Origin of the sequence: Micromonospora parva (genome assembly GCF_040649675.1) — a bacterium.
Classification (GTDB): Bacteria; Actinomycetota; Actinomycetes; order Mycobacteriales; family Micromonosporaceae; genus Micromonospora; species Micromonospora parva.
Window position 1 is genome coordinate 212,563 of record NZ_JBEZFX010000006.1, and the last position, 230,686, is coordinate 443,248.

A 230,686-nucleotide genomic window follows, 5' to 3' on the forward strand; every position below is an offset into this window, starting at 1 on the left:
CGGCATGTCGGGCACGGTCGACTTCGCGGCACAGCCGTACACGTGGAACGACATCAAGAACGACGTGTACCGCGTGCTGGACGCCCACGGCCTGGAGAGCGCCCACCTGGTCGGCCACTCGGCCGGCGGGCTGCTCGGCCAGTTCGTCGCGGTGGAGCAGCCGGAGCGGGTGCGCTCACTGACCGTCATCGCCTCCTCGCCGCTCGGCGGCGGTGAAGGTCAGGTGATCCTGCGGGCTCTGCTGGGGCAGCCGCAGCCCGAGGACAGCCTGCCCGAGCCGATGCCGGAGTTCGTGGCCTTCTACCGGGCGCTGATGACCGCCGCACCGCCCGAGGACCGGCGCACCCAGATCAACAGCATGATCGCCGAACAGCGCGTGCTGCACGGCACCGGGCTGCCGTTCGACGGGGACGCGGCGCGCCGGCTACAGGAACGAATCTACGACCGGGCCCGCGACCTGACGGCGGTGGCCAACCACCGGCTGGCCGCTGCGGCCAGCCCGGACTTCGAGCCGGTGGGCGTGCTGCACCAACTGAAGGCGCCCACGCTGGTCATCGAGGGCAGCCACGAGCCGGTCAAGCCGGGTCACGGCGCGATCATCGCCGAGCAGATCCCGGGAGCGCGGCTGATGATCACGGCGGGCATGGGGCATACGCTTCCGCCGGAGGTGCACGAGGAACTGGCCGTCGCCATCCTCACGCACACCGCCGAGTGATAGCTCATCTGACTGCACAGAACGGTGAACTGGTCGTGTGGTAGCGGAGCCGAACGAACGTCGCTCTGCTGTAGCAGCGGGCGACTGCTGGCGTGCCGTCACTGAGATGGCCGCTCGGCGGCCAGCGCATTTCGTTGTGTATGCGCTGCTCCGGCAACCCGCTTCGACGTCCTGTCGCATGGACGAGATCCGCGGCCTGACCGACGAATAGTGCGGCCGAATTGACCGGTCTGCCGTTCCTTGCCGGAAAGAGACGATGCAAGTGTTCGATTACACTGTCCCAGCCGTTGAGGTAACTGACCTCACCCAGCGTTTCGGCGCTGTACTCGCCGTCGACCGGGTCAGCTTGAGCATCCCAGCGGGAATGTGTTACGGCATCGTCGGCCCGAACGGGGCCGGCAAGACCACCACGCTGATGGCCATGTGCGGGTTGCGGGAGCCGACCTCCGGCACGGTCAGGATCGCCGGTCATGACCTGCGAACCGATCGGCAAGCCGCGCTCGCCCAGCTCGGAATCATGATGGACGGGCTGTCGCTACCCGAACGGCTGACCGCCACCGAGGTGCTGCGGTACAGCGCCGGGCTGCGTGGGCTGGATGACAGCTGGAGGGTCCGCGCCGAGGACCTGCTGGAGATCCTTGGCCTCGACGCTACTCCACGCGCGCTGATCGTGGAGTATTCCACCGGTATGCGCAAGAAGATCAATCTGGCGCTGGCGATGCTGCACCGCCCCCGGGTGCTGGTCCTCGACGAGCCGTTCGAGGCAATCGACCCGGTCTCGGCCCGCTCCATCGAACAGGTGCTCACACAGTACGTCGCCGCCGGCGGCACGGTGGTCATGTCGAGCCACATGATGGACTTCGTCGAACGAAACTGCCGCCGGGTGGCGTTGGTGGCCGGTGGCCGGGTGTTGGTCGAGGGGCCGGTAGACGAGGTGGCAGCGAACGGGACGCTCAACGAACGTTTCGTCGAGCTGGTCGGCGCCGATCCGGTCCGCCCGTTGAGGTGGCTGACATGACCCGAGCCCTGTTCGCGCTGAAGCTACGCCTGCTTCGCAACGGCCCGCACAACGAGCGCGGATTCAGCCTGGTCACCGGTATGGCCCTGGCCGCGTTGGTGGTCGTCGGCGCAGCGGTGGCCAACCGCGGACTGCTCCACGAAGGCTGGATCGCCGTGGCGCTCACCGGATGGGGAGGCATGTGGCTGTTCGGCCCTCTGACCCAGCCACGCCACGATCCGTCGGTCATCTCGCGCGACTGGTTACGCGGCTATCCGCTGCGGCCATGGCGCGCGGCTCGGGCCTTGTCCTGGACCGAGCTGCTGGGCGTCGGCCCCCTGGTCACGCTGACCTGTCTGTCGTCCCTGGTCGTGCTGGCCGCACCGGGCGGCCTGACGGCGGCCACGATCGGCGCGGTGGCGATGGTGGCACAGCTGTATCTGCTGGTCTGGGCGGGTAAGACGGTGGCGGTGATCGCGGCCTGGCTGTTGCAGACCCGGGCCGGGATGAGGCTGGCCGCCACCCAGACCGCCGTCATGCTCGCGCTGTCGTTCGCTGGCTGGGTGCCGATCGCGGCCTGGTTGCTGCCCCGCCTCGGTCAGAGCGACACCACCCTGGTCCTCCCTACCTTCGGGCAGCTACCCGCGCCGATCATCGACGTGCTCGCCCTCCTGCCCACGGGATGGGGGTACCGCGCCGCGATCGCCGCCCGTGACAACGCCGGGACGGAAGCGGTCGTCGTGCCGCTGATGGCCCTCCTGGCCCTGGGTGCACTGCTGCACATGGGCTGGACCACCCTGACAGCGCGGGCCCTACGCCGCCCACCTCGCCTCGTGACGCCGCGACGCCCTCACGCACCGGGTCGTGGGCTGTCGCTTCCGTTCACGACGCCGCAGGTGTCCGCTGTCGTCTCGCGAGAGCTGGCCACCTGGTCGCGGGATCCCGCGCGCGGTGTGGAACTGCGCAGTGCCTGGCTGACCCCGCTGTTGATGGCGCTCATCATCGGGGTCACCGACTGGAGTTGGGCGCTGCCCCTCGTGGGTTCCGCGGCGGCGGTGTTCGGCGCGATGGTCGCGGTCAACACCTACGCCCTGGACGGCACGGCCCTGTGGCAGCTGCTCACCACACCGGGCGCCCTTCAGGCTGACGTACGCGGCCGGATGGCGGCATGGTTCTTGTTATTCGGCGTACCGTCGATCGTGTTGGCGGCCGTGTTGTGGGCCGTGACCCGGTCTCCGCTGGGCGTCGTCGCCATCAGCGGCGCCATCGCCGCAGCCGCAGTGGCCTGCGCCGTGGCACCGCTGATCGCGCTCCTGATGCCGGCTGTCGGCACCGATGCCCGCGATCGCCGCTACCCTGGACAACGAGCAGGCGATCCGACCGGTGGACAAATGACGATCTTCCCCGTGGTCCTGCTGGGCGCCATTCTCCCCGGCATCATCGGCACCACCACCGGGGGTCACTTGTGGACGCCGGTGCTCGCGGCCATCCTGCTAGCCGCGGTCAGCCTCTCCCTGACCCCCACCCTCACCGCGCGTCTGCTGCAGCGGCGAGGCGCCAGCCTGCTCGACGTGATGGTCTCCAGCGACGCTGCCCTGTTGCACCGTAATCGGCGTCATCGTTGGGGTTACCCGGGGGGATGGGGTTGAGTCGAATTTCGGCCCCGACGAGGCGAGCCCCGCGCCGACCAGCAGCAGTTAGTGGCAGATGCGCCTGGGGCGGTCGTCGTAGCACGATCGTCCCAGGCGCATCGTGATGCTTTTGGGTTCGTAAGCGCAACGGCCTTCGTATTCAAGGTAGGAACAAGCCTGAGGGGCTGCCGAAGATTAACTCGCCTATGTGGGTTCCGAAGGTGGTGTTGATCGGGCTTCGACGCGGTCGCGAAGGGCTGCGAGTGCGGCGGGCGGCTGGGTGGCAGGCGGGATAGTGGTGTCGTGTTGCTGGAGAAGCCGGGTGATTCTGGCCAGGGCGCGGTGCATTGCGGCGTGGTAGATCGACGTGATGTCGTGGCTGAGCGCGGCGCGTCCCAGTACTTGCGGGAGGTGAGCCGGAACGTGTTGCGGATCAGACTTCTGCACCGTGCGGAGCCACACGAGCGGCCAGTGACCGAGACCAAGCCCTGCCTGGCAGCCCTACGCCGGCGCAGGCGATCTGTTCTGGGAAAGCAGGTCTCTGCGGTGGTGGCCGGCGACGCCGAGCACTGTCAGGAGTGTTGCTATGGCCCGGTGCGAACCCCGGTTTGGGGGAGCAGGTTGGGAGCAGCGGCGAGCCACGGCACGTACTGCCGCAGCCAGGCGTCCACACCGGGCAGCGCGAGGACTCGGGTGATCGCGCCGGCGACGACGATCGCCTGCGCGACAGCCGGCAGGGTGTCCACGCCGGCCGTCGCGGCGGCGACCGGCAGCAGTGACAGCGCGCCGAGGCCGGCGGCCGCCACGGTACGCAGCGTCGCGCGCCATGGGTAGCGGGTCTGGGTCGGGGCCACGGGGGGAGTTGGGGTCGTCATGACGAGCACCTCCGACGGTAGGGTCCAGGGACTGGTTCATATCCCAAGAATGCCTGCTCAGGGGCGGTTGGTGAATGCCGCGTTGCCCCCGGGGAGCGGACGGGGGCAGGGGAAGATCATGGCGGGACGAGTCGCCCTGAGCGCGGTCGAGGCTCGGTCTGGGAGTCGCTGACCCCGACGCGTCGGTGGGCGCACAAAGTCGCCGCCAAGTGGCCACCAAGTCGCTGCTGGCCTGATCCTCGTATGAAACGCACGCTTGCGGGGGCGGCAGCCCTCCTCACGACGCTCGGAGTGCTGACGACCCCGGGCGCGGCCGGCGCTGTTCCGATCTGTGAAACCAATCCGCTGGGCTGCGAGCCCCCGCCACCACCACCGCCACCACCGACGCCGACCGACAAGGCACCCACCGGAGCGGCCCAGGCCACCGGGCCGCAGAACAACGGTGTCCTCGGCATCACCGGCTGGGCCGCCGACAGCAACGGGTGGCCGGTCACCGTGGACATCACCTTCGACGGAGCCCTGGTCGCGTCCAAGCCGGCCAGCGACTTCCGGACCTGGCTGCCGGCCGGGCCCCTCGGGTTCACCCACACCGTCGTCGTCCCGCCGACCGGGCCGGTCCGCCGGCTGTGCGCGACCGCACGCAACGTGCCCGACGGCAGCACACCGGTGGCGTCGGCCGTGCCGCTGGGCTGCGTCAGCTCCCGGCCGTCGAAGCCGACCGACCTGGTGTCGACGGCCGAGAGCGCCTACAACCGCAGCATCCTACGACTGGGCTGGACCGACAACGCGACCGACGAGACGTCCTACCTGGTCACGCTCAGCTACCTGCGTCGGCACTGGGAGGGCAACTACTCCTGGCAGGAGCCGATGAGTGAGTCCTTCGTCGTCGCGGCGCAGCCCGGTACCGGACGGATGTCGCTGGTGCTTTCCGACCAGGACGCCAACACCCATTTTCAGGTGCTCGTGAACAGCAGAGTCGGCGAGATCACCTCGGAGTCGCTGAGCGGCGGGGTCACGGCGCCGTGACCACAGGGGAGATGAGGGAGGTTCGCAGGTGAGACCAGGCAGAATCCGCAGGCGCGTGGGTGCCGCGGCCGTCGGGGTCGTCGTGGCGGTGTCGACGTACGCGGTGCCCGGCTACGCCGCGCCGGTTCCGATCGACGAGGCTGCCCTGCACGACAGTCTGTATGCCGCAGCGGTGCAGTCGCGCACGACCGGCGTCGCGGGCGTGGTCGACGCCGTCGTGGCGGCGGAGATCGTCGACTGGCGAGCGGCCCATCCGAACGTGGACGGCACGCAGGTGGTCCGCCACTTCGGACGCACCGACGCGGCCGTGCGGGCGGCTGTGTCCGGCGTCGGGTCGTCCGAGGGGCTCGCCGCGTTCGCGGCCGCCGCCGCGGGATTGCTCGCGGTCCCGGTCGACCAGGACCCGGCGCAGGCCGCGCTGGACCGGGCCGAGGTGCGCGGGTCCAGCCTGCGCGCCCTGCTGACCGCCACCACGGGGGAGGAACTTGGTGCGGTGGTCACGCCGACCGAGCAGGTGCGTACCGGCAGCCAGAACTTCCTGTGGGAGGTGTCGGCGCCGGGGCGGCTCGCCGGGGCGTGGAAGCGGTTGCACCGGGCGGCGTCAACCGACGCGGGGCTGCGCACGGCGTGGGACGGCACCTACGCGGCGCGCCTGTCGGTCCGGCTGGACACCCCGGCGCAGGACCTGATGGCCCTACCGGCGTTCGCGAGCCGGGTCGACCTGCCGGGCATCCTGGCCAAGAAGGACGACGAGGCGGCGTTCTCCGCTGCCGTACGCACGGCCGTGCAGGCGCAGTTCGAGGCGCTGGAGGCGCTGGCGAACGACCGGATCACCGCCGCGACCGCCCTCAACGCGAAGTTCCCGATCGAGGGCGCCAAGCCGACTGCGGCGGAGGAGGCGGCGGCCAAGAAGTCGGCCGAGGACGCCAAGAAGCTGGTCAGCGAGGCCGGCAGCCTGCTGACCGTGGTCCTCGGCGACATCGGGGGGATCTACGACCCGAAGTTCGCCAAGACCGTCAAGACGGTCGGTGACGCGCTGGTCAAATCGGTGACCTCGGTGATCTCCTACGAGATGACGATCGCCTCGGGTCAGCTCACCGGCGCCGCGTCGGCCGCCGCCGCCCTCTCGCTGACCGGCAACTTCATCGGTGCCGCGATGGCCCTGCTGCCGCTGTTCATGGGCCAGGAGTCGCCGGATCAGATGATCAGCAAGCAGATCAAGGGCCTCAGCGAGCAGGTCCGGCGGATGGCCGAGGGAATCGGCGACCGATTCGACCGGGTCGATGCGAAACTCACCGCGATGTACGACGGCCTGAGCACCCAGCTCGGTCTGCTGGGCCAGGACGTCAGGGAGGTCAAGCGGATCCTCGGCGTGATCGGGGACCAGCTCCACACGATGGATCAGAAGATCGACCAGATGGCGCTGGCCAACCAGGCTGCCTTCGAACAGTTGGCCGCGGACGACGTCGACGACGCCACCGACCGCTACCTGCACCGGGCCGTCCGCGTCGACGGTGGCGCGATCGGGTCGGTGGCCGAGTACTTCGACGAGGTCGACTCGCCGACCCGGACGTTCGCGACGACGGCCGCGAAGAAGGCCCCGTTCGTGGTGCCCGCGGGCACGTCGACCGCGAACCCGGTCAGCGTCCTCGACCTCCATCTGCCCAACGGCGCGATCGACTACCTCGCCGGGTGGGCGGCGGCCAAGGGCGTTCCGCTGCGGCCGGCCACCGGCGACCAGGCGGTCAGCGGCGTGGCGAACCCGTCCGCCTGGCTGATCGGTGCCCGCGCGAACCTCGTCATGCAGCTCGAGAATCCGCAGTTCGCGGCGGCGGTCACGGCGGAGCACACCGCCGGCACCCTCGACGCGGGGAATCGGGTCAACCAGCGGGTGCGGCAGTTCAGCAACCCGGGCGCCGGTGGTGTCACCAACGAGCTGTTCACCCGGCTCGTCGCCGACTACCGGGCCGCTCTCGACGGGTGGTCCGACGCGCTCGACGACGTGGGGCGCGCCGTCCGCTGGAACCAGACCGATCCGGCCTACCCGGCCGCCGGCAACGACCGGACGTACGACCTGTGGGGTGCCCCCGACCAGGCGCTGCCCGCGGCGGCGCAGATCCCGGACGCGCCCGGCCTGACGCCCTGCCGGGTCGGCGACATCGGTATGCCCGCCTGGTCGGTCCCCGCCACGCTGCGCAACTCGGACCTGCCCGCCTACTACGACCTGCTGGCCTACGCGGCGCCGCCCGGCTACCGGCCGACGCTGCGCACCTGTATCGAGGGCGACTTCGTCAACGTCAAGGAGACCATCAGGCCCAAGTACGAGATCTACTCCGGCGACCTGAAGATCACTCTGCGCCACCAGGTGAAGCAGGGCGGCAGTGAGACCTGGCAGGACGTGCGCAGTGTCACCACGACCCGGCCGGTCGGCGTCTACTGCGAGATCTACAACGGCAGCGGGCCCTATCCCGACACCGAGTGCCACAGCCCGTCGGACTACGTGCTCACCCAGTGGCCGCAGTACCTCAACGCACTGCAGACCCAGGGCACCGTCACCACCCATCCCCAGGTCGACAACGACACACTTGCGCGTACCCGGTCGATGCTCTCCGGACGGCAGAAGTACTTCTACCGGGTGGCGGCCGCCGGCACCGGTGTCGAGGCCCCGCCGGTCACCACCTGGGCCGTCTCGCAGACGTTGTGGGAGAAGGGCCGCCAGCTCGCTGAGTCCGTTCGACTGTTGCAGGCGTTCACCCAGTTGGGCTGGGCGAGCGCGCTCGATCGGGACGAGATGATGCACCTCGTCCTGTTCGGTGACCGCTCGCTGCCCGGCGACTACACCGCGCCGCGTGGCGACCTCAACGGCGACACGGGCCGGCGTTACCTCCAGACGGCGTACGCCCAGGCGGTGAGCAACTACGCCGGCTGCGCGCAGGCCGTCGACTGGGATCCCTGCCAGGGCCTGAATTCCGGGTTCGACGCGAAGCAGGGCCAGAACCCGTACTTCGCGTGTGGGCAGGTCGACCGGCCCAACGCGCCGGTCGACCCGCTGGGCCGGTGCGTCTACGCCGTCGCCGGTGACCGGACCAACGAGCTGGCCGGCCGGTACGCCCACTGGTCGGCGGAGATTGCCGGCGGCCGGCACCGGGAGGGCATTCCGGAGGTCACCACCGTCACCAACCTCCTGCGGATCACCAACGAACACCTGCACTGACCGGGGTCGGCACGACGCGGCGGACCCGCACCAGCTCGGTGTGGGTCCGCCGCCCGTACGCGGGCTGACGCCCCCGGCCGCGGGGACTGTCCGCCAGTTGTCTGCACGTGCCGCCGCACTGACCTACGCTCCTGCCCGTGCTGAGAATCGGGGTCCTCGGTCCGCTGCGGGCGTGGCACGGCGACGTGCCCGTGGAACTCGGTCCGCTGCGGCAGCGTGCCGTGCTGGCCCGACTGGCCACCATGGTCGATCAGGTGGTCCCGGTGGACCGGCTCATCGAGGACCTGTGGGCCGGCGACCCGCCACCGCGCGCCCAGGCGGCACTTCAGGTGTACGTGTCCAACCTGCGTCGGGCCCTCGAACCGGACCGGCCGCCCCGCAGCCCCGCACAGGTGATCGTCACCGCCGCGCCCGGCTACGCGCTGCGGCTGCGGGCGGAGCAGCTCGACGCGGGGCGGTTCGAGGCGTCGACCCGCTCGGCGATGGCCGTGCTCGATGCGGATCCCGAGGAGGCGTACCGTCGGCTTGACGCGGAGCTGGCCTGCTGGCGCGGCCCGGCCTACGTGGAGTTCGCCGATGAGGGCTGGGCCGCCGCGGAGTCGGCCCGGCTGGCCGAGTTCCGTCTTGTCGCCATCGAACACCGGGCCCGGGCGGCGCTGGCGTTGGGCCGGGCCGAACAGGTCGCGCCCGAGCTGGAGCGGCATGTCCAGGCGCATCCGCTGCGGGAACAGGCGGTCGCCCTCCTGGCCCTGACCCTGTACCGATCCGGCCGGCAGGCCGACGCGCTGGCCGTGCTCCGGCGGCTGCGCACCGAACTGGCCGACCAGCTCGGCGTCGACCCGAGCCCCGGCCTGCGGGCCCTCGAGACGGATCTGCTGCAGCAGGCGCCCTCCCTGGAACAGCCGACGCCCACCACGCACCTCCGGCTCGCCGCGCCGCGATTCCCCGCCGCGGTCGTGGCGTCCGCTCCGGTGGACGGGGACCCGTTGCCCCGACCAGATGAGTTGGCCCGGCTGCGCGAGGCCGCCGCGTACGCCGTCCGGAGGGGATTCCGGATGTCCTGGGTGCTGGGCGACGCCGGCGCGGGAAAGTCGACCCTTGGTCGGCTGCTGGTCGGGCAGTTGACGGCCGACGGTTGGCGGACGGCCATCGGCCGCTGCCCCGAGCTGGACGGGGCCCCGCCGGCCTGGGCCTGGGGTGAGGTGCTGCGCGCGCTGCAGACCACCGCTCCGCCGGCACCCGCGCATGCCGACCGGCTCGCCACGCTGCTCAGCGAGGGCGGTGCCCCGCTGCCGACGGGCGGCGAATTCCACCTCCGCAGGGCGGTCGGCGACTACCTCGGCACCGTCGCCGCTGGCGGGCCGCTGCTGCTGGTCCTCGACGACCTTCACTGTGCCGATGGGGAGACCCTCCAGGTGCTGCGGCACCTGGCCGTCGCGTTGGTCGACCGGCCGGTGCTGGTGGTGGCCACCTACCGTCCCCACGAGGTGAACGCCGACCTGGTCGCCGCCCGTGGCGCGCTGACCGGGGGGTGTGGTGAGGACGTTGTCCTCGCCGGTCTGTCCGAGACCGACGTCGCGGAGCTGCTGCGGCGCCACGGCGCGGGGATGGTGGGCCCGGACGTGGTCCGCGCGGTCTGGCAACGCACCGGCGGCAACCCGCTCTATGTCACCGAGACGGCCCGGCTGATTGCCGCGGAGGGACCGGCGGCGGCCGTCGCCGGGGTGCCGGTCGGCCTGCGGCACGTGTTGCGCCGCCGGCTGGCCCGGCTGCCGGCAGCCGCCCGGTCGACATTGCGGACCGCCTCGGTGATCGGCCAGGACGTCGATGTCGACCTGCTGATCGAGGTGGTGGGCGGCCCGGAGGAGACGGTGCTGGACGGGTTGGAGGCCGGGCTGCTGGCCGGGCTGCTCGTCGAACCCGCTCCCGGGCGGGTCCGGTTCGCGCACGCGGTGATGCGCGACGCCCTCTACCAGGACATTCCGCTGCTGCGCCGCACCCGCGCGCACCAGCGTGCCCTGGAGGCCCTGGAACGGCGTCGGCCCCACGACGTGGCCGGCCTGGGCCGGCACGCCCTGGCCGGGCTCTCCACGTCCACCGCCGAGCGGGCGTTGCGGTACACCACCGCCGCCGCCCACCACGCCACCGATCTGGACGCGCCCCGAGAGGCTGCCGCGTTGTGGTCGGGGGTGGGCCGGGCGATTGCGCTGCTGCCCGAGACACCCCTGGCGACCCGGCTGGCGGGCTGGTGTGCGCGAGCCGCGGCAACCGCCCGCGCCGGCGACATTCTCACCGCCCGGCAGATACGCGGCGAGGCCGTCGCGCTGGCGGCCATGGCCGCCGATCCATCCGCCCTGCGTCGGGCACTGAACTGCCTGGATGCCCCGGTCGCCTGGACCGTCCGGCCGGACCGCGCGGTCGACACGAAGTTCGTCGCCGCCGTCGAGGCCGCGCTCGCTGCTCTCGGTTCGGACGCCCCAGTGTCCCGCTGCGAGCTGCTGTGCACCCTGGTCTTCGAGGTGGAGGGCGCCGACGACGACCGGGCCGACGAGGCCAGCCGCGAGGCTCTCTCGCTGGCGCGCGAGTCGGGGCAGCCAGGACTGCTGTGTCGGGCGCTCAACGCCCGCTACTTCCCCGTGATGGCGCCGGCCCGGCGTGCCGAGCTGCCGGCCGTCGGCGAGGAGATGCTGCGGGTGGCCACCGCCCACGGACTGACCGGATACCGGGCCCAGGCTCATCACATCCTCTTCCAGGCGGCGCTGCACCGGGCCGACCTCGTCGACGCTCGCCGGCACGTCGACAAGGCGGTGGAGCAGGCCAACACCGGACAACTGGCACTGATGCTGGCCGTGCTGTCCTGGTTCGACGGGCTGACCGCGTTGCTCGCGGGGGACTATCCGCTCGCCCTGCGGCGCTACGGCGAGGCCGCGACGCGGATGGAACAGGTTGGCGGGCCCAACGCGCAGGCGATGGGAATGCTCGGCCGGTTCGTCGTGGGGCTGACCGGGGGCGGCGCGGCCCAGTCGGTGCCTGAGCTGCGGCAGGTGCACGCCCGGGTGCCCCAGGACAGCCACGACCTGCTCGCCCTGGCCCTGGTGGAGGCCGGCGATCTGGAGCAGGCGCGCGCCGTGTGGAAGCCGGAGCTGCCGATCCGGCCCGACTACTTCTGGCTGCTGTGGGCATGCGTGCGCGGCGAGGTCGCCGCCCGACTCGGTGACCGGAAGGTCGCCCGCAAGTCCTATGCCGAGCTGACACCGTGGCGGGGGTGTTTCGCGGGTCTGGAAACCGGTTCGCTGTCGCTGGGTCCTGTCGACAACACGTTGGCGGCGCTGGCCGACCTGCTCGACGACCCGTTGGCGGCGGGTCGGCACCGAGCCGACGGGCTGAGCCTGGCACGGCGGGTCGGCGCGGTGCCGTGGGCGACGAGCATCGCCGGTTGACGACCTCGCCGCGTGGCCCGCGACCGGCCAGCCGGAGCGTCCACCGGTGCCGACCATGCGTCCACCGTGAGGCTGGATGAGTGTGGTTGCTCGGGTGAGTGGTGCCGCAGGCGGCACAGTCCATCGGGCACGGATCGGTCAGTGACCAGTTCGCGTATCCGCCGACCTTCCATCCCGGCGCGAGCGACAAGTCGCTCCGATAGTGGGGACGGCTCTCGTCTTCGTCGTCATCCCACTCGTCGAGCCGTTGGCGTAGGTCATCGGGGAGCAGGTCCGCGTATTGGTACTCGCGGACCTGCTCGGGAACACCACACACGGAAGCGGCAGGTACATGTCGCTGATCACCGGCGGCTCGGGAGGCGCTTCGAGTAGCGAGCCGACGGATCGGCTGGGGTGAACCGGGGCTGTCGCCGTGCAGCTGTCGCTTGAGGACCATGATCTGGTGCCGGAGAGCGAGGATCTCGGCGTCCTTGTTGCTGTCGCTCGTCGGTAGCAGCCGTAGCAGCGCGAGGGCGTTGGTCACGCCGAGTAGGCCAGTCGAAACAGCACACTCGTCATCGTCGCGCAGTGCTCGACGTAGGGCACCGTCGCGATTCAGCCGAGAGGGTCCGTGTCGGCACCAGCCGCCTGGCCTCGCTGATCAAGATGACTGTGGCCAGCGTGGATGAGGTTTTCGGCACCCACAGGGTCCGCGTCGACCGGGTCGTCACCCAAGCTGCGCCGTTGACGGCACCGCCTGGCCGGTCAGCGTGGCCAGCTCGCGTCGATGGCGCGCAGGGTCGTGTCGAGATCCTGCCGGCCGGCGATCCACGCGGTGGTCTCGCGCCAGAAGGATCCGGCGCCGACCGCGGGCGGCATGGAGTCCGAGCCGTCGAACCGGAAGGTCCGCACACGGTTCAGGATCTGTGCATGGGTCGCGTCGACCGGATGCGCGTAATCGCCCGGGCTCACGTCGGTGAAGGCCGAGAGGGTGCCGCCCTCGTGCGCCCGCGACTGACGGAACCAGTCGGCAGTCGTCATCAGCCGGGCGGTCTCCCGCACCGCCGGCCGGTCCTGGACCAGCGCCAGGATGTCGCCGCCGATGACCGCCCGGCTGCCGTCGGCCGCGTCGGAGCCGGCCGGGGCCGGGAACGGGAAGACGTCGTAGTCGCTGCCGGCCTTCGTGCCCTCCGGGAAAGAGCCCACGATGAAGCTGCTCTGCTTGTTCAGCCAGCATCCGGGCGGGGACTGGAACATCGGCTTGAGCGCCTCGGGAAAGGTGGTCGACACGATGTGGCCGCGTCCGCCGAGCGCGTTGCCGTCGGCGAGAGCGACCTGCTCGAACATCGTGAACGCCCGCTTGATCTCCGGCGCGGTGAACGGCAGCTCGCCGGCCACCCAGCGGTCGTAGACCTCCGGGCCGGCGGTCCGCAGGACCAGGTCCTCGATCCAGTCCGTGGTCATCCACCCGGTCGCCCCACCGTCGGCGATGCCGATGCACCAGGGCGCCGCCTTCTGCTCTTCGCGGATGCGCGCAGTGAGGGCCAGCATCTGCTCCCAGGTGGCCGGCGCCTGGTACGCCGCCTTGCGGAACGCCTGGGGCGGGTACCAGACCAGGCCCTTGAGGTTGAGCGAGAGCGGCACGCCGGCGAGGGTCCCGCCGACCACCCCGTTGTCGATGAGTCCCGGGCGCATCCGGCGGCCGAGTTCGTCGCGGTCGAAGAGGCCCATCTTCTCCAGATCCTTGACGTCGCCCTTCTCGGCGAACTGCGACAGCAGTGCGGGCTGGGGCAGCAGCAGCAGGTCGGGCGGGTCGGCCGAGCGTAGGCGTTCGGGGGCCTCGTTCTCGAAGTCGCTGGAGGTCACGTACGTGACGTGGATGCCGCTCGTCTTGGCCCACTGGTCAAAGTGTCTCTGCATGTATTTTTTGTGGTCGGAGGTCGCACCGAGGATGGTGACGGTCTCCGGCGGGCCGGTCTTCGCGCTGCCGTCCGGCTCTTGTTCGCTGCATCCGGCGGCCGCGACCAGCAGCACCGCCAGGGCGTAGGCCCCGGTGAGATGACGCAACATCGTTGTCCTACCTCCTGTGACAGCCTGGGCGGGGACCACGACAGCGACCACATCGCTGCCCTTCGATGGTCATTTCTGCCGGACCGTGCCCGGCGCGGAGGGCGGCAAACCGACCCCGTGGTGGCCACGGCCGGACAATCCCCGCGATGACCGGTTCCTGCCCGGGTACCCGGCGCTACAGCCAGCCCCGCTGTGCCGCCTGGACGCCGGCCTGGAATCGGCTGGCGGCGCCGAGCCTGTCGAGCAGCAGGGAGACATGGCGCCGGACGGTCCGCACCGAGATCCCCATACTGCGCGCCGCCGACTCGTCGGTGACGCCGAGCGCCAGCAGTTGCAGCAGCCTGCGGTCACTGTCGCTGAGCCCACCACCGGCCGACGCCGTATGGTCCGGGCCGCCGAGCCGCTGGGAGTGTGCCCAGCAGGACTCGAAGAGGGCCGCCAGCGTTTCGGAGACGGCGGGGTCGATGACGATGACGGTCTCGAGACGGCCTTCGTGGCCGGTCGTGAGCACGGCGGTGACCCGGTCGACGACGATCGCCGTGGCAGCCACATCGGCCGCCGTCCGAACCTGACCGCCCTCGCTGACCAACTCGCCCACGTACGCCAGGTCGTCCTGATGCACCAGCCGGTCGTGGGGATAGAGCGCCCGGATCGCCACGCCTCGGCGCAGCGCACACCGGTCCAGGTCCGCAGAGGCGCCGGTGAGCCCGTGCACGACGGGGCGGTGACTCTGCAGGGCGACGATCTCACGGCTGGCGCCGCGGACCAGCTCGTCAAGCTTGGCCTGGCGCAGCGGCCAGCTGCGGATGCGCTGCCCCGGGCCGCCGCCGTCACCGGTCAGCTGCGCCGCCATCATCGCGGAGAGGTGTACGCGCGCTCGCATGGCATTCGCACGCTGACGGGCCGCGGCGGCCTCGATGTCGGCGAGCCGCTGGGCGAGCACGACGTCGGGCACGACCGGCGCGAGCTGCCCGGGGCGCCGAGGATCGTCGACCAGCAGACCCTCCCGGATCAGTGCCGCCCGGCTGGCGAGTACGGCGTCCTCTTTCTCACCGAGGTGCCGGGCGACCTGCGCCGCTGTCCATGACGGGTTCCGCAGCCAGGTTTCGTACGCCTCCTGGTCGATCGTCGTCAGTCCCAGTGCTTCGAGCATCGATACCCCCGATCGTCGATGTTGTCGGCCGGGTCCGCGAGCCCGTGCCGGTGACCCGCTGCAGGTGGGTGCCAAAAGGGGTGGCGGCATCGGCATGCCAGCCGATCGGCGTTTGACCGAAGCCGGCCCGGAAATCGGACCGGTGAGCAGAATTCGACGTATGTCGATAGTTTTGGAAGGGGAGCGTCCATGACGAGCGCGCAGGAACCGCCCGACGACGAGATCACCGCGGAACTCGAGCGGTACTCCCGGGTAGCGGTCACCGGAGGATCCGGATTCGTCGGCCGTCATCTGGTTTCGGCCCTGGCCGCGCGGCACGGGGATGTGGTCGCCCTTGACGTGGCACCCCCGCCCGTACCGCATCCGCGCCGCACCCAGACCCGCCATGTGGACCTGCGCGACGCCCAGGCCGTCGAGGCCGCCGTCGCCGATGCCGACCTGGTCATCCATCTGGCTGGGAACGCCAGCGGAACCGTCTCGGTCGAGCGGCCCCGCTTCGACTTCGAGACCAACGCGGTGGCGACTTTCAATCTCTGTGAAGCGCTGACGAAATCGGGCGTCGCTCGGCTCGTCTACCTCTCCTCGGCGATGGTGTACGGCGTCCCGCAGGTGACTCCCGTGCCGGAGACGCACCCCGTTGCCCCCTTTCTGCCGTACGCGTCGTCGAAACTGGCCGGCGAACACGCGGTGATCGGCTTCTGCCACGCCTTCGGCCTCGAGGCCACCATCGGCCGGGCCTTCACGCTGTACGGTCCGGGGGAGAAGCCGCAGATCGCCGGCGGCGAGGTGTCCCAGTTCCTGCGCTGGCACCTGCGGGGCCTGCCGATCCACGCCGCCGGTGACCCGGACCGCAAGACCCGCGACTTCTGCCACGTCGAGGACCTGGTCCAAGGCCTGCTCCTACTCGCGGTGCGGGGCCGCAGTGGGGAGGTCTACAACATCGGCTCCGGCACCGAGACGTCTCTGCGGGAGCTCGCCCACGTCATCGAGACCGTGACCGGCGAACCCGCCCGGCTGGTCAGCGACGGAACGGTCACTGAGGACACGTACCGCATGGTTGCCGACATCACCAAGCTGGGTAAGCTCGGCTACCGTCCTCGCATACCCCTGCTGGACGGCGTCCGGAACCTCGCCGACGCGCTGGGCGACCGGCCCGAGTTGCCCGGCGTGGAGACCATCTTCCGCGCGGAGCAGCGCCTCGCCGCCAGTTCCGGTCGGGCCTGACCAGCACCCCGCCCTCATGCCCGGTGCTCCGGGTCCCGCGCCGGAGCACCGGGCATGATGAGCAGAGTCGTGAGGACCGACGCACCGACGACCACGGCCCCGATGAACTGCGTGGAGCTGTATCCGGAGCCGGCGCCGATCATGGTGAGGTAGACGGCGACCGAGACCGCGCCGCCGACGTGCGTGGTCGATTCGAACAGCGCGGAGGCGAGCCCTCGATCCTCCGGCGCGGCGTCGCCGATGCACTCTCGGGTCAGGCCCACGTAGATGGGGCCCGCGCTCAGTCCCCAGAGGACCAGGTACACCACCAGCGCGGTCAGGGACCCGGCGGTGCCGAACGCCACCAGGGCCAACGTGATCGAACACAGCAGGAGAGCCAGTGCCACGACGCGGCGGGAGCCGTAACGCCGTACCAGCCGGCCGGCCGGAGCGGCACTGATCACGGCGCCGAGCAGCACCGGAGCCAGCGCGATGCCGGCCTGCGCCGCGGACAACGAGTACACGTCCTGCAACTGCAGGCTGCCCACGACCACGACCGCGGCGTACGCCGCCGAATGCGCACCGAATGCCAGGCAGCTGGCCACCAGCCGGCGGGACCGCACCACCGACGGCTTGATGATCGGGTTGCGAACCCGCCGCTCCCACCACACCAGCGCGTTCAGCATCAGCACGCCAGCCAGGACCGGCGACACCGTCGCCAGTCCTGGCCCGTGCTCACCGATCCGGGTGGCTCCGTAGATCACGGCGAGCAGCCCACCGGTGACCAACGCCGCCCCGGTGACGTCGAGCCGCTCCCGCCGGCTGCCGGACGGCTCGTCGGCCGGCAGCAACAACAGCCCCGCCACCGCGGCGAGCGCCGCGGCCGGAACAACGACGATGAACACCCACCGCCAGCCGAGGTACGAAGTGATCACGCCGCCGAGGACCGCCCCGGCCATGCCGGCCGTGTTCGCCGCGGCCGCCACCACGGAGAACACCCGGCTGCGCCACGGCTCATCGGGAAAGAGGGTGGCAGCCGATGCCAGCGCCGCGGGAATGGCGAACGCCGCCCCGAGGCCCTGCATCACCCGGCCCACCAGCAGGAGCGCCAGCGTGCCCGCCACCCCGGAGAGCAGCAGCCCGGTCCCGGTCAGCGCGAGACTGGCGACGATCACCCGGCGCCGGCCCCAGACGTCGCAGACGCGGCCGCCGAGGACGAGGAAGCCACCGATGGTCAGCGAGTAGAGGGTCACCACCCACTGCAGCTGCGCGGGCGGTACTCCGAACTCCGCGCCGATGTCCGGCAGCGCCGTGGCGACGGCGAGACTGTCGAACAGCACCAGGAACATAGCGCCGGCCAGCACCAGAGCGGTAGGCCAGCCATGCCTCACCGGCCGCGCCGCGGGCGCCGTCGTCTGCGATTCCATCAGTCCTCCGTGCTCGCCGTATGACCGTCCTCGCCCTCGTCCCCGGCTCGGCTATCCGGCCGATTGCGCCTGTCCAGCGGGCGCCGGCAGGTCGTATCCGTACTGCCGGGCCACCGCACCGAGCTCGGGATCGGAGAAGTACCCGGCCAGGCCCGGTGTCATCCAGGATGTCCAGCCCGACACCGCGCCCTTGCGGATCATCCGCGGTTGCCGCTCCCCTGTGGCGTCCTGCGCCACCACGGCGTCCTCGTGCGCCCGCATCCGCTCGAAACTGCTGGCCTCCGCGGCGGCGCGGAGGGTGTCCGCGGTGACGTCCACCGCAAGCTCGCGCAGCGCCGGCTCGAGTACCTCCACCGGGCGCTGCTTGAGGTCCTCGAAACGCAGTACCGTGGCATGCTCGTACCCCTGGGCCTGTTCTTCCCAGGCCTGGTAGAAGGCCGACCAGTCCTCGACCGGGTTGGACGAGAAGTCACCGGGACCGCGCAGCCAGTCCTCGAACTCGTCGGGCACCTTGTCCCACTCCTCCTCGCCGAAGGAGCGGCGCCACTGGTGCAGCGAGTAGAGGGCGTCGCGCGGATCCCGCACGATGATCCAGACTCCGCCCACCGGGAGCCCGTCGAAGATCTCCGGGGGGTGGTGCGACTTGACGAAACGCGGCCACCGGCGGATCGCCCCAGGACCTCCGGCCTCGCTGTCCTTGTCGTGCAGCGAGGCGAGCCGGTCCCGGTAGGCCGCATGCGTTCGCACGCCGACGGCCGTGCCGTCCGCCTGCAACCGCTCGGTGTAGGCGTCGACGTAGTTGAGTCCCGCTTCGAAGAGGATGTTGCCGATCAGCGACTGGCCAGCCCCACCGCAGCTGGCCACGACGATGTCCCGTGGACCGAGCTGCTTGAGGTTGTCTGCGTACAGCTCGCTGAGCCGTGCGCGGGCCAGGGTCGAATCCGGCCGGTGTGCCATGAAGGTGTTCCTTTCTCTTGGTGATGGATCTTTGCGGACGGACGTCGTACGCACCGGCTCAGCCGGGCGGACGACCCCGGCTGAGGCATCATCGGGTCCAGTCGGGGGCGAACTCGGGATCGCTCAACCGCACTGAGCGCCGCTGGGCCAACTCACCGATCGCCTTCATGTCGTCGTCAGCGAGCACGAAGTCGAATACCTTGAGGTTCGCGACCAGATGGGGTACTGCGGTCGAACGGGGAATCGCTGCGACACGCGGCTGCTGTACCAGCCAGCGGAGGGCGATCTGCGCCGGGCTGCGGCCGTACCGATCGGCCAGCGACCGCATCAGCGGCGCACGAGCAACGGCGCCCTGCGCGAGCGGCGAGTACGCGGTCAGGCAAAGGTCCAGCTCGTTCGCCCTGTCGAGTAGTTCCTCCTGGGCGAGCAACGGGTGGTACTCGACCTGATCGCAGAAGACCGGGGCGTGCCGGGCAGCCTCCAGCAGCAGCCCGGAGGGGAAGTTGCTGACGCCCACCTGACGGGCCTTGCCGGCCTCCCGCACCCGGCGCAGGGCGGTCATCGTCTCGGCCAGCGGCACGTGCGGCGCGGGCCAGTGCAGCAGGAGGAGGTCGACGTATTCGGTGCCCAGCCGCCGCAGGCTGGCGTCGGCGGAGGCGTACACCCGGTCGGCCGCCGCATCCGTCCACCACACCTTGGTGGTGATGAACAGCTCGTCGCGAGGGACGCCACTGGCCCGCACGGCGCGGCCCACCTCGCCCTCGTTGCCGTAGAACGCCGCCGTGTCCAGATGGCGGTAACCCAGGGACAGGGCCGCCGAGACGGTGGCGAAGCAGGCGTCACCGCGTAGTTCGCCGGTACCCAGGCCGAGACGGGGAATCCGCTCGTCCCCGCGAACGGTAACGTCCATGAGATCCTCCTCCCCTCGCGCGGAGGCTCAGTCCCGGCGGCGGACGGCCCAGGCCTTCGTCAGGTAGGTGACGTCGACCGTGTCGCGGTCGGCCAGCCGCTGCTCGGCGTAGCGCAGGAACGCGGCGAACTTCTCCTCACCGAGCTGTGCGCGCACGTCGTTGACGGCTCGCCACGCCCCGAGGTGCTGCTCCACCGGCTGCACATCGACATGCCGGCCTTCGAGGTAGAGGATGTCGTCGAAGCCGGGATGCCCGGCCAGGCGCTCGGTCAGCGTCTCGGTGAAGCTGCCCTTGCCGAAGGCGGTCTTGCGCATCCCCGGCTCCAGGCGCGTCAGCTCCTCCTCGATGTCGGCGAGCAGCGGGTTGGCGTCCAGCTTCCGGGTGTTCCACAGCGCCACGAACCATCCGCCCGGGCGCAGCACCCGGCGGAACTCCTCGGTGCCCTTGTCGAAGTCGACCCAGTGGAAGGAGGAGGCCATCGTCACCAGGTCCGCTGACCCGCTGTCCAGGCCGGTCGCCTCGCCGCTGCCGACCCGCCAGGTGATGCCGGTGCCCTCCGAGTCTCGCTGGCCCACCCCGCGCATGTCGTCGTTGGGCTCCACCGCGATGACCGAGCGGAATGCGGCCTCGGCGAGCATCCTGCTCCAGATGCCGGTACCCGCGCCGACGTCCACGGCGTCCAGTTCCCCCGGGTCACGGCCGAGAAGGCCGAGGATCGCCGCGCGGACGGCGGGAGAATACCCGGATCGGTAGGCCGAGTAGTTCTCAGCCAGGCCGGTGAAGTCACCGAGCCGCATCGTCTGTGTGTCGGTCATGGTTGTCGTCCTCTCTGTCGGCCGGCGCGTCACCAGCGCCGGTCAGTCGGATGATTCAGCGGATGGTCTGCGGTAGGGCCGGCCCGGCGCCGGCCTCGGTCAGAAGCCCGCCGATGACTGGGCTCAGCGCTTCGGCGACCAGCGCATTGCCGCGCCGGCTGCAGTGAGGTCCGAGCCGGCCGTGTACGAACAGGCCGTCTCGATCCGGATCCCGGCGGAATCGCTCGGTGAGGTCCACCACCCGCAACGTCGGCGACACCTCGGCAAGGAACCCATGGTGCGCGCTGCCGCCGTCGCGCCTCTCCAGGTCGGCCAGTTGCGGTATGACGAGCAAGACCGGGTGCTTGCCCGCGGCACGGCACACGGCCGCGAAACGCTCCACCAGGGCCCGCATCAGTCCTCGCGCGTCCGGGTCGGCGTACAGCCGTGCCGTCCAGCGGGCGTTGTCGCGCAGGACCACGCGGAACGCCGCGCGGATCGCGGGCTCACGGCCGCCGTCGCCGCGGATCAGCCCACCGGCGAGGTGGGCCAGCACGGGAAGGTGGCGGCGCGCCCGGCGCACGAGCTTGGGCAGGTACGGGAATCGCAAGATGTCGGGGCGGAACTTGCCGGCGTGGAAGGGGTCCAGACGGGTGATCTCCGTCAGCCGCTCCTGGTAGGTCAGGTACTCCTCCGGGCGCCGGACCGCGCTCGGATGCAGCCGCAGCCCCTCCGGGCCGAGCGTGAACCGCGGTTTGAAAGCCAGCACATTGCCGTACTCGAAGTAGTGCTTCCAGTAGGAGTGCACCCGCGCGACGGTCTCCGGGACCACCCCCATGACGACCACCTGGGCCTCGAGATCCGGCAGCTCCCGCTCCAGGCGCAGCAGAGCCTGGTCCAAACCGTAGTTACCCACGCCGTAGTTGACCGCGTTGACACCCAGCAGCCGGGACAGCTGATGGGGCCAGGTCTCGTCGTCCCCGACCAGCCGGCAGAAGGTGAATGAGTCACCGAAGCAGGCGACCGTTGCCGGCTCCGACTCGAAACCGGGATTGCGCCGGCGGGCACGCTCGTCCATGGCATAGCCGACACGGCCGCTGTCGGTGGTCTCCGTACCCTGCTCTCCAGGGCGCCGGCACCAGCCGAGCTCCGGGTCGAACGAGCGGGCGACGTGCCGTTGCACCAGCGCGGCCGGTATCGCCGGGGTTTCGTCCCCGGGCATGAGCAGCCAGGGGAAGCCGGGCTTGAGCCGCCGCACGAGCCGGGCGGCGCCGTACTCCACTGCCGCGTAGCCGCCGAGCACGGCGATCAGATGCCGGGCCCTCATCGCGCCACCGGGACGGGCAGGGCTGCGACGATCCGCTCGACCAGGTCGTCCGGTGTCCCGTCGCGTCCCGAACTGTCCAGCACCAGGTCGGGGGCGGCAGGTTCGGGGAAGGGGATGTCGACGCCGACCACGTCGCTGGTCTCGCCGTCGATTGCGGAGCGGTACAGACCTTTGGTGTCGCGGGCGACGACGACCTCCATCGGCACGTCCAGGAACACCTCGAAGTAGTGGGAGAGATGCCGCCGGTTCCACTGCTGCCAGTGCGGGAAGATGGACAGGACCGCGGCGACCACGTGGATGTTCTGCCGGTCGAGCATCAGGCACAGCTTGCTCAGCCGCTCGGCGTTGACCTCCCGGCCGGCGACGTCGTGGCTCACGCCGCCCCAGACCTCGCGCAGCAGGTCGCCGTCGAGGTAGACGAGGTTCGGCAGCTCTGCCCGCAACCGGGCGGCGAGGCGGGTGCCGATGGTGGTCTTGCCCGCCCCGGAGAGACCTATCAGCCAGATGACCATGTATGTGTCTCCCGTTCTTGGTGGAAAACGAGCCGGCCCTGCGCGACCAGGTCCTCGCAGACCGCCAGGTCCGTCGTGCTGTCGACCTCGCCCCAGGCGCCCTGGCAAGGCACCGTCTCGATCCGGTGTCCGGCCTTCAGGAGCCGTTGCAGCAGACTTGTCATGTCCAGCGCGTCGACCTCTGCCGGCGGCATCGCGTCCAACACGGCTCGTACGCCGGTCCAGGCGGACGGAGTGAACCGCAGCAGTCCCATGTACTGGCCCTGAACCTCCGCCACGGTCGCGGGGCGCGCACCGATCTGTTCCAGCGCACCGTCCGGTGCGAGCCGGAACGTCTCGGCGTCCACCCGCGGATCGGCGAAGCGCCGGTGCCACAGCTGCGCCCAGGCGGGGTCGTAGGCGATGGCCAGTCCGCCGGGGGCGCTGACGAGGCGCCGGACCGTCTCGGCGGTGTAGACGATGTCGGCGTACGAGACGACACACGGCGTGGTGGCCACCCAGTGCTCGGCAGCGAGCAGCGAGCGGACCATGTTGGTCTGCGCCCACCGCGGCGCGGGGATGACCGTCAGGCCCCGGTCGTTCAGCATCTCGGACCGGTATCCGGCGACGACAGCCAACTCCGCGATGCCGCCGGCGGTGAGCGCGGCCCGCTGCCAGGCGAGCAGTGGCCGGCCGGCCAGCGGAACCAGGCACTTCGGACGCTCCTCGGTGAGACCTCCCAGGCGGCTGCCGCGCCCGGCGGCCAGAATGACTCCCCTCATGGCTCTGCTCCGAAGTGGGCCCGCAAGACGCGGCGGTCCTCGCCGGCCAGCTCGATCGGAAGCCGCTCGGGATGCCACATGAGGCCGAGTACCGGCTCGGTCTCATGGCGGATGGCCTTGATGACGCCACCCGGCCCGGTCGCCCATGCCCGTAGCGGTGACCGGATCTCGGTGGCGCCCCAGTTGTGGTAGCTGTTGACGACCCGGCTGCCCCCGTCGATCCAGACCGGCTGCCGCTCGGTGACGTGGCCGGTGACCCGGTGCAGCGAGGCGCCGAAGCGGCGCAGCAGCATCTGCATCCCCCGGCAGACGCCCACGACCGGCAGGCCGCTTTCGTGCGCCACGTCGAGCAGGGCGCTCTCGGTGCGATCCCGGTCAGGGGCCTCACCACCGAGCTCCGCCAAGTCGTTGCCGCCGGTGAGCAACAGGCCGTCGACCGACGCGACACGCACCAGCCGCACGGCGCTGTCGACATCGTTGGGAACAGGCAGACCGGTCAGCCCGCAGGAACGGAGGAACGGCCACCACCGCTGATCGAGCGCGTCGCTGCGCACCCCGTGCGCCGGGTCGACGACCACACGCTGTGTGACCGCGACACACGTCATCGCAGCACCTCCACCCGGTGGTTGAGGCAATCGATCTTCAGGTAGTCGGCGGCGGCCCAGCGGTTGTACAGAACCTCACCCGCCCCGATGACGGCTGGAATGCCGAACTGGTGCGCGCGGATCGCCATGTGGGAGTTGGCGCCCCCGTAGCGGGTGACGAAACCGGCCACGCCCTCGGAAAAGATCCAGTCGTAGCCGGGGTCGCCGCTGGGCAGCATGAGAATCTTGCCCTGCAGGTCGGCCGGGTGCGCCGTGACCAGTTCCACGCGCCCGGTGGCGGACTCCTGGGTCACGTAGTTCGGCTCAGTGGCGGGCAGGTGGAACGATTTCACGTCCGCCGGGTCAGTGATCAGCGGCGGCAGCACGAGCCGGCGGGTGAGCTCGTAGCGCTGCCGTCCCTCGACGGCGCACCGGCGCAGCACCCGCGCGGGGTTCTCGGCACCGCGATACAGCCCGTCGATGCACTCCACGTCGACGTACGACATCTCCTCGGTGTCCATCCCCACGCTCTTGCCGAGCTGGGTGAAGAGCGCCAGCGCCTCACTCAGGTGGCGGGTGAACTCGAACTTCGAGTTCTCCCTCAGTTCGATGCTGGTAATGAAGAAGTTGAGCAGGCCGTACGCGTCCTGCTCCAGGCGGTGTTGCCGGAGCAGGTCGTCGATCTGGCGCATGGTCTTCGGCGGCAACCGGAACGGCTCCGGCGCCTGCACGTTGACCCGGGCGTTCGGCCAGTCGAAATATCCGTCCGGCTCCTCGTCGTAGCGGGGGGAGCGGATGTCGTAGGTCCCAGGACGCAGGAAGCCGTACCGGCGCAGGAATTCGGCGCGTGTCAGCGTGGTGCGGTCGCGCAGCATCCGGTTGGTCACCGTGTCGAGGGAGGCCATCAACCGGGCCACGTCCTCCTCGGTCAGCACGTCGATCTCGACCAGCGAGCCCAGGATCTCGGTGGCGATGAAGCCCAGTCGGGCGAAGCCGGCGAACGCCAGGGTGCCGAAGCGACGACAGTCCTCGAGCAGCCAGTAGATCTGAGTGGGCAGGTCCAGATCGGATTGGCGCACCTCGCCCAGTTTGGCGCGCAGCGAGGTGATGCTCGCGAGGTCCTCGCGGCGGGCCGGATGCTCGGGGTCCATGAGCCGGTTGGTCAGGGCGCGCAGCGAACTGACGATGTCGTCGCGTTCCTGAACGCTGAACAGGTGCTCGACCTGATTGGCGAGCCGCTCCTGCAGGGTGAAGGAGTAGCACGAGAACACCACGTCGAACTCGACCTTGTCGTGCAGCTCCGGGTTCGCGACGAGCCGGTCGATGTAGTGGTCGACCAGTCGCTCGGCGAGGTCGTCGTCGATGGATGCGGGAACGAGCGAGTTGCAGCTCTCCCGGACCCCGACGTACGGCAAACCGAAGAAGTCCACCATCAGGGGGAAGCCTCGTACGTCTCGATAGCCGTACCGGGCTCGCTGATCGGCCCAGAGGCCGTCGGTGATGAGGCGGCGGTACAGCGACAGGGCGAGTGGCCGGGGCCGGGTGCCCACGATCTCCGCGGGGTTCCAGTCCGGCATCACACCGAAGACCGTGCGCCGACCGCACAGGTGCGGATGCGGCTGACCCGCCGTCCGGAGCTTGGACGCGATGGCGCTCAGCGCCTGTTCGTGCTCGTCGTTGTCGAGAAGCGTCTCCACCACCATCGGGCGGACCTGGAGCAGGTACAGCTCACCGGTGACGTCGAACGCGAACTCGATGTCGAGGTTGTTGCGTTCGAGCAATTCCTCCAGCTCACGTGAGAGCTCCATGAGCTGCTGGATCCGGGCGTCGCCCCGGCCGGTGCCGCTGGTCTTCCAGGCGTAAAGAGTGCGCAGTCGGGCACGCGCTCCACTGGTCACCGCCGCCGAGTCCCCGTTCTCCTCGTAGTTGATGACGAGGTACGGCGCGCCGGTGTTGGGATCACAGGTGAAGACGACGCCGGTCATGGTGGCGTCACGCACCATCGGTTGCACCAGCACGAGCTGTTCACCGAGATCGTCGAGCACGGGCTCCTCGATCCGACGCTGGTACGAGTCGATGACCGCGTCGACCGCCTCGCGCAACTCCTGCCGGCCGGCGACACCCGCCACGGACAGATAGCTGCCCGGCATCAGCGTGCCCGGGTCGTCCTCCTGCCGGGTGCTGCTCCGCACGATCAGCGGCTCGTTGCCCCACGGCCTGCTCAGCACGTCGTCCAGAACTTTCTCCGGGACAGTCCGCCATTCCGTGACGGAAAAGTACCGGAGGGGCAGCACGCGTGCCCTGCGAACGAGCGGGGCCAGCTGTTCCAGCGTCTCGGCCTTGGAGCCGAAAAGAGCGGTCGGCGTGCCGCGCTGCATCGCATGCCCGGCAGACGGGGAGTGACTCACCGCAGAGGTCAGGGCAGGATGATGTGATGCCATGATGCTCCTTTGCTTCCGGACGTCCGGCGGAAATCCCGTCTAGTGGTTGAGATGCGTGCGACGGCAACGCGACTGCGGCAGTCTCGGCGCTGTCCCGGGCCACCGTCCGCCTATTGGGAGATGCGCCCAGCTGCGGAAATCGTGCGCTGTCTGCGCGTCGCGGGCGATTGGCGGACACGTCAGCAGTTCAATTTCTGCAGCCCTCGTCTCGTCAACTCGGTGAACTCTTGCTGAAGCGTTTGCTACCCGCTCGATCGTCGGCCTAACACCGTCACGTTTTCGTCATCTGAAGTCGGCCCACTGTGGACACCGCACTATTTTGAGCGACCTCATTGACAACTATGGGTCTCAATGGCTATTGCGGCACCTCGACATGGCATTCAAGATCGAATTTGTCGACCAGGTACTACAGCTGCGGATCTTTTGGACCGGCATGACCTCTTGGTACGGCAGCCGCCGTTCGTGATCATGGTTGGAGTTCGAGGTTGAGGCGTCGGGTGTAGTGGGGTCGTCGGGCGCGGGCTTGATGGCGGCGTCACCGGTCTGACCAGCGCAGATGGTGGGCGAGATCGCGGATCGGTATGAGGACGAGGCGCGGGGCGTCGTCGACGGTTCGCAGGTACGCGCCGCGCGCCGGCTTCTTGGCACGCTCGAAGCGTGGGATTCGCGGTGGACGGAGCGGTTGGGGGAGTTGTGGTGTTCGGGGCCGACGTGGACCGAGGACCAGCTGCCGTTGCCGAAGTCCTGGCTGAGCGCGGCGTACCCGCGACGCGACCGGTCCGGCTGGCTGAGGACGCGGCGGAGCGGGTGCGGAAGCTGATGGAGCGGCCCCGGCAGGGAGCCGAGCAGGCGCTGCGGACGATCGTCGCGGCCGGGCACGCCGCCGAGGTGCGCGCCGCAGCCGATCGGTGCGGCCCACCGGCCCGTACCGCGATCGAAGAACTTCTCGCGGTCGAGCCGACGGAGCTGCTTGCCGTCCTTGCCTAAGGGTGTGCTGCTGGATCCTCGGGTTCGTGCGCGACACTAGCCTCGTGGACAACGGCTGAAAGTGCTGTTGTCACGGCTTCTGCACCTGCGTTCGAGCGCGGCGGCGTTGGCGCCGTGAGCACGTCCTCGGCCCGGAGCATCCCGAAACCCCGGCCACCCGCCACGGCCTTGCCTTCTGGATCGGCGCCGCGGGTGACGCCGCCGCCGCACGAGATCTGTTCGCCGCACTCGTCCCCGTCCGCGAACGCGTCCAAGGCCCGGAACACCCGGACACCCTAGGCGGCAAACACGAACTCGCCAATTGGACGGGGAAAGCGGGCGACGCCGAAGGCTCCCGGGCCCAATTCGCCGCCCTGCTACCGGTTCGCGAACGGGTGCTGGGCAACTGACCCTGAGCACCCATATCGTCGCCGAGCAGGTCGTTGCGGGTATCGGTTGTCCCGGTAGGCGTAGGGGTAGCTCCGCCTGGGCGTCGTCCGGCTGCGGCTGTGCTGACGGCACCGGCCGATTCTCAGATGATCCTCAAGATATCCCGCCTCGACGGCCACTGGCGGCACGGCTGGTGTGTGCTGTCGCTACTGATCATCCCCCCTGTGCTGGAGATTCCATGAGAGATAGACCGAAGCTGACCTTGTCCGTCCTGCTCGCCGCGACCCTCGTGGCGACCGTCGCGCCCCCGGCCAACGCGTCCGCGATCAGCTCCGGCGAGGAGCGCTTCCGGCCGGGTGTCACCTACGACCTGTCGGTGACCGACGCCGAGCGCGACGCGATCCACGCGGAGGTCGAGGCGTTGGCTGGACGTGTCAGCAGCGCGCGGGCGGGGGACGGCACCTACAACCCGCTCAGTCTGGTCGGGGCGATGCTGGACGGGTCGAGCTACGACTCCATTTCCCGGGGCGGCACGGCCGCGACGGCGTACCCCTTCCCGGTCAGTAACACCCAAGCCAACCAGAACGAGTACGACCGCAAGGTCGCCAAGCTCGCCTGGGTGGTCAAGCTGGCCACCGACCTGGGTTTCCCGGTGGTCGTCCAACGCCAGGCCGACAAGTACGTCTACGCGGAGATCGGTGACCCGGACGCGCCGGAAATGGTCATGGCGTTGAGTCACCTCGACTCGCCGACGGCGTCCGTTTCGTCGGCGCAGCTGGCGCGCTGGCGGGACGCCGATGGCAACCTCGGCACTCCCGGGGCGTACCACTCGCCCTATGTCCAGGACGGCTGGGTCTACGGGGCGGGCATTCAGGACGACAGCGGCCCGACGCTGGCGACGTTGCTCGCGGCCAAGGCGCTGCTCGAGGCGGGGCTGCCCCTTGACCGACGCATTCGCATCGTCATGGGAATCTACGAGGACGGCGGTCCCGGCACGCCCTCGACGACGAACACCGCCAACTTCCAGTCCATCCCGTACAACTCGAACCCGAGCTTCTACGACAACTGGGCGTACAAGAATCTCAATCGGGAGGAGATGCCGGTCGCGGGCTACACCTCCGACTCACGGTTCCCGGTCATCGTTGGCAACTCCGGGGCGGTGACCCCGTCGGTGTCGATGAGCTTGTCCGCAGACAGCGCCAGGGCCTTCCGGTTGACGGGTGCCACGGCCGGCGTCACCCTGCGCGAAGGCGACCCGACGCTCAAGGACATCGCCTACGGCAGCACCACACAGATCGCCTCGCGGGCCATCTTCACCCTCGACGTGGCGGGGGCCGGCTCCGCCGAGCGCGACCGATTCGTGTCTGCGGTCGTTGCTGCCGCGACCACGAAGGGTTGGCTCCCGGCTGCTCCCCGCACCACGCCGAAGGTGCAGACCACGATCAGCGGCGACTCGCTGACGCTGGAGGTCAACACCGATGTGGCGATGGAGATGCCGACCCCGCAGTACGGCAAGAATGCCGTCGTGTGGGGAATGTTCCTCCTTTCCCAGGGGCTGGGCGCATTGGGAAGCCCGGCCGCCGACCTGCAGTTGAAGAAGGCCGCCGACGGCATCGCCGACCTGTTCTTCCGCGACGGCGTCGAAGGTGAGGCCTATATCGGGAAGTACATGGGCATCCCGGCGAGCCTGTTGCGCAACACGAGCAACGGCACGCCGAACCTGACCTTCGCCCTCATGGGAAACATCAATTCAGAGACCCCGACGAGCTTCTACACGGACGCCTCCGGCAGCCTCAGCATGCCGATGTATGTGCGCAGCATGCACGTCACCGCGGCTGACTCCGGCCAGGCGACGGCGGCGGTCACGGCTGCCTTCCAGGCGAAGGGGTTCACCATCGGCGACCTGGGCTCGCCCATCGGCGCCGGCTTGTACGTCACGCACGACAACCCGCTGACGGCTCTCCAGTTCCAGAGCTACCAAGCCTCGATCGACCGCAACCCGCAGGAGTTCGCGGATCCATATTCACTCAAGGACGTGGTGTATCCGCAAGGCACGACCGGTGGCACCCTGGCCAGCAGCTTCCGCAACAAGATGACTGCCTTCGGTGCCGTCATCCCGGGTAACGAGCGCTGGTGGCACACGGCCAACGAGCGGATGAAGGTCGACTCGGCGGTGCAGATGACCAAGATCATGGCCGATGGCATGTTGGAGATGGCCCGGTACTCCGGGCCTGCCGGCGCCAAGTTCATGTGGGCGGATATGCCGGGGCTGAACTCCGACCGCGCGGACCTCGACCTGCTCGACGTCACTGTCGGAACCTACAAGGACGCGTCGCAGGCTGTCGGCGCGGGCCAGTTGGGCAATCAGGCCCTGCTCGGCGCCACCTCGTTCAACATCCCGATGTGGAACGCGCGCGGCAACTCGGCCCCCACAGCGGCGGCTTTCGCACTGGGCCACGAACCGGGAGGGGTCTACCTGCCCCTGACCGACACCGAGTACCTGAGCAACTCGTACGTGGCGCCGATGCGTCTGGAGTTCAAGGTGCAGCGCCCCGACCACATGTCGGACGCGGCGTGGGCGAAGTTCGTCGCCGGAGGCTACGGCAGCTTCCAGTTCAACATTCTCGTCAGCGGCGCGGTTGTGCCGCTGGCCGTTCCTGCGGGGCAGAGTGCGGACAAGTACTTCTCCTCGCGCATCTCGGCCAACAACCCCGACGCCATCTACCTGTCGGTCAACCTCGCGATCACCGATGCGCCGTACACCGGGGTGAAGCCCATCCTCGCGGATTCCAAGACGGACCTGTACACGGTCAATCCGACGTATCTGGCCTCGAACCCGGATCCCTTCCCCGGGCGCGGGGCCACCGAACAACGGGGCTTCTTCGTGTTCGGTGATGGGCAGAAGAACGCGGAGTTCTCGTCACCCGACGCGGTCTACGTGACGGTCGCCAACGCGGCCGTCGATGCGAAGCCGTCGGCGGTGGTGAAGAAGGTGAAGGGCAACACGAACGAGTTGACCATCACGGTGAAGCAGACGCGTATCGACGGCAGCGAGTCGTCTGTGACGGCCACGTACACCATCAACAACAACGCTGCGGGCACCTACACCGTCGGCGATTACAAGGTGTACGTCGACACGAAGGGCAACACCCAGGTTCGGTCGATCTCCATCGTCTGAGGCTTGTGACGCGGGAGTTCAGCGCGCTTCGCGCAGCCGCGAGCGGACCGCCGCCGGCAGTGCGTCCCACCACCTGGTGGGGCGCACTGCCGGGCGTGCAACAGCTGGTCCGGCGTCCGGGCCGGGCTCAGGCGGGAAAACCGCCCGCCCGAAGCAGAGCGCCGGGGAGTTGCTTGCCGAGTCTCCGTTCCAGCCAGGAGACTGCCGAGGTCAGTTCTTCCACATTCAGGCCGGTGGGCAGCCCCATCCGGTCGAAGAGGTAGACGAGATCCTCGGTGGCGACGTTTCCGGTCGCCGCCGGTGCGAACGGGCAACCGCCTGTTCCGCCGATGCTGGCGTCGAGGGTGGTGACGCCCGCCTGGACTGCCGCGACCGCGTTGGCCACGCCGGTGTGCCGGGTGTCGTGCAGGTGCAGCCGCAGCGGTGTGCGGGACTGCGTGATCTCCCGGGCGAGCGTCAGCCGTTCGGTGACGTCGGAGGGTACGGCCACTCCGATGGTGTCGGCGAGGGCCAGCTCGTCCGGACCCGCGTCCCGCACCCGGGTGAGCACCTCCCGCAGCCGGCCCAGCGGGACCTCGCCCTCGAACGGGCATCCGAACGAGGCGCCGATGGTCACCGTCGCGAACACCCCCGCCTCGCGAGCCGCCCGCACCAATGCCGCCGCCGTGTCACAGGCCTGGGCCGTGGTCATGCCCTGGTTGCGGCCACAGAAGGTGTCCGTGGCCACGACGACGACGTTGATCTCGTCGACGCCTGCGGTCAGGGCCCGGTCCAGGCCGCGGCGGTTCATCACCAGGCCCGCGTACCGGACGCCGTCGTGGCGGGGGAGCGCGGCCATCAGCTCGTCCGCGTCGGCCATCTGGGGTACGCGGGAGGGGTTGACGAAGCTGGTCACCTCCACTCGCCGGGCTCCCGCCCGTACCGCCCGCTCGATCAGCTCGATCTTGTCGGCGGTGCTGAGCAGAGTCGCCTCGTTCTGCAGGCCGTCGCGGGGCGAGACTTCGACGATGTCGACCATGACCGTCATCGCTCCTCCGACAGGTACGCGACGGCCCTGGCCTCGCTGACCACCTCGGCGTACTTCGCTTGCAGGTCGAACAGGCTCGCCTCGTGCGGGCCGGGTGCGCGGTCGGCCACCGCGTCGCGGACCACCAGTGGGACGAGACCGTGCTGGATCGCGTCCACCGCAGTGGCGCGGACACAACCGCTCGTGCTCACGCCGACCAGCACGACGGTGTCGATGCGCTCCGCCCGCAGGGTGGAGGCCAGCGAGGTGCCGAAGAAGGCGCTGGCGTACTGCTTGACCAGCACCAGTTCATCCTCGGTGGGGGAGACCTGCGGCATCAGCTCACCCATCGCGCCACCGCCGGAGAAGAGCTGCTGAAGGGCGGTGACCTTTCGGACGAACAGGCCTCCGTCGACACCGCCGGGCCCGTACGCGACGCGGGTGTGCAGCACGGGGATCCGGTGGTCGCGGGCTGCGGCGATGACCCGGCCAGCCGAGGACAGGCAGTCCGCGGACGGCAGGCACAGTGGGCTGGCCGGGTCGAAGTAGGCCCGCATCAGGTCGATGACGAGCACCGCGGGACGGGCGCCGGGCGAAAGCACACCCCCGAATCCGTCGTCGCTGCTGTCCGGCACTGGGTTCATCATCGGGCGACAGGGGGGCGAGGAGCGGGAAGACCGGTCTCCTCCAGGCACCGGTCCAGGATGGTTTCCATCGGCGGTCCCATGTCGAACGTGGGCAGTGGGTCCGGACGTCCGTGGCGCAGCTCGGCCCGTACCTCCTCGGTGGCCGCGACGTCGACGGTGCCGGCCTCGTCGCAGACCACGCCGAAGCGGCGGGCCCCCGTGGGGCTGACCAGGCCCCGACGGACCTCGAGGCCGACGAGTTCCGGGTCGCGGGCGAGCGGGTCACCCCACCCGCCGCCACCCCAGGTGACGAAGTGCAGCACGTCCCCGGGAGCTACGGGCACGTCGTGCACCTTGCTGCCCAGGATCTCGGTGCCGCCGTCGGCGCGTTCGAGCCACTTGCGGCCCCGGGCACCGGGCTCGCCACCGTTGACCCCCCACGGATAGGTGAGCCAGCGGTCGTCGTGGATCGCGATCGTGCCGGCCTCCAGGAACCGGTAGGCCACGTCGACGCCGTTCCCGCCGCGGTGGAGCCCGGCGCCGCCGGTGTCCGCGATGGTCTCCCATCGCTCGATCCGCAGCGGGTAATAGGACTCCAGGTACTCGCACGGGATGTTGACGAACGACGGCCACAGCGAGTGGCCGTCCGGGCCGTCGCCCACCGGCCGGCCGGGAATCCCGCCGAATCCGATCGAGTACAGCTGGAACCACTCGCCCTTGCGCTCACCCGGCCCGTAGGTGCCCGAATACATGAAGTGCGGTGATGACGAGAAGCCGGCGGCGTTGAGCAGCCCGGGGTTCGTCTGACCGAGCAGGCCGCCGAACAGGTCGAAGACGCGACCGATGCCGTGGTTACGCGCGTTGAGGGCGGCAGGGTACTGGGGCTTCCAGAACGAATCGTCGGGGATCGTGACGTCGACCAGCGGGTAGAAACCGTCGTTCCAGAGGATCTGCGGGTCGGCGACGGTGATCATGTAGATGCCGAAGAACATCCGGACGAGGTTCTCGTTGATGTAGTAGTTGATCGGACCCTGCGCCTGCGGGCTGCTGCCGGTGAAGTCCAGCAGCACCTTGTCACCGGTACGGGTCAGGCTGAGCTTGAGCTCGTAGGGGCCGTAGCCGAGGCCGTCGTCGCAGATGTAGTCGGTGAACGAGAGGGTTTCGCCCTCCTTGAAGACCGCTGCGAGCAGGACCTTCATCGCCCGGTAGTTGCGGTCCAGGAGTTGGTCGAGCGCGGAGTTGTAGGTGTCCACCCCGAACCGGGCGCACATCTCCTGGACCCGACGGGCAGCGGTCCGGCACGCCGCGACGATGCCGTTGAGGTCGGCGCGGTTCCAGTCGGGCTTGCGTACCTGGTTGAGGATGATCCGCAGGGCGTCCTCGGCGAGCACGCCCTTGCGGTACAGCTTGAAGGGCGGTATCACCACGCCCTCCTCGAAGATGGTGCGGGCATCGGTCGGCATCGACGCCGGTGTCTTGCCGCCGACATCGGACATGTGCCCGAACATCGCCGCCCAGCCCACGATGCGGCCCTCGAAGAAGATGGGCAGCACCACGAGCCAGTCGTTCGCGTGGCTGATCGCCGCACCGCAGGAGTAGGGGTCCGACGTCAGCAGGACATCGCCCTCCTCGATGTCGCCGTCGAAGTTGTCCAGGAAGTCGGGGATGGACAGCCCGAACTGTCCCACCATCATTTTTCCGTCAGGGTTGGCGATCAGCGGAAACTCGTCGTGCTGTTCACGGATCCCCGGCGACAGCGCGGTCCGGAAGAGCACCTCGTCCATCTCATAGCGGGCGTTGCGCAGCCCGTTCTCGATCAGGTCGATGGTGACCAGGTCGACATCCACGGAGCGAAGCGGTCCGGTAGCGGTCTCGATGAGGCGTGCCATGGTCAGTTCTCCCGGTGGGTGTCGGCGGGGCGGATGAGGAGGCTGCCGCTCGGGTGCACCGCAGCCGTGTGCCCGGGCAGCACGAGGGTGGTGGAGTCCATCTCGGTGATGATCGCCGGACCGGGCACGACGTTGCCCGCTCGCAGCAGGGCCCGGTCGTAGATTCCGGCTTCGACGTCGGCGCCCTCGACCCAGATGCGGTGCTGCGCCCGCAGTGCGGGGCCCGGGTCCGCGTCGCCGTGCTCCAGCGTCGGCGCGGCGACCTGGGGCCGGGGGCCGTGGGCGGTGGCCCGGACGGTCACCAGCTCGTGTTCGGCGTCGAGAACGAAGGAGAACAGTCGTTGGTGATCGGCGTCGAACGCCGACCGCAGGGCCGCGAGCCCACCGCCGGCCCCGTCGAAGGCGTCGATGTCGACTGCCACCGGGATCTCGAAACCCTGGCCGTGGTAGCGCAGGTCGGCGGAGTAGACGACGTGTTGCTCATCCTCGGGAACACCCTGTTCGCTGAGCGTGGCGCACGCCTTGCCCGCGAGTTCGGTGAGCACCGCGCGCAGGCTCTCGTCGGTCATCTCGGTGAAGCGGCGCACCAACGTCCGCACCGACTCGTCGCGCAGATTGGTCGTCGCGTCGCCGTAGGCGCACAGCACTCCCGGCGACGGCGGGATGATCACCGGCCAGGCACCGGTCAGTCTGCCGAGGGCGTTGGCGTGCAACGGGCCGGCGCCACCGAAGGCCACCAGCGCGTAGTCGCGCGGGTCGAAGCCCTGCTGCACCGACACCAGCCGCAACGCCCCGAACATGTTCTCGTTGACGATGTCGATGATGCCCGCGGCGGCGGCCTCGACCGACTCCAGCCCGGTGGCGTCGGCGATCGACTTCACCGCGGCTCGTGCCGCCGCACGGTCCAGGGTGATCTCGCCACCGGCCAGATCGGTGGGCAGGTAGCCGAGCACCACGTTCGCGTCGGTCACCGTCGGTTGCTCACCGCCCGCCGCGTACGCGGCGGGACCGGGTGCGGCACCGGCCGACTGCGGTCCTACCCGCAGCGCCTGGGTCAGCGGCGGTACGTGGGCGATGGATCCGCCGCCGGCACCCACGGTTCGTACGTCGACGGAGGTGGCGCGGACCTTGAGGTCCCCGACCGTGGTCTCCCGACCCACCCGCGGCGTGAGCCCCTGCACCAGGGCGACGTCGGTGGAGGTGCCGCCCATGTCGAAGGTCAGGAAGTCCGGGTAGCCGGCCTGCTCCGCCACCCAGGCCGCGCCGGTCACCCCGCCGGCAGGGCCGGACAGCAGCAGGTTCACCGGGTTGTCCGCGGCGACGGCAGCGGAGACCAGGCCACCGTCGCTGCGCAGAATGCACAGCCGGCCGTCCACCCCGGACTCGCGCAGCTGCGCCTCGAGGTTGGCCACGTAGCGCGCCACCTGCGGCTGAACGGCCGCGTTCGCGACGGTGGTGATGGTTCGCTCGTACTCCCGAAGCTCCGGCAACACCGAGGACGACACCGACACCGGTACGCCCGGAAGCTCCTCCGCGGACAACTCGGCCACCCGGCGCTCGTGCTGCGGGTTGGCGTAGGAGTTGATCAGGCTGACGCTCAACGCCTCGATGCCCTGCGCGCGGAGCTTGCGCAGCTTCGCACGGACGTCAGCCTCGTCGAGTTCGGTCACCACCGCGCCGTCGGCGCCGATCCTGCCGACGACCTCCACGGTGTCCTCCAGCGCCGCCAGCGGCTCCGGCTTGGGCCAGATGATCCAGCCGGCAAGGCCACCTGGCACGAAGGAACGGGCGATCTGGAGCACCTGCCGGAAGCCGTCGGTGGTGACCAGCCCAACCCGGGCGCCCTTGCCCTCGAGGATCGCGTTCGTGGCGACAGTGGTGCCGTGGAACACCTCAGTGATCTCCGACATGGGCACGCCGGCGGCCTCGCAGGCCCGCTCGATGCCGCGCAGCACTCCGATGGACTGATCCTCGGGGGTGGAGGAGGTCTTGGCCCGGTAGGTCTCTCCGGTCGCCTCGTCGATCAGCAGGATGTCGGTGAACGTTCCCCCCACGTCCACGCCGAGTCGGTAGTTCATGGTTCCTCCTCAGATGACGCCGGCGGAACGCAGCGACGCCATCGCGTCGTCGCCGAGCCCCAGCAGGTCGCGATAGATGTCCTCGTTGTGTTCGCCGAGCTCGGGGCCGACGTGCCGGACCCGGCCCGGGCTGTCAGAGAGCTTGGGTACGACGTTGTGCATGGCGAACTCCCCGAGACCGGGGTGGGTCAGCCGGACTATCGCCTCCCGCGAGGCGAAGTGCGGGTCCTCGAGCATGTCCCGGGCCCTGAAGATGCGGCCTGCCGGAACGCCCTGGGCGTGCAGCCGTTCGAGCAGGTCGTCGGCCGCGAGCGTCGAGCTCCATTCGGCGACCAGGCCGTCCAGCTGCTCCATCCAGCGGCCTCGGGCGCCGTGGGTGGCGTACTTCTCGTCGGTGGCCAGCTCCACCCGCCCCATCGCCTCGGCGAGCCGGCGGAAGACCGTGTCCTGGTTCGCCGCGATCAGCACCATCTCGCCGTCGGCCGTCGGGTAGACGTTGCTCGGGGACACGTTCGGAAGGGTCGTTCCGGTCCGTTCCCTCTGGTAGCCGGCGATCTGGTACTCGGGGATGAGCGATTCCATCATCGCCAGCACGGCCTCGTAGATGGCCGAGTCCACCACCTGGCCTCGACCGGTACGTCCGCGCTGGTGCAGCGCCACCAGGGTGCCCAGGCAGGCGAACGTCGCCGCCAGCGAATCGCCGAGAGAGACGCCGGCCCGGGCCGGAGGGCGGTCGGGGTCGCCGGTCACGTAGCGGATGCCGCCCATCGCCTCGCCGATCGATCCGTATCCGGCACGCGACGAGTACGGGCCCGTCTGCCCGAAACCGGTCACGCGGGTGACGATCAGACCGGGGTTGATCTCCCACAGCCGCTCCGGGGCCAACCCCCAGCGCTCCAACGTGCCGGGCCGAAAGTTCTCGATCAACACGTCCGCCCGCGCGACGAGCTGGCGTACCAGATCCTGACCCTGCTCGGTCCGCAGGTTCGCGGTCACGGACTTCTTGTTCCGCGCCACCACCGGCCACCAGAGCGACTTGCCGTAGGGCTTCTCGCGTCCCCACTGCCGCATGGGGTCGCCCTGACCCGGGTCCTCGACCTTGATCACCTCGGCGCCGAAGTCACCCAGGAGTTGACCGCAGAACGGCCCCGCCAGCAGCTGTCCGAGCTCGATCACCCGGATGTCGTCAAGCGGCAGTGGAGTGCTCATGAGCCCCTCATCAGTGTCTCTTTGCATGCAATTCACAGGTATGTGACTGCCGTTACAGCAAGTTGTGCTGGGAAAGTAGGCCTGTGTTCCTCGGGTGTCAATGCCCTGGAGGGAGATTGCATACAACCTGCCGTGTTGCTACGGTCCGAGCATCATGAGTGACCACACGCCACTGCGGGAGGCCGACAACGGCCACGCCGCCGACGACGCCTATCGGCTGATCCGGGAACAGATCCTGTCCGGGCAACGGTCGGCCGGGGCGTGGCTCCGCGAGGGCGAGTTGGCCGAGTCGATCGGGGTGAGTCGGACCCCGGTCCGGGAGGCGCTCAGACGGCTGACGGCGGAGGGACTGGTCCGCCACGAACGCAACCGTGGCGTGCAGGTCCAGGCGTGGAGCATCCACGACCTCGACGAGATCTTCAGCCTGCGGGCCGTGCTCGAGCCCTGGGGCTGCCGACTGGCGGCGACCACGGGCACCATCGACGTGGACGCGCTCGACGCGCTGGCCCACCGGATGGACGAGGTGGCACCGGACGGACGACCGACCGATGTGGACGAGCTCACCGAGCTGAACAACCGGTTCCACCGGATGATCCTTGAGGCGTCCGACAACAGCCGACTGGCCGGCGTCGTCTCATCGGTGATCCAGATGCCGCTCGTCTGGCGTACCTTCTCCCGCTACAGCCCGGACGCGCTGCGCCGTAGCCTGGCTCACCATCACGAACTGGTGGCGGCGCTGGCCGCGCCCGACCCCGACTGGGCGGAGTCGGTCATGCGCAGCCACGTACGCGCGGCATGGCATTCCATCCGGCTGCGAGACGGCGGCGACCGGGCACCCGGCCCGGAACTGCCGGACCAGGTCAGCACCACCGCAGGTCAACCGCCACTCTGATCATGTGGTCGGGTTCAGCGACCGCGCGAATGGCGGGTCTGCTCTTGGGTTCGGCGGCCGTGCTGTCGGAAGCTGCGCATTCGTTGTGACGCACCACCATAGGCACCTGGTGACCGTATGGCAGCCAACGCTTCCACCGCGGCTGGGTCAGGCCGGCGGATCGTCTCCGAAGAGGGCTTCCTTCACGCCTGGGCCGCCCCAGCGGGTGGCGACGAGCTCGGACGAGGGCGGGCCGGCTCGGGCACCTCGCCGGCGCCGCCCGGCCGGCGCCGGCCGGGCGCGCGTTGACCACCGATGGTGCAATTGAGTCGGATGGATCCTTACCCGGGGAGGAACCTGATGGCTGACCACAGCGGGCTGCCGATCGCCGCGCTCCTGCGCGGGGGCCCGGAGGACGGACCTGGCGAGCTGGAACTCGGTGCCCGGCAGTTGGCCCTGGAACTGGCGCCGTACGGGGAACGGTTGCCCGCACCGACCGAGGTCGCGCCGGACGGCACCCGTGCCGGCGAGATCGAGATGATCGGTGCCGTCGCGCTGGCCATCGAACCCGCTCTCCCGTCGATCATCGCGGTGCTGGAACTCCTCCTCGCCTGGGCCGGCCAGCGCCAGGGGCGCGGCGTGCGGATCGTCGAGCCGGACGGCAGCGAACTCGACCTCACCGGAGTCTCCGCCGCCGACCAGCGCCGCATCGCCCAGACCTGGCTCGACCGGAAACTTCCCCGGTGACGCGCAGACGCGCCCTGTTGATCGCCTGTGACGAGTACGACGATCCCAAGCTGTCCCGCCTCCGGTCTCCGGCACACGACGTCCAGGTGCTGGCCCGGCTGCTCGGTGACCCGACGGTCGGCGCCTACGACGTACGGCTGCTGGTCAACCCGACCGAGCACGAGGCCCGGCTGGAGATCGCCCGACTGCTGCGGTCGGCCGGCCGGTCGGACCACCTGCTGCTCTTCTTCGCCTGCCACGGCCGACGCGACATCGACGGGCTGCTCTACCTTGCTCTCGCCGACACGGACGTCGACGACCTGCCGGCCACCGCGCTTCCCACGGAACTGATCAACCGCCTGCTCAACCGCTCGGCCTGCCAGCGGATGGTCCTGCTGCTGGACTGCTGCTTCAGCGGAGCGGTGTCGCGGGTGTTGACCCACCAGGGCGACGCGGGCGTCCGCGGCGGGGACCTGTTCCCGGGCGAGGGCACCGGCCGCGCCGTCCTGACCGCCACCACCGCCCACGAGTACGCCTGGGAGCCGGCCGGCGAGCCGCTGCCGCTGACCGACAACCCTCGGCACTCCGTCTTCGCCGGTGCGGTGATCGAGGGGCTGCGCACCGGTGACGCCGACCTGGACGGTGACGGACTGGTATCCGCCGACGAGCTCTACCGGTACGTCAGGGACTCGGTCGCGGTGGCCGGCGGGCAGACGCCCCGCCGCTGGATGTACGGCGAGGGCGACCTCTACGTCGCCCGGAGCTCACGGGGCCCGGCCCTGGCCACGGCGGCCGGCCGGACCGCGCCCCTGCCGCCGGCCGGGGTGGAGGTTCGGGACGGGCGCGGTGCCGACCGGTCGGACGGTCCGGTCCCGCCCCGCCAGCGGCCCGTCCCCTGGGCGGCGGAGCGCCTGCACTGGGAGGCGGGGTTGCCCGAACCGGTGGAGCGGATGCTGAGGGGCCCGGCCGACCGTACGGGTTGGCTGGCCCTGCGGGCGGGCAGCTGGGACGAGGCGACCACTGGGTTCGAGGCGGCGGTGCGCGTCGACGGGACGGCCGGTGCCTGGTGGGGACTCGGGATCAGCCACGCGATCGGCGGACGCTGGCGGGCCGCAGGCCACGCGTTCGCGGCGGCCGCCGGAGGGCTGCGGGAGGCCCCGCCCGACCACCCGGCGCCGACGGCCGCGCTGACCGCCGGGGCGCTGCTGCTCGCGGTCGTCACGCTGCGGGCGGGCGGCGACCAGCGCGCGGCCCAGGTGCTGACCGACTCCGTCGACGCGTTGCCGCTGTGCCCGCCGCTGCTGGTGCTCTCCGCGGCGTGGGCCGGTGACGGTGCGGCGCTGACCCGCGCGTTCCTGCTCGACCCGGAGATGGCGGTGGAGTGCGAGGCCGCGGGCATGGAGATCGGACCGGCCGTCCAGGAGGCCATTGCCTGCGGCGAGGCGCAGGTCCGCCGGCTCGACGTCGCCCGCACCCGGCTGCGCGCCACCGACCCGGCCTGGTCCGGCGGTCCGGCCGGCGACGGCGGGCCCGAGGGAGTATGGCGGCCGCCGCTGGCGCGGCTGCCGGAGGTCCGGCGGGCCGTGGAGGTACGCCGAGACGAGCTGATCTCCCTGCTGCACGCCCGCCAGCTCGGCGTACGGGACGCGTTGCGCGCACCGGTGCCGGACGGGGGCGGAGCGGTGGTGGCGGACATCCGCAACGCCATTCACACCGGTCACGAGGCGCTGCGGGCGACGGACCGGCCCGCGCCGCTGGCTGCGGTCGGTATTCCACCGATCCGTCCGATGCGTTCAATTTAAGCTAATAGATTTCCCCCGCGCGAAGGGTTCTACCGCACGCGGTTGCCTCCGTACTATCTGTATACCCGCCGCAATGGGTGGTTCTCGGCATCGCATCGGAGGAGACATGGTCGATAGCGGTGTCCTCCGGCGCTGCCGAAGTGCGCTCGGATGGCGGCGCCCGTGACCCTCGAATCCCACGACCACCGCCGGCTGGTCGACGCGATGCTCGCGCTCACCGGTGCCGAGGTACGCACCCACCGCGACCGGTACGTACGGCAACTCGGCCACCTGATCGATGGCGAGCCGGTCTTCCGCCGCTCCGACGTGCCCTTCACCGACCTCTGGGGACTCGTCGCGGCCTGCGAGGAGGTGCCGGGGGCGCTTCGGCTGTTGCCCGAGGCGGTGGCGGCGGTGGACGGTGAGAGCCCGGAGCTGGACCGCTTCCGCGCACTCGTCGCCATCCACCTGCCGCCGGAGATCCTCACCGCCGACGAACGCGGCCAGATCGTCGAGCTGGCCGACGGCCTCGATCCGCCGGTGCTGCTGGATCTGTGCCGCGGCGCGGTGGCGCGGCTCGGTCCGCGGGTGCGCCCACCGGTCACCGACCTGGCGGCCGTACTCCGGGAGCTGGAGGACGCGATCTCCGACCCCGACGTACGCCCGCCGCTGGTCGCCTTCCTGGACGACCTGGCGGGCCGGGTCGCCCTACCGGCCCGCCGGATCGCCGGCCGCCTCGCCGACGCGGTCGCGCGGCGGATGGGGGTCCCGCCGGGTCCGGCGGCGACCCCGCCGCCGGCCGGGTCGGCGGGCGGTCCCAGACCCTCGGACGGCGACCAGTACCGCTCCTACTTCGTGGTGCTGCTGGACGCGGACGGCATCGACGCCTCCCGGTACCTGTTCGAGGCCTGGTTGGTGACCCCGGGCGATCCCGGCCGGCTGCCGTGGCACTGGGAACGCGTCCCGGACGGGCCGGGGGATCGGTTCCGACTGGAGCAGATCCAGCTCAAGATCGATGAGGCGCTCACCGAACTGGCCAATCGCAGTACCGCCGAGATCGGTCAACTGACTGTCGAGTTCATCGTGCCCCGACCCCTGCTCGACTACGAGTTCGACAGGTGGCAGGTGGCGGCTCCGGGGCTCTACACGGCCCTCGGCGTGCACTACCCGGTGGTCGTCCGCGACCTCACCCGGATGCGCAACTCCCTGATGCGTCCCCGCTGGCGGACGCGGCACCGGCGGCTGCGCGAGCAGGGTTCCGCCGTGCAGGCCCGGGCGGTCGCCTTCGAGCGGCTCACCGAGCCGTACGTCGCGCAGCACCTGCACGCCCGACTGCTCGGCAACGACGACTACCCGGTCTGTCTCGTGCTGTTCGTCAGCGGCGCCGAACGGCACATCCAGGCGGCGATCGGCGCCGCGGTCACCGCCGGACTGCCGGTCGTCCTCTGGTGTCGCGATCGCGCGGCGGCGTCACGGTTCGATTCGTACATCCCCGAGGTGCTCATGGCGCGCAGCGTCGCAAACCTGCGCGAGCTGGTCTGGGAGCTGCGTCGCGACGCGGGCAGCGAGGGCGGCTCCCCCGAACACCTCGGTCTCCACCTCACCCTGCTGTGGGACGAGATCGACCGGGTGCCACCGGCCGACGCCCTCAGCGCGCCGGTCTAGGAAGGGACGACAGCGTGTTGGAATCACCACCGCAGCCGGAGGACTCCGCCACGGGCGACGGCGAGGACTGGCGGATCTACCTCGGCACCGGACGGCCGCACAACGGCGTCGAGCGGCTCCCCGAGCCGCCCCAGTGGCGGCGGTTCGGCGGCGGGCCACTGATCACCTCGGCGCTGCCGGAGGACCGGCAGGGCGCCGAGCGGGCACGCGGCTACCAGATCACCGACGAGGCGATCGAGATGGTGAACGCCGCGCTCTACCTGCGCCGCCCGCTCCTGGTGACGGGCAAGCCGGGCACCGGAAAGTCCACCCTCGCCTACAGCGTCGCGTACGAGCTGGGCCTCGGGCCGGTGCTCTACTGGCCGGTGACCAGCCGCTCCACCGTGGACGACGGCCTCTACCGCTATGACGCGATCGGCCGGCTCCAGGAGACGAACCTCTTCCAGTCCACCGGGCGGACCGAGGAGATACCGGACATCGGCCGCTACCTGACGCTCGGCCCGCTGGGCACGGCACTCCTGCCCTGGGCACGTCCCCGGGTGGTGTTGATCGACGAGCTGGACAAGAGCGACCTGGGGCTCCCCAACGACCTGCTCAACGTCTTCGAGGAGGGCCGGTTCGAGATCCCGGAACTGGCCCGGCTGCCGGAGGACCAGAGCCTGGCGGAGGTGATGACCAGCGACGGCACCCTGCGGGCACCGGTACGGCGCGGCCAGGTCCGCTGCGCCGCCTTCCCGGTCGTCGTCATCACCAGCAACGCCGAGCGGGAGTTCCCACCCGCCTTCCTGCGCCGCTGCCTGCGACTGGACATCCAGCCCCCGGACGAGCAGGCCCTGACCCAGATCATCACCTCGATGCTCGGCGAGGAGGCGGTGGCCGCCAGCGCCGACCTGATCACGCACTTCCTCGACCTGCGCGACCGGGGTGCGGTGGCCACGGACCAGCTGCTGAACGCGATCTTCCTGGTCACCTCCGGGGTGCGACCGCCCGAGTCGACCCGCGCCCGGCTGCGGGCGAACCTGATCCGCGACCTCGAAGCGGCCGGCACCCTATGATCGATCGGCTGGTCACCGCCCTCGGCGGCGCTCCCTCAGCCCTGACGGCCGAGGAGTGCGCCGAGGCGATCTGGCTGGCCCGCTTCCTGCCCCGCCAGCCGGGGCCGCCCCGAGCCGGGCCGGCCGCGACGGCGAGCGACGCGCCGCCGGGGGCGCCACCCGAGCCACCGGCGTCGCCGCCGTCCACCTCCCCGGCCCGGCAGCCCACCCGGCCGGAGGCGCCCGCGGTGACCGAGGCGGAGCCGACCGCCAAGCTCTACCTGCCGCCGCCCGCCAACGGGCCCCGCGACCCGTCCTCGCTGCCGCTACGCACTCCCGGGGTGCCCGCCCTGCCGCACGCCCGGGAGATCGCCCGGGCGCTGGCCCCGCTGCGCCGGTCCGTACCCGCCCGGCACGCCGTGCGGCTCGACGAGGCGGAGACGGCCCGCCGGTCGGCGGAGGCCCGGATGCTCCAACCGTGCCTCACCCCGGTCACCGAGCCGTGGCTGGATCTCGTACTGCTGGTCGACGGCAGCCCGTCGATGGTGGTCTGGGAGGCGACGGCGACCGAGATCCGGACCCTCGCCGACCGGATGCGGGTGCACACGTTCCGCCGCATCCAGGTGTGGTACCTGCGGCCGGATGCCAAGGGCCACCGGCCGATCCTGACCTCCGACGGCGGCAGCACCGCGCGGGACCCGCGCGAGCTGGTCGACCCGGAGGGCCGGCAGTTGACGATGGTGTTGAGCGACTGCACCGGCGCCATCTGGGACGCTCCCGAGCTGCGACGGTGGCTCGCGATCTGGGGCCGCTCCGGTCCGGTCGCCGTGGTCCAGCCGCTGCCCCAGCGGCTGTGGCACCGCTGCCGCCCGACGCTGCACCCCGTGCTGGTCCGGCCGACCCGGCCTGCGGCACCGGCGGCGCAGCTGCACCCTCGCCTGCGTGACGAGGTGCCGGACCACGTTCCGCGCGGTGCGGTCGCGATACCGGTGCTGGAACTGGCACCGCGATGGTTCGCCGCCGGGGCCGCCCTGGTCAGTGGCCGCACCCTCGGCCCGGTCGCGGCGGTCGCGCTGCTGACCACCGACCCTCGTCCGCTGCTCGTCGACCCGCTGCGGGAGCCACCGTCGCCGGAGCCGCTGGACCTGACGCCGGCCCAGCGGGTCGCCCGGTTCCGGGCGATGGCCTCGGACGAGGCCCGTCAACTCGCCGAGTTCCTTGCCGCCGCACCGCTGACACTGCCGGTGATGCGCCTGGTGCAGCGCCTCATGCTGCCACGCTCACAGCCGCAGGACCTCGCCGAGGTCTACCTGAGCGGGCTGCTGCGCCACGCGGCGAGCTGGGCCGAGGACACGCCGGTCGAACAGGCCCGCTACGAGTTCCTTCCCGGCGTACGGCAGGAACTACTCTCCGGACTGCGGGTCGGTGAGGCGCTGCGGATCCTCGACGTCGTTTCCCGCTACGTCAACGAGCACATGGGCGCGGCTCTGGACTTTCCGGCGCTGCTCGCCGGACAGGTCTCGGACCGGCTGGCGACCCGACTGGGCCGCCCGTTCGCCGAGGTGGCCTACACGGTGCTGCGCAGCCTGGGAGGCCGGTACTCGGAACTCGCGCGGCGGCTGGCTCCGGCCGCCCTCGGCCCGCCAGCCACGCCAACGCAGCGGACCGACCGGCGGCTACCGATCGCGGCGACACCCGAAGAGGGGGACGACATGACCGCACAGACCGCTCCAGGAGATCGGGGCCGTTCCAGCGTCGGGGAGCAGCCAGCGGTGTTCGGGAACGTGCCGCCCCGCAACCCCGACTTCACCGGGCGGGAAGAACTGCTCAACGTGCTGCGCCAGCGGTTGACCGACAACGTCACCGCGGTGCTGCCGCACACCGTGCACGGCCTCGGCGGAGTCGGCAAGAGCCAGCTCGCCGTGGAGTACGTCTACAAGTACGCCAGCGACTACGACCTGATCTGGTGGGTTCCGGCCGAACAACCGACCCGGATCCGGGAGTCGCTCGTCGCCCTGGCCCGCAAGCTCGATCTGGTCAGCGACGACGTCGACGTGTCGCAGGCCCTGGAGACCGTGTACGACGCATTGCGCACCGGACGGCCGTACGGCCGGTGGCTGCTGGTCTTCGACAACGCGACCCGGGCCGAGGACCTGATGCCGTTTCTCAGCAACCCCGGCGGGCATGTGCTCATCACCTCCCGCAACCACAACTGGGCCGGGGTGGCGGACAGCATCGAGGTGGATGTCTTCACCCGGGAGGAGAGCATCGAGCTGATCCGGCGGCGGCTGCCGGAGCTGGACGACGAGGACACCGACCGGCTGGCGGAGCAGCTGGGGGACCTGCCGCTGGCCCTGGAGCAGGCGGCGGCCTGGATGCTGGCGACCGGCACCCCGATCGACGAGTACCTCGGCCAGTTGGAGAAACGGGTCGGCCTGTTGCTGCGGGAGAGTTCACCCGCGTCGTACTCGACGCCGGTGGTGATCACCTGGGGGCTGGCATTCGACCAGCTGGCCGAGCAGACCCCCGCCGCGTTGCAGTTGCTGGAGCTGTGCGCCTTCCTCGGTTCGGAGCCCATCTCGATCAGACTGCTGCCGATGGGGCGCTACGCCGGGCTGCCCAGCCTGCTCGACGCCACCGTCCGGGACGACATCCAGTTGCGCCGGGCGGTGCGGGACATCGGCAAGTACGGCCTGGCGAAGGTGGACGCGACCCGCAACAGCATCCAGATCCACCGCCTGGTGCAGGCGACCCTGCGGGACCGGCTCACCCCGGCCGACCGGGAGACCTACCGCACCGCCGTGCAGAAGCTCCTCGCCGCCGCGAACCCCGGTGATCCGACGGAGGACCAGGAGATCTGGCCCCGGCACGCGGAACTCAACCCGCACGTGCTGGCCTCCGGGGCGATCGACGGCGAGTCCGACGACATCCGCAAGGTGGTGCTCGACCAGATCCGCTACCTCTACGTCAGCGGCGACTACGAGAGCAGCCGCGAGCTCGGCTCGATCGCGTACCGCCGGTGGCTGGAGAAGCTGGGGGCGGCCAACGAGCAGACCATCATCACCGCCCGGTTCCTCGCCAACGCGCTGCGCTCCACCGGCAATCCGCAGGAGGCGAGGCGGTTGAACGAACGGACGTACGAGATCGCCCGCGACACGCTCGGGCCCGACCACGAACACACGTTGGCGCTGGCCAACAGCTTCGGGGCGGACCTGAGGCTGTTCGGCGAGTGGCAGCGGGCCCGCGAACTGGACGAGGGGCTGCTCGAGGCGCACCGCAGGGTGTTCGGTGAGGACGCCCCGGACACCCTGCGCTGTGCGAACAACCTCGCCGTCGATTACCGGTTGCTCGGCGACTTCGAGCGGGCGCGGCGCACGGACGAGGACAACTGGGCGCGCTATCGGCGGGTGCTGGGCGACACGAACCCGTACACCCTGTTCACGGCCACCCTGCTCTCCCGGGATCTGGACGGGCTGGGCCGCTACCACGAGGCGCTGCGGTTGCAGCGGCAGTGGCTGCCGCTGCACCGGGGGAGCCTGCGGCCGGACCATTCGAACGTGCTGCGGGCGACCCGGCTGCACGCGGTCACGCTCCGCAAGACCGGCCTCTACAGCGAGGCGCTGACGGTGGCTCGTGAGGTGTACTCGCTGTGCCTGCGCCGGTTCCGGGAGAACCACGCCGACACGATCTCGGCGGCGATGACGCTGTTCAACATCCTGCCCCGCACCGAGCAGGAGCGGGTGGCGCGGGCCCGGGCCCTGGCCGAGGCCCGGGTGCTGGGCGAGGAGACGCTGACCGGCTACCAGCGGGTCCTGGGCGACGAACACCCCTTCACGTACGTCTGCATGACGAACCTGGCGATCGTGTTCCGCCTACTCGGGGACTACACCGAAGGGCGCCGGCTCGACGAGCGGGCGGTCGCCGGACTCCGTGCCGGGCTCGGGATGGAGCACCCGTACACCCTCTGTGCGACGGTCAACCTCGCCAACGATCTCGCTGCCAGCCGGGACCATGCCGGAGCGGCTTCGCTACTGCGGGAGACCCTGGCGGCGGCCCGGCAGGTGAACGGCCAAAATCACCCGGAGACGTTGATCTGCGCCGCGAACCTCTCGATCGAGCTGTCGGCGCTCGGCGACCGGCCGGCCGCCCGGGAGCTGCGCGACGCGGCCATCGCCGGGTACGAGCGGACCGTTGGCCTGGACCACCCGGACGCGGCCGAACTGCTGGCCAGCCATCGGGTGTCGATCCCGATCGACCCGCCTCCGACGTGAGCGCTGGCGGGTCCGGGAGGACGGCGGCTAGGCCCGGGCGGCGAGCGGGGCGCCCGCCGCCGGGCTGACCGCCTCGGGCGCCTCGGCCACGAGGGGGCGCAGCCAGCGGGTCAGCCGGAGCGGGTCCGGTGCGTCGGCGCCGCGACGCCGGATCTCGCGGTGCAGCGCGGCGACGAGTTCCGGCATCTGGTGCAGCGCGGCGGTCTCCCCGTCCGCGCCGTCGCCGCTCAGCTCGGTGAGGATCGCCAGACCGATCCAGGATCGTGGCTCGTCCGGCTGGTCGAGGATCTGGCGGAGGTAGGCGGCGCGGGCGGTCGCGTGGTCGCCGAGGATCTGCGCGATGTCGCCGGCGGACGCCTGTGGTACCTGCGTGGTCACCTGCGCCGGGTCGGTGCAGAGCTGGTCGAAGCCCTCCGGATCTGCCATCTGGAGTCCGGCCAGGTCGAATCGGACGTTGTGGGTCGAGGTCCAGCCGACGTCGTGGGTCAGCACGGCGGAGATCGGCCCGGGTGAGGCCGCCGCCCCGGCCAGCCAGTCGTCCGCCAGCCGGCGCACCCGGTGCGGATCGGGCACCCGGTTGCGCAGGCGCCAGCCGAGCCGGTGTTCGGCGGTGACCTGCCGGGCCAGCGAGGCCGCAGCCGGGGAGACGGGTTCCGCGAGCCAGCGGCGCTGCCGTTCGGTCAGCGTGGCGAGGAACCGCCGGCCCTCCTCGGTCAGGTTCGGGACCCCGTGCAGCAGCTCGGTGGTCTGCCAGACCATGGAGCGCCAGCGGGCGAATTCGAAGTCGGCGAACCGGGCGGCGGCGTCGCGCTGGACCCTCCGTTGCACCCGCCAGAAGTCGGTGACCCCGAAGAAGGCGTAGACACCGTGCAACAGCCCGCCGAGCGGCCGGGGATCGTCGCGCCACGGCGCGTAGTGCCGGGGTTCCGAATCGGCGTGGTGCAGCGGGATCAGGTCGAGCAGCGCCCCGAGTTTGGCGTGCTGCCACTCGTGTACCAGCGCCGCCGCCAGGGCGAGTGGATCGGTGGGTGGGGTCAGGGACACGGCGCCGAACGACTCCATGGCGGTCGCGTTGACGCCGTAACTCTCCTCGGGGGCGACCAGCGGGACGATCGTGGTGAGTCCCGCGGCGATCCCCTCGGCGTAGCCGGGATGTGACCGCACGAGCACCGGCCACGCCTCGTCGAGGGCCGCCTGCCACCCGGCCAGCTCGGGGTCGGAGAGCCGGCCCGCCGCCCGGAGTTGGTGGATGTCGCGGCACGGGTCGAGGTCGTCGACGATCAGCCGCAGCGTGCGGCCGGCGGCCTGGGCCGTGATCGTGCGCAGACCGGACCAGCCGGGCGCGTCCGCCGACGGGTCGGTGGGTACCAGGACCGGGCCGATCCGCAGCCGGCCGTCCTCGGCGGTGACGGTGACGCTGCCGGTCCCCGACTCGGCGCGTCCGTACGTCGGCAGCATGACCTGGCCGTCGGTGCTGGACAGCTCGATCGTGAAGTCCAGCCCGGCCCGGGCCGCCGCGGCCGCGGCGATCTCGCCCAGCCGGCTGACGTCGCGGGAGGCCACGACGGTGGCGCCGGAGCGGCGACTGCGGGGCGGCACCGTGGCGGGGCCGGCCCGCAGTCGCCGGAGTGTGACCGTCAGCCAGGAGCCGACGTGCGGAGCGAGCAGTACCTCGTCGACGGCCTCCGGCCGGTGGGCCTGGGCGCGGACGAGCAGCTCCAGCGAGGCCTCGGTGGCCGGGGACGAGTCGGCGTCCAGCAGTGCCCGCAGCAGGAACAGCCGCCGGCTGAGCTGGCCGCGGCGGAGCCGGGCGATCGTCTCGGCGTCGCCGTGGCCCGCGGCGAGCTGGCTGAAGGACCGGGCGGGAAGTCGGATCACGTCGGTCACGCGCGTTGCCTCATCACTCGGGCGACATCGGCCTGTACGCGGCCGGCGATGTGGTCGATCAGATATCGCAGGTCGGCGCAGTAGACCGAGGGATTGCGGAATCCCGAGCCCTTACGGTATCGGTGCGGATAGTACCCTCCACCACAGACCGGATGAACCGAACAATCAAGACACGCCGGAGCGAGTGCTTTCGCGCCGATCTGTCGGGCGATGACGGCCGGGTGCCGCAGGGCGGCGTCCAACGGGTGATCGGCCACGGTGAGGCCGGTGGCCGGGGCGCCCTCGTAGGCGGAGCGCAGCGTGTCGACCTGTTCGAGCGACCCGTCGACGTCGATGACGATCACCCCGACGGGGCTCAGTCCGATCTGCTCCGACCTGCTGTGGCCGCCCAGTACGCCCACGACGATCTCTTCGAAGAGGCGGAGGCGGGTCTCCCGCCGGGGCGCGTCGTACCACCGGTCGAAGACGGCGACGAGCCACTCTCCGTACCGGGTGCTGGCGTCGGGCGGACGACCCGGCGGTGGCTCGCTCCAGTTGCCGTGCGGCAGCAGGAAGTCCAGGGCCGGGGGCTGGTACGCCAGCAGCGTCTCGTACGTCTCAACCGGATCGTTGCGCAGGTCGATGACGCTGAGTATGCCGGCGAACAGGTCGGGCTGCTCGCGTAACAGCCGCAGCGCGCGGTCGACGGCGGGGAAGCTGCTCCGGCCGCCGAGGTGCCGGCGGTGCCGGTCGTTGGCCACCCGGCCACCGTCCACGCTGACCCCGACCCGCAGGCCGGCGGCGCTCAGCAGGCGCAGGCGTTGCTCGGTCAGGCGGGTGCCGTTGGTCTGCACGGTGAACTGTGCCACCGTCCCGGACGACAGCGCCGCACGCAGCGTGCTGACCACCCGCTGCAACGTGGCGGGCGGGGCGAGCAGCGGCTCGCCGCCGTGCAGGATGACCCGGATCGTCGACAGGCGGTGGTCGCGGGCGTGTTCGGCGATGCGCCGGGTCGCCAGGTCGACGACCTCGTCGGGCATGAAGGCCGTCCGGCCTCGCCAGGAACGGTCGGCCAGCTCGTACATGTAGCAGTAGTCGCAGGCGAGGTCGCACCGACTGTGCAGCTTGACGACGAAGTCGTGGAACGGGGTGGGCCGCCAACCGGCCGGTGTGATGTCCAGCGGTGACTCGCCGAGAGGCCATTCAGACGGCAGAGGAAGTGACGGCGGCGCGCTGGTGACCACGACGGGGTTCAGATCGCGGAGGTGAAACCAGCGACGGGGTCCTGCGGTCGGTCCAGCTCGTCGAGAATCCGCTCCAGGCAGTGCACGAACGCGCCCTGCCTCGCCTCCCGGAGTTCGGCGAGGCTGATCTTGCTCACATCCAATTGGTGAGACAGATAATCATCGACCGTGGGTTCCATCGATTCCTCTATAGGACAATCGCATGCTAGTGATCCTGACCGGCTCCGAACGCGGCAGCTGGAGGCGGAGCAAATTTCCTAAACTAGCCCAAGGTACCAGTGGATGCCGGACAACCGGGTCAGTCTACGGCCGACGCTCCGCCCCGGACAGTCCATAGCCGGCGCGCGTACCGGGGGCTGTCCGATTTCTGGCAGTGGTCGCGGAAGTCGGGGCGCCGCGCCCGCCGCCATCCGGCGGATCACCCGCGGCAAACCTCCGCCACCGCGCCCGCTTGTGACGCCGTTGTTCGAGACGGCCGCTGGGAAGCCAGCCATCGTGGCAGATCACTGCTCCTCGCTAAACGGCTCGTCGCTCCACCGCCACCACGCCTCGTTGCCATCGATGTGAAGCAGGAATTCAGGAACCTCCTGGCCGTCCGGGTACCGAAGCGTGACGGTGTTCCGAACTGCCTCGTATGCGCGCTCCCAGGACTCCGCGTCCTCATCGACGCCATCGAGCAGCCGCAACTCCTCGGCGAAGAGCGTCCGGACCTCCGCAAGCCCTTCCCTCGGATCGACACGAGCATTCAGCCACGGAAAGTCACCACCGGTCACCACGAGACCAGCGAGTACCCGGCCGTCGTCGCGCCGATGCAGCGTCCAAGTGCCGTCGTGATGATCGCTCACGATGGCGACCCTAGCGACTGCAAAGAATCCCCTGCTGACCGTGCCCGGCTTCGGCCTCGCCCTGGTCGCACCTCGGCCATGATCAGATGCACGCCTCAACCGCGTACCGCGCTGCATCGAGCGTGATGCCCAGGGGTGCTGCGCACGCCCGGCAGTCGGCGGCGAAGGTTTCGCCCTCGCGCCACTGTCGGGTCTCGTCGCCCACTCGCGGCGCGCAGTCCTGCGGCACGACGAGTCCGAGATGGGCGCGGTAAACGGTGGTAACCCATCCCTGATGGGCTTGATGTGGGTGCCAGGAGCCATCCGAGAAGTCCAGCCGTCGGGCGGACGAACACCGCCGGGAAGGGATCCCGTCCTGCCTTGGCCGCACCGTCTCCAAGCGTCCGGGCTCAGCTGCCGAGATCAATCCTCGCTGGGGTCGAGGAATAGCTCGGCCAGCCGGGGCAGCCGCCTCCGCATCTCGTCATCATCGTCGAAGTCGAAGTCCTCACCCATGTCGGGTTCGCGGGCCTCGTCGATGCTGACCGCAACGTGTTGGCGGGTCTTCATCGCTTCGTAGAAGGCGTCGTCGTCACCACCCGTGACCTGTTCGTACGCCTCGCTGGCTGCGTAGTTCACCGACTCGGCGAACAGCGTGCCGTCCTCTTCCTCGGCCGCGGCTTGTCGTACCACGGGATGGCCAGCCAGTCCGTCGGGGGAGGCCAGGACACGTTCGTACCACTCGCGTCCCAGCGCGATAACTCCGGCCCGGAAATCTATGAAGCTGTCGTCCGAGCATCCACCGCCGATCAGGTACGCGGCCGCCCACACGTCCCAGCGGTAGAGCGCGTCATGGAGCTGATCGAACAGCTCCTGGAACTCGAGGATGCGCTTCGGTGATGTTGCGGCCAAGCGCGTCACCAGTGCCGCAGCAACGGCCTCACCGTCGTCGCCGGTCCGCCCGTCCAGACCCGCTCCGGCCGACTCCACGACCGCCCAAAACTCGTCAACATCCACAGCGCGAGGGTCTTCCACGGCCAACCGACACAACTCATGCCCTGCAACCCAGGCACCAGTCGCGAGCAGCCGCTCAAGCCTTCCTGACCCTGAGCATGCGCTCACGGACGCGAGCCGGTCGTCATGGGTAGCGGTTGTCTCGGCAGGCGTAGGGGTAACGGTGCAGACCGCCACCGCTGGAGACCGCCCGTCAACCGGGTGATGGGAGATGGAATCGACGCTGACGAGCGTGAGCGGCTCTTGAGTGCGCCTCGTAAGCAGTCCACTGTTCTGCGGATGTCCGGCCTGCCGCCGGCCGTGATCCGCGATCAGAAGGCGATGAAGTTCATCGCCGAGAAGATACGGCCGGGCGGTGGCGTGCCGCGCGCAGAGACCTGAGCGAGAATGGGCCAGTTCGAATCGCAACCCTGGAAGGACCCTCCCTTGGCCGGTGGACTCGTAGCCCTGCTGGATGACGTGGCGGTGCTGGCACGGGCCGCTGCCGCGTCGATCGATGACATCGGGGCGGCCGCCGCGAAGGCCGGCGCCAAGGCTGCGGGTGTCGTCGTCGACGATGCTGCCGTCACGCCGCAGTACGTGCGGAACCTGGCGGCCGAGCGCGAGGTGCCGATTATCAAGCGCATTGCCGTGGGGTCGCTGCGCAACAAGTTCTTCATCATCCTGCCGGCGGTGCTGCTGCTCAGTCAGTTCGTGCCTTGGCTGCTCACTCCGATCCTCATGCTCGGCGGCGCCTACCTCTGTTATGAAGGCGCGGAGAAGGTGTGGGCCAAGATCGCCCATCACGGTGCCTCCGGCGCGGGCGAAGAGAAGGTGCAGGACGAGACGACACTGGTGTCTGGGGCGGTACGAACCGACCTGATCCTCTCGGCGGAGATCATGGTCATCAGCCTTAACGAGGTGATCGATGAGGCGTTCTGGTCCCGCCTGACGATCCTGGCTGTCGTCGCCGTCCTCATAACCGTCCTGGTGTACGGCGTGGTGGCCCTGATCGTCAAGATGGACGACGCCGGGCTGCGCCTGTCGCAAGGTTCCGGCGCCGTCGCCACGTTCGGCCGCGGTCTGGTGAGGGCGATGCCGGTGGTCCTCAGCGTGCTGACGGTAGTCGGCACCGCGGCGATGCTGTGGGTGGGTGGGCACATCCTGCTGCTAGGCACGAACGAGCTGAACCTGCACTTCCTGTACGAGGCCGTGCACCACGTGGAGGTCGCCGCCCACGACGCCACGGGTGTTCTCGGCGGGCTCGTCGGCTGGCTCGTCAACACGGTGGCCAGCGCGGTCCTCGGGCTGATCGTCGGAGCGCTGGTCGTGCTGGTCATGACTCTCACGCTGCACCGCCGCACATCCAAGGCTGCGGCTGCGACTGCGGCGGCCACGACTCGTACTGACGGCACCATCCCCGCGCCGCCGAGCCGTGCAGCTCGGCGCCGCGACGCCCCTGCGGACCAAGCGCCGCGCGGTTGACCGCGACATCATCGCAACTCGACCACGGGGGTCAGGCGTTCTGGTGCTGAAGCCCTTTGGTACTCCAGCCGCACCCGGTGGAGTCGGAGTCTTCGCTGGTAGTGGGCCGTGTTGGCGCGGTATCGGTGTCGTCGTCGCCATCGTGACCATCGATGGATGTGGCCGAAGGGTCGAATCGTGGTGATCTCATGGTCGAGACCGACTGCGATCATCGCGCTCACCGGTGCGCGAACCGCGCCAGCAGATCATGCAGACCCGTCCGCGACCCGACGATTTGATCGACCGACACAAGCGCGAAAGCTTGCCCTGGTAGCCGTGTACGGCATCAGGACCACTGGATGCGCCACACCACATTGACCTGGGTGGAACGGCACTGCCGGCACGTGGCCGCAGGTGAACCACGTCGCGTCGCCCCGTCCGAGCAGGGAACAGCAGCCGCGGGTGCGTGCGTTCCCGACTCACCGCCGATTCAGTCGTCGAGCGTCTTCAACAGCCCAAGCGTGCGCGACTCGATCAGCCGGTAACCGGCTTCGTTCGCCACGCGCAGCGCGGCCTTGGCGTGCTCGCGAGCGACGTCGGGCTGCCCGGTGGCCAGGCACACCGCCGCCAGCCCCACCAGCGCACTCGCCTCGCACCACACGAACCGGGTCTGCCGGGCCAGGTCGAGCGCCAGACGGTGTTCCTCGGCTGCCTCTGCTGGCCGTTCAGCGGCCAGTAGCACGCGACCGTAAGCCTCTCGTGCCCACGCCTCGGTGCCGGCGTCGCCGATCTCCTGCGTCAACGCCACTGCATGTCGCGCGTCGGCGCAGGCGCGTGGTGCGCGGTCGGTCATCGACCACAACAACGCACGTCCGCTGAGCGCCGTCGCCTCGCCGTACTGGTAGCCAAGATCGCGGTTGGCGACCAGCGCCCGGTCGTACAACTCCTCGGCGGCTTCCCGGTCTCCACGGTCGCGGCGGATGCCCGCGAGGTCAACCAGAAGGACCGCTTCGTTGTACCGTGAGCCGCTTCGTTCCGCGCAGGCTAGGGCGTCCCGGATGTGCTGGTCCGCCTGTGACAGCGCACCGAGCTGCCAGTGCGCGAAGCCGAGGTTGGCGAGGGACATGGCCTCGCCGCCGTCGTTGCGGTATTGCCGGTTGAGCTCCAGGGATCGCTGGGCGCAGTCGATTGCGGCTCGGGGATTGCCGAGGCGCTGGTGCACCGCGCTGAGATTGTTCAACAGGGCCGTGCGTCCCTCCGGCCACCGGTCATGGGCGTTGATGCGGAGGCCGTCGAGGAGGTGTTGGCGGGCTTCCTCGTATCGGCCGGCGGTGACGTGGGCGAGGGCGATGCTCAGGTGCATGCTGGCCTGGGCTGTCAGGTCGTTCGCGGCCTCCGCGGCAGCCAACCCTCTGGTGGCTGCGGACAGCCACTCGGCGCGGCGTCCACGCTGGTGGAACCAGGCGCGTAGGGCGTCGGTGAGCTGCCAGACAAAGCGTGCATGCCCGTGGTCGGCGGCGTTGATCGCTGCGATGACATTGGCTGCCTCTGCGTCCAGCCACGCCAGCGCCTCGTCGGCATCGGGGAACGATTGTTGCGGGACCGGCCCGGGGAGCCTGAGGAAGTGGGGGATGAGTTGACGTCCGGCGGCGTCGGCCCTGCTGCGATAGTGCTCAAGTAGACGCTGCCGGGCGTCGTGACGGGTGGTGTCGTCGTCCTCCGTGACAAGCCGGTCCACGGCGTACTGGCGGAGCAGGTCGTGAAACCGGTATCTGTCGCCTCCCTGATGCTCGATCAGGTGTGCGGACGCGAGGGCGCGGAGTGTTCTCGTCGCGATGGGGGGCGCGACCCCCTCGAGCGCGGCGGCGACGTGGGCGGTGAAGCTGCCACCGGGGACCAGCCCGATGTGACGGAACATTCGTTGCTGAGCGGTGGGCAGGGCCCGATACGACATCGCGAAGGCCTTCGTGACCGCGCCCTCGTCGGCACCGTCGACGGTCAGGCTGGTGAGAGGATCGCCCTCATCGAGTTCCTCGGCCAGTCCGGCGATGTGGGGATGGCCGCTCGTCTGCAGGTTCGCTGCCGCTATCCGCAGTGCCAGTGGCAGGTGCCCGCAGAGGTGGGCGAGGCGGGCCGCGGCGCCGGCCTCGACCCGAACGGCCTCGTCCCCGAGCATCGCCGCCAGCAGCCGTACGGAGTCCGTCGGGCTGAGCACACCCAGCAGCAGAGATCGGGCGCCAGCCCGGACGACCAGCTCACCGAGCCGACGACGGCTGGTGATCAGGACAGTGCCGCTGGGCGGGATCAGCGGCATCACCTGGTCGGCGTCACGAGCATTGTCCAGCACCAGCAAAATCCTGCGGCCGGTCATCGTCGAGCGGAACAGCGAGACCCGGCCGTCCTGATCGTCCGGAACAACGCGGGGGTCGACACCAAGCCCACCAAGTAGCTGTCCGAGCGCGGCGGACGGTGTGACGGGTGGACGCTCGACGTCGAAGCCGCGCAGGTCGATGAACATCTGACCATCGGGGAAGGCGCCACGCACCCGATGCGCCCAGCGCACCGCCAGCGCCGTCTTTCCGACTCCGGGGATTCCGCTGACAACCCAGACCGTCGTGGCGCTGGACCCGCCCGATAGCTGGTCGAGATGGGTCATCTCGTCAGTTCTACCGATGAAACCTGGTACGTCCTGTGGCAGCTCCTCCGGACGGTGCGGGACGCTCGACAGTGCGTCGCCGCGTTCCGCCGGCAGCACCGGATCACCTCTGAGGATGAGCCGGTGCAGGCGGCTGAGCTCGCGTGACGGTTCCAGGCCGAGATCGTCGTGTAGCCGGGTGCGGAGATTGCGGTAGACCTCCGATGCTCGATCGGCCTGGCCCTCGAGATACAGGGCTGTCATGAGCTGACCGACGAGGCGATGCCGATAGGGCTGTCCGGCCACCTGGTCGGACACCTCGCGCACCACTCTCCTCGTGCGACCCAGGCGCAGCAGCGCGTCCGCCCGGTCCTCCGCAGCCGTCCAACGGGCCTCCATGAGACCGGAACAGAGCAGTCGGCGTCCGGAATCGTCGACGACGTCGAGCAGTGGTTCACCTCGCCACAGGTCCAACGCCTGGTCCAGCAACTCCACGGTGGTGGGATCGTCGGAGGAGCCTGCGGCCTGCTGCACGAGGGCGGAGAAGCGGTGTGCGTCGACGGTCGCGGGATCGGTGTGCAGCTGGTAGGCGCCGCGCTCGCTCAGCAACTGCGCGGATGCACCGGTCTGCCGGAAGGTGGCCCGTAGGCGCGAGACCATGGCCTGCACCGTCGCTCGTGCGCTGGGCGGGGGCGCCTGCGCCCAGATCAGGTCGATGAGCCGGTCCGCCGGTACCGGTCGATTGGCCTCCAGAACGAGCGCCGCCAGGAGCAGCCGGGGCTGTCGTCCTCCGATGGCGAGACGGACACCCTCGGACCAGATCTCCACCGGCCCGAGGACCCGAAACTCCATGTGCACATCCCTGCCGTCGCTGCCTGTGCGGGCCGGCGCGACTCCTCTGCAAGCATTTTGCAAGATCGCTGCATGCGCCGGCCCTGATTATGGTCGAGCCCGCTGACAGTGAGCGGGCGGTACGAGCGTGCGCTTCGCGCCGCGGCCAGCACGGGGGTGGCCGCGAACGACGAGGGGTGCGCACGGTCCGGTGCGCTTATCCGGGGGCGACGAGCGACGCATCGACTGGGCGACGGCCTTGGGGGAGAGGCAGTCGCCGATGACGTGGCGGGCTTCGAAGACCGGTGAACACCGTGTCGGACGACCCTGCCACCTCGCTTGCCACGGCGATGTTCTCCGCATCGCCGGTGTGATGGCTGCTGGCCGAGCACAACGATCCACCGGCCGGACGCGCCGTCCACCGGACGGCACCGGCACCGGCCGGTCAGCCAATAGAGGGAGTGCGATGAGAAACCCCCTGGCCCTGATCAGCGCGACAGTTGTGCTGGCAGCGGCAGTGTTGACCAGTGGCGTCGCGCAGGCGGCGCCCGATTCGGCCACGGCGCCAGCCGCCGTCGGAGCCGTCGCGCCGCCGCACACCGAACCGCCGGTCGCCGCCCCGCCGGTCCCGCGACCGACGCCGTTCAAGGAGGCGCCGCTCGGCACCGCCACCGGCAGGACGGCCGCCCCGCCCGACTTCGGCCCCGGGGAACGCGTGCTCTCGGCGTACCACCGGGGGAAGCTCTCCCGCGACGACGCCGTGCGGTATGGCCTGGCCGCGGTGCGTTCGCCCCGGTCGTTGCCGGTGCACCTTCGGCCGACCGGTGCCATCCACGACCCGCAGCGATATCTGACCTACCTGTCGATGTTGGCGGCGAGCGCCGATGCGGAGGCGGCGCGGGCCATCGCGCCAGATGTCGCGGTGCCTGCCGGCGCCGCCACGGCCGCCGACTACGACGACTGCGCCGCCGAACCGTACGACTACCTCGGGGTGACCTATCGCTGCCGGGCGTCGGCCGGCGAATTCCTCGTCCTCTACAACATCGCCGGTGGAGGCAGGCCGGGCATCCCGGCGGACGCCAACCCGAACGGCCGGGCGAAGGCGGTGCAGCATCTGCTGAACGCGCTCTCGATCGCCGTCGACGAGTATCGCGAGATGGGCTACCCGCTGCCCGTGCGGGACGGCAAGCCCTGGGTGCTGGTCTACGGCGTCGACGAGATTCCGATCGTCGGCGGGGCTGGCCTGCCCATCGACGCGCCGTTCGTCCTGCCGTTCGGCTTGAACCAGCAGGCGACCATGCTGGTGCCCAACGGGCAGGACGACTGGGACTACCTGCCGCGGCATGAGCTGTTCCACGTCATGCAGTACCAGTACTGGGATCGGTCCGACGTCGGCCTGGACTACCTGGCCCTCTTCGTGGGCGGCAAGGAGTTCGGCTCGATGAACTGGTGGATGGAGGCCACCGCGGAGTGGGCGACCCGCCAGACCTACGCCCGTGCGCCGTACGTGCCCATCCCCGGCGAGGAGAAGCTGTACGCCCGCAACGTCTACGACGTGCTCAGCAAGCCCGGGGCGGCACTCAACTCCTGGGGCGGGCTGGGCGGCGGTCCACAGTATGGCGCGTTCCTGCTGCCGACCTACCTCACCGAGCAGATCGATGCCTCCTTCGTGCGACGCACGTGGGAAAGCGTCCGGGACCACGACCATCTGCCGATCGAGGCGATCCGGCACACCGCTGCGGGCTACGGCCTGAACTTCGCGGACATGCTCCTCAACTACCACATCGCCAACTATCGGCTGGCCAAGGCGAACGCCGCGCCCGCACCGACGGTGGACGCCTGGCGCATCTACGGCTACTCCGACTCCGACGCGAGCCTGTGGCGCGGCAACCTCACCGGCGCGAGCGGGACGAGCGGCGACGCCCTCGGGGGTGCCAGACCGGCCCGCAAGAGTCACTCGACGCCCGCCGGCACCCAGGTGGAGTACCAGGACATCCTGCGTAAGGGCGGTGCTGTCTACCACGACTTCCGCGCGGTCAAGAACTCCGGCGACGCGAGCTGCGGATACTGCTCGACCCTGCTGGTGGACACCACCAGGGACACCAACCGCAGATCTGCCGTCGTCGTCTGGTCGCCGACGGGAAGCACCGGCACGCTGGCGAAGTACCCGAGCATCCACACCGTGCGCCATCCCGACGCGGGTGGACTGATCACGGTGCCGAACTTCGCGTACCCCATGGTGGCCACCCTGGTGACCACCTGGACCGAACTGGACATCCACTCCGCCGACGCGGACGGCAGCCCGAAGACGTTCACCACGAATGTGGAGAGTGTGCTGCCACTCACGGCCCGCTCGTGCGCGCTGCGCCCGCTCTCGGTGCGCAGCGTCGAGATCACCGTCGAGCCGGAGGGCACGTTCAACAGGTACGCCGCCAGCACGCCGGACGGCTGGACCGGTGGCGACTCCACGTACTCGGTGAAGTTGCCGGACGGCCGGATCGTGTGGCTGTTCTCCGACACCTGGATGGGCCCGCTCAACGGCGACGGCACCCGCCCGGTGAGCGCGCCGCTGGTCAACAACACCTTCGTCGTGCAGAACGGCGGCAGCCTCACCACCTACCAGGGTGGCACCGCCGGGGCCCCTCGGGCGTTGATGCCGCCGTCGGGGCCCGGCAAGTGGTACTGGGTCGGTGACGGCCACCTCTCGGGCGGACAACTTCAAGTGGTGTACCAGGAGTACGAGCGTTTCGGCTCCGGCGCCTGGGACTGGCGGTTCAACCGCAACGTCGTCGCCAACTTCGCCCTGTCCAACCTGCGGACCCCGGTCAGCGTCCGGGAGTTGCCCTCGGCCAGCGGGGTCGCCTGGGGCTCGGGGCTGCTGCCGGCCAGCCGCAGCGGCGACGGCTACACCTACGTGTACGGCGTCGACGACTCCCCGATCAACAAGCAGATGCGCATCGCCCGGGTGTACGGCAGCGACCTCGCCAACGGCACCTGGCAGTACCACACGCCGTGGGGTTGGACGCTTCGGGAGCAGAACTCCCGCAACCTGCTGACCGGCATCGCCAACGAGTACAGCGTCACCCCCTGGGGCGGACAGTTCCTCCTCCTCAGCCAGGACAGCACCGAGGCGTTCAGCGGGCAGATCAACGCTTGGACGTCCTGCTCACCGTACGGCCCCTTCACCCAGAAGACCCCGGTCTACCGCATGCCGGAACCCGGCCCCTACGGCAGCTACTGGAACCCCAACGTCATCTCCTACAACGCCCACGTGCACCCGGCGCTCAGCTCCGGTGACACCTTCATCGCCTCCTACAACGTCAACAGCATGGACACCCGCGTCTCCCCGGACGCGGATCACTACCGCGATCCGGGCATCTACCGCCCCCGCTTCTTCCGATTCGTCCTCGGATAACTGCTGCGGTTCGGCCGGGCGTAGGACACGCCCGCCGAAACGATCGGGCATCACCGGCGCCGCTGCGTGGCGCCAAGAGCGCGACGCGACGTGGTCGCCGCCCATCGCCAGAGCTGGCGAAGGGCGGCGACCATTCGGCATTCGCCCAGGTGACGGCAGACCCTCGCCCGTCCAATGTGGCTTCATGTGGCTCATCCATTGACTTACCCGGAAAGCGGGCGTAAACAAAGCACAAGCAAAACGAAACGGCGGTGAAACAACACGATGTACGCCGAAGAACGACAGCAGGAGATCCTTCGCATCGCCCGGGACGTGGGCCGGGTCGAGGTGGCCGGGTTGGCCGACGGACTCAACGTGACGTCGGAGACCATCCGCCGCGACCTCACCATCCTGGAGCGGGCCGGGGTGCTGCGTCGCGTCCATGGTGGAGCGATCCCGGTTGAGCGACTCGGGTTCGAGCCCGCGCTGGCGGCGCGTGACGCGGTGCTCATCGAGGAGAAGGAGCGCATCGCCAAGCTCGCCCTGAGCGAGGTGCCCGAGGAGGGCGCGATCATCCTCGACGCCGGCACCACGACCGCCCGGCTGGCCCAGCTGCTGCCGGTCGACCGGGAGCTGACCGTCGTGGTCAACTCGCCGGTCATCGCCGCGACCCTCGGTACCTACGCCAACCTCAACGTCCTGCTGTTGGGTGGGCGGGTCCGCGGGAAGACCCTGGCGACCGTCGACGACTGGGCGCTGTCGCCGTTGGCGGACCTCTACGTCGACGTTGCGTTCGTCGGTACCAACGGCATTTCGGTCGAGCGCGGGTTGACCACCCCGGACCCGTCCGAGGCGGCGGTGAAGCGGGCGATGGTTCGTGCGGCCCGCCGCACTGTGGTGCTCGCCGATCACACCAAACTCGGCAACGACTATCTGGCCCGGTTCGCTGAGCTGGCCGACGTCGACCTGCTCATCACCGACAGCCGTGCCGACGTCGATCTGGTCGGTGACCTGGAGTCCGCAAACGTCCGGGTGGTACGCGCATGATCGTCACCGTCACCCTCAACCCCAGCCTCGACCGGGCCGTGGAGGTCGACTCACTCACCCGGGGCGAGGTCATCCGGGCTGCCACAGCTCACCTCGACCCCGGCGGCAAGGGCGTCAACGTGTCCCGTGCCCTGCTGGCCAACGGGGTGCCGTCGGTAGCGGTGTTGCCGTCCGGCGGCGACGAGGGCAACCAGCTCATCCGCCTACTTCAGACGGAGGGTGTCGAGGTCCTCGCCGTGTCGATCTCCGGAAGGACCCGTTCCAACATCACCCTGGCCGAGCCCGACGGCACGGTCACCAAAATCAACGAGCCTGGCCCGGCCATGTCCCGCGCTGAGTTCGACGAGGTGATCGACCGTGTTCTCGCCCGCGCCAGCAGCGCCGACTGGGTCGTGCTGTGCGGCAGCGTCCCGCCCGGCCTGCCCGCTGACGCCTACGCCCAGTTGTGCCGCAAGCTGCGCGCTGCCGGTGTCCAGGTCGCCGTCGACACCAGCGGTCCTGCCCTGCGCGAGGCCGCCCTCGCCGGGGCGACAGTGCTCAAGCCCAACCGTGACGAACTGGCCGACGTGGTCGGCACCCCGCTGACTGACCTCGACGACGTGGTCGATGCCGCTCAGTGCCTGCGGAAATGGGGAGCCGGCACCGTCGTGGCCAGCCTCGGCGCTGACGGCGCTGTCCTGGTCGACGCCGACGGCGTCCGCACCGGCACCTGTCCGGTCGCCCGGCCCCGCAGCACAGTCGGTGCCGGCGACGCGCTGCTCGCCGGGTTCCTCGCTGCGGGCGCCCAGGGTGCCACCGCTCTCGCTGAGGGCCTCGCCTGGGGTGCCGCCGCGGTGAGCCTGCCCGGCAGCCGGATGCCCGGCCCCGCAGACCTGTTCCGCCACCACGTCACCATCCACCCCTAGCCGGACGAGCTTCTTCCCCCGCGGCCGTCTGGTCCGCCCCTCGATGAAGGAGATACCCCCCGTGACCTCCTCCTCCTACACACCAGAGGTGAAGGGCCAGGGCCTCAGGGCCACTGTGCAACGCCTCGGCGGCTACCTGGCCGCGATGGTCATGCCCAACATCGGCGCGTTCATCGCCTGGGGCCTGATCACCGCGATGTTCATCCCGACCGGCTGGATCCCCAACAAGACCCTGGCCGAACTGGTCGGCCCGATGATCAGCATCCTGCTACCGGTGCTCATCGGCTACACCGGCGGCCGGCTGGTCCACGGCCAGCGCGGTGCCGTCGTGGGTGCGGTGGCGACAATGGGCCTCGTCGTCGGCGCGGACGTGCCGATGATCCTCGGCGCGATGATCATCGGGCCACTCACGGCGTACGTCCTCAAACTGTTCGACGGCCTGGTCGAGAACCGGATTCGTCCCGGCTTCGAGATGCTCGTCGACAACTTCAGCGCCGGCATCATCGGCGCCGCGATGGCCATCGGAGGCGTCTACGGCATCGGCCCGGTGGTCGAATGGCTCACCAAGCAGGCCGGTTCGGGCGTCGACTGGCTCGTCGGCAGGGACCTGCTGCCGCTGACCTCGGTGCTCGTCGAACCCGCCAAGGTGCTCTTCCTCAACAACGCCATCAACCACGGCGTGTTCGGCCCGCTGGGCATCGCCGAGGCGGCCGACAAGGGCAAGTCGGTCCTGTTCATGATCGAGTCGAACCCCGGCCCCGGCCTCGGTCTGCTGCTCGCCTTCATGGTCTTCGGCCCCCGCGCACTGCGCCCCAGCGCCCCGGCCGCGATCATCGTGCAGTTCCTCGGCGGCATCCACGAGATCTACTTCCCGTACGTGCTGATGAAGCCGAAGCTGATCCTCGCCATGATCGCCGGGGGTGCGGCCGGCGTCGGCACCTTCGTGATCACCGGTGCGGGGCTGGTCGCCACCCCCTCGCCGGGCAGCATCTTCGCGTACCTCGCGGTGACCCCCAAGGGCGGCCACTTCGGGGTCGTTCTCGGCGTCGTGGTCGCCGCCGCCGTCACCTTCGCTGTCGCCTCGGCCCTGCTCGGCTTCGGGCGCGGCGAGCCCGACGCGGACGCTGTCGGCCCTGACGAGAAGACGGCTGACCACCCAGATGAGGACAAGGCAGTCGACCCCGACGAGACCCTCGACAAGTCGGCGAAGCAGGAGGTCTGAACACATGTCCACCATCAACGGCACCGAGATCAAGAAGGTCGTCGTGGCCTGCGACGCCGGCATGGGCAGCAGCGTGATGCTGGCCAGCCAACTTCGGCGGCAACTGGCGAAGAACGCGGTGACCGTCGAGCACACGCCGGTCAACTCGATCCCCGCCGACGCGGACGTGGTCATCTGCCACCAGGGGCTCGTCGCCCGGGCCCGGGTCAGCGCGCCGGACACGGTGATCGTGCCGATCCAGGTGTTCATCGGCGACCCGGCCGTCACCAGGGTCGTGAACGCGGTGCAGCGCGGCGGTGAGCTCAGTGGCTGAGCTGCTGGCCCGTGACGCGATCCGGCTCGACGAGCGGGCCGGATCGCGGGACGAGGCGATCAGCCGCTGCGGCGCGGTACTCGTCGAGGTCGGCGCGGTGGCCCCGGCGTACGTGGACGCGATGCTCGCCCGCGAGCAGAGCGTCTCCACGTACATCGGGGAGGGCGTCGCCATCCCGCACGGCACGCTGAACAGCAAGGAGTCGGTCCAGCGCGACACCCTCGCGGTGCTGCGCTTCCCCGACGGCGTCGACTGGGACGGGTTCGACGTGCGGGTCTGCGTCGCCATCGCGGCCGCCGGCGACGGGCACGTGGACATCCTCGCCCAGCTCGCCACTGTGCTGATGGACCCGGCGCAGGCGCAGCGGCTACGAGAGTCGACGAGTGTCGATGACGTGATCACCATCCTTGAGGGGAACCCATCGTGAAGGTCGTCCGATTCCACGCACCCGGTGACGTCCGCATCGAGGACGCGCCCGAGCCCACGCCGGGCCCCACCGACGTGATGATCCGCGTCCGGGCATGCTCCACCTGCGGCACCGACGTGAAGATCTCCCGCTTCGGCCACCACCACATCGCCCCGCCGCGCGTCATGGGCCACGAGATCGCCGGTGAGATCACCGAGGTCGGTGCCGACGTCACCGGCTGGCGGCCGGGGGACCGGGTCCAGGTCATCGCCGCCATCCCCTGCGGTACGTGCGCGGAGTGCCGGCGCGGCCGGATGACCGTGTGCCCCAACCAGGTGTCGATGGGATACCACTTCGACGGCGGGTTCGCCGAACACATGGTCGTGCCGCACAACGTCCTCGCCGTCGACGGGCTCAACCGCATCCCCGAGGGACTCAGCTTCGCCGAGGCGTCCGTCGCCGAACCCCTCGCCTGCGTCCTCAACGGCCAGAACCTCGCCGGTGTGGGGAAGGGCGACGACGTGGTCGTCGTGGGCTCCGGGCCGATCGGCTGCCTGCACGTCCGCCTGGCCCGGGCACGCGGCGCGGCCCGGGTGTTCCTCGTCGACCTCAACCGCGAACGCCTCGACCTGGCCGCCAACCTGGTGCAGCCGGACGCGGCGATCTGCGGCGCCGAGACCGACGTCGTCGACGCGGTGCTCAAGCTCACCGAGGGCCGGGGTGCCGACGTCGTCATCACCGCCACGGCCGCCGGCGCCGCCCAGGAGCAGGCGGTGCAGATGACCGCACGGCAGGGCCGGATCAGCTTCTTCGGCGGCCTGCCGAAGGACAAGCCGGTCATCTCCCTGGACTCCAACCTCGTGCACTACCGCGAACTGACCATCGTCGGTGCCAACGGCTCCAGCCCGGAACACAACAAGGAGGCGCTGCGACTCATCGCCGACGGCTCCGTGCCGGTCGCCGATCTCATCACCCACCGCCTGCCGCTCGACCGCGCCCTCGACGCCTTCGGCATCGTGGCGCGGGGCGAAGCGATCAAGGTGACGATCGAACCGTAGGAGGATCCGTTGCCCACCAGAACAGTCCTCGTCGGCTCCGCCAGCGGGCTGCACGCCCGCCCGGCGGCGCTGTTCGTCGCCGAGGCGGCGAAGCAGCCGGTGCTGGTCACCATCCGCACCGGCGACAAGAAGCCCGTGCCGGCCCGCAGCATGCTCGGCGTGCTGTCGCTCGGCGCCAAGAAGGGCACCGAGGTCACGCTGGAGGCCGGCGGCGACGGCGCGCAGGCCGCCGTCGACACCCTGGCCGACCTCCTCGAACGTGATCTGGACGCCGTCGATGCGTGAACTTCGGGGAATCGGGGCCAGCCCCGGTGGTGCGGCGGGGCCGGTCTACCGGCTGGCCCCGCCGCCGGCCCTGCCGCCGTCGGCGGAGACCGTTGATCCCGCTGCCGAGAAGGCGGCCGTGCGGGAAGCCGTCCTCGTCGTCGCCGCCGACCTGACCCGTCGCGCTGACACCGCAGTGGACGCGACCGCCGCCGAGGTCCTGCGCGCCCAGGTCATGATGGCGCAGGACGAGACACTGATCGACGCGGCCGACATCGCGATCGACGGCGGCGCGGACGCGCCGCACGCGCTCACCGACGTGCTCGCCGGGCACCGGGCCGCCTTCGAAGCCGCGGGCGGGTACCTCGCCGAGCGGGTCAGCGACCTCGACGACCTGCGGGACCGCCTCGTCGCGGCGTGTCTCGGGCAGCCGATGCCGGGCGTGCCGGACCCCGGCCACCCGTACCTGCTCATCGCCAGCGACCTGGCGCCCGCCGACACCGCCGGTCTCGAACCGGACCTGGTGCTGGGCCTGGTCACGGCCGAGGGCGGGCCGACCAGCCACACCGCGATCCTGGCCCGGACCCTCGGCATCCCGGCCGTGGTCCGCTGCGCGGGCATCCTGGACGTGGCCGACGGCGCGTTGGCCAGTCTCGACGGCGCGAGCGGCGTCGTGGTGGCCGGCGTCTCCGCCGAGACGGTACGCACCGTCAACGCGGACCGGCTCGCGGAGATCGAACGCCGCGCCCGCTCCCAGGGCCCCGGGCGGACCAGGGACAGCCACCCCGTCGCGCTACTGGCCAACATCGGCTCGGCCCGCGACCTCACCGGCGAGGTGGAAGGCGTCGGCCTGTTCCGCACCGAGCTGCTCTACCTCGACCGCAGCGACCCGCCGTCGCACGAAGAGCAGGTCGCCGCGTACCGCGACGTCTTCGCCGCGTTGCCGGGCCGCAAGGTCGTCGTGCGTACCCTCGACGCCGGGGCCGACAAGCCGCTGCCGTTCCTGCGTCTGGCCGACGAACCCAACCCCGCGCTGGGTGTCCGCGGTCTGCGGGTCGCACGGCAGACACCTACCGTGCTCACCACGCAGCTGGCCGCGATCTCGGTGGCGGCCGCGGCGACGGACGCCGACGTGTGGGTGATGGCGCCGATGGTCGCCACCGCGGCGGAAGCGGCCGCGTTCACCGAGTCCTGCCGCGAGTACGGCCTGCCGACCGCCGGCGTGATGATCGAGGTGCCGGCCGCTGCCCTGCGCGCCGGCCAGGTGCTGCGCCACGTGGATTTCCTCAGCGTCGGCACCAACGACCTCAGCCAGTACACGTTCGCCGCTGACCGCATGTGCGGCGACCTCGCCGACCTGCTCGACCCGTGGCAGCCCGCCCTGATCGCGCTCCTCGCCACCTGCGCGACGGCCGGCGTCGAGGCGGGCAAGCCAGTTGGTGTGTGTGGAGAGTCCGCAGCGGATCCCGATTTCGCTCTGGTGCTGGCAGGCCTGGGCGTCACCAGCCTGTCCATGGCTCCCCGCAGCATCCCGGCGGTGCGCGAGTCCCTGGCCGCGCACACCCTGGACGAGTGCCGCCAGATCGCCGAGGCGGCCCTTGCCGCCCCCAGCCCGGAGGCAGCCCGGGCGGCGGTGGCGGTGCTCCGCTCCAGCTCCGGGTGGGCGACGGCTGCACCTGACGAGGACATCCGGATCCGCAGCTGACAAGGCGTGGCCGTTATCTGGGACGCCCTAGCGTCATCAACGGTAGGGCAATGAGTCTCGGACACATTGTTTCCCCACGAAGCGTGATGTCTCCTCGCGTTTCGAGCGATCCCCGTCCCATTGGGCGGGGATCGGCTGTTGTGGCGAGGATGCCCTCCGCAGAGGTGAGCGGGTAGATAGCGGGCAGGACACCAACCCGGACCGTCGGACGGCTGACGTAGGTGGTCGTTGTTCGCCGATGTTGGCCGCCTACTGCTGCTCAAGATGGGACGCTGGCACGTGGACTGGGCAGCGAGCCGGGGGAGGGTGGCATCGGGATCACGGTGAACGGCCTCTGATGCGTACCGCTTCGATCGTAGTAGCGGCGCTGGTGGCGGCGGTGGTCGTGGACCTGATCTCCGGCGTGCTGGTTCGCCGGGTAGACCGTGGCCGTTACCGGTGGTTGTTGGAGCCGTTGCGGCATACCTGCCGGCGTCCGGCGGCGGCGGTACTGCTGGTGGGGGCGCTGTACTACGCGTTGCCGTTGGAACCGGTCGGGTGGCAGCGTCATCTGCGGCACGCCGTCCTGGTGGCCCTGGTTCTGTCCGGGGCTTGGTTGGTGATCAGGGCGCTGCACGTCGCCGAGGCCGTCGCGTTCAACCGGCTGCCGGGTGACGCGGTCGCCAGCCGGCGGGTCCGGCGGGCTCGGACGCAGATCCGTCCCGTGCGGCGGCTCACCGTCGCCGTCGTCACGATCGTCGCCATCGGCCTGATACTGATCACCTTTCGGCCGGTACGCCTCTTCGGTGTCTCCGTGTTGACGTCAGCGGGGGTCGTCGGGGCATTGATCGGCCTGTCTGCCCGTACCGCGCTTGGCAACGCTTTCGCCGGTGTCCAGGTCGCCTTCGCCGACGGGCTGCATGTCGGCGACGTGCTGGTGGTGGACGGTGAGTGGGGCCGAGTCGAGGAGGTGAAGCTGACCAACGTGGTGATCCGGCTCTGGGACGAGCGGATGCTCATCCTGCCAACGACGTACTTCACTGAGCGGCCGTTCCAGAACTGGACTCGCAACGAGGGCCGGGTAATCGGCAAGATCCAGATTCATGTCGACCACACCGCCGACCTGGACGACCTGCGCCGGGAGACGCGTCGGCTGGTCGAGTCCTCATCGCTGTGGGATCGCGACCAGTGGGTGCTCCAAATGGTCGATTCCACGCCGCAGACGGTGGTCATCCAGGTGCAGGCTTCGGCCGCCGACGGCGCGAGCGCCTGGGACCTGCGCTGCGACCTGCGCGAGGGTCTGATCTGCTACCTGCGCAACCACCATCCGCAGTGGCTGCCCCGCACCCGTAGTCAGTACCAGCCCTGAACATTGCTTGAGGACTCGCGTCCGGCTACCACGGAGCGACGCCCGCTCACGTCGCGCTGGCCTGCGTGCTGAGGCAGGACATGGTTGGGCCACTCCCCGATCGTCCAGCCCGGAACACACCCGCGAGAACGGATGCACGCGACCTGCGCCTGACCGCTCAGCTCGCGCCGCTGGACCGCTCCCTGCCCTTCTCGTCCCGCCAGCCGCCGGGTTGGGGATGGTAGCCGTAGGCGGCAGCCCGGACTGTTTCCTCGTTCTCCAGCCCTGAGCCAATCGCACCGCCAACAGTGGCCAGTGAGCTGGTGATCCAGGCGAGCCTCAGATAATCGCTGGAATTCACCTGCCGCTGCAGAATCTGCTCGAACACGGATGTGTCGATCAGCAGCGCCCCGACGAGCACCGTTCCCACGAACAGCACCACGTAGGACACCGCCGTGGCCAGACTGAGAGTGAGGATCGTACCCAGGTTGAACAGCCGTGCCAGCTCAGCCGGCGTCTCGCGGCTCGGCTTCTCCCACAGGTCGTGCGCAACGATCAACCAGGCCACCAACGCGCTCAACCCGAGCACCATGATCACAGCGAGCCGGAGTCCGCCGAGGGCATCGCCCATCTGCCAGATGGTGTCCGTGGTGAGCGCGAACGCGGCCGTGCCGAACGCGCCGACCAACAGCTTGGACAGGCCCAGCAGTGCCCGTCCCGGACGGTTGGCGCGAACCATGCCGGTCAACAGGCGCGCCCGGCCGATCAGCCCCGAGGCGAGGTAGCGCCGCTCACCAGCGTCGGCCCCGTCGACCACCCGACGGACGGCGGGAAGGTGCCGTGTCGTCTCGGCTGGTGCCCTGTCGGCCGGCGGCACCCGGTGGTCGGAGGCGTCGGCCAGCAGCTGGTTCACCAGATCCGGGACGGCTGTGCGGACCGAGCGCATTTGCCGCAGTCCCAGCGCGGGCAGGGAAATCATCCCGACTTGGCGTCGGCCGGAGGTCTGCGCGACCAGGGGCGCCCGCCCGACATGCAGTGGCAGGTCGGTCAGGCAGATGGCGACGTCCCACCGATCTTCCGTACGCCGCCTCGCAAGATCGTCAAGCAGCGCCTCCGCGCCGCCATCGCGACGCGGCGCCACCTCCCCCCAGCCTTGCCGGACGGTCCACCGCACGTCCGCGCTCACCCGCTCGGTGAGCCCGCTGACCAACTCCGCAGTGAGCCACCCAGCCACCCGGGCCGGCTGGTCCGGTGGGGTTGCCACCAGTCCCACGACTATTTCCGGGCGATGCCGTTCGCTGTGGGTCACCGCTGCTCCTCACCGGTAGCCGGGCACAGCCGGCGACGGCGAAAACCGGGGGCGTCACGCGCCGTCGCGACAGCTCCGGTGCCGATCGACATGCTGGTAGAGCCAGGTCGCCGAGGGGAACGTCTCGACCGTCGTACAGCGCCAACGCGACGCCTGCGTCGAACCGGTGGCCCGCCCAGGCAGCCTAAGAGACCACCGCGAAGGGTGTAGCTGATTCGCCGGGCTTAGGTCTTTTCGAAGGCGGACTACCACAAGACCATCAAGAAGACGACCGGCCGCAGGTCGGCAGGAAACCGCAGACATGCTCCCCGCCGACCTTCCCTCCGGACGCTACTCGTCGTTCACGGTGAACGCTCGAAGCCCGAGGTCTGGTGCCAGCGCTTCGGCAAGCCAGGTAACACGGTGATCACCAGCGGCCAGGCCGGCGCGAGCGACCGTGCACCAGTCGTCGCGATCGAGCAGGGAAAGGTAGCCGCTCAGTACGCGCTCGCGTCCGCCCTCGGGCCAAGCTATTCGGTCCGCCGCTGGGTGATGTAAATGCTCAGCCAGTTGCGCGGCGATGACGAAACGCTCTACCGACGGCTCTAGGCGGCCGGCGTGTTCGCAGTGGGCCTCTAGAACTGCGGAGGCGGGCGGGTAGTGCTCGAGCGTGATGCCCGTGCCGCCGCTGTCAGCCATGATGGTCAGCAGCAGGCCAGTGTGATCGACCAACTCACTGTCAGGATTCGCCGCGGTGATCGCCTCTTGCAGATGCGCCGTAGTGGCGACCAATCCGGCGAAGTAACGGTTGAGGTAGTCGCCATCACAGGCGCGTCGAAGCATCCACGGCCGCGCTGCGGTGCTGCCGATCGTGCACAGGGACTCCACGACATAGACCCGTCCCCAGCCCGTGACCCGCTCGGCCAGCCACAGCAATGCGTCCGAGCCACCGCACCACGACCGCCGTTCGAGCGCACGGGCAGCCAGTGGGCCGAAGCGGCCCGACAGCAATCCGATCGTTTTGATCAACTCGATGTCGTCGTCATCCCAGAGGGTGGTCAGCAACGCCAGACCAACAGTCGCAGCGCAGCGATCGGTCGCGTGCTGGACAAGCCATCGACCGGTCGCTCGAACACGTTCGGCGTCCACCCGACAGGCCGCAGCCATGATGTGTTCATTGGGATGGATCGGAACATCGATGTCATGGAACGCCCCGGCAAGGTCGCCCGGAACGGCGGACCGATCGGCGAAGTGCGCGTCCAGAACGGCGGCGACATCAGCACCGCTGCGGCGCCGATCCTCCGGCTCTCGAGGACGGGACTTCCGACCTCGGTGCTGCCTGTCATCTGGATACGGCTCACCGCCACGGAAAAGAGGCGCGTCTGGATCCTCGCGATGGATCCGCATCGCGTGATCAAATAACGACAAGTGGGGTCCGAGCAGGCCTGGCTCGGGTGTCACGCTCACCGGCGGACGGAGGACTCGATTCTTTCGATCATGCCCGGATCATGCCAGGCACTTCGACCGACCGGCAATCCCGCGCCGGACTGGTTGACCTCCCGGCCCCGTGCAAAGAAGAAGCATGTCCACAGAAGCCCGGTAGCAGCTGCGGCTGGACTCCCAGGCCCCGGCCCACTCAGCTGCATCCGCCCCTGCCTGCGGCTACACGTTCTCCCAGCCTGCCGACCTGCGCACTCGCTTGGCGGAAGTCGGCAATGAACGCTGACCCGGCCCGGACCGGGGTGCGCGGGCGGCGCCGGTGCCCGTCCCGGCTCAGCCCCGCCGGCCGGGAAAGTCGACGGTGAACGGCGAGGTGCCCACCCGGATGGCGGACGCGTCGACCTGCCGGACGTAGTCCGGGTAGCAGCGGTCGGCGTGCAGGCAGACCCGGACCCGCTGGCCAGGCAGGAGTCGGGCGTCATACCGGCCGTCCTCGACGTTCTCGTCGACTGCGACGATGTCGCCGGTGTCGGCGTTGTAGACGTGGACGGGGTAGCTGTAGCCGTACACCGGGAGGCCGTTGGCTTGGCCGGAGACGGCGGTGCCGGCGCTCATCCGCTCGTTCGCCACGGTGACGCCGCCTGCGACGACCTTGATCCGGGTCGCCTTGACGCTGTTCGGCGCCCCACCGGACCACTGGGTGGCGTAGACGCTGTTGGCGCCGCCGTTGCCCGGCGGGATGAACGCCAGTGACCACTCGTACGGGCCGAGCCCGCTGAAGGTGTACGAGCCGTCGCCGGGAACCTTCCGGGTGGTCTCGTACCAGAACGGATCGTAGGTCGTCAGCGCGACGGTCACCGACACCGGCTGGCCGGTGACCGCGTCGGTGATCGACCCGGTGATCGACCCAGCCCGGTCCAACAGGATGTCGGGCAGCGTGGTGATCCCGGGCCCTGGCGCGACCACCATTGCCTTGGTCCGGTCGCCGGTGCCACCGCTCGGGCCGACCCACTGCGCGCCGTGCCCCTCGGCCGAGCCGCCGGCCCAGATGTTGTACCGGTCCGGGTAGAGGCTCCGGAACCGCACCACCCCGTTCTCGTCGGAGATCTCGTTGGCGTCATAGATGTCGGGGAACCGCTTGTCCACCGAGATGGCGATGATTCCCGCGTTGGGCACCGGCGCGCCGGTCGCCCGGTCTCGCAGTGTCACGCACAGTTCGTTGCCGGGCGGCTGGACCGGCAGCGTCGCGTGGGTCACCCGCCCGGCGACCGCGGTCGCCTCGACCATCCCGCCCTCGTGTACGCCGTCGTTCGCGGAGCCGGTGAACCGGTAGTGGCCGGGCGGCACCTCCAGGTCGACGTACCCGTTCGGGAAGGTCCCGGCGGGGTTGGTGCAGATGAGGCCGAGCTCCAGCGGGTCCTGCACACAGAAGTTCCGCACCTCGGCGCCGGTGGCCGCATCGGCCGCGACGAACCGGATCCGGCCGGCCGGAGGAAGGACGTCGTCGACGACGAGCCGGCCACGGGTCGGCACGGTGACAGCTCCCCAGGGGAACCCGAGCCGGCTCGGGTAGTAGCGGGGCCGGAACACGCCGGGCAGTTGGTTGGTGATCCGGTAGCGCCCGGCCGACACCCCGGACACCCGCCACCGGCCGGCACGGTCCGTGGTGGTCGAGTAGGTCGGATGATCGGCGCCGGAGTCCGGCGCGAGGGTGACCCTGACCTGGCCGGCCGGTCGGCCGGACCGTTCGGTCAGAGTGCCGCTGACCGTCGCGGTGGCGCTACCGGCCCGGACCGGCGCGACCGTACCCAGCACCGCGTCGACGCCGAGCAGCAACAGCGCGCACAGCGCCGCCAACAACAGAGTTGCGGGACGTGCTAGTCGGCTGTCCATCGTGGTGACACCTCCGGAATCGGCAAAGCCCGGCTCGCTCGCGCACGTCAGGGCAGCTTAACTTTGGCAATCATCACTTCAAGTCATGTGACAAACACGGACAGCGTCGGTTTTCGAGGCATCTGCAACTCGCTACCGACGGTCCGGGCACCGCCAGCCGCGCAGCGTGAGGGAGCATGCTGCCGTGGCCAATCAGCCGTACGGGAACCGCTCCGGAGGCGTGTCGTTGACGGCGGTGACCGGCTCCATGTACCTGTCGAACGGTCCTTCGTCCTCTGGCACGTGGAAGAAGGCATAGACCAGGTTCTCGCGTGAGGTTCCTGCGCAGCGTGCCGCGGAGCTGGGGTTTGCCGGCGGCGCCCAGTTGCAGCTTGAACAGCATGTCGGCGAGTTCCGTACCGGACTGCCGCTCAACGGTCCGTCGCAGGCGGACCAACGAACGCGAACAGAACTGGGTTCGCCTACTGCCGTTGGAGCATTAATCCTGCCCTCAGGTTGATCGGGGAGGATGAGCGCAAAAGCATCAACTGGAGGGGGCGGGCTGGCGTGCAGATCATGATCGCCGATGACGAGGCGGCCATCCGTGAGTCGCTGGAGCGGGTGCTCCAGGTCGAGGGTTACGGCACCAGCACCGCCGCCAACGGTCTCGCCGTGCTCGACGGGGTCGGCGCAGACGCGCCGGATCTGCTGATCCTCGACGTGATGATGCCCCGCCTCGGCGGATTGGAGACCTGCCGGCGGTTGCGGGCGGCGGGTAGGGATCTGCCGGTTCTGATGCTGACCGCTCGGGATCAGGTCTCCGACCGGGTCGCGGGGCTGGACGCGGGCGCCGACGACTACCTACCCAAGCCGTTCGCCACCGAGGAGTTGCTGGCCCGGGTGAGGGCTCTGCTGCGCCGCCACGCGCCGGGCGACGACGAGTCGCAGATCCTGTCGTTCGCCGACGTCCGGCTCGATCCCGACAGGTTCGAGGCGTGGCGAGGTGGGCGACCGCTGTATCTGACCCGAACCGAGTTCTCCCTGCTACAGGTCCTCGTGCGCAACGCGACCCGGGTGTTGACCCGCGACGCGCTGTTCGAGGCGATCTGGGGCTTCGACATGAGCACCACCGCCAACAACCTTCAGGTGTACGTGAGCTACCTGCGCCGCAAGATGGAGGCCGCGGGTGAGCCGCGATTGATTTACACGCTGCGCGGCTTGGGGTACACGCTGCGGGAGACTCCTCCGTGAGCAGGCCCGCCGGTTGGGTACCGCGTCGGCTGACCCGATGGTGGCGCCAGCGGTCCCTGCGAACCAGGCTGACGGTGATCGCGGCCACGGCCATCGCGGTCAGCGTGTTCCTGGCTTTTCAGGTGGCCAGCGAACTGCTGGACTCGGAGCTGCGGGACAACGCCGAGAATCAGCTACGCGCGGACTCCCGCGTCGTGGCGACGACAGTGGAGCATTCCGGTCTGGCGCAGGTCCAGCTACCGCCGTATCCCGGATCCGGTCGGCTGGTGCGGGTCATCCTGCCCGATGGTTCGACCCGGACGCCGGCCGGCCAACCGGCGCTGCCGCCCGTCAGCGGGCACGCGTGGCGCGTGGCGCAGGGCGCGTCGGCCGACCTGATGGAGTCGAACGACAGCGACGACGACGGCTACCTCATCTACACGCTGCGGGTGGGCGACGGCGCGGTCCAGGTGGCCCGCAACAGCGACGACAGCCCGGTCAACCAGTTCGGGTTGGGCATGCTGCTGATCGGTCTGCTCTGCGTGGTCGGGGGTGCCCTTGTCGGGCGGGCCGTGGCGCGGACCGGGCTGGCACCGATCGACCGGCTGACTGCCGCCGCGGTTCGTGTCGCGCAGACGCGGGACATCGACGCCGATATCCCGGACGAGGGCGGCGGGGAGATCCGGCGGCTGATCCAGTCGATCAACGACATGCTCGCCGCGCTCCGGGATTCCCGGCGGGCCCAGCGGCTACTCGCCGAGGACGCCGCCCACGAACTCAAGACCCCGCTCACCAGCCTGCGCCTCAACGTTGAGCTGCTGATCCGGCTCGATCGGCGCGGCACGCTGGACAGCGCACTGCCGGCGGACAGCCGGACCCGACTGCTCAACGATCTCGGTGCCCAGGTGGCCGAGTTGAGCACCCTTGCCGCCGAGCTGACCGACCTGGCGCGCGGCGACGTCAGCGACGAGAGCACCGAGCTGCTCGATGTCGCCGATGTGGTGGTGGCCGCCGCGACCCGGGCGCGTTCCCGCGTACCCGACATCGAGGTCGCGCTCGACGTGACCACCGTGTGGGTGAGCGGGCGTCCCGCTGCGCTCCAGCGGGCGGTGCTCAACCTCATCGACAACGCCAGCAAGTGGTCTCCCGCTGAACAGCCGGTCCAGGTCCGGCTCCGTGCCGAGGGCGCGTCGGCGGTCCTCGAGGTCGACGACGCCGGGCCGGGCATCGACGCCGCCGACGTACCGCGGGTGTTCGACCGGTTCTACCGTGCCGAGAGCGCCCGGGCGCTGCCGGGATCGGGTCTGGGGCTGTCGATCGTGCAGCGGGTCGTCGACGCCCACGCCGGCCAGGTCACCGTCACCCGGTCCGCACGCGGTGGCGCGCTCCTGCGGATCATCCTTCCGGCCGCAGCCCCGCCCGCTCGGCTCACGCAGCTCACCGCAGGGGCGGACACGGTGACGGCCGCCGGTCCATGACAAAGATCCGGGACGGGCAGAAGCCCGCCCCGGATCGCGACTGTGCCGCCGCGCTCACCGTTGCGGCGCGGTTCCCTCCACGAGCGGCCGTTGATCGTCCGGCAGCTCCACCGGTCGGGACAACCGGCTCGGCCACCACATCCGCCGGCCGATCAGCAGCGTGAGGGCGGGCACCAGGACCGACCGCACCAGTAAGGCGTCGAGCAGCACGCCGAAGGCGACCAGGAACCCGACCTCGATCAGCATCACCAGCGGAAGTGAGGCGAGGACCGCGAACGTGGCCGCGAGGACCAACCCCGCCGAGGTGATGACGCCACCGGTGGCGGCGAGGGCTTTGAGCATGCCCTCTCCGGTGCCGAGACGCACAGTCTCCTCCCGGGCCCGGCTGGCCAGGAAAATGTTGTAGTCGATGCCGAGCGCCACCAGGAACAGGAACGCCAGCAGCGGCACCGAATAGTCGACGCCCTTGAACCCGAGGATCGTGTCGAAGACGAACACGCTGCCGCCGAAGGCTGCGGCGAATGAGACGATCACGGTCGCCATCAGGACCAGCGGGGCCACGATCGCTCGGAGCAGTAGCCCGAGGATGATCAGGACGACGATGAGCACCAGCGGGATCACCAGCTTCTCGTCGCGGGTGGTGGTGACCTCGGTGTCGAGGTTTTCCGCGCTCGGCCCGCCGACGATCGCCTCCGCCCCGTTCACCGCGTGCACGGCGGTACGCACCCGCTTGATCGTGTCGTACTCCGCGGCGGTGTCCGGCGCGTCGGTTGGGAACACGGAGATGTCGGCCCACCCTCCGCTGGTCTGCCCCGGGACGGCCAAGGCCACACCGCGAGTGCCCTGGACGACGTCGAGCACCCGCTCCTGGTACGCCGGCCGTGTGAAAATCGTCATCGGTTGGCCGCCGAGCTCCGGGAAGTGCTGGCGGAGGACGCTGAAGCCGGTGACCGACTCCGGCGCGGACAGGAACTGGTCCTGCTCCCGGAGGGCGCCGGTATTGCCCGCCAGCCCGATGGCGAGCACGCCGAGGACTCCGAGCGAGCCTAGCGTCGCCACCCACCGTCGGCGGCTGATGGCGGTGCCGAGCCGTCCCCACAGCCCCGGCTTCTCCTGGACGGCCGTGTCGAACCGCGGGATGGCCGGCCAGAAGATCCGCCTGCCGAGCACCACGAGCACCGCCGGGAACAGCGTCAGCATGGCCACCAGCGCGCACAGGATGCCGGCCGCGCCGATCGGGCCCAACCCGCTGGTGCTGTTCAGGTCGGCGACGAGCAGGCAGAGCAGGCCAGCGATCACGGTGGCCGCGGACGCGACGATGGCCGGCGCCGCGCCGCGTAGCGCGTGGACCATCGCGACCCGGACGTTCTCGTGGTGGTGCAGCGTCTCCCGGTACCGGGCGATGAGCAACAGCGCGTAGTCCGTGCCGACGCCGAATACCAGGATCGTCAGCAGCGCCGAGTTCTGGTCGTTGATCACGATGCCGAAGCCCTTGACGAGCAGGTAGACGGTCGCCATCGCGGTCAGTGCGGCCGCGCCCACAGCCATGAGCGGGATGAGCCATAACACCGGGCTGCGGTAGGTGAGAATCAGCAGGAGCGTGACGACGACGACGGTGGTGAGGAAGACCTGCAGGTCGATGCCGTCAAAGACGGCGTCCATGTCGCCGTCGACCGCGGCGGGTCCGGTCACGTCGAGTTCCAGGCCGGCGGGGCGGTCCTTCGCAGCCTCACGCAATGGGCCGACGATGGTCTCGGGTGCGCCGTAGGTCGTGCTCACGTCGAGGGTGAACATCATCGCCTTGCCGTCGGTGGAGGGTTTCGTCGCTGAGTCCTCGTCGTCCTCGCCGCCCGCCGTCGTCGCCTTCGGCGGGTACCGCTTGGCAAGGGTGTCGTGGTGGCGCTCGACCGACGCGCGGTCGGCGTCGGTCAAGCCGCTGGCACGGTGGTACACGAAGACGAACGTGTTGTCCTCACCGCCGGGGAGGCTGTCCTCCAGCACGGCCACCTTGGTGGACTCGGCGCTGGCCGGCAGGGTGTCCACGGCTTTGTCGGTGGTTACCGAGCTCAACTTCCCGCTCAGCGGCACCATGACCGCCGCCAGCGCCACCCACAACCCGATCACCAACCATGGCACCCACCGGCCTGCCAAGCGACCGGCCGGTGCGTCCCCGGGCGGTGCTGCATTGACTGCCATCACTAGCTTCCTCCATACGGGTCACATCGCTTATCTGATGTCGACTTCGTACCGAGCGAATCTGAGACGACCGTTAATGCGCCGGTCAGGCCGAATGGCCGAGCCAGATGCCGAACGCACGCACCAGCGTGGCGGGGTCCAGATCCTGCGCGGTGGGCAAGGCCCGGGCGACGCAGCCGTCGGGCCGGAACAGCTAGGCGTCGACGTCGATCCGGTCCGTGCGGGTGGCGACGGTATTGACCGTCCGGTCCACGCGGCCGCGGCGTCGCGGACATCTGCGCGGTCGGCGAGGCCGAGCAGAAGCACACGACCCTCACGCGGCAGGTCCGCGGACCGGATCACGTGCACAGGATCCGAATCGGCAGGTCGTCGTCTCTCACTCCTGCCCGAGATCATGCCGGCAGTGGAGATCGGTTGCCGGCTCGGCCGTACGCACTGGGGTCGGGCCTGGCCACCGAGGCGGCCCAGGCGGTCGTCGCGCGCACTCGTGCCGAGCTCGACCTCGGGCGGCTGGTCAGCATTCACGTCGTCGGCAACGAGGCGTCCGCTCGGGTGATGGTCAAGCTGGGCATGTCGTTGGATCGCGAGACTGTGCAGCCGGGCACCGGCCGCCGGGTCCGGGTGTACGCGATGGACCTGTAGCGCGGCGTCGAGGCATGAGCCTGGCGGTCAGCGTTGGCCGGGCCGACGTGCGAAGCGCGTCACGATTGGCGAAGCGCGTGAGCGATCTCCTGCCGCAGCAGTGCGGCCTCGTCGTCGCTGTCGCACAGCAGCAGCACCGTGAACTCTGGCCGACCGACCGGAAACGCCCAGTGCCGCACGGCCTGCGACAGAACCCGGAACAGCGTGTTCCGGTCGTCAGCGCTGCTCGACAGCATCCGGGCCACGTTGTCGACGACGATCAGGTACCCGTCCGCGGGCAGCCAGTTCAGATCACGAAGACAGTCGGACAACGCGTCCCAGTTCCAGCCGAAGTAACCGGGGAAGAGCAGCGCGTCGGAGAACTCGTAGAAGGCGAGGTCCGCGTCCGCCATCCTCGTTCCGTCAAGTCGGGCGACGACGAACCTGCCCGTTGCCGGTAACACCGCCGCCAGCTCGACCAGGGCAGTGCGTGAGCAGACCACGAGGTGCTCGGCGGAGTCGTTCCGCCCACTGCTCGTCATTCAGTCCAAGCTACGCGACGGCGTTCGATGAGGCTCCGGCATGCCGGTCACGCCGACATCCTGCGGGAGCTGATCGACGGTTCCACCGGTCGACAGGGGCCCGCAGCTCCCGGGGCGATCGCGAGTCGATCGCCCCGGGGTGTCGTTCGGCGGTTTGTGACGTACCCCTAGACCGGGGTTGCGGGAATGAGCTCGACGACGCTGCCGGTGGCTCGGGACTGCTCCGCCGCCCACACGACCCGGTGTGAGGAGATGCTCTCCTCGGGTCCGGAGGTGACCAGTGAGCGGTCACCGGTGGTGACCGCCGCGATGAACGCCTCGATGAGTGCCGCGTCGGCGCCGCCGTGCCCGTCGGCGGCCGAGGCGTCGCCGTCGGGATCCAGGTCGATGGTCTCGACGTCGTCGGTGAGGAAGTCGTGGACCCGCAGGGTGCGACCGTCGCCCTCGATGCTGCCGAGCGTGCCGAAGATCCGGGTCTTGCGGAAGTCGAGCGCCGTGAAGGCCGTCATCGTGAAGGCGACGGTGCTGCCGCCCTCATATTCGAGGTTGACCACCTGGTGGTCGACGACGTCGTTGCGACCTGCGTAGACGCAGACGCCGTACGGGCCGTCCTCCAGGGCTTTGCGGACGCCGTCCGCGCTGACATCGTCGGTGAGCACGCCCAGCGGCCATGCCTCGTGGACGGGGTCACCGAGGAACCGTTCGTAGATCCGGATCGCGGAGTAGGCACAGGATCGTTCGACCGGGCAGTCGACGCAGCGTTCGGTCGCTCCAGCCGGACGGTTCTCCGGCCGGAAGTGGGCGAGGCCGCCGAAGGAGGAGACCCGGCGGACCGGCCGGCCGATGAGGTGGCCGAGCCAGTCGATGTCGTGGCAGGACTTGGCGAGCAGCATCGAGGAGGATTCGGCCTCCACCGCCCAGTTGCCGCGCACGTAGCTGTGGGCGTGGTGCCACCAGCCGACAGGTTCCAGGTGGTCGATGCTGACGATCGCACCGATCCGCCCGGCGTCGATCAGCCGCTTGAGCGTCTGGGAGTAGGGCGTGTACCGGAGTACGTGACAGACGGCGAGGAGGACGTCGTTGTCGACGGCTGCGGCGACGATGCGTTCCGCCTGCTCGGGCAGCGGCGCCATCGGCTTCTCCAGCAGGATCGCGTAGCCGCGCTCGGCGAAGGCCACCACCGGCTCGACGTGCGCGCGATCGGGGGTCGCGACGATCACCGCGTCGGCGAGCCGGGGCTGTGCGGCGAGGTCTTCCCACGAGGCGAACCGGCGCTCGTCGGGTACGTCGAACTCGTCGGCCAGGGTGATGCGGCGGGCGGGGTCGGGATCGGCGACAGCCGCGATCGTGGCGTTTGCGGTGGCCACGGCGAGCCGCGCGTAGGCGGCGCCTCGCGCTCCGGCACCGACGATCGCCAGTGTGATGGACATCAGGTGTCTCCTATTTGATGGCGCCGGAAAGGATGCCTTTGACGAAGTGGCGCTGGAAGAAGAGGTAGAGGATGACCACTGGCACGATGACGATGATCGTTCCGGCGCTGAGCAGCGGGATGTTGCGGCCGTAGGCCTGGATGAACTTGCCGAGCCCGGACGGCGCCGTCCGCATCGCCGGGTCCTGGATCAGGATCAGCGCGAGCAGGAACTGGTTCCACGCCCACATGAAGTAGAGAAGGCCGAGGGTGGTGAGCGCCGGCCGGGCGGTGGGCAGCAGGACCTGGCGCAGGATCTGCCTGCTGGTCGCGCCGTCCATCTCGGCGGCCTCGGTGAGTTCCGGCGGCAGCGACTCGAAGTGGCTCCGCATCCAGAACACCCCGAACGGCATGAACGCCCCGATGAGCGGCAGGATGACCGCCCAGTAGGTGTTGAGGAGTCCGATCGACTTGAGGTCGTAGTAGAGCGGGATCACGATCGACTCGTACGGCAGGGCCAGACCCAGCATGAGCAACGCGAAGATCGGCCCCCGGACGGCTAGCCGCATCATCGCCAGCCCGTATCCGGCGAGCGTCGCGAGCACCAGCGCGAGGGGTACGACGCCGAGCGCGATGATCAGGCTGGACCGCATGAGGTCAGCGAAGCCGCCGGTCGACCAGGCGTCGACGTAGTTGTGCCACTGCGGATCCGACGGCCACGCGAGGCCCGGGCTGAGATTGTCCTGTGGTTGCAGCGACGCGGCGAGGATCGCGTAGAAGGGAACCAGCACCGAGGCGGTGGCGGCCAGCAGCGACAACCGGGTCATTGACCGGATCATGTCTTCTCCCGGGTGAGGCGGTTGAGGGCGAACATGACCGCGCAGGTCAGCAGGGACAGGACGACGGCGAGCGCACAGGCGGTGCCGACCTGCCCCGCGGTGAAGGTCAGCCGGTAGATGGCGACACCGGGCACCAGTGTCGACTCACCGGGGCCGCCGGCGGTCATCACGTAGACGACGTCGAAGCTGGCCAGGGCGGCGATCACGGTGACGGTCGCGGCCACCGACATCTCCCGGCGCAGACCCGGCACTGTGACGTGCCAGAACTCGTGGATCGCGCCGGCGCCGTCGAGCCGGGCGGCTTCGTACAGAGCCGGATCGATCTTGCCGATTCCGGAGTACAGCAGCAGGAAGCAGAGCCCGGTCGAGACCCAGGTCCCGACGACTCCGACCGCGGGGTAGGCCCAGGTGAAGTCACCCAGCCAGGCGCGGGTGAAGTCGGACAGGCCGACCGCGCGCAGCAGCGCGTTGAACGGTCCGTCGTCGTCGAAGAAAAGCTTCCAGACGCTGCCGACCGCGACCAGCGGAAGGATCTGCGGCAGGAATATCACGGTACGGACGAAGGGCATGCCCTTCCAGGGCACGTTCGCGACGAGCGCCGCCAGCACCAGGCCGAAGCAGATCGGGATGACCGAGTAGAAGAGGATCAGCCCGAAGGCGTGGACCAGGGAGAGCCGTAGCGCCGGGTCGGCGAGGATCTCCCGGTAGTTGTCGAGCCCGGCCCAGGTGGCGACGCCGATCCCGTTCCAGTCCCAGAACGAGATCCAGAGGCTGTGCAGCCAGGGCGCGATCACGAAGGCCGCGTAGAAGAGCAGCGCCGGTGCGGTGTAGAGCAGCGGTACGAGTCGTGCCCGCGACCGCCGGGCCCGCACCGGCGTCGCGGGGGCGACGACGGTGCGGTCCCGGACGGCCACGCGATTCGCGAGGCTGTCAGCCATGCGTCTTGGCCCAGTCGGACTGGACGGCCCGGATGAACGTGGCCGGGTCGACCTTGCCGGCGATCAGCTTCTGAGTCTCGGCGACCAGCGTGTCGTTCATGGTCGCTGTGGCGTTGTTGTTGAACCCGATGAGCCCGTCATCGGCGTTGACCTTGTTCCAGGCGGCGATCAGGTCGGCGGAGATGGTGCCGGGCTCAGCGGTCACCGTCGAGGTGTCCGAGGGCAGGAAACCTTGCGCGAACGAGGCCTTGGCAGCCTCCGGGCCGCGCAGGAAGTCCAGGAAGGCGGCGGCGGCCTGCGCGTTCTTCGACTTCCGCGAGATCCCGTACGCGACCGAGGTACCGATCGCGGTGGCCTTGGGGCCGGGGAACGGCACGAAGCCGGCATCGCCCTTCAGTGCGTCGCCGATCTTCTTCGAGTCCCAGGAACCGTCCACGAAGAAGACGCCGTCGCCCTTGGTGAACTTGTCCACCGCACCCTGCAGGTCGATGCCATTGGCGTCCTTGGAGTAGTAGCCCTTCGTGCCCCAGTCGGTGATGCTCTGGGCGCCCTTGGTGTTCCCGGCGGTGTCGAAGGTGGATCCACCCTCGCCGAAGACCCACTTGGCGTACGCGGCCGGGCCGTCCGTGGACTGACCGATGAGCTGGATCGGGAAGGAGGCGTGGCCCTCCTTGTTGCCGAGTTGCAGTGGGGTCTCACCGCCGGCCTTGGCCTTGGCCAGCGCGGCCTCCAGGTCCTCCAGTGAGGCCGGAGCGGCGTCGATGCCGAGCTTCTTCAACGTGGCCTTGTTGTAGTAGAGACCGACCTGGGAGAAGGACGCGGGTGCCGCGTACAGGTCGCCCGACCCGAGGGTGGTGCCGTCCTTGGCGACCCGCCACTGGTTGAGCTGCCCGGCCGGGTACGCCGACTCCCAGCCGTACGCCTTGGCGTAGGGCTGGAGGTTGAGGATCAGTTGGTCCTTGACCGTGGTGCCCACCGCATTGAGCAGCACGATGTCGGGCGAAGTGTCACTGGACAACGCGAGGTTGAGTGACTTGTTGTAGTCGTCGTACGTGGTGTCGACGTAATTGATCTTGACGTTGGGGTGCTTCGCCTGGAACGCCGGGATGATGTCCTTCATGGCGGCGCCCGACTCGGGGGTGGCGATCAGGTTGAGTTCCACAGGTCCGGCCGGCACACCGGTCTGGACCGCCGCGTTGGCGTCGGCGGCCGGCTCACCGTCCGACGAACTGCCCGGCGCGCACGCTCCGAGCGCGAGGAGCACGGCGGCCGCGCTGAGCGCACTCTTCGCTGATGTCATCGATTTCATGGGGGTCTCCCTGGGCAGGAGTAGTTTCGAAGGAAACTTGCGTTCGCTATAGTGAGCCGTCGACGAACGCACGTCAAGGGGCAGCGAATGACCGTGGGAGATGCTCTTCCAGGCGGGGACCAGAGCGCCTTACGGCACCTGAACACGCGTCGTGTGCTGCGGCTCCTCTACGAAGGGCCGTCGCTGACCATCAGCGGTGTCGCCCGCGAGACCGGGCTGTCCCGCCCCACCGTGCAGGGCATCCTGACCTCACTGGTGGAGTCTCGACTCCTCGTCCTGGACGGATTCGACAACGCCCCGACCGGGGGGCGACCCGCGCAGCGGTACCGCTTCGCCGCGGACGCGGGCATCGTGGCCGGCCTCGACATCGGGGCGCACGCGGTGTCGGTGCGGATCGCCGACCTCGCCGGCGCGCAGGTGGCGGCCGCTCGGACCGCCATCGACCCGGCTCTGGACCCGGCCGGGCGCATCGACGCCGCTGTCAGTCTGCTGCGACGGACGATGCCGGCCGGCGCGCCGCGGTTGTGGGCGGCCTGCGCCGGTTCCCCAGGCATCATCGCCGACGGTGTCGTGCGGCTGAGCGTGGCCATTCCGGACTGGACCGGCACGGCGCTGGCCAAGGAACTCACCGCCCGTCTGGAGTGCCCGGTGAGCGCCGTCAAGGACGCCAACCTCGCGGTCCTCGCCGAGCACCGCGTCGGTGCCGCCCAGGGGGTCGACCACGTTCTGTACGTGCATGCGGGGCACCGCCTCGGCGTCGGCGTCCTGGTGGACGGCAGGCCGTTCGGCGGCGGCCGGGGGGCTGCCGGAGAAATCGGCCGGCACCCCGGCCTGGGCTGGGAGGCGGCACCCCGCAAGCTGCTCTCCGACGCGGGGGTCGCTCCCGGCATGAACTCCCGCGAGTGGGTCTTCGCGCAGGCTAGGCGGGGGGACAGGCGCGCGGTCGAGGCCGTCGACGACTACGCGCGAGCACTCGCCGAGGGAGTGGGCGCCATGGTTCTCGCCATGGACCCGCAGTTGGTCGTGGTGGGCGGGGGCGTCGCGCGTGCCGGCGAGACGGTGATGGAGCCGGTGCGGCGCCACCTCGCCGAGATCCTGTACGAGTTGCCAGGCCTGGCGATCTCCGCGCTGGGAGACGACGCGGTGGCCATCGGCGCGGTCGAAACCGCCCGGGACGCGGTCCGCGCGGAGCTCTTCACTGACGGCTCTTGACAGCGGTAGCGCTCAACGGCATATTCCGAAAGAACTTTTCTTTCGTTACCCCCCCGGGAGTGCCCTCATGGCGCATCGCTTTCGAAGAGTTCTAGCCGCAGCCAGCTCGATGATCCTCGGCGTCACCCTCGCCGGCATCGTCACCGCCCCGCCGGCGCAGGCCGGCGACACCCCGCCCAGCCCGCTCGCCAAGCCGGGCTACACGCTCGACTTCTCCGAAGAGTTCGACGTCAGCACCCTCGACACGAACCGCTGGCTGCCCTACTACCTGCCGCACTGGACTTCCCCCGCCAACCGCGAGTTGGGTGCCAAGGCGCGCTACACGATCGCCGACGGCGTGCTTACCCAGCGGCTCGACGCCGACACCCCGGCGTGGAACCCGCAGTACGACGGCACGGTCAAGATCTCCTCGATCCAGACCTACAACAAGGACTACTGGCACAAGTTCAACAGCTCGATGCCGTTGAACCACCACGAGCCCGACTTCAACGGCTACACGTTCCAGTACGGCTACGTCGAGCTGCGCGCCAAGAAGTCGAACGTCGGCGGCGGCGGCCACCAGGCCCTCTGGCTGGTCGGCACCGGGGACACCTCCAGCGCCTCGCGCAACCCCGAGGTCGACATGGTCGAGACGTTCTTCAACGAGCCGAACAACTGGCGGATCGCCGCCCACGGCTGGGGCGACCCGAACTTCCTGTCCAGCTCGTACGCGTCGATCGCCCCCGTCCCCAGCGGGTCACCCACCACCGAGTTCCACACGTACGGCATGGAGTGGACGCCCACCGACATCAAGTTCTACTACGACGGCCAGCTCTACCGGACGATCAACGACGCTCCCAACATGCCGATGGGGCTGATCATGGGCATCTACACCGATGCCGGCTCCGGTCGGCACAACGACGTCTGGCCCAAGACCTGGAGTGTCGACTACCTGCGCGTCTACAAGAAGGACGGCGGCTACCCGGTGTCCTATCAGCGGTTGAAGAACCGGCAGACTGGCCAGTACGTCAAGGACGACGGCAGCGGCACCGCCAGGTACGTCGCCGCTTCCGGCACCGACCAGTCCGCCCAGTGGGCAGTCGAGAACGTCGACGGTTACGTCCGGCTCAAGAACCGTGCCACCGGCAACTACCTGCACGTGGAGAACCAGACCGGCAACGTGCAGACCGGTGCGGTACCCGGCACCTACTGGTCGGCGCAGTGGGCCCAGGAGCCTGTCGACGGCCGCCTGCGCCTGAAGAACCGTTGGAAGGGCACCTACGCCCATACCGAAAACATGACCGGCAGCATCCAGTACGGCGCCGCGCCCGCCAACTGGTGGACCAGTCAGTGGAATCTCGAACCCGTCTCCTGACGAACCGTAACCCAACCGTCCGTCAGTGGGATCGACGAGGGCCGCACATCAGCCTCGCCCACTGTCAGGTCTCGTAGTTCACAGGCCGCCTCCAGGGTGTTGGAGGCGGCCTGTCGGCTGCCTGAGTGGTCTCGTCGGGTGATGGTTGGCGGCGAATGACGAGCAGGGCGATGTCGTCGTCCGGTGCTCCTCGGCGGTGGTGGCCATGACGTGGTCGCACAACGCGTCGGCCGGCCCGGACCGTACGCCGTCGGCGACGCGCTCGATGTCGGTGTCGATCAGTTCGTTGCGGCGTTGGACCAGTCCGTCGGTGTAGAGGACGAGCGCCGCGCCCGGAGGTGGGTCCAGGGGGAGCAGGGTGGGATCAGCGGGATGCCCTGAACGGCCGTGAATCTACGCCCAAGCGTAGCTGGGCTCCGTTCGGGAGACCTGCGTTGTTGAGGCGAGCACCTGGGTAAGGGCTATGCCCAGGGTGGGATGTATCGGCCGATGTAGTCGCGGGCGCGGGGGCGCGGGTCATGCCAGTACTGGTCCGGCGTGCGGTGGTGGTGCTTCTGGCAGAACTCAGCGAGACCTTCTGTGATCTTGAGGCGCTCCAGGGGTTGGCCTTCGAAGTCTGCGTTGACCGCCAGCAGCTGCGGTTCGGGATTCCAGCCTGAATGGTCAAACGCCCAACCGTCCCAGGCCGCATAGGTGTGGAAGACCTGTGGCTGACCCGGGAGGCGCACGGCCACTATCTCAATAGTTTTGTCCGAATAGGATTCCCGGCAGACCCAGGCGAGGATGTGACAGGCACCGGCAGCGAAGAAGGCCTGGTCCGTTCGGTCCCATGCGACTCGCTGGTCTGACCGCTCAATCGGCGTCCGACGAAACGCTCCCGCTGCTGTGGCTGCCACAGCCCGGACGGTAGTGGATGAGCTGGCACATCCGATCACGCTGCCCGTGGCGAGAGGCCGGCCCTCTCAAGATGGCCGGCCTCCACGCGTCACGCCGCCGCTCGGCTCATCGCGGCACTGGCCAGCCCGTTCAACGTGGTCAGGTCGGCCGTCCCCAGGTACGAGTCCGACATCATGACCACCACCACGTAGTGGCCGACTGCCGCGGCGACATAGCCGACGTAGCGGTCGCCCTCGTCGTAGGTGCCGAGGAACAGCACCGTGTCCGGCCCAAGGTGGTCCTCGGCGATCGGGTCGAAGCCCTCGTCGTCGCCGCCCACCCCGCACCGGGCGAGCTGCGCCTTCAGTTCGGTGATGTATGCGTGTGCCCCGTCGCCGCGGTACCGGGCGACGTTCTCGTAGATCCGAAATCGGGTACCGAGATCGGCCGCCTCAGTGCGGGACACGACCGGCTGCGGCACCGGCGTGTCCGCGCACGGCTGGGGTAGCAGCGGCCACACCAGCCCGTCCTCCACCGGCCCCGGCGCGGCCCCGCCGAGATCGTCCGGCTGCAACATGACCCGGTCAGGGATCCCCCGCTGCTGTGCCCCCGCCGGCCCGTTCGCCGCCACCAGCCCCAGGATCACGGCCGTCATCACAATCAGTGTCCTTCGCATGCGAGCCATCCTTCCCATCGCTGCCAACCGATGGATGAGTAGAACTACCTAGCCATCCCTAGGGCCACGTACTCCCTCCGGAATGGAAATTCGGTGCCGTGCCGCAGCAGTTCGTCGGTCTGACGTTGCACCGGGGTGACGGTCGACGGCTTCAGTGCGAGCCTGGTTCAGGGGGAGCAGGGTGGGAGCAGCGGGATGCTCTGTGTCGACTGGTGGGGTAGTGCGACGTCCGCACATGCCAGTGGGCCGATGATCGCTCCGGCGCTCTTCGTAAGGATCGTCGGGTTGTGAAGCGAATTAAGTGTGTGGGCGGCTTCAGCTTCCGTTGATGCGCGCGGCTGCGGCCTGACGCACGTTTGCTTCCTCGATAGGGTCGTCGCGTAGCGTGAGCAGCCAGCGCCGCGTCTGGTCGGTGAGTGGGGTGTGCTGAGCGGCTAACAGCCGGACGTCCGGCTCACAGTCGAGGAGATAAGACGGCAGCACCGTAGTTGTCTTGTCCGGATCGAGAAGCAGCAGGCTATGCAGGTAGCTGCGTCGCTCGTAACTGTGTGGCGATGCGATGGTCAGTCGGCGCAGCCGGCGGATCACTGTTGTCCGCAGGTCGGCCTGGGAGGCTGATGGGGAACTGGTGAGGATCCGGGCCAGGCCTTCGGTGAGTCGGTCGTGGCCGCACCATTCGTCGGTGAGCCGGTCGAGTGCGGCGAGGATCGACGGGATGTCCTGCTCCTCGCCGTGCTCGGCGAGGAGGTGTGCGGCCGCGTCGAACAGCGGGTGTTCGGGGTCGGCAGCCCAGCCTCGCGCAGCCGGGAGGACCTGCGGGCCGAGGACACGGAGCGCACCGAACAGTCCGGCTTGCCGTTCGGCGGCCAACTGCTCGACCGCGTCGAGCAATTCCGGTACGGGCCGTGCTCTGCGACGGATCTGGTGCAGTGCGGTCACCTTCACGGCCCGGCCGGTGTCCGGGGCCTGGAGGAGCGCGATCAGTTCGGCCTCACTGGTGGTCGAGAGGTCGACCCGGCGACCTTGAGCGTCCTTTCGGCTGCGCTGCGCGGCGTTCAACACGCTGTCGATCTTCGGATCCCGACCCCGCCAGCGCAGCCATGGCTCAGAGGTCGGCAGTATCTCGGCCACATCTTCGGGCCTGATACGCGTGGCTGCGGTCTCCCACAGGTCGTCCCACCACTCCGTCGGCCAACTGGAGGCCAGCGTTGTCATTGCATCGATCCAGCGGACGCCGTCACGGACGTATCCGCGCAGCGTTTCGTGCGCCTGCGTGTTTCCTTTGCGGGCGAGCGCCTCCAAGATGCCAACAGCAAGGTTGAACTGATTGTCGTCATCGGTCGGGTCCGTGTGGGGCCAGGGGCGGTACGGGCCGCAGGCGCGAAGCTGCGCGACCAGTGGGGCTGGGTCGAGGCGCAGGTCGTGTAGCAGCCGAGCCAGGTACGTGTAGCGGTCGTCGACCTGCCAGTCCCACCGGTTGTCGCGAGTGGTACAGGTGTAAACCATGTGCCCGTGATCCGGACGGCCCTGCAGCCAGGCCACTGCGGAACCCTGGCCGCGCTGCAGCGCGCCCAGCCCGGTGCGGTACGGCGCGTAGTGCCACTCGTGCGAGCAGCCGTCGTTTTCACAGCCCATCGCGAGACAGAATGAACCCGCGGGTTCCCCCGCCTCAATGAATTTGTTGCGATAGCAGGGTGAGCAGCACAGCTCCCACCGTGGGGGCCACGTCAGCACACCGGCCGCTGGCGGCGCTGAATAAGATCGTGCCCGTCGTCAGCCCAGTCCCGACGCGTTGCGAGACCGTCAGCGGTGCGACGGGAGACGGGGGCAGCGTAGGAGCCCGTCGTGTGATCTGATCCCTGCCGATGACGACACCGGATACCGACGCCACCGTTCCCGACGCCGCCACGGCTACCCCGCCCCAGGTGCGTCGCATGATCGTGCTCATGCTGGCCAACCTGGCCCTGAGCGCCCTGCTCGCCGGTCTGATGCTGGTGTTCCAGGAACATCTGCTGGACTACCAGCTCACCCACCTCGATGTGCCAGCCGGCACTGACCTGGTTACCGCTCGGGAGGAACTGCGCTCCTCGGTGTGGTCGCGCGTGTTGCCCGTGGCGCTGGTCGCACTCGCTTACCTGGTGGTGATGGGCGGGCTCCGGTCGGGCCGGCGCAAGGCGTACCGGCAGGTGATCTTCATTTCGATGATCGTGCTGCTCGGCACTGGCCTGACCCTGTTTCAGCCGTTCCCCTGGTGGGTGCGAGCGGTCAACGTCGCGAAGGCGCTCGTGGTGGTCGCGCTGCTCTTCCTGGCCACCCGCCCCGAGGTCCGCAGTTGGTTTCGCCGCGACCAGCCACCCAGAGTTGGTTGATCGACTGGTGTGGAAGGTGCAGCGATTCCGGCCTTCCGGCGAACTGTGGCGGATGTGGCGATGACGGTTGACTGGAGTCGGCTCGGGCATGCGTACGGCCCGGCTGTTGACACTCCGGGACACCTGGCCGCGCTGGAGTTCGGTGACGCCGAGGCCCGGGAGGCCGCGCTGAGCCACGTCGACATGGCGGTGCTGCATTGGGGTTTCTCCCGGAGACGGCTGCGGCGCCGGCAGTTCGGGCCGTGACCGCGCTGCTCGCCGAGGGGCGAGTGAGCTAGCTCAGACCCGGGTGATCCGTACCGCGTCGGCGACCACGAGTCCGGTGCCGCTGGTCCAGCGACTCACGCCGACCTTGTTGCCCGTGCCGGCCGCCAGCGTGAACACGCCGATCGAGACCCACCTACCGCCGTTGATCCGCTGATTGACGAGGACGGACCTGCTGCCTGTGGTTGTCTCCACAAGGTATGGCGTCTGGTTGTTGTAGCCCGCGTCGGCGGGGTACCAGACTGAGATCTCATAGCTTCCGGTCGCCGGGATGGTCGACCGGAACCAGGCGACGTCGCTGGACGACACCGGACTGGTAAACCGGTAGTCGGTGCCGAACCGTTGGCCGGAGTAGGCCGACGTGCCCCATTCGGTGCTCGCGGTGAAGCCGCCCGAGGTGCTGTTGTCGATGGTCGTGGTCCACTGCGGCGGCGGGGTCTGCGTAACCCTCACGTCGAGGTAGTTGCGGTCGATCTTCATCGTGACGCCGCCCCACGTCTCGGTGACCTCCCCGGCGTACTGGTGTATGCGCTGCTGGTCCGCGTAGTGGGCATCGGCGCAGTAGCTTCCGGCGTCGGTGTCAGCCACCCCGTTCCACCAGGCGATCCAGATCTGGTCGAGTCGCGTGTGGCTCGGGTTGTCGTATGCCTCGCAGACGTCCTTGATGCCGGACGAACCGCTGGAGTACATGCCGGCGAGGTAGCCCCGTACGTGCAACTGCTCGGTCCAACCGGACAGGAACGACAGCACGGCGGCCCGGCACGACGCGTTCGACGGGTATTGCTCGATGTCGTTGTAGAGGGTGCTCGCAGCGCCGATGCCCAGTGCCTGGGCGGCATTCGCGGCGCTGTTGGCCGCGGAGACGCCTTGTGACCGAGCGGTGGTGGGATCGGCGGACATCTTCGGCGTGCGGGTGCCGCATGGTGCCTGGTAACCCAGTTCGATGGGGATCAGCCGCCATCCGTTGCTGGTCTGGTTGGCCACCCAGCTTGCGGTGAGGTTGGGCTGGGAACAGGAGCGACTGGCCCCGCTGATGTAGATGCCGACCGCGCCGTAGGGCGAACTGGTCCGCCACGCGTTCATCGTGGTCTGGGACGGAGCGGCACAGGTGTCGAATCCCCGGCCGGTGAAGGTGCCGGGTTGCGGGCCGGTGGCCAGCGGCGTCACTGCAGTTGATGCTTGTGTGGGTGTCGCGGCCACAGCAATCGGCTCGGCGGGCGCCACGATCACCGCGGCAACGGTAAGACTCGCCAGCCACCCGGCAGTGACTCTCACGTCGCCTCCATCTGAAGAAATCCTTGCCTGGGAACTGGCCGTGCGAAAGATTTCTACCATGAATCGATGAGTAGCAATAGAGGGTCGCCGCCGACCCGGCGCCGAGCTCACGGGGACAGACCGCCCGACCGCGAAGTGCCGGCCCGGCGGCTCAGGCCGGGCTGAACTGGATGAGGACCGACGCGGTCGGCAGCTCGTCCGGAGCGGGTGGCGCCTCGGTGCGCCAGGCCAGCCGTACGCTCCATCGGCGGCCCGGCGGAAGGCGGTAGGCGTCGGCGATGCCGCCGGCCGTGCCGCTGGAGAACCCGAGGATGCCCGACTCGAAGACCACCTCGAGTACGTGGCTGCGGTCCCAGCCGGCCGGATCGAAGTCGGCCGGCCCGTCCCAGGTCTCCAGCCGGGTGTCGCTACCCAGCACCACGGCGTCGTCGATGTTCTCGACCACCACGTAGCCTGGCGCCGAGCTGACCCATTGATCGAGCTCGTGCGGTGAGGGTGGAGCGTTGCGCCGGTCGTTGCTGTCGTCGATCATCGCGAACAGTCGATAGTCGACATCGACGTACAGCTCGGTGTGTTCGACCAGCGCCGCCATGCTGGCCCCTCCCCGCTCGGTGGACTACGAGGCTAGCGATCTCCCGCCGACCGTGAGTGTCCGCATACCTACTCACCCTGAGCATCGCTGCCGCTACCTCCTCACTTCGAATCCCGGCCCTGGCCTGGGCCCCACGCTGACCGCACCGCGGCCGCTGAGAGGTCGCTACTGGGCGACCGCTTGCCGTCGGACCTCGGGGCCTGAACACTTTCCCGCCTGATCGGCAATGTCAGGGTGAAGCGCGGACTTTGCCGAGGAGGGCTATGGCTTCGGATGCGGATTTGATAGGCCGGTCGCTGGATGGCGATGTCGACGCCTTCGTGGAGGTGGTCGAGCGTCATGAGGCCGCCGTCGGTTCGTACCTCGTTCGCCGGGTTGGGCGGGATGCGGCTGAGGACCTCCTGGGCGAGGTGTGGGTTGCGGCGTTCGAGTCGCGGCGATCGTACGACCGGTCGTACAACGATGCGCGGCCGTGGCTGTACGGGGTGGCATTGAATCGCTTGCGGCGCTACTGGCGGTCCCGGCCGGCCGAGGACCTGGTCGCGGACGTGCCGGACGTGGCTACTGGATGGGATCCGTGGTCGGCGGTGGACCTCGGCGTGGACGCCCGGGCGGTGCTCCGGTCGGCCCTGACACGGCTCAAACCCGAAGAGCGGGAGGTCCTGAGGCTCGTCGCCTGGGAGGACCTGACCGCGGCCGACGCCGCGCGGGCACTCGGCATACCGGCCGGCACCGCGCGGCGGTTGCTGAGCCAGGCCAGGACGGCATTGCGCGACGCCCCGGGGGTGTCCGCGCTTCTGAAGGACCGCAACAGCGCGAAGGAGAGACACCGATGACCGACGAGCTCGATCTGGTCGGTGCGTTGGGCAGCGCGGAACCACTACGCCCGGAGGCGTATCAGCGGGCGCGGGCGGTGCTGCGGGCGGCTATGGCCGACCCCGGAACCGTGCGGCTTCTGCGCGCGAATTCAGCGGAGGACACGACTATGGAGGCGACTTCAACCATGGAAACGACGACAACCACGCGGGACCACGAATCCAGCCCGGCACTTCAGCCCCGCCGCCGGATCGGCATCGCGGGCCGATGGGGCATCGGCGCCGGGGTGGGGGTCGCCGCCGCGGCGGCAGTTGTCGCTGTGGTGCTCAACTCGCCGGCGACCGGGGGCGTGGAGGCCGGCAAGGATTCGTCAGCCGCCACCTCGGCCTCGACCGCAGCCGACGGGTCGGCCGAGCGTACGCCGCTGATGACCCTGGCCGGGTCCATCAAGACGGTCACCCCGGCGGCGGGCGACGCGTGGCTGGTGAAGGCGACGCAGGTCGACGGCACCAAGACCATGCAGGTCGTCTACACGCTGTACACCGATGGTCACGCGATCTACACGGGCAACAGCGTGAAGGACATCAAGCGTGCGATCGCCCGTCACCAGGACCAGATGACCGACGGGGGCTACGCTCCGCTCCTCAAGGCGGCCATCGCCGCGGCGGACAGCAGCCCGGCCGACGGCCGGACCCAGATGCTCAAGGCAGCCAACGATCCGCTGGTGGGCCTCGACCCCGCAGCGCAGAAGGCGGTGTGGGACAAGCAGCAGGCGGACGCCCAGGTGATCATCAAGCAGAAGGGCGGCAACGCCGAGCCGAAGCCGTACAGCCCTCAGGCCGTTCAGCGGCACTTCGACAACGCCCTGTGGACGTACAGCACCCAAGCGTTGTCCGCTGGCGACGGCAACACGCAGGTCCGGGCCGGTGTGCTGCGTCTGCTGTCCACCATCTCCGCGGTCAGCGTCAAGAACTCGACCACCCACGGCAAGGCCACGCTGACGATCACCGCCGGCCCCGAGGTGTTCGGCGGCGCGGGCAGCGAGGTGCTGACCATCGACGCCACGACCGGCATGCTCGTCAAGGACGTCTCCACCGTGCCGGGCCTCCCCACGGCCTCCACGACGTACGAATCCTCCCGCGTGACGAAGGCCGACCTGTAGGCCGGCAACTCCCACCCACCAGCGTTCCGGCAGACGGGGCACCGATCCCGCTGTATACGCCCTGACCAGCGCGCCCTGTGGTGGTGACCTCTTCGGAGGTCACCACCACAGCGAGGCTTGTGCGAGCTTCAGAGTCGCACTGAGCGTTATCGGCGGGATCGACGTCGCACAGCACGATGGGGGTGTCGCCGAGCGCGTTCACCACCTTTCGGCCGCGTCGACGGGACCGGGCGGGCCTAGCGTTCCATGGCGGCGACGTGCCTGGGCGGTAACGGCTGCGCGATCTGCCTCAACGAACGGCACCCACGCCGACACCCACACTCAGGTCACCAGGCACGTTTATGCCGCTGGTCGAGGTTCGGCCTGAGGAACTGATCCTGGGATGATGTTGGTGTGGTCGACCAACGCGCCAGTTTCGAGTTGCTTGGCAACGAGGCCTTGGAGCAGTCCGCGGTGGTGGCGAACTGCGTCATGAACCGGGAGCGGCAGCTCTCCGGGGTCAACAGCTACACCCGGGAGTTGGGGTTCAACCCTCTTGACGTTCTCGCCGCCGGCCCAGTTCGCGTCGGCGGAGCCGAGCCGTTGGCAGCCGCTGGCTGGTTGGATCTGTGCTGCGGCACCGGTCGAGCGCTTATCCAGGCTGCCGGGGAGCTGCGGCTGGCAGGGTTGACCGAGCGGACAGTCCTCGTCGGGGTGGACCTGGTTGACGCCTTCGATCCCGTCCCTACACCACCGCTGAACCTGGAGTTGATCTGTGCCTCGGTGGTCAACTGGGCACCAACGCGGACGTTCAATTTGATCACCTGTATGCACGGACTGCACTACGTCGGAGACAAACTCGCCGTCCTGACCCGCGCGGCCGGCTGGCTGACTCCCACCGGCCGCCTCGTGGCCGACCTGGACCTGTCCAGCATTCGGCTTCCTGACGGGCGACCCGCGGGGCGGCGCCTCACCGCCCAACTCCGCGCCGCCGGGTTCTCCTACGACTCCCGTCGCCGCCGGATCAGCTGCACCGGCCGCCGCGACGCCCGCCTCCCGTACCGCTACCTCGGTGCCGACGATCGCGCTGGTGCCAACTACACCGGACAACCCGCCGTGCATTCCTACTACACCGAAAACCACTGACCGCACCACCGGTAATGTCCGCACATGCCGCGATCCGCCCGCACAGGCGAGCGCGTCGCCACGGCCCCCGATTCGGTCGAAGCGTCCTACCGCCTCATCGACGCAGAGCGTCATGGGTGCGCGGGCTGAAGCCTGTTGCGAGTCCGTCGTCCGACACCGATTCCCTTGGCGAAGATCTGAGCAGGGCTTCCTGGACCAGGGCTCCGGCAAAGTCGTGAGGTGCTCGGCTTGAGGTGGTTGGCGTAGACGGGTCCTCCTTGGTGGTATCAGGTCGGGCGTGACCGGTTCAGAAGGTCATCGAGGTTCCTACGCCTGTTGATCTGTCCGAAGTGAGGCATGCCCGCGCTGAACGGTTCCGTCAACCGCCCACCGTGTTCGCGCCATCATGCTTGACACTCGACGTCAAGCACTTGACAATGGGTGTCAAGTAGCAGGAGGCAGCATGTCGCCAACCCACGAGGAACTGACCGAGCATCTCATCCGGTTGATCGACATCCGCCTGCTCGACCCCCTCGAAATCCTGGTCGACGGCCACGACGCCATCGACCCGCTGCGTGCCGTCATCCGGGAGCGGGCCCGATCCTGGGCCACCACGATCGTCAGCGGCGACGACCGGGCCGCCGTCGGCGTGGTGATGCGCGCGATCTCCACCCTCTACCCGGGGGACGGACCGTTCGACCCACCCATCGACTGGTGGCGCAGCCCTTTCGGCCAGGCCGTCGCGCGACGGGTTGGCCACCCGACCGCCGAATCCGTGTCGTACACAGTGGCCGGCGCCATGCTCGGCATCACCCGCCAGGGCGTCCACGACCTGGTCTCCCGCGACAAGCTCGCCCGCCACCCCGAAGGCGGCGTGCGCTCCGCCTCGGTACGCGACCGACTGCTCAAGGAAGGAACCCGACGTGTCTGAAACCATCATCGACTCCGGGACGGTGCCCATCGCGATCCGCGACGTCGGCGGACCCGGACAACCGCTGCTGCTCCTTCACGGCGCCGGCGGCAACCTCGCCCAGATGACCACCCTCGCCGAGCACCTGCACCCCACCCACCGGGTGGTCGCCGTCGACCTGCGCGGTCACGGCCGGTCCGGAGACGGCCCGTGGCGCTGGGACGACGTACTGGCCGACCTGGCCGCCGTCACCGACCATCTCGGCCTCACCTCACCCGCGGTGGTCGGCGTCTCCCTCGGCGGCATGCTCGCCACCCTCTGGGCGCAGCGTCACCCGGATTGCCCCGGTGCCGTCAGCTTCGACGGCAATCCGCCGTTGAACCGTCCGGACCAGCTCGCCGGGACGGACCCGGAGCAGGTCGAGACCGAGCTTGCCAAGTTGCGGACCGTCTTCGACGGGATGGCCGCGATGCTGGCCGAACCACTAACCGCCGAACAGGTGGCCGCCATGCTTGCGGGGCAGCGAGCCATGGCCCAGCGCTACGGCGCCGCACCCGACGACTGGGCGGCGGCCTTCGAACGCAACCTTGTGCCCGGCGACGACGGCCGCAGCCGGCTGCGGCCCGCCCCGGACCTCACCCGGCAGCTCCGGGATGCCATGGACTCCCTCGACCTGATGCCCGCCTACGGCGACGTCCGCTGCCCGCTGCTGCTCGTTCTCGCCACCGAGGACCTGCCCGAACAACAGCCGTTCCACGACCTGTACGAGGCGTATCGCAACGTCACCGCCGAACGGCTTGCCGCTGTGGACAACCCGTCTCTGCGGGTGTGGCACCTCGCCGGCGCCAGCCACGCGATGGTCGCCGAACGCCCACAGGAGCTCGCTACCCTCATCACCGACTTCCTCGGCCCTCACAGCTGAGGGTGACCCGCAGGAGCCCGCTTCCTGGCGAAGGTCGGACCCGCCTGCGGTCATGAGGGCCATGGGAGAGACCGAGGTTCGGCGCACCGTCGAGACGGCGTGGCGGATGGAAGCCGGGCATCGCCGAGACCGTCTACGCGATCACCGACCTCCACGTCCATGAGGCCAACCCGGCGAAACTCACCAGGTGGATCCGTGGCAACAGGTCCATCGAGAACAGGTCCACTGGGTGCGGGACGTCACCGACGACGAAGACCGCTCCCAGATCCGCACCGGCACCGGACCCCAAGTCATGGCCGTCCTCCGCAACGCCGCCATCGCGCACTACGCGCCGCAGGCATCACCAACATCGCCGCCGCCAACCGCCACCACGCCCGCGACAGCACCCGCCCACTCGTTCTACTCGGCATCACCTGACGACTTTGCCGGGGCCCTGCTTCCTGAACGGTGACCTCGGAGGCGTCAGGACCGACGGCCCGGGTTGTCCGTCGAGTGAGGAGCGGCGGACCCGAGGACGGCACGTGAAATGATGGCGCGTTTCTTTCAAGGGCCGTGGATGATGACCGGCGTGACTGAGAATGGCGGCGGGTTCGCGGAGCAGCGCCTGTACGACGCGGTGGCGCAATGGAACGTCGAGACCGGGTACGGCTTGGCGGACCTGATCCATTCCGCTTGTCAGGCGTTGGTCGACGGGCTGGACTCTCCGACGCTGCGTGAACTCGCCGGTGCTTCGGTAAATGATTCTTCCTGGGATATCCGTGATCTCGTGGGCAAGTCGTTTGAGGAACTTGGGATCCCCTGTCCGGGCACTGTTCCCCCGGGCTTCACCCTTGCCTCAGGTGGAGGAGTCGTGCGTCGACCAGGAGTCGACTCTCTCCGTCTGGAGGTATCGCCGGTGCCCGGCGACGCAGGCGGCGGCTTCCAAGTGCAGGTCTACGTCAACGGCACGGAGATGACCTCTGCCGGAGCAGGCCTCGGGATGGACCCGTACGACGTCCTTGTTCCCACCAATCGTCTCGCGGCCACCCCCGAGCCGAGGACCGTTGCCATCGCCCGATGCGAGTGCGGCGTGTACGGCTGTGGATCCACGGACGTCATCATCGTGCGTGACGGCGATCTGGTGCACTGGGACTGGTCGCTCGAGGTGCCCATGATGCGGGGTGTCTCCTTCGCAGCTGCGGAGTACGACGCTGAGGTCGCGCGGGTGGCTGCGGATCATTCGTGGGAGACGCCGGAGCGTACGGCCGGACGACATGTCCTGACGGACATGGACCGCGATCGGCTGCTCACCTACGGCCTGAGACCCAGTTGGGTCGCCAACGACTACGGCAATCAGGAGCTGTTCCGGGTCGCCTTGCAGCTCGACGGTGACTACCAGATCTTCGTCGACACCCCGTGGCATGGCCGCAGACCTGGGGAATTGGCGGGCGAAGTGTGTGCCACCTTGGCACTCCCTCCCAGCGGCTGGCACGCCACCTGGCACGCCATCATCCCCACGATCGCCAAACCGCCGAAGATTGCGGGGCCGTCCTGGCGACCCGCGCGGTTCTAGCAGCGGCAGGCCGGCACCCGGCGCCGGGCTTGCTGGGCCGACGCCGGCCTCACGCGGACCTTTGGAGGTACCGCCGATGACCACTCCCGAGCTCGACGATGGCCAGGCGCAGCTTTGGCGGATCACCATCCCCGTGATCGCTTCGGCCAGCGAGGTCGATGCCTTGACCGACCGTCTGGTCGAGACGCTCTGCCCGGACGGCGTCCACGAGGGCCCCTGACTGACTCGTCGCGGCTGTCAGTGGGATTCGGGATAAGCCTGATCGTCCATGGTCGGCTCGTACGAGACGATCTATTTCGCTGCCGGGTTCAGTCGAGCAGATAGTCGGCCGGGACCGCCTCGGTGAGCCAGACGCCGTTGGCGCTGCGGTGGAACACGTGCCCGGCGGCGGCCATCGCCGCAGCGTCGATGGTGAGGATCACGACCCGACCGGCCCGTCGGGCCCCGACCCGGTGGGCGGTCTCGGTGTCGGCGGAGAGATGGACATGGTGCCGGCCGCCCCGGTGCAGGCCGGTGGCCCGGATCGACTCCAGCGCACGGGCGCCGGTGCCGTGATAGAGCCGGTCCGGTGGGGTGACCGGGGGCAGCCCGAGGTCCACCGGAACCGAGTGGCCCTGGTTGGCTCGGATCCGCAGCACCCCGTCGGGGCCACGCGCGACAGCGAACCGCTGCTTGTCGTTGCCGGCGACGACCGCGTCCAGCTCGGCCCGCTCGATCCGTAGGGCGGCGAGCAGGGCGTCGACGGGAGTCCAACCGGCCGGGTCGAGCACCAGGCCGGCCCGCCCGGGATCGTGCCGCAGTGCCTTTGACATCCGTTTGCTCAACGTGACCATGCGCTCGCGTTCCACTGTGGCATTGTGGTCGATTTCCGTCGCGTGGATCGAGAGGTTTTCCGGCGGCACCGAACCCGGGCTTGGTGAGCACCTGGCTGGCTGCCGACGGCGACCCCACGGTCAGCGGCATCGCCCACGGCAACGCCGGGCTGCGGATCCGGTTCTCCCGGGCCGGCGCGTTCGTGCTGAAGGCCGACGAGGTGACCGTCCAGAGCCTGGCCAACCTCGCCGAGGTCGACCGGCGGATCCTCGCCCGGCACCAGGCCGGGAAGTGGGAGCGGGGCTGGGTGCTGGTGAGCGAGGTGGCCCGCGGCGGACCGGCAATCACTGTGGTCTCGGGCAGCTCCGACGGTGAGGCCTTCGTCGACCTCGGTGTGACGGCGGCGGCAGCCGGCCAGCCGCTGGCCGCCGCCGGCGCGGGGATCGCCCTCGGTACCCGCCGGGGCCTGGCCGGCTACTTCGTCAGCCCCACCGAGACGACAGTGCTGTGGCGGGGCCGCTGTGTACGGGATCCCTGGTGGTCGTCGAAGGCCTCGATGAGTGACCGGGGCGACCAGATCCACGCGGAGATGGCGGCCGACGACAGGGGCCTCCACGTCGTCGAGATCGAGCACCTTGAGGACATCCCGACCGACGACGCGTGATCAGGTGCCGTGTACGCCAAGGAGCGGTTCGGCGCCTCAGCTCCAGCCCCTTCCAGTCCGAGCCCACAGGTCCTGGTCCACCGGCCGAGGGTCTTGTCGCAGCCACGTGACGATGCTCTGTACGTGGTCCTCGGGTGACCCCGAGGACGATTCCATTCGAAGGGCGTCGTCGAAGTACGGGAACGCCTCAGCGCGCTCGCGGACGAGTGCTTCGTCAAGATCCGTGGCTTGGGTGCGCCCCCGGAAACGGCTCACGGCCTCGTCGGGAGTCACGAAGAACTCGACGACCCAGAGTGGCGCGGCGGATCCCGCCAACGCTTCCACCAGACTGGCGCGCTGGTCACGGCGGGCGTAGGTGCATTCGAGCACCACGGTCTCTCCACCATCGACGAACATTCGCGCGAGGAGGTGCGCACCGGCGTACGCGCGCAAGCGGTCGTCACGATTCCGATCGGACTCAGGGAACAGAAGCTCGAACAGAGCGTCGACCTCCAGGTAGATCCGGCAGTGACCTGAGGCGGTCAGCACCTCAGCCAGACCCCTTCCCGCAGTGGACTTGCCCGAGCAGGGAGGGCCCGACAACACGACAACCCCGCTGCTGGCCATGTCCCCTCCCGGTCTCATGATCGTCGTCCTCGTCGGAGGCGGCCCGAACTATTGCCCCAGTGCGCGCTGAGATCGGCTGAGGACCCCACGGACCTGCGAATCGGCGGTGACCACCCGGGTGGTGGTCACCGCCGATTGCGTGGTCGGACCGGTCAGGCGGCCGAGCAGGCCGTGTCCAGCTCCTTGATAGCGGCTTCCAGTGCCTTCTTGCTGGGCTTGGCGTCGGCGGACTTGTTGTACGCGTCGCTCAGGCCCATCATCTCGTTCTGGACCTTCTCGGAGGCGGCGGTGACTGCCTCGTTGGCACCCATCGAGTGCGCCAGGATCGCGACCGACCCGGCGGCCCACTGGGCACTGACCGCGAAGTGCCCGGCCGGCGGGCCGATCTTCTCGGCCTCGGCGATCTTGGTCGCGTTGTCCTTGATGTCCTTCTTGATGTCGGCGCAGGCCTTCGCTGTGGCCGCACCGTCGGCTGCGGGGCTGGCCGCGGTGGTGGCCGCACCGGCGGTCGGGGTGGCGCTCGTGGCCGCCGGGGATGAGGAGGTCGAGGTGTCCGTAGATTCGGGCTGCGGATCGCAGCCGGCCGTGGCGATCGCCGCCGCAACGGCCACGCCAGTCAGGACGAGTCGAGTTCGGTTCATCAATGTTTCCCCCGTGATCTTCATGTTCGGCGCACGCTACCAGCCATGGTCGATCCGGTGGGGTCAGTTAGTGGTCGACGAGCACCGAGCCCCAGGGCTGCAACTGGACGCGACGCGCGCCTCACCGAGGACCTGGTTGGCGCGGCGGCGCCGTTACTGTGAACGAAGGCAGCCGCGCAGTGCATTCTGTGGCCGTTCCACATACGTGCGCCAATGGCGGCCTCCGGCTCGGGCTGCCGTCTCAGGTCGGCAGAGGTCCGGCCGTTCTACCCGTTGCGAAGGGTCGTGATGATCCGGTCGCGGTCCCCGGACGCGATCGCGTCCAGGATGCCGGTGATCCTGGCATCTTTCTCGGCCGCCTTGATGACCTTCGTCAGGTTCGCGCGGTCGGTGTAGAGGGAGCGCGCGAGTTCGGCGATCGGCAACTCCTCACTCGGCACCCGCGCGTACCCCGCCAAGCCGAACTTGAGGGAGTGGCGGGCTTGCTGGAGCTGTGCCTCGCCCGCCTCGCGCATCAGCCATGCGCTGACGACCGGTCGTGCCATGCCGGGCGGTTGGGGCGTGTCCGAAGCTATTGCATCGTCACCGCTTCCGTACTCCAGGGCAAGGTCGGTGACCCATCGGGCGTAGGTGCCGTAGGCATCAAGAACGTTGTACGTGTGTACGACCTCGATGCCGCCGCCAGCCAACGTACGAATGATCTTTGACTCCTTGGGGCCGACTTCCTCGGGCACGATTGCCACAACCCGGTCCCGCCATCCACAGAACTGACTGGCGGCCCCGGTGCGCAGGCTGTGGGCCAAAAAGATGCGGGCGGCGTCGTCGTATACGTCCTCCTGAGGGGTGCCCGCTGCCACCCTCCACATGAGAGACGGGTCCCCGGGCGTCCAGTCCCCATCCTCATCCAGCGCGATGTCGCTTTCGTACAGGACGGTCTCACCCGACTGCACCACTTCACCGAGCACCCGGCCGGTCTGAGAGATGAAGCCGGCGATGTACTCGGACGTATCGGTGTCGACCTCTGCGGCAAGACGGTGCCGTTCGGCCGGGTCGTCGACCGGGGTGGCATGGCGTGGGGTGAGCGGGCTCGCGAGGTGCCGGAGATCAGCGAGTGTCATGAGTACACACTACACACCCCTTCGTCGTCCAGATCGGACTGCGCGTCGACGACCTGACGTGAGCGCTACCGGCGCTCCGGCCGCTGAGTCACCGATCAGTCAAGCCAGCAGATCACCGCGGCACTGTCCCGGGCGGCTGCGGCGAAGAAGGCCTGGACGTCTGGTAGATAGTGGGCCACCCGCGCAGCCAGTTGCCGTTCATGCTCACCGCGCGAGACGTTCATGCTCACCGCGCGAGACTAGTACTTCAACGTCAGCTGGGCTGTCTGCGCTGGCGGTGTCGTGCATGGCGGCGGCACCGCCGGCGTGGCTCGCCACATCCGACGGTGCCGCGTCCGGAGGCGGTTCGGTGCGAACGGAACCGCCCCACCAATGCGACAGTGAATCCTCGCTCAGGCCAGGGGAGATCCGGCGACCGGATCGAGCAGCAGTTCCTCGACGTCGACGATGTCGCTGACGTCGAAGCCCCGCATGTCCGCCGCCAGTTCGGGGCTCGCGACGTAAGCGGTGGTGAATTCGGCGGGGTGGGTGCCCTCCCGAAATGAGAGCAGGGCGATCAAACGGTGCGCGCCGGCCTGGTGATCGGTCCAGAAGCCGTGCACTGTGACACCGAATGCGGGCATGCTGGCGACATGCCGTGGCCAGTGCACTGTGGCGTACTGCTGGAGCGCTTCTGCCGTGCGCAGGGTGTAGGTCCGGATCTGATACATGATCGGACTCCGTCCGGGGTGTGGGGTCAGTTGATGGAGCTACGCCCCTGCGGCGGCTGCCTTGGCGGCCTTGATTGCCGAGTCGAAGTCGGGCTTCACGCCGATTTGTGCGAGCAGCACGTTCGCCGTGTTGTAGCAGTCGAACCTTTCGATTTTTCCGTCCCGGAGATGCCAGAGATCCGCCGTCGGCACGTCGATCCGGTTACCGGTCGGCGGGATTTCACCGGCCGGGGTGGGGAACCCGCCGAGATGCGTTCCCTGAATTCGGAGTTCGACGGCAACGACAGCACCGAGCGCATGCACGGCGAGTAGCTCGCGGTGGACGTCGGGAAAGACGCTGGCGAAGCCCATCAATGCCTGCGGAATCTCGTCCCCGCGGAAGCTCATCGAGTTCGGCATGTCGTTGAACGCCCCGTCCTCGGTGAACAGGGCGCGAAAGCCATCCCCGTCCAGGACGCTTCCTTCCGCCAGCCGGTATGCCTCGCGGACAACCTCTTCGTTGGTTCTCACGTCGCTCTTTCCTAAGCCCTGGTGTCGCTTCCGGAATTGAGGTGCCGACGCCCGCCAGGAGTCGAGTATTGACGGGCGCTCCAACCAAGCTAACAGGTTTTTGACCACATGGTCAATAACGTATGCTTGCTCACATGCCTCGTCCCCGTAAGTTCGTCGAGAGTGATGTCGTCAGCAGCGCCGGCGAGGTGTTCGCGGCGCACGGCCTCGCCGCTGCGACGCTGGACGACCTGGTGCGGGCCACCGGTCTGGGGAAGCAGAGCTTGTACAACGCGTTCGGCGGGAAGCGGGAATTGTTCCTCCGAGCGCTCTCCGAGGACCGCGAGGAAGCGACGCGCGCCGTCTCGGAAGCACTCGGACACGAGGACGCTTCGGCGCTGGAACAAATTCGAGGCCACATGCTCCGGCTGGCGATCGAGCTCAGCAGCAGTGATCGGCGGGTCTCGCTGACCACGCGGGCGCTTGTCGAATCGACAGGCGAGGATGACCCGCTGTCGACGGCCACGAAGGCCGGTATCGAGCAGCTCGCCGAGGTCTATGCCCAATGCCTGGAACATGCGCGGGAGGACGGGGATCTACCGGACGACGCGAACGTGCAATCGTTGGCGGTCTACTTCGTCGCCGTCACCCGAGGAATGGAGTTGCTCGGCCGTGCCGGTGTCGGCCGCGCCGTTCTCACCGCAGTCGCGCTCGACGCGCTTCGCGCGCTCCACGGTCAGCGGATGGAAGCTGCCGATGGTTCCCCGTCCCTGCGGGAATGACTGCCGCCGCCGGCGTCCGCTCAGGTCGTGATGGGCGCACCCGGTTGCCGGGCTCCGTCCTCTGGCTGTTGACTGCGTGGCACCATGGTGCGTTATGGATCATGAGGGGCAGTTTCGTCGGGCGGCGCTCGCGTTGGGCCTCCCGGACGACGAGGTCGGCCGGTTCGTCCAGCACCTGCGTCTGTCGATCCGGCTGAGCGGGGGAGTCGGCGGTGTTCCGGTCGGGCAGTTCGGTGGGTTGCCCCGACTGCCGGTGGGCATGGACTGGCCGTCCGACGGGGTCAGCCCGTTGCCGTTCATCTTCTCGGTCGATTGTGCGGCGCTGCCGAGAGTCGACGGTTTCGGCCTGCCGGCAGACGGCTCGCTGCTGTTCTTTCTGAACCACGAGCAGGCCGCCGCCACCGGGGAGCGGCGGTACGGGCGAGTCGTGTATGTGCCGGCCGGTACCGATACCGAGGTGGCGACGGCATCCACCGACGAAGCGTTCGTCGGCGAGCAGTACGACGTCTCTGCCACGCTGCGCGCGGAGTTCCCCGGTTGGTTCGGGGTCGACGAGGACGACGAGGACGAAGATGAGGACGACCTGTCGCCCGTTCAGCAGCAGGTGGCCCGTGACCTCGAACGTGACCTGCCGCACCTGGACGAACTCTGTGCGCTGGCCAACGACCTCTGGCCGCCGAACAGCGAGTACGTCAGCGCCTGGATCGGCGGGTATGCCGACGAGAACGTCGTCCAGAGCTTTGCGGAGCAGACCCTCGCGTGGCGCGAGAAGACCGGCGAGATCGTCATCCCGGTCGCGAAATGGTATTCCCAGGTGGAGTTGGAGACGCACCGGCTGACGAGTGAGTGGGTGTCGCTCGCCCGCTTTCCCGTCGACAACGAGCTCTATTACCGCAGCGTCGGGAGTTTCGTGATCCGTCACGACGACCTGGCCGCTGGTCGGCTGGACGAGGCGCTTTCCGTGGCCGAGCTGGTCCCATAGAACACCGGCGGCGCCCGCCCGCCGGTGCCTGACGTCCTGCACCGTCGCCTCGCTTCGTCTCGCCGGGCTGGTTCAGAAGGGTCGTCGGGTGCCGACAGGAGCTGACGTGCCCAAGAAGCCGCGCGCCGGTTGGGCAGCGCTCAGGCGCGGGTCCTGCCGCCGCCGAGAGCGCGTAGCGCGTTGAGGATCACGGCCACGTCGATGCCCTCCTGCAGGAACGCGCCGGCCACCGGGGGCAGCAGGCCGAACGCGGCGGCGATCATCGCCACCACCGCCAATCCCATGCCCACGCCAGCACTCTGCGCCGCGATCGTCCGCGACCGGCGGGCGATCTCCACCGCGTCCGCCAACCGGTCCAGCCGATCCACCGACAGCACCGCATCCGCGACGTCCGCCGAGGCCGTCGCCCCGGTCGCCCCCAGTGCCACGCCCACTGCGGCGGTTGCCAGCGCTGGTGCGTCGTTGATCCCGTCGCCGACCATCACCGTCACCGCCCGGTCGGACTCGGTCCGTACCCGGGCCACCTTCTCGTGCGGGGAGCAGCGGGCGACCACGTCATCCACGCCCACCGCGCGGGCCACCCGCTCGGCGACCTCCGGCCGGTCCCCGGTCACCATGATCACCCGTTGGAAGCCGGCCTGCCGCAGCCGTCGTACGGTGTCCTTCGCGTCGGGCCGTACCGGGTCGCGGAGAAGCACCGCCCCGGCGAGGACGCCGTCCAGGCCCACCCAGACCGTCGACAGGCCGTCCTCCTCCGCCTGCTGCCGTGCGCGTGCGGCCCAGTCCGGTAGGTCACCGCCGTGTTGGCCGACCCGGACCAGCCGGCCGTCGACCCGGCCGCGCACCCCCTGTCCGGGCTCCTCCGTCACCTCGGTGGGCGCCACGAGCCGACTGCTCCGGTCCTTGGCGGCCCGCACTATCGCGGCGGCCAGCACATGGGAGGACAGCTGTTCGACCGAGGCGGCCATCCGCAGCAACTCGTCCCCGTCGCCGCCGGGCGCGGTCAGCACCCTGGCCATCTCCGGACGCCCCGCCGTCAGCGTCCCGGTCTTGTCCACGAGCAGCGTCCGCGCCCGGCCCAGCAGTTCCAACGAGCCGCCGTTGCGGACCAGCACACCGCGCCGGGCCGCCCGGGACAACCCCGCCACTATCGCGATCGGGGTGGCCAGCAGCAACGGGCATGGAGTCGCCACCACCAGTACCGCCACCGCCCGCACGAACTGCCCGGAGGCCGCCCACGCGATACCGGCCAGGATCAGGGTGAACGGCACGAACGCCGCAGAGTACCGGTCGGCCAGCCGCACCATTGGCGCCTTCTCCGCGTTCGCCTCCTCCGCGAGCCGGACGATTCCCGCGTAGGTGCTCTCGGCCGCCACCGAGGCGACCCGCAACCCGAACGCCGGGCCCGCGTTGACCACTCCACTGGCCAGCCGGTCCCCGGCCCGGCGCTCGACCGCCTGGGACTCGCCGGTCACCGCGGACTCGTCCAGCGTCGCCGCGTCCTCGGCGAAGCCGTCCACCGGCACGACCTCACCCGGGCCGACCAGCAGCCGATCGTCCTTCCGGATGTCGTTCACGTCGACGTCCTGGATGTCGCCGTTCGGACCGCGGCGCCGTGCCCGGCGGGGTGCTCGCGCCAGCAGCTCGTGCAGGTCCCGGGTGGCCCGCCCCTGGGCGTAGCGCTCCAACGTGTGCCCACTGGCCAGCATCAGCGCCACCACCGCCCCGGCCAGGTACTCACCGACCAGCAGCGAGGTGGCCAGAGCCAGAGTCGCGATCACGTCCACGCCGATCCGGTGCCGCCGCAACGACTGGACCAACCAGCGCAGCGTGACCAGCAGGGTGACCGAGGTCGTCGCCGCCCAGCACACGTCGGCGGCCCCGCGCTGGCCCGCGAACCACAACCCCGCGCCCGCCAGCACCGGCACCGTCAACACGACCAACGGCGCGACGTCACGCCACCGTTGCGCAGCAGACCCGCCAACCACGTCCCACCCCCACGTCGAGGGGCCATCGCGCACCCCTGGCCGGCGAAACCATGGCCGGCCGGGCCCGGCGCCGGCGAGTAACAAGGGTCTCAACAACGCGAGGCCGGCGTGGTCGAAACATCCTGATTTTCCGACGTCGGCCCCGACCGCGCGGGTGCCGGCCGACGCCCGCGCGGGCGGGGCCCCGGATCCGGTGCCGCGCTCGGGCGGGCGGGTGACCTCTCTTGACCGCCATCGTGCTGCTTTACTATGTTCCTAGTAAATCAGTAAGGGGTCATCGTGTTCGTCTTCCGGCTCGACACCCGCTCCGGCGTGCCGCCGTACCTGCAACTCGTCCAGCAGGTCCGCCAGGCGGTGCTGCTGGGCTTCCTCCAACCCGGTGACCGCCTCCCGCTCATCCGAGAGGTGGTCGAGGACCTGGCGATCAATCCGAACACCGTCGCCAAGGCGTACCGGCAGATGGAGCAGGAAAACCTGGTCACCGGCCGGCCCGGCCAGGGCACGTTCGTCAACGAACAGCAGTCGGCCGCGATGTCGCCATCGACGTACACGTCGCTGCGCCGCGGCCTGGCGACCTGGCTGCGCCGCGCCTACGACGCCGGCCTCGACGAGCAGGCGGTCAACGCGCTCTTCACCTCCGTGCACCAGCAGACGCGAAACGAGGACGTGGCGTGACAGCGACCGAGTTCGCGCTGCGCACCGACGCTGTGGGCAAGCGGTACCGGAAGGGCTGGGCGCTGCGTGACTGCACACTGGCCCTGCCGGCGGGCGGCGTGATCGCCCTGGTCGGGCCGAACGGCGCGGGCAAGACCACGCTGCTGCGCCTGGTCGTCGGGTTGCTGGCACCGAGCACCGGCACGGTGGAGGTCCTCGGCCACGACGTCACCGCCAGCACCCCGCAAACGCTGTCCCGGGTCGGGTTCCTGGCCCAGGACCACCCGCTGTACAAGCGCTTCACCGTCGCCGAGATGCTCCGCTTCGGCCGGGCCTGCAACCTGCGGTTCGACCAGGGGCTGGCGGAGCGCCGGCTGGCGAAGCTGGGCATCCCGCTCGACCGCAGGGCCGGCACGCTCTCCGGCGGCCAGCAGGCCCAGGTCGCGTTGGCGCTGGCCCTGGCGAAGCGGCCGGACCTGCTCGTCCTCGACGAGCCGGTGGCCAGCCTCGACCCGCTGGCCCGGCACGAGTTCCTTCAGGTCCTCATGGGCGCGGTGGCCGACGGCGAGGTGACCGTCCTGTTCTCCTCCCACGTCGTGCACGAGCTGGAGCGCGTCTGCGACCACCTGGTCGTGCTCAACAACGGCCGGGTCACGCTCACCGGTGACATCGACACCCTCCTCGTCGAGCACCGGCGGCTCGTCGGCCCGCGCACGCCCACCGACCTCGACCGATCCGGCGCCGTCGTGGAGGCCGTCCACAGCGACCGCCACACGAGCCTGCTGGTACGCGACGGCGGGCTCCCGCCCGCGCCCGGGTGGCAGGCCCAGCCGGTCGCGCTGGAGGAGCTGGTGCTGGCGTACCTGCGTCGGCCGTCCGAGCCGAGCACCACCGTCCCGTCCGGGGTGCCGGCATGACGTGGTTGATCTGGCGCCAGCACCGGGCCGAGGTCTGCGTCCTGGGTCTGTTCGTCGGCATGTTCGCCGTCGTCCTGCTCGTGCTCGGGACGCAGGCCCACGACCTGTTCCCCGGCGGTCCCGCCGGGTGCGCGGGAGACGCCGGTGTCAACGAGGCCTGCGCGGCGTCCTTCCGCCGGCTCGACGAGGAGTACGGGTACGTCGAGAACCTCCTGGCGGGCTTCTATCTGGTCCCCGTCGTCATCGGTGCGTTCCTCGGTGCGCCGCTGCTCGCGCGCGAACTGGAGGACGGCACCTGGCAGCTCGCCTGGACGCAGGCCGTCCCGCGGATGCGCTGGTTGGCGACCAAGCTCGCGGCACTCGCCGGCGTCACCGTCGCGCTCACCGGGATGTTCACCGCGGTGCTCACCTGGTTCCGTCAGCCGTTCGACGCCTGGGAGGGACGGTTCCAGTACGACGCCTTCGACCTGGAAGGACTTGTTCCGGTGGCGTACGCGCTGTTCGCGTTCGGCGTCGCCACCGCCGCCGGGGCGATCCTGCGGCGCAGCCTGCCCGCGTTCGGCGTCGCGTTCGGGGCGTTCCTCGCCGCCCGGATGGCGGTGGCGCTGCTGGCCCGTCCCGCGTACGCCACGCCGCTCACCACCACGGAGCCGGTCGGAGTCGGCGGCACGACGGACCAGGCGGGGCGCCGGGCCGTGCCCGGCTTCGCCGACTGGGTGATCGAACGCGGCTACGTGGACGCCAGCGGGCGCAGGCTGAGCGGGACCGAGTACCACGAGCTGGAGGGCGCCGCCAACCGGGCCGGCGAGAACCTCAACCAGTTCCTGCACGCGCGGGGCATCCAGCGATTCGGGGTCTATCACCCGGCCGACCGGTTCTGGACGTTCCAGCTCATCGAGGCGGCGGTGTTCGTCGCCGTCGCGGCGATCCTGATCGGTGTGGTGGTGTGGCGAATACGGCGCCGGCTGATCTAGCGGCACCGCTATGACATAGATGGGATTATATCTCTTGCGTCATCTCAGGTAGGAAGACCGAAGGCACGTCTCGGTGCTGATTCCTGAGAAGGAGCGACAGATGAAACATGCCCTGCACCGCCTACGAACGGGGGCGGTCGCGCTCGCTGCCTGCACACTCGGGCTGAGCCTACTGTCGGTACCCGCCGCCGAGGCGTACTCGGTTGCCCCTCTCGCGCCATCATCCGAGCGGGCACCGGAATCGAACCAGTTCTCGGCAGAGGGTGTGACCACGATCGGCGAACTCCGCACCGTCGGCAGCTCGCTGTCCTACGCCCCCAACGGCGGGACACAGGTCATCCAGCACCCCGGCGCCACCTACATCAAGGTGCACTTCAGCTCACTGCGACTGGCCGAGGGCGACTACGTCACCGTGTCGAGCCGCGACGGCAAGGAGAGCTACCGGTACGACCGCCACCTGAACCGGGCGACCGGTTCGGACTACACCACCGACGGACAGCCGGGCTTCTGGGCGATGTCGGTGGACGGCGACACCGCAGTGGTGACACTGCACAGCAGCCGCCCCGCACGGGGCAGCGCGGCCACCATCGACCGGTTCTGGCGCGGATACGACCGCACCGAGGTCGCCGCGCACAACTTCTCCACCCAGTCCGTGTGCAGCACCGACGCCCGCCGCGACGTGGTGTGCTACCAGAACAGCCACCCCACCGAGTACGCCCGCGGCAGGGCGGTGGCGCGGTTGCTGATCAGCGGCGGTGGAATGTGCACCACCTGGCGGGTCGGCAACACCAACCGGATGCTGACGAACAAGCACTGCTTCTCGACGCAGTCCGCCGTGAGCGGCAGCGAGATGCAGTTCAACTACCAGTGCGCCACCTGTGGCGGTGCCAATCCCAGCGCTGGCACCAAGGTCAGCGGTGCCACCCTCTACAAGGTGAGCAGCGGCGGCTCCAGCCAACTCGACTACACCCTGTTCTCGGTCAACAACTTCGCCGCCATCCAGGGCTTCGGCACGCTGTACCTGGCGACCACCGCCACCAGCAACGGCACCCGGATCTACATCCCCGGGCACGGCGACGGCAGCCCGAAGCGGCTGTCGATCTACGAGGACGCCCAGAACGGCGCGACCTGCGCCGTCCGGAACGCGAACTACAACACCTGGAACATCAGCTACAGCTGTGACACCTCCGGTGGCAACTCAGGTTCACCGGTGCTGAACGCCAGCCACCGCGTGATCGCCCTGCACCACCTCGGCGGTTGTCCGTCGAACCAGGGCGCGAAGGCGCACCTGATCTACAACGAGATCGCCAGCCTCATCGACAACGGCTGAGGGGGTGGGCCGCCGATGCGCGCTCGGCGCCTTGGCGGCCCATCGGCACCCGTGCTGCCGTCCCGCTGGTCGTCGACGACGGCGGCCAGCGGGTCGGGCGCTCGCCGTACCGAGACGCATGCTGGACGGGTCAGCTCAGGCCCTAGCCGAGCAGCGTCGCCGCCGCGGCCACTGTGGCCAGTGACAGCGTCGTGGTCACCAGCACCGCCCGGTTGGTCACCGCCTCGCCGACGCCGTACTCCTGGCTGTAGATGAACGTGTTCTGCGCCGTCGGCAGGCCCGCACACACCACCACGGCGAGCAACTGTGGCGCGGACAGGTGCAGGGCCAGCCCGGTCACGTACGCGACGACCGGCTGTGCGACGAGCTTCAGCACGGTGATCACGGCCAGCTCGGCCAGCCCGGCTGGATCCGCCGGCTCCACCCGCTCCGCCGGCTCCACCCGCTCCGCCGGCTCCACCCGCTCCGCCGGCTCCACCCGCTCCGCCGGCTCTACCCGCTCTGTCGGCTCTACTCGTGTCGGCGCCGGAGCGTGCAGCGACGCGCCGAGCGCGACCAGCGCGGCCGGAACGGCGGCTGCCGAGAGCAGGGTGAGCGACGCGCCGGCCGCCGACGGCAGTCGCAGGCCGGCGGCCGAGCACGCGACGCCGAGCAGCGACGCCAGGATCACCGGGTTACGGATCGGCAGGGAGGCGATACGGCGGACGCGTACCCGCCCGGCCGGGTCGCTGTGCCGGTCCAGGGCGACCAGGATCACGGGCGTCACCACCAGCACCTGCAGCAGCACCACCTCCGCCAGGAACGACACGTTGCCGAGGACCTGCGTGGCGATCGGGATGCCGAGGTTCGCCGAGTTCACGTACCCGGCGGCCATGCCCCAGATCGGCCGTTCGCCGGGCCTGCGACCAAACAGCCAGCTCGCGCCGACCCACCCGAACCCGACGACCGCGACGGTGCTCACTGCGAAGGCGAGCAGCGAGCGGCCGTCGAACACGGACAGCGGCATTCGGGACAGGGCCAGGAACAGGGCGGCCGGCATCGCAAGCTGGAACACGAACCGGCCGAGCACCGACGCCGCCCCCTCGCCCAGCGGGCCCCAACGACAGGCCGCGTAGCCGACCGCGGTGAGAATCCAGATCGGTACGAACGCCGACACCAGGCTCATCCGGGCGTCACCGGTGGGCGGCCGTGGCGAGAATGTCGTCGGGCTGCCGCAGGGGGAGCGCGGTTCCGTCCAGGCCGCCGGACGGCCAAGGGTTGTTCACGTGTACGCCGATCGGGAGGCCACACGTTCAGCCTCGCATCCCGTTCGGACCGGGCAAACATCCCATCCGCGGCTGCGCGGGGCCATCACCAGCGCGTACGTCTGCCGCCGTCCGGTGCCACCCCCGCGTTACGCCCGCAGTTTCCTGGATGCCGTCCGGGCGTGCCGGTGAGAGGGCAGCAGATCGTGGCGGCATTAGGCGGCTGACAACGGTGGCGGCGGCCGGGGCCACGCAATTCCTGCGCCGCTGAATGATGTGAAACCGCAGCCAGTCGGGTGTCACACCACGACCGCCGCTTCGGCACCTTGTCGGGGCGGTGGCACCGCTGTCGGGGTGTCGTGGAGCGGACGCGACAGCACCGGTGGCGGTTGCCCGGTGGCCGTACCGGCCACCGTGTCCCGTGCCGCGCCGCCCGCCCGCACCTCTGGTCGGCAGGTCGCCTCACCACCGGATCCGGCCGGCTGTCAGCGGTGCCGGAGTGGGCCGCCCGGCCCCTAATTACGAAGCCTGCAAGAAGGTGGTGAAGGTGAACTATCGGAGCAACTTCCGGAAGCAAGCGACAGTGGACATGACGCGGCTGTACAGGCCAACGCCATTGTCACTAAGGTGTAATAGCGGCTAGTCTGTGCCGATCAGGCGATCGAACCTCGTCGAAACTTTCGACGAGGCTACCGTTACGGAGAAGCGAAATGACGACCGCAACAAAGAGTCCGGCAGCGGCCGGGCCCCACGGCGGCGAGGTGCCTGGCCGGCTGATCCGAAACCCGGTCCTTCCCGGCTTCAACCCCGACCCGTCGATCTTGCGCGTCGGCACTGACTACTACATCGCCACGTCAACCTTCGAGTGGTACCCGGGCGTCCGGCTGCACCACTCGACCGACCTGGTGCACTGGCGCCCGCTCGGTGGCGTCATCACCGAGCGGCGGCTTCTCGACCTGAGCGGAGCGGGCGACTCCAACGGCGTGTGGGCGCCCGATCTGTCCTATGTGGATGGTGAGTTTCATCTCCTGTACGCCGACGTGGCGAGTTTCGCCAGCGGATACTGGGATCCGCAGAACTATCTGGTGACCGCGAGCGACCTCGCCGGTCCCTGGTCCGACCCGGTCGTGCTGCACGGGCGCGGGTTCGACCCGTCGCTGTTCCACGACGAGGACGGCACCACCTGGATGCTGTCGATGGTCGCCGACTGGCGGCCGGGCCGGGATCGGTTCGCGGGCATTCAGATCCAGCAGTACGACCGCGAGGCCCGTCGCCTGGTCGGCACCGAGCGGACGATCTTCCAGGGAACCACCGCCGGCGTCACCGAGGCACCGCACGTGTACCAGAAGGACGGCTGGTACTACCTGCTGACCGCGGAGGGCGGCACCTCCTGGACGCACCAGGCGACGATGGCTCGCTCCCGTAGCCTGTTCGGGCCGTACGAGGCCCATCCGGACGGCCCGCTGCTCACCTCGCAGGGCCGTCCCGAGCTGGAGCTGCAGAAGTCCGGTCACGGCAGCCTGGTGTCCACGCCGGACGGGCGTTGGTACCTGGCGCACCTGACGGCCCGGCCGTACACCCCCCTCGGCCGGTGCGTGCTCGGCCGGGAGACCGCGATCCAGGAGGTGCACTGGCCGGAGGGGGAGTGGCCGCGCATCGAGGACGGGATACCGGCGGTGCTCGTGCCCGTGCCGGGCGAGGCTGAGCCTGCGGCGGATCTGCCGGAGGAGCGCGACGACTTCACCGAGCCGGTGCTCGGCCCCGAGTGGTCGACGCTGCGCCGTCCCGCCACCGCGGACTGGGTGGATCTCACCTCGCACCCCTCGATCCTGCGGATTCACGGCGGCCAGTCACCGGTCGGCCGGCACCGTCCGAGCCTGGTCGCGCGTCGCGTCACCGCGCAGCAGTGCGAGCTGACGGCCGCCATGCGCTTCGAGCCGGCCAACTACCGCCAGCTCGCCGGCGTCACCGCCTACTACAACACCCGCAACTGGCACTACGCCTACGTGACCGCCGACGACGACGGCCAGCCGGTGCTCGAGGTGATGTCGTGCGACAACGGCCGGCGGGTCATGCACGACGCGTGCCACGTCGACCTGCCGAGCGCGGGCGACATCACGTTGCGGGCCACCTTCGACGGCCCGAGTCTGACCTTCGCCTATCAACTGGCCGGCGAGGCGCGCTGGGTCGAGCTGCCGGCAGAGCTCGACGCCACCATCCTGTCCGACGAGTACGCCGCGACCCTGGTCGATGGTGAGCCGGAGGGCTGGGGCTTCACCGGCGCGTTCGTCGGCCTGTGGGTTCAGGACCTGGGTGCCGAGGGCGTCTACGCGGACTTCGACTGGGCGTCGTACCGCCACTGGTGAGCACCCGCCGACGCGAGCGCGCCCGCCGCGCCCGTCGCCCCGCACAGCCGGGCGTGCGCCGTCCAGCGGTGCCACGCCCGGCTGTCGTTGCGCGACCGACCGGCGGGGCGTCGGTTGGTGCCGACCTCTTGCCTGCTGGCGACGGCGACAGTGGCAACCATCGCTGCCGGCTGCCGGGATTCTGTGCTGAAAAAGGGGTACGGCGCGTGGAAATATAGTCGACGTCCGTCGATCGACTGAACGGGGATCACCGTGACGACACAGTTGTCCAAGGCCACCGCCCTACCGGGTCCGACCGGTCATCCGCTCCTCGGCATGTTGCCGGAACTCCGCCAGGACCTGCTGGGATCGATCCTGAACGGCTTCCACAGGTACGGCGACGTGGTGGCCTACCACGTCGGGCTGCCACGGGGGCCACGCGCCGTCAGCGTCGACGTGGTGAACGTGCACCACCCGGACGGCATCCACCAGGTCCTCACCACGCCCCAGGTCTTCAGCCGTCGCGCGAGCGCGTACGAAATCCTTCGGGAGTTCATCGGTGAGGGCCTGCTGACCAGCGACGGAGACCGCTGGCTGCATCAGCGGCGGACGCTGCAACCGCTGTTCACGCCGCGCCGGGTGGCCCGCTACACCGAGCTGATGGCCGAGGAGGCGGCCCGCGTCGTCGACGACATGGCGGTCACCGCCGGGTCCGTCGTGGACCTCTACCAGGTCATGCAGCGCTACACGATGCGGGTGGTCGGCCGGGCGCTGTTCGGTGACGACATCGACGAGGTCGTTCCCCGGCTACAGGAGCTCATGCCCATCCTTGGCGACCTGGCGCTGGCACGCGCCCTACAGGTCGTCAAGCTGCCGCTGAGCTGGCCGACTCCACGATCGCGCCGGATCACGCAGGTCCGCGCGACCCAGTACGACATCATCGACCGCATCATCGCCGCCCGGCAGCGAACCGGCGGCGAGGAGACCGAGGACATGCTCAGCCGGCTGTTCGCGGCCAAGGATCCGGAGACCGGGCAGACCCTGTCCATGGAGGAGATCCGCGACCAGATGCTCGTGTTCCTGCTCGCCGGGCACGAGACGACCTCGGCCGGGTTGGCCTTCACCATGCATCTGCTGGGTCAGCACCAGGAGGTGCAGGAACGGGTCGCGGCAGCGGCCGGCACCGGCGACCAGGAGCTGGTGCGGGCCGCGATCATGGAAGGCATGCGGCTGTACCCGCCCGTGTACAGCATGGAGCGGATGGCCGAAACCGACGTCGTGGTTTCCGGACACCGCATTCCGGCCAATACCAAGGTGGTGGTCGCCCCCTGGGTCACGCACCGGCATCCGGAATTCTGGCCCGACCCGGAGCGCTTCGCGCCGGACCGGTTCCTCGGGCAGCAGGACCGACCGCGCTACGCCTACTTCCCATTCGGTGGCGGCCCGCGCAGTTGCATCGGCGAACACTTCGCGCTGCTGGAGATGACCGTCCTGCTGAGCGCGTTGCTCACCCGATACCGGGTCGACACGCGTGGCGAGCGGCTGGAGGTCGTACCAATGGTCACGCTGCGTCCGGCCGGCGCGGTCCGGGCCACGCTGACCGTCAGGTGACCTGATGCCCTGGCTGATCCGGACCGGATCAGCCAGGGCGCCGTTCGGTTCCGGGTCCGACTGTCGCTACGTGACCCGCGTCCCGTCACCCGTCGCGACGGGCAGCGGTTCAGCGGCCGGCGTCGCGGCGGCCGCAGGGGCAGCCGCCGGTTTGCGGGGCTTGGCGAACCGGCGCATCATCGGCCGTTCCACGCCGACGTGAAGCAGCGAGGCCAGGCCGAGGGTCACCAGGTAGGCACCGATCATCACGCCGAGCGCGGCGGCGACGCCGAAGCCGTTCGGAGCCATGTTGGCGGCGCCGTACAACACCAGGATGTGCAGGAGGTAGAAGGCGAAGGACGTGTCGCCCAGCCAGCCGGTGACCCGCCCGCGCAGCGGTGAGCGGTGGCCCTCGACGTCCGCCCGGGCCGCAGCGGCCACCAGCAACGCGAGCGGGATGACCATCGCCGCGACGACCGAGTAGAGCAGCGGAACGACCTCGGAGAGGCCGTAGAAGGCCAGCGTGACAAGTGCGGCGCCGGGAAGGCTCAGTCTGATCCACAGCCCCCGCATGACGAGCTGGGCGATGACGATTCCGAGGACGAAGTCCAGCATCCGGATCATCGGAAACTGTTGGACGAACCAGAACTGCGGAAATGCCGCGTCCGCGTAGGTGTACGTCGGCTCGGCCGGAAGAAACGCCAGGGAGAAGGCGGGCGCGACGAGTATCGCGGCGACGATGCCACCCGCGAGCGACCAGAGCCAGGTGGCGTTGAGCCGTCGGATGCCGGCGAGCACCCACGGGAACGACGCGTAGAAGAAGATTTCACAACTCAGCGACCAGCTCGGCGGGTTGACCCCGTTGAAGATGAACTCGTTCGGGATCCAGCTCTGCACCAAGGCCAGGTTCGCCACCGTCGGCCACAGCGGCGCGCCGCCCCGTACCAGGATCAGTAGGAGGATGAACACGGCGCAGACGACCAGGTGGTTCGGCAGGATCCGGGCGGCCCGGCGGCGCCAGAACCGGCGATTCGGCTCGTGGTCGGGAGCCGACCAGGTCAGGACGAAACCGCTGAGGATGAAGAAGAAGCCGAGCGCGGCGGAGCCGGTACGGCTGAGAACGAGGTACCACCAGTCGTCGATCCGCTCGTCGGCGAAGAAGCCGAACAACGTCGTGTGCGAGAAGAAGACAGTGACCGCGGCGAGCCCCCGCAGACCGTTGAGGGTCGGCAGTTGCCGGGCCATCCGTCCCGCCTGCGGGGTCATCGGCGGCCACCTTCCGTCGTTTCGGACATCTCTCGGCGTACCGGCCGGCGTGTCCGGAACGCCTCCTCGGCGATGTCGGCCGCCCGTCGTACGCCGTCCAACTCCGCGATCCGGCGTTTGTAGTGCTGCGCCTTCGCCCGGTAGGCGGGGTCGCCGCTCACCGTGTCGATGGCCGCCCGCAGCCGCGCCGGAGTCACCTTGTGCACCGGGATGAACTCGCCGGCGCCGAGGTACTTGAGTCGGGCGGCCACGCCCGGTTGGTCGTTGCCCACGGGCAGCGCGACCATCGGCACGCCATGGGCGAGCGCTTCCAGTGTGGTGTTGATGCCGGCGTGCGTGATGACGAGAGACGCCCGTGCCAGCAGATCGAGCTGGGGCGCGTACCGGACCACTATCGGGTTTCCGGCAAGGCCGGTCGGGGGTTCGACGTCGGTGCTGCCGAGGGAGATGACCAGTTGCGCGTCGAGCCCGGCACAGGCCGTGGCGATCGCCTCGAATATGTGCGGGAGGCGGTTCTGGAGGGTGCCCATCGACGCGTAGATCAACGGGCGGTCGTCGAGCTGCTCCCACGGGAACGACACCGGCTCGGTGCTGTCCTCGTCGTGGAACGGCCCGGTGTAGTGGAACGAGTCCGGCAGGCGGGTGCGGGGGAAGTCGAAGAACGGCGGTTGTTGGGTGATCTGGGCCAGATCCGAGCCGTCGTTCACACTTTTGATCAGCGGCAGGCCCCACGCGGCACGACGGTCGTTGATCCGTTGCAGCACCGGCCGGATGACCCAGGCGATCACCTGGTCGCCCACCATGTTGCGCACCCGCGCGAGCGGCGAGGGATGGTACGGCCACGCCGTCATGAACGGCGGCACACCGGGTTCGGTGTTCAGCGCCAGCGCGTTGCACACGTTCACGACCGGAATGTCGAGGTGGTCCCCGACGGTGTTGCCGGCGCCGTAGACCTGGTCCACCAGCAGCGCGTCGATGCCGTGCCGCTGCACCAGGACCGGCAGGTCCCGCAGCAGAACCTCGACCTCGCGCACGTACCCCCGGACGATGAAACGCACCGCGGCCAGGCCGGTCAGCCGACCCTGCTCCTCGGAGAAGCGCGCCAGTGAGCCCACCGGAAACTCGCGCTCGCCGATCGGTGCGAAGGCGAACCTGGCCGTGAACGACTTCGTTCCGGCGTCCGGCAGGGAGATCAGGGTGACCCGGTGGCCCCGCCGGAGCAGTTCTCTGCCGAGCGTGGCCATCGGGCTGAGTTGGCCGGTGTAGTCGGGAACCACGAGTCCGATGTGGAACATGGTCGGGGCACTCACGTGTCGCTCCCTCGCTGGGTTCATACCACCGTCGTCAGGCAGGACGGATGTATCGAAAACTCGGCCGGGGTGTATCCGACGATCTCGCCGTCGACCTCGACCGGCAGCGGGCTGTCCGCGTCGACGCACACGGTGCGGACCTCCTGCCGGTGGATCGCCGGATGTCCCGCTGCGGCCCCGCGGAACACCTGCCACATCAGCCCGGCCACGCCGAGGCGGCCGACACCCGACACCCGCACCGCGTCCAGGTAGCCCGCTGGCGGGGGTTGCGTGCGGCCGAAGGTCAGCCCACCGGCGAAGTACGGCACCTTGAGCACGGCGAGATTGCTGATGCTCTGGTGCGACGGTTCGCCGTCGAGTTCCAACCGCACCGCCACCGGCCGCCAGCGGGCCAGCGTCCGGATGCTCGACGCCGTCTCGGCGAGCTGGAGGTTGAGTCGCTTGAGCACCCGGTTGACAGGTGTCTTCTCGGTGAACCGCTGGCCGATCACGCTGATCAGCCCGACCGTGCAGCTGACCAGGAAGTACCGCTGGTCCCGGGTGCCGTCGGGCCGGGTGAAGGTCACCGTTCCGACGTCGGTCTCCCGGTCGCGGGTGCGGTCGAGCAGGTCACCGAGGTCGGTGACCGGCCGCAGGCCACGAGCGAAGTCGTTGCAGGTGCCAGCCGGCACGTACGCCAGCCGCACCTTCTCCCCGCCCGCCTCCAGCACCCCGTTGGCCACCTCGGACAGCGTGCCGTCGCCGCCGATCGCCACCACTGTGGCGTACCCGTCCTCGACCGCCTGCCGCCCGAGGGCGATGCCGTGCCCGGGATAGCGCGTGGACCAGCACCGCGCCTCGGGCAGTTCCGTGGCGATCCGCCGCATGATGGTGTCCCTGCGCTGGACACCGGACGCGGGGTTGGTGATGCAGACGACCGGGTCGTTCTCATCGGCTGCCATGCGCCTGCTCCAATTCCAGTTCCGCCATGGCGAGGCTCAGCGCCTCCTCGAAGCCGTACCGGGGTGAATAGCCGATCGACCGGATCCGGCCGACGTCGTACCGCATGCCTCCGGCGACGGACCGAACCGCGTAACGGGTGAGCAGCGGCCGGCCGGATCTGATGCCGATGCCGGCCATCCCGGCGAGTTCGGACACGGCCCCCGCGGCCAGGGCAGCGCCGAAGGGGACCGAGGTGGTCGGCGGCCGTGCCCCGATCCGTTCGGCCACCGAGGCGAACAGCTGCCCCAACGTCAGGCCGTACGAGTCACCGACGATGAACCGGCCGCCGGCGCAGCTGGCAGTGGTGCCGGCCAGCACGATCGCGTCGGCCAGGTTCGCGCTGTACGTCAACTCGATCGGCGGTAGCCCACGGTCGAACTGGACGAGCTGGTTGGCGCGCAGCCCGCGCACGAGCTCGGGCAGGAAGGTGCGGTCGCCGGGGCCGAAGACCCAGGCGGGGTACACCACAGTGACATCGAGACCATTCCCGTGGTACGACCACGCCAGGTCTTCGCCGGCAGCTTTCGACAGCGGGTACGGGTAGCGCGGCACCCGCCGTGGCGACGCCTCGTCGATGACCTTCCTGGCGTGGAAACCGAAGACGTCGACGGTGCTCAGGTAGACGAATCGGGAGACGCCGCAGCGCCGCGCCTCGTCCAGCACCGCCCGGGTGCCGTCCCGGTTCACCTGCCAGATGCGTGGGCCGGGTCGCCAGTCGGTCAGATCGGCGGCCGCGTGCACCACCAGGTCGACGTCCGTGCAGGAGCCGCGCAGCGACTCCGGGTCGGTCAGGTCACCACGGTGGGCCGAGTACGTCGCGTCGTCCGGCGCGGGTGCCCGCACCAGCCCGCGTACCGACCAGCCCTGTTCCCGCAGGGCTGCGGCGACCGCGCGGCCGACGCAGCCGGTGACGCCGGTCACCAGAGCGAGACCCGACCCCATCACGAACCCTCCGCCAGCAGGGCCCGCAGGTCGGTGAGCAGCGACCCGGCCGGGTCGAGTGCGCGCATGCGCGTCAGCAGGTTTCGCAGTTCACGGCGCTGGCCTGACTCGTCGACCATCAGCAGCTCCGGACCGGCGACGAGGTGTCCGACATGAAACGGACGCAGTCCCTGTTGCGTGAGCGCCTGGGAGCACGCCTGGGCGTCGGCGGGATCGATCGCGTACAGCAGCTCGAACTCACCCCACTCGGCGGCAGCCGAACACCACCGGGGGAGGCCCGCCGAGTCGGCGACGGCGGAGACGATCGGCGCGTACACCTCGTCGTGCAGCATCACCTCGGCCCCCAGCCCGTTGACCTCGGCGAGGCTGACCGCCGCGCTCAACAGACCGTCGCTGGTGTCGATGCACGCCCGGGCGTAGCGGCGCAGCGGTTCGCACGCGGTCACCCGCGCCTCAGGTAGCCACGGTTCGCCCGCGCCCGTACCGCCCAGTGCCAGCGCGCGGAACCCGACCGCGTTGCCGGCTCCGATCGGGCCGGTCACGTACAGCGCGTCGCCGGGCCGGGCACCCATCCGGTTCAGGATGGATTCGCGAGGGACGGTTCCCAGGGCGCACGAGGTGAAGCTCTCCTCGTTGGCCCAGTTGGTGTCGCCACCCACGATGTGACAGCCGTACCGCTCGGCGGCCTCGGATGCGCCGCGCCCGAATTCACGGGCCTCCTCGAGGGTCCAGCTGTCCGGGCGCAGCGAGCAGGAGATCAGCACGGCGACCGGGTCGGCGGCCACCGCGGCGAGGTCGCTCACGCTGACGGTGGTGGTCAACCAGCCCTTCGCGTACGGCGTGGTGGCGGTGGCCAGTTCGGCTCCGTCGTTCAAGGTGTCGACGGTGACCGCCAGGAGCCCGGCGGCGCCCAGGTCGAGGAGTTCGGCGTCGGCCTCGAAGGCGTTGTTGAGTTGCCGTGGCGACCGGGTCATGCGCTCGCGGATCGCCATGATCAGGCTGCTCTCGGCCGCGCTCAGCGGCAACCGTTCGCGGGCGGTGGAGGTCATGTCACGCCTGCCGGGAGGACTGGGTCGCCCGCAGCGTCAGCTCCAGGTAGACCATCATCGGAACGCCGACGATGAGGAAGAGCGTCGGTCGGTGCAGCGCGCCGAGCGACAGGAAGAACAGTGTGGTCGCCCTGATGAACCAGACCAGTGCCTCGTACGCCCGGGTCTCTGGCGCCCGGTTGATTGTCACGAGGCTCTGCGTGAACCCGAGCGCGGACGCGATGAGCAGCACCCAGCAGACGATCTCGGCGTAGGCACTCGCGCTGTCGGCCTCCGCCACGGCGGCGGTGCCCGCCGCTATCACCGCCACGACCGGAAATATCACGGCAATCCGGCTGGAGGCCCTGGTGCCGATGGCCACCGGCAGCGTGCGGTAGCCGGCGACCCGGTCGCCCTCGATGTCCTTGAAGTACCCGACGAGGCAGAAGCCGCTGAACGTGACAGCGACCAGTGCCGTCTGGAACCACGTCACCGCCGGGATCTCGAGCCATCCCGCGTCGGGTCGGACGGCCACGGCGCCGAGCACCGTGAACAGCGCCATGTCGACGCCGTTGACGAGATTGCCCAGCATGGGGATGCGCTTGGTCCACGAGTAGACCAGGTGCCCGCCGATCGCGATGACGCTCCACAGCGCCAGCGTCGGTGCGACCACGATCGCCACCACCATCAGCGCAGCGGACAGCGTGAGCGTCAACGCCAAGCCGATGTGGGGGTTGATCAGCCCGGTGACGAACGGACGGTCCGGAGCGTTGACCGCGTCGGCCTCGCGGTCGAACCAGTCGTTGATGACCACGCCGACGCCGTATCCCAGGGTGCAGAACAGCAGCCCGATCACGATGCTCGCGGCGTTGGCCCCGGCCGGCGGTGCGGTCATGCCGACCAGACCTGCCGACAGCGAGAAGGGCACGAAGTGCAGGCGCCACATCCGCGCCCAGGCAACCACCAGGTCCCAGGTCCTGACTGCGGGTTCGAGCTGGTTGACGGTCATTGGTCCTCCACTGACATCAGGTCGCCGACCTCGGCGAACGCGGCGACGACGCGCTTGAGCTGCTCCGGTGTGTGCGTGGTGGAGAAGCTCGCTCGCAGCCGGGGCGAGGCGGCCGGGGGGATGACCGCGTTGACGTAGACGCCCCGGTCCAGCAGGTTGCGCCACGCGAGCAGGGTCTGCGGTACGCCGTCGAGCCGTACCGACACGATCGGCGTTTCGCTCGGGACCGGGTCGTAGCCAAGGGCCATCAGCTCGCGACGCACGTACGACGCGTTCTCCACCGCCTGCTGGCACAGCCCCGGCTCCGCCTTCAGGATGCGCAGCGCGGCGTACGCGGCGGCCAGGCTGGCCGGCGGGGCGGACGCGCTGAAGATGAGGCTGCGCGCGTGGTGGCGCAGGTACTCGATCACATCCGCCGGGCCGGCCACGGCACCGCCGATCGACGCCAGCGACTTGCTGAAGGTGACGGTGATGAGGTCGACCTGGTCGGTGACGCCGAAGTGCGCGCTGGTGCCCCGGCCGTCGGCCAGTACGCCGATGCCGTGTGCGTCGTCGACGAGCAGGCGGGCCCCGTACTGCCGGCACAGCCGTACGACCTCGGTCAACGGGCACAGGTCGCCGGCCATCGAGTACACCCCGTCCACGACGACCAGCCGGCCGGCGTCCGAGGGGCTGGCTGCCAACTGCCGCTCCAGGTCGTCCATGTCGTTGTGGGCGAACCGTCGCGTCTTGGCCCGGCTCATGCCGCAGCCGTCGTAGACCGAGGCGTGCGCCTCACGGTCGAGGATGACCACGTCGTGACGCGACAGCAGGGATGCGATGACGCCGACGTTCGCCTGGTAGCCGGTCGGAAACACCAGTGCCGCCGGCATACCGAGGAAGTCGGCCAGCTCCTGCTCCAGTGCGTCGTGCAGCGGCGTGTTGCCGTTGAGCAGGCGCGAGCCCGTGCGCGATGTGCCGTACTCCTCGATCGCCGCCTGCGCCGCGGCCTTCACGCGCGGGTCGGAGGTCAGCCCGAGGTAGTTGTTCGAGCCGCACATGAGGATGTCGCCGTCGAGTGTCTGCGCGACTGTCGCGTCGTGCCCCTCGAAGGGAATGAAGTACGGGTAAACGTTGGCTGCGCGAGCCTCCTGGCTCTCGGTGTATGACTGGCAGCGACCGAAGATATCCACTGTCACCACGGTTCGCGAAACCCCTCTCATCTGGTGCCCCGTGTGCATCGGGCCGTTCAACGGACCTGCTGCTCCAGTAGTCGGCACAATCGCTCCGGACAGTGGCGCGCCGGCGATCGGGATCGGCCAGCACGTAGCCACTGTGCGGAGGGAGGTGGCCGGTCGTCTCACACCCGCTGGTGCCGCCGGCTCGCAGGCTGAGCCAGCGCGGGGACGCCGCGGCGCGGCTCGGTGAACCGCAGCGCGAGGGCGTTCCTCGTCCCCGGCGGAGTGAGGGCGACGTGTGTGCAGAAGACGGTCGAAGGTGCTGCTGATGCGCCTGGCCCGGCCGGCCGGCCCGACGAGCGACGGAACCGACGCGGGCTCCCGGCCTTGGACACGCCGCCGGGTGCGATGCCGGCGGCGTTGCTGGTATCGCCGTCCGACCGCCGTGAAGGCGGGAATGCCTGCCGGGCCGTCGCGGCCTGCAGTGCGGTCCGAGGCTGGCGCGCACCAGCCGACATCACGCCAATAGGCTCGTGAAGGTCGGCACTGGCCTTGTCATCGTGTTTCGCCGCATTCCTCTGGCGCAGTGGCAAGAATCCAGGGATGTGGCGCTATGGCAGCGCAGGAAAAGTGGTATTGCAGCGGCAGCGCATAGTTCATTACTCCCCCCGATCCGCTGGCTGCATTCACCAGCGGCGATCGCTTGACGATCTCTCTGGAGCAGGATGCTACGCCGGATCCGCAGCGCACGTCCAGCCCAATGTGGTCGTCGGATCCGCCCGGACACCGCGCCTCAGCTGCCTTGCGGGAGTATTGCGCCAGGTGACAAGCGAGTGGGCGGGATCGAGCGCCATCTCCGCCCGTTGGGCAAGATCAACGAATAGGCGTCAGTGAAAGTGGCGGCCCACCGCGAGGCGTCGCCGCTGTGCGCCAGTGTCGCTGCGGATCGACGGTTACTACGGGTAGTCGCTGGCGGCGACCGGCTGCCGTGGGTCGTCGAATCCGGCATGGACGGCATTGAGCTGGTTCGCTTGCTTCCTGACCTGGTCGGGGCGGTCGCGACGGCTCCTGTTTGCCCTATTTGGCCGTCATGCGATGGCGGCGAATCTCCGCATGGATGTGGATAATGATTGATCGTGGCGCATCGCAGCAGACTCTCGACGATCCTGATTGACGTACCCCGAGGTGAGGCACCGGCAGCTGCCGCCTTCTGGTCGGAGGCCCTCGGCGTGCCTGCCCGTACGGTCCCCGACGAGCAGCAGTTCACCTCCCTGCACGGCGCACTGCCCGGGCTGGTGCTGGCGGTGCAGGCAGTGGATGACCAGGCTCGCTACCACGTCGACATCGAGACCGACGACGTCGAGGCGGAGGCCCGCCGACTGATCGCCCACGGCGCCGTCGAGGTCGGTCGCTGGCTGGAGTGCGTAACCCTGCGGGCCCCGGGTGGCCATCTCGTCTGCGTAATTCCGTGTCACACCGATCCGGAGACCTTCGAGTCTCTTTCCCAGGCGTGGGAGTAGGCGCGGACCACGATTTTATCGCGGCGTCGTTAATGCACAGCACCGTGAGGTCCGGGCCGAGCGAAGGAACTGTTCTGCGCATTTCTCGGCGGGCGGCCACCTGAACCGACGCGGCCCACCTCTCGTGCTGTTCGTAACAGTCGCAGGGATCTGATTCCGCCGCGAATCTGCTGGGGGAATCGCCATCCACCTGGTGGGCCCGCTGCGGTTTGGGGGAGTAGGTAGGCGACGGTCGCCGTCATTTCGTCAATACCTCCGACGCAACCGATCGACGTCGCCCATTAATGCGTTCCGGGCGTGTGCCACGCGAAGGCGCTGGTCATTTTGGCACCACTGCGCTCCTCGTCAGGCCGCGTCGTCCCACGTCGTGGGCCAGCTGATGAGTGAATACCTCCCGCCCGGGAGTCGTCACCCGGTGCGCGATCAAGCGGTGGAAGCCCATTGCGGCGACGATCGAGGAGATGGTGACGACGCGTCCCCGCTCGATCATCGCCAGGGACGACCTGTCCGCCACATATTCACCGCCAGCCGCCGGGCACGTCCGCCAGGGTCGTGATTACCGGCCGGGTCGCTGCCGCTCCGGGTGTGCCCCGCCCGGGATCTTCAGAACAGCGAGAAAGGCGTTTACCGCGGGGGTCCGGCCCAGGCGACTCCAGACGAGGTGCTCGACCCGGGCCGGCGCGTCGGCGACCGCAATGGTGGTCACCCCATTGAGTCGTGGCACGTAGGCGGAGGGGAGCATGGCGACGCCGAGACCGGCAGCGACGAGGTCGGCCATCAGGTCGGCGGCGGTCACTTCGAACGCGACGTCGCGGGCGAGGCCGGCGGCGGAGAACGCCTGATCGGTCTGGGCCCGCCCGGCGCTGCCCACCGGAAAGTCGACGAAGACCTCGGCGGCGAGCCGGTCGAGGTCGACTGCCGGTTCCTCCGCGAGCGGATGGTCCGGGGCGACCACGGCGACGAGCCGGTCCCGGGCCAATTCGTGCACGTCGACGCCCTTTGGTTGCACCGTTTCCGGCAGCCCCAGGAACGCCACGTCGATGACGCCCTGCCTGACCTGCTCCACGAGTGCGTCGCTCCCGCCGACACGGAGGCCGACGCGAACGTACGGGTACCGCTGGCGGAACGCGCGGAGGGTGGCCGGAATGTCGACGGCCGCAACCGTGGGGATCAGACCCACCCTCAGTCGTCCCCGTACCTCTCCCACCGCCGCCGCGACCTCGGCGGCCGCGCGTTCGGCGGCGTCCAGACACTGGCGGGCGGCGGGGAGGAACGCCGCGCCCGCCGGGGTCAGCCGCACTCGGCGGCTGGTCCGCTCGAAGAGCCGCGCACCGAGTTCCCGTTCCAGCCGCGCGATCTGGTGACTCAACGCGGACTGGACGACCAGGCACCGTTCGGCGGCCCTGGTGAAACTGCTCGTCTCGGCCACGGCGAGGACGTAGCGCAGTTGGTGAAGCTCCACCGATCCATCTTCTCTGTAGATCGGTCGGATGACAAACATGCATTGGACTCATCAATGAGCGCGCGACGAGACTTTCTGACATGACACGTTCCGGAGCGCAGAGACCCGTCGGCGGAGCCGGCTTCTCCAGCAACCTGCCGCGTACCGCACTGACCGCGCTCGCTCCGCTGGCCTGGGGCACCACCTACGTCGTCACCACCGAGCTTCTTCCGCCCGGCCACCCGTTGTTCGCCGGACTCCTGCGCGCGTTGCCCGCCGGACTGGTGGCGCTGGCGTTCACCCGTACGCTGCCGAGCGGCGCGTGGTGGGGGAAAGCGGCGACGCTCGGCATACTGAACATCGGGCTCTTCTTCCCGCTGCTCTTCGTCGCGGCCGAGCGGCTGCCGGGAGGCGTCGCGGCGACCCTGGGGGCGGTGCAGCCGCTCGTCGTCGCCGTCCTGGCCGCGACGCTCCTGCGGGAGGGGTTCTCCGCCTGGCGCGCCGTCTGGGGCGTCACCGGGGTGCTGGGCGTCGGTCTGGTGGTGATCGGACCGAATGCCACGTTCGACGCCGTGGGGATCGTGGCCGGCCTCCTCGGCGCGGCCACGATGGCGCTCGGGGTGACCCTCACCAAGCGTTGGCAACGTCCCGCCGGGGTGAGCCCGATGGCCTTCGCCGGTTGGCAGCTCAGCGCGGGCGGTCTCTTCCTGGTGCCCGTCACCTTCCTCGTCGAAGGACCACCACCAGCGATCGACCCGCCCGCTGTTCTCGGCTACCTCTGGCTGGGCCTGGTCGGCGGCCTGTGCGCGTATGTGCTGTGGTTCCGTGGCGTCATCGCGCTGCCGGTGACCTCCGTCGCCGTCCTCGGTCTGCTGTCGCCGCTGGTCGCCGCGCTGCTCGGTGCCGTCCTGCTCGATCAGACGCTCGGCCCGATCGAGCTTCTCGGCTTCGGGCTCGCACTGGCCGCAATCGTCGCGGGGCAGCTACCCGCGCCGACCCGCCCGCGCCACCCGGGCGCCCAACTCGTACCGGAAGGGGCAACTCGATGAAGATCGCCGTGGTCGGAGCCGCCGGAATGGTCGGTTCGCGCGTCGTCGACGAGGCCGCACGCAGGGGACACGACCCGATCGCCATCGTCCGAAGGCGGAGGCCGGCGGCACTGCCGCGCGGCGTGACCGCCGTCGCCGGCGACACTGACGATCCCGGGCGGCTCAGCCGCCTCTTCGACGGCACGGACGCGATAGTGGCGGCGATCCGTCCCGCCCCCGGGTACGAACACACCGTCGCCGCGACCACCACGACGCTGCTCGACGCGGCCGAGGCGGCCCGGACGCGCATCGTCGTCGTCGGCGGTGCCGCCCCGCTGCGGACCCCCGGGCATCCCGACCGCCTCGTCCTCGACAGCCCGGAGTACGTGCCGCGGGCCTGGCGAAGCATCGCCGCCGCCAGCATCGCGCAACTCGACGCCTGCCGGGCGCACCGGGCCGACTGGGTCTACCTGAGCCCGCCCGCCATCCTCGAACCCGGAACCCGCACCGGTACGTACCGACGGGGCACCGCGACGCTCATCACCGGTGCCGACGGCGCGTCCCGAATCTCGGCGGAGGACCTTGCCGTCGCCGTCCTCGACGAACTCGAGAGCCCGGGCGGGGACAAACACTTCACCGTGGGATGAGTTCCCCGTACGGGCGCGGACCGGCCGCCATGGCGATCATCCCCATCTATCGCTACGATCCGACATCGACATGTCACCGAGCGTTGATGTGTGTGCTGTCGTGAGGTTCTGGACGCTGGCAGTCCGGCGCCGCCACCACACGGCGCCGGCCTGAGGATCACGCCGCCTCGACGAAGGGAATCCGGATGACGGAGAGCGCGCCGACCACCGAGAGCCGAACCGTTCCACCCGCGCGGGCGTACCCGTTCAGCGTTCCTGACCGCCTCGTCGTCGACCCGACCTACGGCCAGCTGCGCGAGAGCGAGCCGATGACCCGGGTGCAGCTCCCCTACGGTGAGGAGGCGTGGCTCGCCACCCGGTACGAGGACGTCCGTACGGTCCTCGGCGACGTCCGGTTCGGCCGCGCCCCGGCCGTCCAGCGCGACGAGCCCAGGCTCACCCCGCGCCAGCAGTACAGCGGCATGCTGACCATGGACCCACCCGATCACACTCGGCTGCGCCGGTTGGTGGCGAAGGCGTTCACGGCCCGCCGGGTGGAGGCGTTGCGCCCCCGCACCCAGGAGATCGCCGACACGCTGGTCGACGACATGGTCCGCCTCGGTCCTCCGGCCGACCTGGTGGAGCACGTCGCCACACCGTTGCCGATCCAGGTGATCTGCGAGCTGCTCGGCGTCCCGTACTCCGACCGCGACCGCTTCCACACCTGGTCCGAGGCGATCGTCTCGACCACCTCGCTGCCCATGGAGACGATCCAGGAGTACCTGAACAATCTCTGGGGCTACATCGGTGATCTGGTCGCCGAGCGCCGCCGCGAGCCGGGGATCGACGACCTGCTCGGCGCGTTGGTGCGCGCCCGCGACGAGAACGAGGATCGGCTCAGCGAGACCGAGCTGGTGGAGCTGGCCGGAGGGCTGCTCGCGGCCGGCCACGAAACCACAGTGACCCAGATCCCCAACTTCGTGTACGTCCTGCTGCACAATCCGGACCAGCTCGCTCGGCTACGGGCCGACCCGTCGCTGGTGCCGGCCGCGGTCGAGGAGTTGTTGCGGTACGTGCCGCTGGGCGTCGGTTCCTCCTTCGCCCGGTACGCCAAGGAGGACGTCGAGGTCGGCGGGGTGCTGGTCCGGGCCGGTGAGCCGGTCCTCGGCTCACTGTCGTCGGCGAACCGGGACGCTACCGTCTTCGCCGACCCGGACCGGCTGGACCTCGGCCGCGAGCAGAACCCGCACCTGGGCTTCGGGCACGGCGTTCACCACTGCGTCGGCGCGCAGCTGGCCCGCATGGAGTTGCAGGTCGCCGTCGCCACACTCGTGACCCGCCTGCCCGGATTGCGGCTCGCCGTACCCGAGGAGGAGTTGCAGTGGAAGCGGGGCATGTTGGTCCGGGGCCTGCTCGGCATGCCGGTGGCCTGGTGAGTGCCGCCTGGCGGATCGGGGTGGACTCGCGCCGCTGCATCGGCACGAGCATCTGCGCCGGTACCGCACCCGAGCACTTCCGCCTGGTCGGCGGCCAGTCCGCGCCGCTTGCCGACGTCGTCGCCCCGGCCGAGGTCATCCTCGACGCCGCCGACTCCTGCCCGGTGGAGGCGATCACGGTCCGCGACGCCACCGACGACACGCTGATCGCACCGCAGGAGTGACCCGACGTCGAGCCCGGCCGTCCGCACTATGAGCGGAGCAGCTGTGGAGGCCGGCAGACCAGCGACGAGGCGGTCATGGCGGTGCACCGGATCGGCGGAAGCTCAGGTCGAGGTGATCTGGAGTCGGCAGGGGACCATGGGGGCGAGCCCAAGGTCGCCGAGTATGGCCGCGCCCCGCCGGGCATGGCCGCCACCGGCGAACACCAGGGTCCGTGCGGACTGGTATCGGCAGCCGGCGGCGTCGAACGTACCTGCCGCAGCGAGCAGCGCCTGTTGATCGCCGTCGAGCAGCGCTTCCGCTCGTTGCACCATGGCCTCCGCGACGACGTTGCCGGCCACGACGGTCCTGGCCTCGGCCAGATGGTCACGAGCGCCCGGGCCCCCGGCGAGCACCGCGGCCTCGGCGCGCAGCGCGACATACCAGTGCAACCAGATCCAGGTGACTGACTTCCACACGGCGCCCGGCTCGGGGGCCATCCGTTCCAGCGCCTCTGGCGCCTGCCCCCGGTGCAGCAGCAGCATCGCGTCGAAGACCGGTCCGTAGCCATAGGTCTGTTCGTGTGAGACGCCGAGCTGTTTCAGGACCGCGGTCCAGACGCTCTGGGCCTCCCGATCGTCACGGAGACCATGGATCATCGCAACGCCGGCTGCCGCGGGACCGAGGACTGACCTGGCGGGGCTGCCGGCCCGCTGCCACGCGTCGAGGAACCGCACACTGCCGGCCAGTACGTCGTCGGTGTTACCCGCGAGCGCGTCGGCCACCAGCAGCCAACTGGTGGCACGATGACCAACCTCCACGAGCAGCGGGTGGTCGGCGATCTGCCGTGCCAACCGGCGGGCGGCTGGCAGATCGCCCGCGCCAAGGCTGGCCTCGGTGGCGTTGCCGAGGGCGTCGAGCAGTTCATGGGTGTTGGCCGGGGCAGCTGGTAGGGACGAGAGCAGCGCGACCCGGCGTCGCGCCGTGGCTGCGCTGGTGAACGTCTCGCCGGCCCAGCACTGGGCACCGGTGAGCGCATCGAGCGCCGCGGCCTCGGCGAGCGGGTCGCGCGTTCGGTGTGCGAGTGTGACGGCCCGCTCGGCGCGCGCGATCGTCTCGGGTACCGCGTTGTCGGGTGGGCCCTGGGCTGCGCCGAACGCGTCGCTGAGCACCCCAGCCTCGGCCAGCGCCACCGCGGCCTGGGCGGCCGGGTCGTCGCCGGCCAGCTCTCGTGCCTCGCGGATGAGCGCGATCGACTCCTCCGGCGGCGGAAGTAGTTCGAACCTGCTCCAGAACCGGTAGGTGTTGGTGGCAGCGGTCGCCAGGTCGGAGGCGGCACCGGCGGCATCTCCCGCTCGGCGGGCGGCCTGCGCGGCCGCCTGCCAAAGACGGTGCATGTCGTCACCGCGCATGCGGCATCCAGCCACGGCAGCGGCGTGCCGGAGCATCGACGCCTCGGCAGCGGGCTCGACAGCGAGCGCGGCCGCCTGCTCATACCGCAGCTGAGACTCGCCGACCAGGTTACGAATGAAGGCCATCTCCGCCAGCTGGCGGGCAAGGTGATAGGCGTCCATGCGTTGCTCCGGCCGGTCGACCGCCCACGACAGCGCGGCGCGAAGCTCGTCCGCCACCGGGTCGAACCGGGCACGCCAATCCGCCCGCACCACCGCAAGGTCAGCGGCAGTGGCCAGACACCAGCGAAGGTGCCGGTGACGGGACTCCACCAGCTCGCCGGCCTCGGCGAGCCGCTCCGTCCCGTACTGGCGGATGGGTTCCAGCGCCCGGTACTCGGTTCCACCAGGGAACGTCCTCACCACCAGCAGGCTCTGTTCAGCGAGCCGGGCCAGCCCGTCGGCGACGATGCCCTCCTCCGTCTCGGCCACCTCCGCCGCCGCCGAAGTGGTGAACGGCGCCACGAAGACCGACACCCGGCGCAGCAGCGCCCGGTCGGCAGGCTCCAGCAGGGCGTGGCTCCAGTCCAGTGTGGCGCGCACCGACCGGTGCCGGTCATCGGTACGGGCACCGCCGGTGAGCATTCGGAGCGGATGGGACAGGGCGGCGGTGATGCCATCCAGACCCAGCATCGGATAGCGTGCGGCAGCCAACTCGATCGCCAACGCCATTCCGTCGAGGCGCTCACAGATCGAGGCGACCTGGTCGCGCAGCGGAGGATCCAGCGGCCAGCCCACCGCTGCCGCCCGTTGCATGAACAACGCGACCGCGTCCGACTCGCCGTCGACACCCAGCGACAGCGGCGGCACCGGATACACCCGCTCGAACGGCACCATGAGCCGTGCCCGACTGGTAGCCAGCACCGTCACTGCCGGACACGCCGCCAAGAGCCGCTCGAGAAGGACCGCGACCCCGTCCAGTACGTGTTCGCAGTTGTCGAGCACCAGCAACGCCTGGCGGTCGGCCAACGCGGCGAGAACGGACTCGGTCATGTCCCGACCGGGCTGCTCGCCCAGACCGAGCGCCACGGCGACCGCAGCCGCGATCATGTCGGGGTCGGCGACCGGAACCAGATCGACGAACCACACACCGTCGGGGTAGTCACCACCTGCGTGCGAGGCCACCGCCAGCGCGAGGCGGGTCTTGCCCACTCCGCCCGGCCCGACCGCACTCACCTGACGGTGAGCCCGGATCAGCTCGCTCAGCTCAGCTCGCTCGCTCACCCGACCGACGAACGAGGTCAGCGGGGCCGGCAGAACCGGCGCCTGGGGCGCGGCACCACCGCCGGCCACCTCACGCGCCCGCTGGGCGAGCGCACGGCGATCCGGGACCTCCAGCTTGCGCAGCAGCGAGGAGACGTGTGTCTCCACGGTACGGACCGAGATGAAGAGTCGTGCGCCGATCTCCGCGTTGCTGAGATGGTCTCCGAGCAGGGCAAGCACCTCGGCTTCCCGAGGGGAGACGTCAACCACCACCCCATTCTGTCGTACGCCTCTCCGTGTGCCGGTTCCGTGGTCGACTCCGTGGTCGCCACGGATCCGCGCCGGGCATGCCGGAGGACATGCTGTGGACACGCAACCGACCGGGCCGGCAGCGGCCCGCGACCTAGGGAGTGACCATGGCGAACTCGTCCACGCAGGGCATCCGGACCGTGCTGCACCCGGTGTCGGATCTGGCCAGCGCCACGGCGGTGTACGAGGCGCTGCTCGGCGTACCGCCGACGGACGAATCGGTCTACTACGTCGGCTTCAACGCGGCAGGCCAGCACATCGGCCTGGTGCCGGGCGGTGGACCGCAGGGCCTGACCGCGCCCCTGACCTACTGGCACGTCACGGACATCGAAGCGAAGCTGGCCGAGCTGAGCGCCGTCGGCGCCACGGTGACCGAAGCGGCACACGATGTCGGCGGCGGCCGCCTCGTGGCTACCGTCGCCGATCCCGACGGCAACCTGTTGGGACTGCTTCAGGACAGGTGAGCGGCAGGGCTCGTCCGAGCCGCCGTCGCGATCAGCACCGCCAGATCCCCGATCCGCCTTCACTCCTTCGCGGTCCGGCAACCGAGAACCGCACAGCCCGAAAGGAACCACTCATGCTCACCATCGACTCCGTCACGCTCGAAGTGCCGGCCCCGGCGCCCGCCCAGGACTTCTACACCGCGGCCTTCGGCCTCGGTCCCCGTCTGCGCGTCGGCGCGTCGGACGCACCCACCACCGGTTTCCGTGGCTTCGCCGTCTCGCTCGTGGTGTCCCAGCCGGGCACCGTCAACAGCCTCTTCGGCGATGCCCTTGCCGGCGGAGCGACGACACTGAAGCCGGCCGCGAAGAGTTTCTGGGGCTACGGCGGGGTACTGCGTGACCCGTACGGCACGATCTGGAAGATCGCGACATCGGCGAAGAAGGACACCGGACCGGCCAACCGGCACATCGACGAGATGGTGCTCCTGCTGGGAGTGGACGACGTCGCCGCGACCAAACGGTTCTACGTCGACCACGGTCTCACCGTGGCCAAGAGCTTCGGCCGCAAGTACGTCGAGTTCGCCACGTCGAACATCAAGCTGGCGCTGTACGGCCGTCGTGCCGCCGCCAAGGACGCGGGCGTCTCGCCCGACGGCACCGGATCACACCGGCTCGTCATCGGCAGCAGCGGCGCCGGAACCTTCACCGACCCTGACGGTTTCGAGTGGAAGGCCGGCGAATGAAACCGCCGCCCACGTCGGCGTGCCGGGAATCGCCGACGCCGCGCTGCTCACGACGTGTGCCGGGGGCTGACGGTACGGGCCCCCGGGACGGTCGTCGTCAGGGGAAAGGCAGGTCGCTGGCTGTGCTCGGGGTCAGGACGTGTCGGGTCCGGTCCCCGGTCCAGGCCGCTTCGAGGATCGCGGTCAGGCTGGCGGTGTCGGTCGGGCCCGGATGGTTCTGGATCAACCGGGTGACGCCACTGGCCATCTCCGCGAAGCGCGGCAGGTCCGCGCGGGCCACGCCGATGTCGGCCAGGGTGCGGGGGATGCCGATGTCGGCAAGGAGCCCGTCGAGCCAGGTGAGGAACACCTCCGCGGCCTCGGCGTCGGAGGCGTCGGCGACGTCGAGCCCGCACACCCGGGCGAGGACGGCCAACCGGTCGGCGATGGCGTCCCTCGCCGCGTCCAGCGCGTAGGGCAGCAACAGCCCGACGCCCAGGCCGTGCGGCGTGTGCGTGGCCGCGCCGATGGGGTACTGGAGAGCGTGCGGGGCCGCGTTGCCCGCGTGGGAGAAGGCGATCCCGGCGAGCATGGACCCGTAGGACATGTCCGCGCGGGCGTCCGTGTCGCCTCCGTTGCTGACGGCACGACGCAGGCTACGGGCGATCCGTTCCGCGGCCAGCAGCGCGTAGTGGTCGGTGACCGGGTTACGACCGAGGAAGACCTGCTCCACCGGGTCGCGCGGTCCGTGGGCGCGGGGCCGCGCGGTGTAGCTCTCCACCGCGTGGCAGAACGCGTCGATGCCCGAGTGGGCGGTGACGCTCGCCGGGCAGGAGTAGGTGAGTTCGGGGTCGACGATGGCGAAGTCGGGCACGATGTGGACGCTGGAGACGCCGACCTTCAGTTCGCGGTCCGGGTCGGTCAACACCGAGACGGGGGTGAGCTCCGAGCCGGTGCCCGACGTCGTCGGGACAGCCACGAGAGGGATCGTCGGCCCCGGCACCTTCGACTCGCCGTAGAAGTCGCGTGGTGTCCCACCGTGGCACCGGATGACGCCGACGATCTTGGCGAGGTCGATCACCGTGCCGCCCCCGATGGCGAGGATCACGTCGGCGTCCACCTTGGCGGCGGCCGAGACGGCCAGTGCGACATCGGTCAGCGGCACGTCGGGAGTCGCGTCGGCGAACACCTCGACGGCCTCGACCTTCTCCCGCACGGCGGCCACGATCTCGGCCACCCCCGGCTGCCGGAGAAGAACCTGGTCGGTCACGACGAGGACTCGCGAGCCACTCTCGGCCACCACTCGTGGGATGTTCTGCGCGACCCCTTCGCCCACTATCAGTTGGCGTGGTCCGCGGACGGTCTCAAGCATGTCCGTGCCTCTCCGGAACGTCGGCGGCGATGTGCGGGGCGGGTGCCCGGGGTGGCAGGTCGGTCACGGCAGGTCGATCGCCGCGTAGGTGACGTCGAGATACTCGAGGATTCCCTCGTGTGATCCCTCCTTGCCGATCCCGGACTGCTTCACGCCACCGAACGGAGCTGACGGATCCGATATCAGGCCACGGTTGATGCCGAGCATCCCGGTGTCCAGCCCTTCGGCGAACCGCAGCGCCCGCTGAAGGTCACGGGTGAAGATGTACCCGACCAGGCCGTACTCGGTGTCGTTGGCCTTCGCCATCACCTCGTCGTCGGACGTGAACGAGATGATCGGCGCGACCGGGCCGAAAATCTCCTCCTGCAGCATCCGCGCATCGTCGGGCACGTCGGCGAGGACCGTGGGCGGGTAGAAGTGGCCCGGCCCATCCGGACGCTCACCGCCCACCAGGACCCGGGCGCCGCGGTCGACCGCGTCGGCGACGAGCTCGTCAATCTTGGCGACCGAGACCTCGTCGATCAACGCCCCGACGGTCACGCCGTCGTCGAGACCATGGCCCATCGACAGCGCGCCCATCCGCTCGGCGAAGCGCGCCGTGAACTCCTCGCGCACCGGCTCCTCGACGTAGATCCGGTTGGCCGCGATGCAGGACTCCCCGATGTTGCGCATCTTGGCCACCATGGCGCCGTCGAGCGCGACGTCCAGGTCCGCGTCGGCACACACGATCAGGGCCGCGTTGCCGCCCAGTTCCATTGAGGTACGCAGCACGTTGTCCGCTGCCTGTCGCAGCAGCACGCGCCCGACCTCGGTCGACCCGGTGAACGAGAGCTTGCGGGTCCGACCGTCGGCCAGCAGCGCGGAGACCACCGCGCCGGAACGCTTGGTGGTCACCACGTTGACCACCCCCGGGGGTACGCCGACCTCCTCCATGATGCGGGCCAGCAACAGCATGGTGAGTGGCGTCTGGGCCGCCGGCTTGGTGATCGTCGTGCAGCCCGCCGCCAGGGCGGGAGCGATCTTGCGGGCACCCATGGCCAACGGGAAGTTCCAGGGCGTCACGAAGACGCACGGCCCGACCGGCTTCGGCACGGTGAGGATGCGATATCCACCTGCGGGAGCGGTGTTGTACCGGCCCTCGACGCGCACCGCCTCCTCGGCGAACCAGCGAAAGAACTCGGCGCCGTAGGCCACCTCCGCCCGAGCCTCGGCGAGCGGCTTGCCCATCTCGAGCGTGATCAGCCGGGCGACCTCCTCGGATCGCCCGGTCAGCGCCCGGTACGTCGCTGTCAACAACTCTGACCGTTTCCGCGGTGGGGTCGCCGCCCACTCCGCCATCGCCGCGCTCGCCGCGTCCAGCGCGGCGAGTCCGTCACCGACGTCGGCGTCCGCCACCTCGGCGATGGTCTTGCCGGTTGCGGGGTCCTCGACGGCGAACGTGGCTCCGCTTGCGGCGTCGCGCCAGGCGTCGCCGATCCGGAGCCGCCGGTGCTCCGGGGCCAGGACGTTCATCGGATCACTCATTCCGTCGCCTCCTGTGATCTTCCTGGTGATGTCCGTCGTGGCTCAGCGACCGCGGCTGTGCGCACGGACCGACGCCACCGGTCGTCTTCTCGGGCCGCGCCCGGCCGGGCGTCGTCAGGCCGTACGCACTGCTGACGGTCCGCCGGCGCCCGGCTGCCACTCGTTGGCGCGTGGTGCCGTCGCCGCCGGGCGCGGTTACCGCCCCGCCTCGGACAACGACAGCCCGGAGCCCGCGTCGAACAGGTGCGCACGGTCCAGGTCGACGGTGACCGACAGTCGCTCGCCCGGCGTACCGCTGACGGTGGGTCGTGCCTTGACCTTGACGATCTCCGTCCCCACCCGGACGTCGACCACCGTTCGGTCACCGAGCGGCTCAAGCCCGTAGAGCTCGCCCGACAACGACGCGTCCCCACGCTGCTCGACGGAGAGGTCCTCCGCGCGCAGGCCCAACAGCAGCGCCTGACCGTCCTCAGCCGTGGCCCAGCGGGGTCGCGGCAGCGTCCAGCCGTCGGCGCCGACCAGACGATCTCCCTCGGCGCGGCAGGTGAGCAGGCTGATCGGCGGGCTCCCGACGAATCCGGCGACCCACTGGTTGGCGGGACGCTCGTACACCTCGGTCGGCGTTCCGACCTGTTGCACCTTGCCCTCCTTGAGGACCGCGACCTGGTCGGCCATGGACAGCGCCTCGACCTGGTCGTTGGTCACGTAGACGAAGGTGGCGCCGAGGCTGCGGTGGATGCGGGTGAGCTCGGTGCGCATCTCGACCCGGAGCTTGAGGTCGAGGTTCGTCAGCGGCTCGTCCATCAGGAACGCGCGCGGGCTACGGACCAGTGCCCGGGCCAGTGCGACACGCTGCATCTCACCGCCGGACAGTTGGGCGGGACGACGCTGCAGGAGGCGTTCGATGTGCAGCAGGCTCGACATCTTCTGCACGGCGGCGGCGATCTCGCTCGACGAGCAGCGGCGTGCCCGCAACGGCGAGGCGATGTTCTCGTACACCGTGTGTCGCGGGTAGAGGGCGTAGCTCTGGAAGACCATGGCCAGGTCGCGTGCGGCCGGGGCGTCGCCGGTCGCGTCCCTGCCGTCCAGATGTACCGTGCCCGCGTCGAGCCTCTCCAGGCCGGCGATCGCCCGCAGGGTCGTCGTCTTGCCTGCCCCGGAGGGCCCGAGTACGACGAAGAACGAGCCGTCCGGCACGTCCAGCGTCACCCCGTCCAGCGCCTGGACCTTGCCGAAGGACTTGCGCAGCCCTTGTGCTGCAACGGTTCCCATCAGGCCACCAGCTCTTCCGTGCTCACGTCGTAGACCGCCGGGGTTCCGCCGGTGTGCCGCAGCCCGACCTTCGCGTCAGCGGCGAAACGAACAGTTGGTGGCATCCGGACCCGGACGTCACGTTGGCCGCCGTGGTCGACCACGTAGATGATTTCGTCGCCCAGCCACTCCACCGAGACCACCCGGGCCGGGATCGAGCCTTCCGCCCCCGGTGCGGTGACCTCCAGCGCCTCCGGCCGGACGCCGGCGACCAAACGACGGTCGCGTGGCAGACCCGACGGTGGCGTCAGGACCAACCCGCCCTGAGCGTGCAGCCGCCCGTCGGCGATCTCCACCTCGATCAGGTTCATCGGCGGGGAGCCGATGAACGCGGCGCAGAAGAGACTCGCCGGACGGTCGTAGACCTCCAGCGGGGTGCCGATCTGCTCGACGCGGCCCTTGTTGAGGATGGCGATCCGGTGACCGAGCGACATCGCCTCGACCTGGTCGTGGGTGACGTAGACCATCGTCGCCCCCAGCTCTCCCTGCAGGTGCTTGATCTCCGTGCGCATGTCCGCCCGCAGCTCCGCGTCCAGGTTGGTGAGCGGCTCGTCCATCAGGAACGCGCGCGGTCGGCGTACCAGGGCGCGAGCCAGCGCCACACGCTGCTGCTCCCCGCCGGACAGCTGGCGCGGTCGTCGGTTCAGGAGCGGACCGAGCCGCATCAGCCGGGCGGCCTCCTCGACCCGCGCGTTCACCTCCTGCTTGGGCAGGCCCTCGGCCCGCAGTGGGAACGCCAGGTTGTCGCGGGTTCGCAGATGCGGGTAGAGAGCGTAGAACTGGAACACCATGGCGATGTCGCGCTCGGCCGGCCGCAGGTCGTTGACCAGCGTGTCGCCGATGCGGATGTCGCCCGCCGTCTGCCTCTCCAGGCCGGCGATGGCGCGCAGCGTGGTCGTCTTGCCGCAACCCGAAGGGCCGAGCATCACGAACAGCTCGCCGTGGCCGATGGACAGGTCGACGTGCTCGACCGCTACCGTTCCGTCGGGGTAGCGCTTGTGCAGCGCGGTCACCTCGATGCCCGCCATCAGCGTCGCACCGCCCCGAGCGTCACACCGGCGATGAGGTGCTTGCGCACCAGGTACGCGAAGACGAGCACCGGTAGGGCGAACACCACGGAGGCGGCGGCCACGAGACCCCAGTCCGTGGTGGTACCGCCGATCAGGCCGGCGATGGCCGGGGGAGCCGTCCGCACGCTGTCGCTGGAGGTGAGGAAGGTGGCGAACACGAACTCGTTCCACGAGAAGATGAGGGCGAAGACCGCCGTCGCGGCGATGCCGGGCACGAGCAGCGGCAGGGTGTACCGCCAGAACGCCTGCAGGCGCGTGTACCCGTCGAGCATGGCGGCGTCCTCGTACTCGGCGGGCACCTCGTCGACGAACCCCTTCATCATCCAGATCGTGAACGGGACGTTGAACGCGGTGTAGATGAGGATCAGGCCGAGCTTGTTGTCGTAGAGGCCGATCTGCCGGTACATCAGGAAGATCGGGATCACGACCACCACGGGCGGCATGAAGCGGGTGGACAGGATGAAGAACAGTTGGTCCTTCTTGGCCTTCACCGCGAAGCGTGAGTAGGCCCAGGCCGCCGGGACCCCCAGCACGGTGGCCAGCACCGTGGAAGCTCCGGCGACCACCACCGAGTTGAGGAAGTTGACGGACACCGGCGTGCGGCCGTCGCCCTGAGCGACGAACACATCCTTGTAATGCTGCAGAGTGACGGCGAAGTCGAAGAACTTGGCCGGGATGGCGTAGACGTCCCGGTTCTCCTTGATCGACGTCTCGAGCATCCACAGCACCGGAAAGAGCATCACCACGGCCAGGACGGTCAGCAGCGCGATCTCCACCACGGAGCGGCCCCGACCGCCGAGGCGGCGCGCGGGGGGCCCGTGGTCCGGGGCTGGACCGGTGGACACGGCCTCGTCAACGGAGACGGCCATCAGTCCTCCTTGAGCTTGTTCAGGTAGCGCAGGTAGAACTGCGTGAGGACGATGACGACGAGGACCATGAGGATCCCGTACGCCGAGGCGGTTCCGGAGTTGAAGCCCAGGAACGCGACTTTGTAGATGTGGAACGACAACGTCTCGGTGGAGACACCCGGACCTCCGCTGGTCAGGATGTAGACGAGGTCGAACAGCCGGAACGCCTCGATCGCCCGGAACATCACGGCGATGAGGAGCAGCGGCCACACCAGCGGAAGAGTGATCGTGCGGAACCGGAACCACTCGGAGGCCCGGTCGATCGAGGCGGCCTCGTAGAGGTACTTGGGCACCGCGGTGAGGCCCGCGAGCGCGATGAGCATGATGAACGGCGTCCACTGCCAGGTGTCGACGACGATCAGGGAGACCAGTGCCGTCCGCTGCCGGGTGAGCCACTCCACCTGCCCCAGGCCGACCGAGCCGAGCATGCTGTTGACCACGCCGAACTGCGCGTCGAGCATGAACCGCCAGAACAGCCCGACCACGACCGGCGACAGCATCATCGGAACCAGGAACAGGGTGGTCAGCGCTCCCCGCCCGCGCGTGCGCCGGGAGATCAGGTAGGCGATGCCGAAGCCGAGCACCGTCTGCAGGCCGACCGCGCCGACCACGTAGATCAGCGTGGTCAGGGCCCTCGTGTGGACCTGCGCCGACGTCAGGATGGCGGTGTAGTTGCCGAACCCGATGAAGTTGGCGGGCCCGCCGCGGGTGGCCGAGTAGTCGGTGAAGGACAGGTACAACGCCCACAGCAGCGGGAACACCGACATGCCGAGCAACAGCAGCATCGCGGGGGAGATGAACGTGACGGCGAGCCAGCGGTCGCTCAGCCGCCGGGACCGCCCCGGTGCAGGTGGCGTCACAGACACCACCTGCCCGGGGTGGTCGGTGGTCAGCGGTGCGGGGTCTTTCACAGTCCGCCGCCGCCCTTGCGGTTGCTGGAGTCGAGCACGTTCTGCTGCTCCTTGGCGATGTCGTCGAGCGCGTCCTTCGGCTTCTTCGCGCCGTTGAGCGCCGCGTTCACGTTGGTGTTCTCGATGTCGACGAGGCGCGCGTACTCGGGCACGTTCCACATGTCCCGCATCCGCGGTACCGAGTCGGCGTACACCTTGTTGAACGGCCCGGCGTTGAGGAACTCCGGCGACGCCAGGGCGTCCGTACGCGCTGGCACGCCACCGGCCGCGGCCCACTTCTTCTGGACGTCAGCCTGCTCGAACCACTTCATGAAGTTGAGGGCTTCCGCCTGGTTCGCCTTCGAGGAGTAGGCCGAGATGTGCATCCCCATACCGCCGAGCGGGACCAGGTTCGTCTTCTGGCTCGGCAGGGTGGCGAAGCCCAGCTTGTCGAGAATCTGCTCCCGGCTGGTGCCGAGCGTCGACTGCTTCGGGTCGAGCAGGCCGCCGCTCGCGGCGATCCAGTTGAACGCGATGCAGGCCTTGCCCTGAGCGACAGCCGCGTTCACCTCGTCGATGAACCAGTTGCCGGAGCCCTTCGCGGTCAGCGGCTTCATCTTGTTGACCAGGACGTCCATCGCCTCCTGGCCGGCGGCGTCGTTGAGGACACCGTCGATCTTGCGCGTCTTGGGGTCCCAGAGGTTGCCGCCGTAGACGCCGTTGACGGTGTTGTAGGTGACGGCCGCGGCGTCGGAGCCGTTGGCCTGGTGGAAGGCCAGCCCGCTGACACCGGGGTTGTCCGCCTGGCACTTCTCGGCGGCTGAGATCATCTCGTCCCAGGTCTGCGGTGGCTTGTCGCCGATCAGGTCCTTGCGGTAGATCATCGTCCAGGTGTCGCCGAGCAGCGGCAGCCCGTACAGGCTGGCGTTCTCGTCGCGTTTGCCGGTCTCCGCCTGGGGGAACTGACCGTACGCCGCCAGGAGGTAGGGGTTGTAGGCGTTGACGTCGATGTTCTCTTTGACGAAGTCGGTGAGGTCGAGGATGTTGCCGTTCGTCACGGCCTCGCCGATGTGTTGCGAGTCCAGGATCGCGATGTCGAAGTCGGTCTTGCGCGCGGCGAACTGGGTGAACATCGCGTCGTGCCAGTTGGCGTTCGGCACGGTGTTGACCTTGATGGTGGCGTTCGGCCGCTCTTTCTTGTACTCCGCGTTCGCGAAGGCTTCCAGTGCCTGGGCGGGGGGCCAGTCGAACCAGATGAAGCTGAGGGTCAGCGGGTCCTTGGTGAGCTCCGGGATGGCCGCCGGCGCCTTCGGGGCGCTCGCCTTCGCGCCGTCGTCCTTGCTGTCGCCGCCGCACGCCGCCACGGTCGTGGCCATCAGCAGCATGGCTGCCGTCGCCAGCTGCACCTTCCGGGCGGGAACGGACAATCGTCCTGTTCGCTTCTGATATCGCATCTTCGGGCCTGCTTTCTGGGGTGGGGACTTCTAAGGCCTCGCTATGTGCTTCGCCGTGCAGTTGCGGGGTTGCTCAGGCGTGTCGCCGCCGGGCTGTCGCGGGGTGCCGACCCGCGGGCTGGCGTCACAGGTGCGATGGCGGGCGGTTCCGCGATGGCGCAGAATGAAGATCATCCAGCGCTTTTCCTATACGATCCGGTGTGGGGCGTCAGCATGTCGCAGCGTTGTGACTGATGTCAACAGGTTCCCGAAGGCGCAAGAAAGGACCTCACGTCACGATGGACGACGAAGCGATGATCGCGCGGGGCCGTAGGGCCGTCGCGGGCGGAACGCCGCCGGGAAGATCCGGCGGCCGGCTTGCCGACGAGGTGTACGACACGCTGCTCGGACAGCTGATGTCGCTACGGATCGAGGCCGGCTCCCGCGTCACGATCGACGTCCTGGCGCGAGAGCTGGGGGTGTCGCAGACGCCGATCCGGGACGCGCTGAACCGCATGGAGGCCGAGGGCCTGGTCGTGCGGGTGCCCCATGCCGGCTACCGCATCCCTCCGCACATCACCCGCCAGCGATTCGAGGACATGCTCGAGGTCCGCCTGCTCCTCGAACCGGCGGCGGCGCGCAGATCCGCCGAACGCGCGACCTCGGAGCAGGTGGCCGGTCTGCGACGAATGCTGGAGGAGATGGCGGAGCTGGAAGGGGGCAACGGGCCCACGGCGTACGGCGCCTTCGGGCTACGCGACGCCGCCTTCCACGATCTCGTCGCCCTGAGCGCGGAGAACCAGGTCATCCGTGAAGCGCTCGCTCGCCTGCACAGCCACGTGCACCTCTTCCGGCTCCACCACGACACCCAGGTCACGCACCTGGCGATGGCCGAGCACGAGGACGTGGTAACCGCGATCGCCGCGCGTGACCCGGACGCCGCCGCGTACGCGATGCGTCGGCACATCCTGCGCTCCGGCGAGCGTTTCCGGCGACTGTTCGACGGCGTCAGGGACGCGGACGGGATGGCGGCAGACGCTTGACGGGCGGGCCGGGCCGGGGAATGCTAGCGCAATCAGATCGGATTGGATTCGATCGGATCCACCACCTCACCCGCCCCCAGACGCGAGGAGAAGCAGGTGCCCAGAGCGCTGCTGCTGACCGGCGACGCCGCCGAGGAACTCGACACCATGTATCCCTACTACCGCGTGCAGGAGGGCGGCTGGGACGTGGACGTCTCGTCACGGACGATGCGTGACGTGCAACTGGTCATCCACGAGTTCGACCCCAACTCCGACGCCTACGTGGAGAAGAACGGCCGGAAGCTGCCGGTCGACGTGCCCTGGGCCGACGTGGACGTCGAGCGCTACGACGCCCTCATCATCCCCGGCGGCCGCGCCCCCGAATGGATCCGGGTCGACGCCGACGTCAGGCGCATCACCGAGCACTTCTTCGCCCGCAACCTCCCCATCGCGCTGGTGTGCCACGGAGCGCAGGTGCCAGCGGTGTACGGGCTGCTGAAGGGCCGCAAGACGGCCTGCTTCCCGCCCATCACCGGTGACATGGAGAACGCCGGCGCGACCGTCATCGACGCTCCCGACGTCGTGGACGGCAACCTCGTCTCCTGCCGGGGCTGGCCCGACATGCCCCAGTTCGGCCGGGCGATGATGGAGGTCTTCTCGAAGTCCGTCAACCCCGCATCCGCATGAGCACAGCTGGCCTGTGCCCGTGACGGCACTTCGGACCGTCACGGTCGACGGCTCCCCGGTCCACGTCCTGGAAAGCGGCACCGGACCCGCGGTGCTGATGCTGCACGGCTCCGGACCCGGCACGACCGGGTCCGGCGCCTGGGCAGCGACGGCGCAGGCGCTCGGCACGTCCTGGCACGTCGTGGCTCCTGACCAGGCGGGGTTCGGCCGTACGCCCGTCCCGGCGGGCTCCACGGGCGGGCTTCGGCTGTGGACGGAGCAGGCCGCGGGCCTGATGGACGCTCTCGGTATCGAGCACTACGCCGTGGTGGGTCACTCCATGGGCGGTGCCGTGGCGCTGGCGTTGGCGGCCGCACGCCCCCGACAGGTCACCCGGGTCGTGGCGGTCGCGACGATGGGCGCCCCCGGCGCGCCCCTGTCCGCCGGGCTCGACGCGATCTGGGCCGCCCCCGCCGGCAAGCTCGGGGCACGAGACATGCTGAGTCGCCTCGTGCTCGACCAGGCGCTCGTGACCGAATCGGCAGTCGACGCCCGGGCGGCCGCGATGCGAGCGGGGGAGGCGGCCTTCGCGTCGTTGTTCCCTCCACCCCGGGCACGATGGGTCGACGACCTCACCCTCTCGGCGCGAACGCTGGCAGCGATCAGCGCGCCCGTGCTGCTCGTGCACGGCGCCGAGGACCGCATCACTCCGCTCGAAACGGCAACCCGGCCCCTGCTCGAACACCTGACCGACGTCCGTCTGCACGTGTTCGGCCGATGCGGGCACGTGCCGGCGATCGAACACCCGCAGGAGTTCAGGCAACTGTTGTCGTGCTTCCTCAGTCAGCGCTCTCGGCAGGGTGCTGACGAGGGAGCGCACCTATACGGCCAAGGAGATGAGCGACCGTCTGTCCCAAGTCCGTAAGCCGGTAGTTCGTCGGCAACCGTGGTTCAGGCTCGCCCATCGTCTGTTGCGCGTCCCGCAACTCATCTCTCTCCTCGCCGGACAGGTGTTGTTGACTACGTGGGGCCGCTTCGATGAAGGTCAACTTTGCCAACTTCTGGACGAGGATCGGCGCAACATGGGCGATGCCTCTGTCTCGCTTGGCGATATCTTCTACGCGGAACTGCTCAGGTGCCTTGTTTATCACTGACAAGCATCGCGCGTCGACCCCTTCAAAATCCTCCAAGAGTGCAATCAGCATGCGCATCTCGTCAGCTCTGGACTTGTCTTTTGCGCCCACGACAAAGGTCCGAGCGAGCACCCTGATCTTCCACTCGTCGGCTGTGGTGGTTGAGGCCCCGACGGCCTCGCCCAGCAACTGCCGGGTCTTACGATCGGATTGCTCTCCCGCAGCGAGGTCATCGACAGTTGATCCGCTCTCCGACTCAACGGCCTCGCTAAAGCGCTGTGCACCTTCCGCAGCCCAGAGACGGTAAACCAACGACACCGACTCCTCCACGACGGAGCCCGCAAGTGCGCTGGCGGGAACGGCTGCGACGCCGAGTTCTGGTCTGTTGAGCACCGCCGCTGCCACCGTCAGGAGAGCTGCAACCGCAGGTGCCACTGTGTTTCCGGCGGCACGTTGGACGATAGCGACTGCTCGATCTTGTGCTTCTCCCATGCCGTCCATTCTGCTCTGCCTGCGCCAGCCGATTCGCCCTGCGCTCACGTTGTGGAAGGCCGCCTTTGGGCAGGGAGACGCCAATTCCGCCTTTCGCTCAGGCTCGGCTGGTGACCAAGGGGTCGTGGACCCGGCCGAGGAACAGCGGTACGCCGGTGAGGCGGTCGTGGATGACGTACAGGAATGGTCGGTCCACAAAGAACTGCGGCCCTTGCGGAATCGACGGCGGCCGGACGACGACGGCCGTCGCGGCCGCGGCTTCGGTGCCCTTCTCGTCCACCGCGATGAACGTCTCGTGCACCACGTCGTCGATGCACAGGGACGGGTCAGTGCTCATGCCGGTGAAGTCGGCCTGTGCGGTGAATGCCGTGGGCATGCCGAGGCTGCCCAGCGCGGCTCCCAGCTCGGCTGGCAGACGGAACCTCCATCGGGGCAGGCGTAGTTGGACGTCGGTGACCTGGAACCCGGTCAGCAACGCGCCCAGCCAGGTGGCGTCGAGGTTCGCCTCGACCGCGGCGAGGTCGCCCCGGGTCGGCATGACGATGGCCATGGCAAGCCCGTCGCCCGCGTACGGCACGTCGACCGCGCGCCAACCGTCGCCCTCGAGGTAGCCCATCCGGTCGAACGGCCCGCGCATGATGGAGACGTCGACGACGCTGCCGTCATCCCGGGTGAACGGCCCCAGCGCCGTGGCGGTGGGGGTGAACGGGTACTTCCACGCCGCCATGAGGTAGATCGCGTTGGTGAGGATCAGGCGGGTGTCGGGGCTGACGCCGTCGGGCTGCAACAGCTCCGGAATCTTCGCGTTGGTCCGATCGGACACCCAGGTGTTGATCTCCTGGCGGGCTCCCTCCGGGTTGCCGCCGAAGTCGACCGGATGCGGCGCGGCGCCGTAGTAGCCGGCCAGAGTGTCCCGGAACCCGGGCCGCAGGCACAGGTCGCGTCGTGTCCACAACGCGTTGGCAGTGGTCAGCCGAGGCTGCTTGGTTCCGTCCCCGTTCTGGTAGCGCTCGGCGAGCGTCTGATCGACGGTGTTGAGCCCGCTGTCGAGCGCGCTGGGACGCGGGTGCGGCGCGTGGAGCACGGCGTCCATCTCGTCGGCCGTCGTCGAGCGGGCGCCCGCCCGGGTCATCGCGAGCGCGAGCCCGACCGAGTACGGTGCGCACACCACATTTCCGCCTGCCTCAGTCGAGGCCAGTGTGCGGTAGAGGTCGGCCGTGAAGCCACGAACCGCGGTGGCGGCGGCCTGCATCGTGGCCGGGTCCGGTGGTACGCGGGCCGCATCCGTCGAGGTCGACGACGAGCCGAGCCAACGGGAGTGACCTGGGGCGGCGGTGAGGGCAGCGGCGGCAAGCGGCACCGCCCGCAGAACAGATCGACGCGAGACCATGTGTCGACGGTAGAGCAGTCCTACGGAAACCCACCAGACACAGAGCCGAATTAATCGAAGTTCGGCGATGTCTATCGTGGAGTGCGCCGGTTGTGGTGCCCGGGGCGTGGTGGTGAATCGGAGCCCGCCGGACGCTAACCGTCTTCGTCGTGGCGGGCCAGCAGGCCGACCTCCGGCAGCGATCGAAGCAATGCCGGCAGGGCGTCGAACACGAGCGGAAGCTCGGCCATCTGGCTGAGCGTGGCCCAGGCGATGTCGTCATGCTCCTCGGGTGCCCGGTTGGTGGGGGAGCCGACCCAGTCAGCGATGTGCCAGACGCCCACGTTGACGGCGTCCTCGCCGCTGCCGGCACGCAGGTCGCCCAACCGTGACGAGGACCGCGCCACGATGTGCACCCCGAGCTCCTCGTGCATCTCACGCGCGAGGGCCTGGAGCTCCGACTCGCCGGCGTCGACGTGCCCTCCGGGCAGGTCCCACAGATCCGGGTACGCCCGGCGGGCCGGGCTGCGATGGACCAGCAGGACCGCGCCGTTGGTGACGAGCGCGCCGCAGACGACGACATGCATGACGGGATTAGAGCACGGGGATGGGACAAGCCCGTCCCGGCTCGACACCGTGGGCGGCTGGCCGCAGATGACGTCGCCTCATCCGGGAGTCGCCGTGCTGGGCACGGCACCCTCGGCGAGCTTGAGTCGCGTCCAGACGTTCATGTTGATGACAACGCCCACGATCTCCAGGATCTCGTCCTCGGTGAAGTGTGCGGCCATCCTGTCGTGCGCCTCCTGGAGCCGGGTGTTGACGGTGGCGTCGGCGGCCCGGGTCAACGCCTCGGCGTAGGCCAGCGCGGCCTGCTCCTCTTCGGTGAACAGGTGCGTCTCCCACCACGCGGTGAGGGTTTCGACCTTGGCGGACGGGATGTCGGCGGTACGGGCGGCGGCGTGGTGCACCAGCAGGCAGTAGCTGCAATTGTTGAGCTGCGCGACGCGTAACCGCAGAAGCTGGGCCAGGGCCCGGTCCACCCGCAGGGTGGCGGTGTGGCCGAACGCTGCGGCCCCGGCATTCGCCAGCGCCATGAGGTGTTCGTTTGTGGCGTTCAGCCGTACGTTCTGAAAACCGGTATCCACGCGGTGACCTCCTCCACGTCCCAACGACAACACCAGTGCCGGGGATGTCCATATCGGTGCGGCGGGACCCGAGGTATTAACCGCCTGCTCCGGGTCGTACCTCTGCTTCTGGGGTTTGCGGAGCGGCCTCGGTCAAGGCCGTGATGTCGTAGGCGCCGTAGTGGCGGCGGCCGTTGATGAAGAACGTCGGGGTGCCGGACACGCCGCTGCTGTCGGCGGAGTCGATGTCACTGTCGATCCGCCCGGCGTGGGCCTGGCTGGTCAGATTCGCAGGAATGCCCGCAGCGGTGACCTCAGGTGCCGCTTCCGGAGCGTTCGGCTGGTGCTGGTCTCGGTCACCCGTCACCTTTCGACGTGCTGACCGAGCCAGCACGGATAGCTGGAGCACTCCCCTGCGACATCCACGAGAGAGGGCTCCCGCGGCCGTAGCCGTCGCCGGCAGTGTGCTCAGCGCGGTCCGACGAACTCGGTCCGCACGCTCCACGCGAACTGGATCAGCAGGGTCACCGGGGACCTCTCGGCGATCTCGTGCATCACCGCCAGGTCGTCGGGGTCAGGGTCCTCGCTGAGCGTGATGGTGCGCTGCAGGTAGCGCTCCGCGCCTTCCTGCTCGGGTTCGTGGTAGTTGATCTCGACGGTGATATCGCCGGCGGTGTCGTACTTGTAGTCGACGTACTGCCGCAGCGTCTGGGCGGTGCACGAGGCGAGCGCCATCAACAGGTACTCGGTCGGGGTGGGGCCGTCACCGATCGCGCCGTTGTGCGGTTCGTCGGCGACGAGGGTGAAGCCGCGGGTGGTCATGTCGGTGCGTCGGCGCTCGGTGGCCGGAAGGACAACGCGGGCCGATGCGACGACATGATCATGGGTGGTTTCCATCAGCCGTGCCTTCCTCTACATCCGGTGGTGAAGGTCCAGGGATACCGAGCCGGCAGCAGCCGCGCCGCAGTCGGAGCGGGGCCGTGGCCAGGCGTGTCAGCCCGGGGCCGGTACGTCCGGAGGTTAGCCTTCGCGGACTAGATAGTCCAATCGACTAGTCAGCTCAGAGCCGCCTTCGGCGGGTGAATCTCGACAGCTGGCAGCCCAAGCTGGGTCAACTGGTGGCACGCGACATCATGTCCCGAGCTGGCTTGAGCGATGCCAAGGCTTTAATTGGACCTACAGGTCCCTTTGGTGTGGCGGCTGCAACTGGATGCCCGCCGGGCGGGAGTCAGCGTCGATCGACGGCGGAATCAATCATGCCGGCGGCGGTTGCGCGAGCTGGGGCGCCTCGCTCTCACGATGACGCCCTCATCGACCTCCGGCTGCTCGCACCCACCGCGAGCAGCCTCATCACCACCAATGGGGCCAATTAACGGGTCGGTTCACCGGACGGCTGCACGAGGAGCGATTTGATGTGGTCCAGCGCCATGTCCAGTGCGACTTCCATCGGGGCGACGTCGTGCGCGGCGTTCGCCAGCAGGTAGCCGCCTTGTAGTGCGCCCATCAACCCCGTGGCCAATTTCTCCGGGTCGGCGTCCGGGCGCAGGAGACCACTGTCCCGCATCCGGTGCAGACCATCACTGATCAACTTTTCCCATGCCGCGAACGTCTCCGACAGCGACGATCGAGCCTGCTCATCTTGATCGGACAGCTCAAGGGCCATCGACCCGAGGCCGCACCCGTATTTGCCGTTGTTGAGTGAGTTGGCCTGGACCAGCGCGTTGCGCCACCGAACCAGCCCGGAGAACGATCTCAGTCGTTCGAGCCCCGCGCGCTCGCGCTGAAGCACGAGCGCGCCTCGATACTTGACCAAGGCGCGCACGAGTTCCTGCTTGTCGGCGAAGTGGTGGTAGAGCTGGGACTTGCTCGTCTGGCTTGCCTCGCGGATGTCGTCGAGGGTCGTCGCGTTCACTCCGCGCACGAGCATCAGCCGGTTCGCTGCGTCGAGGATCCGCTCGCGGGTCGCGATGCCCCGTTGACTGATCCTCCGCCTATTCGTCGGCGCAGCCACCTGCTCGTCGCTCATCTGTCAAGTGTATCCAGCGCGCCAGATGATCTCGTGCGAATGGGACGGTTGAGTCCATCTCGTGTCACGTCCCATTCACCCAATGCGTCGCCCCAATGACCGTGTTTCCGCACCGCCAGACATCTTTAGAGGCGGCTCTTATGGACTATTTGGTCCTATTGAAAATGGGGTTTCCGGTGTTGTACCGCGACGCCTCGGGCGCCGCACTCCGGCGAGAGCCGAGGTGAGAGACCCGGATGGGTACGGACCGGCGCGCGGACCCTGGGTCCGCGCGCCGGGGGTGTCAGGCAGTCGCCCGCTTCGGCAGCTTCCATCCCGGGCGGGGGAAGTGGCAGGTGTATCCGTTGGGGTACGTCTGCAGGTAGTTCTGGTGCTCCGGCTCGGCCTCCCAGAAGTCTCCTGCCGCGGTGACCTCGGTGACGACCTTGCCGGGCCACAGGCCCGAGGCGTCGACATCGGCGATCGTGTCCTCGGCGACCCGCTTCTGCTCGTCGCTGGTGTAGAAGATCGCCGAGCGGTAACTGAGGCCGATGTCGTTACCCTGGCGGTTCTTCGTCGACGGGTCGTGGATCTGGAAGAAGAACTCGAGCAGCGCCCGGAAGTCGGTCTTGTCGGTGTCGTAGACGACCTCGATGGACTCCGCGTGGGTGCCGTGGTTGCGGTAGGTGGCGTTCGGGACGTCGCCGCCGCTGTACCCGACGCGCGTCGACACGACGCCGGGCTGGCGGCGGAACAACTCCTCCATGCCCCAGAAGCAGCCGCCGGCGAGGATTGCCTTCTCGGTGTTCACATCGTCTCCTTGGCTGATGTCGTGCCCGTGTTGGTGTCACTCGTGAACAGGGTGCGGTACTCGCCGTACCCAGCGTTTTCCAGGTCGTCGCGGTGGATGAACCGCAGCGACGCCGAGTTGATGCAGTAACGCAGTCCGCCCTCCTCGGGGGGACCGTCAGTGAAGACGTGGCCGAGGTGGCTGTTTCCGTGCAACGAGCGGGCCTCGGTCCGGATCATTCCGTGGCTCGAGTCTTGGCGCTCCACGACGTTCGTCCTGGCGATCGGCCTGGTGAAGCTCGGCCAGCCGGAGTTGCTGTCGTACTTGTCGACAGACGCGAACAGCGGCTCGCCGGACACGACGTCGACGTAGATGCCGGGCTCATGGTTGTCCCAGTAGGCGTTGGCGAACGGTCGCTCGGTGCCGTCCTGCTGGGTTACCCGGTACTGCTCCGGGTTGAGCCGCGAAACGGCCTCCGGGTTCCTGTGGTACTGGGTCTGCTGGTGCACAGCTCTCCCTTCGTGGCCTCAGCTGCGGAGCCAGGCGGAGCGCACCTGGACTCGCAGGTACAGACAATCTCCGGGCCGGCCGTATTCCCGCAGCCGTCGTCACACTTGGACGCCAAAGTCCAAGCAGAATTCCCTCCTCGCCCGAAGAGGTCTCGTTATAACGGTCCTGAACTGCAATTACTGCGGCTGCGGCGATGACTGGACGGTCGCATACTGGACTTGACAGACCACTTTTGCCATGGCTAGGTTCGGGACGGCCGACGAGCTGGCCGACTCGCCCGTCGGCATCGAGGTCGACAGGCGTTCCCGCCGACACCCCATCGCACTCCGGTCGCTACCGGTCGGCGTGGTGTGGCACGGCGCCGAGGCGTGGCGCCGCCGGTGTTGGGAACGAACAGTGCTTCTCGTGGCAGTGCGGCGAGGGCGGAATCCAGGAGGTATCTGATGAAGGCGATCGTGGTGACCGACGAGGCCGCCGGAACGGCCGGAATGACGTTGGTGGACCGGCCTGCGCCGGAACCTGCCATCAACGACGTCGTTGTCCAGGTTCACGCGTCGGGATTTGTGCCGACCGAGCTGACGTGGCCCTCGACCTGGACCGATCGCCTCGGTCGGGACCGAACGCCGTCGGTACCCGGGCACGAACTGGCCGGAGTGGTCAGCGCACTCGGGTACGGCACGACGGGGCTGTCAGTGGGGCAGCGGGTCTTCGGCCTCACTGACTGGAGCCGAGACGGCACCCTGGCGGAGTACGTGGCGGTCGAGGCGCGCAACCTCGCACCGCTGCCCGGCGACGTCGACTTCACGGTGGGCGCGAGCCTGCCGATCTCTGGCCTGACCGCCTGGCAGGGACTCTTCGAGCACGGCCGCCTCCGGGCGGGGCAGAGCGTCCTCGTGCACGGCGCGGCCGGCGCTGTCGGTTCGATGGTGACGCAGCTCGCCCATGAGTTCGGCGCCTACGTCATCGGTACCGGGCGCGCCGCCGACCGGCAGCGGGCGCTCGACTTCGGCGCGCAGGAGTTCGTCGACCTCGAGAACGACGTCCTGGAAGACGTCGGTGGAATCGATCTGGTTTTCGACGTCATCGGCGGTGACATCGGAAAGCGGTCGGCAGGCCTGATTCGCGCCGGCGGAAGCCTGGTGTCCGTCGTCGGGCCGCCCGATGTGCGACCCGCGGACGCCCTGACGATCGACTTCGTCGTGACGTCTGATCGCGCCCAACTGGGTGAAATCGTCCAGCGGGTACGGGACGGGCGACTGCTGACGAACATCGGCAAGGTCGCGGACCTCGACGACGCCGTCGCCGCCCTCAACCCGACCGAACGGGCCACCGGCAAGACGATCATCCGCGTTCGCTCGTAAGGACTCGGGGGACAGCGGTCGGGGCGCGTTCAGGCGTGCCGACGGGTGCTCAATGCCCTCGCTGGCCGGGGTGTGACCGGAATGTCTGGTCCAGCACGTCGGCGTACTCGGGATGAGCATCAACGAACGCTGCCGCGAACGGACACGTCACGGCAGCGGTCTTTCCCTGCCCGCGCAGCTCGTCGAGGACGCCGCCGAGAAGCCTGCTCGCCACTCCCTTCCCCCGGAACTCGGGGAACACGGATGTCGCCGACAGGATGACGCGGTCCCCGGCCGTGCTGTAGACGAGCCCTGCCGCTGTCCGGCCCCCTACCGTGGCCTCGTAGATGCCGTCCGCGCTGTTGTTGGTGATGACGAAGTCCTCCGCGTCAGCCGGGCCGGCGGGCGGCAGGGTCGAGTCGCCCGAGTCCTGCTCGGCGCTGGTCAACGCGATCATGTCTTCGGCGTTGTTCGCCACAATGTCTCCTGAATCCCGCTTCGTCGCGATTGTTCGAATCTCGTGCTCAGACCCGCGGCAGCGGGAGGCTGACCACGAGCGATCCACGCAGGTCTACCAGGGCCCGCGCGGTCGTGCGTACCAGGCGCATGACGACGTCCCCGCAGCCGGGGCAGCGGGCCACCAGGCCGGGCGCCCGGTCGAAGACGCGCATCGCGGCCAGCGGACGGGTCATCAGGCAGCCGGCGCAGGTGAGGTCGGCAACGGTGAGGTCGGCCCCCATGATCTCGCCGAGCGGGCCGGCGAGGGCGTTACCGTCCACCCAGTGTGGGTCGTCTGCTCCGACGGTGGTGGTCGACATGATCATCCTTTGGTGGGTCCGAAGCGTTCGGTGCGGATGGTCGCCGGGTTGTGGCCGATGGTGACGAGAAGGTCGGCCACGGTCTCGACGAATCCGGTGGGCCCGCAGACGAACGCGACGGCGTCGGCGTCGTGGGGCCACGCGACGCGGGCCAGGGTGTCCGCGTCCAGTCGTCGAGGTGGGGCCGGCCAGCCGGCGGGCGCCACCCGGGTGTACACGTGGGTGACGGCGACAAGACCGCCTCCTGCGGCTTCTGCACTCGCGAGATCAGCCGTGAACAGCGCGTCCGACGGGGACCGGGTCGAGTAGAGCAGCCTGGTCGGAGCCGTCGCCGCCCGCACCATCGACATCAGCGGCGCCACGCCGGATCCGCCGCCGATCAACAACGCCGGGCGCGGATCGGTGGGTCGGCGCACGAACCAGCCGCCGAGCGGCCCACGGATCTCGAGCTGGTCACCCGGTTCCGCGACATCGACGAGGTACGGCGAGACCTCACCGTCGGCCACCGTCTGAACTGTCACCTCAAACCGGTCGGCCAGCGGGGCGGATGAGATCGAGTAGCTGCGCTGCGCCGTGTAACCGTCGGGAGCCGTCAACCGGACGTCGACGTGCTGGCCCGGCACGTGACCCACCCAGCCGTCGACGTCGAGGACCACCGTCCGCGCCGTCGCGGTCTCCGCCCTGGCGCCCGCGACGGTCGCCGGCCGCCAGGTCAGTCCGCCAGGTAGCGTTGCTCGCGCCACGGGTCACCGTAGTTGTGGTAGCCGGCCGTCTCCCAGAACCCAGGCTCATCGTCGTGACGTAGTTCCAGGGCGCGCAGCCACTTCGCGCTCTTCCAGAAGTACAGGTGCGGAACGAGGAGGCGGGCCGGACCGCCGTGCACCGCAGCCAGCGGCTCGCCGTCGAACTCGTACGCCACCCAGGCCTGGCCGTCGAGAAGGTCCTCAAGCGGAATGTTCGTGGTGTAGCCGCCGTAGGAGTGGGCGACGACGTACTCGGCCGAGGATTCGACATCGGCCAGCAACGTGTCCACCGAGACGCCCCGCCAGCGCGTGCCGAGCTTCGACCAGTGCGTGACGCAGTGGATGTCGACGGTTGTCTCGTCGGCGGGAAGGGCGGTGAACTCCGCCCATGACCACGTGCTCCGCTCGCCAATCTCGGTGATGACGGCGAGCTCCCACGTGTCGAGCCCGATGCGGGGTGTGGGCCCCGCCGACAGCACCGGAAAGTCGTCAGTGCGGTACTGGCCGGGCGGAAGATCGGTGTCGTCGCGTCGGCGGCCACCGAAACCGCGTGAAATCACTGCCATGCGCCCCTCCCAGAGCAGCGGCCGCATGATCGCGACATCAGTAACTGGACCATCTCGTCCATGGTAAGCCGATTGCTGGCTGGCGGCAAACGTTGCTCACCGTCGGCGAGTGCGCCCAGCAGCGATTGCCGTCCGACACGGCGGCGCCAGGTGGTCCGACGGGCCTCGCCGCACTGGCGACTTGATGGACCAGATCGTCCATGTGCTCGCGGCCGGTCGGCAGAAGAAGTCAAGCGGCGGCGGGGGTGCGCGGAATGCTCGCACCAGGGACGACAACGCCCGCCGATCAGGATTCCTCTCTGCTGCCCAACTGGCGCTGCGCCCGCTCGGCGATCTCGCCGGAGGCCCTGCCCATCATCGACCTGGCCCGGCCGAAGGCCGCCACACCGAACCGGCTGGCGACGCCCACACCCTCCGCCCCGGTCTCCAGAACCTTCTCTCCCACCCCGGTTCCGGTGTCGAGGACCTTGTCGCGTACCTCGGTCCCCGTTTCGAGGACCTTGTCACGCACTTCCACGGCGGCGTCCAGCCACCGCCTGGCATCCCACGACCGTCGGTCGCGTTCGAGGCCGAGCCGCCCGTGAAAGTCGACGACGGTGGTCGCCACGTGGTTGGTCGAGTGCACCACGGCACGGGATGTGCTCGGGTTCAGCAGCACCTTCGCGTTGGCGGTGCCGGCGGCAGCGTCCATCCGGGACAACAGGCGCGAGGTGCTGCGCGAGATGAGGTCGAGGCGGTTGCGGCGGGCGGCCCGGATGGCGACGCGATGCTCCTCCAGCTCTCCCGGGGACGTGTCCAGCACCCGGTCGAGTTCGAGCACGGCGACCGCGTCCTGGAGTTGGAAGCAGCGGGCCAAAACGGCGAGCCACTCCTGAACCTTGCTCTCGGCCTCCTTGGCCGCCTTGGCCAGGTCGCCAACCTTGGTCTGGGTCTCCAGCTTCTCGGCGATGGCGTCGAGCTGCCGCAACGCGTACACCTGGGTCCGGGCCAGCGACACCGGCGTGGCCTGCACCTTCGACCAGGTGACCTCGGAGACCCGGCCCACCTGCTCGCGGATGGTCAGGGCTTCGTCGATGACGAACTCCACCCCGATCATGTCCGCCACCACGGCGTCGGTCTGCGCGCGCAGCACGGCGTCGACCTTCGCGTCGATCACGGCGAGATAGTCGGTGATCTCCTCCATGGTCTGTTGCATCGCGAGCTGCGCCATGAGTCCGGCGGCGCCGGTCAGGATCGCCGGGTTGGTCAGCATCGCGCTGGGGGTCCGAACCACTTCGAGCAGACCGGTGATCTTGCCGTGGTCGGTCAGTACGGCCCGGCTGACACCGCTCTCCGAGCCCGTCATGAGGTTGTACTTCTTCATCGCCTCGGCGGACTCCGCGGTCAACCGGACCCAGCGGCCGGAATGGTCGGCGATCTCGGCGCCGCCCTTGGCGATGGTCGATCCGGTACGGAGGGTGGAGCTGAGTCGCTGCAGCCCGAGGTCTTTCGACGGCAGTCGCTCCGCGGTGAGGAAACGATCGACAGCCGCCGGATGCCCGATGACCGCCAGGCCATCGCCGTCGCTGATCAGTTGGATGGCGTTGTCCACCGTCGGCTCCTTGAGGCGTGGCACGGATTGGCCTCACGCTACCGCCGGCGTCGTCGGCCCCACCATGGTCCGCTCGTCTCGATGATCTCGGGATCGGAGGATGTCGTACCGCCGTCCCGTCCGGTGGCCAGTTCGTTCAGCGGCGGTGAAGGTGGCGCAGTGAAGAGGTGCGCGGTGCGTTTTTCGCGGGCGGGATCGCCTGCGACTTTCCCTCCGTTCGTGCCGCGTCTGCATGTTGCGGATCGCATGTTGAACGCCGACGACAGCCGGCCAATTCTGGGCGCGGCATTGCGGCCATTTGTCCGCAGTGGGAACCCGCGCCGATGGTTCACCAAGTGGGACGGGCATCAGGGTGAAGGCGAAGGCAGGAATATGACCGCTTAGGGTGATTCACCATAGCCGGCCATGATCGTGGTGATATCAGATTAGACGTGGCCGTACGCGGGATTGACCAGGTGCCCGGATGGTCACAGCGCAGTCCGGCAGCCGTCGCGGGTCGTTGACGGTCGTAGCCCGAGACCGGCAGGTCGCGGGCGATGTAGGGGTTTCCGGGATATTGTTCCGCGCTTCTGGCCACCGGTCCTTTTCTGCGGCTTGTGAGGTGATGTCGGAAAGAACCTGCACCGCGACGCCAACTGTTGGAATGGGAGTGGCTGGCATCGGTATGTTTCGACATTCGGCGGTGCTTCGGTATAGTGCGATCAATTCCCCTTGAGTGTGCCGGAAGGCGTCTGGTCTGCGTGATGACACCTGGGCTGGAAAGCGCATCATTGAGCCCGCGCTTCGTTGGGCGGCGACCACAGTTGGAGCGTATCGGGAGAGCCCAGGCGACTGTGCTGAGCCGACGGTGGCAATTGGTGTGCGAGGTGGTCGGAGAGCCGGGCATCGGCAAGACCCGGTTCGTCCACGAGGCTCTGCAGCGGTGCGGGCCCACCATCCCCTGGGCCGTCGGGACCTGTTCGCCGGACGAACGAGGAGTTCCGTTCCATGTGTTCCGACACGCCTTCACCGAGGGGCAGTCACTTCGCCACGAGGTGCGTGCCGGGCAGCCCACCGAGGCGACCTGGGCGGAGTCGGTCGCGGCGGTGCCGGCCGCGCCGGCGCGGGCGTCGGACGCCCGGCGGTTCCGGACGTACCAGCTGGCCCGCCGGCTGATCGGTCTGGCCGCCCGGGACGGTCTCGTGCTGGTCCTCGACGACCTGCACTGGGCGGATGCCTCCTCCACCGGTCTGATCGCCCACCTGCTGCGATACCCGGTGCCCGCCCCGCTGCTGCTCGTCCTGGTCTACCGACCGCGGCAGATGGCGACGCCGATGCCTTTCGGGCCACCGGTTCCCGCCGAGCACGCCGACGCGGAACCGACGTCACACGATCGGATCGAACTGCACCCGCTCAGCGTCGCTGAGGTCGGGCTCCTGCACCCCCACGTCGACCAGGTGGAGCTGCGCGCCCGGTACGACCTGAGCGGTGGCAACCCCGGTTACCTCGCGGTGCTGCCCAGCGGCCCCACCTCGACCAGCGCGGACCCAATCCGGGAAGCACAGGGCGCCCGGCTGGCCGACGCGGCGGTGGCCGTGCTGCGCCGCGAGTGGGTGGACCTGCCCCCCGTCGAGCTGACCTGCCTGCGGGCCGGGGCGATCGTCGACGCGCCCTTCACCACGGACCTGCTCGCCGAGGTCGCGCAGGTCCCGCCGCCAGTGGCGGTCGAGGCCAGCTGGCGGTTGGCCCGGCTGGACCTGATCCGCCGCGTACCCGGAACGGGACGGTTCGCCTTCCGACACCCGGTGCTGCGGATGGCGGTCGCTCAGGACACCGACCCGGCGTGGCAGGTGAAGGCGTGTGTGCGCGCGCTCACCGCGCTCGTCGAACTGGGCGCGCCACCAACGGACCGGGCCCGCTACGCGGAACGCCTGCTCTCCCTGCCGAACGGTGGCTGGGTCGACCGCTGCGTCACCGTGCTCTGCCGGGCCGCGCAGGAGGTCCGGCGCGAGACGCCGGACCTGGCCATCCGCTGGCTGCGGCTGGCGCTGTGTGCGTTACGGCCGACGGCCGGGCTCACCCAACGTCGCCAGGACGTGTCGCTCGCGCTGGCCCAGATCACCGGGGAGGCGGGCGATCTGGCCGAGAGCAGGGCCCTGCTCCAGGAGATCGTGCCGCTGTTCCCCGTCGACGCGGACGGGCGGCGGGCGCGGGCGGTGGCTCTCTGGGCGCGGGTGGAACGTCTGCTCGGCAACTACGCGGAGGCGTCGGCCATCAGTCGGCGGGAACTGGCCGCCCTGCCAGCGGGTGCCGGACCCGCCGGCGGTTACCGACTCGCCACCGAGATCGGCGTCGCCGGCATCCTGGCCGGGCACCCCGTGACCGGGCTGCCCGACATGCTCAGTGGAGACCTCGGTGGCTCCGGAGCGGACCGGGCCAGCCTGCTGGCCGTCAGCAGCCTGGCCGCCGCCCACGACGGCGCGCTCGACGACGCCCGGGGCCTGCTCGATGCCGGTGCCCGGATCGTCGACGCGCTGCCGGACCGGGACATGCGCGACCACCCCGACTGCTTCACCGCGCTCGGTCTGAGCGAGCTGTACCTCGAACGGCAGGCCGATGCCGCACGACACCTCGACCGCGGGCTGACGCTCGTCCGCGCCTCGCACCGCGACGACGGGCTGTGCCAGCTGCTGCTCGGACGTAGCCAGGTGGCCTACCACGGCGGGCAGCTGACCACCGCCATCGCACTGGCCACCGAGGCCGGCATCGTTGCCCGGCGCATCGGCAGTCACCACCTGCTGAGCTTCGCCCTGGCGTTCGAGGCCGAGGCGACGGCGTGGCGGGGTGGGCTTCGGGACGACGACCGGGCGGTGGCGCTGGCCCGCAGCGCCGTCGGCATCGCCACCGACCTCAGCACCTGGTGTGGTCGTACCGCCGCGACGGCGTTGGCGACCGCGGCGCTGCTGTCGGGAGATCCGGCGACCTGTGCCGAGCTGGTGCTCTCGGCCGGCGGCGACAGCCGACTCAGCCGGCTCCAGACGTCCCTGCGGCCCCGGTGGTACGAACTGCTGTGCGCCGCCGCGCTCGCCGCCGGCGAGATGGCCGACGCCGAGCGGCAGGCGCGGCTGGCAATGACCGAGGCGGACCAGGTGGGTCTGCGTGGGCAGCGGGGCTTCGCCGAGTCGGCGTACGGCGAGGTGCTGCTCGCCCGCGGCGAGTTCCGGGCGGCGCTGCCGCACCTGCAGACCGCTGCCGACCTGTTCCGTACCGGCGGCATGGTGCTGCGGCGCAGCCTTGCGCTGGCCTCCCTGGCCCGGGCGGCGGAAGCCGCCGACCAGACCGGCCTGGCGGCGCGGGCCCGCCGCCGGGCGTTGGAACTGGCCGGGTGGTGCGCAACGGAACGAGTCGGCCTGCGACTGGCCCGTCCGGTCGGTCCGCGCGAGGTCGCCGCCCTGACCGACCGGGAGTGGCACATCGCCCGGCTGGCGGCGACCGGGGCCACCAGCCGACTGATCGGTCGGCAGCTGAACATCAGCCCCCGCACGGTGGAGGCGCACCTGACCCGCATCTACCGCAAGGCGGGCGTCGCCTCCCGATCGGCTCTGGTCGCCTGGGTCGCTCGGCTCGATGACACCGATCGGTGACCACGACCCGGGCCGGATGACGTCGTTTCGTGCAACGTCGACAGGCCGGGCAGCACGAGGCAGCGCCGCCGCCGTCGTAGCCCGACAGCCGCTCACATACTCGACTGCATCCGGTGCGATTCCCGTGCGCCGGTGGTGGATGGAGGACGAGATGCTGCGCAGAAGGTCCGTCAGGAACCCGCGTACCCTCGCCGCGCCGGTGCCGGCGATCCCGTTCGCCGCCGCCACGGTGGCGCTGCTGGTGCTGACCGGCTGTGGTGGCGAGCCGGTGGACGCGGCCACCCCGGCGCCCCACGGCTCGGCCGCGTTCGGTCGGGACCGGGCCGCGCTGGTGCTCACCGCCTTCGACCAGGCAGACTCGGCCGCCTCGGTGGCCGGTGACGTCGAGGCGCTGCGGACCCAGGAGGTGTCGCCCTCGCTGGACCTCAGCATCGCCGCGGTGCGGCGGGCCGAGTACAACCAGCGTCCGCAACCGTCCTTTCAGCACATCAACCCGGCCTTCGCGGTGCCACCCGGCGAACCGTCCTGTTTCCTCGCCACCGCCACGCTGCGGCTGACCGGATCGGAGCTGGCTCCCACCGATGTGAGCCAGTTCGTGCGCGGTGCCGATGGCCAGTGGAAGCTCAGCCACAACGTTCAGGTCACCCAACCCTCGCTGGTGGTGGCCCGCAGCCTTGACGGCCGACCGGCCACCGCGGGCGGCGCCGCCCTGGACGAGACCAGTCGCCGGGCCCTCGCCGCCGAGGTGTTCGCCCGCAGCATCGGGTCCACGACGGGCAACCGTTCCCTCGTCGCGTCGAGTCCGCTGCTCGACGGCCAGTTCGCCGGCGGTTGGGAGGTGTACGGGCAGCAGCTCGCCGGTGTCGGCGGGGCGGTGCGACGGACGATGGACCGGGCCGAGTGGTCCGACTGCGCGGTCGCCGTGCCGACCGGCACGCTCACCTTTCTGACGATCCACGCCACCGACACGCTGCGTCCGGCGCCGGGCGGCCCGGCGACCGTCCGACTGGAGCCGCAGAGCCCGGACCTGATCGCCACCGGTCATCGCACGGCGGTCAGCGGAAAGTCGATCCGGGTCTCCCGGGTGGAGACCTTCGCGCTGCTCGTGCCGGCGCAGACCGTCGGCACCTCGGTGCTGGGGCTCAACGACACCGCGTTGACAGTCACCGCCGGCTGACCCCGCCGCCCCGCTGCCACGGCACCGGCGACGGCAGAAACCGGTGGCATCGCTCGGATCGGGGCGCGCCGGACCGCGACGATGGCAGCAGCCGTGATCAGAGCGGGCCCCGCTCGGTCCGGTCACCAGGCCCGGGAGGAACCCAGATGTGGCGTCCGCGCTTCCGAACGGACTACGTGCCGGTGCGGCTGCCCGACGGCCCGCTGGTGGTGCTGGGGGAGACCCGCAGCCTGCTCATCGACGACCCGGTCGCCGCGGACCTGGCGGACCAGCTCGACGGTGCCGCGCCGCTGGCCGACGTGGTGGCCCGGTTGGCCACCCGGCACCCGGTCGCCGCCGTCGCCGCGGCCCTCGCCCGGCTGCGCGACCACGGCCTGCTGGTGTCCGGTCCGACGCACACCACGCCGGCCGAGGCCGCAGGCTGGGACGCCCGGGGTGTCCCGCCCGACGCCGCACGACGGTGGATGGCCGGGGGAGCGGTCACCATCGTGGACCTGGGCGCGCCCCGGGTGGCCGAGACCGCCGACGCCCTGCGCGCCCTCGGGCTCGCCCCGACGGTCGTCGGGCCGGACGCGCCGGACCCCGGCGCGGCCACCGACCAGGTGTTGGTGCTGCCGTCGTCGATGCTCGACCCGCGGCTGGCGCTGATCAACGACCGGCACCTCGCCGCCGGTCGCGCGTGGACCCTGGCCCGGCCACACGGCAACGTCGTCTTCCTCGGCCCGCACCTCGTGCCGGGCCGCACCGGCTGCTGGGCCTGCCTGCGGCAACGCTGGCAGGAGAACGAGCAGGTGAACGCCTTCCTCGACGGGCAGGACCTGGCCGGTCCGCTGCCGCAGCCCGGCCGTGCGGTACTGCCCGGTCTGGCCACCATGGCGGCCGGGCTGCTCGCCGCCGAACTCGCGGTGCTCGCCGTCCGGGGCGCGTCGCCCCGCCTCACCGGCCGGATGGTCGCCCTGGACACCCGGGACCTGAGCACGGAGAGCCACCAACTGGTACGCCAGCCGCAGTGCCCCGCCTGCGGCGACCCGGACCTCGTCCGCAAGGCCGATGCGCGGATCGACCTGCCACCGAGCGGCGCCCAGCCCAGCCGGACCGTCGACTCCCGCACCGGGCAACCCGCCGAGGCGTACGCCGCGCTCGTCCACCACGTCAGCCGGTACCTGGGCGTGGTCAGCCGGCTGACCCCGCTGGAGGCGACCGACAACGGCGTCACCCACACCTACTCGGCCGGGCACAACTTCGCCCAGCCCCGCCAGCTCGCCGCGTTGCGCCGCAACCTGCGCGGGCAGAGCGGCGGCAAGGGCCGGACCGACCTGCAGGCCCGGATGAGCGCGCTCGGGGAGGCGGTGGAGCGCTACTGCGGGGTGTGGCGCGGCGACCGGCCCGTACACCGGGCGACCTACCGGCAGCTCGGCCCGGAACGCGCGGTGCACCTGCGGGAGCTGCTGCTGTTCTCGGAACGCCAGTACGCCGACCGGGAGCGGCTCAACCGCGACCTGGGGCACCTGCACCGTGTTCCCCGCCCGCTGCCCGACGAGGTGGAGCTGGACTGGACCACGGGTTGGTCGCTGACCCGTCAGACACCGCGCGAGCTGCCCGCAGCGCACTGCTGGTACGGGCATCCGGAGCTGACCGGGCTGGGGGTGTGCTCGGCCGACTCGAACGGCTGCGCGGCCGGCGGCAACCTGTCCGACGCGATCCTGCAGGGCTTCTGCGAACTCGTGGAGCGAGACAGCGTGGCCCTGTGGTGGTACCACCGCTCCCGGATGCCCGGGGTGGACCTGACCTCGTTCGCCGACCCGTGGACGGCCGCCTGCGTCGACCATCACGCCACCGCCCTCGGCCGCGAACTGTGGGCCCTCGACCTGACCGCCGACCTGGGCGTACCCACGTTCGCGGCGGTGTCCCGTCGCGTCGACCGGGGGCCGGAGGACGTCCTGGTCGGCTTCGGCGCGCACCTGGACGCGCGGGTCGCGCTGACCCGGGCGCTGACCGAGGTGAACCAGTTCCTGCCCGCCGTCGCCGGCCCCGGGCGCAACCGGTACGGCGTCGACGACCCGGACACCGCGCGCTGGTTCGGCACCGTACGGGTGGCCGAGCAGCAGTGGCTGGCCCCGGATCCCAGCCGGCCGCCGCGCACCGCGGCGGACCACCCGCCGCTGACCACCGGCGACGTCGGGGACGACGTGCGGTGGTGCGTACGCCGGGCCGAGCAGGCCGGCCTGGAGGTGATCGTCGTCGACCAGTCCCGACCGGACGTCGATCTGGCGGTGGTGAAAGTCGTCGTTCCGGGCCTGCGGCACTTCTGGCGTCGACTCGGTCCCGGCCGGCTGTGGGACGTGCCGGCCCACCTTGCCCGGAGCCCACTGGCCGTCGACGAGACGTCGGCCAATCCGCTGAACGTCTTCTTCTAGCCGGTGATCCCGGGCCCACCGGGACCGCGGGAAGGATGTGGGGATGACCACCGTCATGGACCCGGTCGGTCGGCGACCGTCATGAGCGGCTCCGTCGGCGGTCCGCCGATACAGGAGTCGTACCGGCTGCGCCGTGACGCGGAGCTGCGGATCGGTGCGGACGGCGCGCTGACGCTGCGGCAGACCCGTTTCCAGCTCAGCCTGGAGCAACCGGGCATGGGCCGGCGGGCGCTGCTGCTGCGGCTCGCCGCCGACTGGGTCAACGACGTCGAGGTCGGTCGGCTGATCAGCGGCCTGGAGGGGGAGAACCGGGTGTTGCCCGCGCAGCTGCTGCTGCGCCGGTTGCTCGCCCACTCCTGGTTGGAGCGCCGCGTCCAGGTCGACGATCGGCCGCTGCTCGACCTGGTGCCCACCGGCCTGGGCCGGGGCAGTCTGCCGGAGACGCGCCCGCACACCCCGGGGGTCCGCTACCGGCTCTCCCGCTTCGCCACCCTCCAGCACGACCGGGACATGCTGGTGGCCGCGTCGGCGCTGAGCACCCTCGTCGTCGGCTGCGCCGACGCCGCCCTCGGCGCGGTGCTGGCCGCCGCCGCGCCGGGCGTCGGACCCGACGTGGTGGCCCGTACGCTCGGCGTGCCGCCGGATGTCGCCGGCCGGGTGCTCGACGAGTTGACCACCGCCCGGGTCCTGGTCACCGACGCCGAGTTCGAGGCGGAATGCGACGAGGCGCCGCTGGCCTACTGGTCGCCGGAGGAGCTGCGGCTGCACCACCGCTCCCGCGCCGGCCGGCACGCGCTGCCGGTGGGCGGCACCTACCGGATGCGGGAGCGCTTCACCCCGCAACCGCTGCGCCGCCCGTACGACGGGAGTCGGGCGGTCGAGCTGCCGCTGCCGGACCTGGCGACGATCGCCAAGGAGGAACCCTCGTTCAGTCAGGTCGTCGCGGACCGGCGCAGCGTGCGCGAACACGACGACGCGGCACCGCTGCCGCTGGAACGGCTGGCGGAGTTCCTGTACCGGTCGCAGCACACCACCGCCGTCGGCGAGGCCGGCGGGCAGGAGGTCGGCCACCGGCCCTACCCGGGTGGTGGGGGCGTCTACGAACTGGAGATCTATCCGCTGGTGGCGCGCTGCGCCGGGCTCGATCCCGGGCTCTACCACTACGACCCGGTGGGGCACCGGCTGGAGCCGGTCGCCGCCTGGGGGACGGCCGCCGACCGGCTGCTGGCGTACGCCCGGGCGTCCGGGGCCCTGCCCCGGCCGCCGCAGACGGTCCTGGTCGTCACCGCCCGCGTGCAGCGGCTCATGTGGAAGTACGAAGGGATGAGCTACGCCATGATTCTCAAGGACGCGGGTGTGCTGACCCAGCAGATGTATCTCGTCGCCACCGCCATGGGGCTGGCGCCGTGCGCCCTCGGCGCCGGGGACTCGCAGGCCTTCGCCGAGCTGTCCGGGCTCGACCCGCTGGTCGAGCCCAGCGTGGCCGACTTCCTGCTCGGCTCGCGTCGCGCCACCGGCCCGGCCGCCGGGGAGGGCCGGCCATGAAGTTCCGGCGGCAGGCGCTGCGCCAGTTGGAGGCGCCCGAGCAACTGGACCGGGCGGTCCGGCTGACCACGGTGCCGAACTGGCTGGCCACCACCGCTCTGGTCATCGTCGTGGTCGCCGCGGGTGTCTGGTCGGTACGCACTGTGGTGCCCCGGACCGTCGAGGCGGCCGGGGTGCTGATCCACTCGAACGGGATCTCCGCGCTCGACGCGCTCGACGCCGGCCAGGTGACCAAGGTGTGGGCGGCACCGCACCAGCGGGTGCCGAAGGGCACGCCTCTCTACAGCCTGCGCACGGCCGACGGCAAGGTACGGGTGGAGACGGCGCCGGGTGACGCGTACGTCGTCGCCTGGCTGGTCTCCGAAGGCGAGATCGTCACCCCCGGGACTCACCTGGCCGACCTGGAACGGCTCGACGCCGCCGGGGACGCGTTGCAGGCCGTCGTCTACGCCCCCGCCGTCGCCGCGCCGCTGCTGCAACCCGGCGTCTCCGTCGAGGTGGCCGCCGCGGCCGCGCCGCGCAACGTGTTCGGCACCCTGGCCGGCCAGGTCACCACTGTCGGTGCCTTCCCGGAGACCGAGGCCTCGCTGCGCGCCTTTCTGGGCACCGGGCCGGACGTCCGGCGACTGCTCGCCCGCGGCAGCGTGGTACGGGTGACGGTGGCCCTGGAACCGGACCCGGCGGCCCCGGGCGGCCTGCGCTGGACCAAGTCCCCACCGCCGTTCCAGCTCAACTCGGCCAGCGAGGTCACCGCCTGGTTCACAGTGGACCGGGAGCACCCGATCGACTGGTTGCTGCGGCGATGAGCGCGCCGACGACAGCCGCCAGCGGCACACCGCAGCTGCCCAGGATCCGGCGTCGCCGGGTCCGCACGCCCGCCCTGATCCAGATGGAGGCGGTGGAGTGCGGTGCCGCCGCGCTGGGAATCCTGCTCGCGCACCACGGTCGGCACGTGCCCCTGGAGGAGCTGCGCCGGGTGTGCGGGGTCAGCCGGGACGGCTCCACCGCGGCCACCGTGCTCAAGGGGGCCCGCCGGTACGGGATGGTGGCCAAGGGTTTCCAGATGGACCTGGCCGGCTTGGCCACCGTGGCGCTGCCGGCGGTGCTGTTCTGGCGGTTCGAGCACTTCGTGGTGCTGGAAGGGCTCGGCCGTAAGGTCCACATCAACGATCCGGCCACCGGCCCCCGCGCGGTGAGCTGGGAGGAGTTCGACGGCGCCTTCACCGGCATCGTGCTCACCATGGAGCCTGGCCCGCAGTTCCAGCCCGGCGGCACCCGCTACCGGCTGGTGCGGGCGCTGGCGCAGCGGTGGCGCGGCCCGGGTTCGGCGATCGCGCAGATGCTGCTGCTGGGCCTGCTGATCGCCGTGGTCGGTCTGACCATCCCGGTGATGGCCAAGGTCTTCGTCGACCGGGTGCTGCTGCAGGAGGATCGGGCCGCCTTCGCCGGCCTGGTGGCGGCGGTGGCGGTGGCCACCGTGCTGACCTTCCTGGCCAGCCTGCTGCAGCAACGCCTGACCGTACGCGCGGAGACGGCGCTCGCCCTCGCCAGCGCCGCCAGGTTCTTCCGACATCTGCTGCGGCTGCCGCCGACCTTCTTCGACCAGCGGCAGGCCGCCGACCTCAGCCAGCGGGTCCGCGGCAACGAGGTGGTCGCCGAGGTGCTCACCCGCCGGACGGCCACCACCGTGGTGGACACCGGCCTGGTGCTGGCGTACGGGGCTCTGCTCTGCCAGTACGACCTGCTGCTCGGACTGTGCGCGGTGGTCCTCGCCGGGCTGAACGTCAGCGTGCTGCGCTACGTCGCCTCGACCCGGTCCACCGCCGTCGTCGGCCTGCAGGCGGACCGCAGCAAGCTGGTCACCACCGTGTACACCACGGTTCAGATGATCGAGACGGTGAAGGCCGGCGGCGAGGAGGAACGGGCGGTGGCCCGGTTCGCCGCGCGCCATGCCACCGTCGCCACCCGTCAGCAACGGCTGGGGGTGCCCACCGCGGTGCTCTCGGTCCTGCCGGCGCTGCTCGCCTCGGCGACCACGGCGGTGCTGTTGGGGTTGGGCAGCCGGCAGGTGGTGGCCGAGTCGATGAGCGTCGGTGTGCTGGTCGGCATGCAGAGCCTGGCGGCGGCGATGAACCGCCCGCTGGGCAATCTGACCGCGCTGGGTTCCCGGTTGCAGGACATGAGCGCCGACCTCAACCGGCTGCGTGACGTGGAGCGCTACCCACTGCCCACGGTCCAGGACCGACCCGCCGGTCCGGTGGCCCCGATGGAGGGGCACCTGCGCATCGACGGGGTCACCTTCGGCTACAACCCGTTGGGCCGTCCACTGCTGGAGAACTTCAGCCTGGACCTGCCGCCGGGCGCCCGGGTGGCGCTCGTCGGGCGGTCGGGCAGCGGCAAGTCGACGGTCGGCAGGCTGGTCGCCGGGCTCTACCGGCCCTGGACCGGGCGGGTCACGGTGGACGGTCTGGAGCGGGCCGCCGCCGACGACGGTCTCTGGGCGGCCACCGTCGCCATGGTGGACCAGGACCAACGCCTGTTCGAGGGGACGGTGCGGGACAACGTCACCATGTGGGACCTCACTGTCGCCGACGACGACGTCGTCACCGCGCTGACCGACGCGTGCCTCTACGACGAGGTTGCGGCCCGCCCAGGTGGTCTCGGCAGCCCGGTGCGGGAGAACGCCCGCAACTTCTCGGGTGGGCAGCGGCAGCGGCTGGAGATCGCCCGAGCGCTCGTGCGCAACCCCCGGGTGCTGGTGCTGGACGAGGCCACCAGCGCGCTGGACGCCGAGACCGAACGCCGGATCGACCTGCACCTGCGTCGGCGCGGGGCCACCTGCCTGATCGTGGCCCACCGCCTGTCCACGGTCCGCGACTGCGACCTGATCGTCGTGCTGGACGGCGGCCGGGAAGTGGAGCGCGGCACCCACGAGCAGCTCGTCGCCCAGGACGGGGCGTACGCGCGCCTCGTCCGCGACCACTGACCACGACGATCCGAGGAGACGCTGATGAGTGGCGCGGTGGAGGATGCCCCGGCCGGTGGCCTGAGCGCTTTCTGCTCGGACGGCGTACGCCAGGTGTGTCGCCTGGACGGCCCGGCGGCGGGCTGGCTGATCACCGGCGGTGAGGCCGACCTCTTCGCGGTACGCCGGGCCGGGATGAGCCCCTCGCGTCGGCACCACGTGGCCCGGCTGCCGGCGGGTGGCCTGGTGCCGACGTCCACCGCGATCGGTGCGTGGCAGTTGATCCTGGTGCCGTTGCCCGGAACGGAGCTGCGCGGGTTGTCCCGACGTCACCTGTCGGTGCTGGAACGGCATGTTCGCCTCGGCCGGGTGGCGGACGAGGGGGCGTCGCTGCGGGCGCGGGTCGCCGCGACGGAGCTGGTGGCGGCGGTGGATCTGGTGCTGGTCGCCGTCGCTGACGCGCTGCGTCGCGGGCAGGCGCCCCGGCAGGCGTCCACCCTCCAGGGACGCGAGATCATTTCGTTGGCGCAGGGGAGTGCTGTCACCTCCACCGGCGGGGCGTGGTGGCTGCGCAGCGCCGGTGGGCAACTGCGACGCAACGACGGTGGTCCGGCGGAGATGTCGGGGGAGCGGGAGCTGCTGCTGGTCGCCGAGCGGGACTGGGTGGTGGCCGAGTCGGCGTGCGCGGTGGAGAGCCACGGCAGCTGGGACCTGCTGGTCAACGGTCAGCTCCGGTCGGCGGTGGACCAGCATGTGGCCCGGTTGCTGCGAATGGTGGAGATCCGGATCGAGGAGGCCGACGCGGCGGTGCTGGGTGCCGTGCATCGGCGTCGGGAGGCCGACGCCGCGGTGCTCGCCGCGGCGGCCCGCCGGTCGATCGGGGTGATCGGCGCCGGCGGTGCGGGCGGTGTGGTTCCGCTTCCCGACGGCGAGGCCGGCTTCGACCGGTACGGACGGGCGGCCTCGGTGCTCCGGGTGGTCACCGAGGGGATGGGCAGCCCGATCAACGAGCCGGCCGACCGCAGCCGTGCGCCGCTGGACGACCGGGCGGCGGTGCACGCGGTGACCCGCGCGTCCAGCCTGTTCCTGCGGGAGGTGCGGCTGCCGGAGCGGTGGTGGCGGCGGGACCTGGGGCCGCTGGTGGGGTGGCGGCCCGGCGACGACCCGCAGCGCGCGGTCGCGGTGCCGCTGGTGTTCCGCCGTGGCCGCTACCACCACGTCGACCCGGACACCAGGGCGTACGGCCCGGTCGACGCGACGGTGGCCGCCACGTTCGCCGCGGAGGCCACCGAGGTGCAGGCGCCGCTGCCGTCGACCGCTCGGATGCGCCACCTGCTTCGGGCCGGGCTGGTCGGTGCGTCCGGCGACGTACGGGGACTGGTGTTCGCCGCCACCTGCGTGGCGGTGCTGGGCCTGGGCGTGCCGCTGGCCACCGGCGAGGTGCTCGGTCAACTGGCCCGGCAGGGCGAGGTGACCGGCCTTGTCGGTTTCCTCGCGCTGATGCTCAGCGCCGCGGTGGTCGCGGGGCTGGTGGGTGTGGTGCAGAACCTGCGTCTGCTGCGGTTGGACGGCCGGATGCAGTCGGGGGCGCAGCTGGCGATCTGGGACCGGCTGATGCGGCTACCGGCCCGGTTCTTCGCCGGTCGCAGCAGCGGCGAGATCGCCAACTCGATGCTGGGGATCTCGTTCGTCGGTGAGGCGTTGAGCGCGTTGCTGCCGCAGCTCGTCACGGCGGCGGCGACAGTCGCGGTGACCCTCGGAATGCTCCTGGTGGTCGAGCCGGTGCTCGGGCTCTGGGCAGCGGGGATCGTCGCCGTCACCATGCTGACCTTCGGCGGGTTCGCCGTGTTGATCGTCCACCAGCAACGGTCCGCGCTGCCGGCCGAGCACCGGGCGGCGGCGATGACCAACCAACTGCTCGGCGGCATCGTCAAGATCAAACTGGCGGCCGCCGAAACCCGTGCCCACGCGCGCTGGTCGGAGGTGGCCGCGACGGCCCGAGCGGCGCTGCAACGGGTCCGGCAGAGTCAGGCGGGCCTGGTCGCCTTCGGCACCGTGCTGCCGGTCGCCGGTCAACTGGTCCTGTTCGCCGTGCTGATGGGGCCGCTCGCCGGCCGGGTCGCGCCGGCCGACTTCTTCATCCTCAACGTCGGCTTCGCGATGCTGCTGGGCGGGCTGCTGGTGCTGGTGTCGGCCGGGGTCGAAGTGATCGCGGCGGTGCCCCGGCTGGGCAGCCTGCGGGAGATCCTGCGCGCTGACCCCGAGGCGCGGCCGGACCGGGTGGACCCGGGCGAGTTGCGCGGCGAGATCGCGCTGCGCCGGCTCACCTTCGCCTACCAGCCGGACGAGCCGCCGGTGCTCGTCGACATCGACCTGCACATCCGCCCGGGTGAGTTCGTCGCCATCGTCGGGCCGAGCGGCTGCGGGAAGTCCACACTGCTGCGGTTACTGCTCGGTTTTGAACGCCAGCAGCAGGGCGCCGTGCTCTACGACGGGCAGGACCTCTCCGAACTCGACGTGCACGCGGTCCGCAGGCAGTGTGGAGTGGTCCTGCAGGACGGTCAGCTCTTCGCCGGTTCGGTACGCGACAACATCTGCGGCGCCGGCAGCTTCGGACTCGACCAGGTCTGGGAGGCGGCGCGAATGGCCGGCCTCGCCGACGACCTGGAGGCGCTGCCGATGGGGATGAGCACGATGGTGCCGTTCGGCGGCGGGACGCTCTCCGTCGGGCAACGTCAGCGGGTGCTGATCGCCCGCGCGCTGGCCCCGCTACCCCGGATCATCTTCCTCGACGAGGCGACGAGCGCCCTCGACAACCGCACCCAGGAGGTGGTCAGCCGCAGCACCGCGGCGCTGGCCGCGACCCGGGTGGTCATCGCCCACCGGTTGTCCACGGTCCGCGCGGCGGACACCATAGTGGTCCTCGAAGCGGGGCGGATCGTCCAGCGGGGCACCTTCGACGAGTTGATGGGCGACAAGGACGGGCTGTTCCACCGGTTGGCGCGGCGGCAACTGCTCACCGAACCGGAACGCTCCCCCGCGGTGCCGGAGAGCCGACAGGCGGACGGTCAGCCCGCGACCGGCTGACGGTCCGGTCAGCCGTTGTCGATGACGGTGCTGTCCTCCAGGCACACGTCCGCGTCGAGGTGGTTCTCCAGCAGTTCGGCGATGTGTGCCTCCGACTGGTTCTCCACCGCCAGTCGGAACGCCTCGGTGAGCACGTTGACCACGCCCTGGGTGAGCAACAGGGTCTCCCGGTCGAGATCGGCCCAGGACGACCGGGCGTCGCTGCGTACCAGCTCCGGAGCGAGGGTCAGCAGCCGGGCGGTGACGGCGGCGACCAGCTCGTCGGCGACCGGTCGGAGGCTGTCCAGCACCTCGCTGAGGGTCTGCAGTGCCGGTACCGTGCCCACCCGTACCCGGTGCAGGTCCAGGGCGGCGCGCAGCGGACGCGGCCGGACGGTGCGGACGGTGCCGTCGGTGGTCCGGCCGATCACGCCGTGCCGGGTCAACGCGTGGGCCAACGCGGGACGGTCGGCGGTCAGCCGTTGCAGCATCGCGGTGAGCCCGTCGGGCGCGTCGTCACTGGCCCGGACCCCGAGCATCGCCTCGATGGACACCAGGTTGAAACCCTGTCGTTGCAGGGCCAGGATCGCGTCCAGTCGGCGGACGTGGGTGTCGTCGTAGAGCGCGGCCCGACCGCGGCGCACCGGCGGGGGCAGCAGCCGCCGGGCCTGGTGGGCTCGGATGTTGCGCGGCGACATCCCCACCTTGCGGGCCAGCTCCTCCACGCTGTACCCGACCGGAGCGCCGGACGTCGTCGTCAGCTCGTCGATGGTCACGGTGGCCTCCGGCAGCACTCGGTGACGGAACACGGCAACCCCGTCGAACCGCTGTCACGCTGGGCGGTCCGCCGCTCGCAGCGTAAGTGCGGGCACCGGGCGGGTGAAAGGCGAGGAATTACTACTTGTCCACAGTGGTGACAATCATTAGGATCACCATCCGCCGCAACTCGCTGATTCCCAATTACCCGGCTTTCGCCGCAGCGCGACCTTTTCGCGGCCACATTCGGTGAAATTCCCGCTCGCTGAGCCGACCGGATCCACCGGTGACCCACGATGAAGCGAAACCGGCGGCCCGGACCCTCCCGCGCTGCCTGTCGCCGCCATCGGCGGCCGACCATCGAAGGGAGCAGGGTGTGACACCTGTCGATCGAGCGGTCTTCGTGGCCGCGTACAGCCGGCTGGTCGCCGACGTCTGGGCCGACCCGGCCAAGGAGCAGGCGCTCGACCGCGACCCGCGCGGCTTCCTCGCCGGCTACGGGCTCCAACTGTCCGAGGACGTGCAGGTCCGGGTCGTCCGGGACATCACCGACGCCGATCCGGACCTGGAGGTGCAGGTCGAGTCCTGGCAACAGGCCGGCAGCACCGGCACGTTCGTGCTCTTCGTGCCGTCGCTGCTGCCGGTGGCTCAGGCGGAATTGGCCGAGGACGAACTGGACAGCGTCGTCGCCGGCCTGGACCCCAGTTGCGCCTGCTGCTGCCCGTGCTGCTGCACCTGACACCGAAGTCTGCCGCCCATTCTCCGCCACGGCAGATTCTGATGGCAGACAGCCGAGAAACATTGATTGTCGAAGCTCGATCTTCGTAGCGTTCTCGCCACGACGATCACACCCCGTCTTGCAGCCACCCGAGGAAAGGACCGAACGATGAGCAACGACGAACAGGAATATGGCGCGAGGTTCGTGACCAAATACTCGGAACTGGTCACCGCAGTGTGGCGCAGCGACGAGGAACTGCAGCGCCTGCTCGCCGACCCGACCGGCTACGCGACCGCGGCCGGCCTGCCGGTCACCCCCGGCGCCCGGGTCGAGGTCGACCGCGCCCAGCCCGCCACCCTCTACACCAAGGACCAGATCGTCGCCGACTGGGCCGGCACGCCCGGCCTGCACATCCTGCACGTGCCCGAGGTGCCGCTGGTCGACCTCAACGAGCTCACCGAGGCCGAGCTGGAGACGGTCGCCGGCGGCGTGGCCCCCATCGCCGACAACAACGTCAACATCATCGCCGTCCTCATCCTCTGAGTTCCCCACCCCCCGCCGGGAGCCTCGATGACTGACACGACCGAGACCATCGCCTTCCGATCCGGCACCTACCGGACGGCCACCGTGGAGCAGACCTGGGAGCGGGTCGGACACCTGCTCGACCGGTTCCGGATCACCCGGGTCGCCGACATCACCCGGCTCGACGAGATCGGCCTACCGGTGCACGTCGCCTACCGGCCGGTGGGAGCCACCATGGCGGTGAGCGTCGGCACCGGCGCCACGGCGATGCAGGCCCGGGTCAGCGCGGTCATGGAGAGCATCGAGTCCTGGCATGCCGAGAACCTCCGGCCGGGGACCGTCGTCCGGTCCCCGGCCGAGGCGCTCGACCTGCCCTACGACGTCCGGTGGCTGCACCTGGCGGAACGGTCACCAGTGACCCCCGCCGTCGAACTCGACTGGGTGGCCGGCCGTGGGCTGGTGACCGGGGCGCACTGCCTGGTGCCGCGCGCCACCATCGAACTGGACTTCACCATCCGGCGTGGCTGGGACCGCGCCCTGTTCACCCCCAGCAGCAACGGGCTGGCCACCGGGAACACCTTCGCCGAGGCCAGCCTGCACGCCCTGCTGGAGGTCGTCGAACGCGACTGCATCGCCCCGTACTGCACCGCGCCGCTGGCCGAGCGCACCTACGCCGACCCGGGCACCGCCACCAACGCGATGACCCGCACGGTGCACGACGCGCTGGTACGCGCCGGTTGCTGGGTGGAGGTCTGCGACATCACCAACGCCGTCGACGTGCCCTGCTACGCCGCCTCGATCTGGTCGGAGGACCTGCCGGTCACCTTCGGCGGCTTCGGCTGCCACGTGGACCCGGAGATCGCCGTCGGTCGAGCCATGGCGGAGGCGGCACAGTCGCGCCTCGTCATGGTCTCCGGAGCCCGCGACGACATCGACGCCACCGCGTACCACGATGTCGGCGCGCCGCCGGTGCCGCCGCCCACCGTCGACCGGCCAGTCCGGCCGGTCCGCCGGAATCCACCACCGGCCGGGGACGTGACCCAGGTGCTGCGCGAGCTGGCGTCCCGGGTGCAGCGGGTCACCGGCGTCGAGCCGTTCAGCGTCGACCTGACCCACGACGACATCGGCATCGCGGTGAGCAAGGTGTTCGCCCCCGGCCTGCGGATGTTCGACGAGCGGGCGCTGAGTACCCGACCGGGGGTGCCCCGTGACTGACGTCGTCTTCATCGGCCCGAGCCTGCCCGCCGACGAGGTCGGTCGGCTGCTGCCCGACGCGGTGGTGCTGCCCCCCGTCGCGCACGGCGACCTGCTCCGCCTGGACGTCGCCCCCGGCGACCGGGTCCTCGTCATCGACGGGTTCTTCCTGCAACACCCGCCGGTCCGCCACCGGGAGATCCTCGACCTGCTCGACCGTGGCGTGACAGTGGCCGGCGCGGCCAGCATGGGCGCACTGCGCGCCGCCGAGCTGTGGCCGTTCGGCATGCGTGGCGTGGGCGAGGTCTTCCAGCTCTACCGCGGCGGGGTCGTCACGGGCGACGACGAGGTGGCCGTGGTGCACGGCCCCGCCGAGGACGGCCACCGCGCCCTGAGCGTTCCGCTGGTGAACATCCGGGTCGCGCTGCGCCGCGCCGTCGCGGCGGGCGTGCTCAGCGACACCGAGGCGGTGCTGCTGCTGAACATCGGCCGGGACCTGCCCTTCCGCCGACGGTCGTACCGGGCGCTGGAGCGCAGCGCGCCACCCGAGGCGAAAGACGTGGTGGACCGGTTCCTCACATGGCACCGGCAGGACCCCAGCGACGCCAAGGGCGCCGACGCGCGGCTGCTGCTGTCGATGGCGGCGGACAACGCCCCCGAGCTGTGCCCGGCGCACCCCGGCGACCAACCGATCGACAACCTGCACACCCGCTTTCTCGACAGCTGGCGCTCCCGGTTCGCCGGCGAATCGGTCGGCGGTCACTGGACCAGCGACCGGGAGGCCGCCGCGGTACTGATGCTGCTGCATCCCGAGTCGCCGACCTGGCACCGGCGGGGAGTGCTGGCCGGGCTGGCCGAGGTCGACATCACCGACCCGGCGGTCGAGGAACGCGCCAGCGAGGTGGCCCGCCGACGCGGGCTGACCGGTGCCCCGGCGAGCGGGTGGGACTGGTTGACCGACCGGGAACGGGATCTCGACGACCGCGAGGCGGTGCTGCGGGTGCTGGTGCGCGCGTTCGGCACCACGCCATACCGCAGCCTGGCGCTGTGGATGGTCGCGGCGCCGCTGCGTACCCCCGCGTTGCTCACCGCGGCGCGGCAGGTCGCGGCAACCGCGGCGTCGCTGAACGAGACGCTCGTCCCGCGGACCACGGGGCGTCGCCGCCCGGGTGGTCGGCTGCACTTCCGCACCGAGATCGTCGACGCGTGTTTCGCCCGGCTGTGGGGCTGTGCCGTCGACGAGCTGGAAGCGGCGGCGTGGGACCGGGGCTTCGTCGACCTCGCGGCGTTCCGGTACGCCGCCGAACCGTTGGTCGCGTACGTCAAGGCGTTCGGTTCCCCGCGACTGCCCACCGTGGGCACGCGGGCGCAGGAGGGCACCCTGGCCGGTCCAGCGGCCCGGGTCGGCTGAGGAGGCGTCGATGAGCGGCACGGTGAAGGCGGCACTGATCTACCCCCCGCTGACCGATCCCACCTCGGGATACCACTCCCTGAACTACCTCGACTCGTACGCCCGGGCCCAGGGGCACCAGCCGGCGGAGATCATCGACGCCAACATCGAGGCGTTCCACCACTCGTACACCCCGTCGGCGTACGACTGGCTGCGGCGGGAACTGTCCCGGCTCTCGATCGACGACCTCAGCGGCCCGGACGCGCTGATGGCCCGGGCCAACCAGCTCGGCCTGCCCGACCCGGATCCGGAGCGGCTGCGTCGGTCGATCGGCGTGCTGCAGGATCCGACCCTGTTCTACGACTACCGGCACTACCAGGACGCCGTCGAGGGCGTGATCTCCTGGATGGACGCGCTCGGCTCGGTCGGGTTTCCCGGGCAGTTCCACGCCGGCTTCCGGCTTCACCCACCGCCGATGATCTCGATCGGTTCGGTGGCCGCGCTGACCGACGAGGCGCTGCTCGCCCGGCTCAACCGGCCCTTCCTGCCGTACTACGAGGACGTGCTGATTCCCCGGCTCGCCGCGGGCGGGCACCAGGTGATCGGCATCAGCGCCACCTACCAGTGGCAGCTGCCGTTCGCGCTGTGGATCGCCCGACTCGTCCGGCAGGCCTGCCCGGACGTCTTCCTCATCGCGGGGGGCACGGAGATCTCCGACGTCTGGAAGTGCGCCAGCAAACCCGAGTACGTCTTCCAGGTGCTCGCCGACTTCGACGCGATAGTGGTCGGCGAGGGGGAGAGCGCGTACACGGAGATCCTGGACGCGGTGGCGGCCGGCACCCTGCCGGCCGGGCACCCCAACGTCCGGCTGCACCCCAAGTACGGCCGCCAACGTCACCTGCCGCTGCGCTACGAACGCCTGGCGCAGGTGCCGGTGCCGGACTTCTCCGGCCTGCCCTGGGACCTCTACCTCAGCCCGGAGCGGTTCGTCTACTACTCGCCGACCCGGGGCTGCTACTGGAACAAGTGCACGTTCTGCGACTACGGACTGAACACCGACGGCCCCACCAGCCCATGGCGGCAGGACACGGTGGCCACCATGGTCGCGGACGTCACCGAGCTGTCGAAGTTCGCCAAGTTCATCTACTTCTCCGTCGACGTGCTCGCCCCCGCGACCATCCTGCGCTTCGCCGAGCAGGTCGTCGAGCGAGGGCTGGACTTCCGCTGGGGTGCTGAGATCCGGCTGGAGAAGTACTGGTCCGACGAGCGCTGCGAACTGCTGCGGCGCAGCGGCTGCGTGGCCATCTCGGTCGGCTTCGAGTCCGGTAACCAACGCATCCTCGACCTGATCGACAAGGGCACCAAACCCGAACAGGTACGCCGCACCATGACCGCGATGACCAAGGCCAACATCGGCGTGCAGATGATGGGCTTCACCGGTTTCCCCACCGAGACCCGCGAAGAGGCGCTGGACAGCGTCACCTTCCTGCGCGACAACCCGGACCTGTGGACCCTCGGCGGGCTCGGTGACTTCATGCTGACCCCGGGCGCCATCGTCGCCAAGGAACCCGAACGGTTCGGCATCACCAACGTGCGGCCGGTGGAAGGCTCCGACATCGTCCGGATGCTCAAGTACGACGAGCCGGTGACCGAGGCGGCCCAGGCCGAGGTCGCCCAGGCCAAGGCGGGCCTGAACCCGGGGCACTACCACCGCCCGTGGCTGGGCAGCACCGACACCCCGCACACGTTCTTCTACCACGACCGGTACGGCACTGCGGTGCGTGGCGTCCTCGCCAACGACCGGGTCCGGCACGACACCGACGACCAGACCGAGTTCCTCGCCAACGGCTCCTTCGTCGACCGCGACGACGAACAGGTCTGGGAGGCGTACCGGCGGATCCGCTCCGACGAGCAGGACGGCGTCCCCGGCGAGCTGCCGGCCGACCGGCACCTGTTCCGCCGGATCGACGGTCAGGTGTTCGCACTCAACCGCAGCAGCCGGCTGTTCCTGGACCTCTTCAGCGCGCCGCTCACCCTCGCCGAGGCGCAGCGTCGGCTCTGGATCGTCGAACCGACAGTCGCGGACCGGGTCTGGCGGACCTTCATCGGGCAGCGGCTGATCCGCCGGCATCGGCTCCCCGCCGAGCCGGCGCGGTGAGCCGACCGCCCGGCCGGGGATTCCCGCTAGGCGCCCGGCCGGTCGTCAGCCAGGTAGTTCAGGTCGTACGTCGTGATCCGTCCCGACCCCGACGCCAGCAGGCGCAAGCGGCCAGTCGGCTCGGGGAAGAGCGCGACATGTGACGGCTTGTAGCCCTGCCACACCCGCCACAACAGCTGCTTGGACTCCCAGTGCCAGACCCCGACCCAGCCCGCGTCGTTGCCGATCACGATGAGAATTTCACCCGCCACCTCGGCGAGATTGACGGCGGTGGGATAGCCGGCGTCGTACGGAAGAGCCCTGACGTGTCTGATCTCCAGGCCGGTCTGGGTCGCCTCGATTTCGATCAACTCGAACGCCGTGACAAGCCTCGCCCCCCTGGGTGTCTCGTATGTCGCTACCGCGCCAACGCGTCGAAAGTCGTGGTAGTCGGAAGCGGGGCTGTGCAGCTTGAGCACTTCACCGCTCCTGCCGTCCCAGAAGTGCAGGATCCCTTCCGTGCTGGCCGCGACGACCACCGTTCGCTGGCCCACTCGGATGAGCTGCGTCAGCCGGGCACCCGCCGGCCCGTACCTGGGCTGCGTCTGACTTATCGGCAGCAGCGTGACCGACGGCCGGAACGTCCGGGAGTTGGGCTTGCCCGTCCACACTTCCACGACCGGCTCGGTCGGTGATCCGGCGGCCATGACCAGCTCGTCGCCGAACTCGTCGAGCGCCAGGTTCGCGACGGTCATTCGGGGCAGGGGAAAGCTGATGGCGGGTCGCCGGCCGTCGACGTCCACCACGTGGACGTGCCCACTTTCGACCAGGCCGAGGAGGCTACGTCGGCGGTCAGAACGTACGGTGACCGCGTCGAAGGGGCCCGCCGGGATCGTGGCCAGCGGTTCACCGGTGGCCACCTCGCCGACGGTGGTTACGCCGGTGCCGTCCTGCCACACGATCAGCGATCGACCACCGTTGGGCGGGAGCGCGCGGATCACCACCCCAGCCGTCTCGGCGTGGGTAGCCGTCATGGCATCGGTCAACCAATCGCAGTCCCACAGCCTGGTGAAACCGGTGCGCCCACCGCTCGCGAGCACCGATCGGCCGGCGACCTGGGCGGTGGCCAGGACGGTCGTGTCGGAGTAGTGGCCGATCAGAGCACCGGAACTGGTGCCGTCTTGGGGGTCGAAAAGGGGGATCGTGAGGCCCTCGCGCGCCAGTGCGAGCCGGTTGACGCCGCGCACCTTGACGAACGTCAGATCGTGGATCCAGCCGCGGATCTGTTGCCGCCATCGAAGCTGCCCACTGCTGACGTCGAACAGCTGAACAACCCCCTTGCTGTCACCGCTCGCGACCACGACTGTGTGTCCGTGCCTGCCGAGCACCACCGAGTTCACCCAGTCTCGGTGCCCCTTGATCACCCGGGTGCACGCCCCGGTCGCCAGATCCCACAGCCGCACGGTCAGGTCACTACCGCCGGCTGAGGCCAGGATCGGGCCGTCGGTCAGGTCCAGCACGGCCAGACCGCGGACCCCACCCGTGTGTCCCGGCAACTCTCTGATCCGGGTGGACGAGGCGGGATCCCAGATCCACAGGCGACCCTCGGCACCACCGGTGATCAGCCGGGTCTGACCCTGAAGTGTGCAGAACGCCAGGCTGCTGACGCCAGCGGAGTTCACGCTGATCGTGTGGAGGCGTTCCCCGGTCGCCGGGTTCCAGAGTCGTACCGTGCCGTCAGCGCTTCCGGAGGCCAGCACCGCCTGCCCGGCGATGGATCCGAAGGCCAGTTGTTCCACGCCTCGGCTGTGGCCGGGGAGCGTCCTCAGGTACTGCCCGGTGGCCGACTCGGCGATGCGGATGGTCGCGTCAGTGCCACCGGTAGCCACAATCTGCCGGCCGTCGGCCTCCCCGAAGGCGATGGCCTGCACCCGGCCTCGGTGGCCCGGCAGCCGGCGGTGAAAGTGCGCACTCGGTCCCTTGCTCCACAGTCCCTTCCAGGGCAGCCCCGCGGGTGAGTCCAGGAGCGACACGGCGGTTGGCTCGTCACGCAGGGCGACGGCCTGCAGGAGCGCGGCCCGCTGGACCGGGGAGGCGTTGGCCATCTCGTCGGCCGCCCGCCAGTACAGCCGGCACAGCACATGGTCGGTGAAGTCGACGGTGCCCAGCACCTGCAGCAGGCGCAGCGGCTCGGCGTGGTAGAGAAAGTGCGGGTCGGCGACCAACTCGCCGAGTCGTCCGGCGGCAGCGGCATGGGCCGCGAGGTGACGACGCAGGTAGGGGCTCGCCTCGTCCCAGCGGCGTCCGCCAGCGTGCACGAGCGCGACGAGAGACGACGTGATCGTGCTCTGCACGGCCGTGACGTCGGCATGGCTCCGCAGGTGGTCGTTGTACGACTGGTGGTACAGCCGGTAGACGGTCTGTTCGTCCTCGCCGGACTCGATGATGTGGGCGCCCGCATGAGCGAGAATCCAGGAAATGTCGGCCGCCCGATAGTCCGCCCCTCGGCTCCGGTCGCGGAGCGCGTTGGCCAAGGTCAGCCAGATCTGCCGCCGCGGCAGACCGTGACCCTGCGCCCACGCGAGCGGAAGCAGTAACTCCCGCACCCTCCTGGCATCGTCACCGTAACGCTGCAGGTCGGCGGCGAAGGCCTCGCCCACGCCACCGGTGAGCAGCTGCTTCCCGCCGGCACTCGTGAAATCGACGATCCGGCCGCTGTGCGCCACCGCACTGCTGATCAGACGTCCGAAAAGGAAGACACCGCCGCTGTGTTCGGCGATCGTCTGAGCCGCGATGCCGGCGGCGGGCGTGTCCTGCCGGTAGGCGGAACCGGGCTCAAGCAGCAGCCGTCGTCGCACGTACTCGGCAACGGCGTCGACGGCCCCGGGATCGTCGTCGAGCTGAACGACGGTCTCCGGTGCGAGGACCTCAACGAGCCCTCGCGCCTGAAGCGCTTCCCGCTCCTCGGCCTCGTCCCGATTCGCCCGGTGCGGCCGCGTGCCGACCATGACTTTCACGAACGGCAGCTCGGACAGCGGCCGTAGCAGGTCGGTGACGATCAGCCACTGGTCGACGGCCTGGGCCTCATCGAGCGCGTCAAGCATGATCGTCAGCGGGGTCCGGAGCCGGCCGACCGCGGCGACGAGTCGGCCGGGGAAACTCCAGCCTCCGATCGGACTCGGGAGGTCCAGGGCGTCGGCCAGGTCCTGAAGGCAGTCGAGCAGGGTCTTGTTCTTGGCGTGCAGGCCGACGTCTATGGCACCGACACCCGGGTCGGTGTCATCCTGGCACTCCGGATCAAACGCCTTGGCCCTGACGGCCACACCCCGCCAGTACGGGTCCGACAGCACCGCCAACCGGCCCAGGAGTGCAGACTTGCCCGAGCCGGGCGAGCCCGTCACCACGAGCATCCCGTTCGGCCTGGTCCGCAGCCAGCCGACGATCGCCAGCAGGGGATCGCGTCGGCCGGCGAAGTGCCAGCCATCGTCGGCGGGCAGGTCGATTCCCCGGTACTTGAGGACGAAGTGCTGGGCGGCACGGCTCGACAGCGCTCTCCGCCGCCACTGTTTGGTCGGCACACTGCCGTCCAGGGACACGGCGTTGTAGTGCGGGTTCGGCAACCGCACTGATCCCACCATGTCGTGCTGCGGCGCCTGGCTCAGGCCCAACTCGTCGAACCGGGCGGTGACCGCGTCGACGATGTCCATCGTGTAGACGTACCGGTCGTTCTCAGTCCACCAGGTGTCGTCGCGGAGCACCAGGGCGAGCGCGGTGGTGAATGCCGCCTCTCTGGCCGGCTGGTCGTGATCGGCTGATCCGATCACCGCCAGGCTGGGCTTGCTGCGCGGGTCCGCGAAGGTGTACCGCTGGAGTTCCGCACGGAACGCCGCGGCGATGTCCTGCACGCCACCGGCCGCGCTGCACGCGTCGATGAGCAGGAGGATCTGTTTCACCTTCTTCGCGGCGAGCAACTGTCCCAGCGTCCGGCCGGCCACCGCGTTGTCGTCGCGCGGACGCATCGGCGTTTCCCGCGACCAGAGGTAGAGATGGTCGCCGTGCGTGCTGCCATGACCCGCCCAGTACAGCACCACAAGCTCGTCCGAACTGGGTATCCATTCGCCCAACGCTCGCCGGATCGCCGGCTCGGAACCATCACGGGCCAGGTCGAACGGGTCGACGGTCAGACCGAATCTGCCGAACTCGGCGACCACCGCCGCGACGGCGGGGCGCAGAATCCGCAGCGGAGCCACATGATCGAACTCGTCGATGACGACCGAGGCGATGCATCCGTTCCCCGTCGCAGCGACTTCCTTCGCGGACATGCGCCGTCCTCGACAGATGATGGTGGGACAGGCGGCCAGAATAGTTGAGTGCGGTGGGGGCGTGCATCGCGCGAAAGGCGACAGGTCGGCATAATCGGTCGATGGGACATGACCTCGTGGTCGTCGTGCCCGGGCTGATGGGCAGCGTGTTACGCGACGATCAGCGAGAGGTGTGGAACAGGTCGGCCCCGAGTGTGTGGGCCGGTCTCACGCACCACCGCGAGATGCTGCACCTGCTGCGGTTGCCGGAGGGCATAGGCGACGGTGAGCCTGAGGGCCCGCACCGGCTGGAACCCTGTGGCCTGGTGCAGGGGTGGCACGTCCTGCCAGGGTTGTGGGCCGGCGCCGGCTACCACCGGCTGCTGCGTCGCCTGTCCCGCCTGCCCGCGCCGCAGCGTGTGGTCGCCTTCGCGTACGACTGGCGCCTGTCTGTTGCCCACAACGCTGCCAAGCTCGCGGTGCGGGTGCAGCGTGAGCTGGAACGGTGGCGCTCCGAGCCGGGAGAACACGAGGCCAAGGTGACTCTCGTCTGCCACTCGATGGGTGGCCTCATCGCCGCCACCTTCGCCGCCGGGGTGGGCCGAGAGATCACTCGTCGGGTGATCACCATCGGCACCCCGTTCAGCGGTTCGGTCAAGGCGGTACGCGCCTTCACGGGCCACCTCGCGCCCGCTGTGCCGCGACTCAACGACACTCTCGCCGAGCTGGCGTCGAGCTTTCCGTCGGTCGCCGACCTGTTGCCGACGTACCGCTGTGTGCGTGGCGACGACGGACGGAAGCGCCTGGACCAGGTGGATGTCCCGACACTGACCGGCAGAGTGAGGTGGCGGCCCCGCCCGTGGCAGGGCGAGGGACCGGCGAGCGGCGGGCCGACGATGATTCACTTCGGCGGGCGCCGGCAGCCGACGGATCTGAGTCTTACCTTCGACGCGACCGGCGTCACCTACCACCCGGACCTCCCCGACCTCGATGTGTCGGCGTTGGCCGGGGATGGCACCGTCGCCCCGTTCTCCTGCCTGCCGGCCGGGCATGATTCGACTGACAAGGCGACGTACTGGCCGGTGCGGCACTCCGGCTTGCAGAGCGACCCTCGCGTGCTGGATCATCTCGTCGATGCCGTCAACGGGATAGACCTCGGCGCCGCGCTCGGCCCCGAACCGGAGCTGAGCCTGACACTCCCCGAGGTGGTGCGGCCGGGCGTGCCCTGCCCCATCCATGTCACCGCCGATGTCGAGGACCTGCCGTTGCGGCTGCACATCGAAGACCTGCACGGCCGGCCACTCGGTCCGCCGACGGCACTGCGGCTGGCCGGGGACGGTTACCACGCCGCCCCGGTGTTGCCGGGCGGGGTCTGGCACGTGTCGGTCCGGACCTCGGGGATCTCACCAGCGACCGAGGTCGGCGACATCGTCGTGGCGGCCGGCTAGCTCAGCTTCGTCCATCGAGCCGGCGTGACGCTGGAACAAAACTCCAGCACTCGTGCGCCTTCCGGGGCGCGAGAGCCCGCGCCTTCCGGAACTGGTCCTTGGTCATACCGGGCTCCCTGTCCTGCCACCGCGACAGGTGGAGTATCTATTTCCGCTCTTCCCGGACGGTGTCAACAACGGCCGCGACATCGTCGCGTTCTTCTCGCACGACGGAATGCCTCTGTCGTAAACAAGACACACGAACATCGGCCCCGGCGAGCTGAGCGGAAATCGGTTGGCCGACGTATTGATTGGCGTACCGGAGCAGCGCGATGCCGGCCTGGCGGAAGGTCTCATCTTCCCATCGGGCGCCTCGGCCGGTCACTGAGGACAGACGCCGGAGACACCCGGGCCGAGCTGGGCTTCGTCGTCCACAAGGGCCGTCCAGGCCACCATCGTCGATCGGCGTACGTCATGCCCGAAGCGTCGGATGAAGCTCCTACCACCCATCCGTCCGATGTGGTAACTCGGCTCGGACGCGACGACCGTGCGTTGATTGACGGTGAACGTTCGGGTGTCTTTGCCGACTGTCCATCTTGGTATGGTCGAGCCCAATCCTGGGGGGAACGATGCCGGAAACCGAACTTGTCAGATTTGTTGTCCGTGACGGCACCTCGGTCATTGTCGAGGTGGAGGAGGAGCGCCGGGGCTCGACTCCCGCCGGCAGGCGGGTGAATGGCGTCCGGGAGGCGCGGGAATTCTTCGAGGTGAATCTGACCCATATCCGCGATGCGGCCGAAGCCGTCCTCGCCGACCTGCGCAGAGCGTCCAGCCCCGACGAGATCAAGATCGGATTCGGGGTGAAGTTGACGACCGAGGTGGGCGCGGTGATCGCCCGTTCCGCGGTGGAGGGCAACATCTCGGTTGAGCTGCTCTGGCGCCGCGACGACTCCACGGACACCCGCACGCCATGACCGGTGTGGATGAGGCGTGGCGCTTGGAGGTGACCGGCGCCAGCACGGGGTGCGGCTTCGCCGTCACACCCACCCGCGCGCTCACCTGCGCCCACCTCATCGCACCCGGCCAACGGCAGTGCCGGGTCGCCTCGCTGCCCGGCATCCGTGCGGTGGACGTGCCCAGTGCCTTTGACAGCGGCGTCAACCCGGTTCCGGACGTTGCCACGATCGACATCACTGGTCATCCGGCGGACGCCGTCGCGCCGATGGGGCCGGCAACCCGACCCGCTCCGGGAACGATCCTCGACCTCTTCGGGCTTCCGGACCGCGGCCAGGAAGGCCGCCGCAGTCAGGCGCGCGTCTCAGGCCCGAGTCGCACCGGCGAATGGCTCCAGATCGACGCCGTCCACGGCCACACGGCATGGGTCGAGCCCGGGTTCAGTGGCGGTGCCGCCACGGACGCTGCCACGGGACTCGTCGTCGGCATGGTCGTCAGCGCGGACAGGTCGCTCGCGGAGCGATCCGCCTGGATCATTCCCAACGACACCATCGTCGGGAGCGCGCCGTGGCTCGCCGCTGTGCTCGCCGACCCGCTCGCCGGAGACCCCGACCACGTCGCCGTGCTGCGGTCCCTCGACGCCCGGCGCTACACCGCGGCTCTCGACCGCCTCCCCGATCTGCACAGCAGGCACCGCCGCAGCTCGGATCTGTACTACTACTGGGCACTCGTGCTGCTCCAAGGTGTCCGCCCGGCGAACCACTCCGGCGAGGTCATCGACGGCATCGAGCGGCTGCTGGGCGAGGCGTGCCGCCTCGACCCGGGCTCGGCACACGCGAAGGCGCTCCTGGCGCTGGTCCGTGAGGACTACTACGGCCTGCGCAGCCTGCCGGTGTCAGGTCGCGACGGCCACTACGACCCGGCCACAAGCCACGTGTCGACCGGCCACGCGATCGAAATCGTCAGCCACGTCCCGGCGACGGAGTGTCTGACCTGGCGCAACCTCTATCGGCGATCCATGGGATGAGTGGCATGACACAGAACCACACGACGCAGAACCCCACCCGGCAAGAGTTGGTACACAAGTACTTCAATCTGGTGCCGCAGAAGCCCTCGTACGTCGGGGCCCTGATCGCGCTCGGCGGCGGCGGCCTGCTCCTGGTCGTCGGCCTGTTGTCGCTCGTCGGTGCCTCCGCCGACAGCGGCCTGGCTGGTCTGGCATGTCTTGGCTGCCTGGGCATCCTCGGCGGTGGTGCCGCCGTCGTCTTCGGTGGGATCAAGCTCGCCGGGACGTACTCGGCCTACAACTCGGCGGTCGCCGCGGCCTATCCCCGCGCCACCGACAGCCAGATGGACGGCTGGCTGCAGGAGGGTGAGAACTACGCGGCGGACGCCGGTCGTCGGCGGTTGAACCGGCACCCGGGCGAAGTCACCCTCAAGTGGGGCGAGAACCTCCTGGTCTTCCACGGTCTGCCGCCGGAGATCCCGTACCAGATCGCTCGTGGTGCTGACGGCGTCCTGCGCGCCTCGCTCTACAAGATCCTGGTGGTCTACCTGTCGAACTATCGGCTCCTGACCTACGAGTCCATCCTCGACATGCGGACCGGCGCGACGGTCAGCGACGCGACGAAGGAATACCACCTGCAGAGTGTGGACGGCCTGGAGACCGCCAGTGACCGGGTGAACTTCTTCCTCCCGCCGGCGAACCAGGCGCCGCCCCCCGGCCAGCCGATGCCGCAGAACCCGACGGCGATCCCGATCGCCACCGCCACCGGGAGCATCGTGCACGTGACCGGCAGGCAGACGCTGCGGCTCATGGTCGCCGGACGACCCGCCATCGAGCTGGTGATGGGTATCTCCGCCACCGACCAGCTCCACATCGAGGGTGTCTCGGGCTCGACCACCGAGGGCATGATCCATACCCTTCGGGAATACCTACGCCGTCACAACGGCGGCATCTCGGGGCAGACGAGCATGCCCAGCAGCCTCCCGCCGCTGCCACCGCTCGGCCCGGAGTGACGCCGACGACGTCGGCGCGGTGACCACGAAGGTCGACGACGCTGGGGTCAGCCGTGCCGGTGGCGCGCTGGTCCCGGTGTCGTGTGGGTATCGCCCGATGCACCGTGGGTCGCGGGAGACACCACCTGACGCAGCGCGGACACGGTGAGCTGACCGAGGCTCGGCACCTGGACCGCCCCGAGCTGCCCCTGGTCACCGACCAGCACCACCGGGCATCCGGCGGCGACCGCGCTGGCAACACCCGTGGGGGAGTCCTCGACGACGGCGCAACGGCCGGGCGGCAGACCCAGCCGCCGTGCCGCCAACAGGTACGGGTCGGGGGCGGGCTTCGTCCGCTTCACGTCGTCGCCGCAGACCACCACGTCGAAGCGGGGAGCACCGGGATGACCAAGCAGAGCGTCGAGGATGTACCGGCTGCTCGACGTGACGAGCCCGACGGGCACACCGTCCGCCCGCAGCGCCGTGATCAGGCGTACGCCGTCGGCCTGCCAGCTCGTCGCCCGGTCACGGTAGAGCTGCCGCACCGCCGCCTCGACCTCCGCCACATCTGCCGCCGGGTCCCACTCGGACCAGCCGATCCGGCGGTGGATCGTCGTGATGGCCTCCAGCGCGGTGAGGCCGAGCAGGCCGTCAGTCGCCCCGGCCGGAACGGGCTGTCGCCCGTTGATCAGGGCTACGAAAGCGGACCGCCAGATTGGCGCGGTATCGACCAGGGTGCCGTCGAGGTCGAACAGCACTGCCCACTCATCCATGCCGGTCATGCTGCTCCTCGGTAGGCCACGAATCAACGCGCCATCCTGGCTGGGCCAGGATGCTGGCCGATACGATCGGCGAACCGCTTTCCCGACGGAGGATGTGCTGATGTACCGGGTCGAGCAAGCGATCGCCTTCGTTCTCGACCGGGCGAAGGCCGACCCCGTCGGACTTGCCTTCCTGGTCGGGGAGCGGTTGATGCTGACCTGCGCGCACGTGGTGAATGTGGCGCTGGGCCGTCCCGCCCGACAGGTGGAAAGAGTTCCGAAGAACAGCCGCGTCTCGCTGCATTTCGCTCTGCTGGGGGCGTCGAACAGTTGGATCGAACGCAGCGCCGAGGTGGTGGCGTGGTTGCCGACCGGTGACGACTTCGACGTGGCTGACGTCGCGGTGCTCAGGCTCGGCGAGGGCCTTGCCGGCAGTGGCGCGGAACCGCTTCGCATCCGGGCGGACCTGAAGGACCGTTACAACGTGCCGGTGCAGATGTGGGGGCCCGGCCAGGGGCGTGACCTGGGCAGGCATGTGCAGGGCCGGTTGCTCGGCGCGGTCGGCAGACACCGGTTGCAGGTCGACGAGGTGGTGCACCGGGTCTTTCGGGTTCAGCGCGGGTTCAGCGGAGGGCCGGTCTGGGATCCCGCCACCTCCGCGGTGTTCGGCATGCTCCAGGCGATCACCACCGACGACTCGGCCGAGGTGCTCGTGCTCGACGGCGCCTTGCTGGAGCGAGCGTTGGCAGCGGTCGCCACCGCGCGACCCGGTCTGGTGCTGATACACGACCATGGCGAGGTCCATTACGACGGCACGCAATACACCCTGCGCCAACGGCGTGTGCTGCACCACGGCGGCACCGCCCCGCGCGCGAAGTACGAGATGAAAGTGTCAGTGCAGCGCTTTCTCAACGACGAGGCCGTTCGTAATCTGCGCCACCACGCGCAGCACCCACTCAGTGTTGACGACCCTGTTCGTGACATCGGCCTACGGGCCTGGTGCGTTTTCGACGGTGAATCCCATCCGATGGATGCCAAGCCGACAAAGGTGCGGCACGAGGAGATCAACTTCGACCTCTGTTTTCCGGCGTCGAAACTGCTGACCCCGGGGCAGCAGGTTGTCGTCGAGTACACGTACCGCGTCAGTGACGAGATCTGGGGGCAGTGGTACAAGCGCAACATCAAGCCGAACACCGACCGGTTGTCGGTGGAGGCGCACCTGCCGACCGAGTTGGAGCCGGAGTGCTGGGGCGTGACCTCGCTGCCGTCGGAGACGGACCTCGAACCGTTGCCGGACGTCCAGATACGGGTCGAGGATGACCACACCATCTACTCCTGGGACCGAACCGCAGAGGAGGACGACCTCGCCGAGGAGCGTCGCATCCGGCTGGACTGGTTCTTCTGGAAGCGCATCCCGGACAGCAGTGTCTGCGCCGACGCGCCGAGCGTCCTTCGGCAGTTCGGCATCAGGCAGCTGCGGGGCGCGGCACGCGGGCGACGGGCGTCGGAGCTGCCGGTCAAGACGCGGGAGATCAACTTCGACTCACCGAGCGACCGGCTACTGGCCGGGCGGGTGCTCGCGCACCTGCGCCGCGTCGCCGGATGGGTCAACCGGTACCACTCGTTCAAGCCCGAGGTGAGTATGGGGATCGCCGCCCCTCAGCTCGGCATGGCCTACGCCATCGCGATCGTCAAGGTGCCAGGTTCACGGGACTACATCGAGCTGATCAACCCGAGCGTGCTGGAGCGGACCGACGAGGAGGTCCGCGACTATGAGGGATGCCTGAGCTTCTTCGACGTCCGCGGCATCGTTCAACGGCCCTACGGTCTTCGCGTACGCCATCGGACCGCAGCGGGCGACCTGCGAGACGTCGTACTCACGGGAGGGCTCGCCCGCAGCGTCGCTCACGAGATCGACCACCTGAACGGCAAGGTCTACACCGACGCTGACCGCATGCCCGAGGGCGAGGAGCCTGTCGACGTCCCCCGTTACCGTCGGCTGCGGGAGGAGGGCGCGTTCACCGCGCCGGTGCCCCCGACGCAGTTGAGGTGGCAGCAGCCAGGGGCTCACTCCGCCGCCAGGTGACGTTCACGGTGAACGTCGCCTCGGTGGTTCCCTTGGTGAAGATGAGACCGGTCTCTCCGCCGATGGCCAGGCCGAGTTCGACGGAGATCTCATCCGGCGCCGCCGCCGACCGCAGCCGGCCGATGACGGTACGCAACGCGGGCAGCACCCTCTCCAGCGACGCGGTCAACGTGGTCGCCGCCCACTGGCCCCGGCCGTCGTCCGCCGCGGCGAGTTCGATCCCCGCGAGGTCGCGGCGGTCCACCTCCACCTCCACGTATTCATCGCTACCCTCGGCGACCGGAACCTTGAGCAGCACAGTGCTCATGCACTCTCCCCGGGTTTGATGTCACGAACCGTGTCTGTCGTCTGAGCAATGTGTAGCAGTTGATCGCCCGTCAGCGGAAGGCGAACGGGTCGCGGCCGGTGCGCCGGGGGCGATCCCGGTCCACGGTGCTGGCGCGGACGCACCGCGTTGGTCAGACTTGAGCTCGATGGGGGGACGGGCGATGGACACCTCCGCTCAGGACGAGGCCGCTGCGGCGTTCGTCCGGGAGCTCGCGTACTGGCGCCGCTACCGCGCGATGTCCAAGAAGACGCTCGCCGGCCGGATCGGGTTCGACCCCTCGTACGTCAGCCACATGGAGAGCGGGCGGCATCAGCCCACAGAGGAGTTCGCCCGCCGTGTCGAGGCGGTGTTGGAGACCGGGAACCGCGTGTGGCAGCGGTACGTCGTCTTCGCCGGCACCAGACGGCAGCGTGGTCTGAGCCTGGCTCCCGCTCCTACCGCGATCGCGCCGCCGGCTGGCCCGCACCTGGTGATCGAGGAAGAGTTGGCCTCCCTCGCCCTCGTCGACGGCTGGTACGAGTGCCGGATCTGGCGGCACCTGCACAGCGTCGGCACCGAGCCGATCACCCGGCACACGGTGCAGATCGACATCGACCGGTTCCCCGACGACCCCGAACGATCCATGGCGTTTCACGCCCGCCATCCGCTCAGCACCGACGAGGTCGACTTCCGGGCCTCGATCGGCGTCGACCAGCCGGAACCCATGAAGTGGAAGGTCACCCGCAGCCGAAACGCCTTCCTGAAGATCGTTCTTCTGTTCGGCAGCGACGGGGTTCCCTACCCGCTCTATCCTGGTCAGCGCACGTTGATCCACTACGCCTACCGGGTGCCGGAGTGGAAGTTCGGCGACTGGCTCCAGCGCGACATCCGGCTGCCCACGCGGCGACTGAACATCAGGCTCTCGTTCCCCTCCTCCAGCCATCCTGCGGTCTGGGGCAGCGAGACATCCTTCACCACCGATGTGACGACCGACGTGACTCCGTCTTCCCGAGAGCGCGACGGTCTGGTCGAGTACGAGTGGGAGGTGCCCCGGCCCCGACTACGCGCCCAGTACCGGCTGAACTGGCGCTACCCCGATCTGAGTCTGCGGTGACCGGAGCGACGCGCCCGCGCGCAATGCGCGGGGTCAGCCCTCGCCGGGGCGGACCAACCCGCTCTCGTACGCGATGACCACGAGCTGGGCGCGGTCACGGGCGTTCAGCTTGTGCAGCAGGCGACTCACGTAGGTGCGGGCGGTGTCCGGGCTGAGGTGCAGGGCCGCCCCGATCTCCACATTCGACCGGCCGGTGCCGACCTGTGCCAGCACGTCGCGTTCCCGCCCGGTGAGCCCGGTCAGCCGGGCCGGGTCCGCGACGGGGGTGCGGGCCGCCGCGGCGATCACCCGCCGGGTCACCGCCGGTGACAGCAGCGCGTCCCCGCCGGCCACCACGCGGACCGCGTCCCGCAGGGCGTCGGGCGGGGTGTCCTTGAGCAGGAAGCCGGCCGCGCCGGCGCGAATGGCCTCGAAGAGGTACTCGTCGTCGTCGAAGGTGGTCAACATGACCACCCGGACGTCGGCCAGCGTCGGGTCGGTGAGGATGCGCCGGGTTGCCTCGATACCGTCGCCGCCGGGCATCCGGACGTCCATCAGCACCACGTCGGGCCGGTGCTCGCGAACGACCGCCAGGCCCACTCGGCCGTCGCCGGCTTCGCCGACCACGGTGATGTCCGCGGCGCGTTCCAGCAACGCGCGGAGCCCGGTGCGCACCAGGTGCTGGTCATCGACGAGGACGACGCGTACGTCGCTCATGCGGGGACCCCGGCCAGCGGTAGGTGGACCGAGACGCGGAAGCCGCCCTCGGCGGTCTCGCCGGCGGCGAAGGTTCCGCCGAGCAGGGCAACCCGCTCCGACATGCCGCGCAGCCCCTGACCCGTCTCCACCCCGGCGGCGCCGGGAGATCCCCGGCCGTCGTCGACGACCTCCGCCGACAGCCGGGCCGGGGTGGCCCGGATCGTCACCGTGGCGCGGGTGGCGTGGGCGTGGCGCAGCACATTGGTCAGGGCCTCCTGCACGATCCGGTAGACGGTGCTGCCGACCACCGTGGGCAGGGCGTCGACAGGACCGTCGAGACGCAGCTCGACCGCCAGCCCACCACTGCGCACGCCCTCGACGAGCGGGCCCAACTGGGTGAGACCGGGGGCCGGCTCGCGCGGTCCGGGTTCGCGGCGCAGCGTGCCCAGCGTGGCCCGCAGCTCGGCCATGGCGCTGCCACTCACCGCGTGGATCGCGGCCAGAGCGGCCTCGGCCTGTCCGGGCTCGGCATCGGCAAGGGCCTCCCGGGCCACCGCCGACTGCAGGGTGACCACCGACATCGTGTGTCCGAGCGTGTCGTGCACCTCCCGGGCGATGCGCAGCCGCTCGGCCTCGACCTGCCGGGCGGCCTCCCGACGGCGTTCCTCGGCCGCCGAGGCGGCCTGCCGGGCCAACGCGGCCCGTAGCGAACGCCGGTTGCGCACGGCGTCACCGAGAGCGATGACGGCGAGCATCAGGGCCGCCTCGGAGCCGAGACCAGCACCGATCACGACGGAGATGTCGTCTCCCTCGATGAGCCGGGCGGCCACCGAGACGGCCAGCAGGCCCCCGCCGACAGCGGCGGCCGGCTGCACCCGACCCCGCTGGGCGGCCAGGTAGAGGATGGCGGCGGCCGGGGCGGCCACGCCGACCGGCGGCAGCTCCAGCGCGTAGTAGCCGAGGATGCCGGCTGCGGTCGCCAGCAGCGCCGGAACCGTCCAACGCCGGGCCACCAGCAGCAGGGTGGCCCACCCGGCCCCGAATCCGCCGGCCAACGCCGCCTGGGCGGCGGACGCGTCCTCGGTCACCACCGCCGCCGTCACCAGGCTCAGGATGGCGACAGCGAGCAGCGCCTCGGTTCGGGTGGGTGAGGTGGCCGGCACGTCCGTGAGCCTAAGTCGGTGCGGACCCGCGCCGCTGCCGTCCGCAGGCAACACCCCCACCCCGCCAGGTACGTCGAGAAGCGATGCCAGCTCGCGCGGCTGCGCGGCAGACGGTGCCGAGTCGGCGACCTAGCGTCGAGGGCGACATCACCGATCGTGCCCACCAGGGCCCGGAAATGACGGAGAAGTGCCGCTGTGTCCCGTATCAAGCTGACGTGGATCGTGCTCATCGTGCTCGTCTGGGCGGCGATGATGTCCTTTGGTGGGGTCGCGGCCGAGACCGTGATGCTCTACCCGAACATCTTCGGTGACGCGCCCGCCTCGCTGGACCGGGCCCGCGAGTTCCTGGTCGCCGGCGGCCCGAGCGACTACTTCCCACCGCTGGGCGCCTCGGTCGTGCTGACCAGCCTCGCCGCGACCGCCCTCACCTGGCGCAATCGGCGACTGCGGTGGTACGTCGCGGCAGCCGCGGTGGTCTTCATCGCCTGCGAGTTCCTGTTCTCCGTGGTGTTCTTCTGGCCGCGCAACGAGATCATGTTCGTCGACCCGGTCGGCACGCACTCCCCGGAGTATCTGCGCCAGGTCGCCGAGGAGTTCGTCGCCGGCCACTGGGTACGCCTCGCCGGTGGCGCGGTGACCTCCGCGCTGGCGTTCACCGCCCTGCTGCGTTTCGCCCGGGAGACGGCACCGGTACGGGGCGAGCGATGAGCGCCGCGCGGCGTACTCTCGGGTTCTCGTGGCCGGCCCTGGTCGGGCTCGCCGCGTTGGCCGTACCGCGGGTGATCCTGCACGACCTGCGCGTCGTGGAGGGAGGGCGGCCAGCCGCCGTGCTGCTCGCGGTCGTACCCCTGATCTGTTGGGTGGCCGTCGTGCTGTGGCGGCGTCCGCCGCGTCCGTTCCTGACGGTGGTGGTGATCGGGGCGGTCCACGGTGTTCTTCTCGCGGTTGGTCACCAGGTGCTGTGGGACGAGGCGTTCGGCGCGACCGAGCCGAGACTCGGCACCGTCGACCCTCGGGCGCAGGAAGCGATCCTTCGGGTGGCGGCGGTGTTCTCCAGTCTCGTCACCGGGGTGCTCACCGGGGTGGTGGCCGGGGCGGTGGCGGCGGCGCTGAGTCGCTTCGTCATGGGGTCGCGGCGAGCCGCCGAGCAGCCGGTCGAGCAGACGTGGGGCGGGCCGGACGACGCGCGGGGGACTCGGCCACCGCACTGCTGACCGGTCAGAGCATCTCGGTGCGGTATTCGGGAGCCAGGTCGGCCGCGCGTCGCCGGCGCTCTGCCAGCTCGTCATCGGTGAGCTGCGGCGGCGGTGCGTCTTTACCGGCAACCACGTCGCCGACGCGGAGGAAGTATTCGTCCTGTCCCGCAGGGGTGCAGACGCACAACATGCGGGCGGGCGCGCCGGAGCTGTTGCGGAAGTTGTGCGGCGCGTTGGCCGGGATGTTCACTGTGGAACCGGCGCGGACGAGGTGCCTCTCCCCGCGGAAGGTGAACTCGATCTCGCCTTCGAGGATGGTGAACATCTCCTCGAAGTCGTGGCGGTGCGGTGGCGGTCCTCCGCCGTCGGGGATCCGCATGTCGATCAGGCAGTACTGCCCGTGGGTCTGCTCGCCGGTGACCAGCATGGCGTAGGTGCCTCCGGCGAGGGAGAGGTAGGTGGTCGCGGGGTCGTCGGGGTCGGCCACCGTCAGCGTTCGGTTCGGATCGTCGTCCGGGATGGTCGGGGTGGCCCGGTTGCGGTCGGTCATGCGGCTGTCCCTCCTGGTGTGGCTGCGCGAGGTGAACGGCGCGTGTTCCCTCGTCGCCGCGCTGCCTGGCCCTTACCCCGGATCCGGGGACTTCTCTCCTCACGAGGTGATGAACCGGCCTCGCGGCGACGGCTCGTTCGATTGTCGGGGGTGAGGCCAATCCGGTGCGCGTCCGCTGACGCAACTCCTTCCGCTGCCGCGTCGTTGGTGCGACCAGGGGCGGATGGAGGCGGTCGATGGCGGCGGGGCGGGGTGCCGGGCTGCTGCGTCCGCCGACGAGTTCGGGCCGTGCGACGTTCCTGGAACTGTTCTTCGATCTGGCGTTCGTGGTGGCCCTCACCCGGGTCTCGCAACGGTTCGCCGGACTCGGCGAGGACACCGGCTGGACGCTGGTGCTGGGGTTCGGGCGGACGCTCCTGCTCTTTCTGGCGCTCTGGCTGATCTGGTCGCACACCGCCTGGATCACCAGCCGTTACGAACCGGAGCAACCGGTCATTCAGGCCGTCGTGGTCGGCACCATGTTCGCCGGTCTGATCATGGCGGTGACGTTGCCGAGGGCGATGGAGGAGCGGGCGCTGCCGTTCGCTGCCGCGTACCTGATGGTGATGGTGGTGCGGCCGTTGGTGATCGCCGCCGCGCTGCGTGGCCATCCGCGACGGCTGGTGCCGTTCCGGCTTGCCGTGTGGGCCTCGGCGAGCGCGCCACTGTGGTTGGCCGGCGCGCTGGGTCCGGACGACCTCCGCCTGCCGCTGTGGGTTGCCGCTGTCGCTGTCGACTACGTCGCGTGGGCCCTGGGTTGGCCGCTGCCCTGGCTCGGGGCCTCGAAGGTGGCCCGGTGGCGGATCGCCGGGACGCACCTCGCTGACCGGTATCAGCAGATGTTCCTCATCGCACTCGGTGAGTCGATTCTGGTCATCGGCGTGGTTTTCAGTGGCACGGACTATGCGGCGGACCGGGCAACTGCCTTCGCTGTCGCGTTCGCGACCAGCGCGCTGCTCTGGCGAATCTATTTCCACTGCGCGGGTCTGCTCCTGACCGATGCGTTGGACCGGGTGGCCATGCCCGCTCGGCTGGGCACGGCGTTGGAACGGACGCACCTGTTGCTCGTGCTCAGCGTGCTCGTCACGGCGGTCGGCTACGAGTTGGTGATCGATGATCCGTTCGGGCGGCCGAGGCCCAATTGGCTGCCGTTCGTGGTCGGCGGTCCGATGCTCTTCCTCGTCTCCCGTGTCCGGTTGGAGTACGAGATCTTCGGGAGGGTGTCCCGGTCCCAGCCGATCGGACTGGTCGCTCTGCTGCTGTGCACGCCGGCGCTGGCCCACTGGGCGCCGATGGTCGGGCTGAGCGTGGTGGCCGGGGTGCTGGCCCTGGTCGCGCTTGTCGACGCGTGGTGGCGGCGGGGGCGACCGATGGAGGCTCCCGGGTCACCGACCGGAGGGGAGAAGCCCGACGTCGGCGATTCCGAGGCGTGACGCGGCAGCGGGCCCCGGTCAGGCACCGGCAGCTGTCCTAGTACTATTAGGCAGTAACCTGATAGTGCTAGGCAGCTGGGGGAGGGGCCATGGAGAAGCGAGGGCTCACGCCGGAGCGCCTGACCCGAGCGGGGGCGGAGCTGGCCGACGAGGTCGGCTTCGACGAGGTCACCGTCTCGGCGCTCGCCCGGCGGTGCGGCGTCAAGCTCCCCAGCCTGTACTCGCACCTGAAGAACTCAGATGACCTCAGGGTCCGCATCGCGCTGTTCGCGCTGGACGAACTCGCCGACCGGGTGGCCGATGCCGTCGCCGGTCGTGCCGGCCGGGATGCCCTGGCCGCGTTCGCCGAGGCCTACCGCGACTACGCCAGGGAGCACCCGGGCCGTTATGCCGCCGCTCGGCTCCGGCTCGATCCGGAGACGGCAGCCGCGAGCGCCGGCGTCCGGCACGCGCAGATGGCCCGGGCGATCCTGCGGGGCTACGGGTTGAACGAGCCGGACGCGACGCACGCGGTCCGCCTGCTGGGCAGCGTCTTCCACGGCTTCGTCAGCTTGGAACTGGCCGGCGGTTTCGCGCACAGCGCCCCCGACGAGCGGGAATCCTGGGACTGGATCGTGGATTCACTCGACGCGCTGCTGCGCAGCCGCAGCGGTTCCTGACGGGGTGAAGGGCCGCCCGTCCGCGCGTGGTTCGCGGCGCGGCGCGCCGATGAACACCGACATCCCTCGAAAGGCTTGAGGCAATGACCACCGATCATCGATGGACCACCCCGATCACTGCGGACCTGCTGCGCGGCGTCGTCGACCTGGAGACCACCACGCGCGGTCTGCTGCCGCATCGGCTGACCGTGCGGGCGCGCCGGCAGATCCCCGACGACCAGTTGGCCATGGCCGAGGCCCAGCCCTCCGGTGTGCGACTGGTCTTCCGGACCCGGGCCACCACCATCGAACTGGACACGCTGCCCACCAAACGGGTCTACCAGGGCTTCCCGCCGCCCGCGGACGGCGTCTACGACCTGCTGATCGACGGCCGTCTGGCCGCGCAGGCCTCGGTGTCCGGCGGCAACGTCCGGACCGTCACCGACATGTTCACCCAGACGTCGGTGCTCGCCGAAGGACCGGCCGGCACCGCTCGCTTCGCCGATCTGCCCGCAGGTGAGAAGGACGTCGAGATCTGGCTCCCGCACACGGAGATCACCGAGTTGATCGCGCTGCGCACCGACGCGCCCGTCGAGCAGAGCCCGCCCAGCCGACGCAGGACGTGGCTGCACCACGGCAGTTCCATCAGCCACGGCTCGAACGCCGGTCATCCCAGCGCCATCTGGCCGGCGCTGGCCGCCGCAGCGGGCGGCGTGGAGCTGGTCAACCTGGGGTTCGGGGGGAGCGCACTGCTCGACCCGTTCACCGCCCGCGCCATGCGGGACATTCCGGCGGACCTGATCAGCGTCAAGATCGGCATCAACATCGTCAACAGCGACGCGATGCGGCTGCGCGCCTTCACCCCCGCGGTCCACGGTTTCCTCGACACCATCCGGGAGGGGCACCCGAGCACGCCACTGCTGGTCGTGTCCGCCATCCTGTGCCCGGTCCAGGAAGACACGCCCGGCCCTCTCGCACCGGACCTCGACGGCGGGAGGCTGCGGTTCACGGCCACCGGAGATCCGGCCGAACGCAGCGCCGGGCGGCTGACCCTCACCATCATCCGGGACGAACTCGCCAAGATCGTTCAACAGCGGGCCGCCGACGACCCGAACCTGCACTACCTCGACGGACGTGACCTCTACGGCGAATCCGACTACGCCGAATTTCCCCTCCCTGACGAGGTCCACCCCGACGGTGCCGGACATCGCCGCATCGCGGAGAACTTCGCGCGGCTCGCGTTCGGCGACGGCGGGCCCTTCGCCACGAAGACCCGATAAACCCTTCGAGTACGCGGACAGCAGCCGGCCCAGGCCCGCGACGTGCCGGCCCGGACGCGGGTCGACTCTGGGTGAACAGAACGATCGGTCTTGACGATCGGGGCGCCGTTCGCTACCGTTCTCAGAGACAGAACGTTCGTTCCGCCTAGCGGCAGTTGACTGTGCGGCGGTGACCGAAGGAGAGCGCCATGCCCACCAAGATCACTCTGATCATCGGGAATCCCGCCAACCCGGACGAGTTCGAGAAGGTCTACGCCGACGTACGCCGGGCCGCGGAGACGTTCCCGAAGCTTCAGCGGGTCGAGTCGGCCAAGGTGTGGCCGAAGGAGGACGGCACGCCCACCCCCGCGTACCGGACGCTCGACCTCTACTTCGCCAGCTACGAGGACGCCTCCGCCGCGGTCGCGACGCCCGCCGCCGGCGCCGTCTTCGGTGGGCTCCAGGGCGCTCAGGTGGAGATCACGGGGCTGTTCTCGGACGTCGAGTAGCCCCGCCCCTCCAGGGGCCCCGCACCCCGCTGAACGTCAGTTCGCTCCGGAATCCTCGAGAGGATGACATGACCACCGTTGCCGTTCCCGGCATCTCGACGACGGCCGCCGCCCTGCGGCGGTTGTACTTCGGCCGCTTCGCCTTCGCCATCGTCTGGGCTGCCGTGACCTTCCCCCTCGCGAAGCACCTCAACCCCCTCACCGCCACGCTGCTCGTGCTCTACCCGCTGTTCGACGTGGCTGCCGCCATCGTCGACGTCCGCGCGTCGCGGGCCACCGGATCGCCCACCCTGCTGTACGTGAACGTCGCGATCAGCCTGCTCGCCGCGGTCGGCCTGGGCATCGCCGGTACGTCCGGCGTCCCGGCGGTCCTGCGGGTCTGGGGTGCCTGGGCGGTCGTGGCCGGGCTGGTGCAGCTGATCGTCGGCGTCACCCGCCGTAAGATGGGCGGCCAGTGGCCGATGATCATCAGCGGTGGTCTCTCCGTACTCGCCGGTGGATCGTTCATCGCGGCGGCCTCGGCGGACAACCCGGCCCTGACCAACGCGATCGGCTACGCCATCCCCGGCGCCATCTTCTTCCTCATCGCAGCCATCCGCCTCGGCCGCACCGCGAAGGGCAACTGACATGGAGAGCGCCACCTACGACGTCGTTGTCATCGGCGCGGGACCGGTGGGGGAGAACGTCGCCGACCGCGTCGTGCAGGGCGGCCTGACCGCCGCGATCGTCGAGCGGGAACTGGTGGGTGGCGAATGCTCCTACTGGGCCTGCATGCCGACCAAGGCGTTGCTGCGCAGCCAGACCGCGCTGCGGGCGGCCCGCCAGCTGCCGGGTGCGCGCGAGGCGGTGACCGGCGAACTGGACGCGGCGGCCGTGCTGCGCCGCCGGGACTCCATCGTGTCGCACTGGACGGACGACGGGCAGGTGTCCTGGCTCAACTCGGCGGGGATCACGCTGTATCGCGGCCAGGGACGGATCAGCTCCGACCGGACCGTCGAGGTGACCGGCGCGGACACCGCCCCGACCTTGCTCACCGCCCGACACGCTGTGGTCATCGCGACCGGCAGTAGCGCCCTGCTGCCGGACGTCTCCGGTCTGGGCGAGGCGGCACCGTGGACCAGCCGGGAGGCAGCCGCCGCGAGCCAGGTGCCCGGGCGGCTCGCCATCATCGGTGGTGGCGTGGTGGCCACGGAGATGGCGACCGCGTACGCGGGCCTCGGCTCGGCGGTGACGGTGCTCGCCCGGGACGGACTGCTCACGCGGGCGGAGCCGTTCGTCGGCGAGCAGGTCGCGCAGTCCCTGCGGGAAGCCGGCGTGTCGGTGCGTCTGGCTGCCGAGGCCGCGTCGGTGAGCCGCGACGGCGACGGCACCGTGCACATCACGCTCACCGACGGCGAACAGGTCGACGCCGACGAGGTCCTCGTCGCGATCGGCCGTACGCCGAACACCCAGGACGTCGGCCTCGACCGGATCGGCCTGAAGCCGGGTGCCTGGCTCACTGTCGACGACACCCTGCGGGTGCTCGACGACGCCGGGGCGTTGATCGGCGACGGGTGGCTGTACGCGGCCGGCGACGTCAACCGGCGGGTGCTGCTGACCCACCAGGGCAAGTACCAGGCTCGCGCGGTGGGTGACGTCATCGTGGCGCGGGCCACCGGCGAGGCGGTGGACGACCGCCCGTGGGGTCGGCACGTCGCCACGGCCGACGCGCGCGCCGTGCCGCAGGTCGTCTTCACCGACCCGGAGGTCGCGTCGGTGGGGCTGACCGCAGCCGCCGCCAAGGCGGCCGGGCTGCGGATCCGGGTCGTCGACTACGACCTGGCCGCCGTCGCCGGGTCCACGCTGCATGCCGAGGGCTACCAGGGGCACGCCCGCATGGTCGTGGACGAGGAGCGGCGGGTGATCGTCGGCTTCACCCTCGTCGGCCCGGACGTCGCGGAACTGCTGCATGCCGCGACGATCGCCATCGTCGGCGAGGTCCCACTGGACCGGCTGTGGCACGCCGTGCCCGCGTACCCGACCGTCAGCGAGGTCTGGCTGCGCCTGCTGGAGGCGTACGGCCGCTGAGCTGAGCCGTCGCGGTCGTGCGCGCCGTCACCGGCCGCGCACGACCGCGGCGGACTCTTGGCGGCTACCGTGCCGCCTGACGCTGCGCGTTGATCCTGAGGAGCCCTTGGATGCCACTCAGGAACGTCTCGGACACCATCGTCGGGTCGGAGAGGCATCCGGCCGCCATGGCGCCGTCGCGGAGCATGACGAAGTGACGCGCCGCAGGATCCGCCGTTTCTTTGTCGACCTGCGCCATGAGCATGGTGATGGTGTCCAGGAACCACTGCCGGTGGGCCATGAGTTCCTGGTGCACGGGATGGTTCGCGTCGGGATATTCCGCCGCGGCGTTCAGGAACGCGCACCCCCGGAACCCGGGGGACTGGATGTTCTGCGCGATGGAACCGGCGATGGCCAGCAGCGGATCGACCGGCGACCGGTTGGCGGCGAGAGCCTCGTCCACCATGCCGCGCTCCATCTGCTGCACCTCACGCAGATAGGCCAGAATGAGGTCGTCCTTGCTGGGAAAATGTCGATAGAAGGTGGCCCTGGTCACCTTCGCCTCGGCGATGATCCGGTCGACGCCGACGGAGTGGATGCCCTCCGTGTAGAAGATCCTGGTCGCCGTGCGGAGCAGCCTGAGTCGTGCCTCAGAGGGCCGGGCCTCGGGTTCTTCGCGCGTCATCCACCCATCTTAGCGAATAGAACGTTCGGTCGCGCCGCGTGACGTGTAGACCGCCGCCGCTCAATTCCTCGATCTCGGCGACAGTGGCCAGACAATGCTGGATTCTGAATGCGGCAATCCGCCGGATCCGGGATGCGCGGCTGATGCGCGCGGCCCGGTCGATTCGGCTCTTCGCGCCAGCCCTGGCGAACGGCGAGGCACCTCGAAAGGAATCCCAGATGAGCATTGCTCCTGACATGTCTGCCCAGGGTGCGGGGATGCCGACAGTGGTGCTGGTCCACGGGGCATTCGCCGGCTCGTCGAGTTGGAACGGGGTGATCGCCGACCTCAAGCGTCGGGGCTATCCGGTCATCGCCGTCGCCAACCCGCTGCGCGGTGTGCAGAAGGACGCCGCGTACGTTCGGGCTCTCCTGGACAGCTTGCCCGGTCCGGTCGTGATGGCCGCCCATTCCTACGGCGGGCTGGTCATGACCGAGGCCGCGGACGGTGCCGCCAACGTCAAGGCTCTGGTGTACGTCGCCAGCGTGAGCCCGGAGGTGGGCGAGAGTGTGATCGGGTTGCTCGGCAAGTACCCCGGAAGTCAGCTCGCAACGAGCATCGCGATGGTCGAGATCCCCGCCGACGGGGGCGGCACGACAATGGATCAGTACATCCTGCAGGACAAGTTCCCGGAGGTGTTCGCCGCCGACGTCGACCGCGGCACCGCCGAGATCATGGCGGCGACGCAGCGACCGGCCTCGGCGAGCGCCCAGGAGGAGAGCGTCACCAGGGCCGCCTGGAAGACCATCCCCTCGTGGACCATGGTCACCACCGAGGATCAGGGCATCCCGCCGGACCTGCAGCGTTTTCTCGCCGATCGGGCGGGGTCCACGACGGTGGAGATCGCCGCCTCCCACGCTGTGGCGGTCTCCCGACCCGGCGCGGTCGCCGACCTCATCGACAGCGCCGCCCGCGCCACCATGAGTTAGGGGTGGACGGCGTCGGTAGCCAGTTGCCGGATACCGACGCCGTCCGCGCCCGTGCCACTCAGGGACCGCCGACCACGCCCTGCCGTCAGCGGGCTGGCTGGACCCGCTCGAACCGCACCCGGCTCAGCCAGCCGGGAAGGTCACTGAGCACGTACAGTTCGCCGTTCACGTCGGTGCCGATCGCGGTGGGTTGGATGGGGAAGTTGCCGATCGTCGCGGACTCGTACCCGCCGGTGGGCTTGGGACGCACGGCGAACGCGAGGGTCGAGCAGTAGTCGCTCGCCACGTAGACACCCCGCGCCTCCGGGGTGGCGGACCCTCGGTACACCACGCCGCCGGTCACCGAACAGTTCTCCGTGAGGTAGTGCTCGTACTCGAAGACCGGGTCGGTGTACCGCGTGCCCGGCCGGCACTGCGTCTGGTCGAAGACCGGAGTGCCCTCTCGGCAGGACCAGCCGAGGTTCGCCCCACGCTGCCACGGCCGGATGTGGTTGATCTCCTCGACCAGGCCCTGGCCGACATCACCGATCCACAGCGAGTTGTCGACCGGGTCGATGGAGAACCGCCACGGGTTGCGTAGCCCGAAGACCCAGATCTCCGGCCGTGCACCTGGCGTGCGGACGAACGGGTTGTCGGAGGGCACGCAGTACGGCTTCCCGCCGCAGGCGCGGTTGACGTCGATCCGCACGATCTTGCCGAGCAGGGTGCCGAGGTTCTGACCGGACTTGAACGGGTCGTTCGCGTGACCGCCGTCGCCGAGGGACCAGTAGAGGTAGCCGTCGCGGTCGAACGCCACCTGTCCGCCGTTGTGGTTGCCGTATTCGGCGTGCTCCTGGGTGAGCAGCACCTGCACCCGGTCAGGGGCCCCGATGGGCACTCGCGCCAGGGTCAACGCCCCGGCCGGCAGGCTCGTGTAGGCCACGTAGAGGATTCCGGTCCGCGCGAAGTTCGGTGCCGGCGTGATGCCGAGCAGGCCGCGCTCGTTGTCCGAGGTGTCGATCCGGGAGGTCAGGTCGAGCACCGGCTCGGCCGCCAGGCCCGTGTCGGGGTGATAGGCGCGGACGGTGCCGTTCTTCTCCGCGATCAGCATCCGGCCGTCCGGCAGCCCGGTGATCGCGATTGGCCGTTGCAGACCGAAGGCCACCTGTTCGGAGACCACGGTCAGCTCGGCGAGGGGCACCGCGCGGGTGCGGGATGGGCCGGCCGCGCCGGCTACCGGCGCCGGTGGTAACAACAACGCACACAGGGCCAGAATGAGCAGCCCGGCCAGCATGGTGGCCGGGCGACGACGCCGTCGCGACATGTTTCAGCTCCTCAAGCAGGGTGGAGGTACGGGACGCAATCTGGGAGCGTTCCCACGATACATCGATTCGCACCAATCTCAAGCCCGTGCTCGCGCCGCCTCGGGCTGGGTGGCCGGACGAGTCCACGTTGAATACCGTCGATGTTGCACGAGCGGATCAGACGTGTTGGAATGGCTCATATCGCCGCAGCGCGGGGGCAACCGCGCTGGGAGCGGCCAGCACGGGAGCATCGCAGTGCCAGCAGGGCGTCGCTTTGGCGGGCGCTCGCATGGCGCATCGCCGGGCCATCTCCCTGTCGACGGGCACGTGCCGGGCAGGCACCCCTCGCCCGCCCGTGCCCATCTCCGGTCCCTGTCCCCGGCGGTTGACGTGCTCGACGTCTGACCTGCCAGGGGCGTCCGATGTGGTCTGCCAGCGCACCAGAAGCGGCGACGAGGTGAGAAGCAATCATGATTTCCCGAGAGAGTTTCGCGGGCTGGTACCGGAACCGCTTCGTGTGGGTGGCGGTGATCGTGCTGGCGGTGTCGATCGGCGCGGTCGTACTGGTCAACCGGGCCGAGTCGACGACGGAGCCGGTGGATCTGCAGGGGCAGATCACGGCCCGGATGCGTACCACGCTCGAACAGGCGGACCCAGGGCAGCACAACCACGCGGGGCACGGTGCCCAGCAGGCGGCCACCACGGAGAAGCCGCCGGTGATCTGCGGGGTCCGCGTCTACGGCTACGAGCCGTCCGACGTCACGGCGCTCGCCGACGTGCGCACGGTGTACGGCTTCCACCTCTGCGGCGTCGCCGAGCAGAAGCGGCCCTGGGACGTGGCGGTCAAGCTGGCCGGGCCCGTGATCATGGACATGTCCACCCAGCCTCCCGGGATCCAGGTGGTCGAGGCGACCGCCGACGTCATGTTCGTCGACCGGCTGCGGGAGATGTTCCCGGACAAGTACGAGGAGGTGGCGCTCAAGGAGGCGCTCACCGAATCGGAGATGGCCGAGCAGCGCCGCCGGTACGACGCCGCGGCCGGGCTGTGACCATGCCGGACGGTCGGGCGGGGTGGTCGTACCCGCGGGGCCGCCGGTTCCGAACCTGCGGCTGGATGTCTCCTTCGCGGGTCCTGCGGTAGCGGCGAGCCGAGGGGGCGCCGTCACGCGCGATCCGTTCGACGGTGCTGCGGATCTCGGTGTGCCGGACCGTCGTTGGCGCGTCGTCGGGTCAGCGGTCAGTGCCACAGTGCACGGCGGGTGGCGGTGATCCGGCCCTGGTGGGCGGCTTGTCCTTCAGCGTGCCCGACCGGTGGGCCCCGCCGGCTTGATCCACATTCGACCATTTATGGATCCGTATTGATATTTACGGTCACGGATGTAACAGTTGGTTTGGGAGCGTTCCCATTGTGATCTCTCGTACCGAAGAGCGGAGGATGAACAGTGCGTTCACACAAGCCCGATCAATCCGGTGGGCGATCTCGGTCACCCGTCCGTCAGTCCATCCGGGCGGTCGTCCTGCTGTTCGCCATGGTGGTCGGCACACTGCCCTGGACCGGCGCGGCCCAGGCCCACGGCACCATCATCAACCCGGCCAGCCGGGCCTATCAGTGCTGGAAGACCTGGGGCAACCAGCACATGAACCCAGCCATGCAGCAGCAGGACCCGATGTGCTGGCGGGCGTTCCAGGCCAACCCCGACACCATGTGGAACTGGATGAGCCAGCTGCGGGACGGCCTCGGCGGCCAGTACCAGGCCCGTACCCCGGACGGGCAACTGTGCAGCAACGGCCTCTCCCGGAACGACTCGGTGAACCAGCCCGGAGCGTGGAAGGCGACCAACGTCAGCTCCAACTTCACGGTCCAGCTGTACGACCAGGCCAGCCACGGTGCTGACTTCTTCCGGGTCTACATCACCAAGCAGGGGTTCAACCCGAGCACCCAGAAGGTCGGGTGGGGCAATCTCGACCTGATCGCGACGACCGGGCGCTACGCGCCAGCGCAGAACATCTCGTTCAACGTTTCGGCCTCCGGGCGCTCCGGAAGCCACGTGCTGTTCGTGATCTGGCAGGCGTCGCACCTGGACCAGGCCTACATGTGGTGCAGCGACATCAACATCACCTGATCGGCGAGATCGGCAACCGCAACACAATCCGGCCCAGGACGGTGACGTCCTGGGCCGGATTGTTCCTGGGCCAGAGTCCGGCGCCGACGATCGAACGTGCGGCGTGAAGACGTCGACCCGGCCGGTGTTCAGCCGCAGATCGGCGGCGCGGGCGACTACGGCGTGAGGACCAGTTGGCCGAGTTCCTGGGTGCACCGGGTGAGCGCGACGTACAGGCCGTTCCAGCCGCGCGGTTCAGCGGCGATGCCCTGCGGGTCGACCAGTAGCGTCGCGTCCCATTCCAATCCCTTGGACTGGGTTGCGGTGAGCACCGGCACATCGCTGACCACGGCGAGGAGTTCGGCGACGCGGTCCGCTGGGGCGATGACGCCGACAGTGCCGCCCTGCCACCGTTGCCGCAACCGCCGCACTGCCTCGACGACGGCACCGGAGAGCTCGGCAGGTGTGATCGTGAGTTCCCAGGGGGCGATGCCGGAGGAGCGGACCGCTCGGGGTGGCGTGCCGTGGCTGCCAGCCTTCGCCAGGACCGGTCCGGTGAGGTCCATGACCTCGCGCGGGGTCCGGTAGCAGATGGTGAGTTCGGCAGCGGTCCAGCGGTCTCCGAAGACGGCCCGCACCGCTTGTGCCCAACTGGTGTGCCGGTGCGCTGCCTCGGCCTGGTCGATGTCGCCCACGGCGGTGATGGAGCGGCTGGGGCACCGCCGCAGAACCATCTGCCACTGCATCTCGGACAGCTCCTGCGCCTCGTCGACGACGACGTGGCCGTACACCCAGCCACGCTGTCGCCGGGCGCGGTCGGCGACGAACTCGCCCTGCGGTTGCGGGGTGTCGACCTCGCCGAGCAGTTCAGCGAGGGCGTCGAGCAGAGGGATGTCGCTTGGTGCCCATCCGGCCGGCTCGGCCGAGACGGCGGCGATCTCCTCGGGGGACAGCTGTGGGGCGAACCGGGCCAGCAGGGCGGGATCGGTCAGCAGACCAGCCAGCAGGGTCTCGGCATCGAGGGTGGGCCACCATGCCTCGATGAACCGGGCGACAGCGGCGTTCTCGGCGATGCGGGACCGCAGATGCTCGACCTCCTCCTCGGAGAGCAGCCCGTCGACGTCGCTGCCGGTGGACGTCCGGGGGGCGTGGTGGTCATGCTCCATGCTCTTGTCGACGCGGGCGAGGATGTCCTCGAAGCCCTCCTCCATCTCGTCCATCAGCGCCTCGCGCTGCTCGGCGACGACATCGGCGAGGAGGTGATGCACCTGCTCGGCGAACGCCGCGCGGGCGCGGTGGTACGGGCGTCCCTGTGTCGCCGAGGCGAGCGCCTGTGCCACCGTCGCGGCCGCGATGACGTAGAACTCGCCATCCCAGCGCAACGTCAGCTCGCGGGGCCGGGGGAGTAGTGACGCGACGTAGCTTTCGAGCGTGGCCTGCCAGAGCGCGCGGCCCTTGATCTCGGCGAGAAGCCGGCTCTCGTCGCGACCCACCTGGACGTCGGCCAGCAGGGTGTCGCAGGTCGCCGAGACGACGGCGGTCTCACCGAGCGCGGGCAGCACCTGGGCGATGTACTGGAGGAACCGCGGCGAGGGGCCCAGGACCAGGACCGCCTGTTCGGCCATCTTCCGGTACGTGAACAGCAGGTACGCGACGCGGTGCAGGGCAACCACCGTCTTGCCCGTGCCGGGGCCACCCTGAACGATCAGCGGGCCGGTCGCCTCAGCCCGGATGATGTCGTCCTGTTCCCGTTGCAGTGTGGAGATCGCCGTCGACATACGGCCCGTGCGCCGCTGGTCGAGAGCAGCCAGGAGGGCGCCTTCGCCGACGAGTTCGCCGGTCATGCTCCCGTCCAGCGGCTCGTCGTCCACGCCGACGACTGTTGATCCCGTGGTGCGGATGTGCCGGCGCCGTGCCTGACCCTGTGGGTCGCCGGCCGTCGCGGTGTAGAACGGCCGAGCCGCCGGGGCGCGCCAGTCCACCAGCAGTGGCTCACCGCCCTCGCCCTCGTCGCGGAGACCGATCCGGCCGACGTGCCGCACCGTGCCGTCAAGGCTGTCGAGGCGACCGAAGACCAGCCCGTCCTCTGCTCGCCGTAGCTCGTCGTACTGCCGGCGGAGCATGCGCTGCCGGGCCTGCTCCATCGGGTCCACTGCCGCTGTAGAAAGCTCGACCCGCAGGTGTTCGGCCAGCCTGTCCCGCCGGGCCGTGGCCACATCCAGAAACGCCTGTTCCTCGGCGACCGCGGATCGCAGCGCGGCACCCTCCGCGGTGGCGGTCAGGTGGCCGTCCGACGTTTCGGCACTGACGCCGGCGGTGCTGTTGCTCGGAGCAGAACTGTGGCGCATTCGCGAATCCCCGTATCGGTTCCCCCTCGGCCCGGACGGGCCGCCGTGCATTCGGCGGCAAGCATAGAGTCGGTTGCCATCACCGCCCAGGAAGTCCGCCCGCAGAGACGGTAATCTCAATCCCTTGCAGGTCCCGGGGCTCAGGTGGCCTTTATCCGCTGTGGTCAGCCCAACGTGAAGGTCACGTCGTCGACGTCGAAGGCGGTGACGCCGTTGCCGGCAGCCTCGCTGCCGAGGAAGCTGACCGTCGCGGTGCGCTCGGTCGTCGCCGTCCCGCTCGACATGGTGTACTGCCGCCACAGCGCCCCGCCGTCGAAGGCCAGCGAGAACCTCGTCTTCGGCGGTATTCCGGTGACCGCCATTCCGACGTTCAGGTAGTCGCCCCGGCTGATCTCCGTGGTGGTGGTCCGCACCCAGAAGCTGACCGTCAGGTCGCAGTTGGCCGGCACGGTGACGGTGGTACGCAGCAGGTCGCTGCGCGTCACGTCCAGCCCCGCGAAGGTGGCGTACCCGCGCCCGGTGTGTGCGGGCCGGGTCGCGTCGCCGAAGACGACGATGCGGGGGCCGGCGCTCCAGCCTGTCGCGCCGCGCTCGAACCCCGGGTTCGGGTGGATCTGCCCGGCGCAGGGCGGGTCGGCGACCGGCTGGCCGTGGGATGCGCTGCCCGTGGTCAGGAGCAGGGCCGCGGCCACTGCGGTGGTGACGAAGGCTTTCATCAGGTCTCCCCGCGTGAATACATTCGAGATGGTCGATATGTATCGACGATGCGCGATGGACGTGGGCGCGTCAAGCCCTTCCCGAGGTGGGCTCGCACGCGGGGTGACGGGCGACCGGCGCTACCGGCGGCGGCGGGCGTCAGCCTCGGTGTCGAGCAGGTCGTTGAGGGTCAGCGCGGAGTTGATCAGGGAGAGGTGGCTGAACGCCTGCGGATAGTTGCCGATCTGCTCCCCGGTGGCGGCGATCTCCTCGGCATAGAGGCCGAGGTGGTTGCTGAAGGTGAACATCTTCTCGAAGGTGAGTCGGGCGTCGTCGAGGCGGCCGGAACGGGCCAGCGCCTCGACGTACCAGAAGGTGCACATGTTGAAGGTGCCCTCGTGGCCGGGGAGGCCGTCGGGGGAGTGGACCGGGTCGTACCGGTGGACCAGGCTGTCGGAGACCAGCTCGCGTTCGATCGCCAGCAGGGTGGACTGCCACAGGGGGTCGCTCGGCGTCACGAAACCGACCGCCGGCATGGCGAGCAGCGCCGCGTCCAGCACGCTTTCGTCGTACGCCTGCACGAACGTGCCCCGGCCCCGGTGGTATCCGCGGGCCATGACCTGGTCGTAGATGCGGTTGCGTTGTTCGGTCCAGCAGGCCATGTCCCCGGGGCGGCCGGTGCGGGTGGCCAGTCGGATCGCCCGGTCCAGTGCCACCCAGGACATCACCCGGCCGAAGGTGTAGTTGCGGGGATGGTGCCGGCTCTCCCAGATGCCGGCGTCGGGCTGGTCCCAGTTGCGGCAGAGCCAGTCGACCAGCCGGACGGTGCTCTTCCACACCTGGTGCGAGACACGGATGCCCTGCTCGTCGGCGAGGTGCATGGCGTAGAGCGCCTCGCCGTGGATGTCGAGCTGGAGCTGGTCGGCGGCGCCGTTGCCGATCCGCACCGGGCGTGATCCGCGGTAGCCCTCCAGATGGTCCAGCACCTCCTCGTGCAGGTCGGAGGATCCGTCCACCCGATACATGATCTTCAGTGGATCCTGGTGGTCGCCGGCCTCGCGGATCCGCTCGTCCAGCCAGTTCATGTACCGGCTGACCTCCTCGGTGAAGCCGAGGCCGAGCAGCGCGTGCACGGAGAAGGACGTGTCGCGTACCCAGGTGTAGCGGTAGTCCCAGTTACGGGTTCCGCCGACCAGCTCGGGCAGCGCGGCGGTGGGCGCGGCGATCATCGCGCCGGTCGGCGCGTACGTCATGAGTTTCAGCGTGATGGCCGAGCGCTCGACCATCTCCCGCCAGCGGCCGGTGTAGCGGGAACGCTCGAGCCAGCGCCGCCAGTAGTCCTGGGTCCACTCGAACATCCCCTGGATCTCTTCGGGCGGGAAGATGCGCGGTTCGCTGCCGCCCGTCTCCAGGACCACCCCTCCCGTGTCACCTTCGTTCAGCGTGCCGTACGCGACCAGGTCGCCGCCCTCAAGGTGGATGTCACCCTGCTCGGAGATCAACCGCCGCACGGGGTCGACCGGGTTGAACGTCAACGTCGCCGACCGGCTGCGGAAGACGTAGCCGTCGTGGTGGCGCTCCAGTTGATGCTCGTCGCGGGCGTAGTTGAACCGCGGTCGGCACTCCACCCGGAAGCGCATGCTGCCCCGGACCATGGTGACGATGCGGACCAGGCGGTGCGCGTCGGTGACCCGCTCGCCGGTGACCGGCATGAAGTCCATCACCTCGGCCACACCGTCGGCGCTGATGAACCGGGTGATCAGGATGGGCGTGCCGGGGAGGTAGAGCTGCTTGGTCACGTACCGCACGTCGTGCGGCGCGATCTGGAAGTAGCCGCCCTTCTCCTTGTCCAGCAGCGCGGCGAAGATGCTCGGCGAGTCGAATCGCGGCGCGCAGAACCAGTCGACAGTTCCGTCACACGTCACCAGCGCGGCGGTCTGCAGATCGCCGATGAGCCCGTGATCCTCGATCGCCGGATAGCTGTCCACGTCTCTCCCCGGTTCGGCGGCGTCCTGCGCATCGAACCTAGGGAAAAGATTGTCGACTTAGGTGAGATTCACGTTCTGCCACCCTGTCGCGTGCGCCGGCGTGCGCCGGCCGTCCGGGCGGCCCGTGACGATCATCGGAGCGCAGGCTCTTACGGAGTGCCCGGGCTCGCCGGGGAGTCGGCGAACCTGGTGACGAGGAGGTCGATTCGTTCCTCCTGGCCGGCTGGGGGGATGCGACCGCTCTCCGACAGGACGGCGATGCCGTGCAGGGCGCCCCAGAGGACTTCGGCGAACAGCTCGCGGCGCTCGTTGGCCGGGGGAAAGCAGCTGACGAACTCGTCGAAGCAGGCTCGCAGCGGGGCCGGTGTCTCGGCGCTCGCGAACGTCAGTTCGGTGGGCAGGATGAACATGGCCTGGTAGAGGGCGGGGCGTTCGGTCGCGAAGTCAAGGTAGGCGCGGCAGACGGCGCGCGGGGCGTGCGCGGGCCCGGGGGCGGCCTGCCGTGCGCGGCGCAGGTGGGTGGCGAGTTCGCCGAACCCGTCCAGGGCGACGGCGCTGACGATGGCGTCCTTGCCGTTGAAGTGGCTGTACAGCACCGGCTGGCTGTACTCGACCCGGTCCGCCAGCCGTCGTGTCGTCACCGCCTCCCAGCCTTCGGTCTCGGCGAGCTCCCGCGCGGCCGTGATGATCAGCTGGTGGCGGTGCGCGCGTTCACGTTCACGGCGCTCGCTGATGGCGGACATGAGCGAATTCTAGCAACGCTAGACATCCTGTCGAAGGCAAACTATCTTCGCTATCGAATCTAGCGACGCTAGATATCCGTCCAGGAGGAGATGCTCATGCTCACCACCATCGCCACCGTGCTCGCCGGCCTGATCGGCGCGGGCATCATCGTCATCGGGGTGCGCGCCTTCTGGGCGCCACAGGCCGCAGTCGGCTTCGGCATCCCCGGCACGCCCACCGAGGACCGCAGCTTCCAGGCATGGCTGACCGTCAAGGCCGTGCGTGACATAGCGTCCGGGCTCTTCGTCTTCATCCTGGTGGCGGGAGCGACACCCGAGCTGCTGGGCTGGTTCATGCTGGCCGCCGCCGGCATACCTGTCGGCGACGCCCTGATCGTGTGGCGCAGCAACGGCCCCAAGGCGATCGTCTTCGGCGTCCACGGGGCCACGGCCGTGGTGATGCTGGCGGTCAGCGTTCTTCTGCTCGTCGCCTGACCACTGCCTGGCGACGGGTCCGCGCGCCCCGCGCCGGCTCGCCCCCCGCGTGGCGCAGGACGAAGCGCCGGCCGTCTGGCCGACTGGGCGTCAGCGGTGCGGGCGGCAGGAGGAGCGGATGACCAGCTCCGTCGGGAGCCGGATGTGGGTGTCGCGCTCGACGCCGGCGATCAGGTCGACGAGCAGGCGCAACGCCTCGGCGCCCATCCGCTGCAGCGGCTGCATGATGGTCGTCAGCGGCGGGTTGACGAGCGCCGACTCCGGCACGTTGTCGAAGCCGATCACCGAGAGGTCGTCGGGCACGCACAGGCCCATGTCGCGGGCCACGGCCATCGTGGATATCGCCGAGAGGTCGTTACCCGCGAAGATCGCGGTCGGCCGGTCCGCGAGGCCGAGAAGCTCCGCGGCCGGGCCGGCCGCGGTCTCGATCCGGAACCCACCGGGGCGGACGAGCCGCTCGTCCACCGGCACGCCGGCTTCGGCCATCGCACTGCGAAAGCCGGCCTCGCGCAGCTGCGCCGACATCAGGTCGGTGCGTCCGCTGATGTGCCCGATCCGGGTGTGGCCGAGGGAGAGCAGGTAGTTGGTCGCCAGCACCGCGCCGGCGAAGTTGTCCGAGTCGACGGTGGGTAGGTGGGACGGACCGGTGTGCGGGTCGACGGCCACGACGTGGAAGTTGTTCTCGGTCTCGACCACTGTCGGCGTGACGATCACGGCGCCGTCGATGAGAGTGCCGGAGAGCCGGGCGAGCGACCGCCGCTCCCATCCGACTGCCGCGCCCTCGCCGTCCCCGCTGGAGTAGGCCAGCAGCTGGTACCCACTGCCCGCGACCTCCTGGGACGCGCCCTTGAGAAGCTCGGTCGAGAACGGCTCGAACTCGGCCAACAGGATGCCGAGCACGTTGGTCCGGTGGCTGCGCAGGCTCTGCGCCCCCAGGCTCGCCTCGTAGCCGAGCTCGTGGATGACCTGCTGGACGCGCTCCACCGTCGCTCGGGCCACGCCGTATCTGCCATTGACGACCTTCGATACGGTCGCGACCGAGACGCCGGCAGTGCGTGCGACATCGGACATCTTGACGCGCTGCTGAAACACCACGTCGATGATGATAGGGCCGCAGTCGACGAGGTGTCGCCGCCGATTCGAAAACGTTATCGATACCGATTGACATCAAGTTACATGACTGTAAAACTTCGCCGCAGGCCGAGTACCGCGACTGAGTAGTCGAGGAGACATCGATGGCAACGAAGCGACGTAGAAGTGCCGTCCTGGCACTGTTGATGACAGGTGTTCTCGTTGCCGCCGGGTGCAGCGGCGGCGGCGAAGAGGCAGCCCCTCAGGGGGAGCTCTACAAGGACCCGGTGACCCTGACCTGGTGGCACAACGCCTCGCAGGACGGGCCCGGCAAGACCTACTGGGAGAAGGTCGCCAAGGACTTCTCCGCACTCCACCCCACGGTCAAGATCGAGATCGAGGCGATCGAGACCAACCAGCTCCAGCGCACCAGGATCCCCGCCGCGCTGCTGAGCAGCGACCCGCCGGACATCTTCATGACCTGGGGCGGCGGTGAGATGACCGAGCAGGTGGAGGCCGACTACCTCAAGGAGGTCACCGACCAGGTCAAGGCCGAGGTCGCCAACATCGGCAGCGCCGCAGAGATCTGGCAGGTGAAGGGCAAGCAGTACGGCCTGCCGTTCCGGATGGGCATCGAGGGCATCTGGTACAACAAGGACATGTTCGCGCAGGCGGGCATCTCGGCTCCGCCGACCACGTTCGAGGAGCTCAACGCAGCTGTCACCAAGCTCAAGGCGATCAACGTCGTTCCGATCGCCGTGGGTGCCGGTGACAAGTGGCCGGCCGCGCACTGGTGGTACAACATGGCGCTGCGCGCCTGCTCGGTCGACACCCTCAAGAAGGCGGCCGCGGAGAAGACCTTCGACGATCCGTGCTTCGTGAAGGCCGGCCAGGACCTGAAGGCGTTCATCGACACCAAGCCGTTCCAGCCCAACTTCATCGCCACGCCGGGCCAGAACGACCCGACCAGCGCCAACGGCATGCTCGCCAACGGCAAGGCCGCGATGGAGCTGATGGGTGACTGGAACCGCGGCACGCTGGACACCGTCGCCACGGACAAGACCAAGCTCGCCTCGTTCCTCGGCTGGTTCCCGGTGCCGGCGATCTCCGGTTCGCCGGGTGACCCGAAGGCGGCCCTCGGTGGTGGCGACGGGTTCTCCTGCTCCAAGAACGCGCCCGCCGAGTGCGTCGAGTTCCTCAAGTACATCGTGAGCCCCGAGGTGCAGAAGGGCTATGCCGAGACCGGCACCGGCCTGCCGGTGGCCAAGGGCGCAGAGGGCGCCGTGAAGGACCCCGCGCTGACGTCCATCCTGCAGGCCACCTCCGGGTCGAGCTACGTCCAGCTCTGGTTGGACACGGCCTACGGCAGCACCGTCGGGACCGCGATGAACGACGCGGTCGTCGCCATCTTCGCCGGCAACGGGACGCCTGAGAAGGTCGTCTCGGCGATGAAGGCGGCCGCAAGCAAGTGACCTCCGCCAACCAGATCCGTATGCCCGCCGGCGGCGCTTCCGCGTCGCCGGCGGGCCCCCGCCAGGCTGGGCGCGCGTCCGCCCGCCGCGCCGACAACCGCCGCAAGTGGTACGAGATCATCGGCCTCACCACGCCAGCGATCCTCATCTACGTGATGTTCGTGCTGGTGCCGATGGGCTTCGCGGTCTACTACAGCCTGTTCCGCTGGCGCGGGGTCGGGCCGCCCACCGAGTTCGTCGGCCTGAGGAACTACACCCTCGCCTTCCAGGATCCGATCTTCCTCGACGCGTTGCGCAACAACGCCATCATCGTGTTCGGGTCGCTGCTGATCCAGGGCCCGATCGCCCTGGGCGTCGCCCTGCTGCTCAACCGTCGCTTCCGTGGGCGCGCCGTGTTCCGCCTGCTGGTGTTCGTGCCGTACGTGCTCGCCGAAGTCACCGTCGGCATCATGTGGAAACTGCTCCTGACCGGCGACGGCACCGTTGACGCGCTGCTGCGGTCCCTGGGCATGGGCGGGCTGGTGCAGGCCTGGCTCGCGGACCTGGACGTGGTCATCTGGACCCTGCTGGCCGTCCTCACCTGGAAGTACGTCGGCTTCGCCATCATCCTGCTCCTCGCCGGTCTGTCCAATGTGCCCGACGAGCTGACCGAGGCGGCGTCCATCGACGGCGCGAGCTGGTGGCAGATCCAACGGCACGTCACGATCCCGCTGCTCGGCCCGACGATCCGGATCTGGATGTTCCTGTCCATGATCGGTTCACTGCAGATCTTCGACATGATCTGGGTGACCTCGGTGCCCGCGGTGCGGTCCCTCGGCGCATCGGCCACCATGGCGACCTACATGGTCGACAACGGCTTCTTCGCCCGGCTGTGGGGCTACGGCAACGCCGTGGCGGTAATCCTATTCGTCATCTCCTTCGTGGCGGCGCTGCTGTTCCAGCGGTTCCTGCTCCGCCGCGACATCGAGGGCGCCATCACCGGAAGGGCGAAGTGACGATGGCCGTGAACAGCGTTCTCCCCCAGTCCAACGGGCGTCGTCAGATTTCCTGGGGCACGCCGCTCACCTACGCGATAGCCCTCGCGATCGCTGCGGTGTCGATCGCCCCGGTCATCTACGTGGTCATCGGCGGTTTCCGCACCACCCCGCAGATCGTCGCGGACCCGGCCGGCCTGCCCGACCCGTTCGTCTGGGACAACTACGCCCGGGTGCTGACCCAGAGCAACTTCTGGCGGCAGGCGTTCAACAGTGCAGTCATCGCCCTCGGCACCACGCTGGCCGTGGTCGTGTTCGGCCTGGCCGCCGCGTTCGTGCTCGCCCGCTACCGCTTCCGCGGGCGGGAGGGGCTCTACACCTTCTTCACCCTCGGTCTGCTGTTTCCGGCCGGGGCGGCGATCCTGCCGCTCTACCTCATGCTGCGGGACCTGAACCTGATCAACTCCTACTACGCGGTGATCCTTCCGCAGGTCGCCTTCTCGCTACCACTGACGATCGTGATCCTGCGTCCCTTCCTCTCGGCCATCCCGAGAGAGCTGGAGGACGCCGCCGCCATCGACGGTGCGAGTCGGCTCGGTTTCCTCTGGCGTGTCGCGATGCCGCTGTCGCGGCCCGCGCTCGTCACCGTTGGCGTGCTGGCGTTCGTGGCGAGCTGGAACTCGTTCCTGCTGCCGCTGCTCGTCCTCAGCGACGTCGACCTGCACACCCTGCCGCTGGGCGTGCAGAACTTCTCCAGCCAGTACACCACCGACACGGCAGGCGTCCTCGCCTTCACCTCGCTGGCGATGCTGCCGGCACTGCTGTTCTTCACGCTCGCGGAGAGGCAGATCGTCGGTGGCCTGCAAGGTGCGGTCAAGGGCTGAGCGGCAGCGGTACGAGCACAACCAGAGAGGCACAGCATGACTGAGGTCCACGAGGTGGTGGGCGGGCCGGCGCCGGCTCAGGCAGATCCGAACCACAGCCGACAGGGCGGGCGCGACGGAGGGGATCGCCTCCACGACCTCCTCGGCCGGATGACGATCGAGGAGAAGATCGCCCAGCTCGTCGGCTTCTGGGAGAAGGAGGACGGCGAGGCGGTCGCACCACTGCAGGGGGAGTTCGGCGACAACTCCAAGCTTGAGGACTTCTCCCGGCACGGGCTCGGTCATCTCACCCGCGCCTACGGCACCCGTCCCCAGGATCCGGCGCAACGCGCGTCCTGGCTGTGGAAGTTCCAGCGGGACCTGGTCACCGGGACCCGGCTGGGCATCCCGGCAATCGTCCACGAGGAGTGTCTCACCGGGCTGTCGGTGTGGAAGGCCGCCACCTTCCCCACCCCGCTGGCCTGGGGTGCCGCGTTCAACCCCGAACTGGTCACCGAGATGGCCGCGGCGATCGGCGCCTCGATGCGGACTCTCGGCGTCCACCAGGGGCTCTCCCCGGTGCTCGACGTGATCCGCGACCCCCGCTGGGGTCGGGTGGACGAGTGCATCGCTGAAGACCCGTACCTGGTCGGCACCATCGGCACGTCGTACGTGCGCGGCCTGCAGTCGCAGGGGGTGCACGCCACCCTCAAGCACTTCGTCGGCTACTCCGCCTCGCGCGCCGGGCGCAACTTCGCCCCGGTGCACGCCGGCCGACGGGAACTGGCCGACGTGCTGATGCTGCCGTTCGAGATGGCGATCATCGACGGCGACGCGCGGAGCGTCATGCACTCCTACACCGACATCGACGGGGTGCCCGTCGCCGCCGACCCGACGATGCTGACCGGCATCCTGCGCGACCAGTGGGGCTTCGACGGCACCGTGGTCGCCGACTACTACGGGGTCGCGTTCCTGAACCTGCTGCACCACGTGGCGAGCGACCACGCGGAGGCGGCCGGGCAGGCGTTGACGGCCGGTCTCGACGTCGAGCTGCCGACCGGCGACGCCTATCTGACCCTGCGGGAGTCGGTACGGACCGGCAGGATCGACGAGGCGATCATCGATCGCGCGGTGCTGCGGGTGCTGCGCCAGAAGCTGGACCTGGGCCTGCTCGACGCGACCTTCAGCGACGAGCCGCCGCAGGCTATCGACCTCGACTCACCCGAGCACCGGTCGATCGCCCGCCGGCTCGCCGAGGAATCGATCGTGCTGGTCGCCAACCGGGACGCGCTGCCACTGCCGGCGGGTCGGCGGATGGCCGTCATCGGCCCCAACGCCGATCGGCAGAGTGCGCTCTTCGGGTGCTACTCGTTCCTCAACCACGTCCTCGTCCAGCATCCCGGCGTGGAGACCGGCATCGAGGTGCCGACAGTGCTCGACGCCGTGCGGGTCGAGTTCGGCGACGACCTCGTCACCTGGGCCCGGGGCTGCGACGTGGACAGTGACGACCGGTCCGGCTTCGACGAGGCGGTCGCCACGGCGTCCGCCGCGGACGTCGCCGTCCTGGTCGTCGGCGACCACGCCGGCCTCTTCGGACGCGGCACGGTCGGCGAAGGGTGCGACCGGGACGACCTGGAACTGCCCGGCGTCCAGCGCGAACTGGTCGAGGCGGTGCTGGCCACCGGCACGCCGGTGGTCCTGGTGCTGCTCACCGGGCGGCCGTACACGATCGGTTGGGCGCTGACGCGCTGCGCGGCGGTGGTGCAGGCGTTCTTCCCGGGCGAGGAGGGCGCCGGGGCGATCGCGGGAGTGCTCTCCGGGCGGGTCAACCCGTCGGGCAAGCTGCCGATCACCATGCCCGGGCCGGCCGGGGCGCAGCCCTACTCGTACCTGCACCCCACCCTCGGTCAGGGCAACGAGGTGACCAGCCTGCCGGCGATACCCGTGGCGCCGTTCGGCCACGGGCTGTCCTACACGACGTTCGCGCACACCGATCTCACCGTGTCCGGCACGGTGCCGACCGACGGGGCGATCGGGGTGAGCGTGCGGGTGACGAACACCGGCGCTGTCGCCGGCGACGACGTGGTCCAGCTCTACGGTCGCGACGTGGTCGCCTCGGTGACCAGGCCGTTGGCGCAGCTGCTCGGCTACCAGCGGGTCCACCTGGAGCCGGGTCAGTCCGTCACTGTCGAGCTGACCGTCCCCACCACCCGTCTGGCCTTCTCCGACCGCACGTACACCCGGGTCGTGGAGCCCGGCGAGGTCGAGCTCTGGGTCGGCACCAGCGTGCAGCGCGACACCCAGGCGGTGACCACACTGGTCGGTGACACCGTCCCGGTCACCAACGCCTCCCCACGCTGGACCGTCACCACCATCCGCTGAGACCGGTCCGCCGGCCGTCCCTCCAGGTCGGCCGGCGGACCGCGGTCACTCGGGTGCCGGCTCGCGGCTTCGCCGATCTCGCCCGGCCGGTTCGGTCACGCCGGTGCCGGCGACCCCGCCGTCGCGGCGGTCGTGCCGCGGGCCGAGCTGGCTGATCTCGTACCCGTCGGGGTAGCTCCTGGCCCGGATGCCGTCGGCGAACAAGGCCGTCGCCCGTGGCGCGCCGAACCACCGCTGCGACAGTGAGCGCGTCTTCAGGGCCAGGTGCAACCCCGCCCGGACCGGCCAGGCCGGCGTGTCCACCCGCGTCGCGCGCCGCAGCGGCGCGTCGTACAGGGCACTGACCAGTGCGTCTCCCAGCGGCGCGAGCATCCGAGGGAGCCGGGCGAGCATCAGCATGCGGGTGGCCCGTTCGATGGCCGCCGCGTCGTCGTTGGGTTGCAGGTGAGCCGCGTCGTGCGCGTCGAACCAGGTCTCGAACTCGTCGTACGACGCGGGGATGTCGGTGATGCCCATCCGTCGGCCGAGTTCCCGGTAGAACAGGTACGTGGCGTGCCGTTCGTGGCAGCAGGGCGGGCGCCAACCGTACGCCTGCAACCACCGGGTGGGGATCACGACCAGGCAGCCGAGGACGTAGCGGAAGTCGTCGTTGCTGATGTCGTACGGGCGGTGGATCTGGTTGACGCGCCGCAACGCGTCACGGCCCCGGGGCTGCTCGAAGCCGTTGAGCACCATCTCGTACATCAGCAGGCCGGTGTCGTCGATCCGCTTCTGGGTGCGTTCGGTCAGCTCACCGGTGGCGGCGTGCACAGTGGCGATGGCGGGGACGGAGAAGGACCGGTTGAAGGCGAGGTTGAGCCCGAGCTTCATGTCCCACGGGAACTCGTGGCGCAGCATCGTCTGGTAGATGTCCAGGTAGTCGCGCTCCGGATCGAGAGCGCGGGTACGGGTCAGGTTGTCGTAGCGGCCTCTCATCGGTGGGCGTCTCCCATGGTCGGCCCTGGTGACCGGCGGTTCGGGGCCCCTCCCGGTGCCGGTTCCTCCTCCGGGAGGTGAGCACCCGTCCAGGTGACGGTGGCCAGCCGGGCGCCGAGTAGCCGCCGTGCCCGGGCGGTCTGCCGGGCGTTCGCGTTGACCAGCACCGGCTGCTGCGCGGCGCTGAGGATGGGGAGATCCGACAGCGAGTCGCTGTAGGCCACCCGCCACGGTGGCGTCACCCCGTGGGCGGCGAGCTGCGTTATCTTGGCCGACCCGTGGTTGTGCACGATCAGCTTCGGCCCGCGAATGCGCGAGGCCACGAGCTCGACCTCGGCGAGGCCGATCACGTCGAGCACCGCGCGCGCCAGGGTGTGCTCGCAGGCGGTCACCACGATGACCCGGTCGCCCGCGTCGAGGTGGGACCGGACAGTGCGCAGGCCGGGCCCGATGATCCGCCCCGGCTCTTCGCCGAGGTCCGCGCCGAAGCGTGCGAGCTCTGCGGTCAACTCGTCGGCGTTGCGGCCCGACAAGCCGATCCGGCTCACCCACCGCGCCGCCCACGGACGCGCCGCGGGAACGGCGGCGACGGGCGCGAGGAGGACCAGTAGCGCGACGGCGAGCGGCAGCCGGGCGCCGGCGAAAGCAGTGCGGCGCAGGAACAGGCCGAATGCGTCGCCGCGCAGCAGCACACCGTCAAAGTCGACGATCACCGTGCCGGCGGTCGACGCCCCTGTCGCACTACCGACCACTGTGCCACCGGCGGTTCGCCATCAGTCGAGTGTACGGGCGGCCGGCGTCGGCGGCGGTGTCCGACCGCCCGGCACTCGACGGTGAACCCGCCAGCGACGCTCAGTACGGATATCCGGGAATGTTGAGTCGCACGCTGTACAGCCCGGAGTCGCCCCACGGGCCCGACGTGATGAAGAGGGTCTGCCGGTCGGGGCCGCCGAACGCGACGTTTGTCGTGCCGGTGTTACCGGGCCGGATCGTGCCGAGCGGGGTGCCGGCCGGGGAGTAGACGTGCACCAGCGAGTCCCGACCCGAGGTCCAGTAGACGTTGCCGGCGCAGTCGATGGTGCCGCCGTCCGGACCGCCGATGTAGTTCACGAAGACGCTGCGGGCGCCGACGCTGCCATCGGGCTGGACGACGTACTTGTAGATCTTGTTCTCGGCGTAGGCGCCCACGTACAGCGCGCTCCCGTCCGGCGACAGCGAGATCCCGTTGGGTTGGCGCAACGTGTCGTCCACCAGCGACACCTGCCCGCCGGAGACGCGGAAGACGCTGGTGCGCCCGCTCATCTGGTCGGGCCGGTTGCCGCGCTGGAAGTTCGGGTCGGTGAAGTAGACGACGCCGTCCGATCGGACCGCGACGTCGTTCGGCGAGTTGAACGCCCGGCCCTGGTAGTTGGCCGCGACGGTGCTGCGGGTCCGGTCGCTCAGCCGGTACGCGGAGACGCTGCGCTGGTCGTGGGTGGCCGCGACGAGCTGCTGGGCGTCGGCGGTGAGCGCGAGCCCGTTGCTGCCGGCGTTGGCGATGAACGTGTCGAAGGTCGCCGGCGGGGTGAACCGGCGGATCGTCGACGGCTGGACGTTGTACGGCCCGGTGCCGGCGGTCATGTCGGACATCAGCAGGTAGCCACCGTCGGCGACCCAGACCGGCCCTTCGAGGAAGGTGAACCCGCCCCGGATCCGCGGAGCCGTCACGGTGCTCGCCGGCAGCGGCGGGCCGTAACTGACGCCGGTTGGGCAGGCCCCGGGCGGTGCGCCGGGCGGACCGGCGAGTGCGGCGTGCGCGCTGGCCTGCGCAGCGTGGACGGCAGCACCGGCGGACACTGTGGTGGTGGTGACCGCGAGGCACAGGCCAGCCAGCGCGGCAAGGGTGGGACGCCAGGTCATCGAACACTCCAATCGGCGTCGAGGGTGGCGATGGCCGGCGTGCAAGGTCGGGGGCTGGCACGGCGTGAGGACGGGGCCGTCGACGTGAATATTCGGGAGCCTAAATCATGAAGCAGTGGTCCGCAGCGGTTTTGCCGGCAGATATTTCGAAGCGGATCCGGTTTGTAGACAAAGGCGCTGGTCAATGCGAAAAGGTGCCCGTGGAATAGTTCCGAGCGGACCACAGTGGAGTGTCCGGCGGTGGTCCGGGACACCGGGCCGGGACGTGGCGCAATAGGGTTGGGCCATGACCGGCCTGCTCAGTGGTGCCCGAACCGCAGCCAATCCGCTCCGTCAGCTCACGATCGACCAGCTCCGGCAGCGGACCAGCCTCAAGTGGCGGGAACACCCCGACGACGTGCTGCCGCTCTGGGTGGCGGAGATGGACGTGCCCCTGGCCGAGCCGGTCGCACTGGCGATCACCGACGCCGTCGCGCGCGGCGACACCGGCTACACCGCCGGCACGGCGTACCCGCAGGCGTTGGCGGAGTTCGCTCGGCGGCGGTGGGGCTGGGACGGGCTGGCCGTGGAGCGCACCGCACTGGTGCCCGACGTGATGCACGGCGTCGTCGAGGCGCTGCGCCTGGTCACCGAACCGGGGGACGCGGTGGTCGTCAACTGCCCGGTCTACCCGCCGTTCTACGAGTCCGTGGCGCACGCCGACCGCCGGATCGTGGAGGCGCCGCTCGGCGAGGACCTGCGGATCGACCTCGGCACGCTGGAGGAAGCGTTCCGGCGGGCCCGCGCCGGTGGACGGCCGGCGGCGTACCTGCTCTGCAGCCCGCACAACCCGACCGGCGTCGTGCACACCGCGGCCGAGCTGACCGCCGTCGCCGACCTCGCCGAGCGGCACGGGGTGCGGGTGGTCGCCGACGAGATCCACGCGCCGGTGGTGGCCGGCGGAGCGCGGTTCGTGCCGTACCTCTCGGTGCCCGGCGCGGAGAACGGCCTGTCGCTGATGTCCGCCTCCAAGGGATGGAACCTGTCCGGCCTGCGCGGCGGGCTCCTCGTCGCCGGCCCGGCCGCGGCCGGGGACCTCGCTCGCGTCCCGTTCGGGGTCAGCGTCAGCACCAGCCACCTCGGCGTGATCGCCCACACCGCAGCCTTCCGCGACGGCGGCGAATGGCTCGATTCCCTGCTGACCGGCCTGGACGACAACCGTCGGCTGCTTGCCGACCTGCTCGCCGAGCACCTGCCGGCCGTCCGCTACCAACCCGGTCAGGGCACCTACCTGGCCTGGCTCGACTGCCGGGCGCTGGGCCTCGGCGACGACCCGGCCACCGTGTTCCTCGACAGTGCCCGGGTGGCGCTCAACTCCGGGTTGGCGTTCGGCACCGGCGGTGATGGGCACGTCCGACTGAACCTGGCCACCGCGCCGGAGCTCATCACCGAGGCGGTACGCCGGATGGCCGGCGTCGTCGGCTGAGACCGGCACGGATGTCGGTAGGTCGCTCTACGGACCAGCGGGGCCCGCAGGCTCACCACCGCACTGGCCGGCCGACCCACTGATCCGCGTTCCGCCGGGCCGGGACACCCCCAGCCCGGCCGAGTGGTCCGCCTTCCGACCGTACTTCGCGGGGGACGCAACCTGATGGTCGTCCGGCCCCGTCGAGCTTGCGGAGGAGGGAGCCTTGATGGTGGATGCCGAGGGTGAGTTCGTGGAGTACGTCTCCGCGCGACTGCCGCGCCTGCATCGGACCGCGTTCCTGATGTGCGGTGACGCCCATCTGGCCGACGACGTGGTGCAGCAGACGATCACGTCGCTCTACGTGAACTGGCGCCGGGTCAGCCGGGCCGACAACGTCGACGCGTACGTCCATCGGATGCTGGTGCACAAGCTCGTCGATGAGAAGCGCCTGAGCTGGGCGAAGGTCCGGTTGTTGGGGTCTGCGCCGGTGCCGGAGCGCTCACCGGCGACCCCGCATGACGACCTGGCCGAGCGGGACAGCCTGCTCGCGGCGCTCGCCCGTCTGCCGCGCGGCCAGCGCACAGTGCTGGTCCTGCGGTTCCTGTGCGACCTGTCGCTGGCCGACACGGCCGCCGCGATGGGCTGCTCCGAAGGCAACGTGAAGGCGCAGACGGCCCGGGCTCTGGCGGCTGTTCGCCAGGTGCTCGACGTCGCCGAGATGTCAGCGAGGAGTCCGAGATGACCACCGTGGACGATCAGCGGATCGCGGCGCTGCTGCGGTCGGTGTCGGTTCCCGAGCCGCGGGTCGACGTGAGCCGGGCCGTCCGCGACGGCCGGCGCCGCCGCCAGCGGCGCCGCGTCGCCGGAGTCGCCGCCCTGACGGTGCTGGCCGGGGTCGGCGTCGTGGGTGCCGTTCAGGTCGGCGGGACCGCCAACTCGCCGGCGCCGACCACGCCGGCACTCGCGGTGTCGCCAGCCGCTACCGGGTCGGCCGCCCCCCGCCCGCCAGTCACCTGCCAGGCGTCGTGGTTGTCGCAGCCGATCGACGGTCCGGTCGCGGTGGCCGTCGGAGTCGACCCCACCGGGCGGTACGTCGTCGGCGACATCGGCACCGGGCAGGAGGACGGGCGGGTTGTGCTGTGGACCGACGGCAGGCCGGTCGTCCTGCCGAAGACCGCACGGCACGCGGCAGCGGTCAACGCCAGCGGCCATGTGGTGGGCACCGACGGCGACGGCACCGGCTGGGTGTACCGGGACGGGAAGCTGCGTCCCCTGGCCACCCCGCCCGGCTTTGACGCGGTGCTCGTGCACGCGGTCAACGCCCGGGGTGACATCGTCGGGACGGCCCGCAGGTCGGACGACTCGCACCAGGCTGTGCGGTGGTCGACGGCGCAGCCCCAGACGTACCGGCTGATCGGCCAGCGGGGGTCGACCGCGACCGGGATCACCGACGACGGCACGATCGTCGGCGAGCTGGACCAGCAGCCCTACCGGTGGACGCCGCAGGGTGTCGGTGCGGCGCTGGCGGTGCCCGAGGGCTACCCCCGGGCGTCGGTCGAATCGGCGCGGGGTGAGTGGGCGATCGGGATGGTTCCGGGCGGCAGCAACGGCGGCGCCGTGCAGATGCTGCCGGTGCGGTGGAACCTCACCACCGCGGCGGTGAGCCTGTTGCCCTTCCCCGGGGCGAGCGGCATCTCCGCCGAGGGTGAGGTGCTCATCGGCGACGGCGCGCCGCTGATCGTCGCCCCGGACGGCACCTCCCGCCGGCTGCCGGGCCGACCCGAGGTCCGCGCGACCGAGCCGGGCACGTACACGGCGGAGGGGATCAGCGACGACGGTCTGACGGTGGTCGGGGCCGTCTACGAGAACCAGGCGTACCGGCCGCTGGTGTGGCGCTGCGGACGTTGACGGTTTGAGCGGCCCCGTTCACCGTCGCGGTGGGGGACTGCCGGGGAGCGTGCCTCCGGGTCGTTTCAACCGACCGGGCCCGTGGGTACGCTCCCACCCGGCTGATCACCCGATCGACGGAGACTCCTCGTGATTATGGCGCTGCTGCTCGACCTCGCCAACATCGTCGGTGGCTTCCTGCTCGCCGTGGCGCTGCTGCGGCTGCTGCCGCGGGTCGGCGACGACCTGGGCCGCCTCGCCGGTCGGGCCGCCCCGATCGCGTGGGTGGTCGGCGTCGTGGCGTTGGTGACCGGCGGCTACTACCTCATCGTCCACCTGGTCTCCGGGCCCCGGGTGTTCCACTTCGAGGTGGTGGGCATCGGGGTGGGGCTCGCCCTGCTGTGGAGCCGGCTGACCGGTCGGCCGACGCCGCGCGACGGGCAGTCGGACGGCGCCACCGGAGTCCGGCTGTTGCTCGCGATCTTCGGCCTCATCGCGATCGTCGTCGGCGTCCAGGGACTGTTCACCCCGGACGGCTGAGGCTCACCGGCTCAGGCGATGGTGGACGGTCGCGGTGCCCTGGTGACCACGGCGCTGGCGAGCAGAAGCGCCACCGCTGGGAGGAACGCGCCACCGATGCCCAGCCCGAGCAGCAGCCCCCAGCCGGTGATGACGAGCGCGGCCATCAGGTCGGCGGCCACCGTCAGCCGACCGAACCGCTGCGCGAGGACGGGCAGCACCGCCGCGACGACGGGGACGCCGAGCAGATAACCGGCCGCGGCGCCCGAGTCATCCACTGTGAACGGAGCCAACGCGGCGGCCACCAGCACGGTGATCGCCAGGGCCGACCAGCGGAGCACCGACCGGGTGTCGGCCGGTCTGCGGAGCAGGACCACGAGACCGACGAGCAGGACGCCCACGACGGCCCCGACGCTCACCACACCGATCATGATGCTCTCCTCGACCGCCGCAGGTGGTGTCTCATCGAAGACGGCGGATCGTCGTCTCTGCGTCCACCATACGGCTGCCCCGGCCACCGGCACGAGGTCAGAACATCAGGCGCGTCCGTGCCGGGTCTGGGTGTCAGCCGGCGTCCAGCACCTCCCGCAGCCGCGCGGCGAACTCCTCGGGTTTGCCCGCGTAGCCGAACTCGCCGCCGAGGAACCCGCCGTGGTGGCTCGGGAACACCACGGCCTCCTGGCCGAGCAGCGCCGCGAGGCCCAGTGCGGTGCGGGCGGTGTACGTCCCGGCCGACTCCTCGCCGACCGCGACCACGATCCGGGTGGGCGCGGCGGTGAACACCTCCGCGTCGGGGCGGTAGTCGGTGATCGCCCACGAGTTCTGCGACAGCAGCGGATCGTCGCGGCTGCCGTCGTCGTCGGCGGTCAAGCCGAACATCGCCGGGTCGGGGGTGGGCTGGGCGAAGTAGGCGTCGGTGAACTCGCCCTGCCAGGAGGTCATCGCGATGAACGCGGCCATCCCCGCGCCCGAGCCCTTCGCCTGGTACGCCTCGTAGAAGCCGGCCCGGGCGCGCTCGGCGGCCGTGGCGTCGGGGAGCACGGCGTTGATCGGCGGTTCGTGCGCCACCAGGGTGGCGACGTCGCCGGGATGGGTGGCGACCAGTTCGAGGGCGGTCACCGCGCCGCCGCTGCTGGCGAAGAGGTCGACCGGACCGACGTCGAGCGCCTCGACGAGCGCGTGCAGGTCGGCCGCCTGCTGCTGCGGCGTGTGGTCGGACCGACCGTCAGTGCGGACGCTGCGGCCCAGGCCACGCGGGTCGTAGGTGAGGACCGTGCGGTCCGTGAAGTGCGGGGCGAGGGCGGTGAAGCCCTCCGCCGTCATCGGCTGGCCGATCAGGAGCAGCGCACGATGGGCGCCGGTGGGAGGTAGCGGGCCGCGGACGTCGTAGACCAGGTCGACGCCGGGAATGTCCAGGGTGTGTGTCTGGATGTCCTGCATCCGATGAGACTACGGCCGGCCAGGGGAAATCGGCGGCGGCTGGCGGAGCGCGTCGTCGATGATGCCGGGCATCCGCCGGGCCACTCCCGCGAGGAGGTCCGCGACCTGGACGCGCGGGTCGTCGCGGGAGTCGACCATCACCAGCCCCGCCAGGGGTGACACCCCGGTCGGCAACGCGGCAGCCCGGTTGCCGCCGGCCGCCGACGCGTCGCCGTTGGCGGCCAACACCCGCTGAAGCCGGGTCAGCCGGTCGGCCGTCAGGGCACTCTGCTCGTCGTGGGTCACCAGCACCTGCCGCTGGCCGCCGCTCCAGGACAGGACCGTTTCGGCCAGCGCCGGCAGCAGCGGTTCCAGCGGGGGAGGGACCGTGCGGTCGTCGGCGTCGAGCCTGGCCACCACGGCCCGCACCTGGTTCGGGCGGAGCCCGCCGAGGACGGCGTCGGCCACCGTGCCGAGGCCATGTCGCCGCAGCGCGTCCCGGGCCTGGAAGAACCGCCGCACCGTCTGGTCGACCGGAAGCCGCCGCTTCATCCGGACCAGATCGACGAACGCCGACAGGAAGGCAGTCCAGTCGCTTCCGGTCGAGCGCCCGGCCGCGTACAGGGCGAGAGCGGCCGGATGGTGCTCGCGAGCCAGGCGGGTGCCGGCCGCGTACGACGGCTCGGTCAGCAGGAAGTCCACGATCCGGGTGACGAGGAAGAACTCCTTGTCGATGAGGTGGACGTGCGCGCGGCCGGCCAGCGTCGCCAGGAACCACTCCAGTGCCTCCTGCGCGCCGGAGCCGCGCAGGAACCGGCCGGACTTGAGCTCGTGCGGCGCGAACCGGAACCCGGACCGTAGGGCGGTGATGATCGCGACCGCCTCGTCGGCGGCCAGGTCGACGCTCGCGTGCGTGATCACCGGGGCGGTCGAGTGCAGCAGGTTCGTACCCGAGAATCCCGACTCGTCGCAGGCGATCCGCACGACGGCCCCGACCACCACCGCGCCGCCCGGCGGTAGTCCGCCTTGGAGGGGCGATCTCACCGCCGTCCTCCCGCCATGCCGCCCATGGTCACCCGTGATCCGGCGGAGAACAACCCGATTGTGGAGGCGAGAACGCTGGGCGGTGCCGGTGCTTGGCGCGGGGCGCAGCCGGATCGCCGTACATCTGATGTATGTCCTTCCGGGTGGGTCGTCGGCGGCGGCATCGTGGCCCATCGCCCGGCGCTACCGCCTCGCTCCCTCGCTGCTCACCCGCCCGTGCATCTTGCTGACCGGGCACAGGGGAGCAGTGTCCAGCCATTGATCGACCGTTGCCTATTCTGTGGCCCCGGAGTAACCTTCCCGAAACACATCAGATGTCTGGCGCGTCACTGCCGGGCGTCGGCCTGCTCAGGCAGGGTCCCGGTTGGCCCCACCAAGCGGATCCCCATGTCGAGTCCCACAGTTGTCCCGCTTCGGGGTGGCCGGACTGGTCACCGTTTGGAGGATCGATGTCAGACCTGACCCGACGGCAAGCCCTCAAGATCGGCGCAGCCGGCGCGGGTGGCGCCCTCCTGCCGGTGCCCTGGACCGCCGTGGCACGCGCGGACTCGGTGGCGCCGCCCCAGGTGCTGGCCGCCGGTGACCTCGCGCTCTGGTACGACGAGGGGGCCGGCACCGACTGGCTGCGGGCGCTGCCGATCGGCAACGGCCGACTCGGCGCCATGGTCTTCGGCAACGTCGACACCGAGCGCCTTCAGCTCAACGAGGACACCGTCTGGGCCGGCGGCCCGCACGATCCCAGCAACACCAGAGGCGCGGGCGCGATCGCGGAGATCCGGCGGCTGGTCAACGCCAACCAGTGGACCCAGGCCCAGGATCTGATCAACCAGACCATGATGGGCAACCCCGGCGGCCAGCTGGCCTACCAGACCGTCGGTAACCTCCGGCTCGCCTTCGGCTCCGCCAGCGGAGCGTCCCAGTACGACCGGACGCTCGACCTCACCACCGCCACCGTCACGACGACGTACGTGCTCAACGGCGTTCGTCACCAGCGGGAGGTGTTCGCCAGCGCGCCGGATCAGGTCATCGCGATGCGACTGACCGCCGACCGCAGCGGCTCGATCAGCTTCACCGCCACCTTCGACAGCCCGCAGCGCACCACCGTGTCCAGCCCGGACGGCACCACGATCGGCCTGGACGGCATCTCCGGGAACATGGAGGGCATCACCGGCCAGGTCCGCTTCCTTGCCCTGGCCAACGCGACAGTCAGCGGCGGCAGCGTGTCCAGCTCCGGCGGCACCCTGCGGGTGACCAACGCCAACAGCGTGGTCCTGCTGATCTCCATCGGCTCCAGCTACGTCAACTACCGCAATGTCGGCGGCGACTACCAGGGCATCGCCCGGCAGCGCCTCACCGCCGCGCGCGCCAGTAGCTACGACCAGTTGCGCAGCCGGCACGTCGCCGACTATCAGGCGCTGTTCGGCCGGGTCA

Annotated in this window: 198 protein-coding genes and 2 pseudogenes (2 of these 200 running past the window's edge); 102 read left to right on the forward strand and 98 right to left on the reverse strand. The window is 69.8% G+C overall.

All coding sequences use genetic code 11. From position 1 onward, the window contains the following. The 3 genes from AB0C03_RS17125 to AB0C03_RS17135 all read left to right on the forward strand — a co-directional run. Nucleotides 1-715 carry the 3' portion of an alpha/beta hydrolase gene (locus AB0C03_RS17125; protein WP_357637645.1) on the forward strand. The gene continues 164 nt to the left of window position 1, outside the view, so 715 of the gene's 879 nt are visible here — the last part of the coding sequence; its start codon lies off the left edge, out of view; it ends in the stop codon at nucleotides 713-715. A gap of 346 nt (nucleotides 716-1,061) precedes the next feature. Next, nucleotides 1,062-1,733, forward strand: a complete 672-nt coding sequence (locus AB0C03_RS17130) for an ABC transporter ATP-binding protein (protein WP_374224254.1) — start codon at nucleotides 1,062-1,064, stop codon at nucleotides 1,731-1,733. Next, on the forward strand, nucleotides 1,730-3,361 hold the full coding sequence (locus AB0C03_RS17135) for a hypothetical protein (RefSeq protein ID WP_030328608.1): 1,632 nt from the start codon (nucleotides 1,730-1,732) through the stop codon (nucleotides 3,359-3,361). Before AB0C03_RS17130 ends, AB0C03_RS17135 begins: the two co-directional genes overlap by 4 nt. A gap of 566 nt (nucleotides 3,362-3,927) precedes the next feature. Here the strand turns inward: AB0C03_RS17135 and AB0C03_RS17140 are convergent. Further along, nucleotides 3,928-4,218 carry a hypothetical protein gene (locus AB0C03_RS17140; protein WP_357637648.1) on the reverse strand — a complete coding sequence of 97 codons (291 nt, stop codon included), beginning with the start codon at nucleotides 4,216-4,218 and terminating at the stop codon, nucleotides 3,928-3,930. 291 nt (nucleotides 4,219-4,509) lie between these two features. On the opposite strand from AB0C03_RS17140, the gene AB0C03_RS17145 reads away from it, so the two are divergent. The 3 genes from AB0C03_RS17145 to AB0C03_RS17155 all read left to right on the forward strand — a co-directional run bounded on the left by AB0C03_RS17145 (nucleotide 4,510) and on the right by AB0C03_RS17155 (nucleotide 11,898). Beyond that, nucleotides 4,510-5,244, forward strand: coding sequence for a hypothetical protein (locus AB0C03_RS17145; RefSeq protein WP_357637651.1), 735 nt, complete (start codon nucleotides 4,510-4,512; stop codon nucleotides 5,242-5,244). Between the two features lie 28 nt (nucleotides 5,245-5,272). Then, nucleotides 5,273-8,458, forward strand: coding sequence for a hypothetical protein (locus AB0C03_RS17150; protein WP_156057295.1), 3,186 nt, complete (start codon nucleotides 5,273-5,275; stop codon nucleotides 8,456-8,458). 137 nt (nucleotides 8,459-8,595) lie between these two features. Beyond that, nucleotides 8,596-11,898 carry an ATP-binding protein gene (locus AB0C03_RS17155; protein WP_357637655.1) on the forward strand — a complete coding sequence of 1,101 codons (3,303 nt, stop codon included), beginning with the start codon at nucleotides 8,596-8,598 and terminating at the stop codon, nucleotides 11,896-11,898. Nucleotides 11,899-12,642: 744 nt separating this feature from the next. On the opposite strand, the gene AB0C03_RS17160 is transcribed toward AB0C03_RS17155, so the two are convergent. Continuing rightward, entirely contained in the window at nucleotides 12,643-13,947 is a 1,305-nt protein-coding gene (locus tag AB0C03_RS17160) for an ABC transporter substrate-binding protein (protein ID WP_051708171.1), read from the reverse strand. A gap of 175 nt (nucleotides 13,948-14,122) precedes the next feature. Next, nucleotides 14,123-15,100: a helix-turn-helix transcriptional regulator gene (locus tag AB0C03_RS17165; protein WP_357637657.1), complete on the reverse strand. Its 978-nt coding sequence runs from the start codon at nucleotides 15,098-15,100 to the stop codon at nucleotides 14,123-14,125. Between the two features lie 189 nt (nucleotides 15,101-15,289). Here AB0C03_RS17165 and AB0C03_RS17170 point away from each other — a divergent pair, with 189 nt between their 5' ends. Beyond that, nucleotides 15,290-16,324 (forward strand): NAD-dependent epimerase/dehydratase family protein, encoded by a 1,035-nt coding sequence (locus AB0C03_RS17170; protein WP_357637660.1) that lies wholly within the window; start codon nucleotides 15,290-15,292, stop codon nucleotides 16,322-16,324. A gap of 14 nt (nucleotides 16,325-16,338) precedes the next feature. Here the strand turns inward: AB0C03_RS17170 and AB0C03_RS17175 are convergent, their stop codons facing one another. The 9 genes from AB0C03_RS17175 to AB0C03_RS17215 all read right to left on the reverse strand — a co-directional run bounded on the left by AB0C03_RS17175 (nucleotide 16,339) and on the right by AB0C03_RS17215 (nucleotide 26,017). Then, a complete protein-coding gene (locus tag AB0C03_RS17175) occupies nucleotides 16,339-17,730 on the reverse strand; it encodes an MFS transporter (RefSeq protein WP_357637663.1) in 1,392 nt (463 codons plus the stop codon). A gap of 51 nt (nucleotides 17,731-17,781) precedes the next feature. Continuing rightward, the gene (locus AB0C03_RS17180; protein WP_357637666.1) at nucleotides 17,782-18,687 is read right to left on the reverse strand and encodes a sulfotransferase domain-containing protein; all 906 of its coding nucleotides are present in this window, start codon (nucleotides 18,685-18,687) and stop codon (nucleotides 17,782-17,784) included. A gap of 88 nt (nucleotides 18,688-18,775) precedes the next feature. Next, nucleotides 18,776-19,597 carry an aldo/keto reductase gene (locus AB0C03_RS17185; protein WP_030328588.1) on the reverse strand — a complete coding sequence of 274 codons (822 nt, stop codon included), beginning with the start codon at nucleotides 19,595-19,597 and terminating at the stop codon, nucleotides 18,776-18,778. Between the two features lie 27 nt (nucleotides 19,598-19,624). Further along, complete coding sequence (locus AB0C03_RS17190) at nucleotides 19,625-20,413, reverse strand: class I SAM-dependent methyltransferase (protein ID WP_051708169.1); 789 nt, start codon at nucleotides 20,411-20,413, stop codon at nucleotides 19,625-19,627. A gap of 55 nt (nucleotides 20,414-20,468) precedes the next feature. Further along, entirely contained in the window at nucleotides 20,469-21,719 is a 1,251-nt protein-coding gene (locus AB0C03_RS17195) for an SGNH/GDSL hydrolase family protein (RefSeq protein WP_357637670.1), read from the reverse strand. Continuing rightward, the gene (locus AB0C03_RS17200) at nucleotides 21,716-22,231 is read right to left on the reverse strand and encodes an adenylyl-sulfate kinase (protein ID WP_030328582.1); all 516 of its coding nucleotides are present in this window, start codon (nucleotides 22,229-22,231) and stop codon (nucleotides 21,716-21,718) included. Before AB0C03_RS17200 ends, AB0C03_RS17195 begins: the two co-directional genes overlap by 4 nt. Next, nucleotides 22,216-22,992 (reverse strand): phosphocholine cytidylyltransferase family protein, encoded by a 777-nt coding sequence (locus tag AB0C03_RS17205; RefSeq protein ID WP_210865311.1) that lies wholly within the window; start codon nucleotides 22,990-22,992, stop codon nucleotides 22,216-22,218. Before AB0C03_RS17205 ends, AB0C03_RS17200 begins: the two co-directional genes overlap by 16 nt. Then, the gene (locus tag AB0C03_RS17210; protein ID WP_210858145.1) at nucleotides 22,989-23,597 is read right to left on the reverse strand and encodes a gamma-glutamyl-gamma-aminobutyrate hydrolase family protein; all 609 of its coding nucleotides are present in this window, start codon (nucleotides 23,595-23,597) and stop codon (nucleotides 22,989-22,991) included. Before AB0C03_RS17210 ends, AB0C03_RS17205 begins: the two co-directional genes overlap by 4 nt. Then, a complete protein-coding gene (locus AB0C03_RS17215) occupies nucleotides 23,594-26,017 on the reverse strand; it encodes a PEP/pyruvate-binding domain-containing protein (protein WP_357637675.1) in 2,424 nt (807 codons plus the stop codon). Before AB0C03_RS17215 ends, AB0C03_RS17210 begins: the two co-directional genes overlap by 4 nt. 696 nt (nucleotides 26,018-26,713) lie before the next feature. Here AB0C03_RS17215 and AB0C03_RS17220 point away from each other — a divergent pair. The 3 genes and pseudogenes from AB0C03_RS17220 (at nucleotide 26,714) to AB0C03_RS17230 (ending at nucleotide 30,551) form a co-directional block, all read left to right on the forward strand. Then, on the forward strand, nucleotides 26,714-27,004 hold the full coding sequence (locus tag AB0C03_RS17220; RefSeq protein ID WP_156057291.1) for a hypothetical protein: 291 nt from the start codon (nucleotides 26,714-26,716) through the stop codon (nucleotides 27,002-27,004). 167 nt (nucleotides 27,005-27,171) lie between these two features. Next, nucleotides 27,172-27,393, forward strand: a pseudogene (locus AB0C03_RS17225) (tetratricopeptide repeat protein); the annotation flags it as partial. Nucleotides 27,394-27,662: 269 nt separating this feature from the next. Next, nucleotides 27,663-30,551, forward strand: coding sequence for a M20/M25/M40 family metallo-hydrolase (locus AB0C03_RS17230; protein ID WP_357637678.1), 2,889 nt, complete (start codon nucleotides 27,663-27,665; stop codon nucleotides 30,549-30,551). 127 nt (nucleotides 30,552-30,678) lie between these two features. Here the strand turns inward: AB0C03_RS17230 and AB0C03_RS17235 are convergent, their stop codons facing one another. Genes AB0C03_RS17235 through AB0C03_RS17255 form a run of 5 tightly spaced genes read right to left on the reverse strand, consistent with a single transcriptional unit; the run spans nucleotide 30,679 to nucleotide 37,359 of the window. Then, entirely contained in the window at nucleotides 30,679-31,578 is a 900-nt protein-coding gene (locus AB0C03_RS17235) for a hydroxymethylglutaryl-CoA lyase (RefSeq protein WP_357637681.1), read from the reverse strand. Beyond that, nucleotides 31,575-32,192 (reverse strand): isochorismatase family protein, encoded by a 618-nt coding sequence (locus AB0C03_RS17240; protein ID WP_357637683.1) that lies wholly within the window; start codon nucleotides 32,190-32,192, stop codon nucleotides 31,575-31,577. The genes AB0C03_RS17235 and AB0C03_RS17240 overlap by 4 nt, the downstream gene beginning before the upstream one ends. A gap of 8 nt (nucleotides 32,193-32,200) precedes the next feature. Next, nucleotides 32,201-34,072 carry a hydantoinase B/oxoprolinase family protein gene (locus AB0C03_RS17245; protein ID WP_030328564.1) on the reverse strand — a complete coding sequence of 624 codons (1,872 nt, stop codon included), beginning with the start codon at nucleotides 34,070-34,072 and terminating at the stop codon, nucleotides 32,201-32,203. Between the two features lie 2 nt (nucleotides 34,073-34,074). Further along, the gene (locus AB0C03_RS17250; RefSeq protein WP_357637686.1) at nucleotides 34,075-36,150 is read right to left on the reverse strand and encodes a hydantoinase/oxoprolinase family protein; all 2,076 of its coding nucleotides are present in this window, start codon (nucleotides 36,148-36,150) and stop codon (nucleotides 34,075-34,077) included. A 9-nt stretch (nucleotides 36,151-36,159) separates the two neighbouring features. Then, nucleotides 36,160-37,359 carry a CaiB/BaiF CoA transferase family protein gene (locus AB0C03_RS17255; protein ID WP_030328559.1) on the reverse strand — a complete coding sequence of 400 codons (1,200 nt, stop codon included), beginning with the start codon at nucleotides 37,357-37,359 and terminating at the stop codon, nucleotides 36,160-36,162. A 154-nt stretch (nucleotides 37,360-37,513) separates the two neighbouring features. On the opposite strand from AB0C03_RS17255, the gene AB0C03_RS17260 reads away from it, so the two are divergent. From AB0C03_RS17260 to fxsT, 6 genes are all read left to right on the forward strand, one after another. After that, nucleotides 37,514-38,251: a GntR family transcriptional regulator gene (locus AB0C03_RS17260; RefSeq protein ID WP_051708166.1), complete on the forward strand. Its 738-nt coding sequence runs from the start codon at nucleotides 37,514-37,516 to the stop codon at nucleotides 38,249-38,251. Nucleotides 38,252-38,590: 339 nt separating this feature from the next. Next, nucleotides 38,591-38,977 carry a hypothetical protein gene (locus AB0C03_RS17265; RefSeq protein ID WP_210857523.1) on the forward strand — a complete coding sequence of 129 codons (387 nt, stop codon included), beginning with the start codon at nucleotides 38,591-38,593 and terminating at the stop codon, nucleotides 38,975-38,977. Continuing rightward, nucleotides 38,974-40,758 (forward strand): caspase family protein, encoded by a 1,785-nt coding sequence (locus AB0C03_RS17270; RefSeq protein WP_357637691.1) that lies wholly within the window; start codon nucleotides 38,974-38,976, stop codon nucleotides 40,756-40,758. Before AB0C03_RS17265 ends, AB0C03_RS17270 begins: the two co-directional genes overlap by 4 nt. Nucleotides 40,759-40,908: 150 nt before the next feature. Then, entirely contained in the window at nucleotides 40,909-42,402 is a 1,494-nt protein-coding gene (locus AB0C03_RS17275) for a VMAP-C domain-containing protein (RefSeq protein WP_357637694.1), read from the forward strand. Nucleotides 42,403-42,416: 14 nt separating this feature from the next. Further along, nucleotides 42,417-43,457: an AAA family ATPase gene (locus tag AB0C03_RS17280; RefSeq protein WP_245233520.1), complete on the forward strand. Its 1,041-nt coding sequence runs from the start codon at nucleotides 42,417-42,419 to the stop codon at nucleotides 43,455-43,457. Beyond that, complete coding sequence (gene fxsT / locus AB0C03_RS17285; protein WP_357637698.1) at nucleotides 43,454-47,707, forward strand: FxSxx-COOH system tetratricopeptide repeat protein; 4,254 nt, start codon at nucleotides 43,454-43,456, stop codon at nucleotides 47,705-47,707. The genes AB0C03_RS17280 and fxsT overlap by 4 nt, the downstream gene beginning before the upstream one ends. A 27-nt stretch (nucleotides 47,708-47,734) precedes the next feature. Here fxsT and AB0C03_RS17290 read toward each other — a convergent pair whose 3' ends face one another. The 6 genes from AB0C03_RS17290 to AB0C03_RS17315 form a co-directional block, all read right to left on the reverse strand. Continuing rightward, nucleotides 47,735-49,594: an HEXXH motif domain-containing protein gene (locus tag AB0C03_RS17290; RefSeq protein WP_357637701.1), complete on the reverse strand. Its 1,860-nt coding sequence runs from the start codon at nucleotides 49,592-49,594 to the stop codon at nucleotides 47,735-47,737. Then, entirely contained in the window at nucleotides 49,591-50,817 is a 1,227-nt protein-coding gene (locus tag AB0C03_RS17295; RefSeq protein ID WP_307857788.1) for an FxsB family cyclophane-forming radical SAM/SPASM peptide maturase, read from the reverse strand. Before AB0C03_RS17295 ends, AB0C03_RS17290 begins: the two co-directional genes overlap by 4 nt. 8 nt (nucleotides 50,818-50,825) lie before the next feature. Further along, nucleotides 50,826-50,954 (reverse strand): FxSxx-COOH cyclophane-containing RiPP peptide, encoded by a 129-nt coding sequence (gene fxsA, locus AB0C03_RS17300; RefSeq protein WP_231639982.1) that lies wholly within the window; start codon nucleotides 50,952-50,954, stop codon nucleotides 50,826-50,828. A gap of 366 nt (nucleotides 50,955-51,320) precedes the next feature. Further along, on the reverse strand, nucleotides 51,321-51,662 hold the full coding sequence (locus AB0C03_RS17305) for a hypothetical protein (protein ID WP_357637705.1): 342 nt from the start codon (nucleotides 51,660-51,662) through the stop codon (nucleotides 51,321-51,323). Between the two features lie 82 nt (nucleotides 51,663-51,744). Continuing rightward, a complete protein-coding gene (locus tag AB0C03_RS17310) occupies nucleotides 51,745-52,032 on the reverse strand; it encodes an aspartyl/asparaginyl beta-hydroxylase domain-containing protein (protein ID WP_357637970.1) in 288 nt (95 codons plus the stop codon). A gap of 32 nt (nucleotides 52,033-52,064) precedes the next feature. Beyond that, a complete protein-coding gene (locus tag AB0C03_RS17315; protein ID WP_357637708.1) occupies nucleotides 52,065-52,658 on the reverse strand; it encodes a DUF4240 domain-containing protein in 594 nt (197 codons plus the stop codon). 423 nt (nucleotides 52,659-53,081) lie between these two features. Here AB0C03_RS17315 and AB0C03_RS17320 point away from each other — a divergent pair, with 423 nt between their 5' ends. Beyond that, nucleotides 53,082-54,119, forward strand: coding sequence for a DUF808 domain-containing protein (locus AB0C03_RS17320; protein ID WP_357637711.1), 1,038 nt, complete (start codon nucleotides 53,082-53,084; stop codon nucleotides 54,117-54,119). Between the two features lie 469 nt (nucleotides 54,120-54,588). On the opposite strand, the gene AB0C03_RS17325 is transcribed toward AB0C03_RS17320, so the two are convergent. Then, nucleotides 54,589-57,585 (reverse strand): AfsR/SARP family transcriptional regulator, encoded by a 2,997-nt coding sequence (locus AB0C03_RS17325; protein WP_357637714.1) that lies wholly within the window; start codon nucleotides 57,583-57,585, stop codon nucleotides 54,589-54,591. A 445-nt stretch (nucleotides 57,586-58,030) separates the two neighbouring features. On the opposite strand from AB0C03_RS17325, the gene AB0C03_RS17330 reads away from it, so the two are divergent. The 10 genes and pseudogenes from AB0C03_RS17330 (at nucleotide 58,031) to AB0C03_RS17375 (ending at nucleotide 69,226) form a co-directional block, all read left to right on the forward strand. Next, nucleotides 58,031-60,979: a DUF5005 domain-containing protein gene (locus tag AB0C03_RS17330; RefSeq protein ID WP_357637717.1), complete on the forward strand. Its 2,949-nt coding sequence runs from the start codon at nucleotides 58,031-58,033 to the stop codon at nucleotides 60,977-60,979. Between the two features lie 264 nt (nucleotides 60,980-61,243). Beyond that, nucleotides 61,244-62,005 carry a DeoR/GlpR family DNA-binding transcription regulator gene (locus AB0C03_RS17335; protein WP_210857855.1) on the forward strand — a complete coding sequence of 254 codons (762 nt, stop codon included), beginning with the start codon at nucleotides 61,244-61,246 and terminating at the stop codon, nucleotides 62,003-62,005. Beyond that, complete coding sequence (gene pfkB / locus AB0C03_RS17340; protein WP_357637721.1) at nucleotides 62,002-62,910, forward strand: 1-phosphofructokinase; 909 nt, start codon at nucleotides 62,002-62,004, stop codon at nucleotides 62,908-62,910. The genes AB0C03_RS17335 and pfkB overlap by 4 nt, the downstream gene beginning before the upstream one ends. A 61-nt stretch (nucleotides 62,911-62,971) precedes the next feature. Further along, nucleotides 62,972-64,132 carry a mannitol-specific PTS transporter subunit IIC gene (gene mtlA, locus AB0C03_RS17345; protein WP_357637725.1) on the forward strand — a complete coding sequence of 387 codons (1,161 nt, stop codon included), beginning with the start codon at nucleotides 62,972-62,974 and terminating at the stop codon, nucleotides 64,130-64,132. 4 nt (nucleotides 64,133-64,136) lie between these two features. Next, entirely contained in the window at nucleotides 64,137-64,445 is a 309-nt protein-coding gene (locus tag AB0C03_RS17350; protein ID WP_210863704.1) for a PTS sugar transporter subunit IIBC family protein, read from the forward strand. After that, on the forward strand, nucleotides 64,438-64,872 hold the full coding sequence (locus AB0C03_RS17355) for a PTS mannitol transporter subunit IIA (protein WP_357637728.1): 435 nt from the start codon (nucleotides 64,438-64,440) through the stop codon (nucleotides 64,870-64,872). Before AB0C03_RS17350 ends, AB0C03_RS17355 begins: the two co-directional genes overlap by 8 nt. Next, a complete protein-coding gene (locus tag AB0C03_RS17360) occupies nucleotides 64,869-65,909 on the forward strand; it encodes a zinc-dependent dehydrogenase (RefSeq protein WP_357637731.1) in 1,041 nt (346 codons plus the stop codon). Before AB0C03_RS17355 ends, AB0C03_RS17360 begins: the two co-directional genes overlap by 4 nt. Before the next feature lie 9 nt (nucleotides 65,910-65,918). Further along, entirely contained in the window at nucleotides 65,919-66,194 is a 276-nt protein-coding gene (locus AB0C03_RS17365) for an HPr family phosphocarrier protein (RefSeq protein ID WP_210863712.1), read from the forward strand. Beyond that, nucleotides 66,187-67,806: pseudogene (gene ptsP / locus AB0C03_RS17370) on the forward strand (phosphoenolpyruvate--protein phosphotransferase); the annotation flags it as partial. The gene AB0C03_RS17365 and the pseudogene ptsP, both read left to right, overlap by 8 nt. A gap of 409 nt (nucleotides 67,807-68,215) precedes the next feature. Continuing rightward, nucleotides 68,216-69,226 carry a mechanosensitive ion channel family protein gene (locus AB0C03_RS17375; RefSeq protein ID WP_357637738.1) on the forward strand — a complete coding sequence of 337 codons (1,011 nt, stop codon included), beginning with the start codon at nucleotides 68,216-68,218 and terminating at the stop codon, nucleotides 69,224-69,226. Between the two features lie 157 nt (nucleotides 69,227-69,383). Here the strand turns inward: AB0C03_RS17375 and AB0C03_RS17380 are convergent, their stop codons facing one another. Continuing rightward, complete coding sequence (locus AB0C03_RS17380; RefSeq protein ID WP_357637741.1) at nucleotides 69,384-70,514, reverse strand: hypothetical protein; 1,131 nt, start codon at nucleotides 70,512-70,514, stop codon at nucleotides 69,384-69,386. 330 nt (nucleotides 70,515-70,844) lie between these two features. Further along, nucleotides 70,845-71,558 carry a hypothetical protein gene (locus tag AB0C03_RS17385; protein WP_209444481.1) on the reverse strand — a complete coding sequence of 238 codons (714 nt, stop codon included), beginning with the start codon at nucleotides 71,556-71,558 and terminating at the stop codon, nucleotides 70,845-70,847. Nucleotides 71,559-71,594: 36 nt separating this feature from the next. On the opposite strand from AB0C03_RS17385, the gene AB0C03_RS17390 reads away from it, so the two are divergent. After that, nucleotides 71,595-71,915: a hypothetical protein gene (locus AB0C03_RS17390; RefSeq protein ID WP_209444480.1), complete on the forward strand. Its 321-nt coding sequence runs from the start codon at nucleotides 71,595-71,597 to the stop codon at nucleotides 71,913-71,915. A 351-nt stretch (nucleotides 71,916-72,266) separates the two neighbouring features. On the opposite strand, the gene AB0C03_RS17395 is transcribed toward AB0C03_RS17390, so the two are convergent. Further along, on the reverse strand, nucleotides 72,267-73,826 hold the full coding sequence (locus AB0C03_RS17395; RefSeq protein ID WP_357637745.1) for a carboxypeptidase regulatory-like domain-containing protein: 1,560 nt from the start codon (nucleotides 73,824-73,826) through the stop codon (nucleotides 72,267-72,269). Nucleotides 73,827-74,381: 555 nt separating this feature from the next. Between AB0C03_RS17395 and AB0C03_RS17400 the strand changes: the two genes are divergently transcribed. Next, the gene (locus tag AB0C03_RS17400; protein ID WP_209444479.1) at nucleotides 74,382-75,056 is read left to right on the forward strand and encodes a response regulator transcription factor; all 675 of its coding nucleotides are present in this window, start codon (nucleotides 74,382-74,384) and stop codon (nucleotides 75,054-75,056) included. A gap of 74 nt (nucleotides 75,057-75,130) precedes the next feature. Continuing rightward, nucleotides 75,131-76,513, forward strand: coding sequence for a HAMP domain-containing sensor histidine kinase (locus tag AB0C03_RS17405; protein ID WP_357637749.1), 1,383 nt, complete (start codon nucleotides 75,131-75,133; stop codon nucleotides 76,511-76,513). A gap of 54 nt (nucleotides 76,514-76,567) precedes the next feature. Here AB0C03_RS17405 and AB0C03_RS17410 read toward each other — a convergent pair whose 3' ends face one another. Next, entirely contained in the window at nucleotides 76,568-78,649 is a 2,082-nt protein-coding gene (locus AB0C03_RS17410; RefSeq protein WP_357637752.1) for an MMPL family transporter, read from the reverse strand. Nucleotides 78,650-79,123: 474 nt separating this feature from the next. On the opposite strand from AB0C03_RS17410, the gene AB0C03_RS17415 reads away from it, so the two are divergent. After that, nucleotides 79,124-79,351: a GNAT family N-acetyltransferase gene (locus AB0C03_RS17415; protein ID WP_357637755.1), complete on the forward strand. Its 228-nt coding sequence runs from the start codon at nucleotides 79,124-79,126 to the stop codon at nucleotides 79,349-79,351. Nucleotides 79,352-79,410: 59 nt separating this feature from the next. Here AB0C03_RS17415 and AB0C03_RS17420 read toward each other — a convergent pair whose 3' ends face one another. The 5 genes from AB0C03_RS17420 to AB0C03_RS17440 all read right to left on the reverse strand — a co-directional run bounded on the left by AB0C03_RS17420 (nucleotide 79,411) and on the right by AB0C03_RS17440 (nucleotide 84,366). Continuing rightward, nucleotides 79,411-79,872: a barstar family protein gene (locus AB0C03_RS17420; RefSeq protein WP_357637758.1), complete on the reverse strand. Its 462-nt coding sequence runs from the start codon at nucleotides 79,870-79,872 to the stop codon at nucleotides 79,411-79,413. A gap of 167 nt (nucleotides 79,873-80,039) precedes the next feature. Next, nucleotides 80,040-81,302, reverse strand: coding sequence for a Gfo/Idh/MocA family protein (locus AB0C03_RS17425; protein ID WP_357637761.1), 1,263 nt, complete (start codon nucleotides 81,300-81,302; stop codon nucleotides 80,040-80,042). Nucleotides 81,303-81,312: 10 nt separating this feature from the next. Next, complete coding sequence (locus AB0C03_RS17430) at nucleotides 81,313-82,107, reverse strand: carbohydrate ABC transporter permease (protein ID WP_247680440.1); 795 nt, start codon at nucleotides 82,105-82,107, stop codon at nucleotides 81,313-81,315. Nucleotides 82,108-82,115: 8 nt separating this feature from the next. Beyond that, complete coding sequence (locus AB0C03_RS17435; RefSeq protein ID WP_210861130.1) at nucleotides 82,116-83,057, reverse strand: carbohydrate ABC transporter permease; 942 nt, start codon at nucleotides 83,055-83,057, stop codon at nucleotides 82,116-82,118. Further along, nucleotides 83,050-84,366, reverse strand: coding sequence for an ABC transporter substrate-binding protein (locus AB0C03_RS17440; protein ID WP_081883684.1), 1,317 nt, complete (start codon nucleotides 84,364-84,366; stop codon nucleotides 83,050-83,052). Before AB0C03_RS17440 ends, AB0C03_RS17435 begins: the two co-directional genes overlap by 8 nt. Before the next feature lie 87 nt (nucleotides 84,367-84,453). Between AB0C03_RS17440 and AB0C03_RS17445 the strand changes: the two genes are divergently transcribed. Both AB0C03_RS17445 and AB0C03_RS17450 read left to right on the forward strand, forming a co-directional pair. Then, a complete protein-coding gene (locus AB0C03_RS17445; RefSeq protein ID WP_030328489.1) occupies nucleotides 84,454-85,578 on the forward strand; it encodes an ROK family transcriptional regulator in 1,125 nt (374 codons plus the stop codon). A 67-nt stretch (nucleotides 85,579-85,645) separates the two neighbouring features. Then, entirely contained in the window at nucleotides 85,646-86,932 is a 1,287-nt protein-coding gene (locus AB0C03_RS17450) for a family 16 glycosylhydrolase (RefSeq protein ID WP_081883683.1), read from the forward strand. Between the two features lie 78 nt (nucleotides 86,933-87,010). Here AB0C03_RS17450 and AB0C03_RS17455 read toward each other — a convergent pair whose 3' ends face one another. The 4 genes from AB0C03_RS17455 to AB0C03_RS17470 form a co-directional block, all read right to left on the reverse strand. Then, complete coding sequence (locus AB0C03_RS17455; protein WP_156057325.1) at nucleotides 87,011-87,325, reverse strand: SpoIIE family protein phosphatase; 315 nt, start codon at nucleotides 87,323-87,325, stop codon at nucleotides 87,011-87,013. Between the two features lie 68 nt (nucleotides 87,326-87,393). After that, a complete protein-coding gene (locus AB0C03_RS17460) occupies nucleotides 87,394-87,828 on the reverse strand; it encodes a hypothetical protein (protein ID WP_357637768.1) in 435 nt (144 codons plus the stop codon). Nucleotides 87,829-87,917: 89 nt separating this feature from the next. Then, nucleotides 87,918-88,463 carry a hypothetical protein gene (locus tag AB0C03_RS17465; protein WP_210865255.1) on the reverse strand — a complete coding sequence of 182 codons (546 nt, stop codon included), beginning with the start codon at nucleotides 88,461-88,463 and terminating at the stop codon, nucleotides 87,918-87,920. Between the two features lie 336 nt (nucleotides 88,464-88,799). Further along, nucleotides 88,800-90,119: a hypothetical protein gene (locus AB0C03_RS17470; RefSeq protein ID WP_210865254.1), complete on the reverse strand. Its 1,320-nt coding sequence runs from the start codon at nucleotides 90,117-90,119 to the stop codon at nucleotides 88,800-88,802. Nucleotides 90,120-90,349: 230 nt separating this feature from the next. Here AB0C03_RS17470 and AB0C03_RS17475 point away from each other — a divergent pair, with 230 nt between their 5' ends. Next, nucleotides 90,350-90,853 carry a hypothetical protein gene (locus AB0C03_RS17475; protein WP_357637772.1) on the forward strand — a complete coding sequence of 168 codons (504 nt, stop codon included), beginning with the start codon at nucleotides 90,350-90,352 and terminating at the stop codon, nucleotides 90,851-90,853. Between the two features lie 60 nt (nucleotides 90,854-90,913). Next, entirely contained in the window at nucleotides 90,914-91,099 is a 186-nt protein-coding gene (locus AB0C03_RS17480) for a hypothetical protein (RefSeq protein ID WP_247680437.1), read from the forward strand. A gap of 33 nt (nucleotides 91,100-91,132) precedes the next feature. Here the strand turns inward: AB0C03_RS17480 and AB0C03_RS17485 are convergent, their stop codons facing one another. Next, nucleotides 91,133-92,503 (reverse strand): glycoside hydrolase domain-containing protein, encoded by a 1,371-nt coding sequence (locus tag AB0C03_RS17485; RefSeq protein ID WP_245233514.1) that lies wholly within the window; start codon nucleotides 92,501-92,503, stop codon nucleotides 91,133-91,135. 40 nt (nucleotides 92,504-92,543) lie between these two features. Continuing rightward, entirely contained in the window at nucleotides 92,544-92,984 is a 441-nt protein-coding gene (locus tag AB0C03_RS17490; RefSeq protein WP_030328481.1) for a hypothetical protein, read from the reverse strand. Nucleotides 92,985-93,247: 263 nt separating this feature from the next. On the opposite strand from AB0C03_RS17490, the gene AB0C03_RS17495 reads away from it, so the two are divergent. The 8 genes from AB0C03_RS17495 (at nucleotide 93,248) to AB0C03_RS17530 (ending at nucleotide 99,670) form a co-directional block, all read left to right on the forward strand. Next, the gene (locus AB0C03_RS17495; protein WP_030328480.1) at nucleotides 93,248-93,820 is read left to right on the forward strand and encodes an RNA polymerase sigma factor; all 573 of its coding nucleotides are present in this window, start codon (nucleotides 93,248-93,250) and stop codon (nucleotides 93,818-93,820) included. Continuing rightward, on the forward strand, nucleotides 93,817-94,962 hold the full coding sequence (locus tag AB0C03_RS17500) for a hypothetical protein (protein WP_156057283.1): 1,146 nt from the start codon (nucleotides 93,817-93,819) through the stop codon (nucleotides 94,960-94,962). The genes AB0C03_RS17495 and AB0C03_RS17500 overlap by 4 nt, the downstream gene beginning before the upstream one ends. 393 nt (nucleotides 94,963-95,355) lie before the next feature. Beyond that, a complete protein-coding gene (locus AB0C03_RS17505; RefSeq protein WP_030328476.1) occupies nucleotides 95,356-96,087 on the forward strand; it encodes a class I SAM-dependent methyltransferase in 732 nt (243 codons plus the stop codon). Nucleotides 96,088-96,529: 442 nt separating this feature from the next. Next, on the forward strand, nucleotides 96,530-96,997 hold the full coding sequence (locus tag AB0C03_RS17510) for a hypothetical protein (protein WP_030328474.1): 468 nt from the start codon (nucleotides 96,530-96,532) through the stop codon (nucleotides 96,995-96,997). Continuing rightward, nucleotides 96,990-97,898: an alpha/beta fold hydrolase gene (locus tag AB0C03_RS17515; RefSeq protein WP_030328471.1), complete on the forward strand. Its 909-nt coding sequence runs from the start codon at nucleotides 96,990-96,992 to the stop codon at nucleotides 97,896-97,898. Before AB0C03_RS17510 ends, AB0C03_RS17515 begins: the two co-directional genes overlap by 8 nt. Nucleotides 97,899-98,085: 187 nt before the next feature. Continuing rightward, nucleotides 98,086-98,349, forward strand: a complete 264-nt coding sequence (locus AB0C03_RS17520) for a hypothetical protein (RefSeq protein WP_167337266.1) — start codon at nucleotides 98,086-98,088, stop codon at nucleotides 98,347-98,349. 108 nt (nucleotides 98,350-98,457) lie between these two features. Further along, nucleotides 98,458-99,450, forward strand: coding sequence for a hypothetical protein (locus tag AB0C03_RS17525; RefSeq protein WP_245233525.1), 993 nt, complete (start codon nucleotides 98,458-98,460; stop codon nucleotides 99,448-99,450). Nucleotides 99,451-99,526: 76 nt separating this feature from the next. Beyond that, a complete protein-coding gene (locus tag AB0C03_RS17530; protein WP_156057279.1) occupies nucleotides 99,527-99,670 on the forward strand; it encodes a hypothetical protein in 144 nt (47 codons plus the stop codon). Nucleotides 99,671-99,758: 88 nt separating this feature from the next. Here AB0C03_RS17530 and AB0C03_RS17535 read toward each other — a convergent pair whose 3' ends face one another. After that, entirely contained in the window at nucleotides 99,759-100,283 is a 525-nt protein-coding gene (locus AB0C03_RS17535) for an RNA 2'-phosphotransferase (RefSeq protein WP_209444487.1), read from the reverse strand. A gap of 83 nt (nucleotides 100,284-100,366) precedes the next feature. Here AB0C03_RS17535 and AB0C03_RS17540 point away from each other — a divergent pair, with 83 nt between their 5' ends. After that, nucleotides 100,367-100,927, forward strand: a complete 561-nt coding sequence (locus AB0C03_RS17540) for a hypothetical protein (protein ID WP_030328464.1) — start codon at nucleotides 100,367-100,369, stop codon at nucleotides 100,925-100,927. A 36-nt stretch (nucleotides 100,928-100,963) separates the two neighbouring features. On the opposite strand, the gene AB0C03_RS17545 is transcribed toward AB0C03_RS17540, so the two are convergent. From AB0C03_RS17545 to AB0C03_RS17570, 6 genes are all read right to left on the reverse strand, one after another. After that, nucleotides 100,964-101,533: a P-loop nucleotide/nucleoside kinase family protein gene (locus AB0C03_RS17545; RefSeq protein WP_030328462.1), complete on the reverse strand. Its 570-nt coding sequence runs from the start codon at nucleotides 101,531-101,533 to the stop codon at nucleotides 100,964-100,966. A gap of 152 nt (nucleotides 101,534-101,685) precedes the next feature. Then, nucleotides 101,686-102,174, reverse strand: coding sequence for a hypothetical protein (locus AB0C03_RS17550; RefSeq protein WP_156057277.1), 489 nt, complete (start codon nucleotides 102,172-102,174; stop codon nucleotides 101,686-101,688). Between the two features lie 266 nt (nucleotides 102,175-102,440). Then, nucleotides 102,441-103,292: a hypothetical protein gene (locus AB0C03_RS17555; RefSeq protein ID WP_036410741.1), complete on the reverse strand. Its 852-nt coding sequence runs from the start codon at nucleotides 103,290-103,292 to the stop codon at nucleotides 102,441-102,443. 95 nt (nucleotides 103,293-103,387) lie between these two features. Continuing rightward, nucleotides 103,388-103,522, reverse strand: coding sequence for a hypothetical protein (locus AB0C03_RS17560; protein ID WP_280940595.1), 135 nt, complete (start codon nucleotides 103,520-103,522; stop codon nucleotides 103,388-103,390). 162 nt (nucleotides 103,523-103,684) lie between these two features. Further along, the gene (locus AB0C03_RS17565; protein WP_030328458.1) at nucleotides 103,685-104,002 is read right to left on the reverse strand and encodes an NIPSNAP family protein; all 318 of its coding nucleotides are present in this window, start codon (nucleotides 104,000-104,002) and stop codon (nucleotides 103,685-103,687) included. A 39-nt stretch (nucleotides 104,003-104,041) separates the two neighbouring features. Continuing rightward, on the reverse strand, nucleotides 104,042-104,512 hold the full coding sequence (locus tag AB0C03_RS17570) for an ester cyclase (protein WP_030328456.1): 471 nt from the start codon (nucleotides 104,510-104,512) through the stop codon (nucleotides 104,042-104,044). A 134-nt stretch (nucleotides 104,513-104,646) separates the two neighbouring features. Between AB0C03_RS17570 and AB0C03_RS17575 the strand changes: the two genes are divergently transcribed. Continuing rightward, the gene (locus AB0C03_RS17575) at nucleotides 104,647-105,273 is read left to right on the forward strand and encodes a TetR/AcrR family transcriptional regulator (protein ID WP_036410805.1); all 627 of its coding nucleotides are present in this window, start codon (nucleotides 104,647-104,649) and stop codon (nucleotides 105,271-105,273) included. Between the two features lie 94 nt (nucleotides 105,274-105,367). Further along, nucleotides 105,368-106,255 (forward strand): DUF1963 domain-containing protein, encoded by an 888-nt coding sequence (locus tag AB0C03_RS17580; protein ID WP_036410739.1) that lies wholly within the window; start codon nucleotides 105,368-105,370, stop codon nucleotides 106,253-106,255. 140 nt (nucleotides 106,256-106,395) lie between these two features. Here AB0C03_RS17580 and AB0C03_RS17585 read toward each other — a convergent pair whose 3' ends face one another. Beyond that, on the reverse strand, nucleotides 106,396-108,243 hold the full coding sequence (locus AB0C03_RS17585) for a heavy metal translocating P-type ATPase (protein WP_081883680.1): 1,848 nt from the start codon (nucleotides 108,241-108,243) through the stop codon (nucleotides 106,396-106,398). 279 nt (nucleotides 108,244-108,522) lie between these two features. Between AB0C03_RS17585 and AB0C03_RS17590 the strand changes: the two genes are divergently transcribed. The 4 genes from AB0C03_RS17590 to AB0C03_RS17605 all read left to right on the forward strand — a co-directional run bounded on the left by AB0C03_RS17590 (nucleotide 108,523) and on the right by AB0C03_RS17605 (nucleotide 112,118). After that, entirely contained in the window at nucleotides 108,523-108,918 is a 396-nt protein-coding gene (locus AB0C03_RS17590; RefSeq protein WP_030328446.1) for a GntR family transcriptional regulator, read from the forward strand. Continuing rightward, nucleotides 108,915-109,814: an ABC transporter ATP-binding protein gene (locus AB0C03_RS17595; RefSeq protein ID WP_030328444.1), complete on the forward strand. Its 900-nt coding sequence runs from the start codon at nucleotides 108,915-108,917 to the stop codon at nucleotides 109,812-109,814. The genes AB0C03_RS17590 and AB0C03_RS17595 overlap by 4 nt, the downstream gene beginning before the upstream one ends. Then, the gene (locus AB0C03_RS17600) at nucleotides 109,811-110,788 is read left to right on the forward strand and encodes an ABC-2 membrane transporter-related protein (RefSeq protein ID WP_030328441.1); all 978 of its coding nucleotides are present in this window, start codon (nucleotides 109,811-109,813) and stop codon (nucleotides 110,786-110,788) included. Before AB0C03_RS17595 ends, AB0C03_RS17600 begins: the two co-directional genes overlap by 4 nt. Before the next feature lie 265 nt (nucleotides 110,789-111,053). Then, complete coding sequence (locus tag AB0C03_RS17605; RefSeq protein ID WP_245233513.1) at nucleotides 111,054-112,118, forward strand: trypsin-like serine peptidase; 1,065 nt, start codon at nucleotides 111,054-111,056, stop codon at nucleotides 112,116-112,118. A 142-nt stretch (nucleotides 112,119-112,260) separates the two neighbouring features. Here the strand turns inward: AB0C03_RS17605 and AB0C03_RS17610 are convergent, their stop codons facing one another. Continuing rightward, complete coding sequence (locus AB0C03_RS17610) at nucleotides 112,261-113,283, reverse strand: AEC family transporter (RefSeq protein WP_357637796.1); 1,023 nt, start codon at nucleotides 113,281-113,283, stop codon at nucleotides 112,261-112,263. Nucleotides 113,284-114,072: 789 nt separating this feature from the next. On the opposite strand from AB0C03_RS17610, the gene AB0C03_RS17615 reads away from it, so the two are divergent. Continuing rightward, nucleotides 114,073-115,728 (forward strand): glycoside hydrolase family 43 protein, encoded by a 1,656-nt coding sequence (locus tag AB0C03_RS17615; protein WP_036410737.1) that lies wholly within the window; start codon nucleotides 114,073-114,075, stop codon nucleotides 115,726-115,728. A 252-nt stretch (nucleotides 115,729-115,980) separates the two neighbouring features. Next, complete coding sequence (locus tag AB0C03_RS17620) at nucleotides 115,981-117,318, forward strand: cytochrome P450 (protein ID WP_051708158.1); 1,338 nt, start codon at nucleotides 115,981-115,983, stop codon at nucleotides 117,316-117,318. A 66-nt stretch (nucleotides 117,319-117,384) separates the two neighbouring features. Here AB0C03_RS17620 and AB0C03_RS17625 read toward each other — a convergent pair whose 3' ends face one another. From AB0C03_RS17625 to AB0C03_RS17655, 7 genes are read right to left on the reverse strand one after another with little or no spacing between them, the layout of a single operon-like run. Beyond that, nucleotides 117,385-118,563: an acyltransferase family protein gene (locus AB0C03_RS17625; RefSeq protein WP_051708157.1), complete on the reverse strand. Its 1,179-nt coding sequence runs from the start codon at nucleotides 118,561-118,563 to the stop codon at nucleotides 117,385-117,387. Next, nucleotides 118,560-119,873: a glycosyltransferase gene (locus AB0C03_RS17630; protein ID WP_357637802.1), complete on the reverse strand. Its 1,314-nt coding sequence runs from the start codon at nucleotides 119,871-119,873 to the stop codon at nucleotides 118,560-118,562. The genes AB0C03_RS17625 and AB0C03_RS17630 overlap by 4 nt, the downstream gene beginning before the upstream one ends. A gap of 20 nt (nucleotides 119,874-119,893) precedes the next feature. Continuing rightward, on the reverse strand, nucleotides 119,894-120,814 hold the full coding sequence (locus AB0C03_RS17635) for a diacylglycerol/lipid kinase family protein (RefSeq protein WP_030328433.1): 921 nt from the start codon (nucleotides 120,812-120,814) through the stop codon (nucleotides 119,894-119,896). Continuing rightward, complete coding sequence (locus AB0C03_RS17640; RefSeq protein ID WP_030328432.1) at nucleotides 120,801-121,796, reverse strand: NAD-dependent epimerase/dehydratase family protein; 996 nt, start codon at nucleotides 121,794-121,796, stop codon at nucleotides 120,801-120,803. The genes AB0C03_RS17635 and AB0C03_RS17640 overlap by 14 nt, the downstream gene beginning before the upstream one ends. Continuing rightward, nucleotides 121,796-122,845 carry a thiamine-phosphate kinase gene (locus AB0C03_RS17645; protein ID WP_030328431.1) on the reverse strand — a complete coding sequence of 350 codons (1,050 nt, stop codon included), beginning with the start codon at nucleotides 122,843-122,845 and terminating at the stop codon, nucleotides 121,796-121,798. The genes AB0C03_RS17640 and AB0C03_RS17645 overlap by 1 nt, the downstream gene beginning before the upstream one ends. 1 nt (nucleotide 122,846) lies before the next feature. Further along, nucleotides 122,847-123,833, reverse strand: a complete 987-nt coding sequence (locus tag AB0C03_RS17650; RefSeq protein WP_030328430.1) for a UbiA prenyltransferase family protein — start codon at nucleotides 123,831-123,833, stop codon at nucleotides 122,847-122,849. Further along, nucleotides 123,830-125,005 carry an aminotransferase class I/II-fold pyridoxal phosphate-dependent enzyme gene (locus tag AB0C03_RS17655; protein WP_030328429.1) on the reverse strand — a complete coding sequence of 392 codons (1,176 nt, stop codon included), beginning with the start codon at nucleotides 125,003-125,005 and terminating at the stop codon, nucleotides 123,830-123,832. The genes AB0C03_RS17650 and AB0C03_RS17655 overlap by 4 nt, the downstream gene beginning before the upstream one ends. Nucleotides 125,006-126,126: 1,121 nt before the next feature. Here AB0C03_RS17655 and AB0C03_RS17660 point away from each other — a divergent pair. Next, nucleotides 126,127-126,510 (forward strand): VOC family protein, encoded by a 384-nt coding sequence (locus AB0C03_RS17660; protein WP_030328428.1) that lies wholly within the window; start codon nucleotides 126,127-126,129, stop codon nucleotides 126,508-126,510. Nucleotides 126,511-127,066: 556 nt separating this feature from the next. Here the strand turns inward: AB0C03_RS17660 and AB0C03_RS17665 are convergent. Further along, nucleotides 127,067-127,972: a LysR family transcriptional regulator gene (locus AB0C03_RS17665; protein ID WP_051708156.1), complete on the reverse strand. Its 906-nt coding sequence runs from the start codon at nucleotides 127,970-127,972 to the stop codon at nucleotides 127,067-127,069. Between the two features lie 80 nt (nucleotides 127,973-128,052). Between AB0C03_RS17665 and AB0C03_RS17670 the strand changes: the two genes are divergently transcribed. The 4 genes from AB0C03_RS17670 (at nucleotide 128,053) to AB0C03_RS17685 (ending at nucleotide 131,265) form a co-directional block, all read left to right on the forward strand. Beyond that, nucleotides 128,053-129,000: an EamA family transporter gene (locus AB0C03_RS17670; RefSeq protein ID WP_357637809.1), complete on the forward strand. Its 948-nt coding sequence runs from the start codon at nucleotides 128,053-128,055 to the stop codon at nucleotides 128,998-129,000. Beyond that, a complete protein-coding gene (locus AB0C03_RS17675; protein WP_210865236.1) occupies nucleotides 128,997-129,626 on the forward strand; it encodes an NAD(P)-dependent oxidoreductase in 630 nt (209 codons plus the stop codon). The genes AB0C03_RS17670 and AB0C03_RS17675 overlap by 4 nt, the downstream gene beginning before the upstream one ends. Before the next feature lie 185 nt (nucleotides 129,627-129,811). Further along, nucleotides 129,812-131,041 carry a cytochrome P450 gene (locus tag AB0C03_RS17680; RefSeq protein ID WP_030328422.1) on the forward strand — a complete coding sequence of 410 codons (1,230 nt, stop codon included), beginning with the start codon at nucleotides 129,812-129,814 and terminating at the stop codon, nucleotides 131,039-131,041. Then, the gene (locus tag AB0C03_RS17685) at nucleotides 131,038-131,265 is read left to right on the forward strand and encodes a ferredoxin (RefSeq protein ID WP_030328420.1); all 228 of its coding nucleotides are present in this window, start codon (nucleotides 131,038-131,040) and stop codon (nucleotides 131,263-131,265) included. The genes AB0C03_RS17680 and AB0C03_RS17685 overlap by 4 nt, the downstream gene beginning before the upstream one ends. Before the next feature lie 102 nt (nucleotides 131,266-131,367). Here AB0C03_RS17685 and AB0C03_RS17690 read toward each other — a convergent pair whose 3' ends face one another. Then, entirely contained in the window at nucleotides 131,368-134,166 is a 2,799-nt protein-coding gene (locus AB0C03_RS17690; protein WP_357637814.1) for an ATP-binding protein, read from the reverse strand. A gap of 146 nt (nucleotides 134,167-134,312) precedes the next feature. Here AB0C03_RS17690 and AB0C03_RS17695 point away from each other — a divergent pair, with 146 nt between their 5' ends. Continuing rightward, entirely contained in the window at nucleotides 134,313-134,669 is a 357-nt protein-coding gene (locus tag AB0C03_RS17695; protein ID WP_030328415.1) for a VOC family protein, read from the forward strand. A gap of 113 nt (nucleotides 134,670-134,782) precedes the next feature. After that, nucleotides 134,783-135,391, forward strand: coding sequence for a VOC family protein (locus tag AB0C03_RS17700; protein WP_030328413.1), 609 nt, complete (start codon nucleotides 134,783-134,785; stop codon nucleotides 135,389-135,391). Nucleotides 135,392-135,488: 97 nt separating this feature from the next. Here the strand turns inward: AB0C03_RS17700 and AB0C03_RS17705 are convergent, their stop codons facing one another. The 7 genes from AB0C03_RS17705 to AB0C03_RS17735 form a co-directional block, all read right to left on the reverse strand. Continuing rightward, nucleotides 135,489-136,742 (reverse strand): iron-containing alcohol dehydrogenase, encoded by a 1,254-nt coding sequence (locus tag AB0C03_RS17705; RefSeq protein WP_030328410.1) that lies wholly within the window; start codon nucleotides 136,740-136,742, stop codon nucleotides 135,489-135,491. 63 nt (nucleotides 136,743-136,805) lie between these two features. Then, nucleotides 136,806-138,266: an NAD-dependent succinate-semialdehyde dehydrogenase gene (locus tag AB0C03_RS17710; RefSeq protein ID WP_030328408.1), complete on the reverse strand. Its 1,461-nt coding sequence runs from the start codon at nucleotides 138,264-138,266 to the stop codon at nucleotides 136,806-136,808. A 195-nt stretch (nucleotides 138,267-138,461) separates the two neighbouring features. Further along, a complete protein-coding gene (locus AB0C03_RS17715; protein WP_357637819.1) occupies nucleotides 138,462-139,538 on the reverse strand; it encodes an ABC transporter ATP-binding protein in 1,077 nt (358 codons plus the stop codon). Continuing rightward, nucleotides 139,538-140,605 carry an ABC transporter ATP-binding protein gene (locus tag AB0C03_RS17720; protein WP_030328404.1) on the reverse strand — a complete coding sequence of 356 codons (1,068 nt, stop codon included), beginning with the start codon at nucleotides 140,603-140,605 and terminating at the stop codon, nucleotides 139,538-139,540. The genes AB0C03_RS17715 and AB0C03_RS17720 overlap by 1 nt, the downstream gene beginning before the upstream one ends. Next, the gene (locus tag AB0C03_RS17725) at nucleotides 140,605-141,516 is read right to left on the reverse strand and encodes a carbohydrate ABC transporter permease (RefSeq protein ID WP_030328402.1); all 912 of its coding nucleotides are present in this window, start codon (nucleotides 141,514-141,516) and stop codon (nucleotides 140,605-140,607) included. The genes AB0C03_RS17720 and AB0C03_RS17725 overlap by 1 nt, the downstream gene beginning before the upstream one ends. After that, nucleotides 141,516-142,415: a carbohydrate ABC transporter permease gene (locus AB0C03_RS17730; protein ID WP_036410793.1), complete on the reverse strand. Its 900-nt coding sequence runs from the start codon at nucleotides 142,413-142,415 to the stop codon at nucleotides 141,516-141,518. Before AB0C03_RS17730 ends, AB0C03_RS17725 begins: the two co-directional genes overlap by 1 nt. 47 nt (nucleotides 142,416-142,462) lie before the next feature. Beyond that, on the reverse strand, nucleotides 142,463-143,821 hold the full coding sequence (locus AB0C03_RS17735) for an extracellular solute-binding protein (RefSeq protein WP_245233510.1): 1,359 nt from the start codon (nucleotides 143,819-143,821) through the stop codon (nucleotides 142,463-142,465). A 356-nt stretch (nucleotides 143,822-144,177) separates the two neighbouring features. On the opposite strand from AB0C03_RS17735, the gene AB0C03_RS17740 reads away from it, so the two are divergent. The 3 genes from AB0C03_RS17740 to AB0C03_RS17750 all read left to right on the forward strand — a co-directional run bounded on the left by AB0C03_RS17740 (nucleotide 144,178) and on the right by AB0C03_RS17750 (nucleotide 146,491). After that, nucleotides 144,178-144,921: a GntR family transcriptional regulator gene (locus AB0C03_RS17740; RefSeq protein WP_030328395.1), complete on the forward strand. Its 744-nt coding sequence runs from the start codon at nucleotides 144,178-144,180 to the stop codon at nucleotides 144,919-144,921. Between the two features lie 96 nt (nucleotides 144,922-145,017). After that, nucleotides 145,018-145,587, forward strand: coding sequence for a DJ-1/PfpI family protein (locus AB0C03_RS17745; protein WP_210857678.1), 570 nt, complete (start codon nucleotides 145,018-145,020; stop codon nucleotides 145,585-145,587). A gap of 19 nt (nucleotides 145,588-145,606) precedes the next feature. Continuing rightward, nucleotides 145,607-146,491 carry an alpha/beta fold hydrolase gene (locus AB0C03_RS17750; protein ID WP_307857779.1) on the forward strand — a complete coding sequence of 295 codons (885 nt, stop codon included), beginning with the start codon at nucleotides 145,607-145,609 and terminating at the stop codon, nucleotides 146,489-146,491. On the opposite strand, the gene AB0C03_RS17755 is transcribed toward AB0C03_RS17750, so the two are convergent. The 9 genes from AB0C03_RS17755 to msrB all read right to left on the reverse strand — a co-directional run bounded on the left by AB0C03_RS17755 (nucleotide 146,406) and on the right by msrB (nucleotide 152,988). Further along, nucleotides 146,406-147,200 carry a hypothetical protein gene (locus AB0C03_RS17755; protein ID WP_357637826.1) on the reverse strand — a complete coding sequence of 265 codons (795 nt, stop codon included), beginning with the start codon at nucleotides 147,198-147,200 and terminating at the stop codon, nucleotides 146,406-146,408. The two genes, AB0C03_RS17750 and AB0C03_RS17755, sit on opposite strands and share 86 nt — an antisense overlap. Nucleotides 147,201-147,288: 88 nt before the next feature. Continuing rightward, the gene (locus AB0C03_RS17760) at nucleotides 147,289-148,581 is read right to left on the reverse strand and encodes a serpin family protein (RefSeq protein ID WP_030328386.1); all 1,293 of its coding nucleotides are present in this window, start codon (nucleotides 148,579-148,581) and stop codon (nucleotides 147,289-147,291) included. A gap of 134 nt (nucleotides 148,582-148,715) precedes the next feature. Then, a complete protein-coding gene (locus tag AB0C03_RS17765) occupies nucleotides 148,716-149,147 on the reverse strand; it encodes an NUDIX domain-containing protein (RefSeq protein ID WP_036410734.1) in 432 nt (143 codons plus the stop codon). A 78-nt stretch (nucleotides 149,148-149,225) separates the two neighbouring features. Continuing rightward, entirely contained in the window at nucleotides 149,226-149,654 is a 429-nt protein-coding gene (locus AB0C03_RS17770) for a carboxymuconolactone decarboxylase family protein (RefSeq protein ID WP_051708180.1), read from the reverse strand. Nucleotides 149,655-149,781: 127 nt separating this feature from the next. After that, nucleotides 149,782-150,051, reverse strand: coding sequence for a DsbA family protein (locus AB0C03_RS17775; protein ID WP_030328383.1), 270 nt, complete (start codon nucleotides 150,049-150,051; stop codon nucleotides 149,782-149,784). 101 nt (nucleotides 150,052-150,152) lie between these two features. Beyond that, nucleotides 150,153-150,581, reverse strand: a complete 429-nt coding sequence (locus AB0C03_RS17780) for an OsmC family protein (RefSeq protein WP_081883679.1) — start codon at nucleotides 150,579-150,581, stop codon at nucleotides 150,153-150,155. A 472-nt stretch (nucleotides 150,582-151,053) separates the two neighbouring features. After that, on the reverse strand, nucleotides 151,054-151,710 hold the full coding sequence (locus AB0C03_RS17785; RefSeq protein WP_030328377.1) for a TetR/AcrR family transcriptional regulator: 657 nt from the start codon (nucleotides 151,708-151,710) through the stop codon (nucleotides 151,054-151,056). 283 nt (nucleotides 151,711-151,993) lie between these two features. Beyond that, the gene (gene msrA, locus AB0C03_RS17790; RefSeq protein ID WP_030328375.1) at nucleotides 151,994-152,500 is read right to left on the reverse strand and encodes a peptide-methionine (S)-S-oxide reductase MsrA; all 507 of its coding nucleotides are present in this window, start codon (nucleotides 152,498-152,500) and stop codon (nucleotides 151,994-151,996) included. Next, the gene (gene msrB, locus AB0C03_RS17795) at nucleotides 152,497-152,988 is read right to left on the reverse strand and encodes a peptide-methionine (R)-S-oxide reductase MsrB (protein WP_030328373.1); all 492 of its coding nucleotides are present in this window, start codon (nucleotides 152,986-152,988) and stop codon (nucleotides 152,497-152,499) included. The genes msrA and msrB overlap by 4 nt, the downstream gene beginning before the upstream one ends. A 444-nt stretch (nucleotides 152,989-153,432) precedes the next feature. On the opposite strand from msrB, the gene AB0C03_RS17800 reads away from it, so the two are divergent. Further along, entirely contained in the window at nucleotides 153,433-154,350 is a 918-nt protein-coding gene (locus AB0C03_RS17800; protein ID WP_357637975.1) for an NADP-dependent oxidoreductase, read from the forward strand. Between the two features lie 49 nt (nucleotides 154,351-154,399). On the opposite strand, the gene AB0C03_RS17805 is transcribed toward AB0C03_RS17800, so the two are convergent. The 5 genes from AB0C03_RS17805 to AB0C03_RS17825 form a co-directional block, all read right to left on the reverse strand. Further along, entirely contained in the window at nucleotides 154,400-154,807 is a 408-nt protein-coding gene (locus AB0C03_RS17805) for a GNAT family N-acetyltransferase (RefSeq protein ID WP_357637833.1), read from the reverse strand. 46 nt (nucleotides 154,808-154,853) lie between these two features. Beyond that, nucleotides 154,854-155,147, reverse strand: coding sequence for a DUF6510 family protein (locus AB0C03_RS17810; RefSeq protein WP_357637836.1), 294 nt, complete (start codon nucleotides 155,145-155,147; stop codon nucleotides 154,854-154,856). Between the two features lie 2 nt (nucleotides 155,148-155,149). Then, nucleotides 155,150-155,890: a ferredoxin reductase gene (locus AB0C03_RS17815; RefSeq protein ID WP_357637838.1), complete on the reverse strand. Its 741-nt coding sequence runs from the start codon at nucleotides 155,888-155,890 to the stop codon at nucleotides 155,150-155,152. Further along, nucleotides 155,860-156,456 carry a sulfite oxidase-like oxidoreductase gene (locus AB0C03_RS17820; RefSeq protein ID WP_210857681.1) on the reverse strand — a complete coding sequence of 199 codons (597 nt, stop codon included), beginning with the start codon at nucleotides 156,454-156,456 and terminating at the stop codon, nucleotides 155,860-155,862. Before AB0C03_RS17820 ends, AB0C03_RS17815 begins: the two co-directional genes overlap by 31 nt. A gap of 286 nt (nucleotides 156,457-156,742) precedes the next feature. After that, complete coding sequence (locus AB0C03_RS17825) at nucleotides 156,743-158,047, reverse strand: hypothetical protein (RefSeq protein WP_357637842.1); 1,305 nt, start codon at nucleotides 158,045-158,047, stop codon at nucleotides 156,743-156,745. A 743-nt stretch (nucleotides 158,048-158,790) separates the two neighbouring features. Here AB0C03_RS17825 and AB0C03_RS17830 point away from each other — a divergent pair. From AB0C03_RS17830 to AB0C03_RS17860, 7 genes are all read left to right on the forward strand, one after another. Further along, complete coding sequence (locus tag AB0C03_RS17830) at nucleotides 158,791-161,670, forward strand: helix-turn-helix transcriptional regulator (protein WP_357637845.1); 2,880 nt, start codon at nucleotides 158,791-158,793, stop codon at nucleotides 161,668-161,670. Between the two features lie 151 nt (nucleotides 161,671-161,821). Beyond that, nucleotides 161,822-162,847, forward strand: coding sequence for a hypothetical protein (locus AB0C03_RS17835; RefSeq protein WP_210866587.1), 1,026 nt, complete (start codon nucleotides 161,822-161,824; stop codon nucleotides 162,845-162,847). A 146-nt stretch (nucleotides 162,848-162,993) separates the two neighbouring features. Further along, on the forward strand, nucleotides 162,994-165,264 hold the full coding sequence (locus tag AB0C03_RS17840; RefSeq protein WP_210866586.1) for a TOMM precursor leader peptide-binding protein: 2,271 nt from the start codon (nucleotides 162,994-162,996) through the stop codon (nucleotides 165,262-165,264). Nucleotides 165,265-165,345: 81 nt separating this feature from the next. Next, nucleotides 165,346-166,809 carry a SagB/ThcOx family dehydrogenase gene (locus tag AB0C03_RS17845; protein ID WP_051708149.1) on the forward strand — a complete coding sequence of 488 codons (1,464 nt, stop codon included), beginning with the start codon at nucleotides 165,346-165,348 and terminating at the stop codon, nucleotides 166,807-166,809. Next, on the forward strand, nucleotides 166,806-167,615 hold the full coding sequence (locus AB0C03_RS17850) for an HlyD family efflux transporter periplasmic adaptor subunit (RefSeq protein WP_030328351.1): 810 nt from the start codon (nucleotides 166,806-166,808) through the stop codon (nucleotides 167,613-167,615). Before AB0C03_RS17845 ends, AB0C03_RS17850 begins: the two co-directional genes overlap by 4 nt. Further along, complete coding sequence (locus AB0C03_RS17855) at nucleotides 167,612-169,795, forward strand: NHLP family bacteriocin export ABC transporter peptidase/permease/ATPase subunit (protein ID WP_210862668.1); 2,184 nt, start codon at nucleotides 167,612-167,614, stop codon at nucleotides 169,793-169,795. The genes AB0C03_RS17850 and AB0C03_RS17855 overlap by 4 nt, the downstream gene beginning before the upstream one ends. Before the next feature lie 24 nt (nucleotides 169,796-169,819). Next, a complete protein-coding gene (locus tag AB0C03_RS17860) occupies nucleotides 169,820-172,861 on the forward strand; it encodes an ATP-binding cassette domain-containing protein (protein WP_210866585.1) in 3,042 nt (1,013 codons plus the stop codon). A gap of 8 nt (nucleotides 172,862-172,869) precedes the next feature. Here the strand turns inward: AB0C03_RS17860 and AB0C03_RS17865 are convergent, their stop codons facing one another. Beyond that, nucleotides 172,870-173,649 (reverse strand): MerR family transcriptional regulator, encoded by a 780-nt coding sequence (locus AB0C03_RS17865; protein WP_210866584.1) that lies wholly within the window; start codon nucleotides 173,647-173,649, stop codon nucleotides 172,870-172,872. A 323-nt stretch (nucleotides 173,650-173,972) separates the two neighbouring features. On the opposite strand from AB0C03_RS17865, the gene AB0C03_RS17870 reads away from it, so the two are divergent. The 5 genes from AB0C03_RS17870 (at nucleotide 173,973) to AB0C03_RS17890 (ending at nucleotide 179,578) form a co-directional block, all read left to right on the forward strand. Further along, the gene (locus AB0C03_RS17870) at nucleotides 173,973-174,335 is read left to right on the forward strand and encodes a hypothetical protein (RefSeq protein ID WP_156057267.1); all 363 of its coding nucleotides are present in this window, start codon (nucleotides 173,973-173,975) and stop codon (nucleotides 174,333-174,335) included. Nucleotides 174,336-174,482: 147 nt separating this feature from the next. Continuing rightward, entirely contained in the window at nucleotides 174,483-174,857 is a 375-nt protein-coding gene (locus AB0C03_RS17875; RefSeq protein ID WP_030328340.1) for a class IIb bacteriocin, lactobin A/cerein 7B family, read from the forward strand. 27 nt (nucleotides 174,858-174,884) lie between these two features. Continuing rightward, the gene (locus AB0C03_RS17880; RefSeq protein WP_210866583.1) at nucleotides 174,885-176,051 is read left to right on the forward strand and encodes a YcaO-like family protein; all 1,167 of its coding nucleotides are present in this window, start codon (nucleotides 174,885-174,887) and stop codon (nucleotides 176,049-176,051) included. After that, the gene (locus tag AB0C03_RS17885) at nucleotides 176,044-177,441 is read left to right on the forward strand and encodes a TfuA-like protein (RefSeq protein ID WP_210866582.1); all 1,398 of its coding nucleotides are present in this window, start codon (nucleotides 176,044-176,046) and stop codon (nucleotides 177,439-177,441) included. Before AB0C03_RS17880 ends, AB0C03_RS17885 begins: the two co-directional genes overlap by 8 nt. 10 nt (nucleotides 177,442-177,451) lie before the next feature. Further along, nucleotides 177,452-179,578 (forward strand): B12-binding domain-containing radical SAM protein, encoded by a 2,127-nt coding sequence (locus tag AB0C03_RS17890; RefSeq protein ID WP_051708146.1) that lies wholly within the window; start codon nucleotides 177,452-177,454, stop codon nucleotides 179,576-179,578. A 26-nt stretch (nucleotides 179,579-179,604) separates the two neighbouring features. Here AB0C03_RS17890 and AB0C03_RS17895 read toward each other — a convergent pair whose 3' ends face one another. After that, on the reverse strand, nucleotides 179,605-183,879 hold the full coding sequence (locus AB0C03_RS17895; protein ID WP_357637855.1) for a WD40 repeat domain-containing protein: 4,275 nt from the start codon (nucleotides 183,877-183,879) through the stop codon (nucleotides 179,605-179,607). A gap of 101 nt (nucleotides 183,880-183,980) precedes the next feature. Between AB0C03_RS17895 and AB0C03_RS17900 the strand changes: the two genes are divergently transcribed. The 4 genes from AB0C03_RS17900 (at nucleotide 183,981) to AB0C03_RS17915 (ending at nucleotide 188,258) form a co-directional block, all read left to right on the forward strand. Then, on the forward strand, nucleotides 183,981-185,306 hold the full coding sequence (locus AB0C03_RS17900) for a lipase/acyltransferase domain-containing protein (protein WP_081883677.1): 1,326 nt from the start codon (nucleotides 183,981-183,983) through the stop codon (nucleotides 185,304-185,306). Nucleotides 185,307-185,914: 608 nt separating this feature from the next. Continuing rightward, nucleotides 185,915-186,259 (forward strand): CU044_2847 family protein, encoded by a 345-nt coding sequence (locus tag AB0C03_RS17905; protein ID WP_030328328.1) that lies wholly within the window; start codon nucleotides 185,915-185,917, stop codon nucleotides 186,257-186,259. Further along, nucleotides 186,256-187,266 (forward strand): S1 family peptidase, encoded by a 1,011-nt coding sequence (locus AB0C03_RS17910; RefSeq protein ID WP_030328326.1) that lies wholly within the window; start codon nucleotides 186,256-186,258, stop codon nucleotides 187,264-187,266. The genes AB0C03_RS17905 and AB0C03_RS17910 overlap by 4 nt, the downstream gene beginning before the upstream one ends. Nucleotides 187,267-187,271: 5 nt before the next feature. After that, the gene (locus tag AB0C03_RS17915; RefSeq protein ID WP_030328324.1) at nucleotides 187,272-188,258 is read left to right on the forward strand and encodes a hypothetical protein; all 987 of its coding nucleotides are present in this window, start codon (nucleotides 187,272-187,274) and stop codon (nucleotides 188,256-188,258) included. Between the two features lie 47 nt (nucleotides 188,259-188,305). Here the strand turns inward: AB0C03_RS17915 and AB0C03_RS17920 are convergent, their stop codons facing one another. Next, a complete protein-coding gene (locus AB0C03_RS17920; RefSeq protein WP_357637862.1) occupies nucleotides 188,306-189,019 on the reverse strand; it encodes an HAD family hydrolase in 714 nt (237 codons plus the stop codon). Between the two features lie 100 nt (nucleotides 189,020-189,119). Between AB0C03_RS17920 and AB0C03_RS17925 the strand changes: the two genes are divergently transcribed. Beyond that, nucleotides 189,120-191,084, forward strand: a complete 1,965-nt coding sequence (locus tag AB0C03_RS17925; protein WP_210866578.1) for a peptide deformylase — start codon at nucleotides 189,120-189,122, stop codon at nucleotides 191,082-191,084. Here AB0C03_RS17925 and AB0C03_RS17930 read toward each other — a convergent pair. Beyond that, complete coding sequence (locus AB0C03_RS17930; protein ID WP_051708143.1) at nucleotides 191,017-191,391, reverse strand: CU044_2847 family protein; 375 nt, start codon at nucleotides 191,389-191,391, stop codon at nucleotides 191,017-191,019. The genes AB0C03_RS17925 and AB0C03_RS17930 overlap by 68 nt on opposite strands. A gap of 181 nt (nucleotides 191,392-191,572) precedes the next feature. On the opposite strand from AB0C03_RS17930, the gene AB0C03_RS17935 reads away from it, so the two are divergent. Next, a complete protein-coding gene (locus tag AB0C03_RS17935; protein ID WP_210858259.1) occupies nucleotides 191,573-192,505 on the forward strand; it encodes a helix-turn-helix domain-containing protein in 933 nt (310 codons plus the stop codon). Between the two features lie 33 nt (nucleotides 192,506-192,538). On the opposite strand, the gene AB0C03_RS17940 is transcribed toward AB0C03_RS17935, so the two are convergent. Continuing rightward, nucleotides 192,539-193,201, reverse strand: a complete 663-nt coding sequence (locus tag AB0C03_RS17940; protein WP_210866577.1) for a response regulator transcription factor — start codon at nucleotides 193,199-193,201, stop codon at nucleotides 192,539-192,541. Next, complete coding sequence (locus AB0C03_RS17945) at nucleotides 193,198-194,346, reverse strand: sensor histidine kinase (RefSeq protein WP_210866576.1); 1,149 nt, start codon at nucleotides 194,344-194,346, stop codon at nucleotides 193,198-193,200. The genes AB0C03_RS17940 and AB0C03_RS17945 overlap by 4 nt, the downstream gene beginning before the upstream one ends. A 195-nt stretch (nucleotides 194,347-194,541) precedes the next feature. On the opposite strand from AB0C03_RS17945, the gene AB0C03_RS17950 reads away from it, so the two are divergent. After that, a complete protein-coding gene (locus AB0C03_RS17950) occupies nucleotides 194,542-195,054 on the forward strand; it encodes a DUF1772 domain-containing protein (RefSeq protein WP_036410727.1) in 513 nt (170 codons plus the stop codon). Then, on the forward strand, nucleotides 195,051-195,560 hold the full coding sequence (locus AB0C03_RS17955) for a hypothetical protein (RefSeq protein ID WP_247681054.1): 510 nt from the start codon (nucleotides 195,051-195,053) through the stop codon (nucleotides 195,558-195,560). The genes AB0C03_RS17950 and AB0C03_RS17955 overlap by 4 nt, the downstream gene beginning before the upstream one ends. 4 nt (nucleotides 195,561-195,564) lie before the next feature. Here AB0C03_RS17955 and AB0C03_RS17960 read toward each other — a convergent pair whose 3' ends face one another. Next, nucleotides 195,565-196,092 (reverse strand): cupin domain-containing protein, encoded by a 528-nt coding sequence (locus AB0C03_RS17960; RefSeq protein WP_030328307.1) that lies wholly within the window; start codon nucleotides 196,090-196,092, stop codon nucleotides 195,565-195,567. Nucleotides 196,093-196,328: 236 nt separating this feature from the next. On the opposite strand from AB0C03_RS17960, the gene AB0C03_RS17965 reads away from it, so the two are divergent. The 6 genes from AB0C03_RS17965 to AB0C03_RS17990 all read left to right on the forward strand — a co-directional run bounded on the left by AB0C03_RS17965 (nucleotide 196,329) and on the right by AB0C03_RS17990 (nucleotide 202,037). Beyond that, nucleotides 196,329-197,564 (forward strand): low temperature requirement protein A, encoded by a 1,236-nt coding sequence (locus AB0C03_RS17965; RefSeq protein WP_357637869.1) that lies wholly within the window; start codon nucleotides 196,329-196,331, stop codon nucleotides 197,562-197,564. A gap of 89 nt (nucleotides 197,565-197,653) precedes the next feature. Further along, on the forward strand, nucleotides 197,654-198,223 hold the full coding sequence (locus AB0C03_RS17970; protein WP_357637872.1) for a TetR/AcrR family transcriptional regulator: 570 nt from the start codon (nucleotides 197,654-197,656) through the stop codon (nucleotides 198,221-198,223). Between the two features lie 83 nt (nucleotides 198,224-198,306). Further along, nucleotides 198,307-199,482, forward strand: coding sequence for a GDSL-type esterase/lipase family protein (locus AB0C03_RS17975; protein ID WP_357637875.1), 1,176 nt, complete (start codon nucleotides 198,307-198,309; stop codon nucleotides 199,480-199,482). Nucleotides 199,483-199,670: 188 nt separating this feature from the next. Further along, the gene (locus AB0C03_RS17980; protein WP_030328301.1) at nucleotides 199,671-199,970 is read left to right on the forward strand and encodes a hypothetical protein; all 300 of its coding nucleotides are present in this window, start codon (nucleotides 199,671-199,673) and stop codon (nucleotides 199,968-199,970) included. A 68-nt stretch (nucleotides 199,971-200,038) separates the two neighbouring features. Next, nucleotides 200,039-200,596, forward strand: coding sequence for a hypothetical protein (locus AB0C03_RS17985; RefSeq protein ID WP_030328299.1), 558 nt, complete (start codon nucleotides 200,039-200,041; stop codon nucleotides 200,594-200,596). Between the two features lies 1 nt (nucleotide 200,597). Further along, nucleotides 200,598-202,037 (forward strand): dihydrolipoyl dehydrogenase family protein, encoded by a 1,440-nt coding sequence (locus tag AB0C03_RS17990; RefSeq protein ID WP_210859320.1) that lies wholly within the window; start codon nucleotides 200,598-200,600, stop codon nucleotides 202,035-202,037. 64 nt (nucleotides 202,038-202,101) lie between these two features. Here AB0C03_RS17990 and AB0C03_RS17995 read toward each other — a convergent pair whose 3' ends face one another. Beyond that, complete coding sequence (locus tag AB0C03_RS17995; protein ID WP_030328295.1) at nucleotides 202,102-202,701, reverse strand: TetR/AcrR family transcriptional regulator; 600 nt, start codon at nucleotides 202,699-202,701, stop codon at nucleotides 202,102-202,104. A gap of 218 nt (nucleotides 202,702-202,919) precedes the next feature. Between AB0C03_RS17995 and AB0C03_RS18000 the strand changes: the two genes are divergently transcribed. Further along, nucleotides 202,920-203,669, forward strand: coding sequence for an alpha/beta fold hydrolase (locus AB0C03_RS18000; protein ID WP_245233507.1), 750 nt, complete (start codon nucleotides 202,920-202,922; stop codon nucleotides 203,667-203,669). Nucleotides 203,670-203,754: 85 nt separating this feature from the next. Here AB0C03_RS18000 and AB0C03_RS18005 read toward each other — a convergent pair whose 3' ends face one another. Further along, nucleotides 203,755-204,972, reverse strand: a complete 1,218-nt coding sequence (locus AB0C03_RS18005; protein ID WP_210866572.1) for a PQQ-dependent sugar dehydrogenase — start codon at nucleotides 204,970-204,972, stop codon at nucleotides 203,755-203,757. A gap of 450 nt (nucleotides 204,973-205,422) precedes the next feature. On the opposite strand from AB0C03_RS18005, the gene AB0C03_RS18010 reads away from it, so the two are divergent. Together AB0C03_RS18010 and AB0C03_RS18015 are read left to right on the forward strand one after the other, a co-directional pair. After that, nucleotides 205,423-206,001, forward strand: a complete 579-nt coding sequence (locus AB0C03_RS18010; RefSeq protein ID WP_210866571.1) for a hypothetical protein — start codon at nucleotides 205,423-205,425, stop codon at nucleotides 205,999-206,001. A 393-nt stretch (nucleotides 206,002-206,394) separates the two neighbouring features. Then, nucleotides 206,395-207,075 carry a lytic polysaccharide monooxygenase auxiliary activity family 9 protein gene (locus AB0C03_RS18015; protein WP_210862966.1) on the forward strand — a complete coding sequence of 227 codons (681 nt, stop codon included), beginning with the start codon at nucleotides 206,395-206,397 and terminating at the stop codon, nucleotides 207,073-207,075. A 155-nt stretch (nucleotides 207,076-207,230) separates the two neighbouring features. On the opposite strand, the gene AB0C03_RS18020 is transcribed toward AB0C03_RS18015, so the two are convergent. The 4 genes from AB0C03_RS18020 to AB0C03_RS18035 all read right to left on the reverse strand — a co-directional run bounded on the left by AB0C03_RS18020 (nucleotide 207,231) and on the right by AB0C03_RS18035 (nucleotide 212,829). Then, nucleotides 207,231-209,402, reverse strand: coding sequence for a HelD family protein (locus AB0C03_RS18020; protein WP_357637882.1), 2,172 nt, complete (start codon nucleotides 209,400-209,402; stop codon nucleotides 207,231-207,233). A gap of 164 nt (nucleotides 209,403-209,566) precedes the next feature. Then, nucleotides 209,567-210,118 (reverse strand): hypothetical protein, encoded by a 552-nt coding sequence (locus tag AB0C03_RS18025; RefSeq protein WP_357637885.1) that lies wholly within the window; start codon nucleotides 210,116-210,118, stop codon nucleotides 209,567-209,569. A 120-nt stretch (nucleotides 210,119-210,238) separates the two neighbouring features. After that, complete coding sequence (locus AB0C03_RS18030; protein ID WP_357637887.1) at nucleotides 210,239-212,086, reverse strand: glycoside hydrolase family 15 protein; 1,848 nt, start codon at nucleotides 212,084-212,086, stop codon at nucleotides 210,239-210,241. A 149-nt stretch (nucleotides 212,087-212,235) separates the two neighbouring features. Further along, nucleotides 212,236-212,829 carry a TetR/AcrR family transcriptional regulator gene (locus AB0C03_RS18035; RefSeq protein ID WP_357637890.1) on the reverse strand — a complete coding sequence of 198 codons (594 nt, stop codon included), beginning with the start codon at nucleotides 212,827-212,829 and terminating at the stop codon, nucleotides 212,236-212,238. A 96-nt stretch (nucleotides 212,830-212,925) separates the two neighbouring features. Between AB0C03_RS18035 and AB0C03_RS18040 the strand changes: the two genes are divergently transcribed. Then, nucleotides 212,926-213,303, forward strand: coding sequence for a DUF4267 domain-containing protein (locus tag AB0C03_RS18040; RefSeq protein ID WP_030328280.1), 378 nt, complete (start codon nucleotides 212,926-212,928; stop codon nucleotides 213,301-213,303). A gap of 90 nt (nucleotides 213,304-213,393) precedes the next feature. Here the strand turns inward: AB0C03_RS18040 and AB0C03_RS18045 are convergent, their stop codons facing one another. Then, nucleotides 213,394-214,374: a LacI family DNA-binding transcriptional regulator gene (locus AB0C03_RS18045; protein WP_357637978.1), complete on the reverse strand. Its 981-nt coding sequence runs from the start codon at nucleotides 214,372-214,374 to the stop codon at nucleotides 213,394-213,396. Nucleotides 214,375-214,661: 287 nt separating this feature from the next. Between AB0C03_RS18045 and AB0C03_RS18050 the strand changes: the two genes are divergently transcribed. The 4 genes from AB0C03_RS18050 to AB0C03_RS18065 all read left to right on the forward strand — a co-directional run bounded on the left by AB0C03_RS18050 (nucleotide 214,662) and on the right by AB0C03_RS18065 (nucleotide 220,065). Beyond that, nucleotides 214,662-215,846, forward strand: coding sequence for an extracellular solute-binding protein (locus AB0C03_RS18050; protein ID WP_245233506.1), 1,185 nt, complete (start codon nucleotides 214,662-214,664; stop codon nucleotides 215,844-215,846). Then, nucleotides 215,843-216,841 (forward strand): carbohydrate ABC transporter permease, encoded by a 999-nt coding sequence (locus tag AB0C03_RS18055; RefSeq protein ID WP_030328275.1) that lies wholly within the window; start codon nucleotides 215,843-215,845, stop codon nucleotides 216,839-216,841. The genes AB0C03_RS18050 and AB0C03_RS18055 overlap by 4 nt, the downstream gene beginning before the upstream one ends. Beyond that, complete coding sequence (locus AB0C03_RS18060; protein WP_357637893.1) at nucleotides 216,838-217,704, forward strand: carbohydrate ABC transporter permease; 867 nt, start codon at nucleotides 216,838-216,840, stop codon at nucleotides 217,702-217,704. Before AB0C03_RS18055 ends, AB0C03_RS18060 begins: the two co-directional genes overlap by 4 nt. Before the next feature lie 150 nt (nucleotides 217,705-217,854). Further along, nucleotides 217,855-220,065, forward strand: coding sequence for a beta-xylosidase/alpha-l-arabinosidase (locus AB0C03_RS18065; RefSeq protein WP_247681053.1), 2,211 nt, complete (start codon nucleotides 217,855-217,857; stop codon nucleotides 220,063-220,065). A 45-nt stretch (nucleotides 220,066-220,110) separates the two neighbouring features. Here the strand turns inward: AB0C03_RS18065 and AB0C03_RS18070 are convergent, their stop codons facing one another. The 3 genes from AB0C03_RS18070 to AB0C03_RS18080 all read right to left on the reverse strand — a co-directional run bounded on the left by AB0C03_RS18070 (nucleotide 220,111) and on the right by AB0C03_RS18080 (nucleotide 222,939). Further along, the gene (locus AB0C03_RS18070) at nucleotides 220,111-221,040 is read right to left on the reverse strand and encodes an oxygenase MpaB family protein (protein ID WP_245233505.1); all 930 of its coding nucleotides are present in this window, start codon (nucleotides 221,038-221,040) and stop codon (nucleotides 220,111-220,113) included. Beyond that, complete coding sequence (locus tag AB0C03_RS18075; protein ID WP_357637897.1) at nucleotides 221,037-221,753, reverse strand: haloacid dehalogenase-like hydrolase; 717 nt, start codon at nucleotides 221,751-221,753, stop codon at nucleotides 221,037-221,039. The genes AB0C03_RS18070 and AB0C03_RS18075 overlap by 4 nt, the downstream gene beginning before the upstream one ends. A gap of 139 nt (nucleotides 221,754-221,892) precedes the next feature. Beyond that, the gene (locus AB0C03_RS18080; protein WP_357637900.1) at nucleotides 221,893-222,939 is read right to left on the reverse strand and encodes an SMP-30/gluconolactonase/LRE family protein; all 1,047 of its coding nucleotides are present in this window, start codon (nucleotides 222,937-222,939) and stop codon (nucleotides 221,893-221,895) included. A gap of 286 nt (nucleotides 222,940-223,225) precedes the next feature. On the opposite strand from AB0C03_RS18080, the gene AB0C03_RS18085 reads away from it, so the two are divergent. The 4 genes from AB0C03_RS18085 to AB0C03_RS18100 all read left to right on the forward strand — a co-directional run bounded on the left by AB0C03_RS18085 (nucleotide 223,226) and on the right by AB0C03_RS18100 (nucleotide 226,813). Then, nucleotides 223,226-224,404: a MalY/PatB family protein gene (locus AB0C03_RS18085; RefSeq protein ID WP_357637902.1), complete on the forward strand. Its 1,179-nt coding sequence runs from the start codon at nucleotides 223,226-223,228 to the stop codon at nucleotides 224,402-224,404. A gap of 208 nt (nucleotides 224,405-224,612) precedes the next feature. Continuing rightward, nucleotides 224,613-225,128, forward strand: coding sequence for a SigE family RNA polymerase sigma factor (locus AB0C03_RS18090; protein WP_030328261.1), 516 nt, complete (start codon nucleotides 224,613-224,615; stop codon nucleotides 225,126-225,128). Next, nucleotides 225,125-226,294, forward strand: a complete 1,170-nt coding sequence (locus AB0C03_RS18095; protein ID WP_030328259.1) for a hypothetical protein — start codon at nucleotides 225,125-225,127, stop codon at nucleotides 226,292-226,294. The genes AB0C03_RS18090 and AB0C03_RS18095 overlap by 4 nt, the downstream gene beginning before the upstream one ends. Before the next feature lie 135 nt (nucleotides 226,295-226,429). Next, complete coding sequence (locus tag AB0C03_RS18100; RefSeq protein WP_245233524.1) at nucleotides 226,430-226,813, forward strand: hypothetical protein; 384 nt, start codon at nucleotides 226,430-226,432, stop codon at nucleotides 226,811-226,813. Nucleotides 226,814-226,824: 11 nt separating this feature from the next. Here the strand turns inward: AB0C03_RS18100 and AB0C03_RS18105 are convergent, their stop codons facing one another. The 3 genes from AB0C03_RS18105 to AB0C03_RS18115 form a co-directional block, all read right to left on the reverse strand. Beyond that, the gene (locus tag AB0C03_RS18105) at nucleotides 226,825-227,223 is read right to left on the reverse strand and encodes a hypothetical protein (protein ID WP_357637905.1); all 399 of its coding nucleotides are present in this window, start codon (nucleotides 227,221-227,223) and stop codon (nucleotides 226,825-226,827) included. A gap of 133 nt (nucleotides 227,224-227,356) precedes the next feature. Continuing rightward, nucleotides 227,357-228,232, reverse strand: coding sequence for an alpha/beta fold hydrolase (locus tag AB0C03_RS18110; protein ID WP_357637908.1), 876 nt, complete (start codon nucleotides 228,230-228,232; stop codon nucleotides 227,357-227,359). A gap of 9 nt (nucleotides 228,233-228,241) precedes the next feature. Continuing rightward, nucleotides 228,242-229,255 (reverse strand): hypothetical protein, encoded by a 1,014-nt coding sequence (locus AB0C03_RS18115; protein WP_209444472.1) that lies wholly within the window; start codon nucleotides 229,253-229,255, stop codon nucleotides 228,242-228,244. A 449-nt stretch (nucleotides 229,256-229,704) separates the two neighbouring features. Here AB0C03_RS18115 and AB0C03_RS18120 point away from each other — a divergent pair, with 449 nt between their 5' ends. After that, nucleotides 229,705-230,686: the beginning of a glycoside hydrolase family 95 protein gene (locus AB0C03_RS18120; protein WP_357637912.1), read on the forward strand. The gene runs 2,018 nt beyond the window's last position; the window shows 982 of its 3,000 coding nt (coding positions 1-982); it begins with the start codon at nucleotides 229,705-229,707; its stop codon lies off the right edge, out of view.

Coding starts and splice junctions, on each gene's coding strand:
- AB0C03_RS17915 (WP_030328324.1), top strand. CDS start 187,272: ATGACACAGAACCACACGACGCAGAACCCCACCCGGCAAGAGTTGGTA.
- AB0C03_RS17725 (WP_030328402.1), bottom strand. CDS start 141,516: ATGGCCGTCTCCGTTGACGAGGCCGTGTCCACCGGTCCAGCCCCGGAC.
- AB0C03_RS17450 (WP_081883683.1), top strand. CDS start 85,646: ATGGCGCATCGCTTTCGAAGAGTTCTAGCCGCAGCCAGCTCGATGATC.
- AB0C03_RS17965 (WP_357637869.1), top strand. CDS start 196,329: ATGGCGGCGGGGCGGGGTGCCGGGCTGCTGCGTCCGCCGACGAGTTCG.
- AB0C03_RS17205 (WP_210865311.1), bottom strand. CDS start 22,992: ATGAGGGGAGTCATTCTGGCCGCCGGGCGCGGCAGCCGCCTGGGAGGT.
- AB0C03_RS17160 (WP_051708171.1), bottom strand. CDS start 13,947: ATGTTGCGTCATCTCACCGGGGCCTACGCCCTGGCGGTGCTGCTGGTC.
- AB0C03_RS17890 (WP_051708146.1), top strand. CDS start 177,452: ATGAGCGGCACGGTGAAGGCGGCACTGATCTACCCCCCGCTGACCGAT.
- AB0C03_RS17935 (WP_210858259.1), top strand. CDS start 191,573: ATGGACACCTCCGCTCAGGACGAGGCCGCTGCGGCGTTCGTCCGGGAG.
- AB0C03_RS17425 (WP_357637761.1), bottom strand. CDS start 81,302: ATGTCCATCACACTGGCGATCGTCGGTGCCGGAGCGCGAGGCGCCGCC.
- AB0C03_RS17850 (WP_030328351.1), top strand. CDS start 166,806: ATGAAGTTCCGGCGGCAGGCGCTGCGCCAGTTGGAGGCGCCCGAGCAA.
- AB0C03_RS18000 (WP_245233507.1), top strand. CDS start 202,920: ATGAGCATTGCTCCTGACATGTCTGCCCAGGGTGCGGGGATGCCGACA.
- AB0C03_RS17615 (WP_036410737.1), top strand. CDS start 114,073: ATGACGACCGCAACAAAGAGTCCGGCAGCGGCCGGGCCCCACGGCGGC.
- AB0C03_RS17565 (WP_030328458.1), bottom strand. CDS start 104,002: ATGTATCAGATCCGGACCTACACCCTGCGCACGGCAGAAGCGCTCCAG.
- AB0C03_RS18040 (WP_030328280.1), top strand. CDS start 212,926: ATGCTCACCACCATCGCCACCGTGCTCGCCGGCCTGATCGGCGCGGGC.
- AB0C03_RS17645 (WP_030328431.1), bottom strand. CDS start 122,845: ATGACCTCCACCGCCCGCGAACGGTTGCCGCTGAGCGCGGCCGAGAGC.
- AB0C03_RS17255 (WP_030328559.1), bottom strand. CDS start 37,359: ATGAGCACTCCACTGCCGCTTGACGACATCCGGGTGATCGAGCTCGGA.
- AB0C03_RS17200 (WP_030328582.1), bottom strand. CDS start 22,231: ATGGTCATCTGGCTGATAGGTCTCTCCGGGGCGGGCAAGACCACCATC.
- AB0C03_RS17925 (WP_210866578.1), top strand. CDS start 189,120: ATGTACCGGGTCGAGCAAGCGATCGCCTTCGTTCTCGACCGGGCGAAG.
- AB0C03_RS17920 (WP_357637862.1), bottom strand. CDS start 189,019: ATGACCGGCATGGATGAGTGGGCAGTGCTGTTCGACCTCGACGGCACC.
- AB0C03_RS17600 (WP_030328441.1), top strand. CDS start 109,811: ATGACGTGGTTGATCTGGCGCCAGCACCGGGCCGAGGTCTGCGTCCTG.
- AB0C03_RS17550 (WP_156057277.1), bottom strand. CDS start 102,174: ATGAACCGAACTCGACTCGTCCTGACTGGCGTGGCCGTTGCGGCGGCG.
- AB0C03_RS17350 (WP_210863704.1), top strand. CDS start 64,137: ATGTCCACCATCAACGGCACCGAGATCAAGAAGGTCGTCGTGGCCTGC.
- AB0C03_RS17510 (WP_030328474.1), top strand. CDS start 96,530: ATGTCGCCAACCCACGAGGAACTGACCGAGCATCTCATCCGGTTGATC.
- AB0C03_RS17820 (WP_210857681.1), bottom strand. CDS start 156,456: ATGGCAGTGATTTCACGCGGTTTCGGTGGCCGCCGACGCGACGACACC.
- AB0C03_RS18080 (WP_357637900.1), bottom strand. CDS start 222,939: ATGACCTGGCGTCCCACCCTTGCCGCGCTGGCTGGCCTGTGCCTCGCG.
- AB0C03_RS17955 (WP_247681054.1), top strand. CDS start 195,051: ATGAGCGCCGCGCGGCGTACTCTCGGGTTCTCGTGGCCGGCCCTGGTC.
- AB0C03_RS17535 (WP_209444487.1), bottom strand. CDS start 100,283: ATGGTCACGTTGAGCAAACGGATGTCAAAGGCACTGCGGCACGATCCC.
- AB0C03_RS17845 (WP_051708149.1), top strand. CDS start 165,346: ATGAGCGGCTCCGTCGGCGGTCCGCCGATACAGGAGTCGTACCGGCTG.
- AB0C03_RS17165 (WP_357637657.1), bottom strand. CDS start 15,100: ATGCTCGAAGCACTGGGACTGACGACGATCGACCAGGAGGCGTACGAA.
- AB0C03_RS17625 (WP_051708157.1), bottom strand. CDS start 118,563: ATGACCCCGCAGGCGGGACGGATGGCCCGGCAACTGCCGACCCTCAAC.
- AB0C03_RS18090 (WP_030328261.1), top strand. CDS start 224,613: ATGGTGGATGCCGAGGGTGAGTTCGTGGAGTACGTCTCCGCGCGACTG.
- AB0C03_RS17140 (WP_357637648.1), bottom strand. CDS start 4,218: ATGACGACCCCAACTCCCCCCGTGGCCCCGACCCAGACCCGCTACCCA.
- fxsT (WP_357637698.1), top strand. CDS start 43,454: ATGATCGATCGGCTGGTCACCGCCCTCGGCGGCGCTCCCTCAGCCCTG.
- AB0C03_RS17495 (WP_030328480.1), top strand. CDS start 93,248: ATGGCTTCGGATGCGGATTTGATAGGCCGGTCGCTGGATGGCGATGTC.
- AB0C03_RS17575 (WP_036410805.1), top strand. CDS start 104,647: ATGCCTCGTCCCCGTAAGTTCGTCGAGAGTGATGTCGTCAGCAGCGCC.
- AB0C03_RS17705 (WP_030328410.1), bottom strand. CDS start 136,742: ATGCTTGAGACCGTCCGCGGACCACGCCAACTGATAGTGGGCGAAGGG.
- AB0C03_RS17720 (WP_030328404.1), bottom strand. CDS start 140,605: ATGGCGGGCATCGAGGTGACCGCGCTGCACAAGCGCTACCCCGACGGA.
- AB0C03_RS18020 (WP_357637882.1), bottom strand. CDS start 209,402: ATGCGCCACAGTTCTGCTCCGAGCAACAGCACCGCCGGCGTCAGTGCC.
- AB0C03_RS18045 (WP_357637978.1), bottom strand. CDS start 214,374: ATGTCCGATGTCGCACGCACTGCCGGCGTCTCGGTCGCGACCGTATCG.
- AB0C03_RS17830 (WP_357637845.1), top strand. CDS start 158,791: ATGACACCTGGGCTGGAAAGCGCATCATTGAGCCCGCGCTTCGTTGGG.
- AB0C03_RS17555 (WP_036410741.1), bottom strand. CDS start 103,292: ATGACACTCGCTGATCTCCGGCACCTCGCGAGCCCGCTCACCCCACGC.
- AB0C03_RS17700 (WP_030328413.1), top strand. CDS start 134,783: ATGCTCACCATCGACTCCGTCACGCTCGAAGTGCCGGCCCCGGCGCCC.
- AB0C03_RS17880 (WP_210866583.1), top strand. CDS start 174,885: ATGACTGACACGACCGAGACCATCGCCTTCCGATCCGGCACCTACCGG.
- AB0C03_RS17835 (WP_210866587.1), top strand. CDS start 161,822: ATGCTGCGCAGAAGGTCCGTCAGGAACCCGCGTACCCTCGCCGCGCCG.
- AB0C03_RS17855 (WP_210862668.1), top strand. CDS start 167,612: ATGAGCGCGCCGACGACAGCCGCCAGCGGCACACCGCAGCTGCCCAGG.
- AB0C03_RS17190 (WP_051708169.1), bottom strand. CDS start 20,413: ATGACCGACACACAGACGATGCGGCTCGGTGACTTCACCGGCCTGGCT.
- AB0C03_RS18095 (WP_030328259.1), top strand. CDS start 225,125: ATGACCACCGTGGACGATCAGCGGATCGCGGCGCTGCTGCGGTCGGTG.
- AB0C03_RS17860 (WP_210866585.1), top strand. CDS start 169,820: ATGAGTGGCGCGGTGGAGGATGCCCCGGCCGGTGGCCTGAGCGCTTTC.
- AB0C03_RS17210 (WP_210858145.1), bottom strand. CDS start 23,597: ATGACGTGTGTCGCGGTCACACAGCGTGTGGTCGTCGACCCGGCGCAC.
- AB0C03_RS17260 (WP_051708166.1), top strand. CDS start 37,514: ATGAGTGACCACACGCCACTGCGGGAGGCCGACAACGGCCACGCCGCC.
- AB0C03_RS17765 (WP_036410734.1), bottom strand. CDS start 149,147: ATGCATGTCGTCGTCTGCGGCGCGCTCGTCACCAACGGCGCGGTCCTG.
- AB0C03_RS17530 (WP_156057279.1), top strand. CDS start 99,527: ATGACCACTCCCGAGCTCGACGATGGCCAGGCGCAGCTTTGGCGGATC.
- AB0C03_RS17215 (WP_357637675.1), bottom strand. CDS start 26,017: ATGGCATCACATCATCCTGCCCTGACCTCTGCGGTGAGTCACTCCCCG.
- AB0C03_RS17445 (WP_030328489.1), top strand. CDS start 84,454: ATGACCGTGGGAGATGCTCTTCCAGGCGGGGACCAGAGCGCCTTACGG.
- AB0C03_RS17740 (WP_030328395.1), top strand. CDS start 144,178: ATGGACGACGAAGCGATGATCGCGCGGGGCCGTAGGGCCGTCGCGGGC.
- AB0C03_RS17975 (WP_357637875.1), top strand. CDS start 198,307: ATGACCACCGATCATCGATGGACCACCCCGATCACTGCGGACCTGCTG.
- AB0C03_RS17465 (WP_210865255.1), bottom strand. CDS start 88,463: ATGACGGCCGTGATCCTGGGGCTGGTGGCGGCGAACGGGCCGGCGGGG.
- AB0C03_RS18070 (WP_245233505.1), bottom strand. CDS start 221,040: ATGAGAGGCCGCTACGACAACCTGACCCGTACCCGCGCTCTCGATCCG.
- AB0C03_RS17675 (WP_210865236.1), top strand. CDS start 128,997: ATGAAGATCGCCGTGGTCGGAGCCGCCGGAATGGTCGGTTCGCGCGTC.
- AB0C03_RS17580 (WP_036410739.1), top strand. CDS start 105,368: ATGGATCATGAGGGGCAGTTTCGTCGGGCGGCGCTCGCGTTGGGCCTC.
- AB0C03_RS17910 (WP_030328326.1), top strand. CDS start 186,256: ATGACCGGTGTGGATGAGGCGTGGCGCTTGGAGGTGACCGGCGCCAGC.
- AB0C03_RS17435 (WP_210861130.1), bottom strand. CDS start 83,057: ATGGCTGACAGCCTCGCGAATCGCGTGGCCGTCCGGGACCGCACCGTC.
- AB0C03_RS17135 (WP_030328608.1), top strand. CDS start 1,730: ATGACCCGAGCCCTGTTCGCGCTGAAGCTACGCCTGCTTCGCAACGGC.
- AB0C03_RS17650 (WP_030328430.1), bottom strand. CDS start 123,833: ATGACCGTCAACCAGCTCGAACCCGCAGTCAGGACCTGGGACCTGGTG.
- AB0C03_RS17195 (WP_357637670.1), bottom strand. CDS start 21,719: ATGAGGGCCCGGCATCTGATCGCCGTGCTCGGCGGCTACGCGGCAGTG.
- AB0C03_RS17995 (WP_030328295.1), bottom strand. CDS start 202,701: ATGACGCGCGAAGAACCCGAGGCCCGGCCCTCTGAGGCACGACTCAGG.
- AB0C03_RS17170 (WP_357637660.1), top strand. CDS start 15,290: ATGACGAGCGCGCAGGAACCGCCCGACGACGAGATCACCGCGGAACTC.
- AB0C03_RS17735 (WP_245233510.1), bottom strand. CDS start 143,821: ATGGCCACGACCGTGGCGGCGTGCGGCGGCGACAGCAAGGACGACGGC.
- AB0C03_RS17905 (WP_030328328.1), top strand. CDS start 185,915: ATGCCGGAAACCGAACTTGTCAGATTTGTTGTCCGTGACGGCACCTCG.
- AB0C03_RS17990 (WP_210859320.1), top strand. CDS start 200,598: ATGGAGAGCGCCACCTACGACGTCGTTGTCATCGGCGCGGGACCGGTG.
- AB0C03_RS17875 (WP_030328340.1), top strand. CDS start 174,483: ATGAGCAACGACGAACAGGAATATGGCGCGAGGTTCGTGACCAAATAC.
- AB0C03_RS17175 (WP_357637663.1), bottom strand. CDS start 17,730: ATGGAATCGCAGACGACGGCGCCCGCGGCGCGGCCGGTGAGGCATGGC.
- AB0C03_RS17695 (WP_030328415.1), top strand. CDS start 134,313: ATGGCGAACTCGTCCACGCAGGGCATCCGGACCGTGCTGCACCCGGTG.
- AB0C03_RS17180 (WP_357637666.1), bottom strand. CDS start 18,687: ATGGCACACCGGCCGGATTCGACCCTGGCCCGCGCACGGCTCAGCGAG.
- AB0C03_RS17940 (WP_210866577.1), bottom strand. CDS start 193,201: ATGAGCGACGTACGCGTCGTCCTCGTCGATGACCAGCACCTGGTGCGC.
- AB0C03_RS17780 (WP_081883679.1), bottom strand. CDS start 150,581: ATGGAAACCACCCATGATCATGTCGTCGCATCGGCCCGCGTTGTCCTT.
- AB0C03_RS17525 (WP_245233525.1), top strand. CDS start 98,458: ATGACCGGCGTGACTGAGAATGGCGGCGGGTTCGCGGAGCAGCGCCTG.
- AB0C03_RS18005 (WP_210866572.1), bottom strand. CDS start 204,972: ATGTCGCGACGGCGTCGTCGCCCGGCCACCATGCTGGCCGGGCTGCTC.
- AB0C03_RS18025 (WP_357637885.1), bottom strand. CDS start 210,118: ATGAAAGCCTTCGTCACCACCGCAGTGGCCGCGGCCCTGCTCCTGACC.
- AB0C03_RS17420 (WP_357637758.1), bottom strand. CDS start 79,872: ATGACGAGCAGTGGGCGGAACGACTCCGCCGAGCACCTCGTGGTCTGC.
- AB0C03_RS17930 (WP_051708143.1), bottom strand. CDS start 191,391: ATGAGCACTGTGCTGCTCAAGGTTCCGGTCGCCGAGGGTAGCGATGAA.
- AB0C03_RS17785 (WP_030328377.1), bottom strand. CDS start 151,710: ATGAGCGACGAGCAGGTGGCTGCGCCGACGAATAGGCGGAGGATCAGT.
- AB0C03_RS17500 (WP_156057283.1), top strand. CDS start 93,817: ATGACCGACGAGCTCGATCTGGTCGGTGCGTTGGGCAGCGCGGAACCA.
- AB0C03_RS17395 (WP_357637745.1), bottom strand. CDS start 73,826: ATGGACAGCCGACTAGCACGTCCCGCAACTCTGTTGTTGGCGGCGCTG.
- AB0C03_RS17430 (WP_247680440.1), bottom strand. CDS start 82,107: ATGACCCGGTTGTCGCTGCTGGCCGCCACCGCCTCGGTGCTGGTTCCC.
- AB0C03_RS17265 (WP_210857523.1), top strand. CDS start 38,591: ATGGCTGACCACAGCGGGCTGCCGATCGCCGCGCTCCTGCGCGGGGGC.
- AB0C03_RS17335 (WP_210857855.1), top strand. CDS start 61,244: ATGTACGCCGAAGAACGACAGCAGGAGATCCTTCGCATCGCCCGGGAC.
- AB0C03_RS17840 (WP_210866586.1), top strand. CDS start 162,994: ATGTGGCGTCCGCGCTTCCGAACGGACTACGTGCCGGTGCGGCTGCCC.
- AB0C03_RS17670 (WP_357637809.1), top strand. CDS start 128,053: ATGACACGTTCCGGAGCGCAGAGACCCGTCGGCGGAGCCGGCTTCTCC.
- AB0C03_RS17985 (WP_030328299.1), top strand. CDS start 200,039: ATGACCACCGTTGCCGTTCCCGGCATCTCGACGACGGCCGCCGCCCTG.
- AB0C03_RS17275 (WP_357637694.1), top strand. CDS start 40,909: ATGGCGGCGCCCGTGACCCTCGAATCCCACGACCACCGCCGGCTGGTC.
- AB0C03_RS17980 (WP_030328301.1), top strand. CDS start 199,671: ATGCCCACCAAGATCACTCTGATCATCGGGAATCCCGCCAACCCGGAC.
- AB0C03_RS17760 (WP_030328386.1), bottom strand. CDS start 148,581: ATGGTCTCGCGTCGATCTGTTCTGCGGGCGGTGCCGCTTGCCGCCGCT.
- AB0C03_RS17185 (WP_030328588.1), bottom strand. CDS start 19,597: ATGGACGTTACCGTTCGCGGGGACGAGCGGATTCCCCGTCTCGGCCTG.
- AB0C03_RS18065 (WP_247681053.1), top strand. CDS start 217,855: ATGACGATCGAGGAGAAGATCGCCCAGCTCGTCGGCTTCTGGGAGAAG.
- AB0C03_RS17800 (WP_357637975.1), top strand. CDS start 153,433: ATGAAGGCGATCGTGGTGACCGACGAGGCCGCCGGAACGGCCGGAATG.
- AB0C03_RS17635 (WP_030328433.1), bottom strand. CDS start 120,814: ATGGCAGCCGATGAGAACGACCCGGTCGTCTGCATCACCAACCCCGCG.
- AB0C03_RS17490 (WP_030328481.1), bottom strand. CDS start 92,984: ATGGCGGCGCTGGTCGAACACACCGAGCTGTACGTCGATGTCGACTAT.
- AB0C03_RS18035 (WP_357637890.1), bottom strand. CDS start 212,829: ATGTCCGCCATCAGCGAGCGCCGTGAACGTGAACGCGCGCACCGCCAC.
- pfkB (WP_357637721.1), top strand. CDS start 62,002: ATGATCGTCACCGTCACCCTCAACCCCAGCCTCGACCGGGCCGTGGAG.
- AB0C03_RS17715 (WP_357637819.1), bottom strand. CDS start 139,538: ATGGGAACCGTTGCAGCACAAGGGCTGCGCAAGTCCTTCGGCAAGGTC.
- AB0C03_RS18110 (WP_357637908.1), bottom strand. CDS start 228,232: ATGCAGGACATCCAGACACACACCCTGGACATTCCCGGCGTCGACCTG.
- AB0C03_RS17895 (WP_357637855.1), bottom strand. CDS start 183,879: ATGTCCGCGAAGGAAGTCGCTGCGACGGGGAACGGATGCATCGCCTCG.
- AB0C03_RS18100 (WP_245233524.1), top strand. CDS start 226,430: ATGGCGCTGCTGCTCGACCTCGCCAACATCGTCGGTGGCTTCCTGCTC.
- AB0C03_RS17710 (WP_030328408.1), bottom strand. CDS start 138,266: ATGAGTGATCCGATGAACGTCCTGGCCCCGGAGCACCGGCGGCTCCGG.
- AB0C03_RS17325 (WP_357637714.1), bottom strand. CDS start 57,585: ATGGAGTTTCGGGTCCTCGGGCCGGTGGAGATCTGGTCCGAGGGTGTC.
- AB0C03_RS17900 (WP_081883677.1), top strand. CDS start 183,981: ATGGGACATGACCTCGTGGTCGTCGTGCCCGGGCTGATGGGCAGCGTG.
- AB0C03_RS18105 (WP_357637905.1), bottom strand. CDS start 227,223: ATGATCGGTGTGGTGAGCGTCGGGGCCGTCGTGGGCGTCCTGCTCGTC.
- AB0C03_RS17470 (WP_210865254.1), bottom strand. CDS start 90,119: ATGGGCTGTGAAAACGACGGCTGCTCGCACGAGTGGCACTACGCGCCG.
- AB0C03_RS17640 (WP_030328432.1), bottom strand. CDS start 121,796: ATGGGGTCGGGTCTCGCTCTGGTGACCGGCGTCACCGGCTGCGTCGGC.
- AB0C03_RS17970 (WP_357637872.1), top strand. CDS start 197,654: ATGGAGAAGCGAGGGCTCACGCCGGAGCGCCTGACCCGAGCGGGGGCG.
- AB0C03_RS18010 (WP_210866571.1), top strand. CDS start 205,423: ATGATTTCCCGAGAGAGTTTCGCGGGCTGGTACCGGAACCGCTTCGTG.
- AB0C03_RS17810 (WP_357637836.1), bottom strand. CDS start 155,147: ATGTCGACCACCACCGTCGGAGCAGACGACCCACACTGGGTGGACGGT.
- AB0C03_RS17680 (WP_030328422.1), top strand. CDS start 129,812: ATGACGGAGAGCGCGCCGACCACCGAGAGCCGAACCGTTCCACCCGCG.
- AB0C03_RS17250 (WP_357637686.1), bottom strand. CDS start 36,150: ATGAACTACCGACTCGGCGTGGACGTGGGGGGAACGTTCACCGACATC.
- AB0C03_RS17475 (WP_357637772.1), top strand. CDS start 90,350: ATGACGACACCGGATACCGACGCCACCGTTCCCGACGCCGCCACGGCT.
- AB0C03_RS17770 (WP_051708180.1), bottom strand. CDS start 149,654: ATGGCGCTGGCGAATGCCGGGGCCGCAGCGTTCGGCCACACCGCCACC.
- AB0C03_RS17330 (WP_357637717.1), top strand. CDS start 58,031: ATGAGAAACCCCCTGGCCCTGATCAGCGCGACAGTTGTGCTGGCAGCG.
- AB0C03_RS17960 (WP_030328307.1), bottom strand. CDS start 196,092: ATGACCGACCGCAACCGGGCCACCCCGACCATCCCGGACGACGATCCG.
- AB0C03_RS17245 (WP_030328564.1), bottom strand. CDS start 34,072: ATGGCACGCCTCATCGAGACCGCTACCGGACCGCTTCGCTCCGTGGAT.
- AB0C03_RS17755 (WP_357637826.1), bottom strand. CDS start 147,200: ATGGACGGCATGGGAGAAGCACAAGATCGAGCAGTCGCTATCGTCCAA.
- AB0C03_RS17545 (WP_030328462.1), bottom strand. CDS start 101,533: ATGGCCAGCAGCGGGGTTGTCGTGTTGTCGGGCCCTCCCTGCTCGGGC.
- AB0C03_RS17400 (WP_209444479.1), top strand. CDS start 74,382: ATGATCGCCGATGACGAGGCGGCCATCCGTGAGTCGCTGGAGCGGGTG.
- AB0C03_RS18085 (WP_357637902.1), top strand. CDS start 223,226: ATGACCGGCCTGCTCAGTGGTGCCCGAACCGCAGCCAATCCGCTCCGT.
- AB0C03_RS17610 (WP_357637796.1), bottom strand. CDS start 113,283: ATGAGCCTGGTGTCGGCGTTCGTACCGATCTGGATTCTCACCGCGGTC.
- AB0C03_RS17440 (WP_081883684.1), bottom strand. CDS start 84,366: ATGAAATCGATGACATCAGCGAAGAGTGCGCTCAGCGCGGCCGCCGTG.
- AB0C03_RS17235 (WP_357637681.1), bottom strand. CDS start 31,578: ATGACGGTCATGGTCGACATCGTCGAAGTCTCGCCCCGCGACGGCCTG.
- AB0C03_RS17480 (WP_247680437.1), top strand. CDS start 90,914: ATGACGGTTGACTGGAGTCGGCTCGGGCATGCGTACGGCCCGGCTGTT.
- AB0C03_RS17375 (WP_357637738.1), top strand. CDS start 68,216: ATGCGTACCGCTTCGATCGTAGTAGCGGCGCTGGTGGCGGCGGTGGTC.